Source organism: Polycladomyces subterraneus (assembly GCF_030433435.1).
GTDB lineage: Bacteria > Bacillota > Bacilli > Thermoactinomycetales > JIR-001 > Polycladomyces > Polycladomyces subterraneus.
Map to the genome: position 1 here is coordinate 1 of NZ_JANRHH010000013.1, position 182,019 is coordinate 182,019.

Below are 182,019 nucleotides of genomic sequence, written 5' to 3' on the forward strand. Positions count from 1 at the left end.
CCAGCCATTGTTGATGATATGGCCGAGCCACTACCGGCACACCGATGCGCTTCTCCAGCATAGGAAATGACACCGTGTAGAAGTCACCATTTTTCTCGACTTTTAGGTTCTGATTGTTGAACGAACACCACATCTTCCTGAATACCCGAGCTTGTTGGTGTTTCTTCTGCGATTTCACATCCCGAATCGTTTGGTTAATGATTGCAGACGGGAACTTCTCGTCAGAAAACTCCTTGAAAATCTTGCTGGTCGCCTTGTTCACGTTGGGATGAAGCAGGAGCCAGTTTGCAAACTCCGTGTTGATTTGCGTCATTCGTTCATACATGGCTTGTTTGAATTTGGTTGGTTGATACAGTTCCAACTTGAGTGTGATGGTGGGCATCCATTCACCCCCTTTTCTTTTGTTCTTCCACATATCGCCGGATCGTTTCACTTGAAACGTTTCCAGCCGTACTAACAAAGAATGAGCGTGTCCACAAGCTTGGCAAATGAGACAAGTGATTGAATTCTTGCCTCAGTTTTCCAGAAGTCACCCCTTTCAATTTTGCCATGATGTCAGATGGCGAATCACTGGGTAGGGAGTTTAAAAACAGATGACAGTGATCCGGCATCACTTCCATGGCAAGGATATCCCAACCGTTTTCCTGACAAATGTCTTTCACCAACTGTTTAAATTGCTCTTCCACTTGGTTTATCAACACTTTTCTGCGATAACGTGGGCAGAAAACAAAGTGGTAGTGAATCAGATGTCTTTTTCGTCCTCCTGTATGCTTGTCCCATGGTTTTAGTTTTATCAGTATTTTATAAATACTGCAACAACTAAAAACAAAAAATGTTGCTCTAAGCGCCCTTTTCAGAAGGCACCGAGCAACGCCGCCTTTCATCCCACGATTGAAATACCCCAAGGATATTTCCTATGGGCGCGGTGGGCTTTCAGGCGACTTTTTCTGTAAACACAAACAATATAAAGGGATAAGCGATGGAGATCATGAGAAAACCGACGGACAATCTCATGGCCGTAGTTGTCGTGCGGCTGATGACGGCAAAAAACATCGTCACCGCCGAGATGACGACCAGGGTCGCAAAGGCGATCATATAATACCGCAGATGATAGGAAAAGGCTTGCCCGCTGGAAACCCATCCTACATGCAGAAAGAGGCGAGTCTGACCAGTGAAAGGGAACATCCAGGCACCGATCAGATAACTTTCCAGAAAATAAGCCACCTGCAACAGGCCGACAGTTCCCATCACCGTCAACCATTTGGCGAAAAAGATTTGGCGAAAGGAATAGGCACGCAACATGATCAATCGAAGCTGTCCGGTCCTGTACTCTTCGGTGATCGAAAAGACCAACAACATCAACACAATCAGGTTAAAAAAGGTGATCAACTGCTCAGCCAAGGCCATGGTGGGAAAATTGTCCATCACGGTGAACTCGGGGCTGAAGGGAGAAAGATGCGCATTCTTCTCCAAGTAATACTTTCCTGTCACCCACAATACCAACGGAATCGAAAAGAAAAGGATCCAAGTGATCCGTCTGCTCCATAAACGTTCCCACTCACTGATCCACAACCGAATCATGACGACACCCACTCGATAAACAAATCTTCTAATTTCTTCTGTTTCTTTTCGATTCCCAATACCCGCACATTGTGTTGCATCAGCAACCGGTTGATCTCGTCAATTTTATTTTCTCCGACCTGTACCTCCAAACGGTTGGGTGACAATTGTTTCACCGCCACTTTCCCCGACAAAACTGCCAATGCCTGGTCCGCTTTAGATACCGTATACACCCACCCATCGTTTCCAGACAAATCCTCCATCCTTCCCTGCCAAACCAAACGCCCTTTGCGGACTACTACCAACCGGTTGCACATTTGTTCCAATTCATCAAGCAGGTGACTGGATATGAAAAACGTCAGCCCCTTTTGATCACGAAGACGGATGATCAGCTCACGCAATTCCCTTATTCCCATCGGATCGAGCCCGTTGGCCGGCTCATCCAGGATGACGACCTTTTGGTTCCCCAATAGCGCTTGTGCGATCCCCAATCGCTGTTTCATCCCCAGAGAGTAGGTTTTCACTTTCTGATCGGCGGTTCCCATCAATCCGACCGTCTGCAACACTTCCTCCACCCGGCGCTTCTTCCCCCTCCGGAAGGTTGGTATGCGATCGGGCCAGATTGAGCAGATTTTTTCTTCCCGTCATGTAAGGGATAAAAATCGGTGATTCCACGATGGCGCCAAGCTCCAATAACGCTTTTGATTGATGTTGGTTCATGGCATGTCACTGATGATCCCAGCCAAGCCCATTGCAGTTGTTGGCCAGGTATGGAAGCGTTCCATTTGTGGAGATGATAACCATTGAGTCCTTATCAGGGAGGGATAACATGTCCAAATTAATCATACTGATGGGCCTTCCTGGCTCAGGGAAAAGTACTTATGCCAACCAATTCGACCACGGTGTGGTATTATCCAGTGATACGATCAGAAAGGAGTTATTCAACGATGTTCAGTTTCAGGGAAATAATAAGTTAGTGTTTGATACCCTTTACAGAAGAGCGAAGGAATATTTGGAACGCGGTTATGATGTGGTCATTGATTCCACCCATCTTGAAGCACATAGGAGACTTCAAGTGATCAATCTGTTTCGGGGGTATGAAAAAGAAATCCATGTCATCCATACTCCCGTTGATGAGTGTAAAAGACGCAATCGGGAACGTGAAAGAGTGGTCCCAGAATACGTGATTGACCAAATGGCGGAGAAAATGGAATATCCCACTTACAAGGAAGGATGGTCGAAAATTGTGGATGTGAATCCAAATCAACTAGACTAAAAAGGTGAAACCATGGTCCATTATTGGAATGACTGAATACATAAACGGGGCAGCATGAATAAATCCCTACCATTCATTCCCCTTCATCAACATCTCATGACTAACTGTGCGATCGTATAATAGGGGCTAAATCTATGGGGATAAAAGACCTTGCGATGGATTTCCTAGTGTTGCCGAAAATCTGGCTTCATTTCGGTTTCAAAAGTCAATATAAAAGTCAACGTTTCCATACTGACCATATAGACGAGTTGTGAGACAATGAGGGTAGCCAAGAATGGGGACGGGACATGGAACGAACGTTCCCTTATCACAGGTAATATTGATTCCAGAAATGGAGGGAGACAAGGATGAAAGCAATTGTTCTCAGAGAATTCGGCGGTCCGGAACAACTGCGATATGAGGAGGTACCGGATCCGACGCCTGGTCGGGGCGAGGTAGTCGTTCGTCTGAAAGCCGCGGCACTCAACCGAAGGGATTATTTCATCACCATCAACCAGTATCCTGGGATTCGAATCCCAGCGATCCCCGGTTCCGATGGTGCGGGCATTGTGGTCGCCGTCGGAGAAGGAGTAGACAGCATCGCCGTCGGCAGCGAAGTAGTGATCAATCCTACTTTGAACTGGGGAGACAATCCGAGGGTCCAGGGGCCGGATTTTCAGATCTTGGGAGTGCCTACTGACGGAACCTATGCGCAGTTGGTAAAAGTGCCTGCGGAGAATGTGTTTCCAAAGCCTGAATACCTCTCTTGGGAAGAGGCCGCAGCTCTCCCGTTGGCAGCACTGACTGCTTACCGAGCGCTCATTACCCGCGGGCGGCTTCAGCCGGGCGAGACGGTATTTATTCCGGGAATCGGCGGCGGTGTTGCCACCTTCTTGCTCCAAATCGCTGTAGCAACCGGAGCTCGGGTGTTTGTTTCCTCACGTAGCGACGAAAAAATCGAACGTGCCCTTCAGCTGGGGGCAGCCGGTGGGGTGAATGTCAACTCGGAGAAGTGGGTGAAGGAACTACAAGATCGTATGGAGGGACAGGCCGATCTGTGCGTGGACAGCGTTGGTGGGGACACCTTTACCCAACTCATCCGCATTGCCAAGCCGGGCGGACGCATTGTCACTTTTGGAGCAACCCGCGGACCGGTCCCCAATCTGGTCATGCCACTGATCTTCCTAAAGCAACTGGATATTCTCGGCAGCACCATGGGGAATGCCGAGGAGTTTGAACAGATGCTGTCCTTTTTCAAAAAGCACGAAATCCGGCCGGTGATCGATCGGTCGTTCCCGTTGGAGCAGGCGAGTGAAGCACTGAAGCGGATGCAAGCAGGAGATCAGTTCGGGAAAATCCTGCTGGAAATTCCCGAGTAATCGTTTCAACCGTTCTATTTCGATCTTAGATTGCCCCCTTTTTGGGGGCTTTTTTGATACGCAATCTGAACGTACCAATCCGAGAAAAAAGCACTCCTTATCTTTCCACAACCTCCCTCTTATGGACAAAAACGATGTCCTTTCGTATAATGAAGCCCGAACCAATCGAATATTCGAGGGGAGCTGGATAATGGCCGGCTGAGAAAGTGTACCGATACACTGACCCTAGGAACCTGATCCGGGTAATTCCGGCGTAGGGAAAGGATCGAAAATCGTTCGCTTTCTGTGCATATCAGCGCCTCCGGATCAGGAAGGCGCTTTTTTTATGGATCGATTTCTTTTTGAAAGGTGGAATCTATCAATGAAACGAATCGGATGGCTTTTGAGCTTGGCTCTCTTGCTGGTCGTGGCCACTGCTTGCAGTGCGCCGGGGACCGATTCATCAGAAAAAGGGTTGAAAAAAGTGACGCTTGTTCTGGACTGGACCCCCAACACCAACCATACCGGCCTTTATGTGGCGAAAGAAAAAGGTTACTTTAAGCAAGAAGGGTTGGATGTGGATATTATTCAGCCAGGACAAAGCGGCGCCGAACAAATGGTCGCTTCTGGGCGTGCCCAGTTTGGCGTCAGCTACCAAGAAAATGTCACCGAAGCACGTACCCAAGGGATACCCATCGTCTCCATCGCAGCAGTCATCCAACATAACACTTCGGGATTCGCTTCACCCGCAAACAAAAACATTAAGCGCCCCAGGGATTTTGAGGGCAAAACCTACGGCGGTTGGGGTTCCCCGATTGAAAAGCAAATGATCACGTCGCTGATGGAAGGGGATCATGCGGATCCCAACAAGGTAAAAATCATTAACACAGGGAATGCGGATTTCTTTTCGATCGTTAAACGCAATGTGGATTTTGCATGGATTTATTATGGTTGGACTGGAATCGAAGCTGAACTTCGCGGCATGAAGCTGAACATCATTTATCTCACTGATTACTCCAAAGATCTGGATTACTATACCCCGGTGTTGATCACCAGCGAAAAAGAGATCAAGCAGGACCCGCAAACAGTCAAAGCGTTTATGCGCGCTGTGAGCAAAGGATATCAGTATGCCATCGCCCACCCTGACGATGCTGCTTCCATTCTTTCCAAAGCGGTTCCTGACCTTGATCCGAAGCTGGTAAAGAAAAGCCAAGAATGGTTGAGCCCGCGTTATCAAGCGGATGCGCCGGTTTGGGGGCTGCAAAAACAAGAAGTATGGGCCAGGTACGCCAACTGGATGAAGAAGCACCAACTGCTCAAAGGCAACTTTGACCCGAGTAAAGCATTTACCAATCAGTTCTTGCCCCAAGGAGGAAAATGAGATGGCCAGTACACTCTTGAGCATTCAAATCCTCCCACATACGCCGGGCGGGGAAAGTGTAATCCCCTATGTCGACCGGGCCATTGAAATCATCCAAAGCGCCGGAGTGCCTTACCGGGTCGGTCCGCTGGAAACAACCATGGAAGGCGAACTGCCCGAGCTCCTTGCCATCGTGGCCAAAATGAATGAAGAAATGGTGAAGATGGGCTGTCGCAGCATCCTTTCGCAAGTGAAAATCTATCACAATGTGGATGGCATCACCATGAAAGAGTTGACGCAAAAATATGATGAAACGGTTTAACTACGGACCATCCATCCTGTTTTTTGCCGTCCTCCTGCTTCTGTGGGAGGCGGCTGTTCGTCTATGGTCCATTGACCCTTGGATGTTGCCGGCCCCTTCCCGAATCTTCACGACTCTGGTCCATGAGTGGACACGCATTCCGGAAAACTTGTTCGCGACCGCATGGATCGCCATCTGCGGTTTGCTCTTGGGTCTGGCCATCGGTTTGGTGTCTGCCGTCGTTTTGCACTTGTCGGCTCTTTTGAAAAAACTGATATACCCATTGCTGATCTTATCGCAAAACATCCCATTGATCGCCCTAGCTCCCCTGCTCATTCTATGGCTGGGTTTTGGGATGGAACCGAAAGTGATTGTCGTGGCCCTGGTCTGCTTTTTTCCGATCACCGTGTCCACCCTGGATGGTTTTCAGCAAACGGACAGGACACTGATCATGTATATGGAAATGGCGGGAGCTTCGCGCCTGCAACGCTTTTTTAAACTGGAATGGCCGTCCGCGCTTCCCTCCTTTTTTTCCGGATTCAAACTTGCGGCCACCTATAGCGTGATGGGTGCTGTGATTGCGGAATGGCTGGGAGCAAAAGACGGGTTGGGCGTGATGATGCAACTGGCCTCTTCCTCCTTTCGCACGGATCGGGTCTTTGTGGCCATCTTGTTGATCGCGGGCTTAAGCTTGCTCCTTTTTGCCGCAATCTCCCTTATGGAAGCTTGGACCTTGCGCTGGCAGACCAGGAAGGGAGGAGATGGCCGTGAAACTTGAAGTGAAAGAGCTGACTTTTGCCTATGACCGACAACCGATCATAGAAAACCTCTCACTCGAGGTCAAACCGGGGGAATTCGTCTCTTTGATCGGCCCTTCCGGGAGTGGAAAGAGCACGCTTTTTTATCTCATCGGTGGGATTTACAAGCCGAAACGGGGAGAAATTTTGCTCGACGGCAAACCCATCCACGGGAAAAGAGGGCATATCGCTTACATGCCCCAACAGCCCTCCCTGTTTCCCTGGCGCACGATTGAACAAAATGTCCGATTGGCCCAAGAACTGAATGGCCACTTGGATCCTTCGCATGTGCAGAGTTTGTTAAAAAAGGCTGGGCTTGACCATGTGGCCCACAGTTATCCGCATGAACTGAGCGGCGGCATGCAACAGCGCGCCGCGTTTATCCGTGCCCTTGCCAGCAAACAGGAGCTCTTATGCCTGGATGAACCGTTCGGCGCGCTTGACGCACTTACCCGGACCCACATGCAACAATGGCTCTTATCCGTATTGGAAACGGAACGGCGAACGGTTCTTTTCATCACCCATAGCATTGAAGAAGCGCTCCTCCTGTCTGACCGCATTTATGTCTTAAGCCGGCAGCCGATGCGGGTGATTCGTGAGATCTCCGTACCCTACCCCCGCGGCGACCGCTTCTCCTTGCGCGGGACAACCGATTGGATGGCGCTGCACCGGGAAATTGAAAACCTTCTCTTACCAAAATAAAAAGTATGGGACATTCCATATTTGAGGCTGTTGACAACAAGGTCAACAGCCTCAAAAACAAAACATCATGAGATCAAACAGATGGACAATCCGGCTCGACCATAATCACGATTGGAGCTCAGCCCCCATTGAGTTCTCGTTTCAAATGGATTCAGTCAGTTAATCAGCCAACCAAATAAGACTCTGAATAATCATCGATGTTATAAAGATCAATTCCTACAAATCCCTTGTAACCATCATCTTGAAAATGGAAAACAATATGTTGATCAATCACGTACTCAACAGTATGGGGAAGTGGCGCAATCATGAATCTATAAAAGTGACCTTTATCATGGTGAAAACACTTTTCAAAAACATGTTTCCGCCCAGCCCATTCATATAGAAGATCCGCAGTTTTTCCATCAAACTCGATTCCAACCAGTCGGCCATTATGATCAAAATCCAAAATCAAATCCGAATTTACCTCAAGCTCTATTGTTTCTGCGACACATCCCGGGTATGGTGGGGTAAAATAAAGATATCCCATTTTGGCCTAACCCAGTTAATCGTAGGTTGAACTTCCCATGAGCAAAATAGACTACACAAAAGCAATGATAAAGGTTTATCTCCTCATATGAACCCTTTTCCCTTAAAAAACAACCCAGCGGCATGTACCACTGGGTTGTGTTCGTTCACTGCATGTAACCGGAGATTTTCTGGGCTACATCAGTGGAGACAGAACCTGTTCCACCTAGGATGTACCCTTTTTGGAATGCCCCACGATTCTCGGACAGATAGTTTTCCACTTCCACCGGCAGTTTGGTGGGTGTGGTCAACAGGATTGGCGAACCAGTCAAACCAGCGAGTGGCCCCCCAGACAGAGCGTCCGCGAAGAAGTTCTGATCCCCGCGCGCAAAGACGAGAGAGGAAGCGCTCATATTGAAATACTTCGCCAAGTTGACGCCCACTTCGAAGCGGTTGGCACCGCTGATGCGGGTTACTGTTCCTTTGGTCTCCAATTGCGCTTTCACCGCATCGGAAACGGTGGCCGGACCGCCCACGATGACGAACTGGTTGATCTCCGGATGATTGTTCAGGAACTGCATGATCTGGTCAGGCACGCTGTTGGTACCCACCAGCAGGATGGGCATTCCTTTTTGTGCCGCAATGCTGGAGGCGGACAGCGCATCGGGGAACGTCAGCCCGCTGGCGATGATGGCGGTGTTGGTAGGCGTCCCGCTCACCACTTGTTCCGCAACGGAAGCGGAAACGGCAAAACGGTTGGGTCCGTCGATCCGCGTGATCCCGTCAGCAGGGACGCCCAGATTGCGCAACTGCGCTTCCACGTTGGTGGATACGGAGCCTGTTCCGCCGAGAATCACTACTTTGGCCGGATGGCGACGTTGAATTTCCATCTGTACCGACGTCGGCAAAGAGGTGGTAGACGTCAGCAGGATGGGGGACTTCGACTTGGCGGCAAGCGGTCCGCCAGACAAGGCATCAGTGTACAAATCCCCGCGTGCAAGCAGGATGGTGTCCGAGGAGAAGCCGCGGTTCTCCAACTCCTTGCTCACATTGACCGCCACTTCATAACGGTTGGCACCGTCCAGTCGTTTCAGGTTGGGATTAACATTGGCCTCTTGAATGGCCGCCGCCACGTTCTGTCGAATTTGCGGCAAATCATTATACACGTAATCGCCGGGGCAATAGGTGCCGGGTGTGTACTTGGAATCCCGGTGACCAGCGATGTTGGGTACATCATAATCCACCTTCGGAATATTGGGATCAGTCACTTCGTAATCCCGAACAAAATCCGATTTCCCCGTCGGATCGATATTGTTGATGGAGGCAACGTACGCCAACAATTTCACCAACGCCTGACGCATGTTGACGGGCAACGGAGTGGATTGATACTCACCCATCAGGGAGACGGAAAAACCGCCTTTGTTGAACCCGTACGTACCCGCACCCACGACGCCGTTGGTCAGCACATCGTTGTCCTGCCCTTTTCGCCCTTCGTAGATCCGCCCGTCACTGCCGATGATGGCGTTATAGGCAATGTCACCCCAGCCTTTGGTCACAGCGTGGTAGTAATAGATGGCACGCACGCGAGCGGCGGGGTCGGGATCATTGTTGGGCGTGTCCGTGTGATGGACGAAAATGTGCGAAACCGAATGGTATTCGCGCGGCCACTTTTCCGTTCCGTCCGCATTGTAGCGCAGGGATTCGTCCGCGCCCCATTCGGCTCGGGAGACAATGTCCGGCTTGTTGACTGCGGCGTGGACTTTTTCAAACAGGATGTCCCAGAAGGACTTCTTGGACTCTACTTTTTTCCCATCGCGCGAGTTGATGAACGCCACCTGAATGTCCTTAATGCGCGGAACCACGTTTTTGTCCGAATGCATCTGGACACGATACTGAAAATATCGCCCGTTGTTGGCGTAGATCAATTGGCTGAATGTTTCGGTCGAATGGCCGGGCCCCGGTGTCATGTCCGCATCGACTTCGGCCTCCTTCCACGAAGACCAATGATGACCGTCGGAAGAAAAGCGCACGTCGATCCGGGTGTTGGCCTGTGCTTTGATCTTGTTTTTAGCCCGGTTTTTCCAGTGGACACCGACATCCGTAAATACAATGGATGAACGGATGACAGGCGAAGTGTAAACCGCGACCTGATCAGTCTGTTTGGGTGTCAGGACCGTTTGCTTACCTTCCAATTCCATTTTGACGTTCTTGTTTTTGCCTTTGGCAAAGTCACCCCAGATTTGGTGACGAACATTGTCTGCCATCACCTTCACCACCGGGGGCTTGGCCCAACTGGAGGGATATACAGGTAAGGAAAATGCCACAAAAGCCGCGATTCCGGCCACCAAATACATCAGGAGCCGACTTTTCCGGCGCCGCATGAAATTCCCCCTTCTCCCATTCAGCGCTGTTTTTCTCGGATGGATCAATGACAGGTATCACACCGAGCAGGATTTGACCGACTTTTCCGACTTATATTAATTGAATCGCATATCACCGTTCCTGCCGACCTGTATAGCCCGGAAATGCGCTTCTCAGAGTCCCCTCCTCTGTTTTTTATTGACATCGATAGGAATATTTTAAGTCCTAGCATATTTGAGTCAAGCGATTTTCCTAATCTCATCCAGTAGAAAAAATAGAAAAATTTGTGTTTGAGAGGAATGGTTTTCTATGCCAAGATCCCACTATGGATGGATTTTTTACCCAAACCCGGAGACACCTCCGAATATGATCTCTCCTGCCATGATCCGTGATCGTTGGCAACGGTATTTAACACTTGACATGAGAGACCATTCTCACACATATTTACAAGGCTTTTTGCTTGGTTGTACTCATTCTCTGGTCTGATCATACGGTTTTTACAGAAATAACAATCGGTTAAAACGTTGTTCATAATTGTTGTCTATCATGAAACTGTGCAAGGAGACCAGTAACGAGGGTTCTCACTTTATGAATGAGCAAAAACACCAGCAGATCTAACGAGATCATGGAAGGAGGACCTTCATTCATATTGAGCCATTCTCCCACTTGGTAAGGAGAACCCCCAACGAGAGATTCCGAGAAACATGGGTGAAGGAGTTGAAAAGATGAAGAAGAAAACAGCATTGGGCCTTGCCAGCTGTATGGTTGCAATCAGCGCTTTTTTGACCGTACCCGTATTCGCTTTTGAGAAGCATGATGGTCATGGTTCTGTGGTTTCCAATGAAAAAGACACCACGACACCCATCAAACACGTAGTGGTCCTTTTTGACGAGAACGTTTCCTTTGACCACTACTTTGGAACCTACCCACATGCCGCAAACCTGCCAGGTGAACCGAAATTCCAAGCCAAGAAGGGCACACCGCACGTCAATGGATTGACAAAGGAACTTCTGACACACAACCCCAATCTCTATAACCCCAAACGCCTCGATCGTTCCCAAGCGATGACCGATGATATGGATCACGAATATACGGCTGAACAAAAAGCATTTGATGGCGGAAAAATGGATAAATTTGTTGAAAATACATCGGGCGGCAAAGATAAGTCCTTGGTAATGGATTATTACGACGGGAATACGGTTACCGCCCTGTGGAATTATGCTCAACATTTTGCCATGAGCGATAACTCCTACGGCACGACGTTTGGTCCTTCCACCCCCGGGGCGCTGAACTTGATTTCCGGGCAAACTCACGGTGCCACAGGCTATTTGAAAGGGGTCAAAGTTGGAGACATCAAGGATAATGTAGCAAACGGTACCGTAATCGGAGATCCGGATCCGTATTATGACAAAGCGTCCGATCCAAACAGACCGCAAGCTGCCATGAGCGGGAAAAATGTCGGTGACCTGTTGAACGCCAAAGGTATCACTTGGGGCTGGTTCCAAGGCGGATTCCGTGATCCCAAAGCGCAGCATCAGAATATTGCAGGCAAATGGGTAACGGATTATAACCCTCATCATGAACCGTTCCAGTACTATCAATCAACGGCCAATCCGAATCATTTACCACCCACTTCCGTTAAAATGATCGGACATACAGATCAAGCCAATCATCAATACGATCTGGAAGACTTCTGGAAAGCTGCAGAAGCTGGAAATCTTCCGGCGGTAAGTTTCTTGAAGGCTGCAAACTATCAGGACGGTCATGCCGGTTATTCTGATCCGCTTGATGAGCAACACTTTATCGTGAACACGATCAATCGTCTGCAAAAGCTTCCTGAATGGAAAAACACTGCTGTGATCATCGCATATGATGATTCTGATGGTTGGTATGATCATGTCATGGGACCTCTCGTGAACGGATCAAATGATCCTCAATATGATGCCTTGTTCGGTCCTGGTAACGCTGGAACTCCCAAGCTCGGACCCTATCTGGATCGCGCAGGATACGGACCGCGTTTGCCCTTGCTGGTCATCTCGCCTTACGCCAAGAAGAATTTTGTTGATCACACCGTTACCGACCAGGCATCGATCCTTCGCTTTATTGAGGATAACTGGAAATTAGGACGGATAGGCGACCATTCTTTTGACGCGGTGGCTGGTTCTCTCAAAAACATGTTTGATTTCCATCACGGGCCGCGCAATGAGAAGCTCTTCCTAGACCCGATTACGGGTGAACCCCAAAAGAATGAGAAATAGATTCACCCATACGAAAAGGAACAAAAGAGGCGGCGATATTGTCGCCTCTTTCATTTTGTGGAGCGCCAGCATCAGCACACATGATCTAGCCGGTGATAGTCGATCGTGGGCAAGAGTGGATGGACTAACGACAATGTGTTACGTTGATTGCCTTAATGTAATCGGATTTGGGATCATCACGTTAAGTGAAACATTACATATAGAAAATATTTTGCTAAAATAACTTCTCTATTATTTAGATGGAAACACTAAACCAATTTGGGAGTTGAGGGAGATGAATCTAAGGAGGAAAGTAGTCTCGGCTTTCGTAGCTCTGGCGGTTGTCGGTACGGGAACGGCGTTTGCTGTAGATTGGACGCATCGCACTGCCGGACCTCAAGCAGATGGAACTGCGGTCACTCCTTACAACTGGACGTTAACTCCTGCCGGAAAGCAAGTTCAATTGGGCGATTTCCCGATGGGATCGGCGATCAGTCCTGACCACAAATATGTCATTGTATCAAATGCCGGGCAGGGTGTCCAATCTTTACAGGTAGTGGACACCAAGACGCAAAAAGTCGTACAAACAATCTCGTACAAGGCACCGGAGGCACTTTATTTCGGCGTTGCATTTAGCCCGGATGGTCAAACGGTTTATGCTTCTGCGGGAGGAAATAACAAAATTCGCGTTTACCGTTTCCACGCCGGTCAGTTAACGGAACAGCCACCCATTCAGATGTCGGATGCCAAGAAAACCAATTTTTACCCGGCTGGTATCACGGTTTCTCCAGATGGCAAGTACCTGTATGTGGCAGATAACATGTCCGGCCAAGTATCCAAAATTGATCTAACCACGAAGCAAATCGTCTCTTCCGTATCTGTCGGCAAGTTTCCGTATACAGTGGATCTCAGTAAAGACGGAAGCAAGTTGTACGTAAGCAATTGGGGAGAAAGCAGCGTTAGCGTCATTGATCTCGCGACCTTCACGAAAAAATCTGATATCCCCGTTGGTCTCCACCCAAACGCAATCGCAACCAACCCGAAGAATGGAAACATTTACGTTTCGGATTCCGACAGTGATCAAATTTCCGTGATTGATTCGAGCTCGGACAAAGTGATCCAAACCCTCTCTCTCTCCCCGTATAAACACGCGAAGACCGGTAGCCAGCCCGATGCATTGGCTGTAAGTCCGGACGGTCAAACATTGTACGTTGCTAACGCGGGCAACAATGACGTTGCGGTCATCCGCCTTGGAAAAGAGCCCCGCGTGAAGGGTTTGATTCCCACTGCATGGTATCCGACCGATATTCAATTGAGTGCGGATGGAAAACATATCATGGTATTGAATGCCAAAGGGATGGGAGCCGGTACCAACAAAGGTTATCAACAAGGAACGTACGGTCCATCTACTCAATATATTGGCAGCATGATAAAAGGAACCTTGTCTTTCATCGACACCCCCGATGATAGGAAGTTGAAAAGCTACACACAACAAGTGATGCGAAACGATCGGTTCCTTGCACAGGATGAAGGCAAAGGCGCCTCTGTCATTCCGCGTTTTGCTGGAGAAAAATCACCTATCAAACATGTCATTTACGTCATAAAAGAAAACCGCACATATGACCAAGTTTTCGGTGACATGAAAAAAGGCAACGGCGATCCGAACCTGACCATGTTTGGGAAAAACATCACACCCAACCTGCATAAGCTGGCCGACCAATTTGTGCTGTTGGACAACTTCTATACGGATGCAGAAATCAGTGCTCAAGGGCATAACTGGGCGACGGGAGCCAAGGCGAACGACTATGTTGAAAAGAACTGGCCGGCGAACTACTCCGATCGAAATCGCCCATATGACTTTGAAGGCGACAACACAGCGACTTATCCGAAGGATGGGTTCTTATGGAATGACGCAAAACGATCGGGCGTTTCGTTCCGTGACTATGGTGAGTTCTATCAATTTGGAAAGTCTGTACCTGCGGACCCCAGCATCGGGAACAACTATGACCCGAATTTTACGGGCTGGGATATGGATACTTCCGATTTAACCAGATTTGATGAGTGGAACAAGGAGTTCCAGCAATTCGTGAAGAACGGTAATCTTCCGCAGTTGGAAATCGTACGTTTGCCGAACGATCACACCAAAGGAACGACACCTGGCGCCTTGTCACCGCAATCCTATGTCGCACAAAACGACTTGGCTGTCGGAAAACTGGTTGACGCCGTCAGTCACTCACCATACTGGAAAGATACAGCCATCTTCATTGTAGAAGATGACGCACAAGACGGCCCGGATCACGTGGACGCGCATCGGACGGAGGCCCTTGTCATCAGCCCTTACACACAAAAGGGCACGGTAGATAGTACGTTCTACGATACCGCGTCTATGCTCAAGACGATCGAACTGATTCTCGGTATGCAACCCCTCACACAGTATGATGCTGCGGCAACACCGATGCTTAATACGTTTACAACGCATCCGAATTTCAAACCGTACGATGCAGTGGGGCCGACCTACCCCCTCGACCGTATCAATGGTCAGGATGCGCCGATGGCTAAGGAATCCAGCCAGATGGACTTTTCTCGTGAAGATGCGGCACCGGATGATCAGCTGAACCTCGCGATTTGGAAAGCGACAAAAGGAAATGCACCTTATCCAAAGGATGTAAAAAAGTCGGATCATGATTGATGTGTAGCATCACAATTTGATACGAAGAGACGGCCGATGCCGTCCTCTTCTTTTTTATTGTTGAATTGCCCGTCAACAAAGGCAACTTCATTTCCCCTTCAAATAAAGTGGTTGGTGACCCCTCCCACCCAACGATAAAGGGTTAGCCTGGCAAACCGGATCTACCGGTCACACCGGCAGATACTTCCCAACCGGCAAACAGGTGGACGGTGAATCGCCCCGCCGCCCAACCGGCGGGGATCATCCACAACACCCACCAACCGCTGAACGAGACGATGCCAACCGCTACGGACAGCGGGAGGAAACCAATCAGATGCAAAACGGAAAAGGCGATGACCAACCCGCTTTTCGGGATGCTCCCCGCTGGAAACCACACACGAAAAAGCTCATGGGAACACCACCCACGCCAAAAGGAGCGGACCCATAAACCCAACAATAAGGAAAACAGCAGCCATAAACCAAAATGGCGAAGCGACGACCGCCGCCGTGCACACCCCCACCAATTGGCCGTATTGGATCAGCTGATGGCCGTTACGGAAAAAGGATTTGATGACCACTTCCGCAAGGACATGAGCGGCTGTCTGCTTCCGAAAGATCCGGCCGGAACGCGGGAACAGCCACGGCCGCTTTTTGACCCAATAGGAAGGGCGGTTCAACACGCCCGACTTGCCCAAAATGAACGAAGCCCATTTCAACCGCTGTGTTCGCTCATACGCCATATCCTGAAGCCAGGTTCCCTGCTCTCGGACGCGCATACGCATCCATATCATCCACGCCACACCTGGTACTGAAACCGCCAATCCGACCACCATCTCCGAAGAAACCATTTCTGCGGCATGGGTTGCACCTTCTGGGGCGCGTCCAATCCATATGTCCTGTATCGTCTACGTACGGATTTTGTCCTCCTAAAAAGGCTAGACGCTCTCAGATCCATGAGTAACTGGAAACAGCCTAGGCCGACGTGAAGAAATTGAAACAATCCATTAACGAAGCTTCCTCACGTCCCATCCGCGACCGTAGCTCTGCCAGCGTGCCACGAGCCACACATCGCCCTCCCGTAAGCAGGAGAAACGAATCGCAGATTTTTTCGGCCGTATCCAACACATGCGTAGACAACAGTACAGCGGCCCCGCGCTTGCGCTCTTCCATCAACAAATGCAGCAGCTCCTTGGTCGCTCGCGGGTCCAGACCAATAAAAGGCTCATCCACGATATAGAGGTCCGGTTGCAACAGAAACCCCACGATCAGCATCACTTTTTGTTGCATCCCTTTGGAGAAGCTTCGTGGAAGATGATGCTTCTCTTTCGTCAATTGAAACCGCTCCAATAACTCATCGGCTTTCTTTTCAAATTCCTCACGTGGCATCTCATAGGCGGAAGCCGCCCAATTCCAGATGCTCCCACACCGTCAAATCATCGTACAATACGGGGTGTTCCGGTACATAACTATACCGTTGGCGGGGTACCGTCAGGCTCACCCGACCGTCCACGTTTTTTAATAAGCCCAAAATCACTTTGATGGTGGTGCTTTTACTTGTGCCATTGGGACCGATCAATCCCATCATTTCACCGCTTTTCAACGAAAACGAAATATCGTGTACCACTGCGTGCGCCTGCTCGTAGCCGGCTCTCCGAAGATCGACTTGCAACACTTCCATGTTAACTCGCCCGTCCTTTTCTGCATATCCTACCGTTCCCCTTGACTTGTGTTTGTCTGATCAACGATTTTGATCCAGATGCGCCTTTTTCCTCTCACTCCTGTTTTGCTAGCTTGATGGTTGCGTCGCTGGATAAGGACATTCCAATGAGTAACCAGACACGCCCTAATCCTCTTGAAATACCGACTTTCTCCTTCATAACATCATTCCCTACCCTCAACGGCCAACTCTGAATGCGTCCAGCTGATCTGTCCGCCATTTGGACAGGTACCGATCAACCAACACCGTAACGAACGCTCCGGCCAATAAACCCATACAGATCCACATCATCAACCGGAAGCCGAGGGTATTGATCCGGCCCGTCCCGCCTGTCTCCACCCATGAACCGAACGCACCAGCTGCGAAAGAACCCGTAATAAACTGAATCATTTGAAAGAGTCCCATATAGTTGCCCGTTTGTTGCCTCGGGACACTCAGCAACGCGATTTTGTTCTGCGCGGGCATGGTGAAGGTATGTCCGACTCCGATCAGCAAGTAAATGAAGAGAAACATCCATATGGAACCGATACCGAAAGCCGTCAACAATAACAGGACGATCCCGAGAAGGCTCAATCCCATACCGCTTCCCATCGCTGACAACGGATACCGGTCCGCCGCCCTTCCAGCCAGATTGGCCAAGATCATGCCGATCAATGACTCGACCAGGATCACCCATCCGATTCGATCCGTCGGCCAATGGTGAACATCCCGCAGATAACTGGGGCCGTAAAGGGAGATGGTGTTGATCACCATAAAAATCAGAAAGACACGTACGCAGGCGTTCAGAAAACGGGCATTCCGATAAAACCCTTTGGGCAACAGAGGCGTGCGGCATGCCTCCCCGTAGCAGAATACTCCAAGGGCTAAAAATGCTGTGACCAGCAGCACGATGTTGGTCGGTTCCAACAAAAACATTTGCAGGAAGATGATCCCTGACAACACTGACAAACTGCTGATCCAGGGGATGGACGCACCTCCGGACGGTTTTTCACACGTCGTTTGTACGGGGATGCGAATCCAACCGAGCATCAGGCTGATCAGGGCGAGAATGGCCAGAACGAGAAAGAGCGCGTGCCACTCGTAGGCTTTGAGAATCAATCCCCCCAAAGCGGGGCCTACGATGGTTGCCAATGACAAGGTGGCGGAAAACCAGCCGAACGCCCACCCCACCCGCTCGTCGGGAAAATGGTGCCGAATCAGTGTCACAATTGCCGGGACAATCATCGCATCGGCAACCGCCTGTATCGATTGGAAAAACAAAAAGCCGTACCAATAGGTCATCACACTGTTGATCAAACAGGACAAAACAAAAAGGGACAACCCCCTCAGATACTCGATCGAGCACCCAAGCGATCCGTGATTTTCCCGAAAAACGGAAGCCCAACTGCAAAAAAAGTAAAGAACAGGATGTTTCTATACTGAAGTGTCTCATAACTGATCGAAAAGAATTGGACGAGATCGGGAAATGCGATGGAGAGCATGGAGGTGCTCATCACGCTGGCCAAAACACCCGAAGCAATACAAAAGATCAACAATCGCTGTTGTGCCAATGTCATGTTGATCATCTCCGGCCACAACCGTAAGTACCACTGAGTTTCTCGTAAACGCTGGGGAAAGAACTACCCGGACTGATTCGTATATCATATTCCCATTTTTCAAAATGACGGTTACTCCCTTCATCGTACTATGAAAATGATTATGTATCAATGAAAAATATAAAAACACCCGACCGAAAGCCATCTGTTTTCGATCGGGCGCATGGTGAACGCATATCCAAATATCGCTAATATCCACTCAGCCCATCAATAGCAACATCAACGCTTTTTGGGCGTGCAGGCGGTTTTCCGCCTGATCCCACACGACGGATTGTGGTCCATCCAATACGTCGGCAGTCACTTCCCATCCGCGATAGGCGGGCAGGCAGTGGAGGAAAACGGCATCTGGCTTCGCCTTGCTCATCAATTCCGCATCCACCTGATAACCGCCAAAGATTTGTTTGCGGAGCTCCTTTTCCTCCTCCTGCCCCATGCTTGCCCACACGTCGGTATAGACGGCATCGGCCTGATGGACCGCTTCGGCGGGGTCGGTCGTAATCGTGATCTCAGCCCCCGTATCCTTGGCGATCTGCCATGCTTCCTCCACCACTTCCGACAATGGCTGATAACCTTCCGGAGCGGCGACGGAGATGTGAACACCCATCGCGGCGCAACCGTGAAGGAGGGAATGGGCCACATTGTTCCCGTCGCCTACAAAAGCCAGCTTCAAACCATCCAACGTTCCTTTTTTCTCCTGAAGGGTGAGGAGGTCGGCCAACACCTGACACGGATGGTGCAGGTCGGTCAGTCCGTTGATGACAGGCACCTCGGCATACCGGGCCAATTCGACCACGGTACGGTGCGCAAAGGTGCGAATCAGGATCCCGTCCACATAGCGGGACAGCACACGGGCGGTATCCGCGATGGTCTCACCCCGCCCCAACTGCAGTTCATTTCGGTTCAATGAGAGCGCATATCCTCCCAGTTGGGCGATCCCTGTCTCAAACGACACCCGCGTCCGGGTGGATGGTTTGTCGAAAATCATGGCCAGCGTTTTGCCTGCCAACGGGGTGTAGCGCTCTCCGCGACGCTGTTTCTCCTTCAATCTTTGAGCCACATCCAAAATCAGTGCGATTTCCTCCGGTTTCCAATCTGCCAGCGACAGACAGTCCCGTCCTTTCAACGGTTCTGCTTGTATGGGAACCAATGCGACACTCATGGTTGGACGACCTCCTTCCATTCGGTTGCGGTAATGGGAACCAACGCCTGCTCCACCGGAGTGGCCTCTCCGGCGATACGGACATACCAGCGAAACGTCTCCAGCGAGGTGAAGCAAGGCACCTGCCATCCCAGGCACGCCCGACGCAGACGATACCCCGCGCGCTTGGGATCATTGCCACGGGTGGCCACATTGACGACGACTTTTTTGTCGCCATCAGCCTTCAACCATTCCATCCACTCTTCTTCTATCAGGCTCTTCACTTCAACGCCCCATTGTTGCAGGATGTAACGGGCTGTTCCCGGTGTTCCGTAAATAGAGACCCCTTTGGCGGACAATTCGCGGACCAGGGAGCCCAGCGCATGCTTTTTCACGTCGGATACCGACAGAAACACCTGGGTGCGGGAATTCAATTCGGGCAACGGTGCACCGACAGCCGACGGCAACACTTTTTTCATGGCGATCTCCGGTGTGAGGCCCATCCCCAACACTTCACCGGTCGATTTCATGTTGGGTCCGAGGACGGGATCGACGCCGGGCAATTTGGCAGCGGAAAACACTGGTGCTTTCACTGCCACAATCGGAGGTGGGGGGAGCAGACCCGTCGGGGCGAAATTGGCCAGGGGTTCGCCCATCTGCACCCGGGTGGCCCACTCGATCATCGGTACCCCCGTCACCTTGCTGACGATGGGCACTGTCCGAGACGCACGCGGGTTGACTTCCAACACTCGCACCTCTCCGTCGTGGATGACGAACTGGATGTTGAGCAATCCTTTGTGTGACAGGGAACGAGCCATCCGCTCCGTGTAATCAACCAGCCGGTCGCGCACCGCGTCGGGCAGGTCGATCGCCGGCAGGAACGAGATGCTGTCTCCGGAATGAACACCGGCCCGTTCCACATGCTGGACCAACACGGGGATGACCACGTCCCGACCATCAGTGACCGCATCCACCTCCACTTCGACCCCTTCCATGAACCGGTCCAGCAGGAGTGGATAAGCGGCTTCCGTCACCCCGTACTGATCGTACGTCACCATTACTGTAGCCAGTTGGTCGGGGCTGTGTACCACCATCATCCCCTGTCCACCAATCACATAGGAAGGACGCAACAACAGGGGATAACCCAGCTTCTCCGCCAGTGCGAAAACCTCCTCGGGAGAGGCGGCTGTTGCTCCAGGAATATGCGGAATCTCCAGTTCATTCAACCAGCGGTAAAACAGCTCCCGATCCTCCACCCGATCGATCGCAGCGGATGAGGTGCCGTACAAACGCAAACCCGCTTTCTCCAATCCCCGGGTCAATTTGACCGCCGTCTGCCCGCCGGTTTGCACCATCACGCCGTCCACCAGCTCTTTTTCAGCAACATGCCAGACGTCTTCGACGGTAAGCGGTTCGAAATACAATCGGTCGGCTGTGGCATAGTCGGTGCTGACCGTCTCAGGGTTATTGTTCACGACCACGGCGCAGATTCCCCATTTTTTGAGGGCTTTTACCGTGTGTACCGAGCAGTAGTCGAATTCGATGCCCTGTCCGATGCGGATCGGCCCCGAACCGACCACCAAGACGCGACGCTCGGCGGATGCGGTCTCCACTTCATCGTTGCCTTTCCAGGTGGAGTAAAAGTACGGGGTTTCCGCGACAAACTCAGCGGCACAGGTATCCACCCATTTGTATGACGGAGACCATCCTTTCTGTTGCAAGTCTGCGCGCAACTCATCTTCCGAAACGCCCCACGTCCGTGCCAACCAGGAGTCGGCCACACCCCATTCTTTGGCTTTTTTTAACAGATCGTCAGGAACCGATTCCCAAGTGCGCTCCGCCAGTTGCCGTTCCAACTCCACCATCTGCTGCAGTTTGTACAGGAAAAAGGGCGTAATGCTGGTGAGCTGATGCACCTGTTCCACGCTCCAGCCGCGACGGAAGGCTTCCCCGATCAGGAACAGACGCCGGTCATCGGCTTCCTCCAATCCCTGTGCCAACGCTTCGTCGCTCCAATCGGCAAATTGGGGCAATACCAAGGCGTCCAATCCCATGTCCAATGAGCGGATCGCTTTGTACATCGCCGATTCCAGGTTGCGACCGAGTGCCATGACTTCCCCGGTGGCCTTCATCTGTGTGCCGAGTTTGCGTTCCCCGTACGGAAATTTATCGAACGGCCAACGGGGCAGTTTGACCACCACGTAATCCAGCGCCGGCTCAAAGCTGGCAAACGTGTGACCCGTCACCGGGTTGATACATTCGTCCAAACGGTATCCCACCGCCAATTTGGCGGCGATACGGGCGATCGGATACCCCGTCGCCTTGGAAGCCAGCGCACTGGAGCGACTGACCCGCGGATTCACTTCGATGATGGCGTATTCGCCCGTCTCGGGATGAACGGCGAATTGAATGTTGCAACCGCCGATCACGCCCAAGGCACGGATCACTTTGCACGCCACCGACCGCAACTGTTGATACTGACGATCAGTCAACGTTTGCGACGGGGCCACGACGATGCTGTCCCCTGTGTGGATGCCGACGGGGTCAATGTTTTCCATGTTACACACAGTGATGCACGTGTCAGCATGATCCCGCATTACTTCATATTCGATCTCTTTCCATCCCAGAATGCTCTGCTCTACGAGAATCTGACGGATGGGGCTGGCCGCGAGACCTTTGCGGGCGATCTCGCGCAGCTCAGCTTCATCTCGGGCGATCCCGCCGCCGAACCCGCCCAGGGTGTAGGCCGGGCGGATGATGGCGGGATAGCCGATTTCCCCGGCAAATTCCACCGCTTCCTCTACCGTCGAAACGGTTTGGCTCCGGGGGACGGGCTCACCGATGTCCGCCATCATCTGCTTAAATGCTTCCCGGTCCTCCCCTTTGACGATCGTCTCGATCGGCGTGCCGAGAAGACGGACGCCATATTGCTTCAGTACCCCTTTTTCATGCAGAGCCACCGCCAAGTTAAGCCCCGTTTGCCCACCCATCGTGGCCAGCAATCCATCGGGCCGCTCCCGTTTGATAATCTCCGTCACCACGTCGACGGTGAGCGGTTCCATGTAGATGACATCGGCCACATCCGGATCGGTCATCATTGTGGCCGGGTTGTTATTGATCAGGATGACGCGGATGCCCTCTTCCTTCAGCGCCAGACATGCCTGCGTGCCGGAATAGTCAAATTCGGCAGCCTGGCCGATCACGATTGGACCGGAGCCGATCACCAGAACGCTGCGAACGGGTTGTGGATTTGGCACTGGTTGTTCTGGATTGATTGCATCAGCCGACATGGATCGTCACCTTCCTCTTCTGCTGTACCATCTCGATGAAACGGTGGAAGATTTCCGCAGCGTCCGACGGCCCCGGATGTGCTTCAGGATGGAATTGTACACCCTGAATCGGATATTGCCGGTGGGCGATTCCCTCCACTGATCCGTCGTGGATATGTCGATGTGTCACCCGCCATTGGGCCGGGTCCAACGACTCTTCACGCACCGCGTATCCGTGATTTTGCGACGTAATCCACACGCGCCCCGTTTCCAGCTCCTTGACGGGATGGTTGCTTCCGCGATGGCCGAATGACAGACGGTCCGTGTCACCGCCCAAAGCCAGGGCCAGCAACTGATGGCCCAGACAAATGCCCAGCGTGGGAATCCCTTGGATGAACGGCACCCACTCGGACAAATACGGCAACAACGCTTTCGGATCACCGGGTCCGTTGGAAAAGAGCAACCCGTCGGGCTCCAGCTTGGCTACCTCTGACGGCGGTAGATGGAAAGGTACCACGGTCACCCGGCACCCCAGCTCCTGCATTGACCGTAAAATGGAGGCTTTCGCACCGAAGTCCACCAAAACGATGTGGGGAGCGAAGGGATCTCCGGCGTATGTCACGGGCTTGGTCACTGACACTTGGCTTACCCAGCGCGGGGAACAGGGATCGGGCCATTCTTCCACTTGCGGATTCGGCACGGAGGAGATCACCCCGCGCACGCATTCCTTCTCACGGACGATCTTCACCACCGTGCGCGTATCCACACCGGCAATGCCGGTCACGCCGTGACGGTGCAGCCATTCGCTCAACGAGGTGTCCGCCTGCTCGTATGTTTCACTCAATATGACACCGGCGCAGTGTGGGCGGACGCTCTCTTCCTCACCCGGTACGATACCGTAATTGCCCAACAGCGGATAAGTAAACGTCACTATCTGACCCGCATAGGACGGATCGGTCAATACCTCCTGGTATCCGGTCATACCGGTGGTGAACACCACTTCGCCCAACACTTCCGACGGACGCCCGATCCAGGTGCCTTCAAATACGTCCCCCGTGTCCAACACCAGATACGCTTTCACCCTTCTCCACCTCCTCCCATGCGGCTGTCAAGATTTCCACCGCTTTCTCCAATTGGGCAGGCTCCGTGACCAGCGGCGGCAACAAACGAACCACCTGGGGGCCCGCAGGGCTCACCAGCAAACCGCGTCGACGAGCAGCCTCGATCACCGGCGCGACGGGTTGGTTCAACTCGATCCCGATCATCAGTCCCAACCCTCGCACTTCCACGACTCCCGGCCGCCCCTCCAATTTTTCCTTCAAACGGTTGATCAGCCACGTGCCGTGTTCCACCGCTCGGGATAACACATCCGATTCCGTCATCTCTGTGAGTACCGCCCTTGCAGCCGCCATCGCCAGCGGATTGCCACCAAACGTGGAGGCGTGCGAGCCGGGTCCGAACACGTCCACGTATTCGGCTTTGGCCAGCATCGCCCCGACCGGCATCCCGTTGCCCAACCCTTTGGCCAACGTCATGATATCCGGCACGATACCATAATGTTCGCAGGCGAACAGTTTGCCAGTCCGTCCCATTCCGGTCTGCACTTCATCCACCATCAGAAGCACACCCTTGTCGGCGCACAACCGGGCCAATCCCTCCACAAACGCCTGATCGGCGGGCCGAACGCCACCTTCACCTTGCACCAGTTCCAGGAACACCCCGGCCACATCTGGAGTCAGTGCTTCTTCAACCGATCTCAAGTCGTTATAGGTGGCGTAGACGAAGCCTTCCGGCAGAGGGTCAAATCCTGTTTTCACCTTGTCCTGACCCGTCGCCGTCAATGTGGCCAGTGTCCGACCGTGAAAGGATTTTCGGAACGTGACAATGACGGGACATTTGATTCCCCGTTTTTCACTGGCGTATTTCCGCGCCAGTTTGATGGCCGCTTCGTTGGCCTCCGCCCCGCTATTGCAGAAAAATACCGCCCCCAAGCCGCTGGCTTGCACCAGCAAATCCGCCACTTGTTCCTGCAACGGAATGTGAAACAGGTTGGACACATGCCACAGTTGCTTCAGCTGGGCTTCCACCGCCGTCGCCACGGCCGGGTGGCAATGGCCCAGGTTGCACACACCCAAACCGGAAGTGAAATCCAGATAACGCTTGCCGTCTTCATCCAGCAGGATACTGCCGCTACCGCTCGCCACGCGGACCGGAATCCGCGCGTAGGTTGGAAACAGAGCCATGGTTTCTCACCACTCCCTTACAATGCTGGTGCCCGCAAACACCGCTTGTGTACCGTCTTTCCACTCCTGCGGGGCGCGTCCGTCGACGATCATCACGCGTTCCACTTCACCGCTCAAGCACCGCATCCCGGCTGTCACTTTGGGGATCATGCCGCCAGCGATCGTACCGTCGGCGATCATTTCATCGATCTGCTCAGGTGTGACGCGTCGAAGCACACGCTTCTCCCCGTTGTCCACTTTCCAGATACCGGGGACGTCGGTCACCATCGCCAAGGTGTGCGCCTTCAGCGCCTGTGCAATCGCCCCTGCCGCGTGATCGGCGTTGACGTTGTAGTGTTGACCGGTTGCATCCACACCCAGCGATGCCACAACGGGCAACCATCCTTGATCCAGCAGCCCCTGCAACATGCTCGGATTCACCTCCGTCACGTCCCCCACATAACCCAGGGCGGGATCCCGTTGCTTCACCCGAATCAGCTCACCGTCGACCCCGCTGACTCCGATCGCACGTGCACCGGCTTGTGTGAATTGCGAAACCAAATGTTTGTTCATCGCACCGGCCAATACCATCTCGACCACTTCCAATGTGTCAGCGTCCGTGACGCGTAATCCGTCAACAAAACGAGGCGTAATCCCGGCTTTCTCCAGCCAGCGGTTGATCCAGGGACCGCCTCCGTGTACGATGACAGGCTGCCACCCCCGCTCCAAGAGAGAGACGCAGGTGGAAAAAAACGATGGATGAAGCCGATCCGTCACACTGCCGCCAATTTTGATAACCATGATGTTGCGGGTAACCATGTCGCCTCTCTCCTCTCCTGTCTGTATATAAAAACATCCTAATGTATAAATATGCAAATCGACCAGAAAATCAGCACCCCGACCCGGAGCTTTTTTGTCAGCTTTGCTCTGGGACATCGGATGCCAACAGGAGACATCATGTTCGGTAACAAGCATTGATGCGCACGTACTCGTAAGTCAGGTCGCATCCCCATGCGGTCGCCTTAAACTCTCCCTGATGCAAATCGACATAGAATCTCACCATGTCACGGTTCAAGACCGATTGGGCTGCTTCTTCGTCGAACGGGACGGGCAAACCGTTTTTCACCACGTGAATCTCTCCGATCTTCACATCCACTGAAGCAGGATCGATCAACGGCGCACCATATCCGATCGCACAGAGAATCCGTCCCCAATTGGGGTCGGCACCGAACACCGCCGCTTTGACCAAATTGGAGCCCACCACCGACTTAGCTGCTTGCCGTGCCGTCTCCTGCGTCGGCGCACCACTGACGGTCACCTCGACAAGCTTAGTCGCTCCTTCTCCGTCCCGTGCAATCATCTGTGCCAAACGGCGACATACATAAACGAAACCTGAGCGGAATGCTGGCCAATCCGGATGATCCGGGTGAAGGGCGGTGGTGTGTGCTGCCAATCCGCTTGCCATCGCAACCACCATGTCATTGGTGCTGCAATCGCCATCGACGGTGATCATGTTGAATGTCTCATCCGTCACTTCTCTCAGCAGTCCTCTCAATACCGCCGGTTCGATCACGGCATCCGTTGTAAGAAACGCCAGCATGGTGGCCATATTGGGATGAATCATGCCTGATCCTTTGGCCACACCGGCGATTCTCACTTCCTGACCTTCGACCGCGACGACCACTTCCACGGCTTTGGTGCAAGTGTCGGTGGTCAAGATGGCCTGGGCGAAATCATCGTGTCCGCTGTCGCCCACATGGTCCATTTGTTCTCGCAATGCGCGAAGACCTGCTGAAATCCGGTCCATCGGCAGCAACTCGCCGATCACCCCTGTGGAAGCGACCCCGACCAAATGCTCTGAGATCCCGAACAATTCCGCCGTTTCTCGGCGCATTCGGTACGCATCCGCTTCTCCCTGCGGGCCGGTGCAGGCATTGGCATTGCCGCTGTTGACCAGCATCACTTGAAGGTGATCCTCTTTTTCCAAGCTCTCGCGAGTCACTTTCAACGGCGCCGCCTGAAAGGCGTTCATCGTGTACACGGCGGCGGCGGAAGCGGGAACCTCACAGACGATCCACCCGAGATCTTTCCGTTTTCGTTTGATGCCACAGTGCAAACCCGCTGCGTAAAACCCTTTGGGCGAATGGATCCGTGGATGCTCCACCACCGAAAACGCGTCAATCCCCGTTTGTTGCAGCTGGGCCACGTCCGTTCCGCTCATCTTCTGTTTCTCCCCTTTTTCTCATCGTGTTCCGTCTCTATCACGGATACAACGGTAATCCTTCCAATCCCGCAGTTTCCGGCCATCCCATTCGGATATTCAGATTTTGCACCGCCTGGCCCGCCGCTCCTTTCATCAAATTGTCGATCACGGCGACGGCGGTGACGGTTCCCGTCCGTTCGTCCACATGCCATCCCAGATCGCAGAAGTTGCTGCCACGCACGTGTTTGGTCTGCGGCCATTCTCCTTCTTGTTTCAGCCGAACAAATGGGGTGTTTTCATAGTACGAGCGATAGCAGTCAGCCACATCGTGACCGGTCACGCCCGGCTTCACCTGAGCGTACACGTTGGTCAAGATCCCGCGATTCATTGGAACCAGGTGCGGAGTGAAGAGGATTTTCACCGGCTCTCCCAATTCCGCTTCCGCAAACAGCTCCACCTCGGGTGTATGCTGATGTACTCCGATTTTATATGGGTACAGATTTTCGTTCACTTCGCAGTACAGTTTGGATTCGCTTAATCCTCGTCCCGCCCCGGATACGCCCGATTTGGCGTCCACCACCAGCGGAGAAGTTTGAATGAGTCCCTCTTTCAATAAGGGCAAAACCGCCAGCAACGTAGCTGTCGGATAACATCCCGGGTTGGCGATTAACGTCGCCTGGGCGATTTTATCACTGTACCATTCACTCAAACCGTACACCGCCCGTTCCATCCACTCGACCGGCGCAGGTTCCCGTTGGTACCACTGTTGATAGATGTCAGGGTTCCCCAATCGAAAATCCCCGGAAAGATCGATAACGATCTTCCCTCTCTCCAAAAAGGCAGGCGCCCATTTGCCACTGACACCGGGAGGTGTGGCAAAAAAGACCACGTCCCCCGCTTCCGCAATACCGTCTACGTCCATTTCCTTCAGGGTGAACGTGAGATGCGCCGCGTGTGGGTACACTTCCCCAAGTTGTTTTCCCGCCGAGGAAGATGAAACCATCGCGCCGATCTCGGCATTCGGGTGCCCTTGCAACAATCGGATCAATTCGATGCCACCATAGCCGGTCGATCCGATTACAACTGCTTTCACTGGATAAGCTACCCCCTCGCGCGGTCGAAGTTTGTATTATTATACGGCCATATTCATATTTATTCAACCCCCTTTTTTCATTTCGACACAAAAAAAATCGCCCCTGTTCTGAGGGACGATTCCAAGACAAACGGAACTCGTAACCAAATTCCCAAATATGATTGATTTCACTGTGCCCGCAAGTGATTCGGTTCTTTGGCATTGTTGGTGTTTTGGGAGTCCGTTTTTCCTTGCGGTTGTTCCATCAAGTTTTTTCGATCCTCAGACTCTTCCGCCACACGCGATCCACGCTGTTCGGCCAATGGTCTCACCCCCTCGTTATCATCAGGGTGCAACCCATTGACAGTCATTATACGTAATAACCCGAAACTGCCGGCTAAAGTTTCGCAAACAGGGCGTGTCTGATCCATTGACCGCATCGCGTTCCCGACTCGCTTCACCTGCGCCCAGCAGCACAGAAAGTAACCAATGCAGTGGGAATCGGGAGTGCAGGACGCTGCCAAAGAACGCTCCGCTTAGGGGAGATATCTCCCGCGATGGGGTGCCTACGCACGCCGAATCGATGCACGGTCGAGCTTATGTCGTCGCTCATCTGAAACAACATGGCCCATAACGAATACCAACACACCCTGTCCTGAGGCTCCTTCCCTTCCACATCCATGTTGAAGGGTCGTCTTTTTCCTTTTTCACCTGATTCGAAATGCAAAAACGGTACTCGTGGAAAAAGATCACCCTTCTATTCGATTCCCTTATTCACCATGATTTTTCTTCCGCTTGCCTCTCGGCGGCAATTTCGATTCGGAATCATACGGATTGCCCGATTTGGCAGCAGGATCCTTTTCCTTCAACCATGAAGGCTTGAACGGGATTTTGGCCGGTTCCTGTTCGTTTTCTTCCTGCTCTCCCGACTCTTCCTCCCATTCCTCCGTCTCCTGTTCTTTTTGCCGTTGAATTTCCGGATCAACCAACACATGATCCGACTTGTCCTTTTCTTCTTCTTTAAAGGACGGTGGTTCCCAATTGACCTCTTCTTCCGGCTCGTCGTCTTTCTTCCCTTTTTTCAACCAACCCAATACGCCGCGTTTTTCTTCCTCCTCCTCATCAAATTTGGGACGGTAACGCGGCTCCAAGTCTTTCAACTCTTTTCGTTTTTGCTCTTCACGCTTGGCCCGACGTTCCAGAATGGAAAACTCGGTGAAATCGATGTCCTCCGTATCGCGCTGAAACATGCGCTCCAGCTCTTCCACTTCCTTGCCACGTACTCTGGATAACCAGATTGATCCCACTACCGCACCGATAATCACCACAGCGAGAATGATCCAAACATAAGCGGGGATCACGCTGAGAAATCCCTCCAACAGCATGGCATGCAACCATACCATCAATGTCACACCTCCCTGAAATTGAACGCGCTTTGCTCACGATTGGTGTCATCCGTTTTGTGAACACCATCGTTTCCCGCCGTCCCCATACAGAAAAGTTGTAGCAATCCCCGCACCTTTTGTCAAATCCGCCTCGTTTTTAAACCAACGTGACGGATGATTATTCCCCGGGAAACGACAACTGCCGGTGAATCCAACCGGCAGTCGACACATTATTTCCCTTGAAATTCTGGTTTCCGCTTTTGAAGAAAGGCTTCCATCCCTTCTATACGATCCTGGGTGTCGAAAGTCAGTCCAAAACAAGCCGCCTCCAACTGCAAGCCGGAGCGCAAATCCGTCTCCGCTCCTTGATTGATTGCCCGTTTGATGTATTTCATGGCGATGGGCGCCTTTTTGGCAAGCACTTCCGCCAGCCGTTTCGCCTCGTCCAACAACATGTCGGGCGATGTCAATTTCTGCACCAATCCCAAACGATATGCCTCAGCGGCAGAAATCATTTCCCCGGTCAAACACAAGTATTTCGCGGTCGTCTTTCCAACCAACCGCGCCAATCGCTGGGTCCCACCGTATCCCGGAATCACTCCCAGATTCACTTCCGGTTGACCAAACTTGGCATTTTCGGACGCGATCAAAATGTCGCCGCTCATCGCCAACTCGCACCCTCCACCCAGGGCGAAACCATCGACAGCCATGATCACCGGCTTGTCCAGCTCTTCGATTTTGCTGAAGAGCGCCTGCCCCTTCGCCGCCAACCGTTGTGCTTCGGCAGCCGATTCGATTTGCCTCAGCTCGCTAATATCAGCCCCTGCAACGAATGCTTTTTCTCCCGCTCCGGTAATTATCAGACAGCGTACGTCTTCATTTTGCTCCGCCCAATCGACCGCCTCTGTCAACTCCTCCAATGTTTCACGGTTGAGTGCATTGAGCACCTTTGGGCGCTGAATGGTCAAAAGTGCCCATCCGTTTCCTTGTTCCAGCACAATATTGTTCCATTCCACGCTGCAACACCTCCTGGTTCGTCTTCTGGAACTATGTCTGACTTAATGAATTCGGTGTCGAATGGTGCACTTCCTCCCGATCCTATTGATCCAACTTACTCCACCTGTACCCGTGAACGGCCGACCGCATTATACCCGTACCCCTTTCGGTTCCATTTAGCACGCAGCGGCTGCATACGACCGGCCGTATCCACCGCTCGCGACCAGATTTCGTATTTACCCGGTTGCAGGGTCTTCCAATTCCAACTCCATTGGACCCATGCGTAGGGATGATGCCAGGGGCGTTGCTGAAGCTGGGCGGAATACCAATGAGCCCCACGATCGACAGACACCTCCACTCTCCTAATCACGCCCTTCCCTGTCCACGCAAGCCCTTCCACACGGTGATGTCCCGTTTTCAGTACCGAAAAATCATGAGGATGCCGGATGAGGGAATTGACGCGGAGAACGGTGACAGGTCGTTTCCCCTCATCACTGTCAGGAAAGGGATAATAATGGTAGTCCTCCTTTTGGTAGTAGCCTTGAAACGGCTCCGTTATCACTTCGATGCGGCTCAACCATTTCACGGACGCCATCGCATACCAACCCGGCACGATCAGCCGTAGAGGAGCACCGTGTTCCGGTGACAGCAGTTGACCGTTTTGGGCATAGGCCACCAATGTATCCGGGTGAAGTGATTTGCCGAGCGGTAAGCTCCGGGCAAACGGGCCATTTTCCTCCCCTTCTCCATCCGTACCCCAAAACACAACTTCCCGAGCCGTAGAGCAGATACCGGCCTCCAGTAACAAATCCCGGAGCGGTACGCCCGTCCATTCTGCCTGGCTAATGGCCCCTTCGTTCCAGGGTACACCGTATACCCGCGGGCGGAATAAGGTCCTGCGGTTTCCCGCGCATTCCATCACTGCCACCACTGACTTGGCTGGTCTAGACCTGATTTCTTCGCAACTCAAGGTCAAGGGACGCTGTACCACACCCACCACTTGCAAACCGTCCAAATTCGGGGCAGGATAAGGGTAATGATTGCGACGGTACCATAAATCGTCCGGTGTTTTCCAATCCGTGATCCAGCGAACAGGGGAACTTTGATTTTCCGGTTGGATCGTTATCGTTTCACGAAACAATGGTTGTTGACGTGACAGTTTCATCCCAATCACCTTCCTGCATCATGTTCCGTCATGATAGAGAAACCCCGCTGAGCGGCATCATTTTCCGCACAACCGGGTATGTACGAGATCTCAATTCATTTGGAAAAATCGAATTCGCTCGCAGGATGGTGACCACCCTTATCACACCACGGACGAAATAACCCAATATCCCCTCGTCATCACCCCGTCCCGCCATTCTCACTCCCGATCAACCGGTCGGTCCTGCTTCCGTCTTCCCCTGCAGCAAATGTTCCAGCGTCGTTCGGTCCAATACTTGTGCCACTGTATCTCGAATCAATGCCCACAACGGTTTCAACAGACAATCCCCCTCCAACGGACACGGCTCGTATGCCGTCACACTGACACAGCTCATGGGAGCCAACGGTCCCTCCAGCCTGCGGATCACTTCTCCAATCACGATCTGCTCAGGCGGAAGTCGCAGAGCATATCCGCCCTGTGCTCCCCGTTTGCTCTTCACGTACCCGTTGGTTTTCAACTGAAGCAAAATCTGCTCCAAATAGTGATTGGGAACCAACGTTTTTTCCGCAATCTCCGAAATGGGAACCACATCCCCTTTGCGTAACCCCAACAACAACAAGGCACGCAGGGCGTACTCCCCGCGGCTGGAAACCTTCATGCTTTCCTCCCATCCCTACCATCCCGAGCAGAATGGTCGACAATGATGTCTCACCCGTCGGTTATATGTATATACACATGGCGACAGATGTGTGCCTGTGTTTTTGCATCTCCGGACAAAACGCAGGTTGACATCGATTCACCAAGTGTATGAATTGTATATACACACTATTTATTTATGGAGATGATTCTTTGAACATCACGATTTCCCACTCTTCGAAAGAACCGATCTACCAACAAATCATCGACCAGATCCGGGATCAGATTTTGAAAGGCGCCGTCCGTCCGGGAGATCCACTGCCCTCCATCCGGCAATTGGCCCGGGATTTACGGGTGAGCGTCATTACGACGAAGCGCGCATATGAAGAATTGGAACGGGAGGGATTGATCCGATCCGTGGTTGGGAAAGGATCCTACATCGCTCCGGGAAACACCATGGATACGCTCCGGGAGCAGCGAATCTCCCAACTACGGTGCCGTTTGCAACAACTGGTGGAGGAAGCCGCAGAACTTGGTTTAAGCCGGGAAGAATTGATCACTTGGGTACGACAATGTGACTGCGGGGAGGATCAGGAATGATGAAGTCATTGGAAGTCCGACATTTGTCCAAAGCCTTTCGGGGTTTTGCGCTTCAGGACGTCTCGTTCTCCTTGGAAGAGGGATACATTACGGGTTTTATCGGGGAAAACGGGTCAGGAAAAAGCACCACGATCAAGCTCATCCTGCAACTTCTGATCCCCGATTCGGAGGAAATTCGGATTTTCGGACTGGATCCATCCCGGCACAGTCAGGAGATCAAAGAGCGCATCGGCTTTGTGTTCGATGAACACCATTTCTACGAACATCTCACCATCGATGAGATGAAACGCATCATCACCCCTTTTTACAAACGATGGAATGAACGGTTGTTTCAACGTTACGTCCGTGATTTCGATCTACCGATCCGCAAAAAAATCAAGCATCTCTCCAAGGGAATGAAAATGAAGCTGTCGCTTGCATTCGCCCTCGCTCACGAACCGGATCTCATCATCATGGATGAACCCACATCCGGCCTCGATCCAGTCTTTCGTCGAGAGATACTCGATTTGTTGCGAGAGATCATGCTGGACGAGCGCAAAACCATCTTCTTTTCCACCCATATCACCACGGATCTGGAACAGATCGCCGACCACATCATCTTTCTGCACAAAGGTCGCGTGGTATGGGACGAAACCAAAGACCGGATTGAAGAGACGTATGCCTTGGTCAAAGGGGATACCCGATGGCTCACGCCGGAAGCGCGTCAAGCATTGATCGGCGTGCGGGAAACGGATGTGGGATTTGAAGGATTGGCAGCCGATGCGGACCAGGTACATCGTCTGTTGGGTGACCGTTGTGTGATGGAGAAGCCGTCGTTGGAAGACATCATATATTTTACGATCAAAGGAGGGCGTTCCGCTTGAGAGTGTATGGCGTTTGATCTTCAAAGATCTTCGTGTGCAGAAATACATGTTCCTCGTCGCGCTATTCTTCGCTTTTGTTAACATGTTGCTGACCAGGATGAACCAGCTGGTCAACATCGTCATCCTCGCCTATATGTTGATCACAAGCTCCATTCAGTATGACGAAAAACAGCGAACATCCGTATTGCTCAACTGCCTCCCCATCACCCGCCGATCTTATGTCGCATCCAAATATAAGTATCTTCCTGTATACATTGATCTCTGTGGTGATGGTGTTTCTGGTCAATCTGGCCGCCCTGTTCATCGCCCGATTCGGATTTAACCACAATCGTTTACCTTATCACTGTTTACGATACAGGATGTATTCTGGGCACTGGTGTCCATCATGGTACTCGCCGCTTTGTTTTTTCCGATTGCTCTCACTTTCGACTGGAGTATGATGCAATATCTGTCATTCGTCGTTCTGGCAGTGGGCGGAACTGGTCTGGTTTTGCTTGTCATGTGGATAAAAAGTCCTGATTGGCCGCTGGTCGGATCTCCTTTCGCACTGCAAGCCGCCGTCATCGCGCTTGCTGCATTGGCCCTGTTATACGGATCATACCGTCTATCCCTGTTGTTGTATCAAAAGAAGGGTTTATAGGTGGCGTGATCCTGATCAGCAAATAACTGCTCAACCATGTTGTTAACCAAGTCCATGGGCTCCGATCTCCCGTCTTTATCTCCGCTCACGGCGGAGCTAAGGTCGGGAAATTACGGAAGGTTTCCTGCCGTGAGTATTCGCCCAAGGATGGCTGGAGGTGCGCCTCGAAGTGGTGAAGCAATCGGGGCGGGCGCACAGGTGTTTTCTCATTGGGGTTTGAGCATTACACCTGCCTTTCGGTCAAGCAAGTGATCTGCATGCAATATGAGTTGAGGGGGGGATTGGAATTCGTTTTACAAAACAGGATATTTGTGGTATAGTAAATTCTGGTTGTAATATTGAGGGTATATAATTCACACATGTTATAAAGGGTGATAAGTTTCGATTTGTCATTCTTTATAATGTGTGAATGAATGCCTAAAATATTATCAACACAAATATTTTCGGAGGAATTCACACATGCTACAAGGAACCGTTAAATGGTTTAATGCTGACAAAGGGTTCGGGTTTATCGAAGTGGAAGGCAGAGATGACGTATTCGTTCATTACTCCGCGATCAATGGTGTAGGATTTAAGACATTGGATGAAGGCGATAAAGTGAGTTTTGAAATCACGAAAGGCAACCGTGGTGATCAAGCCGTCAACGTGGTGAAGCTGTAAAAAAAAAGAAATAACCCATTCAGAACCACCCCACTGGAGCTCAACTCCTGTGGGGCCTTTTAGGTTTCACACTTCCACTCTCCAGTGTTCAGCCACTTTGTCCAGAGAGACTCCTTTTTAAGTGCGATTGGTCATCTTTTGCTCAAATCCGTGACCGTTATGGAAGGGTTCAACAAAAAAATTATTCCCAATCCATATACAAACCCGGCGGTTTTTTCCGCCGGGTTTTTCAGGTAGCCTCGCCGGAGCAAAATACCCCGGTCTTGGTCTCATCACTTTTTCGGTTGTTGGCCGCCGATTTTTTGACGGAGATACGCGTCGATAAATACATCGATCTCTCCGTCCATCACGGCTTGCACGTTGCCTACCTCCACCTGCGTGCGGTGATCCTTGACCAAACTGTAGGGGTGGAAGACATAAGATCGGATCTGGTTGCCCCAACCGATCTCCGTCTGCTCCCCTTTCAACTGGTCGATCTGTTTCCGCCGCTCCTCCATCATGCGTTCATACAGACGCGCCTTCAGGATTTTCATCGCGCGTTCCCTGTTTTTGATCTGCGAACGCTCCGATTGGCATGTTACGACGATGCCGGTGGGCAAGTGCGTGATCCGCACCGCCGAATCGGTCGTGTTGACGTGTTGTCCCCCGGCGCCGCTGGAACGATACGTGTCAATTTTGAGCTCTTCCGGCTTGATCTCCACTTCAACGTCATCATCCACTTCCGGCATGACGTTGGCGGAGACAAACGACGTATGCCGGCGCCCGGACGCGTCGAACGGCGAAATCCGTACCAGACGGTGTACGCCTTTTTCCGCTTTGAGATATCCATAGGCATTGTGCCCTTTGATCAACAGCGTGACGCTTTTGATGCCCGCTTCCTCACCAGGCAGGTAATCCAGTGTTTCCACCTTGTACCCTCTGCGTTCAGCCCAACGCGTATACATCCGGAGAAGCATCGACGCCCAGTCCTGCGATTCGGTCCCGCCTGCGCCGGGGTGGAGCTCCAGGATGGCATTGTTTTTGTCGTAGGGTTCGCTTAACAGGAGACTCAGCTCAAACTGCGTCATCTCTTTTTTGAGCGAACGGATCGTTTCTTCCGCTTCCTCCAGGAGCGACTCATCGTCCTCCTCGGCGGCCAGCTCCAACAGGACCTGCAGGTCTTCGTGTGCCTGCTCCAGCTTGGTCATCGTTTCGACCTGGGCTTTCAACCCATTGGCCTCGTCGATCACTTTTTGCGCTTGTTGCTGATCGTCCCAGAAGTCGGGAGCAGTCATTTGCGCTTCCAGTTCCGCAATGCGCGCTTTTTTCTGGTCGAGGTCAAAGAGACCCCCTGATATCCGCCAATCGCTTGGCTGTATTGGTTACTTCCTGCTTCAGTTCGCCCAATGAAATCACGACAAATCACCTCTTCGCACTTTTCCGTTTCAAGGAAACGTACCTTTCCAATTATAACGCAATCCGGAACGAAATTCGAATCCGTAGACCATTTGTCCCTGTTTCCTCCGGGTTCAATCCATTCATTCTCTCCCGTTTTTCTATATTCAAAGGGGCGTGTCGAAAAAGGCCCCCCTCATTTGAAGGGGTGGCCTCTAAGATGCGAGTTTTTTTACTTTTGCTGATTCCCCTACGTCAACCCGTTTGTTGTGCACGGGCGCAACAGTGTTTGTACTTTTTGCCGCTTCCGCACGGACAGGGATCATTGCGCCCCACTTTTTCTGCCCGACGGACCGGCTGGCGTTTGGCTTCTTCTTTGTCTGGCGAATCGCTGTGGACAGCGGTGGTGTTGACCGCCACCTGTTCGCGCTCGATCTCTTCGCCCACGCTGGACTTCATAATGTATTTCACTACTTCTTCCTGGATCTCGCGCACCATCTGTTCAAACATCTCGAAGCCTTCAAACTGGTATTCACGCAACGGATCGGTCTGTCCGTACGCCCGCAGGTGGATCCCCTGCCGCAATTGGTCCATGGCATCGATGTGGTCCATCCATTTGCGGTCCACTGTGCGCAGGATGACCACTTTGGAGAATTCTTGCATCCGGTCGAAACCGATCTCCTCCACACGCTGGTCGTAGTTTTTTTCCACGGCTTCGTACAGCGTGTCGATGATTTCATCCGGCTCCTTGTCCTGCAAATCCGCTTCACTCACCGTACCGGGCGGAAGCAGGTTGGATTCCATGTAGTCGAGGATCGACTCCAGATCCCACTCTTCCGGCAACGTATCTTCGGATGTGTGGGCCTTCACCACGTGTTCGATCACGTCTTTGGCCATATTGAGGACGACATCGCGCAAGTTGTCACTAAACAGCACTTCGCGACGCTGTTTATAGATGATTTCCCGTTGCTGGTTCAGCACATCGTCGTACTGCAACACCCAACGACGGGCATCAAAGTTCATACCTTCCACTTTTTTCTGGGCGTTTTCCACCGCTTTGGTGAACATTTTGCCCTCGATCGGCTGATCGTCCTCCATCCCCAGACGATCCATCATGTTTTTGATGCTGTCGGAGCCGAACCGCCGCATCAAATCATCTTCTAACGACAGATAGAACTGTGACGAGCCCGGATCGCCCTGCCGGCCGGAACGTCCGCGCAACTGGTTGTCGATCCGGCGGCTTTCGTGCCGTTCGGTGCCGATAACATGCAATCCGCCCAGTTCGGCCACACCTTCTCCCAAGACGATGTCCGTTCCGCGTCCGGCCATGTTGGTAGCGATGGTAACAGCACCTTTTTGCCCCGCCTGCGCGATGATTTCCGCTTCGCGCTCGTGATTTTTGGCGTTGAGCACCTGATGGGGAATACCGCGTTTTTTCAGCATGCGGGACAACTGTTCCGATTTCTCGATCGACACCGTCCCGACCAACACGGGTTGCCCCTTCTTGTGCCGACGGACAATCTCCTCGACGACGGCTTTGAATTTGGCCTCCTCGGTCTTGTAGAGCAGATCCGTCATGTCTTCGCGGATCATCGGGCGGTGTGTCGGGATCTGCACTACGTTCATACCGTAAATTTTGCGGAATTCCTCTTCTTCCGTCTTGGCCGTACCGGTCATCCCAGCCAATTTCTTGTACAGGCGGAAATAGTTTTGCAGCGTGATCGTTGCCAACGTCATGCTCTCCCGTTGGACTTGCAATCCTTCCTTGGCCTCAATCGCCTGGTGCAGACCGTCGCTGTATCTGCGTCCGTGCATAAGGCGACCGGTAAATTCATCCACAATCACGACACCGTCTTCATTCACGACGTAGTCGCGGTCGCGCTTCATCAGCACATGCGCTTTGAGCGCCTGTTGGACGTGGTGATTCAATGTGATATTTTTCACGTCGTACAAGTTGTCCACACCCAGGAATTTTTCCGCTTTGCTCACACCCTGCTCGGTTAGAGAGACGGCTTTCGTCTTCTCGTCCACCGTGTAATCCTCTTCCGGGCGGAGGCGGCGCACCAGCTGATCGGCTACGTAATACAAATCGGTCGCCTTGTTGGCCTGCCCACTAATGATGAGCGGCGTCCGCGCTTCGTCGATCAGGATGCTGTCCACCTCGTCCACGATGGCAAAATGCAGATCCCGTTGCACGATCTGCTCAGGATACAACACCATGTTGTCGCGCAGATAGTCAAATCCGAACTCGTTGTTGGTCCCGAAAGTGATGTCCGCCTGGTAAGCGGCACGCTTTTCTTCGGGAGTGAGCCCAGGAAGGTTCAATCCAACGCTCAGGCCGAGGAATTCAAACACCTGACCCATCCACTCTTTGTCCCGTTTGGCCAGGTAGTCGTTCACCGTCACGACGTGGACGCCCTTGCCTTCCAGGGCGTTCAAATACGCCGGCAATGTGGCGACCAGGGTTTTCCCCTCACCGGTCTTCATCTCGGCGATGTCGCCGTTGTGCAGAACAATACCACCCACCAGCTGAACGTAAAAATGGCGCATGCCCAGCACGCGTTTTGCTGCTTCCCGAACGACCGCATACGCTTCCGGAAGCAGATCGTCCAAGGTTTCACCTTCCGCCAAGCGCGCTTTAAACTCGTCCGTTTTGTTCCGGAGCTCTACATCGGAAAGTTTGGAGACCTCCGGTTCCAGCGCTTCGATCTGGTCGGCAATTTTATAGCAACGTTTCAATTCGCGTTCGTTGGCATCCGGGATCAGCTTTTTGAGCAAACCCAGCATTATTCCATCCCCTTCCCCATCATACGGGTATATTGGTAAAGTGCGACATCCGATGTCACACGAAATTCCAAGGAAGGTATCAACTATTAGTTTACCAAAAATACCAGCTGAATTTCACTTTTTTCGCAAAAGGTTCGAAAGCTTTTTGTCCCTCTCTTCATCACAAAACGAGGCGGCAGTGTTATCACTGCCGCCTGAGACCAGCCGGTTAGGCCGAACCGCACGATCCAAACCATTTGAAGGATGGTCAGGTGAATGGGAGACCACTTTGTCGGGTGTAGAGGGTGTTTTCCGGGGTTCACTTTTGTCTTTCCCGTCAAGATTCACCGTTAAACCCGAATATGAAATTCCTTATATTCCCTTATCACTCAGGCTCGATCAAACCGTAACGCCCGTCTTTTCTCCGATACACTACATTGATTTCATCCGTATCCGCATTGGCGAATACGAAGAAGTTATGTCCGAGCATTTCCATCTGCATGATGGCTTCTTCCACATCCATCGGTTTCAATTGAAAACGCTTCGTACGAACCACTTGAATGGGGTCCTCTTCTTCATCCTCCATAAGGGTGGGGGTGTTTCCATTTTCAACAAGCTGCGAACGGAGGCTTCCTTCCTGACGGAGTTTGCGGTTGATCTTGGTTTTGTACTTCCGGATCTGGCGCTCCAGCTTTTCCACGACCAGATCGATGGAAGCATACATGTCCGCGCTTTTTTCTTCCGCGCGAACCAACACGCCTGGAAAGGGAATCGTCACTTCCACTTTGTGATCATCGCGGATCACGCTGAGAGCGATGTGTGCATCGGCGGAAGGAGGGGAGTCGAAATACTTTTCCAGACGGCTGATCTTTTTTTCTACAAAATTCCGCAAAGCTTCCGTCACTTCGAGGTTATTTCCACGAATGACATAATTCATGAAGCGAATCCCCCTTTTCGCTTTATACATTATCTATTCCTCTATTATCCGAAAATTCCTTCCTTTTATTCACTATTTCCCAAAATAAGCTTCACCTATTCTTAACAAATGTCTGATATCAAAAAACGTCGAAACATAACGAAACCCCTTCGCCGAAGCGAAGGGGTGAGTAGTCATCGGTTGTTCATCCAGTCATGGAAAAACGATTACCCGATTTTCGTGACGTTCGCAGCCTGTGGTCCACGCGGACCTTCCACGATGTCAAATTCTACAAACTGACCTTCATCCAGGGTTTTGAATCCATCTTCCTGGATGGCCGAGTAGTGAACGAATACGTCTTCGCCACCCTCGCGCTCAATGAAACCATAGCCCTTTTCCGCGTTGAACCACTTGACTTTGCCTTGCATGAAAACACATTCCCTTCTTGATTTAAATACGCAAATGAGACGGGTAAATCTCATAATGCCTTTTCACTATATCATTGGGCCAGTTCAAAGTCAAGAATATTTCTCCAAACGGGGCAATGATCGCCTGGAGGCTTCACTTTCCCGACTAGCTACATCTGCGCCCTGCAGGGAAGCAGGTGATGGCCGCTACAACCCGGTCATACAAGACGCAGGCAAGTACGCTTCAAAATTGCCGGCGATTTCAATCCTGCGCTTCCCGATTCTTCGCTCGGGAAATATTACCTCCTTACGGAATGACCAGACACACCCTAATCCTAGAGCACCTTGCTCAAAAAGGTACGAGTCCGTTCGTGCTTTGGAGCATTGAACAACTCGTTCGGCGGCCTCTCTTCAACGATAACTCCCTGGTCTATAAACAACACTCTGTCGGACACTTCCCGGGCGAAACCCATCTCGTGGGTGACAACGACCATCGTCATCCCCTCGTTGGCCAGTTGTTTCATAACGGCCAATACCTCGCCCACCATTTCAGGGTCCAGGGCTGACGTAGGCTCGTCAAACAACATCACCTTGGGGTCCATCGCCAATGCGCGGGCAATGGCGACGCGCTGTTGCTGTCCGCCGGAGAGCTGTTCGGGATAAGCCTGGGCCTTGTCCGCCAGGCCCACTTTTTCCAACAACTCCATCGCCTTGGCTTCCGCTTTTTCTTTGTTCCAACCCCTGACTTGGATCGGCGCCAGGGTGATGTTTTCGATCACGCGCTTGTGTGGAAACAGGTTAAACTGCTGAAACACCATGCCTACTTCAGTGCGAACTTTGTTGATGTCCGTTTTGGGATCGGTCAAATCATGCCCATCTACCCACACCTTGCCGCCGGAGATGGGCTCTAGCAGATTCAGACAGCGCAAAAACGTGCTTTTCCCGGAACCGCTGGGACCGATCACACAGACCACTTCTTTTTCTTGAATTTCGACGCTGATATCCTTCAATACTTCCAATGTGCTGAATTGTTTGCGCAGATGTTCGACGCGGATCATGGCCATGGGATCATCCCTCCTGTCTGTCAGTGCGGTAGCGGTTTTCCAAGAAAAAGACGATGCGCGAAAGAACGTACGTCAAAATGAAATACAGGGCGGCTGACGCGATGTACGGGGCCCAGCGTTCAAACGTGTTTTTCGCTGTGGTGAAGGCGGCATAGGTGATGTCGTTGACCGCAATGATCGTCACCAGGGACGAATCTTTGAGCAAGGCGATGAATTCATTGCCCAGCGGAGGCAACATCCGCTTGAACGCCTGCGGGAGAATCACGTGTCGCATGGCTTGTCCGTAAGTCATGCCAAGCGAGCGGGCCGCTTCCATCTGACCTTTTTCAATGGATTGAATGCCGCCGCGGAAAATCTCCGCGATATAGGCCCCGGCATTAAGTGACAAGGCCACGAAACCGGACACGATCGCATCAGGTGGTTTCACGCCGAGCAATTCTTCACAAATCGTGGGGATCACGGCGAAATGAACCGCCAGGATTTGCAGCAGCAACGGCGTTCCCCTGAAGATATCCACATACACCTGTGCCGGGATGACCAACCACCGGCTGCGCGAAAGCCGCATCATTCCCAATGTCAGTCCGATCACCAACCCAACCAACACAGCCACCGTCGTCAATTCGATGGTGGTCCAGAATCCGCGGATGAAGTAGTCTTTGTATTCTACCAATACAGACCAATCGATCGGCATACATCCACCTCTTTTCGGGCAGGATTGTTTGCATCATGAATTGCGCAACTTATCCACATATTTATCCACAATATCCACAGGAAATTTTTTGAAAACAGGAAGTTGGGGAGCACAAGGGTACTCCCCAACCCCTTCCCGTTATTGCATCGGACCAAAATATTTCTCGTAAATCTTCTTGTAGGTGCCGTCTTCCCGGACTTTCTTCAGACCATCATTGATTTTCTTCAGCAGTTCCTTGTTCCCTTTTTTGACGATGATCCCATATTGTTCCGGTTCGAACGACGGATCTTCCACCTTTTTAAACTTACCGGCAGGCAGTTTTTTCAGATATTCGAGCACCACGCCGTTGTCCGCCACCACGGCGTCCACACGACCGTTGGCCAAGTCGTCGATCGCGGCCGGCGTATCATCGTATCCCTTGATGCCCTGATACGTTTTACCGAATGTTTTTTGCACGACAATTTCACCAGTTGTCCCCGTTTGCACGCCGATCCGTTTCCCTTTCAAATCCTTCAGCGATTGCACGTTGGAATTGGCCGGCACGAGGATCAACTGTTTGGCGTCAAAATACGGGTCGGAGAAGTCATACACTTTTTTACGGTCGTCCGTGATGGAAATGGCCGAGATCCCCGCATCCAGTTTGCCGTTTTTCACGGCATCCAGCATTGGGTCCCAACCGGCGTGTTGAATATCTACTTCAAAGCCACCGGCTTTGGCAATCGCGTTCATCAGTTCGATGTCAAAGCCGGTCAGTTTACCGTCCCCTCCCTGTTTCTCAAACGGCGGATAGGCGGCGTCGGTCCCCACTTTGACAATGCCGCCGGCCCCCGCGTCGTTCTTGGCGCAACCGGTCACTGCAAGTGAGAACAATAAGGCCAGTGATAAGATCAAAACTCCCCATTTTTGCATGTTTGATCCCCCTCGAGATTGCATATTCAAACATTCTGTTGTCTTCCACCGCATGTACGGCGAAATATCGACAGATGAAACATTTCCTTAGAATAGAAGCAGAAACAGAGCTTTAATACGATGAAGTCTCCCTTGAGTTATTATAAACGCTATTGTATTTATATTCAATTTGTATGTTTTGGTAACCCTCCCCTTTCTTTCTCTTTTGCTTTCAATAAAAGCAATATTCGAAATTTATCTTCTTCAGGAATACTTCTTTCGATCTTCATCTCAGAAAGTCCTGTAGAAAATAGAGGAAGATCTTCTAAATCAAAAAAGCCGCCAATTGGCGGCTTTTCGTTTACTGATTGACGGCCTCTTTCAGTTGTTTGCCGGGACGGAATGCTGGGACCCGGCTGGCTTCGATCTGGATCGCTTCACCGGTTTGCGGGTTGCGGCCCGTACGAGCGGCACGCTCGCGAACCTCAAAGTTGCCAAAACCAACCAACGACACTTTTTCACCGTTACGCAACGCCTCGGCGATGGTGCTCAACACAGCTTCGACCACTTGAGCCGATTCTTTTTTCGTTTTCCCTGTCGCCGCAGCCACGCGATCAACCAGTTCCGATTTGTTCATGTGTCAACTCTCCTTTTCTCTCACAAGTTTTTGGGTTTTGGATCATGACTATTACCCTGTGTTTCCCATCTTTTCGTGGATTATACCTCTTTTTTGATAGATAGACTGACTTTTCCCTTTTTTCATCGCGCAAATGTTAGGGAACGGACCGAATTACAACCAGCCTGTACCAGTACGCGGGCACAGGCGCCCAATGTGGCGCCGGTCGTATATACGTCATCCACCAACAAACATTGACAGCGACCAAATTATCGGCAGAGATCGACGGATGCAATGCAAAGACCCCCTCCATCGACCGCAAACGCTCCGCTCGGGATCGTTGGCTTTGAGGTGGAGTGGGTAACGACCTTACTAACAATGACACCACCGGTACTCCCCATTTCTTTCCGATGACGCGGGCCAATTGTTCCGATTGATTGAACCCTCGCCCTACCAACCGGAAGGGATGGAGGGGAACATAGGACATGTTCCGTACCCGGCGAGCAGCGACCGATACCATCATTTCCCCTATCGGACGGGCGAATCGCTCCCTGCCCAGATATTTGTACAAACGTATGACTTCCCGAGTGTGGGGCGTGTAGGAGACTGCACTGCAGTTCTGCATCAACTCCGGATACGGGTGGGAGCGACAGGACAAAGCGCTTCTCCTCCTGCTCTTCCGCAACGGCGGCAGTAGGGAGGTGCAATGGGGGAAAACCCGTCACAACAATGCGGACAGATTCGCTTCCATACCGGAGCCCAGGGGAGAGCGCGGACGGGCGTTTCACAAAACGGACATCTCCCAGGCAGTGAAAACCACCATCCTCCGATCATCGTTTGACTCCGGGGCATGCAAACACCCCGCCTGGTACGCCAATCGATTCATCCCCTTAATTTCCCGCATCGCCCTCCGCTGTGCTTCCGTCCATTCCTCCGAGATCCACCAGACGATCCCATCCGGGTCTTCCGGTGACCGTCCCGCCCGACCCGACATCTGAACCAAAGTGGCGGCGTCCATGACGGTATGGTCCGCCCCCAGCACCAACACTTGACAACCGGGTACCGTCACACCTCGCTCCAAGACAGACGTGGCGAGCAACACACGAATCCCGCCCCGACGAAACCGCTCCACGATCTCCCTTCTGTTGCGCTCTTTTCCCGACACAGCAGTACAGAACCGAGTCATATCAGGGAATTTCCGGGTGATCCACTGCAAGAGACACGGTAAATCCGACACCCGCGGCACAAAAATCAACCCTTGTTTGCCCGTCTCCATCAGGTGGCGCAAATAATTGGACAATGGCGGGACAGGTCTGCCGTGATCCACCTTATTCCACAGACCGCGAACACCAAATCGTTCGGGCACGGGTAACGGATGACCATGAAATCGGGCAGGCAGGGTGATAACGGGCAATTCTCCCTGCCGCGCTTTTCTCTGCCAGACCATCGGCGGAGTAGCCGTCACCCACACTACTTTTCCGTCCTTGCATAAGGATTGGTCAACCCCCGATTGCAATGCAGGATCCCCATACAATGGAAAAGCATCCCCTTCGTCGACGATCACCAAAGCAAACCGGCGGTACATCCGCCAGGTTTGGTGCGCCGTAGCGATCACGAGCTCTCCGTCTGCCCATGCCGATCGCGTCCCCCCATGAACGGCCGTTACCCGAACACCTTCCACTGCCTTTTTCAGACGCGGATGCAACTCGTCCACCACATCGCGTCGCGGTGTCACCCACAGCACACGATGCCCGCTTTGCAGTGTCCGGCGAATCAACGGCAAACAAACCTCCGTCTTGCCCGCTCCCGTCACCGCCCATAGCAGCATTGTCCGTTCCGGTCTATCTCTCCAGCTTTCCAGAAATGATGCGACTTCCTGTTGTTTGGGCGTCAGTTGTGGCAGATGGAAGCGAATCCCGTTGGTGGGAACCGCGGGGGCATCAAGAGGACGAATGCGAAACAACGGAACACATGACCGACATCTGCCCAATACGAGACAGTGATCGCAGGTAGTGCATATTTACAGCACCGTTTACAGTCCGTTCGAAATAAACGGGACGGTCCACTGCCACAGCGGCTGCAACGCCACTTCACCGCGGGGGCGGTGATATCGACAGCGGGCAGGCATTCTGCGGCCCCCATCAGGCACAACCACTGCAAACCGGTACGCAGGGCCACCGGATCGGGATCCTCACCCCACCGGTATCGCAAAAACGATCGGATTTCCTCCTCCAACAGCACACGACCACCCAATATATTCCACAATGCCATTCCGTACTTTTGCCCTGCCGACAGATCATCATCGGCCGTTTTTTCGAATTGCTCCATCCCATTCCCGATCAGCGACGATACGTATGTTCCTGCTGGAGCGTGTTTCCGCAAAACACACCAAGCTTGTCCTATCGTTTCATACCAACCGGTTATGCGAAACTCTTTCCCCCGATCCCGCCAAAAACGCTCGTCCACTGCAGGAGCCAAACTAATCTCCCAATGAGGGCGTTCTCCCCTCACAGTCACCTGATATAGCGTAAACATGACCTTACCCCTTTTTGGCGAAACGCCTCACTCATAAAAATAACGCAGGTTCGCTCCATCGCTGACCTGCGTTCCGCTTGCTGTCGGGTATACACTTGTGTTGAAACCTTGGGATCGATCTCTGTCTGTATCGTCCGGTAGATCTGCTCCCGCGCTCATCGCATCAGGACAACACCTGTATGGTCCGGTTCGGCGAACGGAGATCCATCACCCAAACCCTACGGACATCCGAACCGCTTCGCGTCGTCACTTCGTTCCACATTTCATTCTCATCCCGCACGGTCACCACTTCCAACCCGGGCAACTGCGTTTTCAAACGGACGAGAATGGCCAACGTATCATCAACGGAGCATCGGTCCACGCAAGTGATGCGGCTGGACTTCCCCTGAATCCAATGCCAAAACACATAGGAACGGATTACCCATTCGATGGATCCCTGGCTGTTTCGCGTCAAGAGGATGAGATGATCTCGGTCGACACGGACGGGACGCCAACAGGCTTTGGCGATGCAGTACATCAAAAACCACACGACGCCGTACGACACGATTCCCCATACGATCGATTGTACCATCGCACTCGTCCTCCTTTGCCCACAGTATATGCCATGGGCAAAAAGGGGGTGCGATGGTGTCAATGCAGCTTCACCCATCCTTTTTTTAGCGCGACCAACACGGCTTGTGTGCGATCCTGTACGCCCAGTTTGTACAAAATGTTACTCACATGATTTTTTACCGTTTTTTCACTTATGTAGAGCGCATCACCGATGGCACGATTGTTTTTCCCCTGCGCCATCAGCCGTAATACGTCCATCTCTCTCTGGGTCAAGATGTCCGGCCATTCAGGTACATCAAATTCGGGGACGATAGCTGTCATTTCCCGTTGTTGCCGGGTGATTCGGAGGATCTCCTGTACCAGTTGCCCGCTCGCGCGCGGATGAATATAAATTTCACCCGAGAGGACCAAGCGCACCGCCTCCACCAGATCTTCCGCCTCCACATCTTTGGGAAGATAACCAGAAGCACCTGCTCGAACGGCTTCCACCACCGTGGTCGTCTCCCGTTCACCCGAAAACAGGATGACCGGCAACTGCGGATACTCCTCTTTCAGTCGGATCGTGATGTCCACTCCACTTCCCTTGGACAAATCCAAGTCCATCAACACCAAGTGCGGGACATTCTCTCGACAGGCCATTAATACCTTTTCACCGTCCCCACACTCGACAAACGAGATGGGACGGTCCATTTGCGAAAGGATCTGTTTCACCCCTTCACGAAACAACCGGTGCCGATCAGCCACAACCATACGCATTACGTAAAGGCGACGAGGGTCGTTTTCAGACGGCGGCGGCTGCCATGCGGGAAGTGACAGGCGTTTGATCACCTTCTCACCTCTTCTACCAGCCATACAACGGAAAATTCCGTCGAATTTTCTGAATGGATGTCCAGTACTATTCTACCATTATTGACATGTGGAGGAAACTGTTTTGTACCATCCGTGTACATGAAAAAAACCGCCAAAATGGCGGTGAGACTGTTGACAAAGTGGCCGAGGTTGTATTTGATGAGTTAGTCGCTTTTCCGAATCGCTCCACCTGCGCCCTGCAAGGAAGCTGGTATTGGCCGATGATTGATTTGCAGACACGGAGACGGGTAATCGGAGCCCGCCTGATAGTGAGAGCCGGATGGCCTCCGGCAGCTTCGCCGGAAAAGCCACCCTTCACTTCAGTCAATCTTTCCCATCACAAACCGGCATCGCGGCGCAGCACTTCGGCTTTGTCCGTACGTTCCCACGGCAAATCCAAGTCGTTGCGTCCGAAATGCCCGTAAGCCGCGGTTTGTTTGTAAATTGGGCGACGCAGATCCAGCTGACGGATGATACCGGCCGGACGCAGATCAAAATGTTTGCGCACCAAGTCCACCAACACGGATTCATCCACTCGTCCGGTACCAAACGTGTCCACACGGATGGAAACTGGTCGGGCCACACCGATGGCATATGCCAGCTGCACTTCGCATTTGTCGGCCAGTCCAGCGGCTACAATGTTTTTGGCCACGTAACGGGCCGCATACGCACCGGAGCGGTCCACTTTGGTCGGATCTTTACCCGAGAAGGCGCCACCGCCGTGACGTGCATATCCACCGTAAGTGTCCACAATGATTTTCCGACCGGTCAGTCCGGCATCGCCCAACGGCCCCCCGATCACGAAACGGCCCGTGGGATTGATGAAGTATTTCGTTTTGTCATCCAGCATTTCTTGCGGAACAACCGGCAAGATCACGTGTTGATGTACGTCTTTCTTGATTTGCTCCAACGTGACCTCCTCGGAGTGTTGGGTGGACACGACAATCGTATCAATCCGCACCGGTTTGTCGTCCTCGTACTCGACGGTCACTTGTGTTTTTCCGTCGGGTCGCAGATACGGCAAGGTGCCATTCACCCGCACTTCGTGCAGACGACGGGCCAATTTGTGTGCCAACGAAATCGGGAGCGGCATCAGTTCCGGTGTTTCATTGGTAGCGAAACCAAACATCAGACCTTGGTCACCGGCGCCGATCGCTTCGATTTCCTCCTCGGTCATTTGACCTTCCCGTTTTTCCAACGCTTCATTAACCCCAGCCGCGATATCCGGGGATTGTTCGTCGATGGAAGTCAAAACGGCGCACGTTTCAGCGTCAAAGCCGTATTTGGCGCGCGTGTACCCAATTTCCTTGATGGTCTCCCGTACAATTTTGGGAATGTCTACATAACAAGTCGTCGAGATTTCACCCGAGACCAACACCAAACCCGTGGTGACGGAAGTTTCACAAGCAACCCGTGCGTTGGGATCTTTGGCCAGAATCGCATCCAGTACGGCATCGGAAATTTGATCGCAGATTTTGTCCGGATGACCGGCTGTCACCGATTCCGAAGTGAACAAACTGCGTTTCGGCATCGTCACACTCCCCCTATTCCTTCAAACGGTAACCATAAAAAAAGACCTTTCCTCGAGGAAAGGCGCTTTGACTTCACCTTGAGGCATCCTCGAAAACGGCGGCAATCCATCAGTGATCTATCAAGCTGTTGATCATGCACAAACCGTTTCCATTCGGTCTAACCTATATCAATATATAGGATATCGAAAACGGAAGTGAAAGACAACCCTTCTTTTCCCTTTTTTCGACAGGATTCGATCATCAGTCGGGACGTTTCAAAACCAATGAATACGCACCTTCTCCCCTTTTTCCAGATGTTTGGAGACGAATGTAATAGTTACCAGCTTCCATCATACGCGTCACTTCGGCCACCCGACGGGAATCCGACAACCGAACTTGTTTCAACGCCCGCATCCCTGAATCGTAGAGGATCAACTCCACATCTTCCCATCCTTTTGGGATTTGCAATCGAATGGTGTGACGCGATGGTTCCGTCACCTGAAACACGTACCAATCCAAATCGGCCGGCCCTGTCAGTCTTCCCGTCACGGTTTCATCCGGAAAGAGGAGTGTCGCTTGATCCGAGCGGTCGTTGGGCTCGGAGGCGTCTGTCATCTCGGGCTGATAATGAAAGATCAGTTGATACGGTTCGATGATGGGATTGCCGCCGTAATCCGACGCCCGGACATAGAGAAACCCTTTGGGCACATGGAGGCGAATCGTCTCCTCTTCTCCCTCCGATTTGACATCGACACGGACTGTGTGCCAGCTTTCGTCCTCCTGCAGAAACAGGACGGGATCGGCGCGCGGCGTGACAACACCCAATCGCACTTCCAGCATGCCAGGATGGGGGATCTCCAGTTGATACCAGTCCATGTCCCTTTGTTTGTGCCAGGTTCCTTCAATCGACATCAAACCCGGCGTCAGTTTTACTTTGGTGGCATTCCACTGGTAATCGTTGTTTTCATTTCGGTCAACCTGTGGTGAATATGCATTGGTCAACGTATAGGCAATCGGCTCCCTCGTATCGGTCGCCCACACTTTTACCCGGATCTGCCCACCCGGAACGGTCAGATACAACGGTTGAGAGGACAGGTCGTATTCACCCGTCTGACCTGTTCGTTCCACTTCCACGCGAATGCGCATATGTGCATGCCGCTTAGCATCACACGTCAACATCAGCGTGCCGGGATGAAACAGATGAATCCGGTACCAATCCGTATCAGATGAGGAGTGGAGAGTCGCTTGGTAAACCTGATCCGTCGACATGGGCATGGCCTGGCTGGCACTGTCGTTGGGCTCGAAAATGTCCGGCTGCGGCTTCGCGGTCATTGCACGATATACATCGATTGTACCGAACCCGTACTGGATGTTCCAACGTTCTTCGTCCGACGGCCTGGCTGTTTGTCGGATCAAGTTGCGAATCTGAGCGGGGGTGAAAAAGGGAAAGCGTTCTTTGACCAGGGAGGCCAATCCGGCTACTTGCGGGGCAGCAAACGACGTACCGGAATCATATCCGTATTTGCCACCAGGCATCGCGGACCAGATATTTTCTCCCGGAGCCATGACGTCCAGCCCCGAACCCATGTTGGAAGTCATCACGCGTTGACCTTCCGCATCCACCGAGCCGACACCCAAGACGGTAGAAAACGCCGCGGGATAATAAAGGGGATGATCATATAGAATGTCGCCGCTGTCGTTCAGACTCGCGTTTCCCGCGGCTCCGACGACCGTCACGCCCGCTTGCTCGGCCTCTTGGACTGCCTCCGCCATCGTCTCTGAATATGTCCAACTTCCCTGCGCCAACACGATGACATCGGCTTTCCGGCGAACGGCCTCACGAATCCCCTCGGCCGTGTGGTACACGTCTCCGTCCTGTCCATCCTCCATCACTTTGATGGGCATGATATGAGCCGAACCGATCAACGGACTCCTTTTCCCGCCGACACTGCCCCAAACAGCAGCAATCACGCTCGCTACCCGCGTACCGTGGCCCATGTGATCCTGCGGGGGTTGCGTCGGATCACGCAAGTTGGCACCCGCCACTAGAAACGGAGCCAACATGGGATGATTCAAATCCACACCCGTATCGACGACGGCAACGGTCACGTTGGAGACACGGCCCTGCTTTTTCCATTTGGCAAGCAAAGGCCAGGCTGCTTCGGCACGAATCCGTTTCAGGTAGTATGTTCTGTTTCCGCCCCGATATTGCATCGATACCCGACTTTCCACCTTGAACTTGTGATTGGGGTGAAGATACTCTACACGAGGATCACTAGACCAACGCGATTCCCACTTTTCCTCGTCCACGTCAGGCTTCAGCCGAATCAGCATCGTCTGCCCGTTATCCTTCGGGTCCAACGACTCATGAAGAATATCCACCGTTTTCAAAAAGTCCGGATCCGCCTCTTCTTTCCACTTAATCACCCACTCCCGATGAGACACCGTTTTGGACGAATCCTCTTCGTTCACTTTGTGCTCACGCGGTGCCTGTCCGCAAGCGGCGGTGATCAGCAAAGCGAACAAACTGATCCAGGTGACCCAAACGACTTTTTTCATCGCCGCTCACCCACTCCATCTTAAACTGGCGAGCCGCCGGAAACCAGTCCGTCTCCGGCGACTGCGACTTTGGCATCATCAAGGTTAGCTTATCACGACTCGAATCAATTGGCGACTATGAAACTTTTCTATTGAATTCACCGTTGTATATAAGGAAGATCGGCTTACATCAAGTGGTACGACCATCCCGTACAAATCCTTCATTTTCCCGAAAATATTCGTTTTTTCTACTTGATGGTCAGCCTGATCTGATGATAGTATGGTGGAAGATGTGAATGGCTTTGCAAAGCGGGGAATACGATGGAACGGATCGAAAAAAGCAGGGTAGCGAGAGTCAACAAAAAAAGAAGACGCAAATGGATATGGCGATCGGTCGCCACATTGTTCGTCCTCATTTTGGTTATCGGCGCTTATTTCTTTTATCAAACGTGGGGGGCATTGGCTGGTACGTACGAGCCGCTTGCTCGTGACCATTCCAAAATGCGCGACAAGGCTGTATCGGTCGACAGCCCCGTCAACATTTTGCTGTTGGGAACCGACGTGCGGAGGGAAAATGAGAATTGGCGACCGGATGTGATCATCCTGGCGGCCGTCAACCCGAAAACACACTCAATCAAAGTAGTGAGCATCCCGCGGGATACCTATGTGGAAATCGCCAACACCAACGGCCACAAGGATAAGATCAACTCCGCCGCGGCATGGGGACGTGCCCACAACGTCGGTCCCGTGCTAAACACCGTGGAAACGGTCGAAAACTTTCTCAATGTTCCCGTAGATTATTACGCCAAAGTCAACTTCAAAGGGTTTATGGATGTCGTTGACGCCCTGGGGGGAGTGGACGTCAACGTCAAATTCCCCTTTCATCAGGAGACATTCGGCGGCAAGGTTATCCGATTCAACCCCGGTCCTCACCATCTGGACGGGGAGGAAGCGTTGGCTTACGTCCGGATGCGCAAGCAGGATCCGTTGGGCGATCAGGGACGGAACCAGCGTCAGCGCGAAGTGGTCACCCAGCTGATTGACAAGATCGTCAGCTTCGAAAACATCACCAAAGTGAACTCGATTCTCAAATCATTGGGTGAAAATGTCTCCACCAGCATTACGGTCGACGAAATGATCACTTTGCAAAAAATCTACCGGGATATTCCCAAGAAAAACATCCAGACCATCACCATCAAAGGTGAAAACAAACGTCTGAAATACTGGTACTTCTTCGTCAGCAAAAAAGAACGGCAACGGATCAGTGACATCCTGCGCAAACAGCTGGAACTGAAACCAGAAAAAATTACCGGACCTGATCCAGCTGAAGGCATTCTCGATGATTCGTCATCCGGAGGGGCCGGGCAGCAAGATGGTTCGTCAGATGACGGTACCGATTCATACGATCAAAGCGGGGGTTCCGACTACTAAGTCGGCCCTCTTTTTTTTGGATCCCGGATCATGTAGGGCGGACATACTGCTCCGGATCGGTGTTGTTTGATCATCCTGCCGAGTGTGAGCAGTCGGTTCTCTCTCCTGATCCACCATTGGCCCGGCCCGTCCCCAAACGACGTATGGATTCGTTTCCACGGCGGTAAATAAGAAACAATCGCATTGCCCATGATCACACTTTCTTTATAAACGGACGGCATGACAAACCATATACGCATGCACGTTCATTCCTTTTCACTGGTATTAGGTGGATTTGTTTATTAGGATAGAGGATGTTGGAATATGCGGCTACCCTTTCGACAAAGGTTTTCAAAACATCGGTTCATCCCTGCCGCATGCGGATGATTGTAGGCTGATGACAGGAAGGTGAAGGAGATGGAAACCCGTTACCGAACCGTGAAAGGATATGGCGAAACAGAAATCGTGATTCAAAAATCGCGGTTTATCACCCGCGTGAACCGTGTCTCCACCGAACAAGAGGCAGCTGCATTTGTGGAGGGAATCAGCAAAAAGCATTGGGATGCGACCCACAATTGCTACGCCTACGTCACCCGCGGCACCCAAGTGCAAAAATCGTCGGACGACGGCGAACCGGCAGGAACGGCCGGTCGTCCCATCTTGGAAGTAATCCGAAATCGAGACTTGCATGATACGGTCATCGTGGTTACCCGTTATTTTGGCGGGATCAAGCTGGGCGCTTCCGGCTTAATTCGCGCATACAGCCAATGCGCCGCTGCCGGCATCGACACCGCCGGGGAAGTGGAACGCATTTTGCACAAAAAAATGTCGATCACGACGGATTATTCGTTTGTCGGCAAAATGGAACATGAACTGCGTACCCATGGATTTGACATGGATCCGCCGGAGTTTACCGACCAAGTAACTTGGCACCTCTGGGTACCGCTCGGCGAAGAAGAAGTGGTCACAAAATGGGTGACTGAACTGACCAACGGCAGGGCCTCCATTACCGAAGGAGGTACGATGTTCCGGGAGAGAGAAGTGAAGTCCTAGGTTGTGTCGGTTTTATCCCATCAGGGTAAATGTTTGTTTCCCACCACAAAAGCGAAAAGCCCCACGCTGATGCGTGGGGCTTTTTCATCAAAACGCCGGAATGACGGCACCTTTGTATTTTTGCTCGATGAACTTTTTCACTTCCGGGGAAGTGAGGGCTTTGGCCAGCTTTTGGATCCGCGGATCATTTTCTTTGCCCTTTTTGGTCGCCAAAACATTGGCATAGATCGATCTTTTGTCCTCAATAATCAGCGCATCTTTCAGCGGATTCAAATGGGCTTGCATCGCATAGTTGGTATTGATCACATCCAAGTCCACTTGATCGAGAACTCGCGGTAACATAGCTGCTTCCAATGGTTTAAATTGCAGGTGTTTCGGATTGGACACAATATTTTTCTCCGTTTTGGGTCCATTGTGGTTGTCCAGTTTGATCAAGCCATTTTTCTCCAATAGCAGCAAAGCACGGGTTTCGTTGCTGACGTCGTTTGGAAGGGCCACAGTTGCTCCATTTTTGAGCTGATTGATATTCTTGATCTTGTGGGAATAAGCTCCCATAGGCTCAATATGGACGGCCACCACTTTTACGATATGATAACCCTGCTCCTTGTTGACATTTTCCATCCACGGGACATGTTGGAAGTAATTGGCATCCACTTGTCCTTCTTCCACCACTTTGTTTGGCAAGACATAGTCTTGGAACACCCTAACTTGCAAATGAACGCCCTCTTTTTCAAGAATGGGTTTTACATGTTCAAGAATTTCTGCGTGAGGAACAGCGGAAGCCGCCACTGTCAGGGTATTGCTCGCTTCTTTTTGCTGCCCGCAAGCTGTGCCAAATACAGTCAAAAGAGCAACAGCAATGATAGCCATCAACTTTTTCACAGGATCTCTCACTCCTTATCTCTTATCTCTTATCTAATTTCCGGGCAATGAAATCACCTATGGCCTGAATGATTTGCACCATAATCACCAAAATCAACCCGCATGCATACATCATGCTACTATTAAACGATTGGAATCCAAACCGGTATGCAGCATCTCCTAAACCGCCACCACCCACGATGCCAGCAAAAGCGGAATAACCCACCAAAGCCACACAGGTGACAGTCAGACCAGAGACGATCGCCGGTTTGGCTTCCGGCAGGAGCACCTTTCGGATGATCTGCATCCGGGTGGCTCCCATCGCTTTGGCGGCTTCGATTACTCCACGGTCAATCTCCCGGATGGCGGTTTCCACCATGCGTGCATAAAAGGGTGCCGCACCAGCGATCAGGGGAATCGTGGCCGCCGTCGGTCCGAGCGTGGTGCCGACCAGAAGCTGGGACAACGGAAACAGGAACAAAACCAGAACAATGAACGGCACTGCCCGGAACACATTGATAATCAGGCCAAGAACGCGCTGGATGACCACATTTTCCCACAGGTGACCCTTATCCGTAATAACGAGGAGTACACCCAACGGAATGCCGATCAGGGCCGCGAAAAACGTAGAGATAGCCACCATATATAACGTTTCCCCGGTCGCTTGCCACAAAAGGGTGGTGTCCAGTTGATCAAACATGCGGAATCACCTCCGATCTGCGCTCGAATTCCCGGATCTCCTCCACGGCATCCCGAACTTGGTCAGGTTCCCCGCTCACCTGTAAGGCGACCATTCCGTCGTTTTTCTCATGGTCAGGCAAGATCGTCACTGTTACGCCTATTTTTACCCAATCGGCCAAGCGGGACCAGATACGATCCAAATCATCCGACTTCACCCGGATCAAATCGGTATGCTCTTTTGAAGCTTCTAGTTTTTCAGTGTGATAGGACTGTACGAATTGCTGGGTAACCGGGTGCTTCGGTTCCCGGAACAGCGTCTCCACCTCACCCATCTCCACCACTTTACCGGCTTCCATGACGGCCATGCGATGGCACATCCGTTTGACCACACTCATTTCGTGCGTAATGATCACCATTGTGATGCCGGTGTCCCGGTGGATCTCCTTCAACAGTTGTAAAATGGAGGTCGTCGTCTCCGGGTCCAGCGCCGATGTCGCCTCGTCACACAACAAGACGCTCGGATCGTTGGCCAATGCCCGCGCAATGCCGACACGCTGTTTCTGTCCCCCGGACAGTTGGGCAGGATACGCATTTGCCCGATGGGAAAGTCCCACCCTTTCCAACAAAGCATCCACTTTTTCCCTGATTTCCTTTTTCGATTTACCGGCCAGCTCCAGAGGGAAGGCCACATTTTCCCACACGGTACGGGACCAAAGCAAGTGGAAATGCTGAAAAATCATCCCGATTTTCTTTCGCGCTTCGCGCAGCTCACGATCACCGCTTTCGGAAATGGAAATACCATCCACCGTGACGCTGCCCGAAGTGGGCTTCTCCAATCCGTTGAGCAATCGGAGCAGCGTGCTTTTCCCCGCTCCGCTGTGACCGACGATCCCGAAAATTTCTCCACGTTCGATGCGAAGGTTGATATCCTGCAACGCGACCACATCCCCGTCTTTCGAGGAAGGGTACACTTTATTCACTTGGTCAAGTACAATCATCGCTTCATTCACCACCTGTCTCTAAGAAAAGATCCCTTCCTGCCAGAGCAGAAAGGGATCTTATATATTATAAAATCGCCTCTCTCATCTGCCAGAACCGATGGGCTCTGCAGGAATTGGCACCATTTCCGCGTGCATACCGCGGACGGTTGCCGGGTTTCATCGGGCCAGTCCCTCCACCTCTCTTGATAAGAGCGCGCAACATCGTCTTATGAAGTTGTCACGTTACATCCTACCACGACAACATTCAGGATGTCAACGTCATTCTCTTTACACATAATGTACAAATTTTTCCGATGAATGATGACAGCAGATTACCATGAGATTACATTTCGTTTACAAATGGCCAAAAATCCACTACGATGACTGACATTCGCGTATAATAAAAACAACCAAGGACACAAGCAACGGAGGTGCCCGACATGAGCACGGTTGTTGGCAAATCGTTTTGGATCGGCCTCATCAACGCGACCGGTTTAAGCCTCCCGTTTTGGCTTCTGCTGTATATGGCCCTTCGGCTGACCTTTTAAAGGAGATTGCCATAGCCGGAGCATCGTGTGTCGGGATAGCCTTGTGATACGGATGAGAAGGAACGGGAAAAAACGGATTACCCTCGGGGCAATCCGTTTTGTTTTAGTGAAGCGAGCTCAACGGGCACCGTTACCAGTCAGTACCACCCATACCGTACGCAACAGAATGCGCATATCCAACGCGAACGATTGCCGTTTGATGTAGTACATATCCAATTCAAATTTCTCTTTCGGTGTCATATCATAACCGCCGTTCACCTGTGCCCATCCGGTCAAACCCGGTTTCACCAACAGGCGATTTTTGAATCCGGGAATTTCTGCGGCAAATTTCTCGGTGAACATCGGTCGTTCCGGCCGCGGGCCGATCAAACTCATATCCCCTTTCAAGACGCTGATCAGTTGCGGAATTTCATCGATCCGAGTCTTGCGGATAAACCGTCCTACGCGGGTTACTCGGGGGTCGTTTTTGGATGCCCATTGCGGACCGTTTTTCTCCGCGTCCACCCGCATGGAGCGCAGTTTGACGATATAGAAGGGTTTCCCGTGCAAGCCGACGCGTTCCTGTTTGTAGAAGACGGGACCTTTCGATTCCAATTTGATGGCAATCGCGGTCAACACCAACACCGGCAAGGTCAAAATCAAGAAAGTAATAGAGAAAATGATTTCAAATACCCGTTTGGCAATCGGGTACCATCCCGAAGGCGGTTGGTACACGCCTTCCGAGAACAAGTGCGCGTCCCCTTCATACACTGCTTTCGATCGCATCCGCAAACCACTCCTGCTTAATATGATTGCCACAAATCCTTCCCGAATTGAGCCGCTCCATTTGGCGGCCCCCACCTGCGAACATGTTTGTTTCGTGGTTTGACCGTTCTGTACTCCAGGTAACTCGTTAACCAGTATACTGTGTTTTCCGTTTGGTTACAACAGTTGAAAAACCCCGCAGGATGGAGGAATCACGAGATCCCTCTATATATTGAGACGTGTTTTGTTACAAAAACGTTTCACGTTTTTTACGGCCATATTTCAATCATCCGGTAATCCATTCGCGATAATATGCTAATGTTTTCCGCAATCCCACAGAAAGATCCGTCTCTGGACGCCAGTTCAGTATCTCCATTGCACGTCGGTTGTCGAAGTAACTATGCTTAATATCTCCTGGACGGTCTGGAGCATGATGGACTTCCATTTTTTTGCCACTCACTTCCTCAAATAGGGCAATCAGCTCATTGATGGACGTCTTTTGACCGGTACCAATATTTAAAATCTGCCCGTCCCCGTTGTTTAGCGCCGCCACATTGGCGCGTGCCACATCCTCCACGTAGACGTAATCGCGCGTCTGTTCGCCATCTCCGAATACGGTGATCGGTTCACCTTTGAGCACCTTTTCGACGAAAATGGAGATGACGCCGCCTTCACCTCGGGGGTCTTGGCGGATACCGTAAACGTTGGCGTAACGAAGTACTGTGTAGGCCAACCCGTGCAATTGGGCATACACTTGCAAATAATGCTCCGGTGTGTGTTTGGAAATACCGTAACCAGAGAGCGGTGCCACTGGATGTTTTTCATCGATCGGCAGATATTCGGGATTGCCATATACAGCCGCAGATGAGGCGTAGACCACCTTGCGCACACCGGCGTTACGGCACGCTTCCAGCAAATTGAGCGTCCCGATGATGTTGGTCTTGGCGTCGTGCAATGGATCCCGCACGGACGTGGGCACGTCGATCTGTGCAGCTTGATGAATGACCACTTCCGGCCGTGTTTCGGCGACAACGTCGGACAATCGATGATCGGTGATATCCATCCGGTAAAATAACACTTCCGGCTTCAGATGTGCTTCCTGTCCCGTGCTGAGATTGTCCACCACGATTACGTCATCACCGCGTTCCAACAGAAGATCGACGATGTGGGAACCGATGAACCCTGCTCCTCCCGTAACCAACACTTTCATGTTATTACTCCTCTCTATACTGTCGACGGCATCGCCACGGAAAGTCCGAAGCGAAATGCTCACTGCGAACAAGCCCGGTCTCCTGCATAATATGTGAAACAGGCACGATATAGGACACCTGTGACAGTTGCACCTGAAATATTACACCAATGTTACACGCTCTTTATTGATTGTACACGTTCCGCGACGTATTATCCACTCCGTTTTGGCAGACGGCACAAAATGTCCAAAGATTGCGTCTCACCTCCATCCAGATGGCAAAAAAAGGCCGACTTCGAAAAAGTCGGCCAGGGTGCTTTTTAACCGTGGAGACGAACGGAAACATATTTGGTTTCGAGGAATTCCTCCAGCCCGTATTTGCCGCCTTCCCGTCCGATACCGGATTCCTTCATGCCACCAAACGGCGCTTGTACCGTGGAGGGAAGGCCGTCATTGATACCGACAATCCCGTACTCCAACCGCTCCGAAACGCGGATGGCGCGGGCCAGATCACGCGTGTACAGGTAAGCGGCCAAACCGTAGGGCGTATCGTTGGCACGGCGGATCCCCTCATCTTCGTCGCGGAAAACGGCAATCGGCGCGACGGGGCCGAAAGTTTCTTCCCTTTGGACGAGCATATCATCCGTGACACCAACCAGCACGGTCGGCTCGAAAAAGTGGACATCTCCTTCACTGCGACGGCGTCCACCGGTTAAGACACGGGCACCTTTTTCCACAGCATCCCGGACGTGACGTTCCGCTTTTGCCGCGGCTTGTCCGTCGATGAGCGGGCCGATGTCAACACCCGCTTCCATTCCGTTGCCCAAACGGAGTTGTTCCACTTGTTTGGCCAGGATCTCGGCAAACGCATCCGCAATCGTCTCATGGACATAAATCCGGTTGGTGCAGACACACGTTTGCCCCGCATTGCGGAATTTGCTGATGAGGACTTCCCGTGCCGCCTTCTCCAGGTCGGCATCCTCAAACACGAGAAACGGAGCATGTCCTCCCAATTCCAGGCTCACCTTTTTCACAGTATCGGCCGCTTGCCGCATAATCAATTTTCCCACTTCCGTGGACCCGGTAAACGTCACCTTGCGCACACGTTCATCCCGAAGCAGAATCTCACCGATGGGCTGCGGATCTGTTCCAGTGACCACATTGACCACACCGGCAGGAATCCCCGCTTCCTGGAACAATTCCGCCAACCGAAGCGCGGTCAACGGTGTCTGTTCCGCCGGCTTGACGATCACAGTACATCCCGCAGCCAACGCGGGGGCGATCTTGCGGGTGATCATCGCCGCCGGGAAATTCCATGGCGTGATGGCGGCTACGACACCGACCGGCTGTCGCAGGACAAGGATCCGCTTGTCCGGGTGGGTGGCTGGGATGGTGTCGCCGTAGATCCGCTTGGCCTCTTCGGCATACCATTCAAAAAAGCTGGCTGCGTATTGCACTTCCCCTTTGGCTTCCGGCAGCGGTTTTCCCTGTTCGCTGGTCATCAGCTCGGCCAGTTCATCCTGATGCGCCATCATCAATTCGTACGCCCTACGCAGATATGTAGCTCGATCCCATGCAGTACGGGTGGACCAATCGGGAAAAGCCCGGTGGGCGGCTTCGACGGCACGCCGTACATCCTCAGCTGTCGCATCGGCCACTTCCCCTATAATTTCGCCTGTGGCGGGGTTAGTGACCGAAAATGTGCGTCCATTCCCCGATGGGACCCACTCGCCATTGATGTATAGTTGATATTGCAACATCCATTCTACGCTCCTTTCCCATTGATGCTTGAGGATTCCCGCCTTATTCTTCCGCAACTTGCAGGCAAATTCCTTCCATACCGTCCAAATTGCCCAAATAGCCTAGGGGATGTCTGATTCATACCGTCCGCATCGGCCACCTGTGCTCCTAGGAAGCAGATCCATGACACGGGATTCACCACGTCTCTTGAACGGTAACAGGAGGAATCCGCGTTCCGTGATCTTGAGACACAGCCATTCGTGATCTCCATATTCCGTTTACCCCGAGCGATTTCCGCGCAAACATCCCGTTATCTCCCTATTACAAGGAATTTCCTCTACCATTCCTTGCATGGTGTGTTTTTACTTAGATAAAATATAATAATAATAACAAAATTGGTTCGCTAATCTTCAGAGAGTGAGGTATGGCCTTGATCAGTCGAATGGAACGACACCGAAAAAGACGCTGGTGGAAATGGTTCTGGTTCACCATCTTGATCTTGGCCAGTGTCGTGGGTTATTACGCTTACGAAATCTGGTCAGCGGCCAACAAAGCGTACGATCCGCGGGAAAAATCGGCCAAACGATCGCACGCAGTCGACATTCACAAAGATCCCTTCTCCGTTTTATTGATGGGAGTCGACGAACGGAAAGGCGATATCGGCCGTGCAGACACATTGATTCTGATCACGGTGAATCCCCAACAAAAACAAGCCTGGATGATGAACATTCCCCGCGATACATATGTAACCATCCCCGGTCACGGGAAGGACAAAATCAATCATGCCTATGCACGCGGAGGAAGCAAGCTGACGATCGAGACAGTGGAGCAATTTTTGGATATCCCTGTCGACTACTATGTGAAAGTAAACATGCAGGGATTCGAAAAAATCGTGGATGAACTGGGCGGAGTGGAGGTTCGGGTTCCGTTTGATTTCACGTATAACGGATATACGTTCCATCAGGGGACTATGACCATGAACGGGAAACAAGCGCTGGCCTTCACCCGGATGCGAAAAGCGGATCCCAGAGGCGACCTGGGAAGAAACGAACGACAACAACTCGTCATCAAAGCGATTCTGCACAAAAGCATTTCGTTAGGCTCCATCACCCGACTGGACAATGTGTTTCAACACCTTGGAGAAAACGTGAAAACGGATATGTCTCCCCTGCAACTGCTCACATTTCAACAGATCTACCGCTCGCTCGATCAAATGCACACCCTACATCTGAGGGGGCATGACGATTATATCGGCGGCGTATATTACTACGTTGTGGACAAAGAGGAGCGCACCCGAGTGCAACGCCTGCTTCGGCAACACTTGGAGCTGGCTGGTGACGGGAACGGCTCGCCCCTGATGCCGTAATTGGCTGACGGGATCCCTCCCATTGGCGCTTTTGCTTCGAACGCGTCTGGTCCAGCCATAAGGCAGCAGTGTTCCCGGAATGGAGCGGCTTTCCAAACCTTACTGAGTGAAGAACCAGGAACCCTATCGCGGGCAATTTCCGCTCAGCGAAACGTACTTGGCCCGCGTTCTGCTCTCCCCGTCTGAAAACAAAAAACCGGCCGGAATTGATTCCGACCGGTTTCGTCATTTAATCCTTTTTCACCAATGTGCGCAAAAGCTGATAAAACTGTTTGGCCAGCTTTCTTCGATCCCCTTCACGATCGATGTAGCGGCGGCCGTTTTCTGCGATCTGCGCCAGCTTCTCACGGGAAAAACCGCGCACTTGTGCCAGTGCTTTGGCCAGTCCCTCGGGATCTTCCGCCCCACTGAACAACCCTACCTCGTTTTTCTCCACGATTTCGCGCACTTCGCCATCCACCGTGGTCACGATCGGCTTACCGACAAACGTGTAGTCAAACAGCTTGTTGGGGCGAGCCCCGCGGAAAATGTCGTTGTCTGCGAGCGAGATGATGCCACAATCCGCCGCCGCAATATAGTCGAAGATCTCCGATTTGGGGACAGGGTCCAGCAGATGGACGTTATCCAACTGTTCCTCTTCCTTGATCCGCTTCAATTTCTCTTTCTCCGGACCATCCCCGATCAGGACGATGGAAATGCCGGGTTCCAGATGACGTCCTGCCTTGACTACGTATTCCAATGCGTTGGCCGGACCGTGCGCCCCCGAATAGATGGCGACGAAATGATCCTCCGGCACTCCCATCTTCATCCGGATTTCGCTTCTGCGGGACGGATCGGGTTCCCACGAGCCCACCACGATCCCGTTGGGAATCAGCTCGATCTTGGACGGATCGATCCCTTTGTCCCTGATAAACTTCCGCTGATGTTCCGTCAACACGACGATATGATCGGCATGACGATACAAAAATGATTCCATCCACGTGAGTAGACGGACCACGCGCGGATTTTTCAACCCGCCCATCTTAATCAACGAGTCCGGCCACAAATCGCGCACTTCCAGTACAAACGGAACACGCTTCACCTTGCTCAGCATCCAACCCGCAAATGCCGTGAACAAATGCGGCGAAGAAGCCACGATTACATCTGGGCGCCGCTTGAACAATCCCGTGAGGAGAAAGAGTGCGGCAAAGCTGCCCATATTCAGAATCCGACGTACGTCGTTGGTTTTGTGCGGGAACGACCACAACCACTGAAAATGGAGACCGGGAACATGCGGAATTGCCCGTTTTTCCTCTTCCGTGATAAACGTACGACGCGGATGGACGAAACGGGATAACCACAAGGTGACCTCGGCTCCTTCAGCGATCGCCCACTCCCGTGCCAACTCATAATGCCGGGTAATCCCGGCGATGTTCGGCGGTACTGCATAATGGTTCGCCAACCAGATTCGCACTGCCTCTCACTTCCTTAAGCAAGCTCCTGATACAGTTGCAACAATTTTTGCTCTTCCACTTGCCAGTTGTACACTTCCTCATGCGCCCGCCGACCGTTTTCTCCCATCTCCCGGCGTTTCGCCTCATCCGACAGGAGCATCGCCACTTTTTCCGCCATTTCCTCAGGATTGAGCGGATTGACCAGATACCCGCACCGACTGCCCTCCACAATCTCTCTCCATAGCGGAAAATCAGTGGCGAGCACCGGCAGTCCGGCGGCCATATACTCAAACATTTTGATCGGAAGGGATTCACGGTAGTTTTCCACTGGATGAAGGCAAACCAGCCCCACCTTCCCTTTCATCAGCCATTGCTGCACTTCCTCAAACGGAATGCGACCGTGCAGGTACACCCGTTTGGCTGCGAGTGCCTCACGATCCTGATCTTCCGGTGCAATGTGCTGAAGCGGTCCGATCAGGTGCAGTTCGGCGTTCAGCTCCTTCGGCAGGTGATCCATCATGGCGATCATCTCGCGGTATCCTCTGAGATAGGAGATGCCGCCCACATACAGCACCCGGTTAACACCGTCCTCCTCCGCGTTCCTCTCCAAACGCGGCAGCGGCAATGGGTAGTTTTTAATCACTTGGACACGAAGAACTCCCGCACCCGCAAACTGGTTCCGAATCGACTCCGTTGCCGTCACCACTGCGGGCAGACGACGGGCCAATCCCTTTTCCACCTTGTGTACCACACGTGAGACGATGCCACGGATCTTCGCCGGAATCCAAGGCTTGGTGTGGATCTGTTTGGGCAGATCCTCATGAGCGTCATAAATGACGGGAGCCCCTGTCAGCCAATGAATCAACGCCCCCCAAGGCAACAGCTCCGGGTCGTGAAAATGATAAAAGTCGGCCCGGCTTCTCAACGCCCGCCGAAACAACATCCACCCCGCCGCCAGTCGGTGGAGTTTGCTCTTGTGTGGGGGTATACCTTTGATGCGTACCCCTTTTTCCATTCGCTCCTCAAAATCGGCAATCGCATGAAGTTCCACGTCATACCCCGCCCGGGCGAGCGAAACGGCCTGTTTGTGAAAGATGCGGGAATCGTTGTACCCGTGCACGGAGCTAAAAATCATCACCTTTTTGGCCATCGACATCCCCTCTCGGCCTGAAAAAACCTGCGTCCTTGCGGTCCACGGAAAACCCAGAAAAAATTGCCATCCTAAGTAAATCCGATTGATCCGGGTGACCTTTTCCTTCTCGCAATGGCGACGCCCACGGTGGAAAAAGGTCACCCTCCTCTATTAACCGCGATCGACCAACAATCGGCGTCAGCTGTTGACAGTGGTCGTTTCCGGCTCCTGTTCGGCCTTTTTCCGTTGCTGTTCACCGAGCACCACTACCGCCAATGCCACCCCGTAGGAAATCCACATCGGTGTGAAATGGATGCAGGTACTCGGTGCCACCCCGCCGATGAAGAAGCCGGTCAGCGACAACAGGCTGGACAGCGCTCCCCACCGGATGAGCGGTGACACGTAGGGAGAACGTTTCATGCTGGCCAACCGCCACAATCGGCGCAACAGACCGAAGTATAGAACCATATACATGACGAAAATCAGCACGCCGAAGTTGACGAGCACTTCCGCCCACCAGTTGTGGATATTGACTTTATTGATGCCTTTGCCCAAATTGGTTTCATTGTGAGCTTCCACATTTCCGGCTCCGACACCCATATAGTTGCTTTCCTGCAAATACTGCAGCCCGTACAACAAGAGGTTTTTGCGCACGGTGATACTGGTGCCGCCCGTTCCTTCCCCTGCTTCGACCCCTTCCTGATCGGTCGGGACTTTCCAATCCCCTTTTAAGTCAAGGAAGATACCAAACGTGCTGGCCAATTTGGCCCGCGCGCTGTTCTTTCCGCCGGAGAGCAAGGTGACGTTCAACAGCCCGACAATCAGGATGATGGAGAGGAAAACGCCCAATCCCCGCAGGAAGTTTTTCTTCAGTTTTTCCCGATCCATCGTGAACGGCAATGAGACGGCCCATACCAACAGGATGAGCGGCAAGGCCATCATCGTGTTGGATCGCGAACCGGTCGCCAAAAGACAATACAAGGCGACAATCACGGTGATGTAGGCCAGCACCTTGGTGCGGCGGGTGGCCTTGAACATGTAGAGAACCGTACCAATAAACGGCAGGGCCAGCGTAATCGCCGTAGCCAGATCGTTTTGGTTTTCAAAAACAGAGGTGATATTAGGCGCGTCGCTCAACCAATAACGGGAAGACGGCAAATGGAAAAAGGTGATCGATTCAAAGAAGCCGAAGGCGACGATACCGAAAAACACCCAAAACAGCGTGCGCATCGTCTGCCAGAACTGCTTCTCCGTCTTGGCGAAGAAGGGAAACGACAAACTGAGAAGTGTCATCATCAACAGGAACGTGAGATACTTGATCCCTTTTCCGAGGTCAATCACCCATGTGAGTGAAATGGCGGCATAGGCCACCCAAAAGGCGAAAAACGCCCAATACCAGCGAATGCGGTACATATGGGAGGCTTCGATGCTTTTGTCGTTCACCCAGCGCAAGATCAGCGCCACTGCCAGGGCAAAGAAAGCGACGCGGAAAAACGTCAGCTTAAACCCCGGTACTTTAACCCCTAACGTGGGGCCCAACATAGCAAACGCGATCATCGCGTAAAACAGCTTTTCCAGCCACTGTTGTCTCGGTAACATCAGTGAACTCAACATCCTCACCTTTTCTGTCCGATTTTGGGCATCATCCGGAACAAAACAGATAACGAACGCAGCCGGAATACGCCCGTAATGAAGACTGCCGCGATATTGATCAGTGTCGCGACCAGATAATACACCCATTTGTCTGGCCAATCATTTACTTGAATCCAGGTGATCCCGCACATCGTCACCAGGTACACCGCCAAAAACGCCAGCATCGACGACATGCGGAATGCAACCGGATATACCTGTTGCGATTTTCGATAGATCAGCAGGACGACGAACAAATATGTGACGACAGTCATCGCTGCCGTGCCCCAGTTGCCGTACAACGGAACGAGAATGAAGTTACCGATGAAGTACAAAACTGCGGCCATGATGAAGACCTGCGAAATCGTGCGTGTTTTCTTCTGGATCAGCAAGCCGACACCGACGATTAAGTGTAAGGTGTTGAGCACCGTACCGAACGACAACATCCAAACATAGGGGTAAGCGGACCAGTATTCGGGTTTCCCCGTCGTCCATTGGATCAGGGGCTGGATGATGAATTCCAATCCCAAAATGAAGAAGGCACCGACAACCAAGAAGGCCCTGGCGACAAAGCTGTAAATGCGGGGTGCATCTTCCCGTTCCTTGATGGACATCGCAAACGGGCGCCACGCCAACTGGAACGCGGATGTCACCAGTGCCACCATCGTGGCGAAGCGGAACGCAACCCCGTAGATCCCGGCCTCACTTTCCGACACCATGTGGTAGATCATGGGCCGGCTCATCGCATTCATCACCCAAAACGCCAGCATGGTGGGCAACAACGGAGCCCCGTAACGCAGCAAATCGAACAAGTGCTTTTTCTTGACGCGCCAAGTGAATTCCCGGCGGAAGAGAAAAACGAGAATGGCCGCCACCGTGATTTGCCCCACCAACTGGCCGACAAAGATACCGCGTACACCGCCGTTACCATAGATCAAGAAGATAACGCTGAGCAGGTTGGAACCGATCACGTAACTCATGCTCATGATGTTGAACAGCCATACGCGCCGGTTATACCGGGCCAGCGCCAGCGTATGCTGGATGACGATTGCACCCACCGTTGCAGCGATCGCAATCGCCATGACATCCTCGTACGGCTTGTTGTAGAGCAAGCGGCTGAGCGGATCGCCGAACAACAGGGTCACGAGCAGAAACAACGTACACAATCCGCTGCTGGACACCACGGTTGCGGTGAAATAGCTCCGTTTTTCCTGCTCATCCTTGGCGTCGAAGTAATAAAACGCCAAGGCGGCGTCCATGCCCAATACGCTCAGGTACGTGACCACTAATGTCAGTGTGTTGGTGAGATCCCAGTCCCCGTACTGCGCGGAATGCAAATGCCGCGTCATGATCGGGAGCAACAGGAATGCCACCATTTTGTTGCCCATAGTGGCGATGGCGAACGAAGCGGAATCGGAGAAGAGCTGTTTCAGCTTGTTTCGCATGGTTTACACCTGATTCTCTCTCTTATTCTTGGTTTTCCAGCTTCTCACGGTCGGGAACGTCCCGCAACGGTTTGGCCGGTACGCCGATATACAGTTTTGCCGGTTCGGTGTCACGATGGACCAGAGCGCCCGCCGCGATGAAACTCTCTTCTGCCACGGTGACGCCGGGGAGCAAGATGGAACCGCCGCCGACGCGAGCACCGCGTTTGACGTACGGTCCTTTGACGAACTTGAACCGTTCCTTGGTCCGGCCCATGAAATTGTCGTTGGTCGTGGTCACCGTCGGCGCAATAAATACATGGTCTTCCAATGTAGTGTAAGCGGTGATATAGGCATTGGTTTGAATCTTGGTATATTCCCCAATCTTCACCTGGTTTTCCACGGCCACGCCCCGGCCGATGACGACATTTCGCCCGATCTCGCATTTCTCACGAACGGAGGCCAGGTCGCCGATCATCACCTCATCGCCAAAGGTGCTACCGCGGTACAACACCACATTGGCCCCGATGTTGCATCCATCTCCCAAGCGGAGCGGCGGCAGTTCGGCGTCCACCTTTACCGTACTGGTCTTGGCCGGTTTGGGCCAACGACCGATCACACTGTTGTCAGCGATGGAGACGTTATTCCCCACGACGGTGCCGGCGTGAATCGTCACATTGTTGCCGATCACTACATTGTCGCCGATCACGACGCCTTCTTCGATGACCGAAAAATGACCGATTTTCACGTTGTCGCCCAGTTGAACAGAATCGTGAATGTAATGGTTCATGGCGTTCCCCTCATAGTTTCTCGTAGTCCGCACGAATCTCTTTCACGTTTTTCAACGCATTGCGCGTATCAAAAATCACTTTCGCCTTGTCAGCGATCATCTGATAATCGTAGACGCTGTGGTCCGTTGTGATCAGCACGAGATCCGCCTGTTCTACTAATTCCGGTGTCAGTTCCTCGCTCTTGTATTCCTTGCCGTTCAGCGTGAACGTCGGCACGTGCGGCTCGTTGATCTTCAGATTGGCGCCATTTTTCTCCATCAGCTGGATGATATCCAGCACCGGAGAATCGCGCAGGTCGTCGATGTCTTTCTTGTAGGCCACACCTAGGATCAACACTTTGGCCCCGTTGAGCGCCTTGCCGTAACGGTTGAGAATCTTCATGGAGCGCTCCACCACAAATTCGGGCATGTAGTTATTGATCTCGCCAGCCAGCTCGATCAAGCGGGTGTGGTACTTGTATTCCCGCGCTTTCCAAGTCAGGTAGAACGGGTCGATGGGAATGCAGTGCCCGCCGAGACCCGGTCCAGGGTAGAAAGCCATAAACCCATACGGTTTCGTTTTGGCCGCATCGATCACTTCCCAGATATCAATGCCCATCCGGTTGCACAAAACGGCCATTTCGTTGGCCAAGGCGATGTTGATGTGACGGAAGGTGTTTTCCAGGATTTTTTCCATCTCCGCCACCCGCGGGCTGGACACCTCATGTACTTCTCCTTCCAGCACCGCACGGTACAACGCCGCCGCCACCTTGGTGCATTCCGGCGTCACACCGCCGACCACTTTCGGGGTGTTTTTAGTGTTGTACACCTTGTTGCCGGGGTCCACCCGTTCCGGCGAATAGGCCAGGAAGAAGTCTTGACCCACTTTGAGGCCCGTCTCTTCCAGGATCGGTTGGACCACTTCCTCGGTTGTGCCCGGATATGTCGTGCTTTCCAGGACCACCAGCATCCCCTTGTGGAGCCGCTTGGCGATGGAGCGCGCGGAACCTTCCACATAGGAGGTGTTCGGCTGCTGATACTTATCCAAGGGCGTCGGAACGCAGATGGCCACCGCGTCCACGTCCTTGATGTAATCATAGTCGGTGGTGGCACTCAGACGGCCTTCCCGAACGATTTGAGCCAGCTCTTCGTCCACCACGTCACCAATATAGTTGATCCCTTGGTTGACCATGTCGACCCGTTTTTGCTGTACGTCAAACCCGATAACACGATAACCTGCTTTCGCTTTTTCCACGGCCAGCGGCAGGCCGACGTAACCCAGACCGACCACACCGATGACCGCTGTTTTGTCTTCGATTTTTTGAAGCAGCGTTTTGTTTTCCACGGTCCTTCATCCCTTTTTCATCATGAGTTGTAGAAGCTTTTCACCGCATCCGCGATCAAACGGACGTTTTCATCGGACAGTTCCGGATAACACGGCAGCGCCATCGTGCGGGTGCACAGCTCTTCCGCCACCGGCAGACTGCCTTTGCCGTACTCCAGATCTTTGTACACTTCCTGATGGTGCAACGGCACCGGATAATAGACTCCTGTAGCGATGCCTTTTTCCTTCAAATATTGGATGAGACCGTCGCGGTTTTCCGCTTGGATGATGTACAGATGATAAATGTGTTTGCGATCTTCAGCCGCATACGGTGTCACCACCGGCGTATCCTTCAACAGTTCGTCGTACAGTGCGGCTTTTTGGCGACGCGCTTCGTTCCATTCATTCAGATAACGCAATTTGACGCGCAGAATGGCCGCCTGCAGTTCATCCAAACGACTGTTGTAGCCGATTGCGTTGTTGTAGTACTTGGATTTTTCGCTTTTTCCGTGTACACGCAGGCTGCGCAGTTTCCGATCCAGCGATTCGTCGTTGGTTACGATCATACCGCCGTCGCCGTAACCGCCCAGGTTTTTGGTCGGGAAAAAGGAATAGCACGCCGCATGACCGAAGGAACCCACTCGGCGTCCTTTGTATTCCGAACCGATCGCTTGGCAAGCGTCCTCGATCACATACAGATCGTGTTCCCGAGCGATTTCCATGATTTCGTCCATATCGGCCGGTTGCCCGAAGATGTGAACCGGAATGATCGCTTTGGTCCGATCGGTGATTTTTTCCCGCACTTTGGCCGGATCGAGGTTGTACGTTTTCGGGTCAACGTCGGCGAACACCGGAGTCGCACCCACGCGGGAAATGCACTCCGCGCTGGCAAAGAAGGTAAACGGCGAGGTGATTACCTCATCCCCCGGACCGATCCCCAGTGCGTCCAGTGTCAGCACCAGCGCATCTGTACCGTTGCCGACGCCGATGCCGTATTTGGCCTGGCTGAATTCAGCCACTTCTTCCTCCAGTTTTTTCACTTCTGGTCCGAGAATGTAACGTCCACCTTCCAGCACTTCATCTACTGCACGTCGGACTTCTTCACGAATCTTGGCGTATTGGGCTTGCAAATCAAGCAAAGGGATATTCATGGGTTTACCCCCGTTTCTTCTGTTTTCGCTCCAATGTATCCATTTTCACCGGTTGTCCCGTTTCGGCAGCGAGCTGACAGGCAATGACCAAGCTAAGCGCACGACGACCTTCCTCTCCGGAAACGATCGGCTTGCGCCCGGTTTGAATCGCTTCTGTCATGTCCTGGATAATGCACTGATGACCCGGAATACCGAACGGATCTTGTTCGATACGGGCAATCGTTTCATTTGATACCTCTTCCGGCTCGTCTTCAAACTTCCAAGTTTTGATCCAGTTGGCAGTCGGTCCACCAATGACAGCCGTGCCTTTTTCGCCGAATATGCTGAGGGACTCTTCTAGGTTACGCGGATAGATGGTAACTGCCGCCTCGATCACGCCCAAAGCGCCGTTTTTGAAACGAACGACAGAGACGGACGTATCCTCCGCTTCGATATTGCGGATCCGCGTCGCTTGATACGATTGGACTTCGTCGACTTCGCCCATCATCCACAGCAACAGGTCCAAATTGTGAATGGCTTGGTTCATCAGCACGCCGCCATCCATCACTTTGGTTCCCCGCCACGGGGCCTGATCGTAATATGCCTGGTTCCGATTCCACCGGACCGTCGCATTGGCATGGCCAATCTTGCCAAATGCACCGGCATCCATTTTCTTGCGCAATTCGCGAATGGCCGGACGGAAACGGTTGGGATGAACCACTGCCATCAGAACGCCGTTTTTCTCACAAGCATCGATCATCCGGTCGGCATCTTCTAGCGTGAGCGCCATCGGCTTTTCCACGACAACGTGTTTCCCCGCTTCGGCCGCTTGTATCGTCAGATCGGGGTGCAGGCCGCTGGGGGTGCAGATGCAGACCGCGTCTATGTCCGGATTTTTGAGCATGTCCGCCAAATCGGTGTATCCTTGGACCCCGTCCGTCGCAAATGCCTGCAACCGCTCGGGGTTGGTGTCGCACACCGCCACCAATTGGGCGTCATCCACTGCCGCGATCGCATCCACATGTTTTTTGGCGATGTGACCGCAGCCGACGATTCCATAGCGTATCACGTAAATCCTCCTTTTCCCACCACCAGATCAAGCTCCTGCCAATTTCCCATCGCGACATCCAATCTTTTCCTTGTTATGTTACAGGAACATTACAAAACCCATTTAACACTGTAACATAGTTGACAATTTTTTTGTATCCCTGTCAAGAAAATATCACACATTCCCTCGATGGAAATGGCGGCTAGGAGGCGGCTCTGGTCATTCGTACAAAAATTGTTTTCTGGCCTCCGCTGAATCACGATGATGTGTCAACTTGTTGATTCAACATTTGTTCGTACAACCGCTTTACCCGCTCGGCGTTTTCTTTCCATGTTAACGAGCCCGACAGGGTATACGCACGCTCGCCCATATCGTGCGCCAATCCTTCTTCCTCGATTAATAAGATGGACAGATAACGTGCCAATTCATCCGCATTTTCCGGCTTGACGAGAAAACCGGTCTTTCGGTGTTGCAGAATTTCCGCAATCCCGCCCACATCAGTCGCCACAAACGGTTTTCCACACCCCATCGATTCCAGCAGGATCGACGGCAACCCCTCGCTCAAACTGGACAACACCACCACATCGGCAGCGTTGATCCATAACGGAATTTCGTCATGCGGCCTGCGTCCCTGAAAGAGAACATAATCCCGGATCCCCGCTTCACTGCATTGCCGCTGAAGCTGTGATTTGAGCGGCCCGTCTCCCACCATGACGAGACGGACGGATGGATCCTTTTCCACCAGTTGGGCAAATGCCGTCAACAGGTAGGACAATCCTTTCACCGGATAAAAATTTCCGACAAACAATGCGATTTTGTGTTGTTCATCCAACCCTAACTGTTGTCGGACTTCCTTTTGATTTCGTGGATAAAAGCGGGAAGGGTCAAACCCGTTGTAAATGGTGACGGCTTCAATTCCGGCCACCATTTGCAATGCTTCCTTGCGCAGGCGGTCGCTCACTGCGATGATGTGATCGGACAGACGGAGCGCTTCCTCAGTGTTGCGATATACCCAACGGCTACGCTTGGGATACAGACGGATATCCGAACCGTGGATCGTACTGACCACTGGTACACCGAACAGTGATTTCAGCTTGCCACCAGCGTGACCATCGGGATAAATGGTATGGCAATGAATGAGATCAAACGGAAACTCCCGACGCAACGCCGTCAGATGCCGGGACAGCGACCAGTAATACAACATACCGTAGGCACCGAAAAAGAATCCTCCGGGAAACATCCAAGTGGGGACATAATCAATGATAATGCCGTCCATTACCGTTCGCTTGGGAAATTCCCTGTACGCTTTCCATTTGGGATACAGCGGAAACCGCGGGATCGGCGAAACAACCCGGCACTCGACGCCTGCGGCGACGAGTGCCTTCACCTGATTGTGTACGAAAATACCGGACATCGGATTGGCAGGGTTCGGATACATGTGTGAGATGACCAATACTTTCAATCGCATGGCAATGTCGATTCCTTTCCATGTAGAATGGCCCCTGCGGATCAAAGGTCCGCCGATAAGCGCTCGGCGATGTGATCTGCGGCATGTCCATCTCCAAACACCGGCGCGATCGAAGAAAAGTCCACTTCAAACCGTTCCACTGCATCCAGAATCTTGTCGGTATCGGCTCCAACCAGGATATTGCATCCCAACTCCACCGTCTCCGTCCATTCGGTTTCATCCCGCATCGTGATGCACGGGACGGAAACGAAAAAGGCTTCCTTCTGCACCCCGCCGGAATCGGTCAGGATTTTCTTGGCGTGAGATTCCAACTGCAGCATGTCCAAATACCCCACCGGTTCGATCACGCGTACATTGGGGTTGTCAATGGTCAGTCCAGTCTGGGCCAACTTGCCACGCGTCCGAGGATGAAGCGGCAGTACAGCCGGCACAGACAATTGGTTCAAGGCCCGGACAATTCCCTCCAACCGTTCAGGTACATCGGTGTTCTCCGCCCTGTGGAGCGTCACCAACACATACGAACGGGAGGAAAGACCCAAGCGATCCAGCACATTTGATTTCTCATCGGCCAACTGCCGATTGTACAACACCGCGTCCATCATTACATCCCCCGTCAGATGGACACCATCAGTAATCCCTTCATTCTTCAGGTGACGCACCGCCGTTTCTGTCGGGCAAAAGAGCCAGCGGGATACGTGATCGGTCAACACACGGTTGATCTCCTCCGGCATGCGGCGATTGAAACTGCGGAGACCCGCTTCGACGTGTGCGACGGGGATATGCAGTTTGGCAGCGGCCAACGCACCGGCCAACGTAGAGTTGGTATCGCCGTACACCAAGAGGCAATCCGGTTTTTCCGCCAATAGCACTTCTTCCACTTTGGCCAGCATTTCACCCGTCTGTGCACCATGAGATTTGGAACCGACACCCAAGTGGTAATCGGGCGCGGGAATATTCAGTTCCTCGAAAAAAACGTCCGACATGGACTTGTCATAGTGCTGTCCCGTATGCACCAACACTTCCGTCCCTTTTTCACGCAATTTGCGGGAGACGGGTGCCGCCTTGATGAATTGGGGTCGCGCCCCAACAACGGTCACAACTTTCATCTGTATACGACCTCCTGGCAAATTTCCCCCCATGCTATCCACCGCTGAATCAAGGATGAACACCCATATCTTCGACCATAATAAAAACACAGCAACTCAAACGGGAGCGAGCAAAATGGACGAGAAACAGACTCTTCATGAATTCCCTTGTGCGGTGGGGTTGATCAACGGTATGATCCTGAGTCTGCCACTGTGGGGATTTATTTATTTCCTTATTCGCATGTGGTTGTGATTGGAAAGGCTTCCTTAAGGGAAGGAAAGGAAGGCCCGAATGGGACCTTCCTTTATAGATTTATCGGGGATCAGTGATGGCAAACATTAATTCTCCCTCAGCCACCACTTTCCCATTCACCCTTGCAGTTCCCTGCCCCTTGCCGAGCGAGCCGCGCAGTTTCACCATCTCTACTTCCAACTCCAACACGTCACCCGGCTTCACTTGCTCTCTAAACCGGAATTTGTCGATTCCAGTAAAAAACGCCAACTTACCCCGATTCTCCTCCAAGCCGAGTACGGCAACCGCACCCACCTGTGCCAACGCCTCCACGATCAATACTCCGGGCATGACGGGATAGTCGGGAAAATGCCCTTGAAAAAACGGTTCATTGATGGTGACGTTTTTGATTCCGACGGCACGTTTTCCCTCTTCGACCTCCGTAATCCGGTCCACCAACAAAAACGGATATCGATGCGGGATAACTTGCTGGATCGCTATGGCGTCCATTTCCATATTTTTCGACTCCTTTCCGACCAATAACACGAGTTGCTGATCCCATTATAGCGAATCAAACGGGGGATTGCCACGATGCGGCAGGTATGTTCCGCTTTCAGCCGTTTACAATAAGAACAGTCCCCCATTGAGGGGTTCAAATAAAAAGGGCGCCGTTAGGCAAAGCCTTTCGGCGCTCTTTTTCCATTTCCAACCTGCGGTCACAGTTTGAATTCTTTCGCCAGCCAACGAATGACTAGCAACATCATTACAGTGTGAAGAAAGGGAAAAACGATCACTTGCAAAATGATGGAATTGGCGGATTGATTGATCCCCAATTGCAATCCAAACTGTGCCATCCAACCCAATAAACCCACCAGGATCAACGTGGCAAAATACGGGACAACAAAGATGATCAACAGTTTGAGTCCTTTTTTCACTCACTATCCCCTTCACAAGCCACGACCAGCCACTTCTTCCACTGCCCTGGCTACTTCTCGGTGCACTTTGGGGTTGAGGGGGTGCGGGACCAGTTCTCCATCCCGAGTGCAGCTGGCGATGGCTTCGGCTGCTACTACCAACATCTCGTGAGTGATACGTTTGGCTCCCGCATTCAGTACACCGCGGAAAATACCGGGGAAGCCCAACACGTTATTGACCGAACGTCCGTCAGCGGCAAAGCCGGCACCAGCCTTGAGCGCATCTTCCGGCTCGATCTCCGGTTTCGGGTTGGACAGCGCGAGGATGACTTGTCCTTTCTGAATCATTTCCGGTTTGATCAACCCAGGTACACCGGTGGTGGAGATGACGATGTCGCACGTTTGCATCAGTTCTTCCAAGCTGTCCAGCGGTTCCCCACCGTATGCCGCAAGTCGCTTTTTGGCATCTTCGTTCAAATCGACACCGTGTACGCGTTGGACACCATAGGCGAGGAACATCCGGCAAATCGCGAGGCCCGCCGCACCCAAACCGACTTGTCCAACCACAGCTTCCTTCAAATCCACTCCGGCACAACGGCAAGCGGAGATGACAGCCGCCAACGTGACAACCGCAGTACCATGTTGGTCGTCATGCATGACGGGAATATCCAACTCTTCTTTCAGCCGGTTTTCCACTTCAAAACAATGCGGCGAACCGATATCCTCCAGCAAGATGCCGCCAAATCCGGGGGAGATCGTTTTGACCGTCCGCACGATTTCATCGGGATCTTTGGTGTTCAATAGGATCGGTACACCGCTGATCCCTGCAAACCGATCAAACAACGCCGCTTTTCCTTCCATTACCGGCATCCCGGCCACGGGACCGATGTCGCCAAGCCCCAAAATAGCGGTACCGTCCGTCACAATGGCCACTGTGTTGCCGATGCTGGTGTAGATACGTGCTTTTTCCGGCTCTTCCTGGATCACCCGGCACACGTTGGCAACGCCTGGCGTATAAACCCGTCGCAAGTCGGCCAGAGAGCGAATGTCCATCTTGCTTTTCATATGGATTTTTCCGCCTTCGTGCGCACGCAGCACGTCATCGGATACGGTGCGAACCCGGATTCCGCCGCCCAGGCATTGAATCGCGTCGATAACAGCGTGTAATTGCTCCTCGTTCTCACAATGCACAGTGATGTCGCGCATGGTAGTGAACGGTCCGATCTGCACCGTGACAATGTCTCCGATATCACCGCCCACCGAACCGATCGCGGTTGCTACTCGCCCCAAGTTCCCGGGTTTTGAAGGCGTTTCCACCATAATCGAACGAATAACGTTTCTTTCAGGCAAAAAGGGCACCCCCTGCTTCGTTGGCTGAATCCACTACATCAGACGTTGGTTGATCATTTTGAATTGGAATAAATAGATGAGCGTGGTTACAAACGAAATCGCGATCACGCCCCACAAGAAGGTCTGCGCAAACGGCAGCTCGAACATCAACAAAAACAGCGCGACATAAAACAAAAACGTGGTCAATTTCCCCAATGCATTGGCCGGTACGGTCCGTTTCCCGCGAAAATGGAAGAAAGCAGAACCGACGATCATCCCCACGTCGCGAAGGACAATCGCTACACCTGCCCAAATACTGATGCGCTCCGATATCAACAGCGACAAAAACACGGACAGCATCATCAGTTTATCCGCCAGCGGGTCCAGCATGATACCCAATTGGGTCACTTGCCTGTGTTTGCGAGCCAAATACCCGTCCACCACGTCCGTCAACCCCGCCAAAAGGATGACCCCGAAAGCCCAATACATCCGATTCGGAAGATCGGAAAAAAAGAAGAATAAGTACAACGGAATCAACACGAACCGAAAGAGCGTCAACAGGTTGGGCACGTTCACACGGGGTCCCTCCTCACGGCATTCCTACTGTATTATACCCGATTTTTGGCATCCAAAAAGACGGCAAGAAAGATCCCGCGCTACCACATGGGCAGGGCGGGGCTTTGACTCACCCGTAGATCAAATCATACAGATGCTTCCACAAATCCGGGTTGAATACCTCACCTGGAGGTTGATCCCCCATCACACCGTAACCGATCATCAAGCCGACAGCCAATACGATGACCCACACCAACGGAAGGAATAACAGGGTACGCTTTACCCACTTGGCTCCTGACCAGCGTTTCTGCGAAATATCCTTCAGCTCATCCTCTACCTTGTCCGCCTGCGATTGAGACGGCTCCGGGGTCGATGAGGGTGCATCTTGCACCGCTTCCGCCGCAACCGCGATCGGGGCGGTTGTATCAAGGGGGGCTTCATCGTCCTGGCTCCATTTCAGCTTGCCGATCGGTCTTCGAACGGGCTCGTCATCCTCTTCCCATTCGTCCGCCTGATCGTCCTGTTCATCGTCCTGTGAAACTTCTTCGATCACCTTTGGGTCCACCTGTTGCTGGCTGAGAGAATCCGGGCTTCTCTCGCCTTCCTCGCTGTCGGATGGTGTCGTCTCTTTCTCTTCTTCGGCGGACGGTTCCTCTTTTTCTGGATCCTGTTGATCCGTCGATTCCACTGGTGAAACCACCGGCGAAACGGCTTCCGATTCACTCTTCGATTCCGTTCCGGTTTCCACCAGGTCAGAGGATGGGGAGGCAGGATTGATTTCCTTTTCAGTGGGGGTGTCCTCGCTCCATTTCCAGTTTCCAAGCTCCGGCTTTCCGGATAAGGCAGGTTGGGCAGATTCAGCTTTCTCCACGTCCGACTGATCAGGTTCGGGAATTACCAGATGAGACGTCGAATGGCTGGTATCGGGCTTGTTTTTATCCTCTTGCATAGTTTTAATCCACTCCAAACAACTGTTGGATCGACGTAAAAGCGGCTCGTCCACTTTAACGGTAGATGTTGTGAAACTGTACACATAAAAAGCTGACAACCGCTTTCCATCGTACAAGGGATTTGAAGATGGGTGATGGGATGCGATCGCCCCGCTCTTGCCCTGTTTCCTTATGTATGGATGGGGAATGCATCCCGAACGGATTGTTCGGCATTTCTATGGTACCCTGCCATATCTTTGGTCGTTACGCGCCCACTGATCAGGGTACTATATGGATCAGACAAATTCTCACACCAAAAGAATCGTCTACATAGATAGAATATATCGCAACTGTTGTTATAAGTCTACACTTCCTGGCAAGGCGGGAAGGGGAAGGGGGAAGAAATGATCCCTGTGGGAAGATCGCAATTCAATTATTCAAAAATGATTTATGATTGCCAAAAAAGGGATCATCTCTGTGCAGCTCACTCGGCCCAGACAGATCGCATATATGTAATCGTCAACGTGAAACGCGGGTATGAATAGGGCCATCCCAATGGTTAAGTGGTGATACTCACCTTGGCGACATGATCTTTCCCACGCGCGTTTTCTTTCTGGTGATGTTTCCGTTTATATTTGATCTTGGTGGCTTCTCCTCCCCTTAAATGACGGATCGACTTATGATATTCCAAAATTTCTTTGACTTGACTGGCGAGTTCCGGGTTAATCTCGGGTAATCGTTCCGTCAGATCTTTGTGCACCGTGCTTTTGGAAACACCGAATTCCTTGGCAATCATACGAACAGTATTTCTAGTTTCCACAAAGTAGCGACCAATCTTGATGGTGCGCTCCTTGATGTAATCGTGCACTCCCTTCGCCCCCTCTTCGGAATGTCTGCTACATTATATGAGCCGTTTGATCGGTTATTCTCCCCTTACAAGCCGTGACAAGCCATTTTGCGCGGTTTTTGGCGAACCTAAACAAAGCCGGAGCTGTTTCGCTCCGGCTTTGTCATGCTTTTTTTATTTCAAGTACAGTTCCGGCTGCACCGTTTGGTTGCCTTTTCTCACCTCAAAATGGAGGTGGACACCGGCTTCTTTCTCAAAGTTGTTTCTTCCGGCTTGAGCGATCACATCACCTTGTTTGACCTCTTGACCCACTTTAACGCGGATATCCGTCAAACTTTGGTATACGGTGATCAAGCCGTTTTCGTGCTGAATCTCCACTTGCTGACCGACCAGCGGATTTTGTTCCACTCGGATCACTTTTCCGCTCAACGCGGCGATTACATCGAAACTTTTACCGTCTTTGCGGGCGTAGTCGAGTCCCGAATGCGGCCAATACGTATTGGCATATTTTACCAATGCCTTTTCTTTGACTTTGGCGGACGAGGTTTCGTCATAGTAACCCATCTGTACGTCGGCATCGGCGGTCTTGGAAACTGGTGTCGTCATCTGTTCAGCTTTTTGATCGACCGGCACGGTATTGTGGCTGATTTGCACATCCGTTCCGGGTTTGGTTACCCCAGACTCTTGCGCGTTTTGGTACAACCAAACCACGGTGAGAATGAGTGCGGCAGCTGCGAGGTAGATGGCCGGAAAAGCCCATTTCTTTGCAAACAGGCGTTTCCATCGGATTCCCTGCTTCGCATTGTCCATTTGGATCGGTTTATTTGGTTGTTCTGGTTTCATTTTCCTATCACCTCAGCAACCATTTTGGACACGAGTCTCTCGTTTTATACCTACCTCTCCCGATTTTTTTCATTTTTTCGAATGAGGAAAAGCCTGAAAAGACCCGTGTTTAACCCGACTATTTTGTCGGCTGGTTGAGAGTTTTGTTGATAGGAAGGTGTAACAACATTCATCTATCGATCGTATTTATCAGCTCCTTATTTCGAAGACTGTCATCCCGTTATGACAGAGCATGTCGGTTCCCCTTTATCGCCAATTTCCGATGGTCACACCACGATAATAATATCGGACGATCTCCTCGGCCGACCTGCCCTGCTTGGCCAAAAGGTTCGCCCCCCATTGGCTCATCCCGACACCGTGCCCGTAACCCTGGGTGATGAACATGATGGTACCACCACGAATGCTCCAGGTGAAATCCGTAGACGGCAATCCCAACGCCTCCCGAACCTGACGTCCGGTAAACCATTGATCCCCGATTCGGATTCTCCTGATACGGTCGCTTTTGGTTCGTTCCGCTTCGCTGATCCATTTGGCTCCCGTAACGGACTGGGCGATCAGTTTCTTTCCGGTGAATGCTTCCAAACGGCGACTGACCTCGCTCATCGCGAACCGGATTTGCGCTCGGTACTTGGGCGATTGACGATCCCAGGGAGACGGTACGCTCCGCAAATACGGATACGATTGACGGAAATAATCTTCCGCGTTTTCCGTTTGTCCATTGCTGGTGGAGAAAAAGGCCGCATAGATCGGTTTTCCCTTATATAACAAAATTTTTCCTCGTGTTTCCTGAACCGCCTGATTGACCCGGTTTGAGTATGAGGGATATCGGTCTTTCCACTCCATTTTTAACTGCTCGTCCGTCAGAAACGCTTGGTGATCCGGAGAATCGGTCACTTGGGCATCCTCGGCCGCCTTACCGTATGACCGCATATCGGAAAAATCCCCCTTGGCCAGCCGTTCGGCAATATAGGTACGTGCCGCCATCGCTTGGGCTTTCAGCGCCTCCAAGTGAAAGTGGGCTGGCATCTCCGCCGCTACCACACCCCGGATATAGGATTCAAGTGGGATTGCCACGACACGCCGCTCTTTGGTCAAAAAGACGCGGATAATCGGCTCATGTGCATCATGTGTCAACCGGATGGGTTCATTCGCATGGGATTCGGTCGATGCATCAAAATATGTCACCAATGCCGGGACAGCCAGCATCACTGAGAGAAACGCAACCACATAAACAACAAATCCTTTGTGCATAATCCACCTCTTTCTCCCGATTCTCTCACTGAGGACAACCCTCTCTTACAGCCTATGAATCGCAGGATGAGTTAGTACTTCAGAAGTGGAAGTCGTCCTCAAGTTCGACCGATACACAGGTATTCAACTACAAAAAAAAGGCCGCGAATACCGCGACCTTCCAGATCCAATATGAACTTAAGCATATGAGGGCTGCACAGAGGATACGTCTTTCTCCGCGTCCACCTTCACACGTTTGATATCCGCACCCAATGCCTGCAATTTCTCCACCAATTGAACGTAGCCTCTGTCGATATGATGCAGTTCCGTTACTACCGTGGTGCCTTCGGCTGCTAGTCCAGCCAACACAAGCGCAGCTCCCGCTCGCAGGTCGGTGGCTTTCACTTCAGCTCCGGACAGCGGATGGCCCCCCTCGATAAAGGCAGAGCGACCATTGATTTTGATCTTCGCACCCATGCGTTTCATTTCTTCGACGTGCATGAACCGGTTTTCAAATACGGTCTCAGTTACCACGCTGTTACCGTCCGCCGTCAGCAGCAACGCCATCATCTGCGATTGCATATCCGTCGGGAACCCCGGATATGGCAGCGTTTTGACGTCCACCGGCTGCAATTTGCCTTCCGCACGGACATGAACGCCGTTCTCGCCTTCCAATACATGGACACCCATTTCACGCAGCTTGGCAATCAGCGGATTGATGTGATCGGGAATCGCTCCCTCCACAAACACTTCGCCGCGCGTGATCGCTGCCGCGACCATGTATGTGCCAGCCTCGATCCGATCGGGAATGACGGTATATTCCGTTCCCCGCAGGAAATCCACCCCGTCGATGCGGATCGTCCCGGTACCGGCACCCCGCACTTGGGCACCCATCGCGTTCAGGAAATTGGCCAGATCCACGATTTCCGGTTCCCGCGCCGCATTTTCGATGATGGTGCGCCCTTCCGCCAGTGCTGCCGCCATCATGATATTTTCCGTCGCTCCAACACTGGCCACATCGAGATAGATACGGGCCCCCCGCAAACGATCCGGCACGCGTCCCTCGATAAACCCTTGGCCGATTTCAAACTCGGCTCCCATCGCTTCAAACCCTTTGAGATGCTGATCGATCGGACGGCTTCCGATCGCGCACCCACCAGGCAGCGGAATTCGAGCATGTTTTTTGCGCGCCAACAATGGGCCCATCACCAGGAACGAAGCGCGCATTTTCCGTACCAAATCGTACGGTGCCTGGGTCGTTGTCAACTTTTCCGCCCGGATGTGAGCGGACCCTTCTTCCAGCTTCGCTTCCGCGCCCAAGCTTTGGAGCAGTTGGGTGATCGTTTTGACGTCTTCCAGCAGGGGAGTGTCATGAATGACGATTTCTCCCCGCGATGCGAGAATGGAAGCGGCGATGATCGGTAGGACAGCGTTCTTCGCACCGTGAATCTTCACTCTGCCTTTCAACTTCTTGCCGCCACGAACAATGATCTTTTCCAAATGTCTTCCCTCCGCCAAACTAGTATTCTATGGTAATGATCGGAGTCCCCATGGTCACGGCGATACGATGATGCAGGGGGTCCATTCGTGCGGCAACCTGCAAATTCATGAAACCGCCCTGCGTGTTCAATCCATCGGGGAACAAGGGGGAATAACAGGAAACGCTGGTGGTCGGCGCCGTGCGCAGCGCTTCCACCTCCCGCGCGCGCATCCGCTTCATCGCTTGCTGGATCCACTGCTCTTTATTCGACGGTTGCAACTGCTGATATCCTTGAATCGAGAAGTGCAACCTGGGCGCGATTCCCTGCTGTTCCAATCGTTTTACGAGACGTTGCCGGGCGCGGAAAAATGCCGCGTCAGGACGTCCCCGACCATTGATGCGAACCGATACGTACGGTTGAATCCACCGCTTTGTTGGCTCATCGTTGATAACGATCAATTCCACCCGTTGGTTTCGCCCCCACCAGCCGGAGGCGGACCAACGCAGACCGTCTCCTTCTTCGCGCTGAGCCGGCGACAAACCCAAAGCCTGCCGCAATTCATCCGTCCATTGGCCCACTCGGTGTCCTTCCATCACCTGAGCGGTTCGCCCGCCATGGTGCAACACGTATCGCTCCGGTTGTGCGCCCATTTCCAAAAACACATGGGTCAGCGTTTGTTCCGGCATCGCTGCCGGAGCCGATGCAACAATGAACGTACTTAGAATAATCAGTGCAAACGTGAGTGTCAACCATTTGGACCGCATATGTATCGCCCCCTCTTTCTCTTTCACCATTGTTCACGAAAGAGAAAGAGGATATACGAGTGCGGACCTTGGTTGGAGAAAATAGACAAACTTTTCGGCCGATTAAAATAGCTGACTGATCAGGCGAGACCAACCCATATAGTCGATCAAGAAAGATGCCAACCCGTGTCCCAACACCACCGACAGCAAGATCATCAACGCATGGGCCTGCATTGATTTGGGTTGGCGCATAAAGACGTCCAACCGGAGATTGGTCAGTGCCCACCAGCTGAAAGCGATGCTGACGAGCGACAGGATGATGTTGACGAGAGCGGTCACGCCTAAGCTTGTCGCCCCATCCACCATGGTATGCACTCCTTTGGTGACAGGTTCACTCTATCATCGTACATCAAAATGGACGAAGAAGCAAAATGAATCCCTGAAAATCTCTTGACAGTCCGGAAATGATTGGATAAGCGGTCGGATAGTCATAATAGAAAAATAAGATGACGGATTTGGAGGAGTGAACCACAATACATTGATTTCCTATTTTCTCTTCAAATGGGTGTTGTACGCCATAGTGATGGAGATTGCCAATCTAACCTTGAAACAAATGGAAATTACCCATTGGGGGCACTTGATCGTTTCAGCGGGAGTGATCGCCGGTGTGACCGCATGGCTGGATCATGTGCTGATTCGCCACATGAGCCGGTTCGCACTGGCATTAATCGATCTGTTCGCCATTGCCTTGTTGTTGTATGGGCTCCAATTTCTGTTCATATCGTTTTCCCTGGACCCCCATTCCTCCTTGGCCGTCGGTCTGGTATTGGCCATTGCCGAATGGTTCTTTCACCGGTATGGGATCCGATGGCGGTGAGCTTGATAAAGAGCGATCGGGAAAAACCCAATTTCAGAGTGAGGACAAAAGCGAGCGTCGGACCGGAGAGCTTCTGCCCGCTCACAACCATGAAATGCAAAAACCATGAAAACTACTGTTTGAGGAACCTCGTGAAACGAAACGATTTTCATCCTGGACGAACCTACGTAGATGGAGGTGCGTTACCATGCCGGATAAAGCCCAGAAGCCATGACGACCAAAGGGGCGTGCCTCTGTTGGTTCGTGTGGAGTAAGCCACGGTACGGAACAAATCGGGACTGAGCAGCCTCCCATCGATAGTGACGAGATTGCAAAACCTTTTGGATTCACCGTCGAAACGCTTGCAATGACGACGAAAGCCGTTTACCGCCAGTGTTACCGTCGGTAAACGGCTCCCCTGCATCCCTTCAACTTTTTCTCAGCATCTGTCGTTTCTCACTCAGGGCCCCGGAGGCGTCTGCGGAATTGACAGAACCTCCGTCCATTTCAGTTGTCCCAATGCGTGAAGAACCGCATTGGGGAACAATCCCAATCCCACAGTACCGATTACACCGATTCCGATCACGATCGCTGTACTGATGGGGATGGCCAGCGGATTCCCCTTCGGTGCCGGACGGAAGTACATCTGTCGGATCAATTCGAAGTAGTAGAAATAGGAAATGACCGTGGTTACCACCATGACAGCAGCGATCCAAAAGTGCTGGGTGGCGATGGCGTTGATCAGGATGTAGAATTTGCCGAAAAATCCAGCCGTGACCGGAATGCCCGCCAGCGACAGCACCATCAGGGTCATGGTAAGCGCCACCAGAGGTGATCTTCTATATAATCCGGCAAAGGCACTCAATTCACCGTGTTCGGCATCGCGCTCTACCGCCATGATCACCGCGAACACACCGACCGTCATCAGAGAATAGGCAAGCAAGTAATACAGGGTGCTCTCAAAAAGCGCCATCCCCAGTGACGCGAGCGGCACCAGCACATATCCGGCTTGGGCGATGCCGGAATACGCCATCAGACGTTTGACATTGGTCTGGCGCAATGCGACGGCATTGCCGATGATCATGGATGCCCCCGCGATCACCAGCAACAGCGGCGTAATGATCTCCTCCCACACGCGTAGTTCAATCAACTGCAGGTAGGCCACCAACACGATCCGGGTCACCAAAGCAAAGGCTGCCGTTTTGGACACGACCGCCAAAAATGCGGTAACCGATGTTGGGGAACCCTGATACACATCGGGTGCCCACATGTGAAACGGTGCAGCGGCGATCTTAAATCCGAATCCCAACATCATCAAAAACAGCGACAGCAACACGAACGATGCGTAACCGGTCTGGTACGCCTCCACGATCCGTTGCTGAACGACAAACAGATTGGTGCTGCCCGTGAGTCCATACACGAATGACATCCCGTACAGGATAAACGCGGATGAGACACCGCCCAGGACGACGTATTTCCAGGCGGCTTCATTGGAGTCTGTCCGCTGTTTGCGGATACCCGCCAGGATGTAGGAAGAGATGCTCAACAGCTCCAACCCGACAAACAGTGTGACCAAATCGGCCGAGGATGTCATCATTGAAGCTCCCAACACAGCCGTGAGCAGCAGGAAATAGTATTCTCCCCGCGCTCTGATCCCTTCCCGATTTTCTCTGGACAGGGACATCAGCAAAATCAGAGCCGACCCGCCCAACAGCACCAGTTTGAACGATTGGGCCACCGGGTCCGTCCGATAGGATCCCTGCAGAAGATCCACCGCTGTCGCTCCGAAGTGAACGGCCACGTACGTCCCCGCCCCGACGACGGCCAACAGGGCCAACCACCCCAGCCAATCGCGGGAAGCCTCATCCGGTAACAGCAACTCCAGTACGATCAGCAGGGCGGCGGCGGTGACGAGGATCAACTCGGGTGTCATCGCCGACCAATCGATGTGTGCCAAGGCTTTTTCCATATCCGCTCACCCTCCGATCCTGGTGACGATCATTTGCAGGGTGGTTTGCATCGGCTCACCCAACATCTGAGGATAGACGCCGATCGCGATAATCAGGCCGAGCAACACCAACATCGGCACGGTTTCCACCGCCTTCGAGTCGGTCAAGCGCTCCCAGCGGTCCAGAAAAGGTCCGAATGTGGCAGCCATGACCGCCCGCAACGTATAGACAGCGGCCAAGATCAAACCCAATGCGCCGATGCCCGCAATGACCGGGTATGGTTTGAACATGCCGAGAAACGCCAAAAATTCACTGACAAAACCGGACATCCCAGGCAACCCTAACAATGCCAGACCACCGGCCAACAACACGCCGGAGAGTACCGGCATCGCCTTGGCCAATCCGCTCATCTCATCGATCATCGTCGTTCCCGTTCGTTCATAGAGCGCAGCGACGATCAAAAACATCAGCGCAGATATGAAACCGTGAGATACCGCTTGAAACACGGCTCCCTGCAATCCGGTAAAATTCAGCGCGGCGATCCCGAACAGGATGATCCCCATGTGGCTGACACTGGAATAGGCCAACACTCGCTTCAAATCTCGCTGAACAAATGCCAACGCCGCACCGTAGAGGATGTTGACCAGCCCCAACGCCGCCAAACACGTCGCCATCTGATGCACCAAGGGAGGAAACAGATCCACGCCAAACCGGATCAATCCGTACGCCCCCATTTTCAACAAAACACCGGAGTGAATCATCACCACTGCCGGGGGCGCTTCCACGTGGACACGCAACATCCAGGTGTGAAACGGAAACGCGGGCAGCTTGATGCCGAATGCAACCAAAATGCAGAGGAAAATTCCCCATATCACTGGTTTGACCGGCCCCTGCATCCATTCGGGGTGAGCAAACAGCTGCGAGGTTCGCACTTGCAACTGATCCAGATTCAACGTGCCGAACACGAACATGAGGCTAATAAACGCAAGCAGCATCAATGCTGAACCCAATCCGTTATACAGCAGGAACTGGTTGGCGGCACGCTCTCTTTCCATGTACCCCCAGATGCCCACCAGGAAAAAGGTAGCCACCAGCGTCACTTCAAAGAAGAGGAAAAACAGGAACAGATCGCGGGCGAGAAAGACCCCGAGCATTCCAATTTCCAACAGAAGAAACAGCAGGAAATAACTTTTCAGCCGTTCCTTGAGGTACATCGATCCGACTGCGGCCAGCGCCGCGATGATCGTCGTCATCACGACAAGCGATATGGATAAACCGTCCGCACCCATCGCGTAAGATAGCTTCCATCCTGAACTTTGCGGGAGCGGGATGTGAATCCACGACACGTTTTGTGCAAATTGCACACCCCGGGCTTGGGGGTCGAACTTCGCAAACATGATAAGGGCCAGTATCAACGGAGGCACGGTTCCTGCCATCCCGACCCATTTCAGCCACCGGTTCTGTTGCCGGGGAATGAACAACAAGACCAGCATGCCCAAAAGCGGCGAAAACGTCACCCATGTAGGAAGCCCATTCCACACCGTCATCCGAACAACCTCCCCGCCGTCAAGCCGACCAACAGGAGAACCAGTCCAATCAGACTGATCAGGGCGTAGGCCTGCACTTGACCGTTTTGCAACCGGGAGCCGATCCAGGCGATCAGTCGCGTCACACCGACTGCCAGTCCCACCAAACCTTCGACGATCCACCGGTCAAAACCACGGAACAGACGGCCGATGTTCCGCAAACCGTCCACAAATGTTGCCCGATAGATCTCATCGATGTAATACTTCCGGTACAACATCTGATAAAGTATCGGCATCCGATCCCGCCACACAGTGGGCGACCATGCCCGACGCCCGTACATCATCCAGGCGACTCCCAAACCGGCTAACGAGACCAGTGTGGCGGAGAGAGAGATCCAAAGCGGCGTACCCACTGCCGTCTCATGGATACCCGTTCCCTCCACCAACCAATGTCCCAACCTCGGACTCGGCGAGTTGACGAATCCGCTGACCACTGACAACACCGCCAATACCGCCATCGGCAGCGTCATGACGGCGGGAACCGAACTGATCTCCCCGTTTCCGCGGTACTCACCGATAAACACCTGGAAAAACAGGCGGAATACATAAAACGCGGTGAACAGCGCCGCCAACAGACCGACGAGAAATACCCCCGTCCGGCCGTCCGCGTATGCCGCCGCCAAGATCTCGTCTTTGGAGAAAAAGCCAGCAAACGGCGGGATGCCGGATATGGCCAGGCAACCGATGAGAAACATCCATCCCACTGCCTTGTTTTTCCGCCACAAACCACCCATCCGGCGAATATCCTGCTCATGGTGTAACGCGATGATCACCGCACCCGCTCCCAAGAACAGCAATGCCTTGAAAAAGGCGTGCGTCATCAAGTGAAACACGCCCGCCGCATATCCGGCCGAACCCAGCGCCAGCATCATATACCCCAGCTGACTCACCGTGGAATAGGCCAGTACGCGTTTGATATCGTGCTGAACCAAACCGATAGATGAGGCGAAGATCGCCGTAAACGCACCCACGTACGCCACCACGTCCATCGCCGTCTCAGAAGCCGCAAACAACGGAAACAACCGCGCAACCAAGTACACACCCGCAGCCACCATCGTTGCGGCATGGATTAGGGCGCTGACCGGCGTCGGACCTTCCATGGCGTCGGGCAACCATGTATGTAACGGAAATTGACCCGATTTGCCGATGGCACCGACAAATATGAGAACGGCAATCCAAGTCAAGAGCACTGGCGCGATTTTGCCAGCTGCAACTGCACTCATTACGGAAGCGATATCCAGACTGCCCACCTGCCAAAACAATAGCGCGATGGCGATGAACAGGCCCACATCCCCGACACGGGTGACGATAAATGCCTTTTTCGCCGCCGCCTTGGCTTCCGGCTTATGGTACCAAAAACCGACCAACAGGAAGGAACACACCCCGACCAGTTCCCAGAAAATATACAGCTGAAGCAGATTGGGCGAGATCACCAGCCCCAGCATGGAGAACGTGAACAACGTCAAGTAGGCGTAAAACACGGAAAAACGGGGATCACCCTTCATATATCCCCGGGCATAGACGTGAACCAGGAAACTGACCAGGCTGACGATGAACAGCATCAACGCGTTCAGATGGTTCACGTCTGTCCCGAACGAGAAGATGGTCCGGCCCACCTTCAACCATGGAAAAACTTGCACCGCACCGGGTGTTCCACCTGCGCTTTGTACCAGCACCGCCGTTGCGGCGAGAAACGACGCCAAGGTGGCCGTGACCCCGATTCCGGCAGCCGCATTTTCACTCCATCGACGCTGGCCGGCGATCAACAGCAGAAACGCGATCAACGGGAACAACGGGATGATCCAAACATATGCGATCATGGAGCATCCATCCTTTTCTCAGATCGTTTCACGACTACCCCTTCATCGAATTGATCTTGTCGGCCTCAGTCGTGGCTTTGTTCCGGTAAAGCGCGATCAGGATTGCGATCCCCACCGCCGCCTCCGCCGCCGCCACCGTGATCGTGAACAGCGAAAAGATGTGACCGGTCAGGTTGGCATACAATCCGTACTTGGAGAAAGCGACCAAATTGACGTTGACCGCGTTCAGCATCAATTCGATGGAGAAGAGTACCATCACCGCATTTCGCTTCGTCAGCACCCCGTACAAACCGATGCTGAAGAGGATGGCCGACAGTGCCAGATACGAAGTGACCGGCATCAGGATTCCTCCTTCCGGGCCAGGACGGCCGCCCCCACCAGTGCAGCCAACAGCAGCACCGATACCAGTTCAAACGGAATTACCTGTTGTTGAAACAGCACATGCCCGATCCGTTCCACCGTATAACCGGACGTATCCGCCGTTTTGGCTGGAAGGGGAGTCCGGTAGATCACCCACATCACGATGCCGAAAAACGCCGCTACCCCTACGAAGGAGAGCCCCTGTCGAAATCCGAACGGTTCCGCATCCTCTTCATCCTGATGACGGGTCAACATGATCATGAACAGCATCAGGATGGTGATCGCCCCGGCATAAATCAACACCTGTACAACCGCCAGAAATTCAGCGTTTAACAGAAGATACAATCCGGCAATGCTGAAAAACGTGAACGCCAGGGCCAACGCCATGTGAACCACTTTCGTCAGGTTGATCATGAACACAGCACCGCCGATCGCCATGACGGACAAGATGAAAAACGCGACAAATTCTCCGTTCAGCTGCACCAATTACGACCCTCCCCGGATGTTCTGATCGTTTTCATGGAGCCACTCCAGATTTTTGAACAGTTCGTCCCGGCTGTAGGTCGCCAGCTCATAGTTGGTAGTCATTACAATCGCTTCGGTCGGACACACTTCTGTGCACAAATCGCACAAAATGCAGATCTCGAAGTTGATGTCGTAGGTGTCGATGATTTTTCCCTTCTTGTTGGGATCGGGATGTTTTTTACCCGTCAGGGTGATGCAATCGGTCGGGCAGATGCGTGCGCACTGGTTGCATACGATGCACTTCTCCGGGTCAAAATGCTGAATGCCCCGAAATCGCTCCGGCATTTTCAGTGGTTGATCCGGATATTGATAAGTCACCTTTTTCTTGGTCATGGTTTTCAGTGTGATGCCCAAACCTTTTACCATCCCAAGCATGGGAATCCCTCCCGAGATCACGTCAATAAAACCGGCCGATGAACGGCACTTCTTTCAACAGTGCGGACAGGAAAATGTTGAGGAGCGCCAGGGGAAGGAGCACCTTCCATCCCAACTGCATCAACTGATCCATCCGCACCCGAGGAAGGGTCGCCCTCAGCCAAAACAGGAAAAAGACAACGGCGACAAATTTGATGAGGAACCAAGCGATCGGCGGAATGAACGTCAGACCGAAAACGGGGTTCCATCCGCCCAGGAACAAAATCGTCGTTAAAGCAGACATTGCGAATACATACACATATTCGGCCAACATGAAAAAAGCGAAGCGAAATCCGCTGTATTCCACATGATAACCCGCCACCAACTCCGACTCGGCTTCCGGCAAATCGAATGGCGTGCGGTTCAGTTCGGATACAGAAGCGATGAGAAAGACCAAAAAACCCAAAAATTGCGGCACGATAAACCACATATCCGCTTGCGCGGCGACGATCTCTTTCAGGTTGAGTGATCCTGCGGCCATGATCACGCCGACCACCGACATGACCAAGGGAATTTCGTAACTGATCATCTGAGCTGCTGAGCGCATGCCGCCCAACAGAGCATATTTGTTGTTGGACGCCCATCCCCCGACCATAATGCCGATCGTCGTGATACTGGAAACTGCCATATAGTACAGCAGTCCCACAGCGATATCAGAAAAGACCAAAGATGGTGTGAACGGAAGTACCGCTACGACCGCAAACGCTGGCATGAATGCAAGAATCGGGGCCGCCCTGAACAGCGTGCGATCCGCCTTGTCCGGAATGGTGTCCTCCTTGAACAACATTTTCAAGACATCGGCCACCGTTTGCAGGATTCCCCACGGCCCGACGCGGTTGGGGCCGATACGACTCTGCATCCACCCGATCACTTTGCGTTCAAATAATACGGCCATCGTGACGAACCCCAGCAGGATGAACAGCATGACAATGGCCCCGATGATTTTCCCTATCTCCATCCGCCTCTCCACCTCCTGGAATCGGGCCCAAACTTCGTCGGGAAATAGCCACCCTACTCTCCGTTTGATGATGGCCAGACAGCACTGGCTATGACCCGAAACATCCCAGAACCACCATGAGCGGATTCCACTTTACCCAGGTATGCCATCCCTGTCGGTTTCCCAATCAAATCTCCGGATCGAGCGGTTCATAATCTTTCCGAAGGGGATGGCCTTCCCAGTGTTCGGGTAAGAAGATTCGCTTCAGATTGGGATGTCCGTCGAAACTGATTCCCAACAAATCGTACACCTCGCGTTCGTTCCAATCTGCCCCCATCCACACGGAGGTCACCGAATCGACCCGCGCCTCGTCACGGTCCGTTTTCACCCGGACACAGAGGGAATGACGGTGCCGGAACGAGTAGAGATGATACACCACTTCCATATGGGTCTCATAATCCACGCCTGACAGGTTTTGCAGGTAATCAAATGCGAGCGAATCGTCCTCTTTTAATAGACGAGCCACCTCAAGCCATTTCTCCTTTGGAACCACGATCGTGGGTAAATGATGATTGGGCCGATTGATCGAGGCTTCTTCCACCGCATCATCCCCGACCTGTTTCCGGATGGCAGTGACAAAAGCATCCAATATCGGTTGTTTGGGTGACGGCTCCAAAGGTTTTTCTTGCTCTTTCGCTTTTCGGGCCGCCGGATTCCGTCCTGCTCCCGCCGGTTTGGCTCTGGCTGCGGCCGCCGCTTTCGCCTTGGCAGCAGCTGCGGCTTTCCGTTTGGCATCCGCATCAGTGGCATTTGCTGTTGTTTCGACGTTTGATTCCGTTCGGGGTTTCTTTGAGGATTCCCGATCGACTTCACCGTCTTTTTGGTCATCGGGTTCTTTGGCGGAGTCTGGATGGGCTTTTTCTCGTTCTTCCTTGTCCATCACTGGTGGGTGACCCTCCTCCCGGTCTTCGCTTCATATCGGATTTTTTCCTGAAGTTTGTTGATCCCATAGATCAATGCCGCGGGATTGGGCGGGCAACCAGGAATGTAAACGTCGACCGGGACGATCTGGTCAACGCCTTTCACCACTGAATATGACTTCACATACGGACCCCCGGCCGTGGCACAAGAACCCATGGCGATCACCCATTTGGGTTCCGGCATCTGATCGTACAATCGGCGAAGCAAAGGCCCCATCTTTTTGGTGACGGTACCTGCCACGATCATCACATCGGACTGACGTGGAGAAGCGCGGAACATCACGCCGAAGCGGTCCAGATCATAATGGGCGCCGCCTGTCCCCATCATCTCGATGGCGCAACAGGCCAAGCCGAAGGTCAACGGCCAAAGCGAGTTGCTGCGGGCCCACCCCTTAATCTGTTCCAGTGTGGTGGTCAACACATTGCGCTCCAATTCTTTTTCCTCTTCCGGCAACAATCCTTCCAGATTTATTTCCATTCCAACACCTTCTTTTTCCAGGCGTATAATAATCCGACCAACAATAACAGCACAAACTCGAGCATTTCCACCAGCGTGAACAATCCGACGCCGGATCGAAGCTCGTGATACACTGTCGCCCAGGGATAGAGAAAAATCGTCTCTACATCAAAGATGACGAACAGCAGTGCAAACAGGTAATAACGCACGTTGAATTGAATCCAACTGTCTCCCACCGGATCGGCTCCGCTTTCATAACTGATCCCTTTGGCGGGAGTCGGTTTTTGCGGTCGAAGGAGGCTCCCCGCTGTAAACGCGACCAGCGGAAGGCCTAACCCGAGCAAAAAGAATATGGCAAGCATGACGTAATTGGCGGAATAGCCCATGTCTCAGATTACCCTCCAAATGGTCTGATTTTCATCGCGAGCGATGGAGTTGCACGAGGCTGCACTCTGTGATCGCATCTTCTCACCCGATATGGACGCTGGCAGCGGGTTCCAGTACCATTTTTATGCTGAATCGATCATCATGGTTGATAAAAAATCCTGTTTCTCCCCATCCCTTCTGATGTAAGCGCTTCATATCACGCAATCCTTGAACAAAGTATATTCGCACCATTTTTCACCCTCATTATAGCAGAATGATTCAAAAGTGTCTAACATACACTGGTTTTTTCTGGATATTCAAATTTTATTTTTTTGATAATTCATCGAGATTTAGGTTGTCCATTCATCTTTCCCTTCATCCCTATTGGTGTTCTTTCAAAAGTATGCAACGGGTAGATCCATCGATTTTGATTATGCTGTATGATATCATGAGGTCATAAAGCATTGACCCAAATTTCGAATAACAGGACATGAAACTAAATTTCCTACATCCGACGCCGTTTCCGCCTTCCCATTCATAATTGGAAAACAGAGTGTCAGGCCTGCGGCGATGATCACCCTCCATTCAAGAAAGGGGGATTCTGTGCGCCATTTATTTACAAAGGAAAACGGGCGACATGCGGGACTGATCATAATCGGGGGAATCGGCGGGTGGCTGGTGGCATTGACCGATCTATCTGCCGGGTGGATGGTAGGGGCATTGTTGGTTTCCGCCATGTTGACTTTTTGGAAGCCACACTGGTTTTATACGGATCAGCGAAAAGAAATTCCGGCGTTTTGGCAAAACGCGGGGCAGCTGCTGTTGGCGATTGAGTTGGGAAAACAGGTGAATCGCTCGATTTGGATGACCTTGTTTGAAAACGGCCCGATTATCATCGTTGTATTGATCATTTCCTTCGGAGTTTCGCTATGCTGCGGATGGGCTTTATGGCGATATAGCCGTACGGATCTACTAACCGGCATGTTCGCCTCCACCCTGGGTGGAATGTCAACCATGCCGAGTCTGGCAGAAGAGATGGGGGCCAATCCGATTGTGGTCAGCATGGTGCAGCTGATTCGCCTCTCTCTTGTGGTCAGCATTGTCCCGCTTTTGGCATTCATCTATGTCGGTCACCCTTCCGGACATGTCGTAACTGCCCAAACAGACACTGGATCATTGTGGATGACGATTGTATTGGCCGGTTCAGCCTGGATCGCAGCCATCGCAGGTAAATGGCTGGCTGAAATTTCCGGCTCCCTTGCTGACAGGTGGCATGCTGGGAACAGCACTCGCTCAAACCGCCGGCTCTGTCTGGTTCGGGCACGATCTGCATCCCTGGTGGACAGATGCGTTTTTCTACGCAGCCCAAGTGTTGATCGGTACCAGCATCGGTACCAAGGTGAACAAACACCTATTGATGGAGGTCAAGTCGGCGGCTCTGGTGGGCAGCGTCACATCATTCATCATGTTGTTGGTCATGGTGATTTGTGCGTTCATCATCTCGAAGTACGAATATTCCGCTGACCACTTCCTTGTTTGCCATGGCACCGGGTGGCGTTGCTGAAATGGCGGCCACTTCGATCAGTTTCCATGCGGATGCCACATTCGTCGTCGCTGTGCAGGTGCTACGTGTTCTCGCGATGATCATCATGCTGCCGCCGGTGTTACGATGGCTACATCGGATCACTTTCAACTCACACGCTTAAAGCAAAGCCACTGAACGGACCGTTAACAGATGGATGACAAAGTCCGCGGGACTCCGATTTCCAATTCCACACTCGAATTTCATAGCCGTCCTCTAAAAGAGTGCGAGCCCCTAAAGCTGCTATGCGAGCGAAAATGCGTGAAACGATGTCACCCAGTCCAGAGCATGTCTGGTAATTCCGAGAAGGTATAATTTCCTGGTACGCGGCGATCTAAGTCTGACTGAACGGGGAACCGAAAGTGCATGAAACCCATCGATGGAGATTTTCTCCAATCAAAACGTACTTGGTCGGTTCCAAGCGGCTATGATCTGCTTTCTGAGAGGGCGTAGATGGCGAGATAGGATAGCAGTGCGGACGATATGGGTCCGACATACCCTGGGACGAAGCATCGTGAATGTGTGTTACCATCATGAAGCAAGAAGCCACGGCGACCCAAGGGAGTGTCTTTGATTCTTTTCAATGTGAACGAGTTACCAGCAGTCTCCACAAAAAAACTGCCGGCGTAAGACCGGCAGTTTTTTTGCGTTCTCTATTTCCTGTTATCTCCGGGCCGGGCCACATTGAGGCGGTTTTCAGCGCGGCGCAACGCATATTCCGCGCGAGCACGGTCGAGATCGGGCGAACCTTCGGCGAGACGTCGCTCCGCCCGTTCCTTGGCGGCTTTCGCCCGCTCGACGTCGATTTCTTCGGCCAACTCCGCTGCCTCAGCCAGCACGGTCACCTTTTCCGGACGCACTTCCAAGAAGCCGCGGCTCACAGCCACTTGGCGTTCGTTGCCATCTTTTTTGATGCGTACGACAGTGACGTCCAAGGGGCTCACAAAGGGAGCGTGCTTGGGCAAAATCCCGATGTCCCCTTCAGCGGCCCGGGTGATCACCATCTCCACCTCGTCGGAAAAGACTTTCCGCTCGGGGGTGACGATGTCCAATTGGATCGTACTCATGGACACCCGCTCCTTTTACGCATCTTAGGCGAGTTGTTTCGCCTTTTCCACGGCTTCGTCGATCGTGCCCACCATGTAGAAGGCGTCTTCCGGCAGGTCGTCGTGTTTGCCTTCCAGAATTTCTTTGAATCCGCGCACCGTTTCTTTGACCGGTACGTATTTACCCGGCATACCGGTGAACTGCTCGGCAACGTGGAACGGTTGCGACAGGAATTTCTCGATCCGACGCGCCCGGGCAACGATCAGTTTGTCGTCGTCGGACAACTCGTCCATACCCAGGATGGCGATGATGTCCTGCAGTTCTTTGTAACGCTGCAGAATTTGCTGTACGCCACGTGCCACTTCGTAGTGTTCGCGACCCACCACGGCCGGGGTTAGAATCCGCGACGTGGATGCCAACGGGTCCACCGCCGGATAAATCCCTTTTTCGGCCAACTTCCGCTCCAAGTTGGTCGTCGCGTCCAAGTGTGCGAACGTGGTGGCCGGAGCCGGGTCGGTGTAGTCGTCGGCCGGCACGTAGATCGCTTGGATCGAGGTGACCGAACCGTGTTTGGTCGAGGTGATCCGCTCTTGCAGCTGACCCATCTCGGTTGCCAGCGTCGGCTGATAACCCACGGCGGACGGCATCCGGCCGAGCAACGCGGACACTTCGGAACCGGCCTGCGTAAACCGGAAGATGTTGTCGATGAACAAGAGCACGTCCTGTCCTTCGGTATCCCGGAAGTACTCTGCCATCGTCAGACCGGTCAGCGCCACGCGTAGACGGGCCCCCGGCGGTTCGTTCATCTGGCCGAACACCATGGCCGTTTTGCTGATAACGCCTGAGTCTTTCATCTCGTGGTACAGGTCGTTCCCTTCGCGGGTCCGCTCACCCACGCCGGCAAACACGGACAAACCGCCGTGCTCCTGCGCGACGTTGTGGATCAGCTCTTGGATCAAGACGGTTTTCCCTACACCGGCACCACCGAAGAGACCGATCTTACCACCCTTGGCGTACGGGGCCAGGAGGTCCACAACCTTGATCCCCGTTTCCAGCATTTCTTCTTGTGTGGATTGTTCTTCAAAACTCGGGGCCGGACGGTGAATCGGATGACGCTCTTCCGCTTTCACTTCACCCGCCTCGTCAATCGGCTCTCCCAATACATTGAACACACGGCCCAAGGTGGCTTTGCCCACCGGTACCGAGATCGGTGCACCGGTGTCCACCGCTTTCATGCCCCGTACCAAACCGTCGGTGGAGGACATGGCCACGCAACGAACGATGTTGTCACCCAGGTGAACGGCAGCTTCCACCACCAGGTTGATGTCCCGTTCGCCGCTGGACTCCGCTTTGTGTTCGATTTTGATCGCGTTATAAATCTCAGGCAGATGGCCCCGCTCAAACTGGATATCTACAACGGGACCCATCACCTGTACGACGCGTCCAGTGCTCATCAGTTTCCCTCCTCAGCTTCAGATGGGATACACTCATTCCGTACTTTATCCAAACTGCGTAGATCGCAGGGTTGATCAGGACAATGCGTTGGCTCCGGCGACGATTTCGGCGATTTCCTGCGTGATCGCGGCTTGACGTGCCCGGTTGTATTGCAGGGTCAAATTGGCGATCATCTCGGTCGCATTGTCAGTCGCATTACCCATCGCGGTCATCCGGGCACCGTGCTCACTCGCTTTGGACTCCAACAGTGCGCTGAAAATGAGCGTCTCGGCATAACGCGGCAACAGTTCCGCCAGTACTTCTTCTTCATCCGGTTCGTATTCATAAAGGGTCCGCGCCTGACCCTCCAAGCTGATGCTCTCCAACGGGAGCAATTGTTTCTCCACCGGACGCTGGGTGACCGGGTTGATAAATTCGTTGTAGAGAAGAACCAGCTTGTCGTACTTCTCCTCCGCATAAAACTGCACCGCGCGGCGGGCGATCTGCTTGATGTCCGCGAAGGTCGGCGAATCCGGCAGACCCACCACTTCTCCGATCACCGGATACTTCCGGCGTTTCAAGAAGTCACGCCCTTTGCGCCCGATTACGAAAATCACATACTCATCCGAGCTTTGATGCCTTTCGCGCACGGTTTGCACCAATTTGCGAAGCAGGTTACTGTTGAATCCACCGGCCAGTCCGCGATCCGACGTGATGATCAGGTAGCCGGTTTTCTTCACTTCCCGAGAAACGAGCATCGGGTGCTTCGCAGAGGTGCCGGCTGCGATGTTTGCGATCACTTCGCGCATTTTCTCCACATACGGACGCGCCGCTTGAACCCGCTCCTGCGCGCGACGCAGTTTGGCCGCATCAACCATCTCCATCGCTTTGGTGATTTGTCTGGTGTTTTGAACCGAGCGGATCCGGCGTTTGATTTCCCGTTTGTTCTTCACGCATCTTCACCGCCTTTCTGCCGACGGTGTCCCGGTTCCGCCCGTTATCCACGAGCGGACCGGACACCGGGGAAGTTCGGATCGCTGTTGATTATTGCTCCGAAGTGACGAAACCTTTTTTGAACGTTTCCAAGGCTTTTTTCAGGTTTTCCTCGATCTCTTTGGTCAGTTCCTTTTTCTCGCGGATGCCTTGCAGGACTTCTTTGCCTTCGCTGTCCAGATAGTCATGGAACTCTTTTTCAAAGCGGCGAATATCCGCCACCGGAATGTCATCCAGATACCCTTTGGTCACGGCGTAGATGGAGACGACTTGTTTCTCCACCGGCATCGGTTGGTGTTCATCCTGCTTGAGGATTTCCACCACGCGCTCCCCGCGGGCGAGTCGGGCTTGGGTCGCTTTGTCCAGGTCAGATCCGAACTGGGCAAAAGCGGCCAGCTCACGGTACTGCGACAGGTCCAGACGCAAGGTACCGGCCACCTTTTTCATCGCTTTGATCTGTGCAGAGCCCCCTACACGGGACACCGAAATCCCGGAGTTCACAGCCGGACGAATACCGGAGTAGAACAGGTCGGACTCCAAGAAGATCTGACCGTCAGTGATCGAGATCACGTTAGTCGGAATATAGGCGGAAACGTCACCGGCCTGCGTTTCAATGAACGGCAAAGCCGTCAGCGAACCGCCGCCTTTTTCGTCGCTCAGTTTGGCGGCGCGCTCCAACAAACGGGAGTGCAGGTAGAAGACGTCACCCGGGTACGCTTCACGGCCCGGCGGACGACGGAGCAACAAGGACAGTTCCCGATAGGCGGCCGCCTGCTTGGTCAGGTCGTCGTATACAACCAGCACGTGTTTGCCTTTGTACATGAAGTACTCGCCCATCGCGCAACCCGCATACGGAGCCAGGAACAACAGCGGCGCCGGGTCCGAAGCCGTCGCGGAGACGACGATGGTGTAGTCCATCGCACCGAAACGACGCAGTTTTTCCACCACGCCGACCACGGTGGATTGTTTTTGCCCGATGGCAACATAGATACAAATGACGTCTTGGTCTTTTTGGTTGATAATCGTGTCAATCGCGATCGTCGTTTTCCCCGTTTGCCGGTCACCGATGATCAGCTCCCGCTGACCGCGGCCGATCGGCACCATCGCGTCGATCGCTTTGATCCCCGTTTGCAGCGGTTCATGCACCGATTTCCGGTCGATGACGCCCGGAGCTTCCGATTCCACCGGACGGAATTCGGTCGTTTCGATCGGACCTTTCCCATCCAACGGTTGACCCAGCGGGTTGACCACACGGCCCAGCAAGGCTTCACCCACCGGCACTTCCATGATGCGGCCGGTCCGCTTCACTTGGTCACCTTCGCGGATACCGGTGTACGGTCCGAGGATAACCACCCCGACGTGGTCTTCTTCCAAGTTGAGCGCCATACCCATGACGCCGTTGGCGAACTCAAGCAACTCGCCCGCCATCACTTTTTGCAGGCCGTAGACGCGGGCGATCCCGTCGCCGACTTGAATGACGGTTCCGACATCGGCCACTTCGATTTCAGACCGGTATTGTTCGATCTGCTGCTTAATGAGCGAACTGATCTCTTCCGGTTTGATGCTCATAAACCGTTTTCACCCCTATCTGTCCAAGTCCATTCTTCAACGCATACGGGCTCCGCTCAGCTGTTGCTGGAAACGGTCCAGTTTTGTCTTCAGGCTGCCGTCGTACAAGCGGTCGCCGACCCGTACGATCACCCCGCCCAAAATATCGGAATCCACCACGTTGGTGATGGAGAGCTCTTTCCCGATCAGTTCCTTGAAAAGGGCGATCAATCGTTTTTTATCTTTGACCGTCATCTTCCGCGGCGTCGTCACAATCGCATCCGCCACACCGCGCGATTCATTGGCCAACACGCGGTATTCCTCCGCGATTTTGCCGATCGCCGATTGCCGTCCCCGGTCGATCAAGAGGAAGAGAAGGTTCTTCGTCGGCTCGGACAGCTCGCTGAAGATGCGTTCCAGCAGCTCTTTTTTCGCTTCTTCCGCCACATACGGATGCGCCAGCCATTCACGAAATTCGCTGTTTTCTTCCAGCGTTTGGACCACGGTGAACAATTCCTGCTCCACCTGATCCAGCAACTGTTTCTCGCTGGCCACCTCGAACAAAGCGCGCGCGTATCGCTTGGCTACCACCGATTGACTCATTGCAGTTCGCCTACCTGTTGAAGATAGCGATCCACCAATTTGGATTGCTGTTTCGCATCAATTTCCTTCTCCATCACTTTGGAGGCCAAGAGTATGGCCAACTGACCGACCTGATCCCGCAATTCGGCCAGCGCTTTTTCCTTCTCGCGGGCAATTTCGTTGGTTGCTTCTTGAATCATCCGTTCCGCCCGCTCCTGGGCTTCCTTGATGATCGCTTCAGCTTCGCGTTCTTTCTGTACCTTGGCACGCTCCAACAGTTCACGTGCTTCTTTGCGCGCTTTTTCCAGTTCCTCGCGCTGCTGCGCGACCAGCCGTTCCGCTTCGGCGCGGTTTTTTTCCGCCGTGTCAATCTGTTCATCGATATATGCTTGGCGCTTTTCCATCACACCCATGACCGGGCGAAGCGCGAAGCGGATCAACAACCCCATCAATACGAGGAAGGCGACCAACTGGAACAGCATGGTACCCAACTCCAGCTTCAACACACCGAGTCACTCCCTTCAAACCGTGCTGAACGCCACCGGATGTGCGTATGAGTACAGCAATTTGGGCGGGGTAGAGGGCCCTACCCCGCCTTCATGTCGGAAGACCGCATTATTTACCCAAGATCCCGAAGAGAACCAACATACCGAAGGCAACGGAGATAATCGGCAACGCTTCGACGAACGCGATCCCGATGATCATTTGACCGAACAGGGTACCCCGCGCTTCCGGCTGACGAGCAATGCCTTCCAAATAACGTCCATATACCAAAGAGTTTCCGATCCCAGCGCCGACAGCGGCCAGACCCAACATGATAGCAGCAGCAATCGTGGTGGTCATAAGTAAATTCCTCCTTTGAATCTCTCGATAAAATTTTTCAAAATCTATTCGGATCAAACCGTTTTTAATCTGGCTTTAATCTCCATCGTGTATTAATGATCATGGGATACTTTTTGCCCGATGTAGACAATGGCCAAGACCGTGAACACATACGCTTGCACCGTGCCGACAAACAACGAATACGCCAACCACGGCAACAGCGGTAATGAACCAATCGCACCGGCCTTCACCATGATCAGGATCAACACTTCCCCCGCGAAAATGTTCCCCCACAAACGCAAGGCATGGGTCACCGGTTTCGCGATCTCGTCGATGATGTGCATCACCACCATCGGAGCGAACGGTTCAAAATAATGCTTCACATACCGCTTGGCTCCCGAGCGGATCCCCATATAATGGGCGAACAACGTGATGGTGACCGCCATGACAACCGGGATGTTGATATCCGCAGTAGGCGATTTCCACCAGGCATAATGCTTTCCTTCCTCGATCCCAAGTGCCGGAATAGCGTGATGCGCTTCCGTACTGATGTTGAGGATCAGGCCCAGCTGGTTGGCCACAAACATAAACAAAAAGAGCGTAAAGGCGAACCCCACATATTTCTCCGCCGTCTTCTGATCTAAACCGGTGCGGGCGACGCCACGAACGAATTCGATGAGCATTTCCACGAAGTTCTGCATTTTCGTCGGGCGGATGTCTCGTCCACGCGTGCCCCATACCGCGATCAGAAAGACCACGACGCAAGTGACGACAGTGGCAATCATCACAGCCACATCAAACGTGAGGCCAAAAAGGTGAATCTTCGGCGTAAGCTCCATCCCATCTCTCACCTCTTTTCTCTGGAAAATTGGCGCTGAGTGTGCCGCAATCCCACGGCGATGAGGAGAATATAAGGAACCGGTAACCCCAGCAGGACGGACCGGTAATCGATCCACTCGGGAAACCGGACAGCCAGCAACATTGGAAACGCCGCCATCAAAAACCGGTTGGCCAATCCCGTGTTGACGCGCCGCTTACCAGACACGGCGGACATGGGCTGTTCATCCATGAGGCGAAGTTTGCGGATCAGGTAGAGAGCATTGTACAAACCGGCCACCCCGCCCATAAAAAAGCCCGCTAAAAACGACTTCCACGGCGTCACCCACCACAAGAGAAAAACGAGAGCTAAAAAGATAGAGGTGAGAATGGCCGTTTGACGGCGGTAGAGGTCTTGCACGCCCATTTGGAGTCATTCCCTTAGTAAAGCCTTGATGGTATAGACAGCACTGGCGATACCCAATACAAGGCCCAACATCACACCGGTTATCAAGAGGACAGGTTGGGTGTGCCAGCGGGTGTCTAACATGCGCCCCAACCAACCACCCCCGAGCATCATCAGAACTACTTCCATGCCGATCGTGCCGATCAGTCCAATCATTTGCCAGGGGTTATCTGTGCTTTTTTTCACAAAATCCCCCTCCGCTTACAGTCTCTCCGGGGGAGAATTGTGACAGAATGTAACTTGCCAAAATCTCAGTGGGTATTGTTTTTCTCAGAACGGTCACAATGTTCCCCGTATATACTATCGAAGCTCAACAACCGTTGTCAACGCTTTCGCGGACGCATTTTTGAACAAAAAGTCACATTTTGATCAACTGATCCAAACGCTGGCGGCGGTTGTTTCTGCAGGGTGGAATGGTAAAGAATCCCTTTCACTATCCACTCCATCAGTTCCCCCGTGAACAGCACCCTCTTTTTTCCTATCAGTTTGCCCAATATGGGATGTCGATAGTCTAGGAAACCGTCGGTGTGAGCACGTCCACTCGACTTTGAACCGGGAAGCGCGGGGAGCAAACAATGTATGCTTTGCCGCTCTTTCCCGGTTCTTCGCTCAATAGGGCTTAGGTACTGGCTCGTCAGGAAAACGGTTCAGCCTGATACATGACCAGATGCGCTAGACGCTGTCTCCCATCTTCTCTCCGTGTCCTTGTGATGCCGTTTGGCCAGAAGGCGGTTTTGAGGGCTTATTTCAAAAACCGCGTTTTGCAATTGTTTTTCTGGCTCACTCCGCCAGTCGCCCTGCAAGGAGGCAACAAATGTCCGCTTCGAAACGGGCCACGGGAACGGGAAAAACTCGCTATTGCTCAAACATCTCATCCGCGTTTCTCCTCGTGGTCCGTTCCTCCGCTTTGCGGCTCCTAAGGGTGGCTCACCCGGAAAAACTCGCCCCTGCATAATCACTCTTTTTGAAATGGCTTCTACTTACCATCCGTTTGTCAACTGCGTTGTCGATCTTTCATTTCGTACCAAACAAACGGTCACCTGCATCTCCCAAGCCGGGGACGATATAGCTTTTCTCATTCAGCTTCTCATCCACCGCCGCGACATAGATGTCCACATCATCATGCTCGCTTTGAACGCGTTCGATCCCTTCCGGCGCGGCGATCAAACACATCAATTTCATATTGCGTGCGCCCATTTCTTTCAAGATGCGCAGAGCCGCAGCAGCAGAACCACCTGTGGCCAACATCGGGTCAATTACGATCAGATCGCGCTCCCCGATGTCCGACGGCATTTTGGAGTAGTACTGGACCGGCTCCAGGGTTTCCGGATCACGGTACAAACCCAGATGCCCTACTTTCGCCGTCGGGATCAGACGCAAAATGCCGTCCACCATACCCAAACCGGCCCGCAGAATTGGCACCAATCCCAGTTTTTTGCCAGAAAGCACCTTGCACTTGGCCGGCGCTACCGGTGTTTCCACGGTCACTTCCTCCAACGGCATGTCCCGTGTAATCTCATAAGCCATCAGCGTTGACACTTCTTCCACCAGTTCACGAAACTCTTTCGTGCCCGTTCGCTTGTCACGTATATAGGTCAATTTGTGTTGAATCAACGGATGATCAAACACATAAACATGTCCCATGATCGTTCACTCCCCTTCGGATTCCTTCCACATTGTACAAGTCTTCCGGACCGTTTGTCCATTCGACAGTGGGTGGGAATCTTCCCAAAAAAAGCCTGCCGCATTATACGGCAGGGAGACCGCTGGCAAACTGGTCGAGCTTGTATTTAATGAGTTGGTCCGCTCGCTTTCCCGGATCGCTCCACCTGCGCCCTGCAGGGAAGCTCGTTTTTTGCCGCTCCGAACAGGAGAGCGCAGGATGGAGCAGAAAATTGAACGCGAATGAATTCCTGCGCTTTCCGAATCGAAGCCTGGCAGGGCTTGTGCGTTTTGATCGATTTGCCCGACACAGAGACGGGAAATCGGCACCTCGTGAACGTTGTCAACACCCTGACTGCCACATCATACGGCATGTCTCTCTTGACAAAATTCGGTATGGGGTTTACGCCTTCAAGTCCGGATACAACGGGAACTTTTCGGTCAATCGGGCCACACGTTGACGCGCTTGTTCTTGTGCTTGGGCGTCATCCGGATTTTTCAGGACCAACGACATGATGTCGGCGATTTCTTCCATCGCTTCCTCATCCATTCCCCGTGTCGTTACCGCCGGTGTACCGATCCGGATACCGCTGGTGACAAACGGACTCTCCGGGTCGAAGGGAATAGCGTTTTTGTTGACGGTGATCCCCACTTCATCCAAGAGGTGTTCCGCCTGTTTCCCGGTCAGTTTTAAGTTGCGGACATCGATCAGGATCAAGTGGTTGTCCGTACCGCCGGAAATCAGTTGGAATCCGCGTTCGATCAGCGCTTGCGCCAAACGGGACGCATTGTTGACAACCCTGGCCGAGTAGTCTTTGAACGAATCGGAAAGTGCCTCGGCAAAAGCCACCGCCTTGGCCGCGATCACATGCATCAACGGACCACCTTGAATGCCGGGGAAGATCGACTTATCAATCTGTTTGGCGTATTTCTCCTTGCACAAAATCATACCGCCACGGGGGCCGCGCAACGTTTTGTGTGTGGTGGTCGTGACGAAATCGGCATAGGGAACCGGGTTGGGATGATGTCCTGTCGCCACCAAACCAGCGATGTGCGCCATATCGACCATCAACAGGCAACCTGCTTCATCGGCGATCTCCCGCAGCTTGGCGAAGTCGATCGTCCGCGGATAGGCACTGGCGCCGGCGACGAGCAATTTCGGTTTGTGTTCGAGAGCCAAGCGACGCACTTCTTCATAATCGATCCGATGCGTTTCGGGATCGACACCATAGGCAACAAACTTGTACAATTTCCCGGAAAAGTTGACCGGACTGCCGTGGGTCAAATGTCCGCCGTGGGCCAGGTTCATCCCCAATACTGTATCACCGGGTTCCAACACGGAGAAATAGACAGCCATATTGGCTTGCGCACCCGAGTGCGGTTGCACGTTGGCATGTTCTGCACCGAACAGCTTTTTCGCCCGCTCACGGGCCAGGTCTTCCACGATGTCCACATATTCGCAACCGCCGTAGTACCGCTTTCCGGGATACCCTTCGGCGTATTTGTTGGTAAGCACGGTTCCCAACGCTTCCAGCACCGCACTGCTGACAAAGTTTTCAGACGCAATCAGTTCAATTTTTCCTTGTTGACGGGCCAACTCGCTTGCGATGGCTTCCGCCGTTTCCGGATCTGTTTGCCGAATGTGTTCCAGCACCGAATTCTCCTCCTTTTTCGCGTGGCCATTCGTTCACTATCTTATCATGTCCGGCACTTCCGACAAAGTGGAAATAGAAAGCTTGTCCCCATTTGATCACGGTATGGTCATGGTTACAAAGTATAAACCGCACGGGCACCGCCAATCAATTTGGGGCGTGTTTTGGCCATCGTCACATGTGCTTCCCCGATCTGCCGACAACTGGGACGCACCGGTACTGCTACCGGCTTCAAGTGCATGCCGATCAATGTGTCACCGATGTCGATCCCGGCATCGGCACGCACACTTTCCACTATGACAGCTTCATCCAGATGGCGGTAGGCATACGCAGCCATCGCACCGCCCGCTTTCGGTACGGGAACGACCGTCACCTCTTCCAATTGAAACCGCTCCATGGTTTCCCTGCGAACCACCAAGGCCCGGTTGAGGTGCTCACAACATTGGAATGCAAGATGAAAGCCGTACTTCTGTTGCGCTTCCATCAATTCTTGGAAGATGGCCTGAGCTACTTCGTCATTCCCCGCGGTACCGATCCGCTTTCCGATCACCTCGCTGGTACTGACACCTACCACCAACAGATGACGTTCATCTAACGGCTTTTCGTCTACCAATTCATCTACCAACCGCACGACCTGCCCGGGAGTGAAGAGATCCGGTTTGGCCTCACTCATGTCCCACTCACTCCTCCAACGCTCCGATCTTTTCTACCCGGCGTTGATGGCGTCCCCCCGCGAATTCCGTCTCCAGGAACACCTCCACGATCTCCCGTGCCAGCCCGGGGCCGACGACTCGCTCACCGATTGCCAACACATTGGCGTCATTGTGCTCCCGACTCATCCGAGCGGAAAAAGTGTCGCTCACCACAGCGCAGCGAACACCCTTCACCTTGTTTGCCGCGATCGACATTCCGATTCCCGTCCCGCAGACGAGGATGCCCCGATCGAATTCCCCTTTGGCTACCCGTTCGGCCACCGGCTGCGCGTAGTCGGGATAATCGACGGAATCCGGACAATCACATCCCACATCTTCGAAGGCGATCCCCTTTTCTTGCAACCATTGCTTAATTTCTTCCTTCAAACGGTAACCGCCATGATCCGAACCGATAATCACACGCATTCGACCGCCTCCTGTTATTCATCCTCTACGATCATAGTATACCCGGTTGCTGCTCTGCGAGGTAGGGCGACCTTTCCTGGGAAATATTCTCGCTCGCCCCGCTTCCGTTACATGAAATGCGGGAGCTGCCTTCCCACCGCTTATGCGACGGTTGGAAAACGGCTCCCGCATTGCATCCGGCTTTGTGAACTCTCTCTTTACGGTTTACGGGAATCCGCGTCAGCGAACAACTTCAGCCCCGCTACGTCGTCTCTCCTCGCAGACGGTCAATCAACCGTTTCAGCAGTCCTTCCAATTCTTCGGCGCACTGCTCATACACTTCCACCGATCCTCCGAACGGATCAGCCACATCTAAGTCACCCAACCGCTCCTGCAATTGGGTCAGTAACTGCTCCTCTCGCTTCCGCAGGGAACGCAATGCATCGTCATCAGACTTTTTCTGTCCCAATGCCTCCTTGGTGGCCAGTTCCGCCCGTACCCCGTCCAACTCCCGGATCAACGCTTCCGTATCTCCGTCAGACAGCACATATTCTTTCAGTGTATACGCCTTGCCGACAGTCTGGGGATAGTAAGCGGTCAACATTTGCTTGTGTCCCATGGTCATGGTCAGGATCAAATCAGCCCACTCCACCAGTTCAGGTTGAAGCGAGCGCGACCGGTGATCATGATCAATGCCTTTTTGCTTCAATACCTCAACGGCATGACGGGAAGCTGACATCCCTTCCATCGCGGACACGCCGGCGGAACGCACCTCCACTTCCAAACCCGCTTCCTGTGCCAACCGGCGAAACAGGGCTTCAGCCATCGGACTGCGACAGGTATTTCCCGTACAAACGAACAAGATGCGTTTCACCCGTTCACCCCCTGTCTTCCCATTATCAATGAATGACGTGGATCGTATACATCAAAAACATACCACAGATTGCCCCGCCCAATGCCCACTTGCGATCCAATATCCATGCCCGGGGTGCCACTTCACGCACCATCATCCCCATCATCACCGTAATTGCCAGCATGAGCCCCACCGCAATCACATTCGGGGCGTCTCGCCACCATCCTGTTCCCATCCAGGTTCCGACCGGCAGAGCACCACCGGCAAGGAGACTGTAAGCCAGCACCATCATGCGTGGGCGACGTGCCGCCATCATCGGCAAAGCCATGCCAATGCCCTCGGGTACATTGTGCAGTGTCAGTGCGATCACTAGGGCGATTCCCGTTTCCGTATGAAGATCAAACCCGACTCCGATGGCAGCTCCCTCAGGAATGTTGTGTAAAATGACAGCGACAGCCATCACATTGCCGACCCGCCTCATTCCATCCTCGGATGACTCGAAAGACGTCGGTGAACTGTGGCGATGAAACAGCAACATCCACAGCAAGCCCAATGAACTTCCCATCATAATATGAGGCCAAGAGCCCCAGTTCCACACCAACGGAAACAGGTGCAACAACGCCACAAATGTCAATGCACCAGCGGACAATCCCAATGCCGCTGCCAATCCGCGCTCGGAAAACGGCTTCTCCCTCCCGATCACCATGGCTGCACCCGCCACCGTCGTCAAACCGGAGCACATGCTGAAAAACAGCGCCTCATTCATCCCGAGCGCCCCTCACCATAGGAAATGCACACCCAGATACAACAGGATCGCTCCGCCGAAAATTTCGCCGTATTCCCCAATCCAAGCGCCAGCCCGACGACCTGCCGCCATGCCCAAAATGCCCAGGGTTCCGCCCGATACACCGGACAACAGCGCCGCTCCGATCACGTTGCTGTGAAACAACCCCAACGACAACCCAGCTGAAAGTGAATCCAGACTGACGCTCAACGCAAACAGCATCATACCCCAAAAAGAATTGTGATGCAGCACCGTACACTCGTCCGATCCCCGGAATCCCTGCACCAGCATGTTGACACCGAGAAAACACAACAGACCACCGCCTACCATCGCGGCGAGATTCCCGACAAGGACACTGACATATCGCCCCAGCCACATCCCAAATAAAGGGAGTAACACGTGAAACATTCCGATGATACCACTGATCTTGAGTGCCCTAGAACGGCGGATTCCCCTCAATCCCAATCCCACACCGAGGGAGAACGCATCCATGCCCAATGCGACGGCAATCAAAACCAAGGTCATCCATTGTCCCCATTGCGGCAAGGAAAGACTCACGTCATCTCCTCCCCCGTGCCTGTCCCGCTAGTCTTCACATGGATATGCGGTTCAAACCGGAAAAAGAACAAAGGCAGGGGGCTTGCATTTTCCCGTACAAAGAAAAAAAGACGGGAATGCGATCCCGTGAGACTGCTGACAATGGTCGAGAGGTTGGTTCTGATGAGTCGGTCCGTTCACATTCCCGGCGCTCAACTTACATGCAAAGAAGCTATATCTAGGCCGCTTGAGTTTGGGGAACGCAGGATGCGGGCAAAGTACGCTTCCGAATGGAAATGGCCCGCGAATGATTCCTGCGCTTTTCGAATCGAAGCTGAGTAGGGCTTGATCAGCCGCTCTCCTGGCTACATTGCATCCTTGCTCCGTAGCAACAGCAAAAGTTACTCGATAGGAAACCGAACCCGCTACCCTAATAGAGGGTGGCCGTATTTCCGCGAACGACCTTTGAACGCAGCCATTTAGAAGCGAGAGGGAAAACAGTGCACCCGGAAAGTAATCAAACACTTTGTCAGCGGTCTGGCTGGGAATCCCCTCAGCTTGACTCTGACTCCTCCGCATGGATGATACGCCCTTCTGCCGCTTTCTGCAGGCGGTTCATCACCGTAAACCAGATCCCGTCTATGGGGAAGGATTCCGCCAAAATATAATCAGCTCCCAATTCGTCAAACCGACGCAAGGCGGCGTACAAACCACGGGCCACGCTTTCGGGTTCGGACCGCCTGCCGCAGGAGATCACCCAATCCGCTTCGTAGCGCATCAATCGCTCATCCGTGGTCAAAATACCGACACGGCGCCCCTGTGCGGTGGCATCATCAGCTAACCGCTGAATGGTGCGCATCATATCGTCTTCCGCTCCTGCTACCAACCACATCTCGCCGTTCGGGGCATAGTGGCGGTATTTCATGCCCGGCGACCGGGGGCGCTGCGCTTCCGCGTGCAGCCCGGAATCTATCCGCACCTCACCAACGGCGTCCTTCAGCGCTTCCAATGTAATGCCACCCGGACGAAGTAAGATCGGAATCTTCTCCGTCACATCGACAACGGTGGATTCCACTCCGACACCCGCCGGGCCGCCATCGAGCAGCCCGTCAATCTTTCCTGCGAGATCCTCCCATACATGCTCAGCCTCCGTCGGGCTGGGGCGTCCGGATCGATTGGCGCTGGGTGCTGCCACCGGAACCCCCGCCTCCTGGAGCAAAGCGAGGGCTACCGGGTGGGAGGGCATTCGCACCCCGACAGTATCCAGCCCGGCAGTCACCGAAGGAGCAACCGTGCCCCGGTGCGGAAGAATCAAGGTCAACGGACCGGGCCAAAACCGCTCGATCAACACCCGGCCTGTCTCCGGCAAAGTGGAAACCAGCTCATCCAACTGTTCCCGTTTGCCGATATGCACGATCAGCGGGTTGTCACTCGGCCGGCCTTTTGCCTGGAAGATTTTCTTGACCGCTTCATCGGACCGGGCATCTGCACCCAATCCGTACACGGTTTCCGTAGGGAATGCGACCAATTTCCCCTCCTGCAACATGCTGGCCGCTTCTCGAATGCCGATCTCCCGTTTCAACCCATCCACCGAAGCGTGCGGTTGTTCAATGATCCATCTTCTGGTTTCTACTCGCACTGCCGTCACCCTTTTTTGTCCATTTCCCCTTTCATGATATCATACTCCCCCATGTCCAGCCGCATCAATGTTCCCGCATTGGCGCGTATCTGCCGGACATGATCGGATTCCCGCATCTCCCTGGGTGCCTTGTCCCATTCGACAGGTTGAAATCCCAACGCCAAAAACAGCGGATGAACAGACTTGGACAGTAAAAACAAATCTAGCAATTGCAACCGTTTGGCCAATGCCATCGCCGCCCCGAACATGGAAATGCCCAGATCAGGATTCCACGCTTGCCGTTCGACCACGAATGAGCGCAACAAACCGGATCGCCCATACACTTCCATGCCCAACGTACCCGCCAGTCTCTCTTTTTCGGGGGCATTTGGACGTTCCGCCACCAAAAAGCGTTGTACATGCTCGTCCACACCGCCCGCATACAAACCCGCCCCTTCCAGCATTTCTACGATGGCAGGGAGGTCCCCCGTCCGCGCCAATCGCACGCGCATAAATCCACCCTCTCCTTTTCCCGTGAATCTATCACTGGAAATCTATGCACGCCAAAGAAACAATAGAACCCCGTTCCGATTGGAACGGGGTGAGAGACTCACGATGTGCAGTCTGCCGCTGAATTTCCCTCTTTCCTGTTTCTCTTCACTCACCTTTACTCCACTCTGCCCATTGCCGCACAAAACCCAAGGTATGGGTAAGCCTTTTCGTTACAGATGAAGCCTCCTGACAGCCCAAGCCGACCAAAGAAAAGGATCTGGTGTTTTCGTCTTGTGAAGTGTCAAAACCTCCATCTCACTGATCCGCATCCCATAATCCGGAGAAAAAATCCTTCAGCGAATCCCACAGGAAGGAACGCACCTGTACTGGCTTTTCCTCGGACTGGGAGGATTCCTGTGCCGGAGCGGCCAAAACTTCATTCGTCCCCATCGCCGAGAGCCGCTGCTCCTTGGTTTGGGGGACGGCATCCCCATTGCTCATGTCGACGAAACACAATGGCGGAAACAGGACACACCACCAATTATCTCCTTGACCCTTTCCGATGGTGATGCGCAACGCTTCGTAATAACCGGCAGGATATACCTGATCACCGTACAGTTTGGTCGGAAACGGAACCAGACCGAAATCGACTTTCACCGGGTAGGTATACCCGTGTTGTCGAACGGTTCGTTCCGCGATCGTATGGAACAACGGCAGGCGTGAACGAATGGCCTGACGTGCCTCCACGATATTTCGCGGCCGCTGTGCCCATGTCCCGATCTCGGCGATCACGGCATCGCGCACCTGTCGCTTCAGCCACTGATCTTGCGCACTGTTGCTGTTGGCCAAAATACGCAACCGAATTGCCTGTTTGGGGATTACAGGTTTCTTCTCCCCTTGCTGGGGCGGTGTCGACTGAGCCGCAACACTAATCACCGCACTATCCGATACTTTGTCTTCCATCCAAAGCCAACCCCATGTGCAGAAGACAATGATCGCCAATATCCATCCATAAGTTCGTAATAAAGGCATGACTGCCGACCTCCTCCTCATTCTCACCCACCAGTATGGACAGGCTGAGGGGGATTTAATCGCCGTCATGCCGGATTTTTTCGGATGTTCGCACACACGACCCGCGGAATCCCCGTCAAGTCGTTCGTCACATCCACCCGCACATCCATTGGTAATTGTTGAAGCATCGCGGAAACCGCGTCACTTTGACCCGCTCCCACTTCAAATGCAACCAAAGCCGGATTATCCAACACACCGGGCAACTGCCCGATGATGCGTCGATACACCTCCAACCCGTCGGCACCGCCGTCCAAAGCCAAGACTGGTTCAAAATCACGCACTCGCTTTTCCAGTGTTGGAATCACATCGCGGGGGATGTACGGGGGATTGGAAACGATCAACTGGGCACGCTTTCCTGTTGTGGCCAGCGGCGCCAGTAAATCCCCCTGCCGCCACACAATCCGATTTCTGACCCCGTGGCGTTCCGCATTGGCTTGTGCGGTGGCAAGGGCTTCGGGAGAAAGGTCGATGGCCCATACTTCCCAATGCGGACGCTCGCACGCCAATGTGACGGCGATGGCGCCACTGCCCGTTCCGATATCAACCACACGAATGGGGTGGCGTCCAAAAATCCGATCCGCCTCCACCAATACCCGTTCCACCAGGACTTCCGTCTCTGGTCGGGGAATCAACACCGAAGGGTCGACGCAAAACGAGCGACCAAAAAACGACTGCTCACCGATCAGATATTGCAGTGGTTCCCCTGACGCAGCGCGCATCACCCACGTTTGGAAACGATCAGCCGCTTCCTCCGGCAAGGGTTCGTCCAACTGGGTGAAAAAACGAGTACGGTCCCAACCCAATGCGCTCCGCAGCAGCAATTCGGATTCGAACCACGCTGACTCCCCATGTTCTCCCAGATGTTCCGCCGCCCATCGGTAAGCCTCTTTCACGCTAGAAAAAGTAGACATCAATGTTCCACCTTCTCTTCCAAAACGTCCGGAAACAACACTCGCGATCTCGGGTGTACTGTTTACCCTCTTGCTCCTATTTCAACAAGCGTCGCTCGTGGGAAATAGGTCGGTTTTCCCGTCGAGTGCAGAACTTAAGGCGGCGAATCAGAAGCTCCCGGTCTTGGTCATCGTCCCAAGGGGGTGATATGAGATCGGACAATTCCGATACCGCCTTGAGACGTGGGCGCACAACGCGAAAACTCCGGGAAATGGGGCTGAATTCCCAGGCTATTCCCGTTTCTCGACACGTCGTATATCTACAGGAGGTCTCATTCCGCCTTTTTCAACAGCTCCGCCTGTTCATGCAGCGTCAATGCATCGATGATCTCGTCCAGTTCGCCATCCAGCACCTGATCCAATTTGTGCAGTGTGAGACCGATCCGGTGGTCGGTCACACGACTTTGCGGGAAGTTGTATGTCCGGATCCGTTCGCTCCGATCACCCGTACCCACTTGGCTCTTCCGGGCATCAGCCAGTTTGGCATGCTCCTCTTGCCGCATTTTGTCCAGCAAACGGGCCCGCAACACGCGCATCGCCTTTTCCCGGTTTTTGATTTGGGACTTCTCGTCTTGGCATGAGACGACAATACCGGTCGGCAAGTGAGTGATGCGCACCGCCGATTTGGTCGTGTTTACGCTTTGTCCGCCCGGCCCACTGGAGCAGAAGGTGTCGATGCGGATATCTTTTTCGTGAATCTCCACTTCCACTTCTTCCGCCTCGGGTAATACCGCCACCGTCGCAGTCGACGTGTGGATGCGACCGCCCGACTCCGTCTCCGGTACCCGCTGAACCCGATGCGCACCGCTTTCATACTTGAGCCGGCTGTATGCACCATGTCCCTGGACGGAAAAGATGACCTCCTTAAACCCGCCCAATCCGGTGGGATTCGCATCCAGCACTTCAGTCTTCCACCCTTGGCGTTCGGCGTACCGGGTGTACATCCGAAACAAATCGGCCGCAAACAATGCCGCCTCTTCGCCGCCGGCCGCTCCGCGGATTTCGACGATCACGTTTTTCTCATCATTGGGATCCTTGGGCAACAGCAGAATGCGCAAGCGCTCTTCCAGCTGTTCCTTGCGGTCGCTCAGTTCGTCAATTTCCGCCTTGACCAGTTCGTACATCTCGTCGTCCAGTTTTTCCTGCAACATGGCCCGGGCATCGCCCAGTTGTTCGATTACCTGCTTGTATTCGTTATAAGCCTGATATTTCTCTTCCAAGTCGGCTTGCTCCTTGGAATATTTTCGCAACAACTCAGGATTATTGATCACCCGGGGATCGCAGAGCAATTGGCTCAGCTCTTCGTAACGCTCCCGGATGGATTCCAATCGGTCCAACACGGATACTTCACTCCTAATCCGAAAGGAAATGCCAAGATCAGATCTCGTATCACTTTATAATATCATACCGATTCATCCAACGGAATGGACAACCATGATACCGGAGATCGAACCACCCTTTTCTGTATCGCATAAACGTTTGTTGGTAAAATAAAGTGGAAACTGATGAATAGCACCTCATTCAAAGAAAGGGTGAAACAGTGGAAATCATCGTTCTCTTGCTGCTATTTCTGCCCCTCTTCATCATCATGTGGTTTGCCAACCGGGCAGACCGGTACCGTTTGTCCGATTCAAACGGCACAGGGACGGTGTGGGCCGTTTTCTGTTATCTTTCGCTCGTTCTGCTGCATTTGTTGGTTTTGGGGATGGTAAGCCTGCTGAGCTTGTTGACTTCCCTCGCCGCTTCCACTCCGATTCCGGCTGGCATGCCGGGCCCCCGCATCGATACAGCCATGTTGGAAGGGTTGAACCGAGTTGAAGTGGTTGTGATGGTAACGACACTGGCTGGTCTTATCGTATTACTGCCGTTCGTCCGCCGTCTGATTACCCGCCTCATTCCCATCGATTCGTCCAGTCGGGTTCATACGGCAGCCTTGTCGTTGTCGGCACTGATCTTTGCCTATTTAATGGCAACAGTGGCAATCGGCCTGGACAACATCGCCAAGTGGAACGAAGCCGCGCCTCGCTCAACCGCCGGTACCGTCTCTTCCATCTGGGTACAGGATATCCTGTTGGCCTTGCTCGCTTTGGTCGGTGTAGGCTGGTGGACACGCCGCCGATTCGGTGACGCATTGCAACGTCTCGGCATTGTCAAGCCCAGTATGCGCCAATTGGGATTGGGCGTTGGCATCGGTTTGGTGATGGTGGTCGTCGCCCAAGTCGTGGAACAATTACTATATGCAGTCGGTATCCCCGTCGATCCGCACGTGGAAAAAGTGACTGAGCAAGTCATCGGGCCGCTGTTCTCCTCGATTCCAGGCATCCTCACCCTGGGATTGGCGGCCGCATTGGGGGAAGAAAGCGTCTTCCGTGGCGCCTTGCAACCACGGTTCGGGATTTTTTTCACTTCCGTTCTGTTCTCGTTTATCCACAGCAATTACGGTCTGTCCATCTCTACGCTGATCGTGTTCCTTCTCGGTCTGGTGTTGGGATGGATTCGACGTCGGTACAATACCGTCACGTCGATGGCCGTACACGCGACGTACAACATCACTTTAGGTGTATTGACACAATTTCTGCGTTGAACAACAAAGGACCGGTAATCCGGTCCTTTGAGACTGCATATCAAGTTCCGTAAACAGCCGTCTCCCTCCCCCGATCCGCGTCCGTACGTCAAGGTAGTAAAAACACAGGGTTCTTGAATCGGGAGCGCAGGCGCGGGCAAAGCACGCTTTGCTTTATCCATTCCGGCGCTTTTCGCCCAATCGGGAGATGGCCTTCGTTTACCTGGACACTCACTGCCGAAACGGATTGAGCCACTCCAACCAGCCACTTCGCCAACGCACGTGGATGTGATAACGAGGCATGGCCACCGTCAGGCGGCGGTACACCTCCTGTTTGACGGCCGTCATCTCGGCTGCGGTTAAGCCGGGTTCGGGCATGATGGAGACTTGTGCGTTGCCCCCCAACACCTCCACCCTGGCGTCACGAACTCCCCTCACCTGCTTGGCCATCCGAGCCATACGATGCATATCGCCCGTCACTGTATGCGTGTACCAGTCTCCTACCCGCAGATTGGGATTGGCGTTGGTGATGCCCATATAACCGTCGTCCCGGTTGAAGCGATGAAACTCATTTCGGTCCGTAGCCCGCTCATAGCGAATATGACCCGACCCGTTCTTCGCCGTGCCTTCGCGATTGGCGGGCCCACATGAAGTGCATACCAAACTGAGCGCGACCAAAGTCCCGATCCACCATCCTATCCGTCGCATTCATACCCACCTCCTGGGGGTAGTGTGCGCAATGCGACGGAAAATTAGTGGCCACAGCAAAGTGGACGGCTCAAGTCACGCCCGACAGTCAGGCCAGAGAAATGTTTCCATGTCAGGAAACCATCGCATGAACCATGAACAGCACCACAAACAGCAACCCCAGGATTAAGTGCCACTGCTTGTCCCGTCCTCGGTACCGCAAAAAGCCGAACAATCCGAGTACAATGAACCATACATACACCAACACGCCAGTCAGGTATACACCATTGATGCGAAATCCGTTCAACAAAGCCAGGTAAGCATGGATGGTGACCACACCTGCGGCTAGCAAAGCGATCGGCACATGCCACTGCCGCACCATAATGGACAAACGTTGCCACCATGGTCGCAATCCAGAAGGAATCAACCGATACCGAATCAACAGAAACACCGGATAAATGGAAACAGTAAAGAAAAAGCCGATCCGGGCAACCGAACCAAAATTTCGCTGCAAACCGTCAAAACTGAGGGTGTGCAAAGGATGAGACGGCAATACAAACGCCGGAATCAGCCAAACAGCGAACAGGACCGTGGCGACGGAGATGACCGAAGCGGTGATCACCCATTTTCTTTCCTTCGCGTTGGGAATGGTTTGAACCCAAAAGGAAGGAGATATGGACCGGTTCTTATCTTTTAAGGAATCACCGTGCATACTTTCACCTCTGTTTTCCAAAATCACACCGCAAAACTGATCATATCAGAGTATGATGAAAATCCCATATGAAACCGTACGCCAAACGTCCGTAAATAAAAACAGCGCCCGTTCTGGGCGCCTAAACTGCTGACAAAGAGGTTGAATCGCTCGGCGATTTTGGGTGAGCCGTTTCTCTCTCCCTCCGCTTTCGGCTGTTAAACAGCCAATCCTCTTTTTGATGAAATCTGATTTTCCCGTTAAGCCAACCCGACTGGCCTGCGGAGAAGGGTTCGGAAATCGGAGACCGCTCTCATCTGTGTGTCACCGTTTGTTCTGCTTCCACCACTTCGTGACAATGGCGGCAACGCGCCTCATACTGCTCCTCGGCGCCAACTTGGATGACCGGCTCTTCCGAAGAAGCGGGCTTTCCGTTGACCAAACGCTGGGTCCGCCCCGCCGGTCCGCCGCATTTGACGCAGATCGCATGCAATTTGGTCACGTATTCAGCCAATGCCAGCAAGGTAGGAGTGGGGCCAAACGGCCGCCCACGGAAATCCTGGTCCAATCCGGCGCATATGACACGCACCCCACGATCGGCCAACTGCTGGCAGATGTCCACAATTTCATCTTCGAAAAATTGCACTTCATCGATGGCCACCACATTGACCTCATCCGTCACCTGTTCCATAATCGCCTTGGCGCTCCGAACCGGAACCGCCGCAGTATGTACGCCGTTGTGCGAAGTGACCGCCTCCGGGTGATAACGATCATCGATCGCCGGTTTGAACACCGCCACTTTTTGTTTGGCGATGCGCGCTCTTCGTACGCGCCGGATCAACTCCTCACTCTTGCCCGAGAACATGCCCCCGCAGATGACTTCGATCCACCCTTCCCGGTGCCGAACATGGTGTTCCATCCGTTCTTCTCCTCCAGGTCTGGTTTGAAGTCGCGAAGTCTATTGTATCACAGCCCGCCCGTCTCATTGAGACGTTGCAACGCAAAAATCCCTGACAACTCCTGCCACCGGATTGACCTCTCAATGTATTCCCGATGAGGATGTCCGGTTCCTCCATGCAAAAAAGAAACAGGCAAGCGTCTCGGCTTGCCTGTTTCGAACCGTACGGATCAGCTGAGGTTGTATTTCTTTTTGAAGCGGTCCACACGTCCGCCCGTGTTGACCATTTTTTGTTTCCCCGTGAAGAAAGGATGACATTCCGAGCAGATGTCAACACGGAGGTTTTCCTTGGTCGAACCCGTTTCAAAGGTATTTCCACACGCACAGGTAACAGTCGTCAATTTATATTCGGGATGAATCGCCATTTTCATTCACTTTCACCTCTTTCCCAGCCGGCTGTTCACATGGCGAATCGGCTTCCGCACATAAACACGAGCTATTATAGCACGATCACCCTTTGCTTGCAACCGGAAAGAGGTGCCATCCATCGGGTGCGGGATCCCTAACTGCCCCACCGAGGAGATGTCCTGATTGAACACAAGAGAAAAAAGAAATATATCGATGATTCCCTTCGTTTTATGGAAGAACGCTTAATGGATCGATCGGCTTGCCGCCTCGACGCACTTCAAAGTGAAGATGAACGCCTGTAGCGTGACCGGTCTGTCCCATGTATCCCAAGGGAGAACCGGTTGCCAAAAATTGACCTTTTGCGACCGTGATGCGACTCAGGTGCCCATAATACGTCACCCAGCCGTTCCCATGATCGATGATCACCAGATTACCATACCCGTTCGAATAGCCCGCTCGTGTCACGACTCCACCCCACGCCGAGTGGATGACACAACGTTCACGCTGTTCATTCCAGATATCGATGCCGGTGTGCATCCGTCCGTTCCGCCATCCGAAACGACTGGTGATTTGCCCGACGACAGGCCACCGAAACGAAATGACCCCCTGCGCGGCTTGCGATCGACTGGCCACCAGCACACCTGATTTTGACTTGACCGGCACTCTTACCGATGTCCGCTCGACCGGAGGTGACGGCACCTTCAATTGGATGGGCATGGCGAGCACTTGACCCACATACACTTCTACCGACAGATCAACATGGGGATTTAGTCTTTCGATCACGTTCGGAGAGGTTTTGTACTGTTCGGCCAACGTCTTTAAGGTTTGGCCTTCCTGTACGCGTATCCACTTTTTGGACAGCGGGAGTTTCAGCTTCTGCCCCACCTGTAATCGATTGGCGTCCGGAAGACGATTGAAAAGGGAAATGCGCTCAAACGGTAAACCGTATCGCTTACTGATGCTGTAGAGCGTATCCCCGTCTTTCACTTCATATAATAGCGGCTGCAGTTCCTCCTGTGCAGCGAGATTCCCATGTGCAATCGTCACAATGGGACTCAAATACTGAAACAACACCTGCTGTGCCACATGTTCCTTGGCCCATTGCGGCGTTTTAGGCTGAAGATCCATTGCCGCTTGGGCGGATTGCGTATCACCCAACATCCATCCAGCTGTTGCGATTGACAAAGAGGAAGCCAACCATGCCGTTTTACCCGGCATCACATCACCTCGCATTTTGTTGATCGGGAAATTTCATCCCAAACCATGTTTATGCGAGGCAATGTAATCCTATAACCCGATATGGTCCGTCAGTCTCAGGAAGCTGTTGTGGAACGACGCGGACGCGGTTCCAGCGTGGCCAAAAACTCCGCATTCGTCTTCGTGCTGGCAAGTTTGCGGAGAAACGCTTCGATATATTCCGGCGTGTCCTGCATGGTTTTCCGCAACATCCACAATTTTTCCAGTTCCGATTTGCTGAGCAACAGCTCTTCGCGACGCGTACCGGAACGACGGATATCAATCGCCGGGAAAATACGCCGTTCGGCCAATTTCCGGTCCAGATGCAACTCCAGGTTTCCAGTTCCCTTGAACTCTTCATAGATCACATCGTCCATCCGCGAACCGGTATCGATCAGCGCCGTCGCCAAAATGGTCAGGCTTCCGCCTTCTTCTATGTTGCGAGCGGCACCGAAGAACCGCTTGGGCCGATGGAAAGCTGCCGGGTCGATCCCGCCGGACAATGTCCGTCCACTCGGCGGAATCACCAAATTGTACGCCCGAGCCAGTCGTGTGATGCTGTCCAACAAAATGACCACGTCTTTTTTGTGCTCCACCAAACGTTGTGCCCGTTCCAACACCAGTTCGGCCACTTTGATGTGGTTTTCCGGCAATTCATCGAAAGTGGAGCTGACCACTTCCCCTTTGACGGAACGCTGCATGTCCGTCACTTCCTCCGGACGCTCGTCGATCAACAGCACGAACAACTCAATATCCGGATAGTTGGTCGAAATGCTGTTGGCAATCTCTTTTAACAACATGGTTTTACCCGCTTTGGGCTGTGCCACGATCAATCCGCGTTGACCCAATCCGACCGGGGTGATCAAATCCATGATGCGGGTAGAGAGCTTGTCCGGGCTTGTCTCCAAGAGGAGCCTGCGTTGGGGATACAGAGGAGTGAGTGCGGGGAAGTGCAACCGTTCTGCCGCCTGTTCCGGGTCCATTCCGTTGACGGCTTCCACGTGCAACAGTCCGAAATACCGCTCATTTTCCTTCGGCGGCCTCACTTTCCCGGATACCAGATCCCCTGGTCGTAAATCAAACCGACGGATTTGCGAGGCGGAGATGTAAATATCTTCGGAAGACGGCAGATAATTGATCGGCCGTAAAAAACCGTATCCCTCAGGGAGAATGTCCAACACGCCTTCCATAAACATCAGTCCGTCCCGCTCCGCCTGAGCTTTGAGAATCGCAAAAATCAGCTCTTTCTTTTTCATTTGGCTGTAATACGGGATCTGATACTCTTTCGCCAGTTTGTACAAGTCCGTCAATCGGCGATTTTCCAGATCGCTGAGCGACATATCCATCGCCATCATTCACCACGCTCTTGATATTTTGATATGCGTCCTCCATCCATCATAACCGGATAGATGGAGGACTATTCTATCTTTCTATTGTGACGTACTCCCCTTTCTAAATCTAGAGGGGATCTTCAATCGTTTATTCTACAACAAAATTCGGCTTTTTCTCCAATCGATGTTTGGCCTCGATGAACCGAACCGTTCCCGTTTTGGCCCGCATGACCAACGAGTGGGTAGTCGCGGTGGTGCCTTTGTAGCGAACACCGCGCAACAGTTCGCCATCAGTGACACCCGTGGCGGCAAAAATAGCGTCGTCCCCCTTTACCATATCATCGAGCCGCAATACTTTGTTCGGGTCTTCGATGCCCATCTTCTTGCACCGTTCCAACTGCTCCTCATTTTCCGGCAACAATCGTCCCTGGATCTCGCCGCCCAGACATTTCAACGCAACTGCTGCCAAAACGCCTTCGGGGGCCCCGCCCGAACCGAACAGGATATCCACACCGGTGTCGGGGAATGCCGTATTGATCGCCGCGGCCACATCTCCGTCAGAGATCAACTTGATCCGTGCCCCTGCACGCCGTACCTCCTCGATCAGCTTGGCATGGCGCGGCCGATCCAAGATGACGGCTACCAAATCTTCCATGTCTTTGCCTAATGCCTGAGCCACCGCTTTCAGGTTGTCCCTCACCGGCGCGTCGATGTCCACTTTCCCCACTGCCGCCGGGCCGACGGCGATTTTTTGCATATACATGTCCGGTGCATGCAGCAAATCACCGCGATTGGCCACCGCTACGACGGACAACGCGTTCCACAAGCCCTTGGCGACGATATTGGTCCCTTCCAAAGGGTCGACTGCCACATCCACTTCCGGCAAGTAACCGAGACCCAAACGTTCCCCGATATACAACATCGGCGCTTCGTCCATTTCCCCTTCACCGATCACAACAGTGCCGCGCATCGGGATCGTATCGAACACCTTGCGCATGGCCGTCGTCGCCGCTTCATCCGCTTCATCCTTTTTCCCAAAACCCATCCAACGGCCACTGGCGATAGCTGCCGCTTCCGTCACGCGCACCAATTCCATCGTTAAACTGCGCTCCATCCTGTCAACCCCCTGATCCATTCTTCATCCCGTGCTGCGGTGAATACGCTTCCGCAACGGCGGATCACTCTGATACAGATTGACCCGCTCCTATGAGTGTCTTCATCGGTATAAGGTAGCACAATTCATTTATATGTTACACTATTTTTGTGGAAGTGCGAAGAACAGGATGAAAAAGGGACAGAAACTGGAGAAATCACAAGTGGTTGACAAAGTCCGCGGGTTCCGATTAAACTCCGCACCCGACAGGAATTTCGGATCTGCTCACCTCAAAAAGGGTGGCCGTTTCCCACGAACGATCTATTGAGCACAGGCGTTGCAGGAGGAATACAGGGTACCGGAATCCACTTCCGGAAGACAGACACGCTGCAGACAACTGGTTACGGAGTGAAAGCGGGGGTGACAGCTTTTTACGACCGCCAAATTTCCGCTCCCAACGATTTTAATTTCTCCTCCAACCGCTCATATCCTCTATCGATGTATCCCACTCCAGCAATTTCTGTTTCTCCCTGTGCCGACAGCCCTGCAATCACCAACGAAGCACCTGCCCTGAGGTCGGTCGCAGTGACGGAGGTGCCGAACAACGGTGTCGGACCTTCCACGATGGCTGTCGTGCCCGCGACACGGATTCTGGCGCCCATCCGTGCCAATTCGGGCACTTGTTTGAAACGGGCGGAATAAATGTTTTCCGTCACCACACTGACCCCCTCGGCCTGAGTCAACAATGCGGTAAGGGGTTGTTGCAAATCAGTGGGGAAACCGGGATATGGTGCTGTTTTAACGTCAACAGCCCGATAACGGCCGCCACCTTGCACCCATACGGTTTCATCGTCCTCCCGCACACGGACGCCCATCTCCCGCAATTTGGCCGTAAGCGGCTCCAGATGTTTGGGGATCACCTGCTCGACGCTCACTTCACCTCGCGTGGCAGCGGCGGCGATCAAATATGTACCCGCTTCGATCCGATCAGGGATGATCGCGTGACGGCATCCTCTTAAATGGGACACGCCGCGGATGCGGATCACATCCGTTCCTGCTCCTTTTATCTGTGCTCCCATGGTGTTCAAAAAGGTGGCCACGTCAACGATTTCTGGCTCTTTGGCCGCATTTTCGATCACCGTAAGACCCCTTGCCCGGACAGCGGCCAACATAATGTTAATCGTTGCCCCGACACTGACAATGTCCAAAAAGATACGGGCACCCGTCAACTTCGGGGCATGGACGTGAAGAATCCCACCCGACTGTCGCACGGTCGCTCCCAGCGCCTTAAATCCCTTGATATGTTGATCAATGGGGCGCGGGCCGAGATCGCATCCGCCGGGCAGGCCGATCGAAACTTCCCCGAATCGGCCAAGCAAAGCTCCGATCAGATAGTAGGAAGCCCGTAATTTTTTTACCTTTTTGTCCGGTAGCGGGACGGGTGACAACCGACTCGGATCGACGGACAAGCAACTTCCTTCCTTCGTCACGACAGCACCGAGATCACGCAATATTTCGGCATACACATCCACATCGCGAATCTCGGGCAAATTCTCAATCTCGCAACCGGACTCCGCCAGAACCGTCGCCGGTATGACGGCCACCGCGCTGTTCTTCGCCCCGCCGATTTGCACGCGGCCGATCAGCGGACGTCCGCCTTTGATTTTCAAGGTTTTCATCAGCATCCGTCCTTTTCAGTCCTGTCTGATCAATCCGACCTACGGGGGAGACTAGCCTCTCGCTTGTAACACCGTGGGAAAAACTCTTCCGTCTTGATAAAGGCTCCGGCGGTCAGCATCGCTGTACCGCCGGACATCGTTGCATCAAATCGACAAGACGATCAAGCCTTTTGATGTTGCTTCGCTTTTTCCCAATCCGCCAGGAACCGCTCGATTCCCTGATCGGTGAGCGGATGTTTGGCCAACTGCTGCATCACTTTGAACGGCATGGTGGCTATGTGCGCACCGCTTTGGGCAGCTTGCGTGACATGCACGGGATTGCGGATACTGGCAGCAATGATTTCGGTTTCGATCCCGTGAAGATCGAAAATCTCAGCGATTTGCCCGATCAGTTGACTGCCGTCATGGTTGATGTCGTCCAATCGACCGATGAAAGGACTGACATACGTCGCTCCCGCCCTGGCAGCCATCAGAGCTTGGTTGGCCGAGAACACCAACGTGACATTGGTCGGAATCCCTTTTTTGGCAAAGTGATGGACTGCCTTCAGCCCTTCCGTCGTCATCGGTACTTTGATATTAATCCGATCGGACAACGCGGCCAACGGCTCTCCTTCCCGGATCATCCCCTCAGCATCCAGACTCAGCACTTCTGCACTGACAGGACCGTCGACGATCTGCAGGATTTCTTTGAGCACTTCGACGAAATCGCGTCCTTCCTTTGCAACCAAACTGGGGTTGGTCGTCACACCGGACACGATCCCCCATGAAGCAGCTTCACGGATTTCGTCCACATTGGCCGAGTCAATGAAAAATTTCACCACACTCATCTCCTTGTGTCATCGAAATGACAACGACATCCCCCATCAGGCTTTGCCCGCGCTGCCGAACAGACGGATTTTGCTGCGGACGACTTCCACCATCGCGTCGCGAGCCGGTCCGAGGTATTTCCGCGGATCGATCAGGTCCGGTTTGGCGTTCAGGATTTCCCGGATGGTGTTGGTACAAGCCACCTGGTTCTCGGTATTGACGTTGATTTTGCCGACACCGAGCGAAATCGCCTTACGGATCGACTCGTCCGGCACACCGGAACCGCCGTGGAGCACGATCGGTGCCTCGATGTTTTTGCTCACTTTCTCAATGATGTCAAAGCGGATTTTCGGTTCCCCTTTGTACATCCCATGTGCCGTACCCACAGCGATCGCCATCGCATCCACTTTCGTCTCTTCCCAGAAGCGGATGGCGTCATCCGGGTTGGCCAGTTGCGCATCTTCTTCATCGACGCTCAGATCGTCTTCCACCCCACCGATCGTACCCAGCTCGCCTTCTACAGAAACCCCGACGGCATGGGCCGCTTTCACGACTTCTTTGGTCAGGCGGATGTTCTCTTCCAGCGGATAGTGGGAACCATCGAACATCACGGACGAGAAGCCGGCCTGGATACATTTCATCACCATTTCAAAACTGCTGCCGTGATCCAAGTGCAGCGCCACCGGAACACCCGCTTCCTCCGCGGCCACCCGAGCGAGCGCCACCACGTTTTTCAGACCCATATATTTGATGGCTCCTTCACTGGCGCCGAAAATGAGCGGGGAACGCTCTTCTTTGGCTGCTTGGATGATGGCTTGCGTAAACTCCAAGTTGTTCATGTTGAATTGCCCGACAGCAAAGCCTTCCCGTTTCGCGCGAGGCAAAAATTCTGTCATAGGTACGAGCGGCATAATGATCCTCCTCTGTCTGCTTCCTTGATATTCCTCTGCCATTATAACATTCCCGACAGAAAAAGGGGATTCCCGTCAACGACGAATCCCCAGTTGCGCCCGCGCCTCGTCGGGCGTGGCGATCTCCCGCCCCAGCTCCCGAGCGATGCGTACCACACGCGCCACCAACTGAGCGTTCGTCGCCAACTCACCCTTTCGGTAATAAATATTATCTTCCAAACCGACGCGAACATGCCCTCCCAATACGATGCCCAACACCGACATGGGCAATTGCGCTCTACCAATACCGGCAACAGTCCATGTCGCCCCTTCCGGCAGTTGTCGGACCATGTGGAGCAGATGTTCAGCCGTAGCTGGAATGCCCCCCGGTACACCCATGACGAAATCAAATTGAAGATGACCCGCGACCAGTCCTTTTTTTACCAACCGCAGCGCATTGGCAATCATTCCCACATCGAAAATCTCGAACTCAGGGCGTACTCCATATTGCTGCATCGTTTCCGCGAATTGCTCTACCATTTCCGGCGGGTTGAAAAACACATCCCGTCCGAAATTGACGGTCCCCGTCGTCAATGTAGCCATTTCCGGCGCCAACGTGACCGGTTGCATCCGCTCCTCCGCACTCATCCCCACAGCCCCACCCGTCGACACCTGCACAATAATATCGCAACGCTTGCGGATTTCCTTAATGGCCTGACGATACAAATCCTTGTTCTGACTGGGCCTACCGTCCGCATCGCGTACATGGATATGCGCGATCGCGGCTCCTGCGGCATGCGCTTCAGCCGCTGCGATGCCGATTTCTTCTGGTGTGACAGGCAGATATGGCGTATCTTCGCGGGTTACTTCCGCTCCCACCAGTGCGGCAGTGATTATCAGTTTGTCCATGTCACAGCCCCCCACGCTGACGATCTTTCGGTACAACGCAAGTACCCGTGGCTCTGGTCACTACCACCGGCTCTGTCAGTATCCGCGCAGCGGAAGGCACTGCAGGATCGATGTTAGCCTCAATCACTTTATAGGCGGTGAAGGTCATTTTGCGGGATGTGTTACCCACTTTCTCGATCGTTCCCACTGCTTCGATGAAATCTCCAGCATAAACGGGAGCCAAAAACTCGACGGACTCATACGCCACAAACAGACCTTCATCCCCGTCATGACGGATCAACAGTTCGGTCGCCACATCACCAAACAAAGCCAAGATCCGGGCACCATCTACCAGATTTCCGCAATAATGCGCATCCGCTTGTGACATGCGCACACGTATCGTTGCCGTGATTTTATTCATGTTGTGCCCCCCTCTCAGATCCGGCCAAAAAAAAGGCGCCTTTCATCCCTTCTGGCATTTCAAAGAAGGGAATCCCTGGCTGTCGCCCGTTTTCCCACCACTTGAAAGTCCGCAGCGAACAAAGGGAGTGAGAGTGCCTCTGGTAATCCAGCCGTCTGAATTGTCAAGACGCCAACTGTTTAATCACCTCTAAACGAAGCTCTTCGATATCGAACGGCTTGGTAAAGTGGGCAAGAGCTCCCAATTTGGAAGCTTCTGCAACCACATCCAACTCGCCGTAAGCTGTCATCATGATCACTTTAGCCGTAGGATGGATCGGGCGCAATTGACGCAAGAGTTCGATGCCGTCCATCCCCGGCATTTTCATGTCCAACAAAATCAGGTCCGGACGCTCACTCTGAATGATTTCCAAAGCCGCTTTGCCATCAGCGGCTTGGAAGATGGAAAAGCCGTCTCGTGAAAACACTTCTTTCAACAGCACCCGTATGCCGTATTGGTCATCTACCACCAATACCTTTTTATTCGGATTGGACAACTACCGTCCCTCCTTTTCCTTCTCCCTGCTCAGGGGCCGCCATCATTCCATTTTCTGCGAAGTAGATCAGTCAGCGTCGGCACCCTCGCGTTGTCGTCGGTTTGGTTTGCAATGACTCCCTTCCATTCACCCCCTTATTCCGGTAAGGCCTCCGTAAAGATGGAAAATTGGGAATCATCCAAGTCCAAATCCTCACATGACCGGACGCCCCGGGTTTGATCCGGCCAGTCCGACATTTTCGGAATCCGCGGGGATGCCCCAAGCTGCACACGGGTTACCCGATAACGGTTTCTTGTTATATTTCATTTCGTGTCCGTTTCATCCGATTCCTGCCGACCGCATCCAAAAAAAGCGCAAGAAAAAAGTTCTGCCGAAGCAGAACGTCGGAATGCATGAGGGAGTCTTACGGGGAATCCTTTTCACATTCAGAGTAATTGCAAGCCTATGACCGAGACGACAGCGATCACAATACCGAGTGAGATAAAGATGATCGGGATGGCGTGTCCTTTCTGATCCATATGCATAAAGGTGAATAGTTGGAGAACCACTTGGATGCAGGCGAAAAAGACGATCACAGGAACAACGATCGCCATCGGAAGCAGTTTCATTCCCACAGCGATAAATGATGCCGCGGTCAGCACCATCATCCAAATGAATGACCAAACGTGTTTACGTGCACTCTCGTGTCTGCTGGCGCGCGTCTGACCCTTTAGCTGCGCTTGCGGTTTCACTTTGCCCCTCTCCCCTCTCCAAGCATAAGTGTTATGTTTACACCCACACATTTATCCTATTAGTTAAAATCATCAGATTATTCTATAGTTATTATATGGGTTGCACTTCGCAAATGGCAATACTTCCTTTCACATTTTGGACAAAAATAGAAGGGCGCATGATTGCGCCCTCAGTTTGTTGGCAATATTCACGGTCTCCGATATCCCGTCTCCGCTCCGTAGCAACAGCTAGAGTCGCTCGACGGGAAATTCGGACCGCTCCCCTAAATGAGGATGGTCGTTTTCCCACGACCGACCTTTTGGACTTAGACGAAACGAGAGCGGGAAAACGAACCCTTTAATGCAGTTCACTTGATCCCGTTACACTTCTACCTGGGACAATTTCATTTTCAATGCCGCATGGACAAAGTCGCGGAATAACGGATGCGGCCGGTTCGGGCGTGAACGGAATTCCGGATGGAACTGGGTTGCCACGAACCACGGATGGTTGGTCAGCTCGATGATTTCCACCAATCGTCCATCCGGAGAGGTGCCGGAGAATCGGAAGCCCACTTTTTCCAGATCTTCACGGTATTCATTGTTAAACTCGTAACGATGGCGGTGCCGTTCGTAAACGAGGCCATTGCCATACGCTTTTTGCGCCAGCGAATCGGGGACCAGTTTGCAGGGATACAACCCGAGCCGCATGGTACCGCCCAGATCTTCGATCTCTTTTTGTTCCGGCAACAGATCGATAATCGGATGCGGTGTTTCGGGATCGATCTCGGAGCTGTTGGCCCCCTCCAGTTGCAACAAGTTGCGCGCGCCTTCCACGCAAGCCATTTGCATGCCCAGACAGATTCCCAAAAACGGAATGTTGTTTTCCCGTGCATAACGGGTGGCGATAATTTTCCCCTCCGTCCCCCGATCGCCGAATCCACCAGGCACCAGGATTCCGTCGGCTTCCCCGAGCAGTTCGGCCACGTTTTGGTCGTTGACTTCCTCAGAGTTGACCCACATCACGTCGATATCGGTATCGTTGTAGAAGCCTGCGTGACGCAAGGCTTCAACCACACTCATGTAGGCATCGTGCAGCGCCACGTACTTGCCGACGATCGCAATTTTGGTGACATGGGAGAGGTTTTTCACCTTGTTGACCAGTGCGATCCATTCGGTCATATCCGCTTCGCCACACTTCAGCCCCAGATGTTTGATGACGATATCGTCCAGTCCTTCCGCCTGCAACATCAGCGGTACCTCATACAGCGTTTCGGCATCCCGGGCTTCGATGACCGCTTCAGGGTCGATGTCGCAAAAGAGAGCGATTTTCCTCTTCAAATCATCGGACAGCGGATGCTCGGTGCGACAGACGATGACATTGGGCTGAATGCCGATGCTGCGCAATTCCTTGACGCTGTGTTGTGTCGGCTTGGTCTTCAGTTCCCCGCTGGCCGACAGCATCGGGATCAACGTGCAATGGATGTACATGACGTGTTCCCGGCCCACATCGCTTTTGATCTGGCGGATTGCCTCCAAAAACGGTAGGCTCTCGATGTCTCCCACTGTTCCGCCGATCTCGGTGATCACGACGTCCGGGTGAGTCTCCCGAGCAGCACGAAACACCCGATCTTTGATCTCGTTGGTGATGTGAGGAATCACCTGCACTGTTCCCCCGAGATAATCCCCCCGCCGTTCCTTGTTGATCACGGCAGAGTAGATTTTTCCGGTCGTCACGTTGCTGTTTTTGGACAAATTGATATCGATAAACCGTTCATAATGGCCCAGATCCAGATCCGTTTCCGCCCCGTCGTCGGTGACGAACACCTCGCCATGCTGATACGGACTCATCGTCCCAGGGTCCACGTTGATGTACGGGTCAAATTTTTGAATCGTCACTTTCAGACCGCGGTTTTTGAGCAATCGGCCCAATGACGCCGCTGTGATCCCTTTTCCCAGTGACGAAACCACACCGCCGGTGACAAAGATGAATTTGGTCGTCATCGATCGTTCCCTCCATGCACTCAGGATTCCCATTTTCACGGAAAATAGAAAAAGCGCCACCCTGATCAGGGGGCGCTCCTCACATTCGCGACTACACGGTATCGGGTTATATCCGTTCAATTAGCCCAGAAAGTAGTTTACCTTTTTGAAGGAAACTTTGTCAACAGCCAAGATCAGCACGGGCGGCAAAAAAGACCGGTGTTTCCGGTCCTCATATCAGATCTTCTTCTTCTTCCTCCGCTTCTTCTACCTCTTCCTCATCAAGCTCTTCAAATTCCTCGTCGTCGAAAACATCATCTTCATCCAGTTGTTCGTCGTCGAACAGTTCATCCTCTTCTTCTTCAAACAAATCCTCTTCCAGATCTTCGTCAAAGTCGTCTTTCACATTGGCCTGAACGGCGGAGTCGGTGGCCTGTTCAGTGGGATACCATTTTTTCAAACCCCACAAACTTTTGCCAACACAGATAAACCGGCCGTCGATATTGATCTCGGTGTATAATTGCGCGATATAGCGCGCCATCTCCTCTTCCGTGAACCCTTTCAACCGGGCCACTTCCTGGAAAAGATCGCGGTACAGCATCGGTTCGCCCTTTTCGTACAACAACTCATAAACGAGATCGACCATCGCCGTCTCTCGGATTTCTTCGGGTGTCAAGGAAGCTATTTTCCCGCTCATCATTGGACACTTCCTTCCGTACGCATTGTCCTTGAGCCGCCAACGTTCTTGGTCCGTACGTCTATTTTAACCAAACAAAAAGGGAAGTCAACCTGATAACCCTTGAAAATGGAAAAAATCAGGAAGTTGGTTGCAACTTTGTGAAATCTTGATTCCGTCTTGACTGGAGGTTAACATTGTCAAGCTATCATTATTCTTGCACACACCCCATATCAGAGGAGGGGGAGCGTGTTGCAGCACTTGGTATTTCCGCTCATCATTCTCTTGACCGGCTTGGCCGCCATGCCGCTTGTCGATGAGTGGAAATCCACTTCTGAGTGACTGATCCGTCATCAGTCGCCATCACCCGGTCCGCTGAATTACTTTTGTTGAGCAGACGTGTTTTTCCTCATCTCCTCCTGTCGGATGGCGAACGAAATGCCTCCCCCTCCGGGAGGCGAATCCGCTGGCAAACAGTGATGGAGCCGTTGTTCACCTCCGGTTGACACCGCCGGATGGTGAAAACGGCTCCCTTTTTTAAGGGGGTGAGGATATGGACAAAGTCCGCAGGTTCCGATTTCTCGTCTCCGTTCCGTAGCAACAGTTAGAGTCGCTCGACGGGAACGGACCCGCTCCCCTAAAAGAGGGTGGCCATTTTCCCATGAGCGACCTTTGAGAGCAGCGATTCAGGAGCGAGAGACGGCGGACCCGGGAAAACAATGCCCCCTTATGGAATGACCTAACACGTCTAAACAGGATCACATGTTTCGCCGGTATTGCCCTCCGACCTCATACAGCGCTGCGGTGATCTGTCCCAGACTGGCCACCTTCACCGTTTCCATCAACTCGGCGAAGATGTTACCGTTTTCTCTCGCCACCTGCTTCAGACGGGCGAGAGCGGCAGGTGCTTCATCTTTGTGCCGTTCATGGAATTGGCGCAAGCGACGGATTTGCGATTCCTTTTCTTCCGGCGTGGCGCGGGTCAGTTCCAATTCCGGCTCTTCCGGCGGATTCGGGTTGAGGAACGTATTGACACCGATGATCGGCAGTTCACCGGAATGCTTTTTGGTTTCGTAGTAGAGGGATTCCTCTTGGATTTTGCTCCGCTGATACTGCGTTTCCATCGCACCCAGGACGCCGCCCCGGTCGGAGATCCGCTCAAATTCCGCCAACACGGCCTCTTCCACCAAATCGGTCAGCTCTTCGATGATGAACGATCCCTGCAACGGATTTTCATTTTTGGCCAATCCCAGTTCCTTGGTGATGATGAGCTGGATGGCCATCGCCCGGCGGACCGATTCTTCGGTTGGCGTGGTGATCGCCTCGTCATAAGCGTTGGTGTGCAGAGAGTTACACTGATCATAGATGGCCATGAGCGCCTGCAACGTGGTGCGGATGTCGTTGAAATCGATTTCCTGCGCGTGCAGGGAACGGCCCGAGGTTTGAATATGGTATTTCAATTTCTGGCTGCGTTCGTTTGCTCCGTACAACCGTTTCATCACCACTGCCCAAATGCGGCGGGCCACCCGGCCGATCACTGAATACTCCGCATCCAACCCGTTGCTGAAGAAAAACGACAGGTTGGGGGCGAAGTCATCCACATCCATCCCGCGGCTACGGTAATATTCCACGTAGGTGAACGCGTTGGCCAGCGTAAACGCCAGCTGGGTGATCGGATTGGCGCCGGCCTCGGCGATGTGGTACCCGCTGATGCTGACGGAGTAGTAGTTACGCACGCGGTTTTGGATGAAATACTCCTGGATGTCCCCCATCATCTTCAGCGCGAACTCCGTGGAGAAAATGCAGGTGTTTTGCCCCTGATCCTCCTTCAGAATGTCCGCCTGCACCGTTCCGCGCACCGATTGCAACGTTTTTGCCTTGATCGTTTCGTATTCCTCCGGGGAGGGTTCGCGACCGTGCGCTTCACGGAATTTCTCTACCTGCTGATCGATGGCGGTATTGAAGTACATGGCCAAGATAATCGGCGCCGGCCCATTGATCGTCATCGAGACGCTGGTATTGGGTGAACACAGGTCGAAACCCTTGTACAACTCCTTCATGTCGTCCAACGTGCAGATGCTCACCCCGGACTCTCCGATTTTACCGTAAATGTCCGGCCGCTCGTCCGGGTCCTCGCCGTACAGGGTGACACTGTCAAACGCGGTGGACAACCGTTTGGCCGGATCGTTTTTCGACAAGTAATGGAATCGGCGGTTGGTCCGTTGCGGTGTCCCTTCCCCTGCGAATTGCCGTTTTGGATCCTCGTCCGTCCGTTTCAGCGGGAAGACGCCCGCGGTATAGGGGAAACGGCCCGGCACGTTCTCAAGCAGACACCAGCGCAGGATTTCTCCCCAATCCTCGTAACGGGGAAGCGCGATCTTCGGAATTTTGCTCCCGGCCAGCGTCTCGTGGTACAGCGGCATGCGGACCTCTCGGTCCCGCACTTTGAACACGAATTCATCCTGCCGATACATTTCCTTGAGCTTCGGCCACTCTTCGATCAGTTTTTTGCAATAGGGGTCCAGTTGTTCCTCGATTTTCCGGATCGCCTCATCCAGCGGTTTCAGCGGAGCTTCCGACGTCGTTTCCTTCACCAGCCACTCGCGGGCGCCGTGCAGTTGGAACAACCGGCGTGCGAGTTCCGTCTGTTCCTCCACCCATTTGCGATAATTTCGCACCGTGTTGGCGATATCCCGCAGATAATGCGTCCGCTCCGGTGGGATGATGTGGCGGACTTCCACCTGTTGTCCCGTTACGTCCATGGAGGATTTCCAGCCAAGATCGAACTTCTCATTCAGCTTGTCGATGAGAGCCCGGTACAACACATTGGTGCCCGGATCGTTGAAGCGGCTGGCCATGGTTCCATAAACTGGGATTTTTTCATCAGGCAAATCAAATTTCCCATGATTACGCCGCCATTGTTTCTTCACGTCGCGCAGCGCGTCTTCCGATCCTTTACGGTCGAATTTGTTGATGGCGATCAAGTCGGCGTAATCCAGCATCTCGATTTTTTCCAACTGAGAAGGCGCGCCGAACTCGGACGTCATCACATACAAAGACAGATCGCTCACTTGCGTGATGTCCGCATCCCCCTGGCCGATCCCACTCGTTTCCACGATCACCAGGTCGTAACCCGCCCGTTTGACGATGGCGATCGCGTCACGGGTGGCCGCACTGAGCTCAGACCGGTTACGCCGCGTCGCCAAGCTCCGCATGTACACACGCGGGTGGTGTACCGCGTTCATGCGAATGCGGTCACCGAGCAATGCACCTCCTGTGCGTTGTTTGGACGGATCGATGGAGAGCACGGCCACTTTTTTTCCCGGGAAATCTTCCAGGAACCGCCGTACCAATTCGTCAGTGAGTGAACTTTTCCCAGCACCTCCGGTTCCGGTGATGCCCACCACAGGAACAAACCCGACCTCGGCAGCGGACTCCGCCAATTCCGCCAGTGTGGACGCCACCGCCTCACGTCCTTCCCGATCCTCCGCCACATGTTCGGCCAAGGTGATCAGGCGGGCGATGGCACGCGGGTCGGCTTCCGGGAGTTTCTCCAATTCCCATGTCACCTGCTCCACAGTGGGGAAGTCGCATTCCTTCACCATGTGGTTGATGATGCCTTGCAACCCCATTTTCATCCCGTCGTCGGGAGAGAAGATCTTGGCCACGCCGTACGCTTCCAACTCCCGGATTTCTCGTGGAACGATCACACCTCCCCCGCCACCAAACACGCGGATGTGCTCCGCTCCCCGTTCTTTGAGCAGATCGATCATATATTTGAAAAACTCCATATGACCGCCTTGATAGGAGGAGACAGCAATGCCCTGCACATCCTCATGAATCGCCGCCGTCACGATTTCATCCACCGAACGGTTGTGCCCCAGATGGATCACTTCCACACCAGATGCCTGCAACAGACGGCGGAACAAGTTGATGGAAGCGTCATGCCCGTCAAACAGGCTGGCCGCCGTCACGAACCGCACCGCATGTCGGGGACGGTAAACCTCGGTTGTCGTCATGGTGTTCACCTCCTGTTGGTGTCGTCAACTCCCTCAGCAACAACGCTGTCTGCAAGCGAGTGTATTCTTCCAAGGTGTAATACTTCCGGAGTGCCCACCGGCGAAACGTCCACATTTGCCCCATCACCATGATCTGATGAGCCATCAGTTTGACTGAGGAAGGCTCCAGATGAAGCGTTCCGTCGGCGATTCCCTTCTCCAATATCCGTTCAAACAGGGACGTAATCTCTTCTTCTTTTTGCAAGACGTAGCGAAGCGCTTCCTTGGGCAAAGATTTGGTTTCCTGATAGATCAAAAGCACATAGTCGCTCATTTCGTCCATCACGCGAAAATGATGAGCCACGGCCCGCACCAGACTGTCCCTCCCGGTGGCTTCTTCATCCACCGCCTCATTCAGCCGTTTTTCCAGCTCAGTGTGGATGTCGTCGCACACCAGGTACAACACGTCTTCTTTGGTTTGAATGTATTCGTACATTGTGCCGATGCTGAAGCCGCATTCCCGTGCGATTTCGCGGGTGGTCGTCTTGTGGAATCCCTTTCGGACGAACAATTCCACCGCACCGCGAATGATTTGCCGACGCCGCTCTTCTACCAGCTTGGGGTTCTTGATCTCGGAAGGGATCGGTTTGCGATGCTGCGGCATCCGCACCCCTCCTTTATTTGGAATGATCTCCTCCATCGCACTTGCCTCGCATTCGCCTCCACCACTGATCCGCCACCTGATGAGGTCCGATTTCCCTTCGTTCGACACGGTCCAGATCGGTTGCAGCCTCGGGACGGGATAACCAAGACTGAATCTCCCGATGCAAACGTTCCTCCATGATAGCCAGCACTTCCCGGCGCAGACGGTGGAGGCGGCGTCGGTTCCATTCACCGGTTTGTTCGAGGAAATCCCGGTGTTCCGTCAACGCTTCCCACAACCGGTCCGTTCCCTGTCCCCGCGTCGATACAGTGGACACAATGGGCGGGCGCCAAGCGTGATCATGCTTCGCAATGTCCAGCATCTCTTCCAGTTGGGCGATCAGTTTGCGGGCGCCGTCCAGATCCGCTTTGTTCACCACAAACAAATCAGCGATCTCCATCACTCCCGCTTTGAACACCTGGATCGTGTCGCCCGCACCGGGTGTGACGACCAGCGCCACGGTATCCGCCATATGCATGATGTCCACCTCGGACTGCCCCACCCCGACGGTTTCCACAAAAATCACGTCGTAACCGGCCGCATCCAACACCCGAACCGCTTCTCCCGTCGCCCGGGACAACCCGCCCAGACTGCCGCGCGATCCCATGCTGCGGATAAAAACCCCCTCGTCCAGTGCGTGGGCGGTCATCCGCACCCGGTCGCCCAAAAGCGCTCCACCGGTAAACGGGCTTGTGGGGTCCACCGCGATCACACCTACGGTCCGTCCCTGTCCACGTAAATGGCGAATCATCCGATCGGTAAGTGTACTTTTGCCTGCCCCCGGCGGACCGGTCCACCCGATCACCCATGCCCGGCCAGTGTGCGGATAAAGGGCTTCCAACAATGCCGTCCGTTCCCGTTCCTCACCACTCTCCAGACAGGTGATGGCTCTAGCGATCGCTCGCCGGTTTCTCTGCCGGATGTCCCGTACCCACGCGTTCATGGCCACCACCCTTTAGGATTTCAGCAGGTGATTGGCGATGACCACCCGTTGAATTTCATTGGTGCCCTCATAGATTTGCGTGATCTTCGCATCGCGCATCATACGCTCCACCGGATATTCCCGTGTATACCCGTATCCGCCGAACACCTGCACCGCCTCGGTGGTCACTTCCATCGCCACATCAGCGGCAAACATCTTGGCCATCGCCGATGCCTTTCCGTATGGAAGCCCCTGGGACTCCAACCATGCCGCCTGATAGGTGAGCAAACGTGCCGCCTCGATTTTGGTGGCCATATCCGCCAACTTGAATTGAATCGCCTGCAGTTTGGCGATCGGCCGCCCGAATTGCACCCGTTCCTTCGCATATGCCAGCGCGGCATCCAACGCACCCTGGGCGATCCCAACCGCTTGGGCGGCAATACCGTTTCGCCCGCCGTCCAACGTTTTCATTGCGATTTTGAAGCCTTCCCCTTCTTCCCCCAGACGGTTTTCCACCGGAATCCGGCAGTTGTCAAAGAGAATCTCCAGCGTGGGAGAGGAGCGAATGCCCAATTTTTTTTCTTTTTTGCCGAAGGAAAACCCCGGTGTCCCCTTCTCGACGATGAATGCCGTGATCCCGTGGTGCTTCTTGGTGGGGTCGGTCACCGCAAACACGACGTAGATTTCGGCTTCCCCGCCGTTGGTGATGAAAATTTTGCTACCATTCAACACATATTCGTCTCCGTCGCGCACCGCGGTCGTCTTCATCCCTGCGGCATCCGATCCGGAACCAGGTTCAGTCAGCCCATACGCGCCGATTTTCGTTCCCTCCGCCAGCGGACGCAAAAACCGTTCTTTCTGCTCATCGGTACCAAATGCAAAGATGGGCCAGCTGGCCAGCGAAATGTGAGCGGACAGCGTAACACCGGTGGAAGCGCACACGCGCGACAGCTCCTCCACGGCGATTACGTAACTGAGGAAATCGGCGCCACCCCCGCCCACTTCCTCCGGCCACGGGATTCCTGTCAAACCCAGCTCAGCCATTTTGTCGAAAATGGTACGGTCAAATCTCTCTTGTTCGTCCCGTTCGGCCGCTGTTGGCGCCACTTCCTTCAATGCAAACTCCCTCACCATTTTCTGCATCATCACATGCTCTTCGCTCAGCTGAAAATCCATGCACTCTCCCCCGCTTCCCTCGTTGATATACCGTTGCGGGATGACGGGTCCGTCCATCGGTTTCTCACCACTCCGTCTCTTTCTGATCCCGCATCCCGCTGGATGAAAATGGTCACCTTTCACATAGGAGACGGTTTCTTCTCCCGACGAGGCTCAGTCCTCCAACAACGTCGATGCGATGACGAGGCGTTGAATCTCGTTGGTGCCTTCATAGATCTGCGTTACTTTGGCATCCCGGAACAAGCGCTCCACCGGATACTCCCGGGTGTACCCGTACCCGCCGAACACCTGGATCGCTTCCGTAGTGACTTTCATGGCCGTATCGGTCGCAAACAGTTTGGCCATTGACGCTTCCCGCTTGCAATGATGTCCCTGTTGCCGCAGGTGAGCCGCTCGGTAAATCAACAATCGGGCCGCCTCAATGGCGGTGGCCATATCCGCCAACTTGAACTGAATTGCCTGCATTTTGGCGATCGGCTGGCCGAACTGCACCCGTTCCTTTGCATACGCCAGCGCGTGCTCGTAGGCCGCTGTGGCGATGCCCAACGCTTGAGCCCCGATCCCGATCCGTCCCCCCGCCAGGTTGGACAGCGCGATTTCATACCCCTGTCCTTCCTTCCCGAGCAGGTTGGATGCGGGGACTTCCGCATTGTCAAAGATCAGCTCGCACGTATTGGAGCCATTCAACCCCATCTTTTTCTCTTTCTTGCCAACCGAAAATCCGGGTGTGTCTTTTTCCACGATAAACGCGGATATCCCTTCGGCTCCCTTGTCCGGGTCGGTCACGGCAAACGTGACGTACACATCCGCCTCACCGGCGTTGGTAATGAACACCTTGCTACCGTTCAACACATATTTGTCACCCACCCGGCGCGCCGTGGTGCGAATCCGGGCGGCGTCGGAACCGGCCGAAGGCTCCGTCAGCGCAAACGCCCCCAGGTATTCGCCGCGTGCCATCCGAGTGACATAGGTTTTCTTTTGCTCTTCGTTACCGTAGCGCAGGATCGGCATCGTTCCCACTGAGGTGTGTACGGCCAGGATGACACCAACGGCAGCACTCACCTTGGAGATCTCCTCCAAGGCCAAAATGTAGGAGATGAAATCTGCGCCGGCGCCGCCCCACTCTTCCGGAATCGGAATCCCCATCAGCCCCAGTTCCGCCATTTTGTCCACGATCTTGCGAGGGAAAGTGTCTTGTTCATCCATTTCCGGAACCATGGGCAGGATTTCGGTTTGAGCGAATTCCCGTACCATTTGGCGCAACATGTTCTGTTCAGATGTGAACTGGAGATGCATATCCCTCGTCCCCCTTCGACGGAATGCCGGGCAGCTTTGAATCCCGGATTACTAGGGTGTGTTTGGCAAATATGACCCGTCTCGTTTTCCCAGTCGCGACACCTGCACCCGGCGAGGAAACAGAGCTGCTCAAACCGATCCGCTAACCGATCCCGTTATCAGATCCGTCATCTCCCTATCGCTCGGATTCGCGTTCCGGGTTGCCCCCAGATATTCATACAACCGAAACACCCGGCCTTCCGTTGCCGTTTTCTCATTCGTAAACGTAAAACCCGCGTCCCGTCTTGCGCCCCAGCCAACAAGCCGCTACGTATTTTTTGAGCAAGGGGCACGGGCGATACTTGCTGTCACCGAATCCCTCATACAACGTTTCCATGATGTACAGGCAGGTGTCCAATCCGATGAAGTCGGCCAAGGTGAGCGGGCCCATCGGATGGTTCATGCCCAGTTTCATCACTTCGTCGATCGCTTCCGGTGTGGCGACCCCTTCATACACCGCATAGATGGCCTCATTGATCATCGGCATGAGTACCCGGTTGGAAACGAAACCAGGGAAGTCTTGCACTTCGACCGGCGTTTTCCCCATATGGCGGGCCAAACGATCCACTACACGGAAGGTTTCTTCCGAGGTGGCCAGACCGCGGATCACCTCTACCAACTTCATCACAGGAACTGGGTTCATAAAATGCATCCCAATCACTTTTTCCGGCCGCTTGGTGGCCGCCGCAATCTCCGTGATCGGCAGCGACGAGGTATTCGTTGCCAAAATCGCGTGCACTGGAGCATGTTGATCCAGCTGACGGAAGAGATCCGCCTTCACCTGCTTGTTTTCCACTACCGCCTCAATGACCAGATCCACCTCGGCCACGGCCACGGCCAAATCCGTCAACGGGTGCAAGCGCCCCAGGATCTCCTCCTTTTGCTCTTCGGTGAGCCGCCCCTTTTCCAGTTGACGCCCCAGATTTTTCTCAATCGATTGCAGCCCCTTGTTCACCCGCGCTTCATCGACGTCCACCAACGTCACGTGAAGGCCGGATTGCGCCGCCACTTGGGCGATACCGCTCCCCATCTGGCCGGCGCCGATCACGCTGACGCGTTGAATTTCCATGTGCATCCCCTTTCTGTAGCGTTTTTTCATTCTTACAGGGGTGTGTCTGATCCATATTTCCCACATTGCTTTCCCGGTTCGCACTACCTGCGATCTCAAGGAAGCAGATTATGGCCGCTCCGCCCCGGAGCGCAGGACGCCATTCCGAGCATCAATCCACCTTGACCAATACGGCATCTCCTTGCCCTGAACCGCTGCAAATGGCCGCTACCCCCCATCCGCCGCCGCGCCGACGCAATTCATAAATCAGCGTAAGAAGGATCCGCGCGCCGCTGGCGCCGATCGGGTGACCCAGCGCGATTGCCCCGCCGTTAACATTCACCTTTTCTTCATCCCAACCAAGGATTTTTCCGTTGGACAAAGCGACGGCGGCAAACGCTTCGTTCACTTCCAACAGGTGAATGTCGTCCAGCTCTCGATCATGCTGCTTCAACAACTTCTGGATCGCATGGGCCGGGGTGATGGGGAAATAGCGCGCTTCCATCGCCACTGCCGCATGCCCGACGATTTTGGCCAACGGCTCAACCCCCAGCTCCCGCGCTTTGTTCGCAGAGGACAGCACCAACGCTGCCGCACCATCATTCACACCGGGAGCATTCCCCGCGGTGATCGTGCCGTCTTTCAAATAAACCGGTGAAAGCGATGCCAGTTTTTCCAGAGAAGTGTCCCGACGGGGGGATTCATCCGTGTCTACCACCGTCTCATGTTTCTTTGTCTTGACCGTGACGGGAACGATCTCTTCCGCCAATTTGCCCGACTCGATCGCTGCGATCGCCCGCTCGTGACTGCGCAGTGCCCAACGATCCTGCTCTTCGCGCGATACTCCATACTCCGCCGCCACATTGCTGCCGTGAACAATCATGTGAACATCATCAAACGCACACCACAAACCATCATGAATCATCAGATCCACCAGCTTCCCGTCACCCATGCGCTGTCCCCAGCGCCCCGACGGCACAATATAGGGAGCATTGCTCATGCTCTCCATGCCACCCGCCACAATCACCTGCGCCCCGCCGGACCTGATCACTTGATCCGCCAATGTCGCACTACGCAGTCCTGATGCGCACACTTTGTTGATCGTCTCCGTCTGCACCTCCCAAGGCAACCCCGCATGTCGCGCAGCTTGCCGGGAGGGAATCTGGCCTGCCCCGCCTTGCAGGACCATACCCATGATCACTTCCTCCACCGCTTCACGCGGAATCCCGGCGCGTTCCAGTGCTCCCCGGATCGCGATGCCACCCAGCTCTACAGAGGGAATTCCCTTCAAAGCACCACCAAATTTCCCAAACGGTGTGCGCGCACCACCCAACACCACGGTTTCCGTCACTACGGCCACCTCCAACAGCAAATTTTGATCGAGCGCTCGTTCGAAATTCGCCGAAAAATGAAAACGCCTTCATCTCTAAGATAACCCGAGGCGCTTGTCAATGCAATAGCAATTATTCGGAAGATCATTCTAGATTGAAGCTTCTCACTTTTTATGATATGCGGTCCGCTCACCGGGATTCCCCCGTAGGACTGATCATTTTTCCCGATTTGCCTCTTGACCTGAAAAGCATTTCAGAATGTACACTCTAGGCAAAAGGGGGAAATATCCTTGAAATTAACAGCCATCGATTTGGACGGCACCTTGCTCGGTACGGACGGCATCATTCACCGAGCCAATGCTGAAGCGATCCGGGAAGCCCAAGCGCGCGGCATCACGGTCGTGATCGCTACCGGGCGTTCTCTCCCCGACGCCAAGCGATTGCTCAAGGCGGCGGGATTGTCCTGTCCGGTCATCGCCGTCAACGGAGCCGTGGTCGAGTGGGAAGGCGAGTGTATCCGTAACGTCTTCCTTCCAAAGCCGCTGGTGAAATCGGTATGGGATCTGCTAAAAAACATAGGTATTTACTACCAAATTTACACCCAACAAGGGATTTTCTCTTCACGGGAAGGGCAACACCGTCTGGCGAAAGAATCGGCCCTTATCGAACAGGCGGCCGCCCGTTCAGAGTCACAAGCCGCACTTTGGCAGATGTCTCAACTCCAACTCTATCAACAGGGGCTGATGGAGCTTACAGATGATTCATCGCTCCCAGACTGGCGGGTTCACAAGTTCTTGTGTTTTTCCACATCGGAGGAACAACTGAAAAGCATCCGGGAATGGACCCATCAGTTTGAGGAGTTGACCGCATTCTCTTCCGGCGCAGGTTCATTGGAGATAACCTCACGCGAGTCACAAAAGGGGATTGCACTCCGTTGGCTGGCGGAACGTTTGGGGATACCGATGGAGGAAACCGCCGCCATTGGTGACAGCGAAAACGACTGGTCCATGCTGACTGCCGCCGGACTGGGCATCGCCATGGGCAACGCCGATCCGGCCATTCGGCAGGTGTGTCGTTATACCACCCTCACCAACGACCAAAACGGAGTAGCACATGCATTTCATACGTGGATTTTTCCGCAAATACGCTAGAACCCCTGACAGCCGGCGTTACCTTCGGGGCGTGACGGCAAGGGTTCTGGACCCCCGGGTCTGATCGGCCCGGGGATGATATATACTTGGTATGCAATGTGCGACGATAAGGACTGGGTTTTCCCGCTCGCTCCTTATAACACTTACTTATTTTCTCCACTTAAAATCTCCACAAAACCCTGGTTTCCGTCTACACGAATCATTTGCCCGTCTTTGATTTTCTTCGTGGCATCATCCACTCCCACCACGGCGGGAATTCCATATTCACGAGCCACCACCGAACCGTGAGTCATCAGGCCACCTACCTCTGTAACCAGTGCTTTTGCCGATTGGAATAACGGAGTCCAACCGGGATCGGTATGAGGAGCAACAAGAATCTCCCCTTCATTGAGGTGAGCATCTTCTGGTTTCAAGACGGTCCGGGCCTTCCCTTCAACCACTCCGGCGGAAGCCGGTGTTCCAACAAGCGCCCCTTCGGGAAACTCTCCTTTCCTGGGAGAACCTGTTACCATTTCTCCTTCACTGGTCATCATTTTGGGTGGATGCAATGTTTGGTGCCATTCATATTTTTCTTTCCGCTCAGCAACAAATGAGGAAACATCTTGTTGAAACTCGCCTTTTGAGAGTTGAATCAACTCGTCAAGAGTAAAGAAAAACACATCTTCTGCTTGATGCAGAACCCCTTTCCTTACCAGTTCTTCCGCTTCGGCCATAATGGCTTTTTTGCATTCATCCAAAATCAATGTTAACAGATATTTGGGGTGCTCTCGAAGCCCGCCCATATGGCGGTATACATCAATGAGACGGTTAATCCATTTGGACTTGAAACCACGACGTCCCACTTGATCCATAATCCGCTGAGCAGCTTCTTGGGCTTCCTGTTCTCCCTGAATGAATTTTTTCCGATGTTCTCCCGGCTTCACGCTGCGCATGTGTCCCAGGATAGCAGGAACCAGTTGGGTAGGTGCTTTACGCCAGCGAGGCCTTGTCAGGTCAATTTCACCAGGGCATCTATGTCCGTATTTGGAGATAAAATTATCAAAAGCGCGTTTAAATCTCTCTCCCCCGCGTACGTTTAAAAGCCCTTCATGGAAGGTTTGGTCATTTGCATGTTTCAGATACTCCTCCACTTCTGGCAGTTCGCGGACCAGATCAGCCAAATCGCCAATCTGCAGGCCCATTTCGCTGGTGATATTGCCGGGGAGGGATTTATTCAATTGGTACAGTTCTTTCACATCCCCCAGCGCTTTCTTCAACAACATGAATGAGATCGGGAAACAGGCAACGTATGGAAGAAGGTTCGGCAACAAATCCTTTGCCAAAATGCTTAATTGATATTGAACCGCCTCCAGGCGTTCGGCCCCGCTTACACTCTGCAAAGCTTCACGGACCTCTGTCCACTTTTTCTGCATAAAACTTTCAACCTTGCTTTTCGCCAATTTCGGGTCACGTTTGTGAAGATTTTTCCACACATTTTTTATAATGGGGGCTATGATTTGGCGTCTTGACTTGACTAAACCCTTTTTAGGGGGAACCTGGAGGAACTCAGGCCGCTGAATGACTTCACTGATGGCATGGCTGAACGCTTCATCAAACAAATTTTTAAAAGCTTTGGGCAGCATTTTTCTTCCCAGCTTGGTACGAAGCACTTCCGTGGGATCAACAAAAAGACGTCCCCCTGCTTCCAAAAACACATTTTTCGGAAAAATGGTTCGTAAGACCGAGAGCCCCAACGGTTTCATGGCATTTGTCATCATTTGTACATGACCGAATGAGAACATGACACGAAGCGGTTCTTGCGGAATGTCAGGCAGGGGATACAGCGAAGTAATCGGCCGGCTTTGCACGACAAAGATCTTTCCGTTTTCGATACAGAACTCGATGTCTTGCGGGGAGCCAAAATGCTTCTCGATTCTTTTTCCCAGCTCAGCCAAACGCAAAATCTGGCTGTCCGACAAGGCTTGCTTGGTCTGTTGATCCGGAGGCAAGTCTTTTTTCACCGTACCTCCTTCAGGCAAGGAGAAAACCGCAATTTTCTTTTCTGAAATGTTCTTTTGAATGATGTTGCCGTCTTTTACTTTGTATAAATCTGCCGACACCATTCCGGATACAATGGCTTCTCCCAATCCGAAACTGGCATCAATGGAAACGACTTTGCGATTCCCGTTCACCGGATCCGCGGTAAACAGAATACCTGAAATTTCCGGATTCATCATCCGCTGAACCACGACAGACAGGTAGACCTGACGATGATCGAACCCATTTTTCGCCCGATAGGATATGGCACGATCGGTAAACAAAGACGCCCAACATTTCCGAACATGTTGAAGCAGTTCATCCTGCCCCTTAATGTTCAAATAGGTATCCTGCTGACCCGCAAACGAAGCAGTAGGCAGATCCTCAGCCGTTGCACTGGAACGAACGGCATAAGCATGCTCTTTCCCCACCGATTCCCAGGCATGAATGATTTCTCTTCTCAACTGGAAGGGGATCTCCAATTGTTGTAAGTGAGTACGAATACGCTCTCCTAACTTCCGCAATTGATTTAAATCATCCGGGTCCATTGCATTGAGTTCTTCTAACAAAGAATCCATTTCGGGACTGGTGGCGATAAAATCTTGATACGCATATGTCGTCACACAAAACCCATCTGGTACCGGAAAGCCTGCCTTACTCAGTTCACCCAGGTTGGCTCCCTTTCCCCCGACATAAGGGAGACTGGAACGGTCCACTTGATCAAAAAATAATACATACGATTTCATGGGTTGGTCACCTTTCCTTTATCATTAATCGAACAAACGGTTCAATACAGAAAAGCAGTCCCGGGTGATCCATCCCGCCTTCATGTCTCTTAGCCTGCTCACCGGGCATACTGCAACCTGCCTGGACATTGAATCGATAGCAACAGCACGGTACACACGGGTGTCGCGAAACCCCTCCCATGCAAATGAGTAATTACTCACTTACAATGTATGATAAGTCCTCATTGAAAGTCAACAAAAAAGTGAGTTGTTACTTACTTCATCATGATATCTGCTTTACCCCTGATAACAGCTTCGCTGGTATATTACCCCTAAGAGTTGGAAGTGGTCATCACAGGTTACCGATAAGGAGATGGACGATCAGGATCGAGGAAGGAAGCGACATTCGACCAGTCGTATTTTGGAGTAGGCCCAGCGGGGACCATCTCTCGACGAAAGGAGTATTTGCCTTGGCCAATGCCCAAACCCCGCAACCGCCGTACTATGCCGTCATCTTCACTTCCCTGCGTTCCGACCAGGATGCTGAAGCCTACGCACAAATGGCCGAACGCATGGTGGAACTGGCCAAACAACAACCTGGTTTTTTGGGGGTGGAGAGCGTTCGCGACGCTGAAGGCTTCGGCATTACTGTATCCTATTGGGATTCCCCCGAATCCATCCGTCGCTGGAAAGCGCACACCGAACACCAAATTGCGCAGGAAAAAGGGAAAACCGGCTGGTATGAGCAATTTTTCACCCGTGTGTGCTTGATTGAGCAGGAATACGGATGGAAGCGCAACCAGGAGAGGTGACCAACCCATCCTTCCTCAACCGTCAGCCAACATCAGGATCAGAAATGGACTCTGATATTGCTGACAAAGTGGTTTACTATTGTGATCTCGGGTGAGCCGCGAACTTTGTTATCAATCTGAGAGATGCACTTCCACTTCAATTGTCGATTGACAAATGGAAAAACGAGGTGTATATTTATTTTAGACAATTAAATTGTACACAATTTAATATCCCGAAAGGAAAGGGGTACAAACCTCAATATGAGTGTCTATGATTATTCCGCCGTCACCATGAATGGTAAAGAGAAATCCTTGTCCGATTACCGCGGCAAGGTGCTACTGATCGTCAACACCGCCAGCAAATGTGGATTTACCCCGCAGTACAAGGAACTGCAGATGTTGTACGAGCGGTATCGCGACAAAGGCTTGGAAATCCTCGGCTTTCCCTGCAATCAATTTGGCAACCAAGAACCGGGTTCCAATGAAGAGATCGCTTCGTTTTGTCAATTGAACTACGGTGTCAGTTTTCCCATGTTCGCCAAAGTGGACGTCAAGGGGCCGAATGCCCATCCGCTATTTCGCTATCTGACCGAGCAGGCACCTGGGTTTTGGAACAAGGAAATCAAATGGAACTTCACCAAATTCCTCATCGATCGGGACGGCAACATCGTCAAACGGTATGCACCGACAACCCCTCCCCGAAAAATTGAAAAGGAAATCGAACAATTATTATAAAGATGACGATAACAACTAAGCGGGGGAACCCAACCCTTAAACTTTGATGATAGAGAGCGTCGTTCCGCACAATCAAGCCATAGAGTGCGAATGTATCAACACCCAAAAAAAATCACGCCCCAAACAGGCGTGATTTCCATATCACGGGCTCGTGAAACCATGAAACGACGCTTCACATACCGCCCGTTCCTCCATTCGGTTGGGGCGTCCCCCCAGACCCTGTGGTTCCTTGCGAACTGGCGTCTGTCCCTGTTGAGCCCGAACTGCCCGTATCGCCAGTACCGCCAGTTGTTCCGTCGGTTCCAGTAGTACCGGTATCGGTACCAACATCTCCCGTGCTACCGGAATCGGTGCCGGTACTGCCGGTCGTTCCGCCAGTGGGTTGCCCAGTGTCCCCAGTGCTGCTGCCCGTACTTCCCGTATCCGTTCCGCCAGTGCTCCCCGTCATACCACTGGTATCGCCTCCAGCCTGACCACCCGTGTCTCCGCTCGTGACGTCGCCCCCGGACAAATCACCGGTTTGCCCGTTCGATCCGCTGGCAGAACTGGAATCACCGCTGTCAACCGTACCGCCACCAGTTCCCGAACCAGATTTCGGGGAATGATGCGAATCCGGACGATTGTAATCCGGCGTCAACACAATGTGGTCCGACGGTTGGTCCGGGATGACCGATTGTTCGGGCGGCAAGAGTTTGGAAGCCGGTTTTACCGGGTTGCGATCTACCTTTACGTCCGGCGTTGAGTAAATTTCCACGGTCAGTGCATCTGTCTTGAGCTTCGTTCGAATGACGACCGGGGCATTCAGGTTGTTCCTGAAGCGAAAATCAGGTTCATTCCAAGCCACGGTGGCATCCCTGCCCGCCGGAACATAAGTGGGGGTTTTGCTGTATGAAAAACGAGATAAGACCTCCAATCCCGCGTTGTCCACGCAGTTAAACAAAGTGGATGACGTTTGGGAAACGCCGCCCCCCACTCCCTCGCTATATTCGCCCTGCACGATCTTCGTCACCGGTTGGTATCCCCGTTCTACCGTCCGTTGACCTACAGTTTGGTTGAACGAAAATACATCTCCCGGATTCAACACCACACCGTCGATAGCGCGGCTGGACAACCGGATGTTCTCCGTCCGGCTTTGATTTTCCGGATTGAAATAGGTCGTGTACTTGCCAATCCGTTGTCGATCCACCAGTTGCAATTGTTCTTCCGTCACCTTGGGAGCTTGGGGAATCATGGGGATCTCTTGCGGGCGATTGACGATTTTGGGTATGCGGGAAATCCACTCATTCTCAATCACAGCGGTATCCATCACCATACCGGAACGGGAAGGTTGAATGGGATCACCGAGCCGTTTCATTCTGGCATCTACGGCGGGCTTGTCCACTTCCTTCTTCACCAATTCCAACCATAACCCCAATTGACGTCGGTTAATGGTATCCGGATTTTTTCCGTCATAACCGACACTTTTCAGATCTAATTCCCACGTTTTTCCGCCATGCGTCAGAATCAGTTCTGAAGGTTGTAACAAATCACTGAACCCGTAAACGCCGACCAATGCGAGGAGGAGCAATACCACGAATATGATGCCCATCCTCTTCTTTTGTCGTCGTTTGTAGGCATGGAGTGCCCGCCTAACGGCAAGTTCCGTTTCGTTGTCCTCCACCACCGCCAGAGCGGTCGGTGCTTGACGCACCAACTCCTCGTAAGCCTTCTGGACTTCCAAGAGCTTTCTGGCCGCATCACGCGAAGAGTTCACATCGGGATGATACTTCCGCACTTGCTGGCGGTACGCTTTTTTGATCTCTTCGATCGTGGCGTCCTGGCGAACCCCGAGAATGCGGTAATATTTCTCCATCAAATGCGCGGACCTCCACGATAAAGATTAGGTTGTCCAACTTATTTCAGATAATAGAGAGTGATTCCACCCCATGATACGCCAAAAACAAGAAGATTTTAGGATTCCACCAACCGAATGGGTCATCATCTTCTTTCTGATGAATATTTTTTATGAATATGCAAGCATCTAAACAACACATTAGCATAGGAAGAAAAGGTCCACAATAAAGAAACACGTCGTATTCGAAAATACATCCTATGTCCTATACACATAAACAAAGGAAGGTTTTGCTTGTTTTCTCCTAAAAAACCCCTCCATCTATGGAGGGGGAAACTTCTAAGGGTGCAGGATTGTTTAATCCCTATCGCGTGTAACCCGCGATAAGGAAGCGTTTTCACATCGGATGAAAAACCGGTGTCCCTCTACGGCCGAATTCTTTACCAAACCGTGTCAGTGCACACCCTCCGCCACCGGTGGCTCGGAATCAAACTCGACGGACAAGGCGAGCAGTTCGGCCACATCCATCGTTTTCACACGATCTTCCACTTCTTTGGCTTTGGTACCATCGCTCATCATCGTCAAGCAATAAGGACACGCACTGCCGATCACGCTCGGATTGACGGCCAGTGCCTGCTCGGTTCGTGCAACGTTTACACGGACGCCGGTCGTTTCTTCCATCCACATCATGCCACCGCCGGCACCGCAACACATCCCGTTTTCCCGGTTGCGCTCCATCTCCACCAGCTCGACCCCGGGAATCGATTGCAAAATGAAGCGAGGAGCAGAGTATTCGCCATTGTAACGCCCCAGGTAGCACGAGTCGTGATAGGTAACCCGTTCCTTCACTTCCTTGGTCGGCTTCAGTCGGCCTTGGCGGATCAGGTCAGCCAGTACCTGCGTATGGTGGTATACCTCCGCCTGCAGACCGAAATCGGGATATTCATTTTTAAAAGTGTTGTAAGCATGAGGATCGATTGTGATGATCTTCTTCACGTTATGTTTTTCAAACAACGCGATGTTCTCAGTCGCCAGCTGCTGGAACAAAAATTCATTACCCAGGCGTCGGGCGGTGTCACCGGAGTTTTTCTCCTTGTTGCCCAAGATGGCGAATTTCACGCCAGCATGATGCAGGAGTTTGGCCACTGCCTGTGTAATTTTCTGACTCCGGTTATCGTAGGAGCCCATTGAACCGACGAACAGCAGGTATTCAAAATCCTTTTCCTCTTTGACCGTAGGTACAGGCACATCCAGTCCCTCTCTCCAACGATCACGCTCTTTTTTGCTGAGTCCCCACGGGTTGCCCTGCCGTTCGATATTTTGGAACGTCCGGGTGATTTCGGCGTTCATTTTGCCCTCAGTCAACACAAGATATCGACGCATGTCAATAATTTTGTCCACGTGTTCGTTAGCCACCGGACAAGCATCCTCACAGTTACGACAGGTGGTACAGGCCCACAGTTCCTCTTCGGTGATGACGTCGCCGATGAGGTTGACTGGATACGTTTCCTGACCGGCCGCCGCCTCCATGACCGCTTCGTTGGCGCCGCTGAATGCAAAGGCCGGCATCCACGGGGCCCGTGATGTGATCGCCGCCCCTTTGGCAGTCAAATGATCCCGCATCTTCACGATCAGGTCCATCGGAGAGAGCAGTTTGCCCGTCCCGGCGGCTGGACACATGTTGGTACAACGGCCGCATTCGACACATGCGTACAAATCAATCAGCTGTTTTTGGGTGAAATCCTCGACTTTTCCGACTCCGTACGATTCAGCCGACTCGTCTTCGAAATCGATCGGTTTCAGTTTGGATGGTGGATCCTGCCGCTTCAGAAAGACGTTGATCGGTGCCACCAGCAAATGAAAGTGTTTGGACTGTGGCACGTACACCAAAAACGAGAACAGGATCAGCGCATGGAGCCACCAGAACACATAAAACCCTACTTCTCCCACCTGCGGGGACAACGAGGCGAACGGTGCAGTGATCAGACTGGAAATCGGTGTCGACCAAGCAGCCAGATGGCCTGGATGCCACACGTGTTCAAACGCAGCCGACAACAGGATGGATAGCATCAAACCAGTCAGGAACCAGATGACGAGTCCCGCCTTCCAATTCCGCTTCAGACGCGGCAATTTCTCGATAAAACGGCGGTAGAATGCGTAGCCTGTTGCCAACAACACGGCGAAGACCGTGATTTCCTGAATCAGCGTAAACACCGGATACGCCGGTACGGGCAAATGATACCCCGGCGCCAAACCCTTGATAAACAAATCGATGGCACCGAATTGTATGACAATGAAGCCGTAAAACATCACGACATGCATGATGCCGCTCTTCTTGTCTTTGAGCAGTTTTTTCTGTCCAAAAACGTTCACCCACACCTCGTTCAGCCGGGTGCGCAGATCTGCTTGCCAATCGACCGGTTTTCCCAGTTTGACGTAGGTGTAACGGCTGTACACCACCCGGGCGAAGAGGTAGAAGGCATAACCGGCGACGGCGAGAAAGGCAATCAAATTCACGATTTGCAGAACGGACACGAAACTCACTCCTTTCGGAAATTTTCGCTCATCCCTTTTATTCAAATATTTTAGCACAAAATGAGTGGGTATTCATTCATTTTTTCGCGGAGGTCATTCGCGTTGAAATCGTTCTCATCTTCATCGTACAGCTCCTGACAGTCCTTGTCGAGATCCGTTTCCCTATTGGTGAAGATTGGCGGCTGATTCGCCAAGTGGTGTCCAGTGATTTATCGAGTCTTAGGTTAGGAGGTGCATGGATATCCATTCTCCGGCAAACATTAACCATAAAGTATCCTCATGGCACGGTGAAAGGGGAAGGGACATGAATAAACGAACGATATGGAAAAAACCGGCCACTTGGACATGGGCATTTTTGTTAAGCGTCTCCCTTTTGGTGTTGATGACGGCGTGCATCCGACAAACATCCACATCGGAGGACACTGCCATCCAATTCTATAAGGCCGTATGGGTGGACGGCGACATTCAGCATGCACGCTCTTTTGTGTCCCCTTCAGTCAAGGGCAGAGAGTTGACTTGGCGCATTGAGGAGACACGGCGGAATCGACCGGTCAACAGTCCCATTCTCATCGTGGAATCGCCCCTGCATGCATCGATGAACCCTGCGCGGAAAATCTATCTGATCCGCCGTCCTCGTGACCGACGCGACTTTCAGGTGGAACTCGCCCGTCAGGACGGACACTGGATTGTAACGGGTTTTAAACAAAACTACCACTCACTCCGGGGTGGGTACAACAGCGATGAAACATTTGAACGCCTCCAATACGAACATCCGGGACTCAAATGGCGGCACATCGATCAACCGTGAATAAAGGGACGGATTCCCTCTCCGTTTCCGGAGGTTAACGGGAATACCGTCCCTCACTTTCATTCGGGTACACCTTTTTCTTTTCCGATCTCGCTTCGCCGAGCGATAGGATGTTTTCTATTGAAGGGCCCCTCTCATCGTTCTAACAGCCTTATACCATCCGCTCCAGGCGTTCCAACCGGCGCAAAATGTCGTCGATCACTTCACGATTGACCGCTTGTGCTTTGACTTTCTCCAGTTCCTCCTTCAAACGCTCGTTCTCCTCCAACACTTCCTCATAGTTTTGGATCACCAAGTCTAAAAACTCATCCACCGCTTGCCGGGAATATCCTTTACGTTCGCGCGGGAAATCCTTATTGAATATATCTTTGGGCGTTAAACGTTCCATCTAACTCCTCCTTTCCCCATCCTGGTGACTGCTCCACACGGTTTAAGCACCAGAAACCGTCTATTCTTCCCTCATTGTAGTGGAATCTAATGATTCCGCCAATAGAGGAAATATTCAGTCGAAAAAGGGCGGTTACTTCTGTTCAATCCGATTTTCCTGTGATATCGTGAACCTGCTGACGGCGCTACTTCCTCCTCCCCCCAAAAAATCGGATCAATTCCGAAACCCTGCATATAACATATGAAACTGGTCCCATAAATAAGCACCCCAGAAGCGAAATTTGGAGAGGATTTGAGGGGGTTAACGGTTGTGTGTCTGAATAGAGGCACACTTTATTGACGGGACGGGGCCGACGTCCTAGTGAAGCCTGGGTTCTGAAGACCCCAAACTACCTAGCAGGACCTCCAAATCTGTTTGCTAGGGGCGTGGGGTTTCCTTCGTTTCTTGCAGCGTTTTTGGCCTTTGCCAGCATCTCACGGATCTCTAGGTAGATTATCACCGCCCCCCCAGAGCCGCGCCCACGATCACTACCACCTGTGTGATAGTCCCCAACGCGGACACGATGTCACCTCCTTCCATCGGAAGTGACAACGCCCTTGTCCCTAGCCTCGCGCACTCTTTCATTTTACCATATTTTTCTTATTATAAGGATATATTTACGAGACCGATAGCGTTTGTATTCCTGATGTTCATGGAAAACGGAGGGATCGATGTATGCGGTTTTCCACAAAAAACACCAGAAATGACGAATGATCGACATCCAACCACATAAGTTTGATGGTATGCCACGGTCAAAGGAGGAAAGGAATGGGTGTTTTGTACGACCTCGCTCAAATGGCGAAAAAGAATGACGTCAGAGCGCGAATCATCATGCGAACCATGCTGTTTTCCAACCTTGCCAACTCCCATTTGCAAGAACAGTCCCGCCTGAAACAAGCCAAACATGAGCCGATCGCTCCTGTTTTGGATACGGCGGTATCTGATGGGTTCAGTTGAAGCTGCTTGCCAAAAAATCTTTTTGAAGACCGGACCTTTAGCTTAGGTCGCTGCTCACCTGGAAACATTGACCCATACGGAATTTCCAGACACGCCCTGACAAGTCTTTATTGGGCCTCTTTTCCCTTACGCCGGATGCTGCGACTCATCCGGCGTATTTTTTGTGGTCTGGGGGAAGACAAACCGCTACAATACAATAAGGTGCAGCAACCCATCACGCACGAAGAAGGGTGGCGAAGGATTTGAGCATTCTGGTTTTGTATGGCAGTCAACGTGAGGAGAGCAACGCCAAAAAGCTGACCCAGGCGGTACTGGAGGGGATTCCCCATCATGCGATCGATCTCAGAGATCACACCATCGTTCCCATCGAGGATCGCCGTCATGTCCCGGGCGGATTTCTGCCCATAGACGACGATTACGATACCGTCATTCAAGAAGTGTTGCGCCACGATACGCTGATTTTCAGCTTGCCGATCTATTGGTACGGCATTCCGGGGCGAATGAAAAATTTTATCGACCGATGGTCGGTCAGCCTGCGGGATTCCCGTTTTAATTTCAAGGAAAACATGCGGCGCAAAACCGCCTACGTCATCGCTGTCGGCGGTGACAATCCCCGTGTCAAAGGGTTGCCTCTCGTTCAACAATTCCAATACATCTTTGATTTCGTGGGAGTGACGTTCGGCGGCTACATCATTGGCCAAGCAAACCAACCGGGGGAAATCGAAAATGACCTCATGGCACTCGCCGAGGCGGAACAGCTGAACCGGATCTTGCGACAAATCGTTCAGAATTGATCCGAACACAACGCTCTCCAAAGAGTGACTGACCAAGCCCTACCGAACGGAAAACCAGAAAGCGCAGAAATTCATTCGCGGGCAATTCCTTTAAGCAAAGCGTACTTTGCCCGCGTCCTGCGCTCTCCGGTTCGGAGCCGCCAAGACCAGTTTCCTTGTAGGGCTTTACCTCATTTTTTTGCCTATTGAATGATCATCCAAAATTTGGTCGTCCATTTTTTTGTCCTGATTGGACATATCGCCCATGTTGCGATCTATCATCCCTTTGTCATGTTCCCCTTATTCATTGTTGGTCCATGCCGTTGTCCATCTTTTGATCCATCTTATGCCCCATCTCCGTTCCGCTCGACAGACTGCATCCCGCCAACACCGCTGCGATGGCCAATCCCAGACCGGCACCTCCTAATTCCCGGTTGCACGAAGGGTCGACGCGGTAAAATCGCTCAAAGACACGATCCCGCATCTCTTCCGGAATCCCCTCTCCCTCATCTCGCACGCGGATCTCCGCTTCCCCCTCATGTCGGAGCCAACGTGCCACCAGTCGCTCGCCGATAACCCGATCACTCCCAATCCCAATGCCTTCAAGAACCGCCTCGTGTCATCTTCCGATCTTCCGTCAAGGGGAATTCCTCCTCTCGCGATTCATTTGGGGTGATTGTATCAACTGTCGAAAGTCTTGTGAAAGTATGACATGAGAGAGCGTAATCCAAACGCCCATCGGAGCCGAACGGGTCACCAAATCCTCGTCCGTCTCGGTATTACACTGAATTTCGGTGATCAGAGATAAAACGGCCATTTGTTTTTATCTCACGTATGTTACAATTTTTTTGAAGATGGGGGTGAGCCTGTGATTTCTCTCGAAAGGCAAATCCTTTATATACTGATGAGAAAACCCGAAATAGAAGTGTCGGAACTGATCGACATCTATAACGGACGACGATATTCGTCGCAATCGATTCGTAATGCATTAAGTCGTCTCAAGCGACTGGGATACATCCGGCACCATCAGCGGCGGTATTCGCTTACTCCTGCTGGTACAAACGTTTTGACGGCGATTCAATTCAAATTGGCGCAAAAGATTCGCACCTGGAACGGAACCTGGCATTTGGTCATGTATCAAATCCCCGAATCTCACCGAAGCTTTCGAAATACCTTGCGCCAAGATCTGATTCATCTAGGGTACGGTCAGTTATATCACAGCGTATTTCTCTCTCCCCACAATCAAACGCCATCCGTTAAACAAATAATAGAGGAGCAGGGATTGAGCGAGTTTGTGAGTATGTTCACCGGACATTTCACTTCTGGGGAGATTGATTCGAGAGTGAATGAGATTTGGGACTTGAAGCACATCAGAGGGTTATACGGGGAATTTCTCGCCTGGGTCTCAGAAAAGCGCAAACAACTATCCCGACTACCTTCCATCCCGCCATGGGACGCCTTTTTCGAGATTTTGGAGCTGGTTGAGCATTTAGGGAATATTCTTCTTCAAGACCCAATTCTCCCCAACAAATTTCTGCCAAAGGATTGGCCTGGCCCCGAAGCATGGCGTCTGTACCGTGAGTTGTATGACCATTTGATTCAATACGTCAAAAGCGAAAAAGGCATTTTACAATTGCTCTAAAAATGAAAGCGTTTTCTACGAGGTATCGCAAAAAAAAATGCCGTCTGCTCTACCTAATGATAGAGGAAAACAGCGCACCCGGAATCGCGAGTGATCAAAACACCTTTACCCAGTAATCTCGAGCCGCTCTATTTACAGAGTGGCTTAATTTTGTCATTGATTTGCCGTACCCTGATCATGGCAAAAAGCTGGATTTTCAGGGACTTATTCGTCATTTTATGAAAGGGTTTGCACATTTTGTCTTTCTATTATAAACTATTCGAAAATAATACATTACTCTTTGCAATGGGGAAGGTGGTTGGATTGCCAAAAAGTGCATCGAAAAAGCTTCAACCATTATTCGGCATGAAGGTCTTAATCGGTACGGTCTTAATACTTACGTTGGTCAGTGCCACTTTGGTCCCTAAAAGCACAGTACAAGCCGCCAATTCAGCAGATTTCCTTTCAGCGGAGGGGCCACCACCACCAGGAGCCAATGATCCCAATTGCCACCTGGATGAGGAGCACCCGTATCCTGTGGTGCTGGTCCCTGGGACCTTTGAGACCATGCAACAAAACTGGGCGGCCCTATCCCCCTTGCTGGCGGCAAAGGGGTATTGTGTCTACTCCTTAAATTATGGCTTCAGTAGTGCCGGTCCTTCCACAGGCTCCATCCAAGACTCAGCATTGGAGTTAAAAACTTTTGTAGAAAACGTCCTCAAGCTCACGGGGGCAAAAAAGGTCTCCATTGTCGGACACAGCCAAGGAGGAATGATGCCTCGTTACTATATTAAGTTTCTCGGTGGGGCGAATAAGGTTGACGATCTCATTGGGCTGGTGCCTTCGAACCACGGCACCAAAGGGCTTGCCGGTCTTAAAGAGACGTTTAAGATAACCCATCTACTGTCTTGCACCGCTTGTGATCAACAACAAGCAGGGTCTGACTTTCTGTAAGAAGCTAAACGAAGGGGATGAAACTCCGGGAACCGTTTCCTACACGGTGGTGACGACGCGTACCGATGAGGTCGTCGTCCCTTATACCTCTGCGTTTTTAAACGGTCCCTCCCAGCAAGTGGTCAATATTACTCTACAGGATTACTATCCGTTGGATAATAGTGAACATCTGGGGATAGCGTACGATCCCAATGCTTTCAAGTTTGTTTTGGATGCATTGTCTCATGATGGACCAGCCGATCCCAATCGCATCGTGCAATAACTCAGTTAAAGGTCCCGACTTCAGGATCCGGCGAATTCTTCCCGTCATGCGCGTAATATTCCTTTTCTCTTTTGTCCGGAGGATGCCCGAACATTCGTAGCATCCAGGCCTCGGGCGGTGTGTCGCGGATGGCGGACCCAATTTTCATCGAAGAAGTGATGAACGCGGTGAGCATTCGAGCCATGTCAAAAGCGCGGTTCGGGCACTTCGTGGAGGCACGTCTGTAGGAAGCGCTGGGCCAAGATAGCAGTATTCTTTCATCATGTATCGCTTTTTGTCATCCTCCCCAAAGAAATGGTCAGGACCCACGAAACAAGCCATCCGGTCTCGGATGGCTTGTTTTTGCACCGTCAATTCACGGTGCCGGTTCATACCGCAAACAGATGACCTGCTTGACCCCGGAAGGAAAGCGTTTCTCCTTCCTTTCGTACTCACGGAATCCCAACGCTCGCCAAAACGGAAGCGCGTCCACATTTTCCTCTACCACACCCAGGCGCACCTCAGGCCACCCCCGGGCGACCACCCACTGGAGGAACCCTTCCGCCGATTCGCGGCCGAATCCACGTCGCTGACAGTCGCGGTGGATCATCAACAGCCCCAACCACGGCATACCGTCCGTGTCCGACCGTTCCCAGTATTCCAGTACTCCGATGAGCTTCCGGTCCTCCCGTCGAAAGACACCAAGCGATGTGCGCCCTGTCCACTCAGCCACCTGCAGGTCCCGCAACATCTGGTCGCGGGTGTAAACGCCCACTCCGTCGGGAGTGCCTTCCGTAATTCGGAGATAATCGGAATTGGACAAATAGACGTGATAGAGGTCGTCCAGGTGTTCATCCTCGATCCGGGCTACCGTCAATCGCTGGGTTTCAAACATCCGGATTCCTCCCATTTTTTGAAGCCATTTCACAAAGGATGACTCATTTCAATGATAATGCAGTGGGCGTTGTTTTTCCGGGTGAGCACCTTCAGGAGCCTGACAAAGAGGAGGAACGGACCACGATGAGAAACACAGGCTAGATGTTTGAGCGATAGCCAGTTTTGCCGCCCGTGGTCCGTTTCAAAGCGGGCAATTTTTCTTCCTTGCAGAGCGACTGGCGGAGCGAGCTGGAAAAACAAGGGCAAAACGCAAGAATATACGGGTTGATCGATGTTGGAAATAAGCTCTAAAAATAGTTGCTGGTAATCCCGCCGTCGATGGTGATGACCGCGCCGTTGGTCCAATCGGATTCGTCGGAGGCGAGGTAAATCGCGCAGTGGACGATGTCCTCCGGACGGCCGAAACGTCCGCTGGGCTGGCGGCTGAGGCGGATGCGACGGGCTTCCTCATCCTTTAACAGCCATTCCGTCATCAAAGGCGTTTCAATCGGTCCCGGACAGATCACATTGCTTCGAATCCCTTTGGGCCGGAATTGAATGGCCAGCGATTTGGTGAGGGAAATCACAGCTCCCTTGGAAGCAGTATAAGCGTCTTGAGGTACACTGCACCCAACCAGGGCGACGAAGGAAGCAATATTGATGATCGACCCTTTCCCCTGTTGGATCATGTGGGGAATCGTGTATTTACAGGTCAGAAAGATGCCCCGGACATTCACCGCCATCACCTGATCCCACACCTCGACGGACGTATCAATGACGGAGTGATCCGCTTCCGGCATAATCCCCGCGTTATTGTACAGTACATCCAACCGCCCAAACCGTTGATGGGCTCCTTCGATCGCCTGCTTCACACTGGCCTCATCAGCCACATCGCAAGGGAAGAAAGCCGCTTCTCCACCTTGGCGGACAATGGATTCAGCCGCTTCTCTCCCCGCCTCTTCGTTTCGTTCCAGCACGGCGACTTTTGCTCCTTCGGCGGCGAACATTTCCGCTGCCTTTTTTCCCATCCCGCTACCGGCACCGGTGATGACAGCCACTTTTTCTTTCAGGCGCATGATAGTCCCTCCCGCAATTGTGTGAATATCCCTATTGATCTCCGGGTGAGCCTGATTTCCTAAGGTCCCCATTGGAAAAAGGTCACCCTTCACGCAGTTCGGTGAATGATTCGATGAAGCCGCCTGAAAATCCACGGACTAAGGGCGGTAACCACTTCAAAATCCCACGGCGACCAAAGGGAATATCTCTGGTGCTTCAGCCGTGGGGAGTGTCAGCATACACACTGGTTAAATGCGTTCAAAGTATCGCCGTTTTTCCCAATCGGTGACAATTCGGTCATACGCTTGCTGTTCCACCCGGGCAGCATGCAGGTAGTGAGCGGCGACCTCCTCTCCCAATGCCTCTCGAACAAACTTGCTTTCAGAAAACGCCAAGATCGCTTCATACAGGGAAGTTGGGAGACGGTGCGTACCGGTCTGGGTATATCCGTTTCCTTCGCAGTTCGCTTCCAGCTCATAACCTTGTTTGATGCCTTCCAATCCGGAAGCAATCATGGCAGCATATGCGAGATAGGGGTTGGCATCGGCTCCGGGGAAGCGGTTCTCGATTCGAAGGCTCTCCCCTTTGCCCACAATTCGCAGCCCGCAGGTACGGTTATCCCAGCCCCAGACGATGTTGGTCGGTGCCCAGCTGGCGGTGATGTACCGTTTATAGGAATTGACGTTGGGGGCAAACAGGATCGCTGTCTCCCGCATATGGCGAATGACGCCCGCAAGGAAATGGCGCATCGTCCGTGACATGCCCCGCTCCTCCTCCGGATCGTAAAAGGCATTTTTCCCATGTTTCCGGTCCCTCAAGCTCACGTGAATGTGACAGCTGGAACCGGTCCAGTCGTGATCCGGCTTGGCCATAAATGTCACCGCCACCCCTTGCTGGATCGCCATTTCCTTCATCCCGTGTTTGAGCAGCACGTGCCGGTCAGCTGCTTCCAATGCCGAACTGTACCGCACATTGATCTCATGCTGGGCGATGCCCGCTTCCCCTTTGGTGCACTCCACCGGGATTCCCGCCTGTGTGAGTTTCTCCCGGAACAACCGATACAAGGGTTCATTTCTCGTTCCCTGCAAAAGTTGATAATCTTCATTAAAATGACCGCCGAGGTTCAATCCTTCATACCCCTTGCTCCACGCTTCTTCGTAGGTATTCCGGATCAGGTAAAACTCCAGCTCGCTCGCCATGTACAGATCAAAACCCATTTTTGCGGCCCGTTCCAGCTGCCGCTTCAGGACAGAGCGCGGGGCGATCTCCACCAGCCTGCCTTCTTCATCCACCACATCCGCCAGGATCAGAGCCGTTTTTTCTAACCAGGGGATCAGGCGAAGCGTCTCCCAATCCGGTTTTGCTGTCCAATCGCCGTATCCCTTTTCCCACCCTACTGCGGAAAATCCCTCCGGGGTGGTCATCTCCATATCCGTCCCCAGCAAATAATCGCAGAAATGCGTACCTTTATCCATGACTTCGAGAAAATAATCTGCCGTCAGCCGTTTGCCGACCAAACGCCCCTGCATATCACAAAACCCCAGGATGACCGTATCCACCACGTCTTCGGCAATCCACTGCTTCAAAATATCCGGGGATGCCATCTGCACTGTCGTCATGGAATCGCCCCTTTCCCGAACGTTCACAGATTGATCGACAGGTACTTGATGTTGAGAAACTCTTCCATCCCGTAACGTCCACCTTCCCGTCCCTGACCGCTCTCCTTGATCCCCCCGAATGGCGCCTGCGGGACGCTCAAGGAGGTGCCATTCACCGCAACCATGCCGAATTCTAGTCCTTCCGCCACCGTGAACGCACGACGGATATCTTGGGTGAAAAAGTAGGCGGCCAGTCCGTAAGGGGTATCGTTCACCCGTTTCACGATCTCCTCCTCATCGGAAAAGGAAACCACGGGCGCCACCGGACCGAAGATTTCCTCCTGCGTTATACGCATATCGACGGACACACCGGCCAATACGGTAGGAGCGTAGAAGGTCCCTCGCGCCAACGGTCCTTCCAAAAGACGTCGACCGCCCGTCAAGATCTCCGCTCCCTTCTCCACCGCATCCCGGACCAGATCGTCGATTTTCCTGATGCCGGCTTCATCGATCACCGGACCGATCTCGGTTTCCGGCTCCCAACCGAAACCGACCCGGAGCCGCCTTACCCGGTCGACTAATTTTTTCAGAAAATCGTCCAGCACACGCTCGTGAACATAGATGACGTTGATCCCGTTGCACATCTGCCCGCAGTTCTCAAATTTATTGCCCACCGCGGCAGCCACCGCCCGATCCACGTCCGCATCGGAAAACACAATTAGCGGTGCATTGCCGCCCAGTTCCAACGACAACCGTTTCACCTGCCGGGCCGAGGCTTCGATCAGCTGTTTGCCCACCTCGGTGGAACCGGTGAAGGAGATTTTCCGCACCTTGGGATCATCCAGCAATGCTTGTCCGATTTCACCAGCATTCCCCGTCACCAAATTGGCCACACCGGACGGCAGTCCCGTCTTCTCCAGCAATTGCATGAGAAAAGCGGCGGTCAAGGGAGTCTGGCTGGCCGGTTTCAACACCATCGTACAACCAGCGGCCAATGCGGCTGCCATTTTCCGTGTCACCATCGTAGCCGGATAGTTCCACGGTGTGATCAATGCCGCCACGCCCACCGGTTGGCGAATCACCAGGATGCGTTGGTCGCGTTTGGAGCCGGGGAGGGCCTCCCCCGCCACGCGTTTGGCTTCTTCACCGTACCACTCCGAAAAATCCGCCGCCGCATCCACTTCTTCCAACGCTTCCGACAAAGGTTTCCCCTGCTCCATCGTAAGCAGGTGTGCCAACGACTCCCGGTTGCGACGGATTTCCTCGGCCCACTTTTTGAGATACCCGCCCCGTTCAGCGGCCGTCAAACCGGACCAGTCGGGAAAAGCCTGATGTGCGGCATCCACTGCTTGCGCCGTTTCCTTTCGGCCCCCTTTGGGAACGTCCCCCACTACTTCCCCGTTGGCGGGGTTGAACACGGTCACTGTTTCGCCCGTTTCGCTGTCCATCCATTGCCCACCGATCCACATCCGCTGATGGATCGCTATCCACGTCTGCATGATCTCCCTCCTGATCCCATCGTTCTGATCTAGGTGAGTCTAGGGATTGTCAAGTAAAATTACCCACACACCCTAGTCCCCCATTGGCAAAAAGCCACTTACTCCGCGGATCGACGAACGACCGGTCACTTTCCGGACGGCCAATCAGACTCCGCCTTCCGCAGGTTCGCCAAGGGTGTACAAGACATCAGCAGGGCCAACAATGATGTTCGCGGCACCACACTTTCCGGTTCAATATATTCGTCCGGCCCGTGATCCAACCCCCCTACTGGCCCAAGCCCGTCCAAACACGGTACGCCCTGCGTGGCGATCCAGTTGGCATCAGAACCCCCGCCTGTGTCCGTGTCCCGCAAGGGAATCCCCAGGGACGCCGCACACTCCCGGGCCAAAGCGGCCAGCCGTTCGATCACCGTATTGCGGATCATGGGCGGAAACCATTGTTTCATGTCCGCTTCCATCCTTACGCCGGAGATCCCCGGCCGGGAGACCACCTCCCGCACCAATGCTTCCACTCGGGAAACGGCATCGGGGTGAAACAGACGGATATCCACTTGTGCTTCGGCCCGATCCGGTACCACGTTGGACTGGGTTCCGCCCTGGATCGTCCCGATGTTAATCCGAAAGGTCTCTTCATCCGCCGCTCGTTTCCGGAGCCACTGGAGTCGATCGATCAACTCCACGACGGCATTGGCTCCCTTTTCCGGCTCGACGCCCGCATGGGCGGATCGGCCGTGGGCGGTCAATATTAGCTGGATCACTCCCGCCCGGGCACTGACGATATCCCCATTGGCCCGCGCTGCTTCCAACACATAGACGGCATCCATCCCGGACAACAGCTCGATCATTCGGTTCCGGGTGTGAAAAGAGCCGGTCTCCTCCTCGCTGTTCACCACCAAGCGGATTTCACCAAAATCCTCCCATCCCAACCGGCGCAACACCTGAACGGCATATAGCCCCACCAACAAACCGCCCTTCATGTCACATACACCCGGGCCCACCAGCCGATGACCCCGGCGCTGCATCGGCCGTGCTTCCGCTGTTCCGTCAGGGTAGACCGTATCGCAATGCCCCAGCAGACCGATTCGCCTCTGACCGCTTCCTCGCATCCGTCCCACCCACAATCCGGCACAGCCTTCGATCGGTAAATGGGTCACTTGAAAACCGGCATCCGCCATCCAACCGGCAAAAATGTCCCCCGCCCGTTTCACACCTGCAGGGTTTTGCGTGCCGCAATCGATTCCCACCAGTGCGCGCAATCGTTCTTCCCAACCCTCCGTCACATCAGCGGCGACAGAGCGGATTTGATCAGGTGTAAATGGATTCCTTGATGCGGGATGGTTCATTGTTTTCCTCCTTTTCGGGCAATATCCGACCCGGATCGCAGGACGCGGGCAAGGTGCGCTTCGCTTTGAAAATGGCCTGCGATCGCTCACCCGGGAAACCATCATCCGCTGATTGAATTGCCAGCGCGCCCTAACCGCCCAGTTCGGCTTCCCGCCGCGCTAACTCCTCAGCCGACACCCGCAAGGCCGCCTGTGGACCCGGGAAATGATCCCGATAATATGCCAGATCCATGACCAACAGGATCAACATCATCGCCACGAGCGCGATCCCTGCATTTTGATTGGGTGGAATCACCATCACCACGCTGATCAACACGATCCACATCAACGCAGCAACAGCAACCGGCTTACCCCACCTTCCCAGATTCCACGGTCCCAGATGACGTGGTGTGAACCTGCCTTGTGACTCAGCAACCAGTCGAAGCCAAATGGGAATGCCGTAGGAAACGTACAGTCCCACCACACTGACCCCTGTCAAAAACGCCAGGGTGGTGTAGGTAGTATTGGGGTTGACCATTTTGATGAAATAGTCAACCAATGCCAGGACGAAGGACAAGATGACCGACAACCAGATCGCCGGAACGGGTGTCCGGTATCGTTTGCTGATTCGGGCGAACCAATCACTGCGCGGCATCCCCTTGTCCCGCGCAAAAGCGTACACCATCCGGGAGAAGGACGTAATGGAAGAAAGGCCGCAAAACCACATGGCCAACACGATCAGCCACAAAATCGTTTGACCGAAGGTAGTGCCCAGTGCCTGGCTGATCACATAAATGAACGGATTCTCTGCAGATACCGCCGCCTTCGCATCATGGACAGACAAGGTGACGAATGCCAACATGACCATACCGGCCACAAAGGAAAACACCACAGACGAGAAGATTCCCCACGGCGCCCGCACCCGGGGGTTAATCGTCTCCTCAATGGTGTGGGCCGAAGCGTCGTATCCGGTAAACGTCCATTGCGCCTGCAGCAAACCGATCAGAAAAGCCAGCCAATACGGCTTGTCCGAAAACGTTTCTCCCAGCTGAAACAGGGTATCGATCGGTTGCAAGGGGCGATTTCCCAGAAAGGCCAGACTCACGACCAAAATCAGCACCACCGCAATGTGATACCAAGCGGAAAAATCATTCAGCTTGGCCACGATGCGAATCCCCACATGGTTGAGAATACCGTGGGACAACAATACCATGGCAAACAAGATCAATGTGGTCGTCTCCGTCATCCGGTAACCCAACACCGGTGAGAGCAAACCGTCGGCAAACAGGGCAACCGAGTAATCAATACCCGCCACGATCCCGATCTGGCCGATCAGATTGATCCAAGCCGTATACCACCCCCAGCGCTTGCTTCCCAACAGCGAAGCCCAATGGTACAACGCCCCCGCCGTCGGGATCGCGGAAGCCAGCTCAGCCATGGCTGCGGCCACCAACATGCAAAACAAGGCGACCAACGGCCAGCCAAAGCCCATCATGCCCGTCCCGCCATATGTCAATCCGTGACCGTACAATGAGACGGCACCGGTCAAAATCGAGATGATGGAAAACGAAATGGCAAAATTCGAAAATCCGCCCATGTCCCGTAACAGCTCTTGGGCATAACCGAATCGGTGCAACAGCTTTTTGTCCTCAGACAGTTGCTGCTCCTTACGAGATTTGCTGGTCGTCAACCACGTCCCCCTCCTTCACGCTCCCAAGGAAACTTTCATGCGCTTCCTCGTCGAAAGAGCGAACATTCCGGTTGGCGATAGCACCGATTGTCACCGCCACTACGCAAGCGGCTGCAATCAACAACAACCCCCACACCGTCACCCGAACCACCTCTTTCTCCCGAGTTCCATCAATGGTGATATGGTCAGTGTATCATAAATAGATATAATGTTCAAAATTTATTTATTATCGGAATAAAAACCTGAGATTTGTTAATATATTATTAATCTCATCCGATAAGTAGGAGTTGAATCGAGTTGTACAGTTATGTCTCCCATCTTTCATGTCCGAAATGTAACCGAACCTACCGAACAGAAGAAGAACATCATCTTTGTCAGTGTGGTTCTCCCCTCAGGGTGGATTATCACCTGGAAGAGTTAAAAAAGGTATACCAGCCTGTTCATTTGAAGGGGAGGGAGAACACCTTATGGAGATATCATGAGCTACTGCCTGTCCAACATCCCGAACATGTTGTCTCCTTGGGCGAAGGAATGACTCCGTTGATTCCCATGTTCAAAATCGGTCAAGAGATGGATATTGCCCAATTGTACATGAAGGATGAAGGCGCCCTTCCAACCGGATCATTTAAAGCGAGGGGAGCGGCCGTCGGCGTGTCCAAAGCGAAAGAACTGGGTGTACAGGAGCTGGCCATGCCCACCAATGGAAATGCGGGTGCTGCGTGGTCGCTCTATGCGGCGAGAGCTGGTATTCGATGCAATATCGTGATGCCGGTCGATGCCCCGGAGGTTACGCGAAATGAGTGTGCCATTTCCGGCGCCCGCCTATATCTTGTCGATGGCTTAATCAGTGACGCCGGGAAAATCGTGGCACAAGGGATACAGGATTTCCACTGGTACGATGCCTCTACACTAAAAGAACCATACCGGATTGAAGGAAAAAAAACCATGGGTCTGGAAATCGCTGAACAGATGGAGTGGAAAATACCTGACGTGATTGTATACCCCACAGGAGGCGGGGTGGGATTGATCGGAATTTATAAAGCACTGCAAGAATTGCGGGACCTGGGTTGGATTCAGGATCGGCTTCCCCGGTTGGTTGCCGTACAAGCAGAAGGATGTGCCCCCATTGTAAAAGCGTGGGAAGAAAAGAAATGGGAATCTGAATACTGGGAAAATGCCTCCACCGTTGCTTTTGGAATCAACGTACCGAAAGCGCTGGGAGATTTCCTTGTACTGGAAGCGATTGACCAGACTGAGGGCTGTGCGATCGCAGTGGACGATACTTCTATTTTGGAAGAACAAAAGAGGATCGCCCAGTTGGAGGGAGCGTTTGTCTGTCCCGAAGGAGCTGCAACGTTTGTTGCCGCTCGCCGTCTAAGAGAAAACGGCTGGATTCAAGAAGGGGAAACTGTTGTCGTGTTAAATACGGGAACCGGGATTAAATATCCCCATACCATACAGGCGAAACCGCCCATTCTCCAACCAGGTGCACGGATCGAAATGGAACCCCATGAAGGCAAGCTCGATTGGGAAGGTTAAATCTATGATTCATTCCGGGAAAGGAGCAGGGATTATGAACAAACGGGGTCATCATCAAGAACTGAATTCCGGTGGACTCAAAAATGAAACCTTGGTAATTCACGCCGATGATGAGGTCACCAACGATGGGACGGTAGCTCCGGCGATTTATTACTCGGCCACGTTTCGTGCACAAGATTCCGCCGAATTCGCAGACATGGCGGGGACTCCTCGCCATCCCCGGTATTACACGCGTTACGGCAACCCAGTACATGAACGTGTCAAAAAGGTGATGGCTGAGCTTGAAGGCACAGAAACGGCACTGGTAACCGGCTCCGGAATGGGGGCGATTGCGACGACCCTCCTCGCGCTGGTCAGTGCCGGCGACCATGTGATTGCACAGACGCGTCATTATATGAGTACCGCCAAGATCATGGACGAGATGCTGCCGCGATTCGGTGTCGAAGTGACCTTGGTCGAACAAGCCGACATCTCCGCCTTTGAAGCAGCTATTCGGCCCAATACCAAGCTCATCATGGTGGAATCGCCAGCCAATCCGACTTTGGTGGTGACCGATTTGGCTGCCGTGGCCGATTTGGCCCGCCCACGTGGGATCATCGTCGTGGCCGACAACACATTCGCGACGCCGATCAACCAGCGTCCCCATGATCTGGGCGCCGATGTAGTCGTTCACAGCGCAACCAAATATTTGGGTGGGCACCATGATTTAACGGCTGGCGTGATCTGCACCAGCGAGGAGTTGGCCGAGCGTATTTGGCACACGCATATCTCCATCGGCTCAGTCCTCTCTCCGATGGATGCGTGGCTACTATTGCGTGGTTTGCGTACGCTTCCGATGCGGGTTGAACGCATCAATGCCAACGCCCTCGCATTGGCCGAGTTTCTGGAGGAGCAACCACAGATCGAGCGGGTATATTACCCCGGACTTGCCAGCCATCCGCAACATGAATTGGCGAAACGCCAGATGCGTGGTTTTGGCGGAATGATCGCCTTTGAAATCAAAGGTGGTTATGAAGCGACGGAACGCTTTGTTTCTGCACTGAAATTGTCGCTCAACGCAGTCAGCCTGGGCGGGGTTGATTCACTGGTGGTACACACTGCGGCGATGTGGGGAGGAGTGATGACCGAGGAACAAATGAGAACAGCTGGGATTCAGCCTAATTTCGTACGCTACTCGGTCGGCCTCGAACATATCGACGACCTGAAAGCGGATCTGTTACAAGCGCTGCAGGTGGTTTAATGCACCAATTGGCCGGAACGTTTTGTTTCCGGCCTTTATATGAGTATTTTACGTATGCTGGCTGTGAGGAAAGCATAAACTACAAAGGCCTCAGGTGTTGCAGCACCCAGAGCCATTGTAGGCACGCTTCATTGACAGGACAGGGCTGCCGTCCTAAGCGGGAAACCCCAATGCCAGCTTAGCAGAACGTCAAATCCACTTGCTAGGGGCGTGGGTTTTCTTTGTTGATAGCTTTGCCAGCACACTGATCGTCACCGATCTCAAAAACCCCCGGGACAGCCAATTTCTTCTCCAAAAAAGCTCCCCGTCGAGGGGAGCCTCTTGTTTCTATTTCGCTTCCATATAACTGTTCAACAGCAGAGCATTCACCATCATGATCAGCACACCCGACAAGATTTTTCCGATAAAAACCCCAGAGATCCTATTAAAAACAATTGATCATGTAAAAACGAAAAGCTTAATCCATACACAATCCAGCCCATAAACGCGTACGGGCGAAAACGGGAGAATATCAAACAGCTTACAAAGAAGCCTATTGCCGACAAGGTAAAGGCAAACGGAATCACCTGAAGCAAAGCTTTCCCGTCCGCCATCAAACTATGCCAAAACAAGGAAGGGAATTGCCCCGGATCTTCAAAATAAATCACCAGCGCCAACAATACTTTCACAACGACATAGAAATAAAGCAACAGGCGTAAAAAAGTCAGCATCACCCCGACCAATTTGGCCCACAGCATCGGCCAGCGCGAATAGGGCAACGACATCCACCAATAAAAAGAACCTTCCTTCCATTCCCGGTTGATCGATGCCAAAGATAAGGCAAACGCCACAAAACCAAAGGCATGAAAAACCGGAGCCACATTGATCAGTTTATCGACAATTGGTTCACCATGTAGCGCTTTCCAAAGCAGAACCCCCCCAGCCAACAACAACACAAGGCAACCAATCGCGATTTTCTTGATATGTTTACTCCCACGCCACTTAAACAAGTCCATTTCATTGCGCACCAGCGTCCAAAAGAGTGCTCCATTCATCCCATGACCCTCCTGTATTCGTCTTGAATCGACAACCCTTTTTTCCGCAATACCTCCACGTCCGTTTGCGAGACTACGTTCCCGCTCTTCAGAAAGACCACATGCTCGAACAGCCCTTCCACTTCATGGATATCATGGGTGCTGATGATGATGGTTTTCTCGCCTTCCGTCAGCGTGTCAATCATCAACTCGACGATCTTCTCCCGCGACAACAGGTCAATCCCGGAAAACGGTTCATCCAGTAAAATCAGATCCACTTCACGTGCCAATGAAAGCAACAGTTGCAAACGCGCTTCCTGTCCTTTGGACATGTCGCCCACTAATTGTGTCGGTTCCAACTTCATAAACGTGGCGAACTGTTTGGCCTTTTCCAGATTAAAGTGCGGAAAAACGCGAGCGCCAAAATGAATTGCCTCTTCCACATTGTGATGTTGATACCAATGCGCCCGGTCGGAGAGATACGCGATGCGCTCATTCAGCCGCCAAGATGGCTTTTTTCCCAACACCCGCACTTCACCGGACGTCGGTTGGATCAGATTGACCATCATCTTGAACATCGTTGATTTCCCCGCGCCATTCTCGCCCAACAGTCCAATCACCTTGCCCTTGGGAAACGAAAGGGTGATGCCATCCAAAGCCCTTTTTCCTCTATAGCTTTTTACTACTTGCTGAAACGTGACGATGTCATTCACTCCCATTCGGCCTCCTCTAACCATTTTTGTGCCATTTCCTTAGTGATACCCAAAGAACGCATGTTTTGGATAAAGTTTTGCACGGCCTCTGCGGCCAACTTTTTCTTCACTTCCTCCACTTTCTCTTGAGAAGAGGTGATAAAAGTCCCCTGACCTCTGCGTTTCTCGCAAAGCCCCTCCCGTTCCAGCTCCTGATAAGCCCGCACGACTGTGCTGGGATTGATTTTCAACTGCACGGCCATATCCCGCACCGACGGTAATTTCATGCCCAATTCCACTTCACCTCTGGCAATCATCCGTTGCATTTGATTGACGATCTGCTCATAGATCGGCAATGACAAATCCAAAACAAATTGCATGCCCCCCACTGTTCGCGTCTCCATAACGGCCTCCTTTCAACACCATTGATCGTTTTCCCATCCCTCACACCGTTTGTAGTGTATGGATTCACACCATACACATGAGCTTGAGTGTATTATATCACTCCATACACAGAATGAAAAGGGCAAAAAGACCATCAAGAGATCAAAAGGAACTTTGACGGGAGACGGACACGGGAGTGGAGGAGACCAACAAGATCCCAATGGTGTTATGTCATGTACATCAACAGTCAGAGGAGGAAACCATTATTAATGGTCAGCAAGACAATGATCGATGATGATAAAAATTTCATGTTTGACTTTGACGTGGCGTGAACCTTTACTATTTGCATTAAACAAAACATGAGGAGGTTATACTATGCCAGACCACACACAAGTCTACAAAAGTCAAGCAGAGCAATATGATCTCTTGATTTCCCGACAACCTACCCTACTTCATGTGATAGAAGAAATCAAACCAGTGAAAGGATTAGATATTATTGATTTGGGGGCGGGGACTGGGAGATTAACAGCCGTTTTAGCACCACACGCCAAGTCCATACTTGCTTTGGATACTTCAGTCGAGATGCTGGAAGTAAATGCGAAGAAATTAAAGGAAGCAGGTCTTTCCAATTGGAAAACGCAAGTAGCTGATCACCGAGAGATTCCAACAAAAGAACATAGCGCAGATTTAATCGTGGCGGGCTGGACTGTTTGTTATGTGGCCAGTTCAAATCAACCAAACAACGAACAGAATATTGAAAAGGTCATTCAGGAAATGAAGCGCGTTGTTCGGCCTGGTGGTACGATCATCATTTTTGAAACAATGGGCACTGGGTATGAAACACCGCATCCTCCTGATTTTCTCAAACATTATTATTCGTTATTGGAAAATCGATATGGATTTACTCACAAATGGATCCGATTGGATTATCAGTTTAAAGACTTACAAGAAGCAGAAAACCTAACCAGATTTTTCTTTGGTGATGAATTGGCTGATAAGGTGGTTAAGGAAAATCTTGTTACTTTACCCGAATGTGCAGGTATTTGGTGGTTAACGAATTAAGCGAAATGCATGAAGTGCTGGAAACGAAAAACTGGCCCCTCCTTGTTCAGAGACCAGTTGATATTTTATCGATTACACTTTGATTCCGGATTGAAACATCCTGAGATCATTTGATTCCGCTCGCTTTCCGTTCCATTGCCCGGTCAACGTCCCGCTTTTCGATTTTCCTCCCGGCGTACGATCTCATGCACAATGAACGACGCCACGTCAGGAGCGAGCGTACCCGGCCCGAATCCCGCGTCGTAACCCAATTCCAGTGCCAACTCGTGATGGATGCGCGGACCGCCGCAGATGAGGATCAGCCGGTCGCGCAATCCTTCTGCTTCCACCAGCTCCACCAACTCAGTCAAGTTGGTGATGTGGACCCCTTTTTGCGTCACTACCTGGGAAACGAGCAGCGCGTCGGCATTTAACTCGATCGCTTTGGCCACCATCTCCTCGTTGGGCACCTGGGAGCCCAGGTTATACGCATCGATTTCAGGATAGCGCTCCAAGCCGTACTCCCCATTATATCCCTTCATGTTCATGATCGCGTCAATGCCCACCGTGTGGGCGTCTGTGCCGGTGCAGGCACCGATCACGACCACTTTGCGCCCGATGCGCTCCCGGATGAAGCGATTGATCTCGTAGAAATCCATCCGCTCGGACTCTACCTTGGGAACCCGGATGTTTTGGTAATCGACTGTGTGGATGCATTTGCCGTAGACGATGAAAAAGGTATACCCTTCGCCCAGATCCGCCATGTGGTAGACTTGCGGTTCCTCTATCCCCATCTTGGCCACCAGTTGCCGGGCCGCCTCGCGCGCCTCTTCCCCGTAAGGAACAGGAAGGGAGAAACTGAGTTGGACAACCCCGTCATTCAACGTGTCCCCGTAGGGCTTCACCCGTGTGAAGTCGATCGTCATCGCCCTCTTCCCCCCTGTTCGGAAGACCCAGTCGTTGTCTCAGTTCGGTTTCAAACGGATTGAAGTAGTCCTCTCCCTTTTCCAACACACCGGACAGTCCCCGTCCGCCATGGAGCGGTCGTTTCACATCGGCAAACATCCCGCGTTCGATCGCAGTAAACAGCCCGATCCGGCGCACTTCCTCCAGCATGGCGACGGCTTGGGCCAACACCTCTTGCGCGCGCCGCTCGATCCGTCCACCCGGTCGGAACAGAATTTCCTCTCCCAGATGCCGCGCGTTGTTGAAAATGTATAGGGCGTTTTCAATCGCCAATTTGCGGTCGTGAATATGCGGCGTGTGCATCGCTTCCGTCATCATTCCCAACAGTTGCACGCCTTGCCCTGTCAGGATGCTGACCAGGTTGAACAACGCATCCTGGATGTGGCCTTTGAAAATGTTGCCGGTCATGTGTTTGGTCGGCGGCATGTATTTGAGCGGGGCGTCGGGGAAAATCTGCCGGGCCATCTGGGCTTGGGCGATCTCCATCAACAGTCCGTCCTCGAGGTCGGGGTTCATCTCAAAGGCGTGACCCAGTCCCATCTGCTGTGGTCGAAGACCGGAGAGGAGCGCTAGTTGTTCGTTGATAAACTGGGATGCCAATACGGTGTGGGCTGCCTCTACCGCATCCGCCGTGGTCAGATAGTTGTCCTCCCCGGTATTGATCATGATGCCGGCGTAGGCGTTGATCATCCGGGAGAATGACTGGTCGATCAAGGTGCGCTGCATGTTGATATCGCGGAAGAGAATCCCGTACAAGGCATCGTTCAGCATGACATCCAACCGCTCCAATGCCCCCATCACCGCGATCTCCGGCATACACAGCCCGGAGCAGTAGTTACACAGACGGATGTAGCGGCCCACTTCCTCTCCAACCTCGTCCAGTGCCCGCCGCATGATGCGGAAGTTTTCCTGCGTGGCATAGGTACCGCCAAAGCCTTCGCAGGTCGCACCGTAAGGGACATAGTCGATCAGGCTCTGGCCGGTACTGCGGATCACAGCGATGATGTCCGCACCCTGACGCGCTGCCGCTCTTCCTTGTACCACGTCCTCGTAGATATCGCCCGTGGCAACGATCAGATACAGATACGGTTTGGGGCCTTCCCCCAAACGGGCGATTAAATCATCCCGTTGTTTCCGGTTGGCTTCGATTTTGTTCAATCCAATATGAGCCAGCTCCGCCCCTTTCCGCTGGATTTCCGCCCGGTCCCGCAGGGGAATCCGGGTGAGATCCAGTGTACCGACTGCTACTTGTTCAGCGATCTCTTGCGGGTTCAGCCCCAGCGCGAGCATCGCGTTGATCACCCATGTGGCCGCCCCGAGTTCCAGTTGTTCCCGTTCCTTCAGGTGGTCCACAACCACGTTGGGCAAAGGAACTTCCTCAGCATCCACCCCGTCGATGCCCATCAACCGCAACACTGTCCGCTCCACCGCCACTGTGGTGCGCGATGCAACAAAAAGGTCCACTTCAGTTGCGATGTCCGCCGCCGCCCGCCGGGCTCGATCGATCTGACCAGGGTCCAGTTGCAATTTGGCCTCCATGATTCCCCTCCTCACTTTCCTATCACCCGTGTCGATTTCTTTCTTTGGGAAACCAATCTCCGCTCTGCGTCCCGCACAACCGCTTCCGGCATGCCCATCAGCCGGGCCACCGCCGTCGCCTGACACGGAATCTCATCCCCCGGCTCCAGCGGCATCAATCGGTAATCGATCCATTCCCGCCAATTTTCCGTCCGAAGTAACACGGATGCGTCAGGCGGCCGTTTCCACCCTGCCGTCCGATAACCGCGGATGCCCGCCACTTCCAACACCTCGTGGTGATGTGTCACATGGACCGCCCAGTGCTCCCCGCATGCCAAATGGGCAGTCACTGCCGCAGACAATGCTGCTCCCTCCGCCGGGTTGGTGCCCCTGCCCACTTCATCCAAAAGGAGCAACCCGCCAGGATGACGTTGCAGCAATTCCCCCAAACGCGCCATCTCCGCGCCAAAGGTGCTCAATCCGGCCCCCGCATCCTGGCCATCACCGATCATGCCGGCGAGGAAAGGAATGAGCGGAAGCTCGCAGTATTGGGCCGGTACGAAGAAACCGTAATGGGCCAGGGCCACGGCGACGCCCAGCGTTTTCATCGCCACCGTTTTCCCGCCCATGTTGGGCCCGATGACGACGGTGACCCCACGCTCCACCTCCAGATCCAGCGGGGTGAATGTGTATCCTTGTTCGTCCAGACGCTCCGCCACCACAGGGTGAACCGCCCCTTTTAACCGGATCGGGCCGTCGGATCGGCGTGGCCTGCAACCATTCCACCGCTCAGACAAACGCAACCGGGCCCACTGCAGGTCAAACCGTGTAACGGATGCCAACCAATCCAGCATGAGTGGGATGTCCGAACGAAACGAAGCAGCCAGCCGCGCCAAGACGGCCGCTTCCACTTCTTTGATGCGCTCCTCGATCCGCTCCTGTTTCGCCATCCATTCCTGTTCTTGGAGCGTGGGCTTGGCATGGTATACGACGTCAAACGGCGTTTCCCGCACAGGAGCCAATGCATTCATCGCCGACAACTTGGTCGCTTCGGGTGACCGGCGATCCACCACCCATTCGCCCTCACGATTACGACGAACTCCCGTCAACTGTTCGATCTCCCTCGCCAATGCCTCCCGGTACTCGCGAATGTTCCGCTCACATGCCTCCCGGCGACGGCGTAAATCGGCCAACTCCGGATCAAACCCATCATCCAATCGGAAGGCGGGCCCAAGATGGGGACGAGGATCAAGTTTGTGCAAACACGCTTCGATCCGGTTGACGTCACCGGGGCAAATCCACTCGTTCAATCCCTGTCGGATCAAGCATTGCGCCCATCGATGCATATGCCACAACCATTGCTTGAGTTGAAACCATTCGGAGAAACCCGGCACCTCCCCGCTTTCCAAACGGTGGAGGATGGGTTCCACATCGGGTAAATGCCGCAAGCACGCTTCCACCGCTTCCCGCCAATCGGGATGGCGAGCCGCATTGATCAAGCGCTCCAGTTCCTGGAGGGACTCCTGCCATGCCACCTCCTGTCCGGGAACAAACGGTGCCAACGATCGCTTGGCCCGTTGACCGAACGGCGTAAACGGTTGAAACCGGGCCCAGACTTCCGGCCACGACAGCGCCTGCCCAGTCTTCTCATCCATCCACACGACCGCACCTCCTTTTTTTTAGCGATGATTCACGTTTCGTTCGACATCGCATCCCGCACCACATTCACCACGGGAATCCCTCCCACCACTTCCTGCACCTTTTTTTTCATCTCGACGGGATCAAACGAAAACCCCTCCGGCGAAACGGGATTCACGGCGACGGCCACCAGTCGGACCGCATGCAGGTACCGGATCTGCCCGCCTATCCGGTACCAACGTCTGATCGTCGGCAACGTGGCAAAACAACGGGTCGGATCGGACAGCAGCAACGTGAGCGGCCGTCCGATCTCCAACATCTGCTGTGTCAAACGATCGGTCAGCGCGCCGGGCAGTGCCAATGCCGACCATTCCTCACTTGTCAAATATGCCTGCCACACCTGTCGGTCCACCAACAAACTGGAAAAAGGGAGCGAACGCAACTCTCCATTGCTCACCCCCATCAATGCCCTTTCCCGCAGTGCCGTCTCGACCGCATTTCGCTCCAGACCGTTTTCCACCACGGGGAGCGTGAAGATGCTGACGGTTTCCTCCACCTTTTTCACCACAGCCTGTAAGGTACGCCCCATGCTGGCCCCGACCACCAACACAGCCCCTTGCGTGAGGAGCGGACTGGCGGAGGCCTTGCGGTCATACGCACCGTCCACCAACGTGAGCGGCACCCCGTAATCCTGAAAACGGCGCAAAATTGTCCGCACTCCTTCCGCCGACGGTACCCCGGCCAGTTTGACTTGTGTCGGGCGCGTGGACCGAGCGAGATAAATGTCACCGAGCAGGGAATGAACGGGAGCGGATGCGATCACCTCCCAATCGCCGCCGCTTAGGTCCAAACAGGTTCCCGCCGTCGCCACCCACGTGCCGCCGGGAACGCGGATGGGCGGCTTGGGCCTGCCGCTCCAGGCATCCCGCTCTTCTCCGTCCACTCCGATGCTGAGGAGACCGACAGGCACACCAGATGACCGGGATTCGGCGATCAATGCGTTTAATACCGTGGTCTTGCCGACGTTTTTGGCCAACCCGATAATGGCCAGGGAATCGATTCCCTCTCTCTGCACACGAGACAACAGCATGGTCGTTACGTTTGTGTCAACTCCTTATCCTTGGCGGTGTTGGCAGTTTTCTTCTGCACGGGCTTACGTGCCTCACCCGGATTGACCTCCCCGACTCGGCGTTCTTCACGCGGCAATTGTTTCGGCTCGAGGTTGATGCGTTCGTCGCTCATCAACGCGGCCACGCCGACATTTTTTCCTTTGGCGGCTTGACATTCCGGGCACTCATCCGGGTTGTGCGGCTTGTAGTGGGATGGTTCCGGATAGGACGTAATCACGCCCTCAAAGTTGCGCAACACCGTTTTGGTCGGGCTTTGGGAAATGATGTAGTTGGGGCTGAGCGGGATTTTGCCACCGCCACCCGGTGCATCCACCACAAATGTCGGCACGGCGTAACCCGACGTATGGCCACGCAAGAACTCGATGATCTCCAATCCCTTGGAAACGGGTGCCCGAAAATGGCCGATCCCTTCGGAAAGATCGCATTGGTAGATATAGTACGGACGTACGCGGATCTTGACCAACTCATGCATCAGTTTTTTCATCACGTGCGGACAGTCGTTGATCCCAGCCAAGATGACCGACTGGTTGCCAAGTGGTACACCTGCATCGGCCAGCATTTCGCAGGCCCGTTTGGCTTCCGGCGTGATTTCCTTCGGGTGGTTGAAATGCGTGTTGAGCCAGACGGGATGATACTTTTTCAGGATTTTGCACAAATTTTCCGTAATCCGTTGGGGAAACACGACCGGCGCCCGCGTACCGATCCGAATGATTTCCACATGTGGGATTTCACGCAGGTTGGAGAGCAGATATTCTAATATACGGTCGTTCACCAAGAGACCGTCCCCGCCGGAGAGCAACACGTCCCGTACCGTCGGCGTGTTGCGGATATAATCGATGCAGGCGTCCATCTGCTTCTTCGGCACACCCATGCCGATCTGTCCCGAGAAACGTCGGCGTGTACAATACCGGCAGTACATCGAACATTGGTTGGTGATCAGAAACAGAACGCGGTCCGGATACCGGTGCGTCAGTCCCGGCACAGGGGAATCCGTATCCTCCAGGAGCGGGTCCTCCATATCGTACGGCGTCCGCATCAGTTCGCTGGATACCGGTACCGACTGCAAACGGATCGGGTCTTTCGGATCATCGGGGTCCATCAACAAAGCATAGTAGGGCGTGATGTTGAGCGGGATCGTCTGATTGGAAATCTTCACCCCTTCGATCTCTTCCTCGGTCAGATTGACCACCTTTTGCAAATCCTCCAATGTGCGGATCGTGTGGGTCAATTGCCACAACCAGTCGTTCCACTGCTCATCCGTCACATCTTTCCACAATTCCACTTCACGCCAGTCACGCATGTCGGATGACCCCTTTCTTGTGAAAATCTGATTTTAGACAACGGTGCAAATCACACCTGTTGTGCTGAACCTGCGTAACGGGAAACGAACAACCTCCGCAATCCCTCGCATTCCCGCAAGGAATCCAGTGTCAGCGTCGCATGTCCCCGTGCGTATCCGTTGCCGATCATCATCTGCACATCCTTGCCGACCCCTTCAGCCCCCAGCGCTGCTGCGGTAAAGCGCACGGCCATGCTAAAAAAGCAGACCGCCCCCCCATCCTTTGTCGCCAAAATGGCGGGCAGCTCTGTACCGGGTACGTTGACACAATTGACAGTTACATCAGCCAGCGCCCCATCCGTCACCCGTTCCACTTCCGTCAGGACAGCGACAGGATCGGTAGCATCCACCCGGAGGAGCTCATCGGCCAATCCCAGTGCGGCGATGTCGGCGCAAGCTTGTTGGCCATACTCTAGCGCGATCACCCTCCCCTTGGGGCCTACCCGCTTTTTCGCCTGATACAGACACAGCAACCCGGATTTCCCGCCGGCCCCCATCACCACCACGGTTTGCCCAGGTCGTACGAGGCGGGCGGTTTGTGCCGGCGCCCCGCAAACATCCAATGCGGCCAGCGCCACGCGTTCCGGGAGATCCTCCGGCAGGCGGGCAAACGGCCCGCTGGCAAACAGCACGGCTTTCCCCTTCACTCCCACCTGCCCTGTTTTCATCTCCACGTCTTCAATCGATTCCAAATGCAAAGGTGTCAGCGTCAACGACACCAATGTTGCGATTTTGTCCCCCACCTGCAGATGTTGATCGGGAAAATGGGGTCCGACTTCCGCCACACGTCCGATCAGCATCCCTCCGGAACCCGTGACCGGGTTGTGCATTTTACCCCGCTCCCGGACAATCTCCGCGATGCGGCGCTTCACCGCTTCCGGTTCGCCGCCCGCCTCCTCCTTCAACTGAGAAAAAGAAGCGGAGTCGATATTCAACCGGAGCACGTTGATCAACAGCTCATTGTCATAACATACCGGACGGGCATCCAACCGCCATGCCGGCTGGGGCAACACCCCCGAAGGTTCCAGCACCCGGTGCAATCCCAGCGGATGTCCTTTTGGAACAACAGATGAGTGCGTCAAATGGGTTCCTCCTTCCTTACCGGACCCTCACCCTGAATAATTGCAATTTTCATTCCAATACCAACGACCCCATACTTTCGGCCAACAGAAAAAAAGAGATGCCGATTTTTTGGCATCTCAGATTGTCGACAAACTGGAAAATTACAGCCTCTCTTATGGCCGTTCAATCCCCAGCTTTTTTACCTTGTACTGCAACGTCTGACGCGGAATCCCCAGCCTTTTGGCCGCTTGTACCATATTGCCCCGACACTCCGCCACGGCCCGGCGAATCAACCGTTCTTCCACCTGAGCCAGTACCTCACGCAAAGACTGTCCCGACTCCCACTGCACATCGCCAACGAACGGGTCGTCATCCCCCTCCTCCAGCATATGCGGCGGAAGGTGCTCCAAGCCGATTACCTTCCCCTCCACCACGTTCATCGCGCCTTCAATCGTGTGCTCCAGCTCCCGTACGTTGCCCGGCCAATCATATCGTGCAAAGAGTCGTTCCACCTCTGGTGCGACTCCGATTACATCGGTACCCAACCGATCGTTGTACTTGCGAATGAAATGCGCGGTCAACAAAGGAAGATCCTCCCGCCGTTCGCGCAGCGGCGGCAAAGTGATGCGCACTACGTGAACCCGATAATACAGGTCCTTGCGCAAACGCCCTTCCTTGATGCTTACCAGCGGATCTTCATTAGTGGCCGCCAAGATGCGTACATCCACCGGACGTACGCGGGTATCTCCCACCCGTCGCACGACACCTTCTTCCAGCACCCGCAACAACTTGACCTGCAAATCCAACGGCATCGCATGAATCTCATCGAGAAATAACGTACCGCCATCAGCCAACTCAAACAATCCCGGACGATCCTCCGCTCCCGTAAACGCTCCTCTCACCGTGCCGAACAAAATCCCTTCCAACAAAGTGGATGGAATCGCCGCGCAGTTTTGTGCGATCAAGGGATGTTTTCCCCTTGGGGACGCATGATGGATGGACTGGATCATCAACTCTTTTCCGGTACCGGTCTCACCTACAACCAATACGGGGGAATCGGTCTTTGTCGCTTTTTTCGCCCGCGCGATTTCCCGCATCATCCGCTCATTTTGCGTCAAAATCTGCTCAAACCGGTATCGCTGACGTATCTTGGACGCCCGACGACGACCGGGTTCGCGGATTTGCGTTTGCAATTCAATGACAGTTTCGGACAGTTCCTTAATGCGCGTGATATCTTTTGACACCTCGACCGCGCCGACAAGCTGCCCGTTGACGCGCAACGGCAATGTCGTGTTGATCGTCACGATCTGCTTTCCGTAGCGGTTGCGGTATGTTTGTTGCTGATTGAAGATCGGTTGGCCCGTATCGATCACATTCAACAGGGTACTCGTTTTTCGCGTCAACGAAGGGAATGCGTCCAATACGTGCATGCCGATCACTTCTTCGACATCCATTCCATCCAACCGGGCAGCCACGGGATTGTAAAACAGCGTGATCCCGTCCAGTCCCACCACGTGAATCCCTTCGTCAATACAGCGCAACACCTCATGCACCATCTTTTCAGACATCGCCCCATGCGCCATATTTGACACCGCCTTCCGGAGGGGGATATGCCGAAAATTCGTCATTTTCATTTTAAACTGCCGGAAATCTGGCGTCTATAGCGCGTTTGTCCAATCCGGCTTTTGGGTGAGGGCAAAACCGAGGGATTATGTGATCCCATCCCCGTAGTTGTAGCAAAGTGATAAAGCGCAACATATCTCAATAGGGTAACACCAAAGTTCCCCCAAAAAGAAAAATGGGCTCTGTTGTGAAAGAAGTCCAACCACATTACTTGATCTTGCATCTCAAACGCTGGGTCTTAGTATACAAATTGCTCATTTTCGGTGATTTTGATGAGATTAGCCACTTCGTAAAGTGCCTTTCGCTCCGCTGGGCCTACGGCCAATTCTAATATACCGACTGGCCGGATGTCGCTGCCTTCCTCAATACCGATCAACCTCAAAACTCACCTTTTCGGCACCCTGTGAGAACCACTTCCGCCTCGTTGTAACAACGTTGCTGACAAAAGGCACGCATATCGCGTGCCTTTTCAATGCTAAAAGTATATCGACGATTTAACCAAAGATCTCAACCGATGTCTCGCTCATTATCTTGCGCGACGCGTTCAGCGCAGAAACCGTCAACCCATCCAAAGCCACTTTCTTCCCTTCCAGATGGCCGATCTTAATCGTTCGGGACGTTCCCGGTAACAGATCAAAATAATTGTCGCTGAACGTCAGCATTTCTCCAGGAAGCTCGATTTTGACGAAACGAGCCAGCCGCTCCGCAAAGACCGTCACACATTGCCGTTCCTCATCCACCATCACACGCAGCGTCGTCTCCGGCAGCCCCAGCTCCTTTTGATCGCGCAAGTAATAGAGGTTGTCCGGTATGACTCCCTGCGCGGAACGCAAGCAAACGACCACCTGGTTTGCGGGGCGACCTTGCAAAATTTCTTCCTCCGTCAACCTGGCAACCCG

171 protein-coding genes, 6 pseudogenes and 2 riboswitches are annotated in these 182,019 nt (G+C 53.0%); of the genes and pseudogenes, 33 read left to right on the top strand and 144 right to left on the bottom strand.

The genetic code is table 11. The features are described 5' to 3' along the window. From NWF35_RS01910 to NWF35_RS01925, 4 genes and pseudogenes are all read right to left on the bottom strand, one after another. Nucleotides 1–382, bottom strand: a pseudogene (locus NWF35_RS01910) (RNA-guided endonuclease TnpB family protein); the annotation flags it as partial. Nucleotides 383–386: 4 nt separating this feature from the next. Then, nucleotides 387–884 (bottom strand): IS200/IS605 family transposase, encoded by a 498-nt coding sequence (gene tnpA / locus NWF35_RS01915; RefSeq protein ID WP_435873812.1) that lies wholly within the window; start codon nucleotides 882–884, stop codon nucleotides 387–389. Nucleotides 885–933: 49 nt separating this feature from the next. Further along, a complete protein-coding gene (locus tag NWF35_RS01920; protein ID WP_301237408.1) occupies nucleotides 934–1,581 on the bottom strand; it encodes an ABC transporter permease in 648 nt (215 codons plus the stop codon). Then, complete coding sequence (locus NWF35_RS01925) at nucleotides 1,578–2,135, bottom strand: ATP-binding cassette domain-containing protein (RefSeq protein WP_301237409.1); 558 nt, start codon at nucleotides 2,133–2,135, stop codon at nucleotides 1,578–1,580. The genes NWF35_RS01920 and NWF35_RS01925 overlap by 4 nt, the downstream gene beginning before the upstream one ends. A 254-nt stretch (nucleotides 2,136–2,389) precedes the next feature. Here NWF35_RS01925 and NWF35_RS01930 point away from each other — a divergent pair, with 254 nt between their 5' ends. The 6 genes from NWF35_RS01930 (at nucleotide 2,390) to NWF35_RS01955 (ending at nucleotide 7,333) form a co-directional block, all read left to right on the top strand. Further along, on the top strand, nucleotides 2,390–2,836 hold the full coding sequence (locus NWF35_RS01930; protein WP_301237410.1) for an ATP-binding protein: 447 nt from the start codon (nucleotides 2,390–2,392) through the stop codon (nucleotides 2,834–2,836). A 347-nt stretch (nucleotides 2,837–3,183) separates the two neighbouring features. Beyond that, on the top strand, nucleotides 3,184–4,194 hold the full coding sequence (locus NWF35_RS01935; RefSeq protein WP_301237411.1) for a zinc-binding dehydrogenase: 1,011 nt from the start codon (nucleotides 3,184–3,186) through the stop codon (nucleotides 4,192–4,194). Between the two features lie 166 nt (nucleotides 4,195–4,360). Then, nucleotides 4,361–4,472: riboswitch (TPP riboswitch) on the top strand. Between the two features lie 83 nt (nucleotides 4,473–4,555). Beyond that, a complete protein-coding gene (locus NWF35_RS01940) occupies nucleotides 4,556–5,554 on the top strand; it encodes an ABC transporter substrate-binding protein (RefSeq protein ID WP_301237412.1) in 999 nt (332 codons plus the stop codon). 1 nt (nucleotide 5,555) lies between these two features. After that, a complete protein-coding gene (locus tag NWF35_RS01945; RefSeq protein WP_301237413.1) occupies nucleotides 5,556–5,855 on the top strand; it encodes a thiamine-binding protein in 300 nt (99 codons plus the stop codon). Beyond that, complete coding sequence (locus NWF35_RS01950) at nucleotides 5,839–6,612, top strand: ABC transporter permease (protein ID WP_301237414.1); 774 nt, start codon at nucleotides 5,839–5,841, stop codon at nucleotides 6,610–6,612. Before NWF35_RS01945 ends, NWF35_RS01950 begins: the two co-directional genes overlap by 17 nt. Next, nucleotides 6,596–7,333 carry an ABC transporter ATP-binding protein gene (locus NWF35_RS01955; protein ID WP_301237415.1) on the top strand — a complete coding sequence of 246 codons (738 nt, stop codon included), beginning with the start codon at nucleotides 6,596–6,598 and terminating at the stop codon, nucleotides 7,331–7,333. The genes NWF35_RS01950 and NWF35_RS01955 overlap by 17 nt, the downstream gene beginning before the upstream one ends. A 163-nt stretch (nucleotides 7,334–7,496) precedes the next feature. On the opposite strand, the gene NWF35_RS01960 is transcribed toward NWF35_RS01955, so the two are convergent. Then, nucleotides 7,497–7,859 carry a DUF2283 domain-containing protein gene (locus NWF35_RS01960; RefSeq protein ID WP_301237416.1) on the bottom strand — a complete coding sequence of 121 codons (363 nt, stop codon included), beginning with the start codon at nucleotides 7,857–7,859 and terminating at the stop codon, nucleotides 7,497–7,499. Between the two features lie 145 nt (nucleotides 7,860–8,004). Next, the gene (locus tag NWF35_RS01965; protein ID WP_301237417.1) at nucleotides 8,005–10,218 is read right to left on the bottom strand and encodes a cell wall-binding repeat-containing protein; all 2,214 of its coding nucleotides are present in this window, start codon (nucleotides 10,216–10,218) and stop codon (nucleotides 8,005–8,007) included. Between the two features lie 705 nt (nucleotides 10,219–10,923). Here NWF35_RS01965 and NWF35_RS01970 point away from each other — a divergent pair. Beyond that, entirely contained in the window at nucleotides 10,924–12,456 is a 1,533-nt protein-coding gene (locus NWF35_RS01970) for a phospholipase C (protein ID WP_301237418.1), read from the top strand. Nucleotides 12,457–12,730: 274 nt separating this feature from the next. After that, nucleotides 12,731–15,124, top strand: a complete 2,394-nt coding sequence (locus NWF35_RS01975) for a bifunctional YncE family protein/alkaline phosphatase family protein (RefSeq protein ID WP_301237419.1) — start codon at nucleotides 12,731–12,733, stop codon at nucleotides 15,122–15,124. 142 nt (nucleotides 15,125–15,266) lie between these two features. On the opposite strand, the gene NWF35_RS01980 is transcribed toward NWF35_RS01975, so the two are convergent. The 17 genes and pseudogenes from NWF35_RS01980 to NWF35_RS02060 all read right to left on the bottom strand — a co-directional run bounded on the left by NWF35_RS01980 (nucleotide 15,267) and on the right by NWF35_RS02060 (nucleotide 32,502). Then, nucleotides 15,267–15,500, bottom strand: a complete 234-nt coding sequence (locus NWF35_RS01980; protein ID WP_301237420.1) for a hypothetical protein — start codon at nucleotides 15,498–15,500, stop codon at nucleotides 15,267–15,269. A 10-nt stretch (nucleotides 15,501–15,510) separates the two neighbouring features. Further along, entirely contained in the window at nucleotides 15,511–15,951 is a 441-nt protein-coding gene (locus tag NWF35_RS01985; protein WP_363321529.1) for an ABC transporter permease, read from the bottom strand. A gap of 124 nt (nucleotides 15,952–16,075) precedes the next feature. Beyond that, a pseudogene (locus tag NWF35_RS01990) lies at nucleotides 16,076–16,775 on the bottom strand (ABC transporter ATP-binding protein). A 222-nt stretch (nucleotides 16,776–16,997) separates the two neighbouring features. Further along, nucleotides 16,998–18,125, bottom strand: a complete 1,128-nt coding sequence (locus tag NWF35_RS01995; protein WP_435873813.1) for an MFS transporter — start codon at nucleotides 18,123–18,125, stop codon at nucleotides 16,998–17,000. Between the two features lie 20 nt (nucleotides 18,126–18,145). Continuing rightward, nucleotides 18,146–18,376 (bottom strand): hypothetical protein, encoded by a 231-nt coding sequence (locus NWF35_RS02000; protein WP_301237423.1) that lies wholly within the window; start codon nucleotides 18,374–18,376, stop codon nucleotides 18,146–18,148. Between the two features lie 238 nt (nucleotides 18,377–18,614). After that, complete coding sequence (argF, locus tag NWF35_RS02005; RefSeq protein ID WP_301237424.1) at nucleotides 18,615–19,574, bottom strand: ornithine carbamoyltransferase; 960 nt, start codon at nucleotides 19,572–19,574, stop codon at nucleotides 18,615–18,617. Next, entirely contained in the window at nucleotides 19,571–22,810 is a 3,240-nt protein-coding gene (gene carB / locus NWF35_RS02010) for a carbamoyl-phosphate synthase (glutamine-hydrolyzing) large subunit (RefSeq protein WP_435873820.1), read from the bottom strand. The genes argF and carB overlap by 4 nt, the downstream gene beginning before the upstream one ends. Nucleotides 22,811–22,832: 22 nt before the next feature. Then, on the bottom strand, nucleotides 22,833–23,903 hold the full coding sequence (locus NWF35_RS02015; protein ID WP_301237426.1) for a carbamoyl phosphate synthase small subunit: 1,071 nt from the start codon (nucleotides 23,901–23,903) through the stop codon (nucleotides 22,833–22,835). Further along, nucleotides 23,863–25,065 (bottom strand): acetylornithine transaminase, encoded by a 1,203-nt coding sequence (gene argD, locus NWF35_RS02020; RefSeq protein ID WP_301237427.1) that lies wholly within the window; start codon nucleotides 25,063–25,065, stop codon nucleotides 23,863–23,865. The genes NWF35_RS02015 and argD overlap by 41 nt, the downstream gene beginning before the upstream one ends. 6 nt (nucleotides 25,066–25,071) lie before the next feature. Continuing rightward, nucleotides 25,072–25,863 (bottom strand): acetylglutamate kinase, encoded by a 792-nt coding sequence (argB, locus tag NWF35_RS02025; protein ID WP_301237428.1) that lies wholly within the window; start codon nucleotides 25,861–25,863, stop codon nucleotides 25,072–25,074. A gap of 136 nt (nucleotides 25,864–25,999) precedes the next feature. Beyond that, nucleotides 26,000–27,265, bottom strand: a complete 1,266-nt coding sequence (argJ, locus tag NWF35_RS02030; protein ID WP_301237429.1) for a bifunctional glutamate N-acetyltransferase/amino-acid acetyltransferase ArgJ — start codon at nucleotides 27,263–27,265, stop codon at nucleotides 26,000–26,002. A gap of 40 nt (nucleotides 27,266–27,305) precedes the next feature. Further along, on the bottom strand, nucleotides 27,306–28,340 hold the full coding sequence (gene argC / locus NWF35_RS02035; RefSeq protein ID WP_301237430.1) for an N-acetyl-gamma-glutamyl-phosphate reductase: 1,035 nt from the start codon (nucleotides 28,338–28,340) through the stop codon (nucleotides 27,306–27,308). A gap of 167 nt (nucleotides 28,341–28,507) precedes the next feature. Further along, a complete protein-coding gene (locus NWF35_RS02040; RefSeq protein WP_301237431.1) occupies nucleotides 28,508–28,642 on the bottom strand; it encodes a hypothetical protein in 135 nt (44 codons plus the stop codon). A gap of 447 nt (nucleotides 28,643–29,089) precedes the next feature. Further along, nucleotides 29,090–29,725 carry a hypothetical protein gene (locus NWF35_RS02045; protein WP_301237432.1) on the bottom strand — a complete coding sequence of 212 codons (636 nt, stop codon included), beginning with the start codon at nucleotides 29,723–29,725 and terminating at the stop codon, nucleotides 29,090–29,092. Nucleotides 29,726–29,934: 209 nt separating this feature from the next. Continuing rightward, on the bottom strand, nucleotides 29,935–30,720 hold the full coding sequence (locus NWF35_RS02050; protein WP_301237433.1) for an enoyl-CoA hydratase-related protein: 786 nt from the start codon (nucleotides 30,718–30,720) through the stop codon (nucleotides 29,935–29,937). A 95-nt stretch (nucleotides 30,721–30,815) separates the two neighbouring features. Next, nucleotides 30,816–31,865 (bottom strand): sulfite oxidase, encoded by a 1,050-nt coding sequence (locus tag NWF35_RS02055; RefSeq protein WP_301237434.1) that lies wholly within the window; start codon nucleotides 31,863–31,865, stop codon nucleotides 30,816–30,818. A 208-nt stretch (nucleotides 31,866–32,073) separates the two neighbouring features. Next, nucleotides 32,074–32,502, bottom strand: coding sequence for an RrF2 family transcriptional regulator (locus tag NWF35_RS02060; RefSeq protein WP_301237435.1), 429 nt, complete (start codon nucleotides 32,500–32,502; stop codon nucleotides 32,074–32,076). A gap of 191 nt (nucleotides 32,503–32,693) precedes the next feature. Between NWF35_RS02060 and NWF35_RS02065 the strand changes: the two genes are divergently transcribed. From NWF35_RS02065 to NWF35_RS02085, 5 genes are all read left to right on the top strand, one after another. Next, on the top strand, nucleotides 32,694–33,080 hold the full coding sequence (locus NWF35_RS02065; RefSeq protein WP_301237436.1) for a GntR family transcriptional regulator: 387 nt from the start codon (nucleotides 32,694–32,696) through the stop codon (nucleotides 33,078–33,080). Continuing rightward, nucleotides 33,077–33,943, top strand: a complete 867-nt coding sequence (locus NWF35_RS02070; RefSeq protein WP_301237437.1) for an ABC transporter ATP-binding protein — start codon at nucleotides 33,077–33,079, stop codon at nucleotides 33,941–33,943. The genes NWF35_RS02065 and NWF35_RS02070 overlap by 4 nt, the downstream gene beginning before the upstream one ends. A 13-nt stretch (nucleotides 33,944–33,956) precedes the next feature. Further along, the gene (locus NWF35_RS02075) at nucleotides 33,957–34,265 is read left to right on the top strand and encodes an ABC-2 transporter permease (protein ID WP_301237438.1); all 309 of its coding nucleotides are present in this window, start codon (nucleotides 33,957–33,959) and stop codon (nucleotides 34,263–34,265) included. Nucleotides 34,266–34,319: 54 nt separating this feature from the next. Then, on the top strand, nucleotides 34,320–34,583 hold the full coding sequence (locus NWF35_RS02080; RefSeq protein WP_301237439.1) for a hypothetical protein: 264 nt from the start codon (nucleotides 34,320–34,322) through the stop codon (nucleotides 34,581–34,583). Nucleotides 34,584–35,042: 459 nt separating this feature from the next. Continuing rightward, the gene (locus NWF35_RS02085; RefSeq protein WP_301237440.1) at nucleotides 35,043–35,243 is read left to right on the top strand and encodes a cold-shock protein; all 201 of its coding nucleotides are present in this window, start codon (nucleotides 35,043–35,045) and stop codon (nucleotides 35,241–35,243) included. Nucleotides 35,244–35,515: 272 nt separating this feature from the next. Here NWF35_RS02085 and prfB read toward each other — a convergent pair. From prfB to NWF35_RS02160, 15 genes are all read right to left on the bottom strand, one after another. Then, nucleotides 35,516–36,635 (bottom strand): peptide chain release factor 2 gene (gene prfB, locus NWF35_RS02090; RefSeq protein WP_301237563.1). Its coding sequence is split into 2 segments (ribosomal slippage): nucleotides 35,516–36,562 and nucleotides 36,564–36,635, totalling 1,119 coding nucleotides; the frame shifts between segments, so codons are not numbered across the junction. 237 nt (nucleotides 36,636–36,872) lie between these two features. After that, nucleotides 36,873–39,404, bottom strand: a complete 2,532-nt coding sequence (gene secA2 / locus NWF35_RS02095) for an accessory Sec system translocase SecA2 (protein ID WP_301237441.1) — start codon at nucleotides 39,402–39,404, stop codon at nucleotides 36,873–36,875. A 364-nt stretch (nucleotides 39,405–39,768) separates the two neighbouring features. Beyond that, on the bottom strand, nucleotides 39,769–40,320 hold the full coding sequence (gene hpf, locus NWF35_RS02100; protein ID WP_301237442.1) for a ribosome hibernation-promoting factor, HPF/YfiA family: 552 nt from the start codon (nucleotides 40,318–40,320) through the stop codon (nucleotides 39,769–39,771). A 206-nt stretch (nucleotides 40,321–40,526) separates the two neighbouring features. Then, the gene (locus tag NWF35_RS02105; RefSeq protein ID WP_212773454.1) at nucleotides 40,527–40,727 is read right to left on the bottom strand and encodes a cold shock domain-containing protein; all 201 of its coding nucleotides are present in this window, start codon (nucleotides 40,725–40,727) and stop codon (nucleotides 40,527–40,529) included. 314 nt (nucleotides 40,728–41,041) lie between these two features. Continuing rightward, a complete protein-coding gene (locus NWF35_RS02110; RefSeq protein ID WP_435873821.1) occupies nucleotides 41,042–41,764 on the bottom strand; it encodes an amino acid ABC transporter ATP-binding protein in 723 nt (240 codons plus the stop codon). A gap of 10 nt (nucleotides 41,765–41,774) precedes the next feature. After that, nucleotides 41,775–42,461 (bottom strand): amino acid ABC transporter permease, encoded by a 687-nt coding sequence (locus NWF35_RS02115; protein ID WP_301237444.1) that lies wholly within the window; start codon nucleotides 42,459–42,461, stop codon nucleotides 41,775–41,777. Between the two features lie 138 nt (nucleotides 42,462–42,599). Then, entirely contained in the window at nucleotides 42,600–43,370 is a 771-nt protein-coding gene (locus tag NWF35_RS02120; RefSeq protein ID WP_301237445.1) for a basic amino acid ABC transporter substrate-binding protein, read from the bottom strand. A gap of 340 nt (nucleotides 43,371–43,710) precedes the next feature. Continuing rightward, nucleotides 43,711–43,986 (bottom strand): HU family DNA-binding protein, encoded by a 276-nt coding sequence (locus NWF35_RS02125; protein WP_301237446.1) that lies wholly within the window; start codon nucleotides 43,984–43,986, stop codon nucleotides 43,711–43,713. A 136-nt stretch (nucleotides 43,987–44,122) separates the two neighbouring features. After that, nucleotides 44,123–44,623 carry a ComF family protein gene (locus NWF35_RS02130; RefSeq protein ID WP_301237447.1) on the bottom strand — a complete coding sequence of 167 codons (501 nt, stop codon included), beginning with the start codon at nucleotides 44,621–44,623 and terminating at the stop codon, nucleotides 44,123–44,125. A gap of 126 nt (nucleotides 44,624–44,749) precedes the next feature. After that, nucleotides 44,750–45,928 (bottom strand): helicase-related protein, encoded by a 1,179-nt coding sequence (locus tag NWF35_RS02135; protein ID WP_301237448.1) that lies wholly within the window; start codon nucleotides 45,926–45,928, stop codon nucleotides 44,750–44,752. Beyond that, nucleotides 45,856–46,500, bottom strand: a complete 645-nt coding sequence (locus NWF35_RS02140; protein WP_301237449.1) for a hypothetical protein — start codon at nucleotides 46,498–46,500, stop codon at nucleotides 45,856–45,858. Before NWF35_RS02140 ends, NWF35_RS02135 begins: the two co-directional genes overlap by 73 nt. A 163-nt stretch (nucleotides 46,501–46,663) precedes the next feature. Continuing rightward, a complete protein-coding gene (locus tag NWF35_RS02145) occupies nucleotides 46,664–47,071 on the bottom strand; it encodes a hypothetical protein (RefSeq protein WP_301237450.1) in 408 nt (135 codons plus the stop codon). A 59-nt stretch (nucleotides 47,072–47,130) separates the two neighbouring features. After that, a complete protein-coding gene (locus NWF35_RS02150; RefSeq protein ID WP_301237451.1) occupies nucleotides 47,131–47,880 on the bottom strand; it encodes a response regulator in 750 nt (249 codons plus the stop codon). A gap of 358 nt (nucleotides 47,881–48,238) precedes the next feature. Beyond that, nucleotides 48,239–49,432, bottom strand: a complete 1,194-nt coding sequence (metK, locus tag NWF35_RS02155) for a methionine adenosyltransferase (protein ID WP_301237452.1) — start codon at nucleotides 49,430–49,432, stop codon at nucleotides 48,239–48,241. 241 nt (nucleotides 49,433–49,673) lie between these two features. Next, nucleotides 49,674–51,971: a S8 family peptidase gene (locus tag NWF35_RS02160; RefSeq protein ID WP_301237453.1), complete on the bottom strand. Its 2,298-nt coding sequence runs from the start codon at nucleotides 51,969–51,971 to the stop codon at nucleotides 49,674–49,676. 300 nt (nucleotides 51,972–52,271) lie between these two features. On the opposite strand from NWF35_RS02160, the gene NWF35_RS02165 reads away from it, so the two are divergent. Next, complete coding sequence (locus NWF35_RS02165) at nucleotides 52,272–53,381, top strand: LCP family protein (RefSeq protein ID WP_301237454.1); 1,110 nt, start codon at nucleotides 52,272–52,274, stop codon at nucleotides 53,379–53,381. On the opposite strand, the gene NWF35_RS02170 is transcribed toward NWF35_RS02165, so the two are convergent. Then, entirely contained in the window at nucleotides 53,378–53,620 is a 243-nt protein-coding gene (locus NWF35_RS02170; protein WP_301237455.1) for a hypothetical protein, read from the bottom strand. The two genes, NWF35_RS02165 and NWF35_RS02170, sit on opposite strands and share 4 nt — an antisense overlap. Before the next feature lie 157 nt (nucleotides 53,621–53,777). Here NWF35_RS02170 and NWF35_RS02175 point away from each other — a divergent pair, with 157 nt between their 5' ends. After that, entirely contained in the window at nucleotides 53,778–54,413 is a 636-nt protein-coding gene (locus NWF35_RS02175) for a YigZ family protein (protein WP_301237456.1), read from the top strand. 87 nt (nucleotides 54,414–54,500) lie between these two features. Here NWF35_RS02175 and NWF35_RS02180 read toward each other — a convergent pair whose 3' ends face one another. The 6 genes from NWF35_RS02180 to NWF35_RS02205 all read right to left on the bottom strand — a co-directional run bounded on the left by NWF35_RS02180 (nucleotide 54,501) and on the right by NWF35_RS02205 (nucleotide 61,176). After that, nucleotides 54,501–55,295, bottom strand: a complete 795-nt coding sequence (locus NWF35_RS02180) for a MetQ/NlpA family ABC transporter substrate-binding protein (RefSeq protein ID WP_301237457.1) — start codon at nucleotides 55,293–55,295, stop codon at nucleotides 54,501–54,503. 22 nt (nucleotides 55,296–55,317) lie between these two features. Further along, on the bottom strand, nucleotides 55,318–55,974 hold the full coding sequence (locus NWF35_RS02185) for a methionine ABC transporter permease (RefSeq protein ID WP_301237458.1): 657 nt from the start codon (nucleotides 55,972–55,974) through the stop codon (nucleotides 55,318–55,320). Beyond that, nucleotides 55,967–56,953, bottom strand: coding sequence for a methionine ABC transporter ATP-binding protein (locus NWF35_RS02190; RefSeq protein WP_301237459.1), 987 nt, complete (start codon nucleotides 56,951–56,953; stop codon nucleotides 55,967–55,969). Before NWF35_RS02190 ends, NWF35_RS02185 begins: the two co-directional genes overlap by 8 nt. An 81-nt stretch (nucleotides 56,954–57,034) precedes the next feature. Next, nucleotides 57,035–57,148: riboswitch (SAM riboswitch) on the bottom strand. Nucleotides 57,149–57,600: 452 nt separating this feature from the next. Further along, the gene (locus NWF35_RS02195) at nucleotides 57,601–58,248 is read right to left on the bottom strand and encodes a sugar transferase (protein WP_301237460.1); all 648 of its coding nucleotides are present in this window, start codon (nucleotides 58,246–58,248) and stop codon (nucleotides 57,601–57,603) included. Nucleotides 58,249–58,513: 265 nt separating this feature from the next. Further along, complete coding sequence (locus NWF35_RS02200) at nucleotides 58,514–59,437, bottom strand: SDR family oxidoreductase (RefSeq protein WP_301237461.1); 924 nt, start codon at nucleotides 59,435–59,437, stop codon at nucleotides 58,514–58,516. Nucleotides 59,438–59,736: 299 nt separating this feature from the next. Continuing rightward, nucleotides 59,737–61,176: an NAD-dependent succinate-semialdehyde dehydrogenase gene (locus tag NWF35_RS02205; protein WP_301237462.1), complete on the bottom strand. Its 1,440-nt coding sequence runs from the start codon at nucleotides 61,174–61,176 to the stop codon at nucleotides 59,737–59,739. A 410-nt stretch (nucleotides 61,177–61,586) separates the two neighbouring features. Between NWF35_RS02205 and NWF35_RS02210 the strand changes: the two genes are divergently transcribed. Beyond that, nucleotides 61,587–62,522: an LCP family glycopolymer transferase gene (locus NWF35_RS02210; RefSeq protein ID WP_301237463.1), complete on the top strand. Its 936-nt coding sequence runs from the start codon at nucleotides 61,587–61,589 to the stop codon at nucleotides 62,520–62,522. Between the two features lie 229 nt (nucleotides 62,523–62,751). Here NWF35_RS02210 and NWF35_RS02215 read toward each other — a convergent pair whose 3' ends face one another. The 21 genes from NWF35_RS02215 to NWF35_RS02315 all read right to left on the bottom strand — a co-directional run bounded on the left by NWF35_RS02215 (nucleotide 62,752) and on the right by NWF35_RS02315 (nucleotide 84,433). Further along, complete coding sequence (locus NWF35_RS02215; protein WP_301237464.1) at nucleotides 62,752–63,975, bottom strand: glycosyltransferase family 4 protein; 1,224 nt, start codon at nucleotides 63,973–63,975, stop codon at nucleotides 62,752–62,754. A gap of 14 nt (nucleotides 63,976–63,989) precedes the next feature. Next, on the bottom strand, nucleotides 63,990–65,105 hold the full coding sequence (locus NWF35_RS02220; protein ID WP_301237465.1) for a glycosyltransferase family 4 protein: 1,116 nt from the start codon (nucleotides 65,103–65,105) through the stop codon (nucleotides 63,990–63,992). Between the two features lie 180 nt (nucleotides 65,106–65,285). Continuing rightward, a complete protein-coding gene (locus NWF35_RS02225; protein ID WP_301237466.1) occupies nucleotides 65,286–66,686 on the bottom strand; it encodes an O-antigen ligase family protein in 1,401 nt (466 codons plus the stop codon). Nucleotides 66,687–66,703: 17 nt separating this feature from the next. Next, on the bottom strand, nucleotides 66,704–68,161 hold the full coding sequence (locus tag NWF35_RS02230; protein WP_301237467.1) for a lipopolysaccharide biosynthesis protein: 1,458 nt from the start codon (nucleotides 68,159–68,161) through the stop codon (nucleotides 66,704–66,706). A gap of 22 nt (nucleotides 68,162–68,183) precedes the next feature. Next, nucleotides 68,184–68,930, bottom strand: coding sequence for an acyltransferase (locus tag NWF35_RS02235; RefSeq protein WP_212773477.1), 747 nt, complete (start codon nucleotides 68,928–68,930; stop codon nucleotides 68,184–68,186). Between the two features lie 10 nt (nucleotides 68,931–68,940). After that, complete coding sequence (locus NWF35_RS02240) at nucleotides 68,941–70,254, bottom strand: nucleotide sugar dehydrogenase (protein WP_301237468.1); 1,314 nt, start codon at nucleotides 70,252–70,254, stop codon at nucleotides 68,941–68,943. Between the two features lie 20 nt (nucleotides 70,255–70,274). Beyond that, on the bottom strand, nucleotides 70,275–71,384 hold the full coding sequence (locus NWF35_RS02245; protein ID WP_301237470.1) for a DegT/DnrJ/EryC1/StrS family aminotransferase: 1,110 nt from the start codon (nucleotides 71,382–71,384) through the stop codon (nucleotides 70,275–70,277). A 4-nt stretch (nucleotides 71,385–71,388) separates the two neighbouring features. Next, a complete protein-coding gene (locus tag NWF35_RS02250) occupies nucleotides 71,389–72,432 on the bottom strand; it encodes a Gfo/Idh/MocA family protein (RefSeq protein WP_301237471.1) in 1,044 nt (347 codons plus the stop codon). A 235-nt stretch (nucleotides 72,433–72,667) separates the two neighbouring features. After that, complete coding sequence (locus tag NWF35_RS02255) at nucleotides 72,668–73,879, bottom strand: glycosyltransferase family 4 protein (RefSeq protein WP_301237472.1); 1,212 nt, start codon at nucleotides 73,877–73,879, stop codon at nucleotides 72,668–72,670. A 41-nt stretch (nucleotides 73,880–73,920) separates the two neighbouring features. Further along, complete coding sequence (wecB, locus tag NWF35_RS02260) at nucleotides 73,921–74,985, bottom strand: non-hydrolyzing UDP-N-acetylglucosamine 2-epimerase (protein WP_301237473.1); 1,065 nt, start codon at nucleotides 74,983–74,985, stop codon at nucleotides 73,921–73,923. 292 nt (nucleotides 74,986–75,277) lie between these two features. After that, nucleotides 75,278–75,712, bottom strand: coding sequence for a 3-hydroxyacyl-ACP dehydratase FabZ (gene fabZ, locus NWF35_RS02265; protein ID WP_301237474.1), 435 nt, complete (start codon nucleotides 75,710–75,712; stop codon nucleotides 75,278–75,280). A gap of 200 nt (nucleotides 75,713–75,912) precedes the next feature. Further along, nucleotides 75,913–76,131, bottom strand: a complete 219-nt coding sequence (locus NWF35_RS02270) for a hypothetical protein (RefSeq protein WP_301237475.1) — start codon at nucleotides 76,129–76,131, stop codon at nucleotides 75,913–75,915. 12 nt (nucleotides 76,132–76,143) lie between these two features. Further along, entirely contained in the window at nucleotides 76,144–77,430 is a 1,287-nt protein-coding gene (locus tag NWF35_RS02275; protein ID WP_435873822.1) for an NAD-dependent malic enzyme, read from the bottom strand. 63 nt (nucleotides 77,431–77,493) lie between these two features. Further along, on the bottom strand, nucleotides 77,494–78,015 hold the full coding sequence (gene pgsA / locus NWF35_RS02280) for a CDP-diacylglycerol--glycerol-3-phosphate 3-phosphatidyltransferase (RefSeq protein WP_301237477.1): 522 nt from the start codon (nucleotides 78,013–78,015) through the stop codon (nucleotides 77,494–77,496). Between the two features lie 109 nt (nucleotides 78,016–78,124). Then, nucleotides 78,125–78,943, bottom strand: a complete 819-nt coding sequence (locus NWF35_RS02285) for a DNA-directed RNA polymerase subunit beta (RefSeq protein ID WP_301237478.1) — start codon at nucleotides 78,941–78,943, stop codon at nucleotides 78,125–78,127. Nucleotides 78,944–79,482: 539 nt separating this feature from the next. Then, complete coding sequence (gene spoIIID, locus NWF35_RS02290; RefSeq protein WP_301237479.1) at nucleotides 79,483–79,791, bottom strand: sporulation transcriptional regulator SpoIIID; 309 nt, start codon at nucleotides 79,789–79,791, stop codon at nucleotides 79,483–79,485. Between the two features lie 153 nt (nucleotides 79,792–79,944). Continuing rightward, complete coding sequence (locus NWF35_RS02295) at nucleotides 79,945–80,613, bottom strand: M23 family metallopeptidase (RefSeq protein WP_301237480.1); 669 nt, start codon at nucleotides 80,611–80,613, stop codon at nucleotides 79,945–79,947. 246 nt (nucleotides 80,614–80,859) lie between these two features. Continuing rightward, complete coding sequence (gene spoIID / locus NWF35_RS02300; protein ID WP_301237481.1) at nucleotides 80,860–81,864, bottom strand: stage II sporulation protein D; 1,005 nt, start codon at nucleotides 81,862–81,864, stop codon at nucleotides 80,860–80,862. 177 nt (nucleotides 81,865–82,041) lie between these two features. After that, nucleotides 82,042–83,343 (bottom strand): UDP-N-acetylglucosamine 1-carboxyvinyltransferase, encoded by a 1,302-nt coding sequence (gene murA / locus NWF35_RS02305; protein WP_301237482.1) that lies wholly within the window; start codon nucleotides 83,341–83,343, stop codon nucleotides 82,042–82,044. Between the two features lie 19 nt (nucleotides 83,344–83,362). Then, nucleotides 83,363–84,088 carry a YwmB family TATA-box binding protein gene (locus NWF35_RS02310; RefSeq protein ID WP_301237483.1) on the bottom strand — a complete coding sequence of 242 codons (726 nt, stop codon included), beginning with the start codon at nucleotides 84,086–84,088 and terminating at the stop codon, nucleotides 83,363–83,365. Nucleotides 84,089–84,190: 102 nt separating this feature from the next. Beyond that, nucleotides 84,191–84,433, bottom strand: coding sequence for a DUF1146 family protein (locus tag NWF35_RS02315; protein ID WP_301237484.1), 243 nt, complete (start codon nucleotides 84,431–84,433; stop codon nucleotides 84,191–84,193). Nucleotides 84,434–84,590: 157 nt separating this feature from the next. On the opposite strand from NWF35_RS02315, the gene NWF35_RS02320 reads away from it, so the two are divergent. After that, entirely contained in the window at nucleotides 84,591–84,944 is a 354-nt protein-coding gene (locus NWF35_RS02320) for a hypothetical protein (RefSeq protein ID WP_301237485.1), read from the top strand. Between the two features lie 439 nt (nucleotides 84,945–85,383). Here the strand turns inward: NWF35_RS02320 and NWF35_RS02325 are convergent, their stop codons facing one another. From NWF35_RS02325 to NWF35_RS02370, 10 genes are all read right to left on the bottom strand, one after another. Next, nucleotides 85,384–86,892, bottom strand: coding sequence for an NADH-quinone oxidoreductase subunit N (locus tag NWF35_RS02325; protein WP_301237486.1), 1,509 nt, complete (start codon nucleotides 86,890–86,892; stop codon nucleotides 85,384–85,386). 6 nt (nucleotides 86,893–86,898) lie between these two features. Further along, entirely contained in the window at nucleotides 86,899–88,419 is a 1,521-nt protein-coding gene (locus tag NWF35_RS02330) for a complex I subunit 4 family protein (protein ID WP_301237487.1), read from the bottom strand. Continuing rightward, entirely contained in the window at nucleotides 88,416–90,278 is a 1,863-nt protein-coding gene (gene nuoL, locus NWF35_RS02335; RefSeq protein ID WP_301237488.1) for an NADH-quinone oxidoreductase subunit L, read from the bottom strand. The genes NWF35_RS02330 and nuoL overlap by 4 nt, the downstream gene beginning before the upstream one ends. A gap of 34 nt (nucleotides 90,279–90,312) precedes the next feature. Next, nucleotides 90,313–90,624: an NADH-quinone oxidoreductase subunit NuoK gene (gene nuoK / locus NWF35_RS02340; RefSeq protein WP_301237564.1), complete on the bottom strand. Its 312-nt coding sequence runs from the start codon at nucleotides 90,622–90,624 to the stop codon at nucleotides 90,313–90,315. Continuing rightward, entirely contained in the window at nucleotides 90,618–91,115 is a 498-nt protein-coding gene (locus NWF35_RS02345) for an NADH-quinone oxidoreductase subunit J (protein WP_301237565.1), read from the bottom strand. The genes nuoK and NWF35_RS02345 overlap by 7 nt, the downstream gene beginning before the upstream one ends. Nucleotides 91,116–91,124: 9 nt before the next feature. Continuing rightward, nucleotides 91,125–91,538, bottom strand: a complete 414-nt coding sequence (gene nuoI, locus NWF35_RS02350) for an NADH-quinone oxidoreductase subunit NuoI (RefSeq protein WP_301237489.1) — start codon at nucleotides 91,536–91,538, stop codon at nucleotides 91,125–91,127. Between the two features lie 22 nt (nucleotides 91,539–91,560). Beyond that, on the bottom strand, nucleotides 91,561–92,535 hold the full coding sequence (gene nuoH, locus NWF35_RS02355) for an NADH-quinone oxidoreductase subunit NuoH (RefSeq protein ID WP_301237490.1): 975 nt from the start codon (nucleotides 92,533–92,535) through the stop codon (nucleotides 91,561–91,563). 166 nt (nucleotides 92,536–92,701) lie between these two features. Beyond that, nucleotides 92,702–93,454 (bottom strand): NADH-quinone oxidoreductase subunit C, encoded by a 753-nt coding sequence (locus NWF35_RS02360; RefSeq protein WP_301237566.1) that lies wholly within the window; start codon nucleotides 93,452–93,454, stop codon nucleotides 92,702–92,704. Then, complete coding sequence (locus NWF35_RS02365) at nucleotides 93,454–93,972, bottom strand: NuoB/complex I 20 kDa subunit family protein (protein WP_301237491.1); 519 nt, start codon at nucleotides 93,970–93,972, stop codon at nucleotides 93,454–93,456. The genes NWF35_RS02360 and NWF35_RS02365 overlap by 1 nt, the downstream gene beginning before the upstream one ends. Continuing rightward, entirely contained in the window at nucleotides 93,963–94,337 is a 375-nt protein-coding gene (locus NWF35_RS02370) for an NADH-quinone oxidoreductase subunit A (RefSeq protein ID WP_301237492.1), read from the bottom strand. The genes NWF35_RS02365 and NWF35_RS02370 overlap by 10 nt, the downstream gene beginning before the upstream one ends. A gap of 550 nt (nucleotides 94,338–94,887) precedes the next feature. Here NWF35_RS02370 and NWF35_RS02375 point away from each other — a divergent pair. Together NWF35_RS02375 and NWF35_RS02380 are read left to right on the top strand one after the other, a co-directional pair. Then, nucleotides 94,888–95,538 (top strand): annotated as a pseudogene (locus tag NWF35_RS02375) (AbrB family transcriptional regulator); the annotation flags it as partial. A gap of 52 nt (nucleotides 95,539–95,590) precedes the next feature. After that, nucleotides 95,591–96,023: pseudogene (locus tag NWF35_RS02380) on the top strand (AbrB family transcriptional regulator). Nucleotides 96,024–96,552: 529 nt separating this feature from the next. On the opposite strand, the gene NWF35_RS02385 reads toward NWF35_RS02380, so the two are convergent. The 22 genes from NWF35_RS02385 to prfA all read right to left on the bottom strand — a co-directional run bounded on the left by NWF35_RS02385 (nucleotide 96,553) and on the right by prfA (nucleotide 115,663). Then, the gene (locus NWF35_RS02385; RefSeq protein ID WP_301237493.1) at nucleotides 96,553–96,966 is read right to left on the bottom strand and encodes a F0F1 ATP synthase subunit epsilon; all 414 of its coding nucleotides are present in this window, start codon (nucleotides 96,964–96,966) and stop codon (nucleotides 96,553–96,555) included. Nucleotides 96,967–96,990: 24 nt separating this feature from the next. After that, nucleotides 96,991–98,400, bottom strand: a complete 1,410-nt coding sequence (gene atpD / locus NWF35_RS02390) for a F0F1 ATP synthase subunit beta (protein ID WP_212773502.1) — start codon at nucleotides 98,398–98,400, stop codon at nucleotides 96,991–96,993. A 75-nt stretch (nucleotides 98,401–98,475) separates the two neighbouring features. After that, nucleotides 98,476–99,333 (bottom strand): ATP synthase F1 subunit gamma, encoded by an 858-nt coding sequence (atpG, locus tag NWF35_RS02395; RefSeq protein ID WP_301237494.1) that lies wholly within the window; start codon nucleotides 99,331–99,333, stop codon nucleotides 98,476–98,478. A gap of 91 nt (nucleotides 99,334–99,424) precedes the next feature. After that, the gene (atpA, locus tag NWF35_RS02400; RefSeq protein ID WP_301237495.1) at nucleotides 99,425–100,942 is read right to left on the bottom strand and encodes a F0F1 ATP synthase subunit alpha; all 1,518 of its coding nucleotides are present in this window, start codon (nucleotides 100,940–100,942) and stop codon (nucleotides 99,425–99,427) included. Nucleotides 100,943–100,978: 36 nt separating this feature from the next. Continuing rightward, a complete protein-coding gene (locus NWF35_RS02405) occupies nucleotides 100,979–101,524 on the bottom strand; it encodes a F0F1 ATP synthase subunit delta (RefSeq protein WP_301237496.1) in 546 nt (181 codons plus the stop codon). Then, a complete protein-coding gene (gene atpF, locus NWF35_RS02410) occupies nucleotides 101,521–102,009 on the bottom strand; it encodes a F0F1 ATP synthase subunit B (RefSeq protein ID WP_301237497.1) in 489 nt (162 codons plus the stop codon). Before atpF ends, NWF35_RS02405 begins: the two co-directional genes overlap by 4 nt. 109 nt (nucleotides 102,010–102,118) lie before the next feature. Continuing rightward, nucleotides 102,119–102,346: a F0F1 ATP synthase subunit C gene (gene atpE / locus NWF35_RS02415; RefSeq protein ID WP_212773506.1), complete on the bottom strand. Its 228-nt coding sequence runs from the start codon at nucleotides 102,344–102,346 to the stop codon at nucleotides 102,119–102,121. Between the two features lie 92 nt (nucleotides 102,347–102,438). Beyond that, entirely contained in the window at nucleotides 102,439–103,164 is a 726-nt protein-coding gene (gene atpB / locus NWF35_RS02420) for a F0F1 ATP synthase subunit A (protein ID WP_301237498.1), read from the bottom strand. 8 nt (nucleotides 103,165–103,172) lie between these two features. Beyond that, on the bottom strand, nucleotides 103,173–103,568 hold the full coding sequence (locus tag NWF35_RS02425; protein WP_301237499.1) for an ATP synthase subunit I: 396 nt from the start codon (nucleotides 103,566–103,568) through the stop codon (nucleotides 103,173–103,175). A 6-nt stretch (nucleotides 103,569–103,574) separates the two neighbouring features. Next, complete coding sequence (locus NWF35_RS02430) at nucleotides 103,575–103,793, bottom strand: AtpZ/AtpI family protein (RefSeq protein WP_301237500.1); 219 nt, start codon at nucleotides 103,791–103,793, stop codon at nucleotides 103,575–103,577. An 828-nt stretch (nucleotides 103,794–104,621) separates the two neighbouring features. Then, the gene (gene upp, locus NWF35_RS02435; RefSeq protein WP_301237501.1) at nucleotides 104,622–105,251 is read right to left on the bottom strand and encodes a uracil phosphoribosyltransferase; all 630 of its coding nucleotides are present in this window, start codon (nucleotides 105,249–105,251) and stop codon (nucleotides 104,622–104,624) included. 421 nt (nucleotides 105,252–105,672) lie between these two features. Beyond that, entirely contained in the window at nucleotides 105,673–106,923 is a 1,251-nt protein-coding gene (gene glyA, locus NWF35_RS02440) for a serine hydroxymethyltransferase (protein ID WP_435873814.1), read from the bottom strand. Nucleotides 106,924–107,036: 113 nt separating this feature from the next. After that, nucleotides 107,037–107,594, bottom strand: a complete 558-nt coding sequence (locus NWF35_RS02445; protein WP_301237502.1) for a TIGR01440 family protein — start codon at nucleotides 107,592–107,594, stop codon at nucleotides 107,037–107,039. A gap of 7 nt (nucleotides 107,595–107,601) precedes the next feature. Further along, a complete protein-coding gene (rpiB, locus tag NWF35_RS02450) occupies nucleotides 107,602–108,039 on the bottom strand; it encodes a ribose 5-phosphate isomerase B (RefSeq protein ID WP_301237503.1) in 438 nt (145 codons plus the stop codon). A gap of 241 nt (nucleotides 108,040–108,280) precedes the next feature. Next, complete coding sequence (locus tag NWF35_RS02455) at nucleotides 108,281–108,892, bottom strand: low molecular weight protein arginine phosphatase (RefSeq protein ID WP_301237504.1); 612 nt, start codon at nucleotides 108,890–108,892, stop codon at nucleotides 108,281–108,283. Nucleotides 108,893–108,917: 25 nt separating this feature from the next. After that, a complete protein-coding gene (locus NWF35_RS02460; RefSeq protein WP_301237505.1) occupies nucleotides 108,918–109,637 on the bottom strand; it encodes a ZIP family metal transporter in 720 nt (239 codons plus the stop codon). A 12-nt stretch (nucleotides 109,638–109,649) separates the two neighbouring features. Next, a complete protein-coding gene (locus tag NWF35_RS02465; RefSeq protein ID WP_301237506.1) occupies nucleotides 109,650–110,213 on the bottom strand; it encodes a manganese efflux pump MntP in 564 nt (187 codons plus the stop codon). A 532-nt stretch (nucleotides 110,214–110,745) separates the two neighbouring features. Then, on the bottom strand, nucleotides 110,746–111,831 hold the full coding sequence (locus NWF35_RS02470) for an L-threonylcarbamoyladenylate synthase (protein ID WP_435873816.1): 1,086 nt from the start codon (nucleotides 111,829–111,831) through the stop codon (nucleotides 110,746–110,748). Nucleotides 111,832–111,836: 5 nt separating this feature from the next. Further along, nucleotides 111,837–112,322, bottom strand: a complete 486-nt coding sequence (locus NWF35_RS02475) for a GNAT family N-acetyltransferase (RefSeq protein WP_301237507.1) — start codon at nucleotides 112,320–112,322, stop codon at nucleotides 111,837–111,839. Between the two features lie 295 nt (nucleotides 112,323–112,617). After that, nucleotides 112,618–113,334, bottom strand: coding sequence for a stage II sporulation protein R (gene spoIIR, locus NWF35_RS02480; RefSeq protein ID WP_301237509.1), 717 nt, complete (start codon nucleotides 113,332–113,334; stop codon nucleotides 112,618–112,620). 65 nt (nucleotides 113,335–113,399) lie between these two features. Continuing rightward, entirely contained in the window at nucleotides 113,400–114,284 is an 885-nt protein-coding gene (gene prmC / locus NWF35_RS02485) for a peptide chain release factor N(5)-glutamine methyltransferase (protein WP_301237510.1), read from the bottom strand. A gap of 311 nt (nucleotides 114,285–114,595) precedes the next feature. Further along, nucleotides 114,596–115,663, bottom strand: a complete 1,068-nt coding sequence (gene prfA / locus NWF35_RS02490) for a peptide chain release factor 1 (protein WP_301237511.1) — start codon at nucleotides 115,661–115,663, stop codon at nucleotides 114,596–114,598. Between the two features lie 200 nt (nucleotides 115,664–115,863). On the opposite strand from prfA, the gene NWF35_RS02495 reads away from it, so the two are divergent. Continuing rightward, nucleotides 115,864–116,907 (top strand): CPBP family intramembrane glutamic endopeptidase, encoded by a 1,044-nt coding sequence (locus NWF35_RS02495; RefSeq protein ID WP_301237512.1) that lies wholly within the window; start codon nucleotides 115,864–115,866, stop codon nucleotides 116,905–116,907. A gap of 210 nt (nucleotides 116,908–117,117) precedes the next feature. On the opposite strand, the gene NWF35_RS02500 is transcribed toward NWF35_RS02495, so the two are convergent. From NWF35_RS02500 to NWF35_RS02610, 23 genes are all read right to left on the bottom strand, one after another. Next, nucleotides 117,118–117,594 carry a hypothetical protein gene (locus NWF35_RS02500; RefSeq protein ID WP_301237513.1) on the bottom strand — a complete coding sequence of 159 codons (477 nt, stop codon included), beginning with the start codon at nucleotides 117,592–117,594 and terminating at the stop codon, nucleotides 117,118–117,120. Between the two features lie 112 nt (nucleotides 117,595–117,706). Further along, entirely contained in the window at nucleotides 117,707–118,195 is a 489-nt protein-coding gene (locus NWF35_RS02505; protein WP_301237514.1) for a hypothetical protein, read from the bottom strand. Between the two features lie 382 nt (nucleotides 118,196–118,577). Then, entirely contained in the window at nucleotides 118,578–119,183 is a 606-nt protein-coding gene (locus NWF35_RS02510) for a thymidine kinase (protein ID WP_301237515.1), read from the bottom strand. A 209-nt stretch (nucleotides 119,184–119,392) separates the two neighbouring features. Then, nucleotides 119,393–119,593 (bottom strand): 50S ribosomal protein L31, encoded by a 201-nt coding sequence (gene rpmE / locus NWF35_RS02515; protein ID WP_301237516.1) that lies wholly within the window; start codon nucleotides 119,591–119,593, stop codon nucleotides 119,393–119,395. Between the two features lie 205 nt (nucleotides 119,594–119,798). Then, nucleotides 119,799–120,788 (bottom strand): M23 family metallopeptidase, encoded by a 990-nt coding sequence (locus NWF35_RS02520; RefSeq protein ID WP_301237517.1) that lies wholly within the window; start codon nucleotides 120,786–120,788, stop codon nucleotides 119,799–119,801. Between the two features lie 95 nt (nucleotides 120,789–120,883). Beyond that, entirely contained in the window at nucleotides 120,884–122,146 is a 1,263-nt protein-coding gene (rho, locus tag NWF35_RS02525; protein ID WP_301237569.1) for a transcription termination factor Rho, read from the bottom strand. Nucleotides 122,147–122,285: 139 nt separating this feature from the next. Beyond that, nucleotides 122,286–123,251, bottom strand: coding sequence for a class II fructose-bisphosphatase (gene glpX, locus NWF35_RS02530; RefSeq protein WP_301237518.1), 966 nt, complete (start codon nucleotides 123,249–123,251; stop codon nucleotides 122,286–122,288). Between the two features lie 410 nt (nucleotides 123,252–123,661). Further along, a complete protein-coding gene (gene murA, locus NWF35_RS02535) occupies nucleotides 123,662–124,909 on the bottom strand; it encodes a UDP-N-acetylglucosamine 1-carboxyvinyltransferase (RefSeq protein ID WP_301237519.1) in 1,248 nt (415 codons plus the stop codon). 161 nt (nucleotides 124,910–125,070) lie between these two features. Beyond that, nucleotides 125,071–125,727 carry a fructose-6-phosphate aldolase gene (fsa, locus tag NWF35_RS02540; protein WP_301237520.1) on the bottom strand — a complete coding sequence of 219 codons (657 nt, stop codon included), beginning with the start codon at nucleotides 125,725–125,727 and terminating at the stop codon, nucleotides 125,071–125,073. Between the two features lie 45 nt (nucleotides 125,728–125,772). Then, nucleotides 125,773–126,627: a class II fructose-1,6-bisphosphate aldolase gene (locus tag NWF35_RS02545; RefSeq protein ID WP_212773528.1), complete on the bottom strand. Its 855-nt coding sequence runs from the start codon at nucleotides 126,625–126,627 to the stop codon at nucleotides 125,773–125,775. A gap of 75 nt (nucleotides 126,628–126,702) precedes the next feature. Further along, entirely contained in the window at nucleotides 126,703–127,515 is an 813-nt protein-coding gene (kce, locus tag NWF35_RS02550; protein WP_301237521.1) for a 3-keto-5-aminohexanoate cleavage enzyme, read from the bottom strand. 1 nt (nucleotide 127,516) lies between these two features. Beyond that, nucleotides 127,517–127,915 carry a 3-aminobutyryl-CoA ammonia lyase gene (kal, locus tag NWF35_RS02555; RefSeq protein ID WP_301237522.1) on the bottom strand — a complete coding sequence of 133 codons (399 nt, stop codon included), beginning with the start codon at nucleotides 127,913–127,915 and terminating at the stop codon, nucleotides 127,517–127,519. Nucleotides 127,916–128,078: 163 nt separating this feature from the next. Beyond that, a complete protein-coding gene (locus NWF35_RS02560; RefSeq protein WP_301237523.1) occupies nucleotides 128,079–128,450 on the bottom strand; it encodes a response regulator in 372 nt (123 codons plus the stop codon). Nucleotides 128,451–128,875: 425 nt separating this feature from the next. Continuing rightward, nucleotides 128,876–129,181 carry a cytochrome C oxidase subunit IV family protein gene (locus NWF35_RS02565; RefSeq protein ID WP_301237524.1) on the bottom strand — a complete coding sequence of 102 codons (306 nt, stop codon included), beginning with the start codon at nucleotides 129,179–129,181 and terminating at the stop codon, nucleotides 128,876–128,878. Between the two features lie 360 nt (nucleotides 129,182–129,541). Continuing rightward, nucleotides 129,542–131,161: a CTP synthase gene (gene pyrG / locus NWF35_RS02570; protein WP_301237525.1), complete on the bottom strand. Its 1,620-nt coding sequence runs from the start codon at nucleotides 131,159–131,161 to the stop codon at nucleotides 129,542–129,544. A 211-nt stretch (nucleotides 131,162–131,372) separates the two neighbouring features. After that, complete coding sequence (rpoE, locus tag NWF35_RS02575) at nucleotides 131,373–131,837, bottom strand: DNA-directed RNA polymerase subunit delta (protein ID WP_301237526.1); 465 nt, start codon at nucleotides 131,835–131,837, stop codon at nucleotides 131,373–131,375. 737 nt (nucleotides 131,838–132,574) lie between these two features. Beyond that, nucleotides 132,575–135,835 carry a fused isobutyryl-CoA mutase/GTPase IcmF gene (gene icmF, locus NWF35_RS02580; RefSeq protein WP_301237527.1) on the bottom strand — a complete coding sequence of 1,087 codons (3,261 nt, stop codon included), beginning with the start codon at nucleotides 135,833–135,835 and terminating at the stop codon, nucleotides 132,575–132,577. Then, nucleotides 135,768–136,478 (bottom strand): TetR/AcrR family transcriptional regulator, encoded by a 711-nt coding sequence (locus NWF35_RS02585; RefSeq protein WP_301237528.1) that lies wholly within the window; start codon nucleotides 136,476–136,478, stop codon nucleotides 135,768–135,770. Before NWF35_RS02585 ends, icmF begins: the two co-directional genes overlap by 68 nt. Nucleotides 136,479–136,491: 13 nt before the next feature. Then, on the bottom strand, nucleotides 136,492–137,460 hold the full coding sequence (meaB, locus tag NWF35_RS02590) for a methylmalonyl Co-A mutase-associated GTPase MeaB (RefSeq protein WP_301237529.1): 969 nt from the start codon (nucleotides 137,458–137,460) through the stop codon (nucleotides 136,492–136,494). Nucleotides 137,461–137,472: 12 nt separating this feature from the next. Continuing rightward, nucleotides 137,473–138,615 (bottom strand): acyl-CoA dehydrogenase, encoded by a 1,143-nt coding sequence (locus NWF35_RS02595; RefSeq protein ID WP_301237570.1) that lies wholly within the window; start codon nucleotides 138,613–138,615, stop codon nucleotides 137,473–137,475. A gap of 153 nt (nucleotides 138,616–138,768) precedes the next feature. After that, nucleotides 138,769–139,911: an acyl-CoA dehydrogenase gene (locus tag NWF35_RS02600; protein ID WP_301237530.1), complete on the bottom strand. Its 1,143-nt coding sequence runs from the start codon at nucleotides 139,909–139,911 to the stop codon at nucleotides 138,769–138,771. 253 nt (nucleotides 139,912–140,164) lie between these two features. Beyond that, nucleotides 140,165–141,019, bottom strand: coding sequence for a 3-hydroxybutyryl-CoA dehydrogenase (locus NWF35_RS02605; RefSeq protein ID WP_301237531.1), 855 nt, complete (start codon nucleotides 141,017–141,019; stop codon nucleotides 140,165–140,167). 151 nt (nucleotides 141,020–141,170) lie between these two features. After that, nucleotides 141,171–142,349, bottom strand: a complete 1,179-nt coding sequence (locus NWF35_RS02610) for an acetyl-CoA C-acetyltransferase (RefSeq protein ID WP_301237532.1) — start codon at nucleotides 142,347–142,349, stop codon at nucleotides 141,171–141,173. Between the two features lie 270 nt (nucleotides 142,350–142,619). Here NWF35_RS02610 and NWF35_RS02615 point away from each other — a divergent pair, with 270 nt between their 5' ends. Beyond that, nucleotides 142,620–143,480: a Cof-type HAD-IIB family hydrolase gene (locus NWF35_RS02615; RefSeq protein ID WP_301237533.1), complete on the top strand. Its 861-nt coding sequence runs from the start codon at nucleotides 142,620–142,622 to the stop codon at nucleotides 143,478–143,480. Nucleotides 143,481–143,623: 143 nt separating this feature from the next. On the opposite strand, the gene NWF35_RS02620 is transcribed toward NWF35_RS02615, so the two are convergent. After that, on the bottom strand, nucleotides 143,624–146,242 hold the full coding sequence (locus NWF35_RS02620) for a phosphoenolpyruvate synthase (RefSeq protein WP_301237534.1): 2,619 nt from the start codon (nucleotides 146,240–146,242) through the stop codon (nucleotides 143,624–143,626). 449 nt (nucleotides 146,243–146,691) lie between these two features. Here NWF35_RS02620 and NWF35_RS02625 point away from each other — a divergent pair, with 449 nt between their 5' ends. Both NWF35_RS02625 and NWF35_RS02630 read left to right on the top strand, forming a co-directional pair. After that, nucleotides 146,692–147,033 carry an antibiotic biosynthesis monooxygenase family protein gene (locus NWF35_RS02625; RefSeq protein WP_301237535.1) on the top strand — a complete coding sequence of 114 codons (342 nt, stop codon included), beginning with the start codon at nucleotides 146,692–146,694 and terminating at the stop codon, nucleotides 147,031–147,033. A 240-nt stretch (nucleotides 147,034–147,273) separates the two neighbouring features. Continuing rightward, nucleotides 147,274–147,747 carry a glutathione peroxidase gene (locus tag NWF35_RS02630; RefSeq protein ID WP_301237536.1) on the top strand — a complete coding sequence of 158 codons (474 nt, stop codon included), beginning with the start codon at nucleotides 147,274–147,276 and terminating at the stop codon, nucleotides 147,745–147,747. Nucleotides 147,748–147,919: 172 nt separating this feature from the next. Here NWF35_RS02630 and NWF35_RS02635 read toward each other — a convergent pair whose 3' ends face one another. Both NWF35_RS02635 and NWF35_RS02640 read right to left on the bottom strand, forming a co-directional pair. Further along, nucleotides 147,920–149,599 (bottom strand): VanW family protein, encoded by a 1,680-nt coding sequence (locus tag NWF35_RS02635; protein WP_301237571.1) that lies wholly within the window; start codon nucleotides 149,597–149,599, stop codon nucleotides 147,920–147,922. Nucleotides 149,600–150,031: 432 nt separating this feature from the next. Further along, a complete protein-coding gene (locus tag NWF35_RS02640; RefSeq protein ID WP_301237537.1) occupies nucleotides 150,032–152,113 on the bottom strand; it encodes a heterodisulfide reductase-related iron-sulfur binding cluster in 2,082 nt (693 codons plus the stop codon). A 304-nt stretch (nucleotides 152,114–152,417) separates the two neighbouring features. On the opposite strand from NWF35_RS02640, the gene NWF35_RS02645 reads away from it, so the two are divergent. Beyond that, nucleotides 152,418–152,921: a hypothetical protein gene (locus NWF35_RS02645; RefSeq protein WP_301237538.1), complete on the top strand. Its 504-nt coding sequence runs from the start codon at nucleotides 152,418–152,420 to the stop codon at nucleotides 152,919–152,921. Nucleotides 152,922–153,072: 151 nt separating this feature from the next. Here NWF35_RS02645 and NWF35_RS02650 read toward each other — a convergent pair whose 3' ends face one another. Beyond that, nucleotides 153,073–153,309 (bottom strand): DivIVA domain-containing protein, encoded by a 237-nt coding sequence (locus NWF35_RS02650; RefSeq protein ID WP_301237539.1) that lies wholly within the window; start codon nucleotides 153,307–153,309, stop codon nucleotides 153,073–153,075. 807 nt (nucleotides 153,310–154,116) lie between these two features. Between NWF35_RS02650 and NWF35_RS02655 the strand changes: the two genes are divergently transcribed. Together NWF35_RS02655 and NWF35_RS02660 are read left to right on the top strand one after the other, a co-directional pair. After that, entirely contained in the window at nucleotides 154,117–154,305 is a 189-nt protein-coding gene (locus tag NWF35_RS02655; RefSeq protein WP_301237540.1) for a hypothetical protein, read from the top strand. A gap of 242 nt (nucleotides 154,306–154,547) precedes the next feature. Then, nucleotides 154,548–155,099: a flavodoxin family protein gene (locus NWF35_RS02660; RefSeq protein ID WP_301237541.1), complete on the top strand. Its 552-nt coding sequence runs from the start codon at nucleotides 154,548–154,550 to the stop codon at nucleotides 155,097–155,099. Nucleotides 155,100–155,472: 373 nt separating this feature from the next. On the opposite strand, the pseudogene NWF35_RS02665 reads toward NWF35_RS02660, so the two are convergent. Beyond that, a pseudogene (locus NWF35_RS02665) lies at nucleotides 155,473–155,625 on the bottom strand (ATP-binding protein); the annotation flags it as partial. Between the two features lie 321 nt (nucleotides 155,626–155,946). On the opposite strand from NWF35_RS02665, the gene NWF35_RS02670 reads away from it, so the two are divergent. The 4 genes and pseudogenes from NWF35_RS02670 to NWF35_RS02685 form a co-directional block, all read left to right on the top strand. Next, entirely contained in the window at nucleotides 155,947–156,720 is a 774-nt protein-coding gene (locus NWF35_RS02670; RefSeq protein ID WP_301237542.1) for a PaaX family transcriptional regulator C-terminal domain-containing protein, read from the top strand. A 237-nt stretch (nucleotides 156,721–156,957) separates the two neighbouring features. Next, entirely contained in the window at nucleotides 156,958–157,653 is a 696-nt protein-coding gene (locus NWF35_RS02675) for an esterase/lipase family protein (RefSeq protein ID WP_301237543.1), read from the top strand. 46 nt (nucleotides 157,654–157,699) lie between these two features. After that, nucleotides 157,700–157,915, top strand: coding sequence for a hypothetical protein (locus NWF35_RS02680; protein ID WP_301237544.1), 216 nt, complete (start codon nucleotides 157,700–157,702; stop codon nucleotides 157,913–157,915). 101 nt (nucleotides 157,916–158,016) lie between these two features. Continuing rightward, a pseudogene (locus tag NWF35_RS02685) lies at nucleotides 158,017–158,139 on the top strand (pyridoxal 5'-phosphate synthase lyase subunit PdxS); the annotation flags it as partial. A 131-nt stretch (nucleotides 158,140–158,270) separates the two neighbouring features. On the opposite strand, the gene NWF35_RS02690 reads toward NWF35_RS02685, so the two are convergent. The 7 genes from NWF35_RS02690 to NWF35_RS02720 all read right to left on the bottom strand — a co-directional run bounded on the left by NWF35_RS02690 (nucleotide 158,271) and on the right by NWF35_RS02720 (nucleotide 166,077). Beyond that, nucleotides 158,271–158,789 (bottom strand): GNAT family N-acetyltransferase, encoded by a 519-nt coding sequence (locus tag NWF35_RS02690; protein WP_301237545.1) that lies wholly within the window; start codon nucleotides 158,787–158,789, stop codon nucleotides 158,271–158,273. A 289-nt stretch (nucleotides 158,790–159,078) separates the two neighbouring features. Next, nucleotides 159,079–159,846 (bottom strand): SDR family NAD(P)-dependent oxidoreductase, encoded by a 768-nt coding sequence (locus NWF35_RS02695; protein ID WP_301237546.1) that lies wholly within the window; start codon nucleotides 159,844–159,846, stop codon nucleotides 159,079–159,081. 228 nt (nucleotides 159,847–160,074) lie between these two features. Next, a complete protein-coding gene (locus NWF35_RS02700) occupies nucleotides 160,075–161,445 on the bottom strand; it encodes a glutamine synthetase family protein (protein ID WP_301237547.1) in 1,371 nt (456 codons plus the stop codon). Between the two features lie 23 nt (nucleotides 161,446–161,468). Beyond that, nucleotides 161,469–162,923: an NAD-dependent succinate-semialdehyde dehydrogenase gene (locus NWF35_RS02705; protein ID WP_301237548.1), complete on the bottom strand. Its 1,455-nt coding sequence runs from the start codon at nucleotides 162,921–162,923 to the stop codon at nucleotides 161,469–161,471. Nucleotides 162,924–163,048: 125 nt separating this feature from the next. After that, complete coding sequence (locus NWF35_RS02710; RefSeq protein WP_301237549.1) at nucleotides 163,049–164,266, bottom strand: M20 family metallopeptidase; 1,218 nt, start codon at nucleotides 164,264–164,266, stop codon at nucleotides 163,049–163,051. Between the two features lie 130 nt (nucleotides 164,267–164,396). Further along, on the bottom strand, nucleotides 164,397–165,935 hold the full coding sequence (locus NWF35_RS02715; RefSeq protein WP_301237550.1) for an amino acid permease: 1,539 nt from the start codon (nucleotides 165,933–165,935) through the stop codon (nucleotides 164,397–164,399). Then, a complete protein-coding gene (locus tag NWF35_RS02720; protein WP_301237551.1) occupies nucleotides 165,913–166,077 on the bottom strand; it encodes a hypothetical protein in 165 nt (54 codons plus the stop codon). The genes NWF35_RS02715 and NWF35_RS02720 overlap by 23 nt, the downstream gene beginning before the upstream one ends. A 155-nt stretch (nucleotides 166,078–166,232) precedes the next feature. On the opposite strand from NWF35_RS02720, the gene NWF35_RS02725 reads away from it, so the two are divergent. After that, nucleotides 166,233–167,474, top strand: coding sequence for a threonine synthase (locus tag NWF35_RS02725; protein ID WP_435873819.1), 1,242 nt, complete (start codon nucleotides 166,233–166,235; stop codon nucleotides 167,472–167,474). Nucleotides 167,475–167,508: 34 nt separating this feature from the next. Continuing rightward, the gene (locus tag NWF35_RS02730) at nucleotides 167,509–168,714 is read left to right on the top strand and encodes a trans-sulfuration enzyme family protein (RefSeq protein ID WP_301237552.1); all 1,206 of its coding nucleotides are present in this window, start codon (nucleotides 167,509–167,511) and stop codon (nucleotides 168,712–168,714) included. Nucleotides 168,715–169,091: 377 nt separating this feature from the next. Here the strand turns inward: NWF35_RS02730 and NWF35_RS02735 are convergent, their stop codons facing one another. The 3 genes from NWF35_RS02735 to NWF35_RS02745 are packed head-to-tail and all read right to left on the bottom strand — an operon-like array spanning nucleotide 169,092 to nucleotide 170,823. Further along, nucleotides 169,092–169,748 (bottom strand): ABC transporter permease subunit, encoded by a 657-nt coding sequence (locus NWF35_RS02735; protein ID WP_301237553.1) that lies wholly within the window; start codon nucleotides 169,746–169,748, stop codon nucleotides 169,092–169,094. Beyond that, nucleotides 169,745–170,440 (bottom strand): ABC transporter ATP-binding protein, encoded by a 696-nt coding sequence (locus NWF35_RS02740; protein ID WP_301237554.1) that lies wholly within the window; start codon nucleotides 170,438–170,440, stop codon nucleotides 169,745–169,747. Before NWF35_RS02740 ends, NWF35_RS02735 begins: the two co-directional genes overlap by 4 nt. After that, nucleotides 170,437–170,823 carry a GntR family transcriptional regulator gene (locus NWF35_RS02745; RefSeq protein WP_301237555.1) on the bottom strand — a complete coding sequence of 129 codons (387 nt, stop codon included), beginning with the start codon at nucleotides 170,821–170,823 and terminating at the stop codon, nucleotides 170,437–170,439. The genes NWF35_RS02740 and NWF35_RS02745 overlap by 4 nt, the downstream gene beginning before the upstream one ends. A gap of 355 nt (nucleotides 170,824–171,178) precedes the next feature. On the opposite strand from NWF35_RS02745, the gene NWF35_RS02750 reads away from it, so the two are divergent. Continuing rightward, on the top strand, nucleotides 171,179–171,865 hold the full coding sequence (locus NWF35_RS02750; protein ID WP_301237556.1) for a class I SAM-dependent methyltransferase: 687 nt from the start codon (nucleotides 171,179–171,181) through the stop codon (nucleotides 171,863–171,865). Between the two features lie 143 nt (nucleotides 171,866–172,008). Here the strand turns inward: NWF35_RS02750 and kamE are convergent, their stop codons facing one another. From kamE to NWF35_RS02790, 8 genes are all read right to left on the bottom strand, one after another. Then, nucleotides 172,009–172,770, bottom strand: coding sequence for a lysine 5,6-aminomutase subunit beta (gene kamE / locus NWF35_RS02755; protein ID WP_301237557.1), 762 nt, complete (start codon nucleotides 172,768–172,770; stop codon nucleotides 172,009–172,011). Then, entirely contained in the window at nucleotides 172,721–174,349 is a 1,629-nt protein-coding gene (gene kamD / locus NWF35_RS02760; RefSeq protein ID WP_301237558.1) for a lysine 5,6-aminomutase subunit alpha, read from the bottom strand. Before kamD ends, kamE begins: the two co-directional genes overlap by 50 nt. An 11-nt stretch (nucleotides 174,350–174,360) precedes the next feature. Next, on the bottom strand, nucleotides 174,361–175,983 hold the full coding sequence (gene kamC, locus NWF35_RS02765) for a lysine 5,6-aminomutase reactivase ATPase KamC (protein ID WP_301237573.1): 1,623 nt from the start codon (nucleotides 175,981–175,983) through the stop codon (nucleotides 174,361–174,363). Between the two features lie 35 nt (nucleotides 175,984–176,018). Next, the gene (gene kamB / locus NWF35_RS02770) at nucleotides 176,019–177,056 is read right to left on the bottom strand and encodes a lysine 5,6-aminomutase reactivase subunit KamB (RefSeq protein ID WP_301237559.1); all 1,038 of its coding nucleotides are present in this window, start codon (nucleotides 177,054–177,056) and stop codon (nucleotides 176,019–176,021) included. Nucleotides 177,057–177,061: 5 nt separating this feature from the next. Beyond that, a complete protein-coding gene (gene kamA, locus NWF35_RS02775; protein ID WP_301237560.1) occupies nucleotides 177,062–178,396 on the bottom strand; it encodes a lysine 2,3-aminomutase in 1,335 nt (444 codons plus the stop codon). Between the two features lie 50 nt (nucleotides 178,397–178,446). Further along, nucleotides 178,447–179,517 carry an L-erythro-3,5-diaminohexanoate dehydrogenase gene (kdd, locus tag NWF35_RS02780; protein WP_301237561.1) on the bottom strand — a complete coding sequence of 357 codons (1,071 nt, stop codon included), beginning with the start codon at nucleotides 179,515–179,517 and terminating at the stop codon, nucleotides 178,447–178,449. Between the two features lie 153 nt (nucleotides 179,518–179,670). Further along, a complete protein-coding gene (locus NWF35_RS02785) occupies nucleotides 179,671–181,080 on the bottom strand; it encodes a sigma-54 interaction domain-containing protein (protein ID WP_301237562.1) in 1,410 nt (469 codons plus the stop codon). A gap of 534 nt (nucleotides 181,081–181,614) precedes the next feature. Then, on the bottom strand, nucleotides 181,615–182,019 hold a 405-nt coding region (locus NWF35_RS02790), incomplete at its 5' end, for a glycoside hydrolase family 2 protein (RefSeq protein ID WP_363321532.1).

Coding starts and splice junctions, on each gene's coding strand:
- NWF35_RS02295 (WP_301237480.1), bottom strand. CDS start 80,613: ATGAAACCAGAACAACCAAATAAACCGATCCAAATGGACAATGCGAAG.
- NWF35_RS02325 (WP_301237486.1), bottom strand. CDS start 86,892: ATGGAAAAAGCCTTGGCACACATCGATTGGTCGGCGATGACACCCGAG.
- NWF35_RS02785 (WP_301237562.1), bottom strand. CDS start 181,080: ATGGCGCATGGGGCGATGTCTGAAAAGATGGTGCATGAGGTGTTGCGC.
- NWF35_RS02085 (WP_301237440.1), top strand. CDS start 35,043: ATGCTACAAGGAACCGTTAAATGGTTTAATGCTGACAAAGGGTTCGGG.
- NWF35_RS02245 (WP_301237470.1), bottom strand. CDS start 71,384: ATGAATATCCCTTTGCTTGATTTGCAAGCCCAATACGCCAAGATTCGT.
- prmC (WP_301237510.1), bottom strand. CDS start 114,284: ATGTCTACTTTTTCTAGCGTGAAAGAGGCTTACCGATGGGCGGCGGAA.
- NWF35_RS02600 (WP_301237530.1), bottom strand. CDS start 139,911: ATGCATCTCCAGTTCACATCTGAACAGAACATGTTGCGCCAAATGGTA.
- kamC (WP_301237573.1), bottom strand. CDS start 175,983: ATGGATGAGAAGACTGGGCAGGCGCTGTCGTGGCCGGAAGTCTGGGCC.
- argF (WP_301237424.1), bottom strand. CDS start 19,574: ATGAGTGTCGCATTGGTTCCCATACAAGCAGAACCGTTGAAAGGACGG.
- nuoH (WP_301237490.1), bottom strand. CDS start 92,535: ATGGAGATAGGGAAAATCATCGGGGCCATTGTCATGCTGTTCATCCTG.
- upp (WP_301237501.1), bottom strand. CDS start 105,251: ATGGGACATGTTTATGTGTTTGATCATCCGTTGATTCAACACAAATTG.
- NWF35_RS02735 (WP_301237553.1), bottom strand. CDS start 169,748: ATGAATGGAGCACTCTTTTGGACGCTGGTGCGCAATGAAATGGACTTG.
- NWF35_RS02225 (WP_301237466.1), bottom strand. CDS start 66,686: ATGTTACCGAGACAACAGTGGCTGGAAAAGCTGTTTTACGCGATGATC.
- NWF35_RS02690 (WP_301237545.1), bottom strand. CDS start 158,789: ATGTTTGAAACCCAGCGATTGACGGTAGCCCGGATCGAGGATGAACAC.
- NWF35_RS02205 (WP_301237462.1), bottom strand. CDS start 61,176: ATGTTGCAATATCAACTATACATCAATGGCGAGTGGGTCCCATCGGGG.
- NWF35_RS01950 (WP_301237414.1), top strand. CDS start 5,839: ATGATGAAACGGTTTAACTACGGACCATCCATCCTGTTTTTTGCCGTC.
- NWF35_RS02000 (WP_301237423.1), bottom strand. CDS start 18,376: ATGACATTGGCACAACAGCGATTGTTGATCTTTTGTATTGCTTCGGGT.
- NWF35_RS02510 (WP_301237515.1), bottom strand. CDS start 119,183: ATGGAACACCATGTTCGGCACCGGGAAGGGTGGATCGAAGTCATCTGC.
- meaB (WP_301237529.1), bottom strand. CDS start 137,460: ATGAACGCGTGGGTACGGGACATCCGGCAGAGAAACCGGCGAGCGATC.
- NWF35_RS02695 (WP_301237546.1), bottom strand. CDS start 159,846: ATGCGCCTGAAAGAAAAAGTGGCTGTCATCACCGGTGCCGGTAGCGGG.
- NWF35_RS02585 (WP_301237528.1), bottom strand. CDS start 136,478: ATGCCGCAGCATCGCAAACCGATCCCTTCCGAGATCAAGAACCCCAAG.
- NWF35_RS01975 (WP_301237419.1), top strand. CDS start 12,731: ATGAATCTAAGGAGGAAAGTAGTCTCGGCTTTCGTAGCTCTGGCGGTT.
- spoIIR (WP_301237509.1), bottom strand. CDS start 113,334: ATGCCTTTATTACGAACTTATGGATGGATATTGGCGATCATTGTCTTC.
- NWF35_RS02460 (WP_301237505.1), bottom strand. CDS start 109,637: ATGAATGAGGCGCTGTTTTTCAGCATGTGCTCCGGTTTGACGACGGTG.
- NWF35_RS02650 (WP_301237539.1), bottom strand. CDS start 153,309: ATGGAACGTTTAACGCCCAAAGATATATTCAATAAGGATTTCCCGCGC.
- NWF35_RS02750 (WP_301237556.1), top strand. CDS start 171,179: ATGCCAGACCACACACAAGTCTACAAAAGTCAAGCAGAGCAATATGAT.
- NWF35_RS02370 (WP_301237492.1), bottom strand. CDS start 94,337: ATGGGCTATTCCGCCAATTACGTCATGCTTGCCATATTCTTTTTGCTC.
- NWF35_RS02285 (WP_301237478.1), bottom strand. CDS start 78,943: ATGCAAGAGGATAAAAACAAGCCCGATACCAGCCATTCGACGTCTCAT.
- NWF35_RS02710 (WP_301237549.1), bottom strand. CDS start 164,266: ATGAACCATCCCGCATCAAGGAATCCATTTACACCTGATCAAATCCGC.
- NWF35_RS02070 (WP_301237437.1), top strand. CDS start 33,077: ATGATGAAGTCATTGGAAGTCCGACATTTGTCCAAAGCCTTTCGGGGT.
- NWF35_RS02500 (WP_301237513.1), bottom strand. CDS start 117,594: ATGCGACGGATAGGATGGTGGATCGGGACTTTGGTCGCGCTCAGTTTG.
- kamB (WP_301237559.1), bottom strand. CDS start 177,056: ATGCTGTTGTCTCGTGTGCAGAGAGAGGGAATCGATTCCCTGGCCATT.
- NWF35_RS02330 (WP_301237487.1), bottom strand. CDS start 88,419: ATGACGGTGTGGAATGGGCTTCCTACATGGGTGACGTTTTCGCCGCTT.
- argB (WP_301237428.1), bottom strand. CDS start 25,863: ATGGTTACCCGCAACATCATGGTTATCAAAATTGGCGGCAGTGTGACG.
- NWF35_RS02140 (WP_301237449.1), bottom strand. CDS start 46,500: ATGTTTACGCTATATCAGGTGACTGTGAGGGGAGAACGCCCTCATTGG.
- nuoI (WP_301237489.1), bottom strand. CDS start 91,538: ATGCTTGGGATGGTAAAAGGTTTGGGCATCACACTGAAAACCATGACC.
- NWF35_RS02405 (WP_301237496.1), bottom strand. CDS start 101,524: ATGAGTCAATCGGTGGTAGCCAAGCGATACGCGCGCGCTTTGTTCGAG.
- rho (WP_301237569.1), bottom strand. CDS start 122,146: ATGTCGCTCAGCGATCTGGAAAATCGCCGATTGACGGACTTGTACAAA.
- NWF35_RS01955 (WP_301237415.1), top strand. CDS start 6,596: ATGGCCGTGAAACTTGAAGTGAAAGAGCTGACTTTTGCCTATGACCGA.
- NWF35_RS01945 (WP_301237413.1), top strand. CDS start 5,556: ATGGCCAGTACACTCTTGAGCATTCAAATCCTCCCACATACGCCGGGC.
- spoIID (WP_301237481.1), bottom strand. CDS start 81,864: ATGCACAAAGGATTTGTTGTTTATGTGGTTGCGTTTCTCTCAGTGATG.
- NWF35_RS02605 (WP_301237531.1), bottom strand. CDS start 141,019: ATGGAAATTCAACGCGTCAGCGTGATCGGCGCCGGCCAGATGGGGAGC.
- NWF35_RS01970 (WP_301237418.1), top strand. CDS start 10,924: ATGAAGAAGAAAACAGCATTGGGCCTTGCCAGCTGTATGGTTGCAATC.
- NWF35_RS02120 (WP_301237445.1), bottom strand. CDS start 43,370: ATGCAAAAATGGGGAGTTTTGATCTTATCACTGGCCTTATTGTTCTCA.
- atpE (WP_212773506.1), bottom strand. CDS start 102,346: ATGACCACCACGATTGCTGCTGCTATCATGTTGGGTCTGGCCGCTGTC.
- NWF35_RS02475 (WP_301237507.1), bottom strand. CDS start 112,322: ATGCGCGTGCGATTGGCGCGGACGGGGGACCTCCCTGCCATCGTAGAA.
- kamD (WP_301237558.1), bottom strand. CDS start 174,349: ATGGAGGCCAAATTGCAACTGGACCCTGGTCAGATCGATCGAGCCCGG.
- NWF35_RS02060 (WP_301237435.1), bottom strand. CDS start 32,502: ATGAAGGTTTCCAGCCGCGGGGAGTACGCCCTGCGTGCCTTGTTGTTG.
- murA (WP_301237519.1), bottom strand. CDS start 124,909: ATGAAAACCTTGAAAATCAAAGGCGGACGTCCGCTGATCGGCCGCGTG.
- metK (WP_301237452.1), bottom strand. CDS start 49,432: ATGCCGAAACGCAGTTTGTTCACTTCGGAATCGGTGACAGCCGGTCAT.
- NWF35_RS02630 (WP_301237536.1), top strand. CDS start 147,274: ATGAGTGTCTATGATTATTCCGCCGTCACCATGAATGGTAAAGAGAAA.
- icmF (WP_301237527.1), bottom strand. CDS start 135,835: ATGACGACAACCGAGGTTTACCGTCCCCGACATGCGGTGCGGTTCGTG.
- NWF35_RS02425 (WP_301237499.1), bottom strand. CDS start 103,568: ATGGGCGTGCAAGACCTCTACCGCCGTCAAACGGCCATTCTCACCTCT.
- NWF35_RS02365 (WP_301237491.1), bottom strand. CDS start 93,972: ATGGAAATAAATCTGGAAGGATTGTTGCCGGAAGAGGAAAAAGAATTG.
- NWF35_RS02160 (WP_301237453.1), bottom strand. CDS start 51,971: ATGAAAAAAGTCGTTTGGGTCACCTGGATCAGTTTGTTCGCTTTGCTG.
- glpX (WP_301237518.1), bottom strand. CDS start 123,251: ATGGAGCGCAGTTTAACGATGGAATTGGTGCGCGTGACGGAAGCGGCA.
- NWF35_RS02165 (WP_301237454.1), top strand. CDS start 52,272: ATGGAACGGATCGAAAAAAGCAGGGTAGCGAGAGTCAACAAAAAAAGA.
- NWF35_RS02635 (WP_301237571.1), bottom strand. CDS start 149,599: ATGGAGAAATATTACCGCATTCTCGGGGTTCGCCAGGACGCCACGATC.
- NWF35_RS02275 (WP_435873822.1), bottom strand. CDS start 77,430: ATGGTGGAAACGCCTTCAAAACCCGGGAACTTGGGGCGAGTAGCAACC.
- secA2 (WP_301237441.1), bottom strand. CDS start 39,404: ATGCTGGGTTTGCTCAAAAAGCTGATCCCGGATGCCAACGAACGCGAA.
- NWF35_RS02520 (WP_301237517.1), bottom strand. CDS start 120,788: ATGCCGGGTAAAACGGCATGGTTGGCTTCCTCTTTGTCAATCGCAACA.
- NWF35_RS02185 (WP_301237458.1), bottom strand. CDS start 55,974: ATGTTTGATCAACTGGACACCACCCTTTTGTGGCAAGCGACCGGGGAA.
- rpiB (WP_301237503.1), bottom strand. CDS start 108,039: ATGCGTGTGATTATCGGTTCGGATCATGGCGGTTACCGTTTGAAGGAA.
- NWF35_RS02385 (WP_301237493.1), bottom strand. CDS start 96,966: ATGAGTACGATCCAATTGGACATCGTCACCCCCGAGCGGAAAGTCTTT.
- NWF35_RS01930 (WP_301237410.1), top strand. CDS start 2,390: ATGTCCAAATTAATCATACTGATGGGCCTTCCTGGCTCAGGGAAAAGT.
- NWF35_RS02655 (WP_301237540.1), top strand. CDS start 154,117: ATGGGTGTTTTGTACGACCTCGCTCAAATGGCGAAAAAGAATGACGTC.
- pyrG (WP_301237525.1), bottom strand. CDS start 131,161: ATGACGACCAAATTCATCTTTGTCACCGGCGGTGTGGTTTCGTCACTG.
- hpf (WP_301237442.1), bottom strand. CDS start 40,320: ATGAATTATGTCATTCGTGGAAATAACCTCGAAGTGACGGAAGCTTTG.
- kamA (WP_301237560.1), bottom strand. CDS start 178,396: ATGCGTGACTGGCGTGAAGTGGAATTGTGGAAAGATGTGACGGATGAG.
- NWF35_RS02195 (WP_301237460.1), bottom strand. CDS start 58,248: ATGCGATCGAAAGCAGTGTATGAAGGGGACGCGCACTTGTTCTCGGAA.
- NWF35_RS02230 (WP_301237467.1), bottom strand. CDS start 68,161: ATGCGAAACAAGCTGAAACAGCTCTTCTCCGATTCCGCTTCGTTCGCC.
- NWF35_RS02125 (WP_301237446.1), bottom strand. CDS start 43,986: ATGAACAAATCGGAACTGGTTGATCGCGTGGCTGCGGCGACAGGGAAA.
- atpD (WP_212773502.1), bottom strand. CDS start 98,400: ATGAGCACTGGACGCGTCGTACAGGTGATGGGTCCCGTTGTAGATATC.
- argD (WP_301237427.1), bottom strand. CDS start 25,065: ATGGCTCTGTTTCCAACCTACGCGCGGATTCCGGTCCGCGTGGCGAGC.
- kamE (WP_301237557.1), bottom strand. CDS start 172,770: ATGACGATCGACTTCACACGGGTGAAGCCCTACGGGGACACGTTGAAT.
- NWF35_RS02190 (WP_301237459.1), bottom strand. CDS start 56,953: ATGATTGTACTTGACCAAGTGAATAAAGTGTACCCTTCCTCGAAAGAC.
- NWF35_RS02445 (WP_301237502.1), bottom strand. CDS start 107,594: ATGAGTGAGGCCAAACCGGATCTCTTCACTCCCGGGCAGGTCGTGCGG.
- NWF35_RS01960 (WP_301237416.1), bottom strand. CDS start 7,859: ATGGGATATCTTTATTTTACCCCACCATACCCGGGATGTGTCGCAGAA.
- NWF35_RS02115 (WP_301237444.1), bottom strand. CDS start 42,461: ATGCCGATCGATTGGTCTGTATTGGTAGAATACAAAGACTACTTCATC.
- NWF35_RS02310 (WP_301237483.1), bottom strand. CDS start 84,088: ATGCGGTCCAAATGGTTGACACTCACGTTTGCACTGATTATTCTAAGT.
- NWF35_RS02145 (WP_301237450.1), bottom strand. CDS start 47,071: ATGGTACAATCGATCGTATGGGGAATCGTGTCGTACGGCGTCGTGTGG.
- NWF35_RS02110 (WP_435873821.1), bottom strand. CDS start 41,764: ATGATCCGCGTCGAACATCTGCGCAAACAATTCAGCACATTGGAAGTA.
- NWF35_RS02170 (WP_301237455.1), bottom strand. CDS start 53,620: ATGCGTATATGGTTTGTCATGCCGTCCGTTTATAAAGAAAGTGTGATC.
- atpA (WP_301237495.1), bottom strand. CDS start 100,942: ATGAGCATCAAACCGGAAGAGATCAGTTCGCTCATTAAGCAGCAGATC.
- NWF35_RS02105 (WP_212773454.1), bottom strand. CDS start 40,727: ATGCAAGGCAAAGTCAAGTGGTTCAACGCGGAAAAGGGCTATGGTTTC.
- NWF35_RS02730 (WP_301237552.1), top strand. CDS start 167,509: ATGAACAAACGGGGTCATCATCAAGAACTGAATTCCGGTGGACTCAAA.
- tnpA (WP_435873812.1), bottom strand. CDS start 884: ATGAAAGGCGGCGTTGCTCGGTGCCTTCTGAAAAGGGCGCTTAGAGCA.
- kal (WP_301237522.1), bottom strand. CDS start 127,915: ATGAATAAAATCACGGCAACGATACGTGTGCGCATGTCACAAGCGGAT.
- NWF35_RS01920 (WP_301237408.1), bottom strand. CDS start 1,581: ATGATTCGGTTGTGGATCAGTGAGTGGGAACGTTTATGGAGCAGACGG.
- NWF35_RS02315 (WP_301237484.1), bottom strand. CDS start 84,433: ATGGTGGATGGGGCGACAAGCTTAGGCGTGACCGCTCTCGTCAACATC.
- nuoL (WP_301237488.1), bottom strand. CDS start 90,278: ATGATCGCATATGTTTGGATCATCCCGTTGTTCCCGTTGATCGCGTTT.
- NWF35_RS02620 (WP_301237534.1), bottom strand. CDS start 146,242: ATGAAATCGTATGTATTATTTTTTGATCAAGTGGACCGTTCCAGTCTC.
- NWF35_RS02175 (WP_301237456.1), top strand. CDS start 53,778: ATGGAAACCCGTTACCGAACCGTGAAAGGATATGGCGAAACAGAAATC.
- kce (WP_301237521.1), bottom strand. CDS start 127,515: ATGGACAAACTGATAATCACTGCCGCACTGGTGGGAGCGGAAGTAACC.
- NWF35_RS02705 (WP_301237548.1), bottom strand. CDS start 162,923: ATGCAGACGTGGATAGCGATCCATCAGCGGATGTGGATCGGTGGGCAA.
- NWF35_RS02545 (WP_212773528.1), bottom strand. CDS start 126,627: ATGCCGCTCGTACCTATGACAGAATTTTTGCCTCGCGCGAAACGGGAA.
- NWF35_RS01935 (WP_301237411.1), top strand. CDS start 3,184: ATGAAAGCAATTGTTCTCAGAGAATTCGGCGGTCCGGAACAACTGCGA.
- argJ (WP_301237429.1), bottom strand. CDS start 27,265: ATGAGCGGAACGGACGTGGCCCAGCTGCAACAAACGGGGATTGACGCG.
- NWF35_RS02645 (WP_301237538.1), top strand. CDS start 152,418: ATGAATAAACGAACGATATGGAAAAAACCGGCCACTTGGACATGGGCA.
- atpB (WP_301237498.1), bottom strand. CDS start 103,164: ATGGAGCTTACGCCGAAGATTCACCTTTTTGGCCTCACGTTTGATGTG.
- NWF35_RS01985 (WP_363321529.1), bottom strand. CDS start 15,951: ATGGTTTCTTCGGAGATGGTGGTCGGATTGGCGGTTTCAGTACCAGGT.
- NWF35_RS02255 (WP_301237472.1), bottom strand. CDS start 73,879: ATGCGATTGAAAGTATTGGTCATCTCACACATGTATCCGAACCCTGCC.
- NWF35_RS02700 (WP_301237547.1), bottom strand. CDS start 161,445: ATGACGACAGTGCAGATGGCATCCCCGGATATTTTGAAGCAGTGGATT.
- NWF35_RS02055 (WP_301237434.1), bottom strand. CDS start 31,865: ATGAAACTGTCACGTCAACAACCATTGTTTCGTGAAACGATAACGATC.
- NWF35_RS02200 (WP_301237461.1), bottom strand. CDS start 59,437: ATGAAAGTGTTGGTTACGGGAGGAGCAGGGTTCATCGGTTCCCACATC.
- NWF35_RS02220 (WP_301237465.1), bottom strand. CDS start 65,105: ATGGCCAAAAAGGTGATGATTTTTAGCTCCGTGCACGGGTACAACGAT.
- NWF35_RS02360 (WP_301237566.1), bottom strand. CDS start 93,454: ATGGACAAGGAAGAACGAGAAAAAGCCCATCCAGACTCCGCCAAAGAA.
- fabZ (WP_301237474.1), bottom strand. CDS start 75,712: ATGGAAATGGACGCCATAGCGATCCAGCAAGTTATCCCGCATCGATAT.
- wecB (WP_301237473.1), bottom strand. CDS start 74,985: ATGAAAGTTGTGACCGTTGTTGGGGCGCGACCCCAATTCATCAAGGCG.
- rpoE (WP_301237526.1), bottom strand. CDS start 131,837: ATGAGCGGGAAAATAGCTTCCTTGACACCCGAAGAAATCCGAGAGACG.
- NWF35_RS02235 (WP_212773477.1), bottom strand. CDS start 68,930: ATGAACCATTACATTCACGATTCTGTTCAACTGGGCGACAACGTGAAA.
- NWF35_RS02745 (WP_301237555.1), bottom strand. CDS start 170,823: ATGGAGACGCGAACAGTGGGGGGCATGCAATTTGTTTTGGATTTGTCA.
- NWF35_RS02595 (WP_301237570.1), bottom strand. CDS start 138,615: ATGGATTTTCAGCTGAGCGAAGAGCATGTGATGATGCAGAAAATGGTG.
- NWF35_RS01940 (WP_301237412.1), top strand. CDS start 4,556: ATGAAACGAATCGGATGGCTTTTGAGCTTGGCTCTCTTGCTGGTCGTG.
- NWF35_RS01965 (WP_301237417.1), bottom strand. CDS start 10,218: ATGCGGCGCCGGAAAAGTCGGCTCCTGATGTATTTGGTGGCCGGAATC.
- rpmE (WP_301237516.1), bottom strand. CDS start 119,593: ATGAAAATGGCGATTCATCCCGAATATAAATTGACGACTGTTACCTGT.